At 38.7% G+C, this 169,213-nt stretch carries 141 protein-coding genes, 9 tRNA genes and 1 other RNA gene; 31 read left to right on the top strand and 120 right to left on the bottom strand.

Annotated elements, in window-relative coordinates; genetic code table 11:
• Both ACFSGI_RS22485 and ACFSGI_RS22490 read right to left on the bottom strand, forming a co-directional pair.
• A partial coding sequence (locus ACFSGI_RS22485) for an RHS repeat domain-containing protein (protein ID WP_379284490.1) occupies positions 1-3,502 on the bottom strand: 3,502 nt, incomplete at its 3' end.
• Positions 3,503-3,574: 72 nt separating this feature from the next.
• Entirely contained in the window at positions 3,575-4,348 is a 774-nt protein-coding gene (locus tag ACFSGI_RS22490; protein WP_204827007.1) for a hypothetical protein, read from the bottom strand.
• 384 nt (positions 4,349-4,732) lie between these two features.
• Between ACFSGI_RS22490 and ACFSGI_RS22495 the strand changes: the two genes are divergently transcribed.
• Positions 4,733-6,148: a family 43 glycosylhydrolase gene (locus ACFSGI_RS22495; protein ID WP_204827006.1), complete on the top strand. Its 1,416-nt coding sequence runs from the start codon at positions 4,733-4,735 to the stop codon at positions 6,146-6,148.
• 77 nt (positions 6,149-6,225) lie between these two features.
• Here ACFSGI_RS22495 and ACFSGI_RS22500 read toward each other — a convergent pair whose 3' ends face one another.
• Positions 6,226-6,579, bottom strand: a complete 354-nt coding sequence (locus ACFSGI_RS22500; protein WP_204827005.1) for a type II toxin-antitoxin system HicB family antitoxin — start codon at positions 6,577-6,579, stop codon at positions 6,226-6,228.
• Positions 6,566-6,832, bottom strand: coding sequence for a type II toxin-antitoxin system HicA family toxin (locus ACFSGI_RS22505; RefSeq protein WP_204827004.1), 267 nt, complete (start codon positions 6,830-6,832; stop codon positions 6,566-6,568). Before ACFSGI_RS22505 ends, ACFSGI_RS22500 begins: the two co-directional genes overlap by 14 nt.
• Positions 6,833-7,002: 170 nt before the next feature.
• Here ACFSGI_RS22505 and ACFSGI_RS22510 point away from each other — a divergent pair, with 170 nt between their 5' ends.
• The gene (locus tag ACFSGI_RS22510) at positions 7,003-8,739 is read left to right on the top strand and encodes a glycoside hydrolase family 13 protein (protein WP_379284493.1); all 1,737 of its coding nucleotides are present in this window, start codon (positions 7,003-7,005) and stop codon (positions 8,737-8,739) included.
• Positions 8,740-8,828: 89 nt separating this feature from the next.
• On the opposite strand, the gene ACFSGI_RS22515 is transcribed toward ACFSGI_RS22510, so the two are convergent.
• The 12 genes from ACFSGI_RS22515 to ACFSGI_RS22570 all read right to left on the bottom strand — a co-directional run bounded on the left by ACFSGI_RS22515 (position 8,829) and on the right by ACFSGI_RS22570 (position 22,167).
• On the bottom strand, positions 8,829-10,070 hold the full coding sequence (locus ACFSGI_RS22515) for a DUF445 domain-containing protein (protein WP_204827003.1): 1,242 nt from the start codon (positions 10,068-10,070) through the stop codon (positions 8,829-8,831).
• A 254-nt stretch (positions 10,071-10,324) separates the two neighbouring features.
• Positions 10,325-10,516: a PspC domain-containing protein gene (locus ACFSGI_RS22520; RefSeq protein WP_204827002.1), complete on the bottom strand. Its 192-nt coding sequence runs from the start codon at positions 10,514-10,516 to the stop codon at positions 10,325-10,327.
• A 147-nt stretch (positions 10,517-10,663) separates the two neighbouring features.
• Positions 10,664-12,022, bottom strand: a complete 1,359-nt coding sequence (locus tag ACFSGI_RS22525; RefSeq protein WP_379284496.1) for a sensor histidine kinase — start codon at positions 12,020-12,022, stop codon at positions 10,664-10,666.
• 29 nt (positions 12,023-12,051) lie between these two features.
• Positions 12,052-12,714 (bottom strand): response regulator transcription factor, encoded by a 663-nt coding sequence (locus tag ACFSGI_RS22530; RefSeq protein ID WP_204827000.1) that lies wholly within the window; start codon positions 12,712-12,714, stop codon positions 12,052-12,054.
• A 15-nt stretch (positions 12,715-12,729) separates the two neighbouring features.
• A complete protein-coding gene (locus ACFSGI_RS22535; protein ID WP_204826999.1) occupies positions 12,730-13,497 on the bottom strand; it encodes a lantibiotic immunity ABC transporter MutG family permease subunit in 768 nt (255 codons plus the stop codon).
• Between the two features lies 1 nt (position 13,498).
• Positions 13,499-14,254 (bottom strand): lantibiotic immunity ABC transporter MutE/EpiE family permease subunit, encoded by a 756-nt coding sequence (locus tag ACFSGI_RS22540; RefSeq protein ID WP_204826998.1) that lies wholly within the window; start codon positions 14,252-14,254, stop codon positions 13,499-13,501.
• Positions 14,251-14,967, bottom strand: a complete 717-nt coding sequence (locus tag ACFSGI_RS22545; RefSeq protein WP_204826997.1) for a lantibiotic protection ABC transporter ATP-binding protein — start codon at positions 14,965-14,967, stop codon at positions 14,251-14,253. The genes ACFSGI_RS22540 and ACFSGI_RS22545 overlap by 4 nt, the downstream gene beginning before the upstream one ends.
• 45 nt (positions 14,968-15,012) lie before the next feature.
• Entirely contained in the window at positions 15,013-15,501 is a 489-nt protein-coding gene (locus ACFSGI_RS22550) for a NisI/SpaI family lantibiotic immunity lipoprotein (RefSeq protein ID WP_379284500.1), read from the bottom strand.
• A gap of 173 nt (positions 15,502-15,674) precedes the next feature.
• Positions 15,675-15,845 carry a gallidermin/nisin family lantibiotic gene (locus ACFSGI_RS22555; protein ID WP_204826995.1) on the bottom strand — a complete coding sequence of 57 codons (171 nt, stop codon included), beginning with the start codon at positions 15,843-15,845 and terminating at the stop codon, positions 15,675-15,677.
• A gap of 90 nt (positions 15,846-15,935) precedes the next feature.
• On the bottom strand, positions 15,936-17,270 hold the full coding sequence (locus ACFSGI_RS22560; protein WP_204826994.1) for a lanthionine synthetase C family protein: 1,335 nt from the start codon (positions 17,268-17,270) through the stop codon (positions 15,936-15,938).
• On the bottom strand, positions 17,252-19,090 hold the full coding sequence (locus ACFSGI_RS22565; protein ID WP_204826993.1) for an ABC transporter ATP-binding protein: 1,839 nt from the start codon (positions 19,088-19,090) through the stop codon (positions 17,252-17,254). The genes ACFSGI_RS22560 and ACFSGI_RS22565 overlap by 19 nt, the downstream gene beginning before the upstream one ends.
• Positions 19,081-22,167, bottom strand: a complete 3,087-nt coding sequence (locus ACFSGI_RS22570; RefSeq protein ID WP_204826992.1) for a lantibiotic dehydratase — start codon at positions 22,165-22,167, stop codon at positions 19,081-19,083. The genes ACFSGI_RS22565 and ACFSGI_RS22570 overlap by 10 nt, the downstream gene beginning before the upstream one ends.
• A gap of 158 nt (positions 22,168-22,325) precedes the next feature.
• On the opposite strand from ACFSGI_RS22570, the gene ACFSGI_RS22575 reads away from it, so the two are divergent.
• The 3 genes from ACFSGI_RS22575 (at position 22,326) to ACFSGI_RS22585 (ending at position 24,049) form a co-directional block, all read left to right on the top strand.
• Positions 22,326-22,829, top strand: coding sequence for an antibiotic biosynthesis monooxygenase family protein (locus ACFSGI_RS22575; protein ID WP_204826991.1), 504 nt, complete (start codon positions 22,326-22,328; stop codon positions 22,827-22,829).
• 332 nt (positions 22,830-23,161) lie between these two features.
• Complete coding sequence (locus tag ACFSGI_RS22580) at positions 23,162-23,521, top strand: TM2 domain-containing protein (RefSeq protein ID WP_204826990.1); 360 nt, start codon at positions 23,162-23,164, stop codon at positions 23,519-23,521.
• 165 nt (positions 23,522-23,686) lie between these two features.
• Positions 23,687-24,049, top strand: a complete 363-nt coding sequence (locus ACFSGI_RS22585; RefSeq protein WP_204826989.1) for a DUF1304 domain-containing protein — start codon at positions 23,687-23,689, stop codon at positions 24,047-24,049.
• Positions 24,050-24,072: 23 nt separating this feature from the next.
• On the opposite strand, the gene ACFSGI_RS22590 is transcribed toward ACFSGI_RS22585, so the two are convergent.
• Genes ACFSGI_RS22590 through ACFSGI_RS22600 form a run of 3 tightly spaced genes read right to left on the bottom strand, consistent with a single transcriptional unit; the run spans position 24,073 to position 28,437 of the window.
• Positions 24,073-25,941 carry an ABC transporter ATP-binding protein gene (locus ACFSGI_RS22590; protein WP_204826988.1) on the bottom strand — a complete coding sequence of 623 codons (1,869 nt, stop codon included), beginning with the start codon at positions 25,939-25,941 and terminating at the stop codon, positions 24,073-24,075.
• Positions 25,922-27,703, bottom strand: coding sequence for an ABC transporter ATP-binding protein (locus tag ACFSGI_RS22595; RefSeq protein WP_204826987.1), 1,782 nt, complete (start codon positions 27,701-27,703; stop codon positions 25,922-25,924). The genes ACFSGI_RS22590 and ACFSGI_RS22595 overlap by 20 nt, the downstream gene beginning before the upstream one ends.
• Positions 27,704-27,750: 47 nt before the next feature.
• The gene (locus ACFSGI_RS22600; RefSeq protein ID WP_204826986.1) at positions 27,751-28,437 is read right to left on the bottom strand and encodes an FHA domain-containing protein; all 687 of its coding nucleotides are present in this window, start codon (positions 28,435-28,437) and stop codon (positions 27,751-27,753) included.
• 194 nt (positions 28,438-28,631) lie between these two features.
• Here ACFSGI_RS22600 and pbp4 point away from each other — a divergent pair, with 194 nt between their 5' ends.
• Positions 28,632-30,683 carry a penicillin-binding protein PBP4(5) gene (gene pbp4, locus ACFSGI_RS22605; RefSeq protein WP_204826985.1) on the top strand — a complete coding sequence of 684 codons (2,052 nt, stop codon included), beginning with the start codon at positions 28,632-28,634 and terminating at the stop codon, positions 30,681-30,683.
• A gap of 183 nt (positions 30,684-30,866) precedes the next feature.
• Positions 30,867-31,091, top strand: a complete 225-nt coding sequence (locus tag ACFSGI_RS22610) for a hypothetical protein (RefSeq protein ID WP_204826984.1) — start codon at positions 30,867-30,869, stop codon at positions 31,089-31,091.
• Between the two features lie 145 nt (positions 31,092-31,236).
• Here ACFSGI_RS22610 and ACFSGI_RS22615 read toward each other — a convergent pair whose 3' ends face one another.
• From ACFSGI_RS22615 to ACFSGI_RS22625, 3 genes are all read right to left on the bottom strand, one after another.
• Positions 31,237-31,581, bottom strand: coding sequence for a hypothetical protein (locus ACFSGI_RS22615; protein ID WP_204826983.1), 345 nt, complete (start codon positions 31,579-31,581; stop codon positions 31,237-31,239).
• 264 nt (positions 31,582-31,845) lie between these two features.
• A complete protein-coding gene (locus tag ACFSGI_RS22620) occupies positions 31,846-32,019 on the bottom strand; it encodes a hypothetical protein (protein ID WP_204826982.1) in 174 nt (57 codons plus the stop codon).
• Between the two features lie 230 nt (positions 32,020-32,249).
• Entirely contained in the window at positions 32,250-32,495 is a 246-nt protein-coding gene (locus ACFSGI_RS22625; RefSeq protein WP_204826981.1) for a DUF6953 family protein, read from the bottom strand.
• A 138-nt stretch (positions 32,496-32,633) separates the two neighbouring features.
• On the opposite strand from ACFSGI_RS22625, the gene ACFSGI_RS22630 reads away from it, so the two are divergent.
• On the top strand, positions 32,634-33,077 hold the full coding sequence (locus ACFSGI_RS22630; RefSeq protein WP_204826980.1) for a DUF6376 family protein: 444 nt from the start codon (positions 32,634-32,636) through the stop codon (positions 33,075-33,077).
• Between the two features lie 234 nt (positions 33,078-33,311).
• Here the strand turns inward: ACFSGI_RS22630 and ACFSGI_RS22635 are convergent, their stop codons facing one another.
• The 6 genes from ACFSGI_RS22635 to ACFSGI_RS22660 form a co-directional block, all read right to left on the bottom strand.
• Complete coding sequence (locus tag ACFSGI_RS22635) at positions 33,312-33,644, bottom strand: magnetosome magnetite crystal formation protein family (protein WP_204826979.1); 333 nt, start codon at positions 33,642-33,644, stop codon at positions 33,312-33,314.
• A gap of 299 nt (positions 33,645-33,943) precedes the next feature.
• Positions 33,944-34,270 carry a type II toxin-antitoxin system PemK/MazF family toxin gene (locus ACFSGI_RS22640; protein ID WP_204826978.1) on the bottom strand — a complete coding sequence of 109 codons (327 nt, stop codon included), beginning with the start codon at positions 34,268-34,270 and terminating at the stop codon, positions 33,944-33,946.
• 95 nt (positions 34,271-34,365) lie between these two features.
• Positions 34,366-34,608 carry an AbrB/MazE/SpoVT family DNA-binding domain-containing protein gene (locus ACFSGI_RS22645; protein WP_204826977.1) on the bottom strand — a complete coding sequence of 81 codons (243 nt, stop codon included), beginning with the start codon at positions 34,606-34,608 and terminating at the stop codon, positions 34,366-34,368.
• 222 nt (positions 34,609-34,830) lie between these two features.
• Positions 34,831-37,926 (bottom strand): efflux RND transporter permease subunit, encoded by a 3,096-nt coding sequence (locus ACFSGI_RS22650; RefSeq protein WP_204826976.1) that lies wholly within the window; start codon positions 37,924-37,926, stop codon positions 34,831-34,833.
• A 1-nt stretch (position 37,927) separates the two neighbouring features.
• Positions 37,928-39,403, bottom strand: a complete 1,476-nt coding sequence (locus tag ACFSGI_RS22655) for an efflux RND transporter periplasmic adaptor subunit (protein ID WP_379284510.1) — start codon at positions 39,401-39,403, stop codon at positions 37,928-37,930.
• Between the two features lie 30 nt (positions 39,404-39,433).
• A complete protein-coding gene (locus ACFSGI_RS22660; protein WP_204826975.1) occupies positions 39,434-40,102 on the bottom strand; it encodes a TetR/AcrR family transcriptional regulator in 669 nt (222 codons plus the stop codon).
• A gap of 209 nt (positions 40,103-40,311) precedes the next feature.
• Here ACFSGI_RS22660 and ACFSGI_RS22665 point away from each other — a divergent pair, with 209 nt between their 5' ends.
• The gene (locus ACFSGI_RS22665) at positions 40,312-41,862 is read left to right on the top strand and encodes a tetratricopeptide repeat protein (protein WP_204826974.1); all 1,551 of its coding nucleotides are present in this window, start codon (positions 40,312-40,314) and stop codon (positions 41,860-41,862) included.
• 37 nt (positions 41,863-41,899) lie between these two features.
• On the opposite strand, the gene ACFSGI_RS22670 is transcribed toward ACFSGI_RS22665, so the two are convergent.
• Both ACFSGI_RS22670 and ACFSGI_RS22675 read right to left on the bottom strand, forming a co-directional pair.
• On the bottom strand, positions 41,900-44,305 hold the full coding sequence (locus ACFSGI_RS22670; protein ID WP_204826973.1) for a LamG-like jellyroll fold domain-containing protein: 2,406 nt from the start codon (positions 44,303-44,305) through the stop codon (positions 41,900-41,902).
• A gap of 536 nt (positions 44,306-44,841) precedes the next feature.
• On the bottom strand, positions 44,842-45,405 hold the full coding sequence (locus ACFSGI_RS22675) for a hypothetical protein (RefSeq protein ID WP_204826972.1): 564 nt from the start codon (positions 45,403-45,405) through the stop codon (positions 44,842-44,844).
• A gap of 354 nt (positions 45,406-45,759) precedes the next feature.
• Here ACFSGI_RS22675 and ACFSGI_RS22680 point away from each other — a divergent pair, with 354 nt between their 5' ends.
• On the top strand, positions 45,760-46,611 hold the full coding sequence (locus tag ACFSGI_RS22680; protein ID WP_204826971.1) for a type IV toxin-antitoxin system AbiEi family antitoxin domain-containing protein: 852 nt from the start codon (positions 45,760-45,762) through the stop codon (positions 46,609-46,611).
• 13 nt (positions 46,612-46,624) lie between these two features.
• Here the strand turns inward: ACFSGI_RS22680 and ACFSGI_RS22685 are convergent, their stop codons facing one another.
• The 3 genes from ACFSGI_RS22685 to melA all read right to left on the bottom strand — a co-directional run bounded on the left by ACFSGI_RS22685 (position 46,625) and on the right by melA (position 50,187).
• Positions 46,625-47,533, bottom strand: coding sequence for a nucleotidyl transferase AbiEii/AbiGii toxin family protein (locus ACFSGI_RS22685; protein ID WP_204826970.1), 909 nt, complete (start codon positions 47,531-47,533; stop codon positions 46,625-46,627).
• A 210-nt stretch (positions 47,534-47,743) separates the two neighbouring features.
• Entirely contained in the window at positions 47,744-48,784 is a 1,041-nt protein-coding gene (locus tag ACFSGI_RS22690; RefSeq protein ID WP_204827016.1) for a C40 family peptidase, read from the bottom strand.
• Between the two features lie 104 nt (positions 48,785-48,888).
• Positions 48,889-50,187 (bottom strand): alpha-glucosidase/alpha-galactosidase, encoded by a 1,299-nt coding sequence (melA, locus tag ACFSGI_RS22695; protein WP_204826969.1) that lies wholly within the window; start codon positions 50,185-50,187, stop codon positions 48,889-48,891.
• A gap of 176 nt (positions 50,188-50,363) precedes the next feature.
• Here melA and ACFSGI_RS22700 point away from each other — a divergent pair, with 176 nt between their 5' ends.
• Entirely contained in the window at positions 50,364-51,227 is an 864-nt protein-coding gene (locus ACFSGI_RS22700; protein WP_379284515.1) for an AraC family transcriptional regulator, read from the top strand.
• 15 nt (positions 51,228-51,242) lie between these two features.
• Here the strand turns inward: ACFSGI_RS22700 and ACFSGI_RS22705 are convergent, their stop codons facing one another.
• Complete coding sequence (locus ACFSGI_RS22705; RefSeq protein WP_204826967.1) at positions 51,243-52,025, bottom strand: helix-turn-helix transcriptional regulator; 783 nt, start codon at positions 52,023-52,025, stop codon at positions 51,243-51,245.
• 293 nt (positions 52,026-52,318) lie between these two features.
• Between ACFSGI_RS22705 and pyk the strand changes: the two genes are divergently transcribed.
• Complete coding sequence (pyk, locus tag ACFSGI_RS22710) at positions 52,319-53,734, top strand: pyruvate kinase (protein ID WP_204826966.1); 1,416 nt, start codon at positions 52,319-52,321, stop codon at positions 53,732-53,734.
• Positions 53,735-54,112: 378 nt separating this feature from the next.
• Here the strand turns inward: pyk and ACFSGI_RS22715 are convergent, their stop codons facing one another.
• Both ACFSGI_RS22715 and ACFSGI_RS22720 read right to left on the bottom strand, forming a co-directional pair.
• Positions 54,113-54,337, bottom strand: a complete 225-nt coding sequence (locus tag ACFSGI_RS22715; RefSeq protein ID WP_204826965.1) for a hypothetical protein — start codon at positions 54,335-54,337, stop codon at positions 54,113-54,115.
• Complete coding sequence (locus ACFSGI_RS22720; RefSeq protein WP_204826964.1) at positions 54,334-54,756, bottom strand: hypothetical protein; 423 nt, start codon at positions 54,754-54,756, stop codon at positions 54,334-54,336. The genes ACFSGI_RS22715 and ACFSGI_RS22720 overlap by 4 nt, the downstream gene beginning before the upstream one ends.
• Positions 54,757-54,918: 162 nt before the next feature.
• On the opposite strand from ACFSGI_RS22720, the gene ACFSGI_RS22725 reads away from it, so the two are divergent.
• Positions 54,919-55,131: a hypothetical protein gene (locus ACFSGI_RS22725; RefSeq protein WP_204826963.1), complete on the top strand. Its 213-nt coding sequence runs from the start codon at positions 54,919-54,921 to the stop codon at positions 55,129-55,131.
• A gap of 413 nt (positions 55,132-55,544) precedes the next feature.
• On the opposite strand, the gene ACFSGI_RS22730 is transcribed toward ACFSGI_RS22725, so the two are convergent.
• Positions 55,545-57,056, bottom strand: coding sequence for a methyl-accepting chemotaxis protein (locus tag ACFSGI_RS22730; RefSeq protein ID WP_379284561.1), 1,512 nt, complete (start codon positions 57,054-57,056; stop codon positions 55,545-55,547).
• A 298-nt stretch (positions 57,057-57,354) separates the two neighbouring features.
• On the opposite strand from ACFSGI_RS22730, the gene ACFSGI_RS22735 reads away from it, so the two are divergent.
• Positions 57,355-57,687, top strand: coding sequence for an MGMT family protein (locus ACFSGI_RS22735; RefSeq protein ID WP_204826961.1), 333 nt, complete (start codon positions 57,355-57,357; stop codon positions 57,685-57,687).
• Positions 57,688-57,689: 2 nt separating this feature from the next.
• On the opposite strand, the gene ACFSGI_RS22740 is transcribed toward ACFSGI_RS22735, so the two are convergent.
• Complete coding sequence (locus ACFSGI_RS22740; protein WP_204826960.1) at positions 57,690-58,478, bottom strand: SDR family oxidoreductase; 789 nt, start codon at positions 58,476-58,478, stop codon at positions 57,690-57,692.
• A 486-nt stretch (positions 58,479-58,964) separates the two neighbouring features.
• Between ACFSGI_RS22740 and ACFSGI_RS22745 the strand changes: the two genes are divergently transcribed.
• Complete coding sequence (locus ACFSGI_RS22745) at positions 58,965-60,029, top strand: HD-GYP domain-containing protein (protein ID WP_204827015.1); 1,065 nt, start codon at positions 58,965-58,967, stop codon at positions 60,027-60,029.
• Between the two features lie 56 nt (positions 60,030-60,085).
• On the opposite strand, the gene ACFSGI_RS22750 is transcribed toward ACFSGI_RS22745, so the two are convergent.
• The 10 genes from ACFSGI_RS22750 to ACFSGI_RS22795 all read right to left on the bottom strand — a co-directional run bounded on the left by ACFSGI_RS22750 (position 60,086) and on the right by ACFSGI_RS22795 (position 77,536).
• Positions 60,086-63,562: a DEAD/DEAH box helicase gene (locus ACFSGI_RS22750; RefSeq protein WP_204826959.1), complete on the bottom strand. Its 3,477-nt coding sequence runs from the start codon at positions 63,560-63,562 to the stop codon at positions 60,086-60,088.
• A 61-nt stretch (positions 63,563-63,623) separates the two neighbouring features.
• The gene (locus ACFSGI_RS22755) at positions 63,624-64,172 is read right to left on the bottom strand and encodes an MOSC domain-containing protein (protein ID WP_204826958.1); all 549 of its coding nucleotides are present in this window, start codon (positions 64,170-64,172) and stop codon (positions 63,624-63,626) included.
• Positions 64,173-64,332: 160 nt separating this feature from the next.
• Positions 64,333-64,953: a VC0807 family protein gene (locus tag ACFSGI_RS22760; RefSeq protein ID WP_204826957.1), complete on the bottom strand. Its 621-nt coding sequence runs from the start codon at positions 64,951-64,953 to the stop codon at positions 64,333-64,335.
• 218 nt (positions 64,954-65,171) lie between these two features.
• Entirely contained in the window at positions 65,172-68,255 is a 3,084-nt protein-coding gene (gene lacZ, locus ACFSGI_RS22765; RefSeq protein WP_204826956.1) for a beta-galactosidase, LacZ type, read from the bottom strand.
• Positions 68,256-69,059: 804 nt separating this feature from the next.
• Positions 69,060-69,884 carry a carbohydrate ABC transporter permease gene (locus ACFSGI_RS22770; protein WP_204826955.1) on the bottom strand — a complete coding sequence of 275 codons (825 nt, stop codon included), beginning with the start codon at positions 69,882-69,884 and terminating at the stop codon, positions 69,060-69,062.
• Complete coding sequence (locus tag ACFSGI_RS22775) at positions 69,877-70,779, bottom strand: carbohydrate ABC transporter permease (protein ID WP_204826954.1); 903 nt, start codon at positions 70,777-70,779, stop codon at positions 69,877-69,879. The genes ACFSGI_RS22770 and ACFSGI_RS22775 overlap by 8 nt, the downstream gene beginning before the upstream one ends.
• Positions 70,780-70,971: 192 nt before the next feature.
• The gene (locus ACFSGI_RS22780; protein ID WP_204826953.1) at positions 70,972-72,255 is read right to left on the bottom strand and encodes an ABC transporter substrate-binding protein; all 1,284 of its coding nucleotides are present in this window, start codon (positions 72,253-72,255) and stop codon (positions 70,972-70,974) included.
• Positions 72,256-73,023: 768 nt separating this feature from the next.
• A complete protein-coding gene (locus tag ACFSGI_RS22785; RefSeq protein ID WP_204826952.1) occupies positions 73,024-74,814 on the bottom strand; it encodes a cache domain-containing sensor histidine kinase in 1,791 nt (596 codons plus the stop codon).
• A 108-nt stretch (positions 74,815-74,922) separates the two neighbouring features.
• Complete coding sequence (locus tag ACFSGI_RS22790; protein WP_204826951.1) at positions 74,923-76,500, bottom strand: response regulator transcription factor; 1,578 nt, start codon at positions 76,498-76,500, stop codon at positions 74,923-74,925.
• A 403-nt stretch (positions 76,501-76,903) separates the two neighbouring features.
• Entirely contained in the window at positions 76,904-77,536 is a 633-nt protein-coding gene (locus tag ACFSGI_RS22795) for a LysE family translocator (protein ID WP_204826950.1), read from the bottom strand.
• Between the two features lie 186 nt (positions 77,537-77,722).
• Between ACFSGI_RS22795 and ACFSGI_RS22800 the strand changes: the two genes are divergently transcribed.
• From ACFSGI_RS22800 to ACFSGI_RS22825, 6 genes are all read left to right on the top strand, one after another.
• Positions 77,723-78,262 carry a TetR/AcrR family transcriptional regulator gene (locus ACFSGI_RS22800; protein ID WP_204826949.1) on the top strand — a complete coding sequence of 180 codons (540 nt, stop codon included), beginning with the start codon at positions 77,723-77,725 and terminating at the stop codon, positions 78,260-78,262.
• A 172-nt stretch (positions 78,263-78,434) separates the two neighbouring features.
• Complete coding sequence (locus ACFSGI_RS22805; RefSeq protein WP_204826948.1) at positions 78,435-79,568, top strand: MFS transporter; 1,134 nt, start codon at positions 78,435-78,437, stop codon at positions 79,566-79,568.
• Between the two features lie 280 nt (positions 79,569-79,848).
• A complete protein-coding gene (locus ACFSGI_RS22810) occupies positions 79,849-81,105 on the top strand; it encodes a hypothetical protein (protein ID WP_204826947.1) in 1,257 nt (418 codons plus the stop codon).
• Positions 81,102-84,128 carry a DEAD/DEAH box helicase gene (locus tag ACFSGI_RS22815; RefSeq protein WP_204826946.1) on the top strand — a complete coding sequence of 1,009 codons (3,027 nt, stop codon included), beginning with the start codon at positions 81,102-81,104 and terminating at the stop codon, positions 84,126-84,128. Before ACFSGI_RS22810 ends, ACFSGI_RS22815 begins: the two co-directional genes overlap by 4 nt.
• A gap of 75 nt (positions 84,129-84,203) precedes the next feature.
• The gene (locus ACFSGI_RS22820; RefSeq protein WP_204826945.1) at positions 84,204-84,521 is read left to right on the top strand and encodes a hypothetical protein; all 318 of its coding nucleotides are present in this window, start codon (positions 84,204-84,206) and stop codon (positions 84,519-84,521) included.
• Between the two features lie 3 nt (positions 84,522-84,524).
• Positions 84,525-85,082: a type II toxin-antitoxin system RelE family toxin gene (locus ACFSGI_RS22825; protein ID WP_204826944.1), complete on the top strand. Its 558-nt coding sequence runs from the start codon at positions 84,525-84,527 to the stop codon at positions 85,080-85,082.
• 100 nt (positions 85,083-85,182) lie between these two features.
• Here the strand turns inward: ACFSGI_RS22825 and ACFSGI_RS22830 are convergent, their stop codons facing one another.
• The 6 genes from ACFSGI_RS22830 to ACFSGI_RS22855 all read right to left on the bottom strand — a co-directional run bounded on the left by ACFSGI_RS22830 (position 85,183) and on the right by ACFSGI_RS22855 (position 92,458).
• Entirely contained in the window at positions 85,183-86,013 is an 831-nt protein-coding gene (locus tag ACFSGI_RS22830; RefSeq protein WP_204826943.1) for an endonuclease/exonuclease/phosphatase family protein, read from the bottom strand.
• A gap of 281 nt (positions 86,014-86,294) precedes the next feature.
• Positions 86,295-87,485, bottom strand: a complete 1,191-nt coding sequence (locus tag ACFSGI_RS22835; RefSeq protein ID WP_379284563.1) for a glycosyl hydrolase family 8 — start codon at positions 87,483-87,485, stop codon at positions 86,295-86,297.
• Between the two features lie 174 nt (positions 87,486-87,659).
• Positions 87,660-88,997, bottom strand: a complete 1,338-nt coding sequence (locus tag ACFSGI_RS22840; protein ID WP_204826941.1) for a 6-phospho-beta-glucosidase — start codon at positions 88,995-88,997, stop codon at positions 87,660-87,662.
• 92 nt (positions 88,998-89,089) lie between these two features.
• The gene (locus tag ACFSGI_RS22845) at positions 89,090-90,064 is read right to left on the bottom strand and encodes an N-acetylglucosamine kinase (RefSeq protein WP_204826940.1); all 975 of its coding nucleotides are present in this window, start codon (positions 90,062-90,064) and stop codon (positions 89,090-89,092) included.
• Between the two features lie 12 nt (positions 90,065-90,076).
• A complete protein-coding gene (locus ACFSGI_RS22850; RefSeq protein WP_204826939.1) occupies positions 90,077-91,075 on the bottom strand; it encodes a LacI family DNA-binding transcriptional regulator in 999 nt (332 codons plus the stop codon).
• A gap of 720 nt (positions 91,076-91,795) precedes the next feature.
• A complete protein-coding gene (locus ACFSGI_RS22855; protein ID WP_204826938.1) occupies positions 91,796-92,458 on the bottom strand; it encodes a peptide-methionine (S)-S-oxide reductase MsrA in 663 nt (220 codons plus the stop codon).
• 148 nt (positions 92,459-92,606) lie between these two features.
• Here ACFSGI_RS22855 and ACFSGI_RS22860 point away from each other — a divergent pair, with 148 nt between their 5' ends.
• The gene (locus ACFSGI_RS22860; RefSeq protein WP_379284528.1) at positions 92,607-94,115 is read left to right on the top strand and encodes an FAD-dependent oxidoreductase; all 1,509 of its coding nucleotides are present in this window, start codon (positions 92,607-92,609) and stop codon (positions 94,113-94,115) included.
• Positions 94,116-94,452: 337 nt separating this feature from the next.
• On the opposite strand, the gene ACFSGI_RS22865 is transcribed toward ACFSGI_RS22860, so the two are convergent.
• The 7 genes from ACFSGI_RS22865 to ACFSGI_RS22895 all read right to left on the bottom strand — a co-directional run bounded on the left by ACFSGI_RS22865 (position 94,453) and on the right by ACFSGI_RS22895 (position 100,354).
• Positions 94,453-95,589, bottom strand: a complete 1,137-nt coding sequence (locus ACFSGI_RS22865) for a threonine aldolase family protein (RefSeq protein ID WP_204826937.1) — start codon at positions 95,587-95,589, stop codon at positions 94,453-94,455.
• Positions 95,590-95,740: 151 nt separating this feature from the next.
• Positions 95,741-95,971, bottom strand: coding sequence for a hypothetical protein (locus tag ACFSGI_RS22870; RefSeq protein ID WP_204826936.1), 231 nt, complete (start codon positions 95,969-95,971; stop codon positions 95,741-95,743).
• A gap of 284 nt (positions 95,972-96,255) precedes the next feature.
• The gene (locus ACFSGI_RS22875) at positions 96,256-96,534 is read right to left on the bottom strand and encodes a hypothetical protein (protein ID WP_204826935.1); all 279 of its coding nucleotides are present in this window, start codon (positions 96,532-96,534) and stop codon (positions 96,256-96,258) included.
• Positions 96,535-96,689: 155 nt separating this feature from the next.
• Positions 96,690-97,292, bottom strand: coding sequence for a hypothetical protein (locus tag ACFSGI_RS22880; RefSeq protein ID WP_204826934.1), 603 nt, complete (start codon positions 97,290-97,292; stop codon positions 96,690-96,692).
• 206 nt (positions 97,293-97,498) lie between these two features.
• Positions 97,499-97,930: a prefoldin domain-containing protein gene (locus ACFSGI_RS22885; RefSeq protein ID WP_204826933.1), complete on the bottom strand. Its 432-nt coding sequence runs from the start codon at positions 97,928-97,930 to the stop codon at positions 97,499-97,501.
• 448 nt (positions 97,931-98,378) lie between these two features.
• On the bottom strand, positions 98,379-98,888 hold the full coding sequence (locus tag ACFSGI_RS22890) for a hypothetical protein (RefSeq protein ID WP_204826932.1): 510 nt from the start codon (positions 98,886-98,888) through the stop codon (positions 98,379-98,381).
• A 239-nt stretch (positions 98,889-99,127) separates the two neighbouring features.
• Complete coding sequence (locus ACFSGI_RS22895) at positions 99,128-100,354, bottom strand: Zn-dependent hydrolase (protein ID WP_204826931.1); 1,227 nt, start codon at positions 100,352-100,354, stop codon at positions 99,128-99,130.
• Between the two features lie 361 nt (positions 100,355-100,715).
• Between ACFSGI_RS22895 and udk the strand changes: the two genes are divergently transcribed.
• Entirely contained in the window at positions 100,716-101,351 is a 636-nt protein-coding gene (gene udk, locus ACFSGI_RS22900) for a uridine kinase (RefSeq protein WP_204826930.1), read from the top strand.
• 236 nt (positions 101,352-101,587) lie between these two features.
• On the opposite strand, the gene ACFSGI_RS22905 is transcribed toward udk, so the two are convergent.
• Positions 101,588-102,157, bottom strand: a complete 570-nt coding sequence (locus tag ACFSGI_RS22905; RefSeq protein WP_204826929.1) for a helix-turn-helix domain-containing protein — start codon at positions 102,155-102,157, stop codon at positions 101,588-101,590.
• A 190-nt stretch (positions 102,158-102,347) separates the two neighbouring features.
• On the opposite strand from ACFSGI_RS22905, the gene ACFSGI_RS22910 reads away from it, so the two are divergent.
• Both ACFSGI_RS22910 and ACFSGI_RS22915 read left to right on the top strand, forming a co-directional pair.
• Positions 102,348-103,040 carry an AzlC family ABC transporter permease gene (locus ACFSGI_RS22910; protein WP_204826928.1) on the top strand — a complete coding sequence of 231 codons (693 nt, stop codon included), beginning with the start codon at positions 102,348-102,350 and terminating at the stop codon, positions 103,038-103,040.
• A complete protein-coding gene (locus ACFSGI_RS22915; RefSeq protein ID WP_204826927.1) occupies positions 103,033-103,353 on the top strand; it encodes an AzlD domain-containing protein in 321 nt (106 codons plus the stop codon). The genes ACFSGI_RS22910 and ACFSGI_RS22915 overlap by 8 nt, the downstream gene beginning before the upstream one ends.
• A gap of 21 nt (positions 103,354-103,374) precedes the next feature.
• On the opposite strand, the gene ACFSGI_RS22920 is transcribed toward ACFSGI_RS22915, so the two are convergent.
• The 24 genes from ACFSGI_RS22920 to ACFSGI_RS23035 form a co-directional block, all read right to left on the bottom strand.
• Positions 103,375-104,919 carry a right-handed parallel beta-helix repeat-containing protein gene (locus ACFSGI_RS22920; RefSeq protein WP_204826926.1) on the bottom strand — a complete coding sequence of 515 codons (1,545 nt, stop codon included), beginning with the start codon at positions 104,917-104,919 and terminating at the stop codon, positions 103,375-103,377.
• Between the two features lie 176 nt (positions 104,920-105,095).
• Positions 105,096-106,487, bottom strand: a complete 1,392-nt coding sequence (locus tag ACFSGI_RS22925) for an MATE family efflux transporter (RefSeq protein WP_204827013.1) — start codon at positions 106,485-106,487, stop codon at positions 105,096-105,098.
• A gap of 259 nt (positions 106,488-106,746) precedes the next feature.
• Positions 106,747-109,281 (bottom strand): LamG-like jellyroll fold domain-containing protein, encoded by a 2,535-nt coding sequence (locus tag ACFSGI_RS22930; protein ID WP_204826925.1) that lies wholly within the window; start codon positions 109,279-109,281, stop codon positions 106,747-106,749.
• Positions 109,282-109,370: 89 nt separating this feature from the next.
• Positions 109,371-113,111, bottom strand: a complete 3,741-nt coding sequence (locus tag ACFSGI_RS22935; protein ID WP_204826924.1) for an alpha-L-arabinofuranosidase C-terminal domain-containing protein — start codon at positions 113,109-113,111, stop codon at positions 109,371-109,373.
• Positions 113,112-113,375: 264 nt separating this feature from the next.
• Positions 113,376-116,162 carry a glycoside hydrolase family 3 C-terminal domain-containing protein gene (locus ACFSGI_RS22940; RefSeq protein WP_204826923.1) on the bottom strand — a complete coding sequence of 929 codons (2,787 nt, stop codon included), beginning with the start codon at positions 116,160-116,162 and terminating at the stop codon, positions 113,376-113,378.
• Positions 116,163-116,249: 87 nt separating this feature from the next.
• The gene (locus ACFSGI_RS22945) at positions 116,250-116,423 is read right to left on the bottom strand and encodes a hypothetical protein (RefSeq protein ID WP_204827019.1); all 174 of its coding nucleotides are present in this window, start codon (positions 116,421-116,423) and stop codon (positions 116,250-116,252) included.
• The gene (locus ACFSGI_RS22950; protein ID WP_204826922.1) at positions 116,407-116,604 is read right to left on the bottom strand and encodes a hypothetical protein; all 198 of its coding nucleotides are present in this window, start codon (positions 116,602-116,604) and stop codon (positions 116,407-116,409) included. The genes ACFSGI_RS22945 and ACFSGI_RS22950 overlap by 17 nt, the downstream gene beginning before the upstream one ends.
• 94 nt (positions 116,605-116,698) lie before the next feature.
• Positions 116,699-117,490 (bottom strand): carbohydrate-binding protein, encoded by a 792-nt coding sequence (locus ACFSGI_RS22955; protein WP_204826921.1) that lies wholly within the window; start codon positions 117,488-117,490, stop codon positions 116,699-116,701.
• Between the two features lie 174 nt (positions 117,491-117,664).
• On the bottom strand, positions 117,665-118,057 hold the full coding sequence (locus ACFSGI_RS22960) for a type II toxin-antitoxin system death-on-curing family toxin (protein ID WP_204826920.1): 393 nt from the start codon (positions 118,055-118,057) through the stop codon (positions 117,665-117,667).
• 1 nt (position 118,058) lies between these two features.
• Positions 118,059-118,352, bottom strand: a complete 294-nt coding sequence (locus tag ACFSGI_RS22965) for an AbrB/MazE/SpoVT family DNA-binding domain-containing protein (protein WP_379284537.1) — start codon at positions 118,350-118,352, stop codon at positions 118,059-118,061.
• A gap of 175 nt (positions 118,353-118,527) precedes the next feature.
• Complete coding sequence (locus ACFSGI_RS22970) at positions 118,528-119,688, bottom strand: cobalamin-independent methionine synthase II family protein (RefSeq protein ID WP_204826919.1); 1,161 nt, start codon at positions 119,686-119,688, stop codon at positions 118,528-118,530.
• Positions 119,689-119,923: 235 nt separating this feature from the next.
• The gene (locus ACFSGI_RS22975; protein ID WP_204826918.1) at positions 119,924-120,511 is read right to left on the bottom strand and encodes an AAA family ATPase; all 588 of its coding nucleotides are present in this window, start codon (positions 120,509-120,511) and stop codon (positions 119,924-119,926) included.
• Complete coding sequence (locus ACFSGI_RS22980; RefSeq protein WP_204826917.1) at positions 120,508-120,951, bottom strand: MarR family winged helix-turn-helix transcriptional regulator; 444 nt, start codon at positions 120,949-120,951, stop codon at positions 120,508-120,510. The genes ACFSGI_RS22975 and ACFSGI_RS22980 overlap by 4 nt, the downstream gene beginning before the upstream one ends.
• A gap of 284 nt (positions 120,952-121,235) precedes the next feature.
• A complete protein-coding gene (locus ACFSGI_RS22985) occupies positions 121,236-123,722 on the bottom strand; it encodes an HD domain-containing protein (RefSeq protein ID WP_204826916.1) in 2,487 nt (828 codons plus the stop codon).
• 182 nt (positions 123,723-123,904) lie between these two features.
• Positions 123,905-124,269: a transfer-messenger RNA gene (gene ssrA / locus ACFSGI_RS22990) on the bottom strand.
• 382 nt (positions 124,270-124,651) lie between these two features.
• Positions 124,652-125,134 (bottom strand): SsrA-binding protein SmpB, encoded by a 483-nt coding sequence (gene smpB / locus ACFSGI_RS22995; RefSeq protein ID WP_204826915.1) that lies wholly within the window; start codon positions 125,132-125,134, stop codon positions 124,652-124,654.
• Between the two features lie 225 nt (positions 125,135-125,359).
• Positions 125,360-128,119 carry a ribonuclease R gene (gene rnr / locus ACFSGI_RS23000; protein WP_204826914.1) on the bottom strand — a complete coding sequence of 920 codons (2,760 nt, stop codon included), beginning with the start codon at positions 128,117-128,119 and terminating at the stop codon, positions 125,360-125,362.
• A 424-nt stretch (positions 128,120-128,543) separates the two neighbouring features.
• Positions 128,544-128,774, bottom strand: coding sequence for a preprotein translocase subunit SecG (gene secG, locus ACFSGI_RS23005; protein ID WP_069325812.1), 231 nt, complete (start codon positions 128,772-128,774; stop codon positions 128,544-128,546).
• 353 nt (positions 128,775-129,127) lie between these two features.
• Positions 129,128-130,432 (bottom strand): phosphopyruvate hydratase, encoded by a 1,305-nt coding sequence (gene eno / locus ACFSGI_RS23010; RefSeq protein WP_204826913.1) that lies wholly within the window; start codon positions 130,430-130,432, stop codon positions 129,128-129,130.
• A gap of 81 nt (positions 130,433-130,513) precedes the next feature.
• Positions 130,514-132,058 carry a 2,3-bisphosphoglycerate-independent phosphoglycerate mutase gene (gene gpmI, locus ACFSGI_RS23015; RefSeq protein ID WP_204826912.1) on the bottom strand — a complete coding sequence of 515 codons (1,545 nt, stop codon included), beginning with the start codon at positions 132,056-132,058 and terminating at the stop codon, positions 130,514-130,516.
• Complete coding sequence (gene tpiA / locus ACFSGI_RS23020) at positions 132,059-132,811, bottom strand: triose-phosphate isomerase (RefSeq protein WP_204826911.1); 753 nt, start codon at positions 132,809-132,811, stop codon at positions 132,059-132,061. It abuts the gene before it with no gap.
• A 104-nt stretch (positions 132,812-132,915) separates the two neighbouring features.
• Positions 132,916-134,097 carry a phosphoglycerate kinase gene (locus tag ACFSGI_RS23025; protein WP_204826910.1) on the bottom strand — a complete coding sequence of 394 codons (1,182 nt, stop codon included), beginning with the start codon at positions 134,095-134,097 and terminating at the stop codon, positions 132,916-132,918.
• A 134-nt stretch (positions 134,098-134,231) separates the two neighbouring features.
• Positions 134,232-135,236: a type I glyceraldehyde-3-phosphate dehydrogenase gene (gene gap, locus ACFSGI_RS23030; RefSeq protein ID WP_204826909.1), complete on the bottom strand. Its 1,005-nt coding sequence runs from the start codon at positions 135,234-135,236 to the stop codon at positions 134,232-134,234.
• A 131-nt stretch (positions 135,237-135,367) separates the two neighbouring features.
• A complete protein-coding gene (locus ACFSGI_RS23035; protein ID WP_204826908.1) occupies positions 135,368-136,399 on the bottom strand; it encodes a sugar-binding transcriptional regulator in 1,032 nt (343 codons plus the stop codon).
• Positions 136,400-136,650: 251 nt separating this feature from the next.
• On the opposite strand from ACFSGI_RS23035, the gene ACFSGI_RS23040 reads away from it, so the two are divergent.
• A tRNA-Arg gene (locus ACFSGI_RS23040) sits at positions 136,651-136,725 on the top strand.
• Between the two features lie 354 nt (positions 136,726-137,079).
• Positions 137,080-137,676, top strand: coding sequence for an ATP-dependent Clp endopeptidase proteolytic subunit ClpP (clpP, locus tag ACFSGI_RS23045; RefSeq protein WP_379284545.1), 597 nt, complete (start codon positions 137,080-137,082; stop codon positions 137,674-137,676).
• A gap of 169 nt (positions 137,677-137,845) precedes the next feature.
• Here the strand turns inward: clpP and ACFSGI_RS23050 are convergent, their stop codons facing one another.
• Together ACFSGI_RS23050 and ACFSGI_RS23055 are read right to left on the bottom strand one after the other, a co-directional pair.
• On the bottom strand, positions 137,846-139,006 hold the full coding sequence (locus tag ACFSGI_RS23050) for a stalk domain-containing protein (RefSeq protein ID WP_204826907.1): 1,161 nt from the start codon (positions 139,004-139,006) through the stop codon (positions 137,846-137,848).
• A gap of 355 nt (positions 139,007-139,361) precedes the next feature.
• The gene (locus ACFSGI_RS23055) at positions 139,362-140,123 is read right to left on the bottom strand and encodes an SIMPL domain-containing protein (RefSeq protein WP_204826906.1); all 762 of its coding nucleotides are present in this window, start codon (positions 140,121-140,123) and stop codon (positions 139,362-139,364) included.
• Between the two features lie 293 nt (positions 140,124-140,416).
• Between ACFSGI_RS23055 and ACFSGI_RS23060 the strand changes: the two genes are divergently transcribed.
• On the top strand, positions 140,417-140,878 hold the full coding sequence (locus ACFSGI_RS23060) for a stalk domain-containing protein (protein WP_204826905.1): 462 nt from the start codon (positions 140,417-140,419) through the stop codon (positions 140,876-140,878).
• Between the two features lie 72 nt (positions 140,879-140,950).
• Here ACFSGI_RS23060 and ACFSGI_RS23065 read toward each other — a convergent pair whose 3' ends face one another.
• The 8 genes from ACFSGI_RS23065 to ACFSGI_RS23100 all read right to left on the bottom strand — a co-directional run bounded on the left by ACFSGI_RS23065 (position 140,951) and on the right by ACFSGI_RS23100 (position 149,033).
• Positions 140,951-141,220: an HPr family phosphocarrier protein gene (locus ACFSGI_RS23065; RefSeq protein ID WP_069325823.1), complete on the bottom strand. Its 270-nt coding sequence runs from the start codon at positions 141,218-141,220 to the stop codon at positions 140,951-140,953.
• A gap of 148 nt (positions 141,221-141,368) precedes the next feature.
• Positions 141,369-142,307 (bottom strand): DNA-binding protein WhiA, encoded by a 939-nt coding sequence (gene whiA, locus ACFSGI_RS23070; RefSeq protein ID WP_204826904.1) that lies wholly within the window; start codon positions 142,305-142,307, stop codon positions 141,369-141,371.
• A gap of 5 nt (positions 142,308-142,312) precedes the next feature.
• A complete protein-coding gene (locus tag ACFSGI_RS23075) occupies positions 142,313-143,305 on the bottom strand; it encodes a gluconeogenesis factor YvcK family protein (RefSeq protein ID WP_204826903.1) in 993 nt (330 codons plus the stop codon).
• 12 nt (positions 143,306-143,317) lie between these two features.
• On the bottom strand, positions 143,318-144,211 hold the full coding sequence (gene rapZ / locus ACFSGI_RS23080) for an RNase adapter RapZ (RefSeq protein ID WP_204826902.1): 894 nt from the start codon (positions 144,209-144,211) through the stop codon (positions 143,318-143,320).
• Positions 144,212-144,263: 52 nt separating this feature from the next.
• Positions 144,264-145,211, bottom strand: coding sequence for an ROK family glucokinase (locus ACFSGI_RS23085; protein ID WP_204826901.1), 948 nt, complete (start codon positions 145,209-145,211; stop codon positions 144,264-144,266).
• A gap of 303 nt (positions 145,212-145,514) precedes the next feature.
• Positions 145,515-146,468 carry a thioredoxin-disulfide reductase gene (gene trxB / locus ACFSGI_RS23090; RefSeq protein ID WP_204826900.1) on the bottom strand — a complete coding sequence of 318 codons (954 nt, stop codon included), beginning with the start codon at positions 146,466-146,468 and terminating at the stop codon, positions 145,515-145,517.
• A gap of 50 nt (positions 146,469-146,518) precedes the next feature.
• Positions 146,519-147,898, bottom strand: coding sequence for a tetratricopeptide repeat protein (locus ACFSGI_RS23095; RefSeq protein WP_204826899.1), 1,380 nt, complete (start codon positions 147,896-147,898; stop codon positions 146,519-146,521).
• Between the two features lie 187 nt (positions 147,899-148,085).
• A complete protein-coding gene (locus ACFSGI_RS23100) occupies positions 148,086-149,033 on the bottom strand; it encodes a ribose-phosphate diphosphokinase (RefSeq protein ID WP_069325830.1) in 948 nt (315 codons plus the stop codon).
• Positions 149,034-149,273: 240 nt separating this feature from the next.
• Here ACFSGI_RS23100 and ACFSGI_RS23105 point away from each other — a divergent pair, with 240 nt between their 5' ends.
• The 3 genes from ACFSGI_RS23105 (at position 149,274) to ACFSGI_RS23115 (ending at position 152,496) form a co-directional block, all read left to right on the top strand.
• The gene (locus ACFSGI_RS23105; protein ID WP_204826898.1) at positions 149,274-149,795 is read left to right on the top strand and encodes a MarR family winged helix-turn-helix transcriptional regulator; all 522 of its coding nucleotides are present in this window, start codon (positions 149,274-149,276) and stop codon (positions 149,793-149,795) included.
• A gap of 138 nt (positions 149,796-149,933) precedes the next feature.
• On the top strand, positions 149,934-151,244 hold the full coding sequence (locus tag ACFSGI_RS23110) for an HlyD family secretion protein (protein ID WP_379284551.1): 1,311 nt from the start codon (positions 149,934-149,936) through the stop codon (positions 151,242-151,244).
• Positions 151,228-152,496, top strand: coding sequence for an ABC transporter permease (locus ACFSGI_RS23115; RefSeq protein ID WP_204826897.1), 1,269 nt, complete (start codon positions 151,228-151,230; stop codon positions 152,494-152,496). Before ACFSGI_RS23110 ends, ACFSGI_RS23115 begins: the two co-directional genes overlap by 17 nt.
• Positions 152,497-152,587: 91 nt before the next feature.
• On the opposite strand, the gene hisJ is transcribed toward ACFSGI_RS23115, so the two are convergent.
• From hisJ to ACFSGI_RS23235, 24 genes are all read right to left on the bottom strand, one after another.
• On the bottom strand, positions 152,588-153,412 hold the full coding sequence (hisJ, locus tag ACFSGI_RS23120; protein ID WP_204826896.1) for a histidinol-phosphatase HisJ: 825 nt from the start codon (positions 153,410-153,412) through the stop codon (positions 152,588-152,590).
• An 18-nt stretch (positions 153,413-153,430) separates the two neighbouring features.
• A complete protein-coding gene (gene hisIE / locus ACFSGI_RS23125) occupies positions 153,431-154,168 on the bottom strand; it encodes a bifunctional phosphoribosyl-AMP cyclohydrolase/phosphoribosyl-ATP diphosphatase HisIE (protein ID WP_204826895.1) in 738 nt (245 codons plus the stop codon).
• Positions 154,165-154,923, bottom strand: coding sequence for an imidazole glycerol phosphate synthase subunit HisF (gene hisF / locus ACFSGI_RS23130; RefSeq protein ID WP_204826894.1), 759 nt, complete (start codon positions 154,921-154,923; stop codon positions 154,165-154,167). Before hisF ends, hisIE begins: the two co-directional genes overlap by 4 nt.
• A 28-nt stretch (positions 154,924-154,951) precedes the next feature.
• Positions 154,952-155,683: a 1-(5-phosphoribosyl)-5-[(5-phosphoribosylamino)methylideneamino]imidazole-4-carboxamide isomerase gene (gene hisA, locus ACFSGI_RS23135; RefSeq protein ID WP_204826893.1), complete on the bottom strand. Its 732-nt coding sequence runs from the start codon at positions 155,681-155,683 to the stop codon at positions 154,952-154,954.
• Positions 155,684-155,787: 104 nt separating this feature from the next.
• Positions 155,788-156,414, bottom strand: coding sequence for an imidazole glycerol phosphate synthase subunit HisH (gene hisH, locus ACFSGI_RS23140; protein WP_204826892.1), 627 nt, complete (start codon positions 156,412-156,414; stop codon positions 155,788-155,790).
• Between the two features lie 3 nt (positions 156,415-156,417).
• Positions 156,418-157,023 carry an imidazoleglycerol-phosphate dehydratase HisB gene (gene hisB, locus ACFSGI_RS23145; RefSeq protein WP_204826891.1) on the bottom strand — a complete coding sequence of 202 codons (606 nt, stop codon included), beginning with the start codon at positions 157,021-157,023 and terminating at the stop codon, positions 156,418-156,420.
• A 60-nt stretch (positions 157,024-157,083) separates the two neighbouring features.
• Positions 157,084-158,367 (bottom strand): histidinol dehydrogenase, encoded by a 1,284-nt coding sequence (hisD, locus tag ACFSGI_RS23150; RefSeq protein WP_204826890.1) that lies wholly within the window; start codon positions 158,365-158,367, stop codon positions 157,084-157,086.
• Positions 158,368-158,453: 86 nt separating this feature from the next.
• Positions 158,454-159,095 carry an ATP phosphoribosyltransferase gene (gene hisG, locus ACFSGI_RS23155; protein WP_204826889.1) on the bottom strand — a complete coding sequence of 214 codons (642 nt, stop codon included), beginning with the start codon at positions 159,093-159,095 and terminating at the stop codon, positions 158,454-158,456.
• A gap of 45 nt (positions 159,096-159,140) precedes the next feature.
• Positions 159,141-160,343, bottom strand: a complete 1,203-nt coding sequence (locus ACFSGI_RS23160) for an ATP phosphoribosyltransferase regulatory subunit (RefSeq protein WP_204826888.1) — start codon at positions 160,341-160,343, stop codon at positions 159,141-159,143.
• Between the two features lie 311 nt (positions 160,344-160,654).
• The gene (locus tag ACFSGI_RS23165) at positions 160,655-161,869 is read right to left on the bottom strand and encodes an acyltransferase (protein ID WP_204826887.1); all 1,215 of its coding nucleotides are present in this window, start codon (positions 161,867-161,869) and stop codon (positions 160,655-160,657) included.
• A 124-nt stretch (positions 161,870-161,993) separates the two neighbouring features.
• Entirely contained in the window at positions 161,994-162,527 is a 534-nt protein-coding gene (locus ACFSGI_RS23170; protein ID WP_204826886.1) for an acyltransferase, read from the bottom strand.
• Positions 162,524-163,177, bottom strand: coding sequence for a pyrophosphatase PpaX (gene ppaX / locus ACFSGI_RS23175; RefSeq protein ID WP_204826885.1), 654 nt, complete (start codon positions 163,175-163,177; stop codon positions 162,524-162,526). Before ppaX ends, ACFSGI_RS23170 begins: the two co-directional genes overlap by 4 nt.
• 7 nt (positions 163,178-163,184) lie before the next feature.
• Positions 163,185-164,234, bottom strand: a complete 1,050-nt coding sequence (gene lgt, locus ACFSGI_RS23180) for a prolipoprotein diacylglyceryl transferase (protein WP_204826884.1) — start codon at positions 164,232-164,234, stop codon at positions 163,185-163,187.
• A 12-nt stretch (positions 164,235-164,246) separates the two neighbouring features.
• Complete coding sequence (hprK, locus tag ACFSGI_RS23185; protein WP_204826883.1) at positions 164,247-165,185, bottom strand: HPr(Ser) kinase/phosphatase; 939 nt, start codon at positions 165,183-165,185, stop codon at positions 164,247-164,249.
• A gap of 361 nt (positions 165,186-165,546) precedes the next feature.
• Positions 165,547-166,677 (bottom strand): ABC transporter ATP-binding protein, encoded by a 1,131-nt coding sequence (locus ACFSGI_RS23190; protein WP_069325845.1) that lies wholly within the window; start codon positions 166,675-166,677, stop codon positions 165,547-165,549.
• 291 nt (positions 166,678-166,968) lie between these two features.
• Positions 166,969-168,138 (bottom strand): PucR family transcriptional regulator, encoded by a 1,170-nt coding sequence (locus ACFSGI_RS23195; RefSeq protein ID WP_379284559.1) that lies wholly within the window; start codon positions 168,136-168,138, stop codon positions 166,969-166,971.
• 155 nt (positions 168,139-168,293) lie between these two features.
• A tRNA-Lys gene (locus ACFSGI_RS23200) sits at positions 168,294-168,366 on the bottom strand.
• Positions 168,367-168,391: 25 nt separating this feature from the next.
• Positions 168,392-168,476, bottom strand: a tRNA-Tyr gene (locus ACFSGI_RS23205).
• Positions 168,477-168,492: 16 nt separating this feature from the next.
• Positions 168,493-168,568: transfer RNA gene (locus ACFSGI_RS23210), tRNA-Phe, on the bottom strand.
• Between the two features lie 37 nt (positions 168,569-168,605).
• Positions 168,606-168,681, bottom strand: a tRNA-Asp gene (locus ACFSGI_RS23215).
• 26 nt (positions 168,682-168,707) lie between these two features.
• Positions 168,708-168,783: transfer RNA gene (locus ACFSGI_RS23220), tRNA-Thr, on the bottom strand.
• Between the two features lie 6 nt (positions 168,784-168,789).
• Positions 168,790-168,865: transfer RNA gene (locus ACFSGI_RS23225), tRNA-Val, on the bottom strand.
• Positions 168,866-168,875: 10 nt separating this feature from the next.
• A tRNA-Met gene (locus tag ACFSGI_RS23230) sits at positions 168,876-168,952 on the bottom strand.
• 60 nt (positions 168,953-169,012) lie between these two features.
• A tRNA-Ser gene (locus ACFSGI_RS23235) sits at positions 169,013-169,104 on the bottom strand.
• Positions 169,105-169,213: the final 109 nt, after the last annotated feature.

Consider the following 169,213-nt stretch of genomic DNA (forward strand, 5'->3'; position numbering starts at 1 on the left):
CTAAGCCACGAGAGCTGTAGCTATTCGCTGTGTTTTTGCCTGACGTATCGGTTTTGTCGGTCAGTTGTCCGGCTTCGTTGTATGCTTTGGTGTATAGTGTCTCGCTTTTGCCAGCAGAGTCGTTCACAGTAATCTTCGTTAGACCTCCAGTACCGTCGTACGCATAGCGAGTCGTCTGGTCGATCCCATCTTGCACCGCAGTGAGTCGGTTCAGAGCATCGTAGGTATAGTTGCTGGTGACTCCGTTGCTGTTTTTGGTCTGGTTTGGATCGGTATAACTTAGGATGTTGCCTTGCAAGTCATAGGTGTAGTTTTCTTTAATTGGTTGACTTTGAGATGCGCCGTCTTTGAACGCAGTCGTTGTCGCTAGATTGCCATAAACATCATAGGATTGTTCCACTGCATTCAGACGAATACTACGGTTATCTGCATTCGCACGATAAGCAGACACATCTGCGGCGGCAATCGCAAAATGATTGTTTTTCCGCTGGGTCATATGGTTAGCTGTAATATACAGGTTGCCGTATGGATCGGTCGCTTCGATTTGTTGTCCCCATGCGTCGTAACTCGCGGTCTGCGTATTTCCTAGTGGATCGATCGCATAAATGGCTCGTCCTTGATCGTCAGGATGATACTGGGAACGCGTCCAACCGTTACTTTCGTTGTACGTCTCATCCACTCGCAAAAAGCCAAATCCATCATAGTACGATGATTGACGACTTAGTACGGTAACCGCTCCTGTAGCCGTATTGGTGTATTGACGGATCGCATCGACACGCATCGTTAAGATGCCTGCATTGGTGCTATCAGCTTCGGTGCTATACGCACGATTGGTATAGCCATATTGATCTTCCACCGCATAGATGGTTCCATCCAAGTTGGTGATGGATGGCGATACAATTTTGACTGGGCGACCCAGTGCATCATATGTTGTGGTCGTGGCTTTGCCGTTGCTATCGATTTGTTGAGTAGGCAAGCCTGTGCCCATATCGTACTTCGTTTGTTGACGAATGACTTGTGTATTTTTGCTACCGTCTTTGGCTGTATTGGTGATGCTTTGAGTCTGTTCGGTCGGATAAGCGTAGTTCGTTGCTTCTCCATACGCTGTTGTGGTAGTGGATGTTACTCCTGAACGGACAAGCTTAGATACAGTAATTTGTTTGATTTGATGTTCATTCTGTGGCGATGCTTGATAATTATAAATAGTATTTTCACCTAAACTATTGGTTACACTTAAAGGACGACCATCTGAGTTATAGGTATACTTCTCATTAACCTGTTTGTTATTATCTTGATACCACGATTTGCTAGTTAATAGTTTGAATTGGTCTTGATACGTATAATTTATCGTGTGTTGTGCTTTGATTGTTGCGTTATTAAAATCGCTATCTATCAATGCATCCGTTTGACTACTTATACCTCCCCAATCCGTATATATCGTTTCATTAGTACGTGTAGTACTTCCCTCTGCGTCTTGTTCGATAGTTTGAGTTTGAGTAGGAGAGTATTTAAAATCAGGATGAAAGCTCAGATTTATACTCTTTTGTACTTCTCCTTTACTATTTTTCATTTCTGTTGTAATCAACTTTTGATTACCGTCAAAAGTATAAGTTGTTCTCATTTCATTAGAAGCGCTGTTACTTCTTACTGTAGCTGTTTGTTGATAACGATAATTTTCTGGTTTGTATGTTAGTCTATCGTATGCTTCTGGATATCCTGTATAATCTCCTACATATGTGTAATCAATATGATTAAAACTACTAAGTGGTGTATCATTTGATGCCAGACTCCAATCTTCTCTCGACAATATACGATAGTCTATAGACTCTCCTTTTTTGCCTAGCTTGTGCAGAGAAGATTCATATTGATATTGTGTAATTGAACGAGGATATGTGACTTTTTTTAGGAGTGCATAAGACTTTGGCGCATTTGATTTACTCGTCTTATAACGAAACGATCCTTCTAAAAAATCGTAATCCAATACTTTAATTTCACCTAAAGTATTAGTTATTTTAGATAGAACTGGTGCATATCCATCAGCCACTCCTCTATTATTAGTTGCTACCCTTCCTTTGGTATACGTAACACGTTGTATTTCTTTTCCAGAAGAATCTTTTACAATAAGTCTAATATCTTCTCCTTGAAATTCTTGACCTTGCCCCATTGTAGAATCGTATTGAAATTCCACTGTTCTTCCGACTGAATCCGTAATCGAAGAAATCATTAATTTAGATTCACCTAAAAAATCAGTACGATTTTGATAGTGATATACAATTTGATTACCGAATCGGTCTACAATGCCAAGTAAGCGACCATCTCCAGAAAAATATTCTCTTTTTTGATCACTATATTCCATATAAAAATTAGAAAAATCTGTTCCGTTTGAGAATAATTTTTTATTATCTATCATAAATATTTGTGTTGTATTTTGAGAATCCTGAATATGTGTTTTGCCTACTATGCCATAAGAGTCCATAAAATCGACTGCTTTGATTCCTCCTTGGCCATCATGATAAGTAAGACTAGCAATAGCAGGTACTGCCCCCTCTAAAGAAGGAAACTGAAATTCCCACCCTAGTCCTAGATCGTAGCGCGAAGCAAAATAATTCCCTTTCATAATACTTGCTGTACCTTTAGGAGTACTATATCCCGTATAAGCAGAACTCTGTCCTGAATTATAGGCAACCCCAATATTTAAGTTCAGTCCATCACGACCAGGCAAACTAATTTGAGATTCTTTCCAAGTTAAGCTTCCTGAAGACTGACTAACCTCTTCTGTAGATTCTGTACGTTCTGCAAATTGAGATTTTGTATTTCCTTGTAGTATCTGTTGCTTTACTAAATTATCGAATGCCCCTTTGATCTTATCATCTAAATCAGAGTCTTCGTCTGATGTTGCCGCAATAGATACCATATTCGCACTCAAATTACGATTCATAGTCGTTACAGAAGATTGATATACTTCTTCTGTGACAGATGGGGAATTACTTGAAGTCCGAGCATAATGATCTTGAACTTCTTCCCACGATTTTTGGTTATCTTGCTGATATCTCCACATGGTTAATGGGTTATTACCATTTATACGAGTCAGATACTCTAACCAATATACATCTATGACTTCTGCGCCATCTTCAACTAATGTATTAACCTGTTCTGTACTTAAAGTACTCTCTTCACTTTTTACAGATTGATCAGACAAAGAAAATGTAAATAGTCTTTTAGATTGAGATTCTTCAAGATGATTTAACTTAGCCTGAATTTTATCTAATTCAGGATTATCAGGTTCGTATACATCTTGATATACGCTTTCCATAACACTGGTCCACTCTTCTGGCTCTAAGTCTGTTACAGGAGCTATTTTACTTGGAGATTTGACAGATAGAAGTGATTTATTGCTGACTAAGGTTGTCGAAGATGCACTATATGCAGGTGTTAACGTTAAGTTGCATATAAGCAATATAGATAGCATAAATAATATAGTTTGACGGATCGATTTATTCATAATGTTTAGTCTTGCTCCTCATCATTTAAAATAATTAGATAAGATGTAAATACTAATAAATCACTAACCTACTTAATTTACTGGTGTAGTGATTATTACTCCTCTTGATGTTTCTTTTATAACTCCTTTTTTGTTTGTAACAATGACTTTAAATTCATGGATAAATGCTCCTGGAACATCAACTTTTTTATCTTTATTATTTTTCTTCCGATACTGAACACCTTGAGTAGTTACTGTTAGCTGATTGATATAATAACCTGCTACATGATTGTTATACTCTGGGAATGCTTGATATACATCTTCACGGCTTCCCCCCATGTTAGCTCTACCATAGTAGACACCATCTACATATACTTCGGCTTTGGCAATTCCTTCTGGATCAAGATACCATCCATACAGATCAAGCGTTTTGCTAGTAAGAGATAATTGAGGACTATCTAAAATAAGCGTAGACGGCAATCCTGATTTTGTAGGTACTGGAACTGGTGGTGGTACAATAGATGGATCAATCCCAGGTATTGGTAACGTAGGAGTCGGCTCAGGCTGTGGGACAGGTGTCGGTGTTGGCTCTGGTGTTACAACAGGTGCTTGCGGATTGACTTGACTGCTGTAATCGCCTTTTTCCACGTGCTTGCGTAATAGATTTCCATTGGCATCATACGTAAATGTGGTTTTCTCGGTCGTGGTATACGTGGTGGAGAGTCTTCCATTGATATCGTACTCATAGATTTTACTAGCGGCTGCCCATGTTGTGGACGCGAATGATAACGTGAGACTGCTAATTAGTAGTGCGGATAGAGCTAATTTCCGAATCTTATGTATCGGAGTAGGATTGTGCTTATTCATGTGTTTCTACGTTTCCCCTTTGATCGTCTCGCTTCTGCGATAAAGCGTGAGACTGATATGATATTTTATGGTCTAGACAGCAAGTTAGCATCGCACACAATAAATGATTGGTAGTGTCATTATAGAATGGTGCAATGTAGATGAACCTCCTTCTCCTTTCTATTATAGAATATGTTACCAAAATAGATTATAACCACCATTCGTAATCGTTAGCTACTGTATTTTTATGTCAACATTTCGCTATTCTTTTATTGTAAACGCTTACAATTATATCTAAAATAAACTTGAAGTCTCTCCTCTGTCACTGGGGAGACTATCTTAGAATGACCGAAGGAGGTTTTTATTATTTTACAAATCTCTTGGCAATTCTCACGTAAAACGGTTATGTTATGGCTGAGTCTAGCGCTTGTTATCACTGGAATCGGCAGTAGTGGAACAACTGCTCATGCTGCGAGTGCTACGATTACCAATGGTGGCAACTGGACAGATACCTCAGGTAACCCGATCCAAGCGAACAGTGGTAATATTCTCAAAGTCGGGTCTACATATTACTGGTATGGTGAACATGCAACTAACGGTACATTTGATAAAGTAAACGTATATACCTCGACCGATCTCAAAAACTGGACATTTGGTAATAGTATCCTCACTAAAAATTCCGCAACCGAACTCAATACTAGCAAAATTGAACGTCCCAAAGTCATCTACAATGCAACAACCAAAAAATATATCTTATGGGCACACTATGAAAATGGTAGTGATTACTCGCTAGCTCGTGTGGCTGTGGCGACTAGCGATACACCGGATGGCAATTTTACGTATAAAGGAAGCTTTCGTCCACTTGATTACGAATCCCGCGATATGACGGTATTTGTAGATACGGACAACAAAGCTTATTTGATTACAGCATCCCGTCAAAATAATGGTGGAGCTAACAATTCGATGGCGATCTTCCGTCTGACTGATGATTATACAGGAGTCGCTTCTTTTGTCGGCTGGGTATTTGAAGGGGCTTATCGGGAAGCACCAGCAGTTGTAAAAAAAGGCAGTAAATATTATCTGTTCACTTCTCAAGCTTCTGGCTGGTATCCGAATCAAGGCGGTTATGCAACCTCTTCTTCGATAACAGGGGCATGGTCGGCATTGTCTCCTTTTGGTGATCCTTCTGCCTATGCAACACAGATTCATTCGATTGCTACCATTACAGGCAGTGCAGGCACAAGCTATATTTATATGGGAGACCGTTGGAATCCACTTAACCTGAGTGACCATAAGTTTATCTGGTTGCCTTTAACCTTAAATGATAGCAACAGCACAGCGACACTCAACTGGTATAGTAGTTGGAATATTGATGCTGCTACAGGTACAGTCAGTCTGCCTAGTTTGACCAACTATGCTTTAGGCAAGCCTGCTACAGCAATCTCTACCGCTTCTTCTTCTGCAACTACTAATGCCAATGATGGTAATGCCCAGACTTCTTGGGCAGCATCTTCGGCAACTTGGCCTGCATGGTGGCAAGTTGATCTAGGGTCTGCGAAAAAGATTAGTGAAGTGGATATTTCATGGTTTATGTACAAAGGTTCTGAAGCTTATTACAAATACAAAATAGAATACAGTACCGATGGTGTAAATTACACTACAATTGACCGCACGACCAATACCACTTATGGATTTACTACAGATGCCGTTTCATTTACCGCTCGTTATGTACGGATCAATATGGTCAATGCTGTACTCCATAACAATCCAAATAACTGGTATACGCCAACTTTGCATGAAGTACGCTTGATGGGTAATTAACAATAATAGATGTATAACAAAGAACCTCTCTTACGCCAATTGTGCGAAGAGAGGTTCTTTGTTATAGATGGAATAACTCATAATTTTGAAACTAGTGTCCCCACTTCTTTTTCTGCATCTTGTTGAATATGTTCTGCGATCCATTGATTAAGACTTTTTCCAGCTTTGTGTGCAGCAATCGTAACCAGTTGATGGTTTTCTGGTGAGATACGGAGTGTTAACTGACCTGAGTATGGTTTACTCGGTTCTTCTCCTCTTTCCTTACAAAATTCTAAATAATCATCTACCGATTCTTGAAAAGCAATTCGAAGCTCTTCTACAGAGGTTGCTTGAAAAGTAATGACATCTTTGATATTCATTACTTCGCCATGTAAAATCTCAGCTTCACTATCGTATTGTGCAACACCTACATACCCTTTATATTTCATCATGATTATATACACCTGCTTCTATTAAAAATTTGCGCATGGATTTCACTGCCCCTTTATCTGTTTCTTTTTTAGGATGTGGACGGTGAAAAACAGCTCTAACTCCATTTAAATAAAAACGAACACGTGAACCATTACCTTCTGTAATTTCGGCACCGCAAGCTTTTAACAATGATTCAATATCTGCCCATTCAATATTAGAACGTAGAGGATCCTCAAAAATATTTGTTAGTGTATTGCGTTGCTTATTATTCATATAATGATACCATCCTTTGATACCATTATAATCAAACTAATTTTAGTTTTCTAGTAATCTATAGTTATTATTGATTATTTCTTTTAGACCTCCTGCGATTGTTGTCATGTTGGAAAGGGTAATACTCAGTAAGTAACTGCCTATGTTACAACAGAACAGGAGACCGACAAATGAAGACGATTATGAAGCCAGAATTCTGGAAAGAAAGTGTTGTTTACGAAATTTATCCTCGTAGCTTTAAGGATAGCAATAACGATGGAATTGGCGATATTCCCGGAATTCGGTCGAAGCTGGATTACTTGCAACAACTTGGAGTAGATATATTATGGCTCACTCCTGTTTATGTTTCTCCTAATGCCGATTATGGATACGATATTCAAGAACACCGAGAGATACAGCCGGAATACGGCACGATGGACGATTGGAAAGCATTACTGCAAGACGTACATGATCGCGGAATGAAGTTAATTATGGATCTGGTGGTCAATCATACTTCAGACCAACATCCCTGGTTTCAAGATGCTCTTTCCTCCAAAGATAGCCCTTATCGTGATTACTATATTTGGCGTGCGCCCAAAGACGATGGGTCTGAACCGAATAACTGGCTTTCTTATGTCGGCGATTCGATGTGGAAATTAGATGAGAACTCCAATGAATATTATTTACATTCGTATAGTGAAAAACAGCCTGACCTGAATTGGGAAAATCCTAAAGTGCGTCAAGAGATGCAAGATATGATGCGCTTTTGGCTCGACCTGGGAATCGATGGTTACCGGATTGATGCTGTAAATATGATTTCCAAAGATACCCGTTTTCCTGATGCTCCACCGTCTAACAAATTACAAGGAAACGCCGAACAATTTTATAAAAATGGACCACGTATACACGAATACTTACATGAGCTGTATACCGAAGTCTTTTCAAATTATAAAATATTTACCGCAGGCGAAGCTTCCAGTGTATCGATCGAAGACGTTAAACTATACACCAACCCTGAGCGCGAAGAAATGAATATGGTGTTAATGATCGAAGCTTCCAAAGTCTGTGATGCCGATGATGATATGTGGCAAAGTAAAGACTGGTCACTGCATGATCTCAAAGAAATCATTGCGAAATGGGAAGAAGATATTTACGGGCAAGGTTGGATGGGGATTTATCTTAGTAACCATGATCATCCTCGCTTGGTTTCTTATCTAGGACATGAAGGGGAATACCGCGCAGATTCTGCTAAAATGTTAGCGATGTTCTTGCTCACTTTGCGTGGTACACCTTATATTTACCAAGGTGATGAGATTGGTATGACTAATGCCGAACATATGAAAACGATCGAAGATGTAAAAGAACAACAAGCTCAAGGCTATTACAAACAAATGGTAGATGATAAAGGCGAAGATCCTGAAGTGATTATGGAACGTATTCGTACCAAAGCCAGAGACAATGCGCGTACCCCGATGCAATGGGACGGTAGCGAACATGCAGGCTTCTCTACGGCTGAACCATGGATACCTGCTCATTCCAACAAAGCAGAGATCAATGTAGCTCAACAATTAGAAGATCCAGACTCTGTTTTTCATTTTTATCGTCAACTGATCAAAATTCGCAAAGACAGTTCTGCTCTTATCTATGGTAAATATGCGTGTGAACTTTCAGATGATTCGTATATTTTCGCCTACACTCGTGAGTGGAACGATGAGCACTGGTTGATTATTCTTAACTTCTCCAAATCATCGACAGAGCTTCAACTACCAGATCAACTGGTGGAACGTATTGGACAATCTGAACTGATTATAGCTACACATGGAGACCATTCCGAAGAAGTAGCACAGGCATTAAAATATGCACAAAAAGCAACACTACATCCTTACGAATCATTAGCTTTCCGCGGTATATCGATTTTGGATCAATAAGATGGCGGATCAGGTAAAGTCATAGATAATCAAAAAGGTATCTTCTACTGTATACAACAGCGAAGATACCTTTTTGGGTATGCATTAAATTAAATTAATTGAATCAGTGATAACACAATACCGACTAAGAAACCGCAGACAGCACCATTTACACGAATCCACTGTAAATCTTGCCCTACTTTTTCTTCTAACATATAGACTAATGCAGCATCGTCCATCCGATCTAAATTTTCTTTTACCAAAATTCCGATACGATAATGGTTTTTCTCAACTGTACGAATAATACCTTGTAGCAGACGATCTTCCCAGACAGCGACTTTTTGCGGGTCTTTGCCTAGATCACGAATAATCGAACGGTAGATTGCAAATACATGACGACCGCCACCATCGCGTTCTTGCTCTAGCATAGAGATTAAGAGACGGCGTAATTCTTCCAGACGCTCGATCATAAATGTATGAGCAAATTCGCCCTGGATCAACTCTGCTGTCCAGTCTTTGATCTTCAACCAGTTATCTTCTTCATCGACAACCTGGAACATCTGGATACGCAGTTCGCGGATAATCGCTTCGCGGTATTCGCTATCTTTTTCCTGCAATTTACCGACACCGGAAATAATCATATTTTGCAAAATACTACCCAGACTTTCTTCATTCATCATGCCTGCGAAAGCTTGAAAAGCAAATCCTTTCAGCCCGCCCATATTCACATTTGCTAATTGCTCATGAGCGATTTTACCCATCGTATCACGACTTTGTGGACGTGCCGCCCATGTCCGTACTTCTTTTAAAATATGGTCTAATGCTTTCTCATCATAGCGTTCGTTGAGTGCATTGGTTAACACGGTTGTTGCAGCAGATTGCAAATCTGCTTTTTGTGTATAGTTCGCTAACCCTTTGCCGATAAAAGCAGCCACAGGTTCAAGCGGCAATCGTTCGATCGGTGGAATCATCATATTTAACAGCTCACGCCGCATTTTCTTTTTGCCCAATTGACGGGTCAACATCGAAAGCGCAAACGGAAAAATACGGAATTGACGCAATTTATTTTCGATACTTTCTTTGTTTAACAATTCATTCTCCATCGCCGAGATCAGAGAACGGATAATTTTGTCCCGATTGCGGGTTAACAGTGATGTATGCGGAATCGGAATACCCAGTGGATGACGAAATAAAGCAGTCACCGCAAACCAGTCTGCGATCCCTCCGACAAGACCAGCTTCAAAGCCGCCTTGAATAATTAATAATAGCGTTGTTTTTGGAAAAAACAGAGTGGCTATAAATCCAAGCGCCATAATCGCTAAAGATCCACCCGCCAAATATTTTGATTTCATAACTTTCCTCCTCTTGATGGTGATAGCGCATGAATCTGCCGGGATTTCCATTCCATAGTATAGCATATGAGCAGATACTATATTAAATTATCCAGCAGATAAATACATAGATGGCATCGCTACTTTATCGATAGAGAACATGGAGAAAGTTAGAATAGGTGTATTGATATTATAATGATTACACAAACCAAAAATCGCATTCCTCTATATTATAGAAGAAAATGCGATTTTTGATCAATTATAACTCATATGCATTAATACGTTGATTCTTTGGGTACAAATAATAAAGCAAGTACATATATCAGTAAACTAGCACCACTTGTAGCAAATACACTAATCACAAACAAAATCCGTAACAGGCTTGCATCGATATTCCAACTTTCTGACAGTCCACCAATCAATCCAGTAACATATTTATCACGATTAGAACGATACAATTTTTTCATTATATATCTCCTCTTTCTTATTCTCTTTCTTCTATCATAGAAAATAAGAGCGTTCTTTCCAACCGCCTAAGGACGGTTTTGTGATTTGGACTTTAGTCGGGGATCATACCAGTCAGATTGGAATTAGGATACTGCTGGATATTCATATTAAACAGTTGCACTTACATTTAGTTCAATTTTTACTTGTCCACTACCTGTAACGTTATCATTTTGAAGAAGTAATGTACCGTTGTGTAATTTGATAACATACTCTGCAAAAGTTAAGCCCATTCCATAATGTCCATCAGAGTTACGGCTTTTATCTCCTCTATAAAATAATTGCACACCTTTTTCTAATGCTTCTGGAGAAAAACCTTCTCCTTGATCCGTAATAGTAAAAAAGATTCTCTGATTTTGGTAAACGATATGAAGCATAATTTGGCTATGCTCTGGAGTATAATCTACAGCATTTGTCAAAATATTCATCAATGCTCGATGCAATAATGGTTGATCTACATAAATATCGACATCACTTTGTTGATTAGTATGGTGCATAATTTCGACAGATTTGTATTTACTATAAGCCCTAGTATCTTCGATCAAATTATTTACGAATACGAATAAAGAAACTGTGTTTTTTTGAACTACCAGAGCTTCTTCGGTTTTGGACATCATAATCAACAAACGAATATGTTGTTCAATTTTATTACCAGCACTTAAAATATAACGTGTATATAAAGATTGCTCTTCACTTTGCTCTGATAATGATAACAGTTCTGCATTTCCTTTGATAATCGTAACTGGAATCTTAATATCGTGAGCCAAAGCAGCAATCTGCTCTTTTTTAGTATGTTCCAACTTCCATTGTACTTCTAACGATTTTTTGAGTGCATCTCTCATTTCGATTAGAGATACCATAACATCATCGAATTCTTGAATGTTGGAATGTTTCTGTTCAAAATCTAAATCTTGATTTTTGATACTTTTTGTCATTTTACTCAATACACTTAGATTTTGGCTAAATTGTTTTGCAAATATCGTTGTAATAATAAAAGCAGTAATAAGAATCATTCCTATTAAAATAACAATACTCGACCATTCAAAGTCTGGTAAATATTTTTTAAGAACAGGCGAGTTAAATTGTGGACGTAGATATGATTGAATCACACAATAATCTTGGGTTCGCTCGATAACAGTATATACTTTTTGTCCATAATACGTAGGTACAAGTCCATCGATTACTTTTTTAGCTACTTCAATATCTTTCTCTTCCATATTACCGTAGAATTGATTCATATTTTGTTTGTCTAATACGATATAGACAGAACCTGGCGGAATAATATTTTCAGTAACCGTTTTTGCAGATTTTACTTTGGGTGCGATTTGATTAATATATTGTTCATTATAATTGGCAGGCAAAATAAACCCTACTCTCATGGCTGCCCATGTGAAAATTAAATATAATATAATCATCGCTATACAACTAATACCTAATACAGAGATATATTTAAATAATTCTCTACGCATTGTTGTTCTACGATAATGTTGCTTTGATTTTATTCCCACTTATATCCTACACCCCAGACTGTTTTGATAGGGATCTCATTACAAGCTTTGCATTTTTTACGTATAGCACGAATAAATTCTGTTATCGTAGAATGTAGTGCATTTCCATCTAGACCATACACTTCATCATAAATTTCTTCACGTGTAAACACCCTGCCTTTATGCCGGGCAAGAAATTCGCATATTTTATACTCATTTTTTGTTAAGAGTAATTTTTCTTCTGCAAACCATACTTCTTTACTATCAAAATCGAAAGTAAATCCAGAAATCGTTTGTTTGGAACCTGTTCGATCACGATGTTCTCTTCTTAAATGAGCATTAACTCTAGCGCTAAGAACCTGTACTCCAAAAGGTTTGGTGATATAATCATCGCCACCGTTCATTAGACCCTGAACAATGTCTTCTTCTTCCGATTTGGCAGTTAAAAATAAAATAGGACAATCAACAAATGAGCGAATTTTTTTGCAGAACGTAAAGCCATCCATATTCGGCATCATCACATCCAGCAAAATCAAATCATATCCTTGTACATTATCAATAGTTAAACATTCAGCCTGATGTTCAATAGAAACAAGATGATGATCACGTTGCAAAATATTACGAATTAACGTGAGAATATCTTTATCATCATCAATTGCCAATATTTTCGCCATGGTTATACACCTCAACTATTCATAAAACTTTTTGCCTTCCCATTTTCGGAACCATACGATACTACCAATAAACAAGATTACTGTAAGTATGATAAATATAATTTGACCTTGTTGAAAATCGGCTCGAACCGCAGATTTAATAGTTGAATTGAAATCGCCTAGTTGCAATACTCCTATGGTATCTGCAAATCGAACTCCCCATGCCCAGGGTATGTATTTCCATATACCATCACCTAACCCTGTAATCATAAGTGCCGAGACCAATAATCCCAAACCACCTAACAAACTAGAAGCTCCTAATCCAAATGTAAAACTTACCCATAAATAGATTATATATAGTATAACACTACTACCTATCAACCATCCTGCTCCTTGAAAAAAAACAAGGTAAGGAATATTAGGCATATTTAAAATGTATTTCATACCCAATACAAAAGTAAGCACAGCTAGCAAAACAGCAAAAATATTACCTAATATCAAAAATAATAATTTGCTAATATAATTGGTTTCTCTGCGTATCGAACTTCCTAACAACACTTGAAATTTTCCTGCTTTCTCCTCTTGAGAAGCTATGATACCGCACAAAATACTAATTACCAAAGGCAGTATAACACCAATTGCTTCAAGGAAATTAGAATATGTATTCAGCGGCTTTGAAGCACGCCCACTGATATATGCAAGAAAAAGCCCTGATCCTACTAAGGGAGCAATAAGGTGTGCCCACAAAAAAGGTGTATGTTTTACTTTTTGAATATCTGCCACCAAATGTCTCCATAATATCATATTAGACTCCTCCTTGCTGTTTCATAGAAGTTGTTGCTACGCGATTAAAACTGCTCGCTGTCCACACCATTAAAATAATAAATAAGCAAATCGATAATACCAGCCCAACAGGAACCACTTGTAGATTCCATAATGGGCTTCCTACTGCTAATGGAACTCCATTAGGATGAACACCTACAATAGGACTCATCATGCGAATAGACCAACTCCAAGGACTTATCCACCATTGTGATTGTGTTGCCAAAGCTATACCTAGTAAAAATCCACCTGCTATATTTACAACTAAAGTGACTACGAATCCCCACCGTTTTGCTAGAAACAAACAAAATGGAATCTGCCATAAAGTAGATATCCATAATACAGCACTGGCTTCAACGATTTTTATATAAGGTGTAGAATATCCTGGAAGTACTATACTAATGATAGACATCATAACTATAAAAAATAAAAGCATGACTAACATATATAAAGCAATAACGATATTTTTGCTATACCAGACAGTTGATAAGGATACAGGTAACGTAAAAATACCATTATAATTTGCCGCTTTTTGTTCTTTTTGATGAGACAACGAACATAGAATAGCAATCGTCAATGGCACAAAAAGAATAGACCACCAATTAAATGTATTTGTAATTAAAAAAGAAGGGTTCATAAAAAAAGAAAAACCAATATTAAATAAAGGGACAGCAATTAATAATTTACGTGAAAAGGTTCTTTTAAATTTAAGATGTTCTGACTTTATATAAGAAATCATATAACAACACCTGCTTTCTCTCTGCTCTCTTTCACAACATGCATAAATAGTTGTTCCATATCTTCAGCAGGATTCACTACACCTTGATAGCCCAAAATACCATCGCTAATAATTCCAATATGATCTGCTATTTGTTGCACTTCTGATAAAATATGACTGGATAAAATAACAGTGATACCTGCTTGCGGAAAAGAACGAATCAATGCTCTCAGTTCCTGAATTCCGATAGGATCAAGTCCATTTGTAGGTTCATCCAGTACAAGTAATGTAGGGTGATTAATCAAAGCAATAGCAATTCCTAAACGTTGCTTCATCCCCATCGAAAACTGTCCAGAACGTTTTTTACCTGTACGTATCATATCTACTTGTTCTAACACTTCCACAATACGTTGATCTGGAAGACCTAGCAAAGTGGCATGCACTTTCAGATTTTCATAAGCTGTTAAATTTTCATATAAAGGTGGAGCTTCAATGAGCGCTCCAATCTGTTTCAAATCTTTTCTACTCCATGGATGTCCATCAAATATAATATTGCCAGCACTAGGGCGTAGCAAACCGGTTAGCATTTTTAAAGTTGTCGATTTACCTGCACCATTAGGGCCTAACAATCCGAAAATGCTATTTTTTTGAACTTGAAAGGATACATCTTTCACTGCTTTTTCTTTACCAAATGTTTTTTGAAGGTGCTCAATTTCAAGTAGATTAGTTGTCATATTGTTTCCCTCTCTCTTTTATATCTATCGTTTAACAGAAGATGCTTACGATTTGGAAATTAAAGTAGCATGATATAATTGATGATTGAATTCTACGATAATTTTTTCTCGATTTTGTTTATTTTGTGATTTAATACTGTAGACGGATCCATAAACCATCGGTTTTTTTTCTCTTATCTTTTGAGGATCTTTATACACATAAGGTTTTTTAAGTTCATCATCTGTCCATCGTTTTCCATGTTGATCGATATAATAACTCTGGCTTATTGTTCCGATCAATGACCCTTTACTGTTGTTATTCACTTTGTCTTGCAATTGATACGTTTTGTCTTCATATACAAACTGATCTACTTTTCCTTCATCAATCAGTTGTTGAATAGTGGTCGTATGAGCATTATCTGAATCTACAGTATAATGTGCTGTTTTTTGCGTTTCTGTCACTACCTTATGCTTGAATTCATCTATACTTTGACATGCCGACAAAGTAAAAATAGCAGTCAACCCCAAAAAATATAATCCTTTTTTGTTCATCATCATTTCTCTCCTTTATCAAAAATTGAGATAAAAAAGCGAGTGAAGATAAAAGACCACTCCCCTAGAAATCTGGTTCGTATTCTTCCTCTCACTCGCTATCTGATAGAGTATAGTTCGGGAATGATATATTCTATCCTTTATGTGTATACATATGTATGTATACCTGTAGCATATTATTTACTGATATGACAATTACATGTTGCAGTTTGAATGAAACATGTTTGTAAAACACCAGTTACACATCCAGGCGTACAGAAACTTTGACTTTTCCATTGTGGTTCAATTTGAGTGGATTGTTTAGGTGTTTGAACCAAATCAAGATCGAAATCGTTAAATTTAGCCATTTGGGTTAGCTCCTTTCTTTTGGGATACCTTTATTATAAAAACGATTTATCAAGATTCTATCAAGATTTCATATATTTACTAATTTGTAATTATAATGAAAACGCCTGATCCCAGGGTGTGATTTGTTTAAGTTCCACTCCCAGCAATGTTAGGCACACACCTGTAACGCCATCTAGCAAGCCAATATAATCTACAGGCACTAATCCACTATTTTCAAAATGCTCATGATTGTGAAATCCAAATAAATAATGCTTATCATAAAAAGTAATAATTGTTTTTTTTAAGACATCAATTTCCTCTTCAAATAGTGGCACAGTCGATTGTTTATCTATCGTTTGTAAAATTTGCAAAATACCCGCATAACCATGACAAAATGTAGGTGAGAAAATACTATGAATATCTTTCATAGTTTCTTTTAAGTTGGTAATAGCTAGATCGCGATATAACGGCTCATCCAAAGCTGTACCTGCATACCATAAAGCTAGTCCTATTCCTGGATTGCCATAACACCACGCATCTCTTCTAAAACTCTCTTCTGTTGAAGCATGACCAGTGATATATTCATTCCAACTAATAAATCCTTTCCAAAATAAATGACCATTTTCTTCACTAGCAAACTGTAATAAAAAATCTGCCATTTTACGGATAGCTTGTTCTTGTCCATGGAGTCGTATTCCTTGTTTCCAAGCTTTGGATAAAATCAGCAAAGGGCCCGCAATTCCATGAGACAATCCTAAGTTAAAATTACCATCTGGATACAATTCACTTTCTTGTGTCGTAAATTGATGTGCAGAAGGAATATGCCAGCCGGGAACTTGTACGCCTTTAACTTCTTTATCCTGACTTAGTTCAATCAAATACTCTACCACTTGAGTTTGTAATTGCTGAATACGTTCATCTGCTGGATGCAACAATAAATAGTTAGCAATTCCGCTTAATCCTTCTATAACATCATAATCACTGATAAATACTTCTCTTTGCTGACAATGTGCAATCATTTCAGGAATATGACGATATAAATAATCATCAATCCGTTCGATAAACTTATGATAGTACTGAAAATTTTGTGATAAACAAATAGCCGCTAATCCAATACCGGCTGCACCTGAAAACATAGAACTACTATGGATTCCTTGCTGCGTTATTTCATTGACCAAAATAGACAAATACTGATGTCCCATCTCATCCCAACCTTCTTCTGGAAAATGAGCATGTAATTCAGCATATAACATACAGACACCGGGTATTCCATGACTTAATGTCAGAGGGTTCCATGGATTAATATGTTGGCCATTTACAGATAATTGCTGACGAGGATGATTAACCACTTGTAGTAAAGAATCATATTGCTTCATACGTGTAGCTATATCCTTAATCGTAGCCACTGTATCAAATTGAATCTCGTTTACAATGCTTCTTTCCATTCCGCTTCCCCCCTTGTATCGATTTCATAATTTTCTGATTCATACATATGTTTATAGATAGGGCAATGTTGCATTAACTCATTGTGTTTGCCTTGTCCGACTACTTTTCCTTGATCCATAACAATAATTCGATCTGCTTGTTGAGCTGCGATAAGACGATGGGAAATAAAGATTCCGATTTTTTCTCGTGAAAGTTTGAAAAAAGTATCGAATGTTTCTTTTTCAGCTATAGGATCAAGTGCAGCACTAGGTTCATCCAAAATATATAGCGATGCTTCTCTAAAATAAGTTCGTGCTAAAGCAACTTTTTGCCATTGTCCACCTGATAACTGCCTACCATCATCAAACCATAATCCTAATTGTGTATCTAAATCATAGTCTGAATGATTTTTTAAAAAGTCTGCACGTACATTATTAAGCGATTTTTTAATTTGATCTGTTTGATCCATTTTTGTAATTTGGCCGAATCCTATATTTTCTTGTAACGTCATTTCATACTTCATATAATCTTGAAATAAGACAGCCATTTGTTGCATATAACTTTCTTGATTCAGCTTTTTGATAGAGGTATCGTTTAAGGTAATATCTCCTTCTTGAATTTGATACAAACCTGCTAGCAATTTGATCAATGTACTTTTTCCTGAACCATTCGGTCCTACGATCGCTACCCGTTCTCCTGCACGAAAAGATAATTGAACATGTTGCAAAGACCATTGTTCGCTGCTCGGGTATTGAAAGCTAACATCTTTTATATCTACTGCATAAATAGCTTGTTCTAATCTTTCAGTCGTCTGATCATCGTTGGTATGTTCTTCTCGATACTCTAAAAACTCAAACAATTGATTCATATACAAATTGCTATTGTAAATAGAGTAAATATTGTTGATAATACTTTGCGAATTGCTTTGCACTAAACCTACAGAACGGATATAACTTAGCACATTACCTACCATGATTTTTCCTGTATAGGCTGCTAAAATAGCAACGACGATAACAACAGCTCCTACAATCTGTACCAGTACTTCATAAATTAGATTAAACGTTGTTTTTTTACGCAAAATATACGTATCTTGCGCCATAAATTTCTTTTTAATCGTCCAATATCCTTCTAATATATAATCTTTTAAACGATATAATTTTACTTCTTTGAATGAGAAATCATGGGTTAAAATATAATTCAAATACCAGGAACGTCGTTCTTCTCCTGTACGTTTCCATTGCATAAAAAACTCTTGCTGACCTATTTTCAAAAAGTAAAATAAAGAAATAACAGGTACAAGCAACATCAACATCGACATGGTAGGATTCCAAACCATCAAAAATGTAAGGGCCGATATTAAGGTGACTGTTGCTGTGATCATCGTAATCGCTGCCTGAAAAATCTGATAAGGCTTGTATGCGACCTCTCGAGTGATACGTTCTAATTTGTCATAGACTTCAGGGTTCTCAAAATCTTCTAACGATAATTTGCTGCTCTTTTCCATAATGATGTAGTTTAATTTGTAATTCATACTGAACTGAAATTTAGTATTATAATATTCCGAGATTTGCGAAATAATGTCAGAGAAAAAAGAAACTGCAATATAGATGCAAAAAATAATCAGTACTGTTTGCAGTTCTGTCTGAATACGAACTAAAGAGTTAATTAATTCCTGAGATACATATAAAGAAACAATAGGAATAAGCCCTGTAATCAAACTCAATATAACAATTTTAATAAACAGCTTTTTCTCCATTGTAAATACTAACTTGAGTGTTTTGGGCATTTGACAGAGTGTAGAAATGATATCTTTAAAATGAAGTTGTTCTTTTACTTCCATAATAGATTCCCTTCTGTCTTTTGATATCTTTGGGCATACAGTGTATGAGCAACTAAGTTCATAATCTTGTACTCTAATTCTCGATCTGTGCCTAATAAACGATTGCAATGTAGATGAATAATGCTAGAAATGATTTCTTCTAGATCAGGTGTTACTACCGGTTGCTGTTGCATGAGCTGAATATAATGTGTAACAGCAGACTCTCGTTGTTCTAACATCTCAAGCAATGTTTGACCTGACTCCGTTTGTCTTAATGCTTCCCAATTATGATCTGTATTGCACATGTGAAGATACTTGTCCTTGTTCTCTTTAAATTCTTGACGATAGCGGGTATGATCTGTATTTCGTTGAATTAAGCTCAATTGATTTTCAAAATTCAAGCCTGCTTGCTCTAAATAGGCGATAATAGAAATCATCGCAATCAATTCAATCTCTATATCTAGTTGCTTGGTACGAACTGCCCCGATTAATTGCTCTACTACAATACTATCCATACAGAATATATATTCAGCAGCAGACATTAATTCGACACCACCATAACGCTCAATCTCACGGTCATACGATCCAATAACAAAATCAGATATCATATCACGTTGTTGTAATTGCTGTAACCATGAAAGGATGATCGGAAAAATCTCCAACAATTGCTGAGTCTGGCTGTTTATTCTTAGACGAATATGAGGTTTGGGATCCATATATCTCATAAAAAAGTGCTTCGCATCATAACTCTGATTTAACTCAGTAAAAAAACGCTCCATTTCAAAAGCGATTAACTCTTCTTCACGAGACTGCTTGCCATACAATTTAATAAATAACCATTCATCAAACGGTATTTTGAGCCGTTGATGTAGATCAATGGTCTGCATATCACGATTAGGTATTATTCGAGTCGGCTCTGGTGTTATTTTGACAAGCGGAACTACGATTTCTGCAACATAACTTTGCTCATTTTGATCTTTTAATAGATTTTCATCTTTTTCAACAGCGACTAGATGAAGAGCATGAGACTGTATTTTTTTAACTTCAGAAAATAAAATATCCATAGTCTGTTGATTATGAGTATCAATAAATAAACGATGATCTGAATTCGCAATATAAAATTGTTGTGGAATATCGTACTTTTGTTGAAATTGAGAAAATTGCTCTACAAATGTTTTCCCATCTGTTTTATCTGTCATTTCCAGATCGCGTTGTGTAATATACCATTGTTCACTGGACAAAATAATATCGTTATATTTGATTTCTGGTACATATTTAAAATCTTGATACAGATCTACCCATACAAATTTGTTCCATTGACGTTTGCCATGTTCATTGATTTCTTGTAAAAAACGAATAGCATTACTGCTCATTAATGGATTCAACATATTATTGGATTCAAATACGATAATATCTCCTGATTTATGATCACGAGCATAAAATGTATTTTGATCGATTCCAATTCTTATATCTTCTAGTCTCACTGACTCCGATTCGGATTTTGAGCTATTTGTAAATAAAGACATTTCTTTATGGCGATAACTGGCATTGCGAGTTACATTGCCTGAACGCATCTGGTTAGGCACAAAGCTCAGTTCACATAATGTGCTATTGCTATTACGAATATTTAATTCATATTGATGTACTGTTTCTAATGTATCTGTAATTTGTGATGACAAATGTGAAAATCGTCCAAATGTTTTACCTGCCAAAATTGATCCTACATTAGGACCTAAATGCAAAACAGGATTATCATCATGCTGTCTTACTATAAAGTTAAGCTCTAATGAGACAGGTACTTCCTGATGATCTACATCCTGATCCAAATAATCTTGCAACTGCTGATCGTTCAACTGAATAGCATGTTTGTTCTTTACAGCTTCCCAATATTTTAATAAAAAGAAATTTTTAAGTGATGCTTCATACTGATCATTGAGTTTTACATTTTCGTAGAAGTCATTTTGAGGTTGTTGGTAAGATACAGGTGCACCGATACCAGAACTTGTATCTAACATTTCCATTAATGGAATCTCACGATCAACTCCATATTTCTCTATAAATTTATTTTTGTATTCTTCCAAATACGTTGATTGTTTAGAAAATGGAGCTGCTAAGCGTGTAAGCATATTCGCAAGTTCAGGAATCGTTTGTGCTAGCTGCTCGTCTAACGTGATATGTTCGTCCGCTAACCCCAGATCAACTTGTAAAGGTGAAGTAGACTTCATAACCTGATTCATTTGTTGTAACAGTTGTATGTATAGATGTTCTCCTTCTCCTAATGGCAGATTGTTATACACTTCAATCTGAGATTGAATGTCTTGCAATTGCACTAACCAAAGAGGATCGACACTACTCTTGTGTAGTTGATCAATCACATATTGATATTGATCATTAATAGTTAACGGTGGACGGAGATCAGAGATCAAAAATTCTTTATGAATAAGTTCTGTTAAATACATATGGATTCGGTCAGCCGGGGTATCTGGATATTGAGCTTGTAATATATTAGACATTTGATCGAAATGGGTCAATTGTTGACATTGTTGATGTAATAATGCAAATACCGGTGTTGCACGAATATGAATTTCATTCGATTCATTGTCTGTACTGTACAATAAAAAAGCACGATCGCCTTTTACATAACAAGCTGGATTTAATTTAAAAGAAAGATGAGTAGCATACTCTTTTTCTATTTTTTGAATACAGCGAAATAGCCATTCCAAATCAACTCTGGCTTTCTTATAGAAGGTTGACTGATCAAAATGACAGTTATGTTGCGATGCAAATGAACCTACACCAACCGCAGAGAATAACCCGAAAGGAGTAGTACGTGTCGATCTGCGATTAGCATATTTAGCGATAGACAATATAAAATTACGTTTTTTCTTAGTCGATAATTTATCTGGAGAATGTAAATAAATACCCATCGTGTCATATAGTGTTTTACTAGATACCAAAATTTGTTCTCTAAATAATGTATTTTTACATAAGTTTTTTAACCATTGTTCTTGCTCATCCGGTTGCAATTCTGCAATCGAATTAGGGGAAAGTGGAATACGGATCATATATTTGTTAATGTGATGATAGAGATTATCCATGTATTCTACCTCTCTTTCTATAATGTAAGTTTATAATTTGTATATACTGATAATCTATAGGATAGAGCTTATAAACATGCTAAATTATAAATATCAAGTAATTATCAAGATAGCTAAAAAGTATTCAACTATTTTCCTCATATGAAAGGTGGATAACAATGTATATTTATATTAGTTCGCACCAATTTGAAGAACATTTTCCTGAAGCCGCTGAATTGCCACAAGCAGTGATATTGCAACATGAAGATGAGACCCGGTATGTATTAGAGATCGATGAACCATTGGATTTCCACACTGAAAATGCATCACGATATGAAGTGCTAGATCACAGCGGCGATATTGGCGGTAGTTATGCTGTACTGAACAATATTCCAGTAACAGCAGATGGTCGATCTGCTTTTGAAGAGCGCTTTAGCAATCGTGCACGTAAAGTAGAAGATGAACCTGGTTTTGTCGGGATTCGTGTTATGCGTCCGCTTGATGATGATACGTACGTCATTATGACACTGTGGTCATCAGAAGAACATTTCAAAGCATGGCAAGAGTCTCAAGCGTATAGTCATGCTCATCGTAAACGGGATACGTCCGAAGGGATTACTGCGCAACAACCTTCTATTTTCCCTCGCCCTTCATTTGTCAAAAATTATTCAGTTGTCGTGTAATGGATTCTACAAAAAAAGAACCTCTCCATTTGTAGTAGGAGAGGTTCTTTTTTGATAATTATATTTCTTTGGTGCTAACCAGTTGATACGTTTTGAGTTCATTATTGATATAACTAGAACATGATTTATATACAGATTGTCCACCCCTTCAATAATGAAAAGAATATATCGAAACTTCCACAAAGAACGTAATATGTTCAAACCAATATAAGATAATGAAGCTTTCCCTCGTCTAACAACGTAGAATACAGTAGATTAAATGGAATAATCTTGTTAAAATGGCATTATCGCTAGAGAGATACGACTATTTTAAATGTAAAGGAGTGATAACAATGGGACTGAGTTATAACAATTGGCAACGTAAAAGTCAGTTAGATACGCGTGAACTGATGTTACTGGAATCTGAAGTTAGAGCTTATGGTAAAGATATGACAGTGGCTTATATTTTATGGTTCTTTCTAGGCGTATTTGGAGCACATCGTTTTTATATGGGCAAAACAGGTTCTGCTATTGCACAACTGATTTTGACACTTACATTTTTCGGCTCATTTATAACAGCTATATGGTGGTTTGTCGATGCTTTTCTTCTGCATACGATGGTCAAAGAACGTAATGATTATGTGGAAAGTAGCATTATCGATCAAATTTTAATTCAAAAGCCGATCTCACCACCGGATTATTCTCATTATTAATGCAGTCATTGGGGATGGATTGTTCTTACTCAGCTTGATATGTAATCCAAAAAAGATGCCTTAACAAAACGGCATCTTTTTTTCATGGAATTTTGTAGAATGATGTATCATTGCAAATGATTCTGCTACACTAACAATATCTTTGGACAAGAAAGGGGATACCTCATGTATCTATTATCGATTATCTTTGTGATACTGGTAGCAGTTGAACATCTGTATATTATGATTATGGAAATGTTTCTTTGGACCAAGCCACGTACACTCAAAACGTTCAATCTTACCCCTGAACTAGCCGAATCTTCCAAGTCACTTGCCGCCAATCAAGGGCTATACAATGGCTTTCTTGCCGCCGGATTGATCTGGGGATTGGTTCATCCGACTGCTGAATTTGGTGATCAGATTCAATTATTCTTTATTATCTGTGTGTTGATCGCGGCTTTATACGGTGGTGCTACAGCCAGTCGCCGAATCTGGTTGATGCAAGGCGCTCCTGCTCTTCTAGCATTACTTTTTTTACTGCTTCGTTAACGGTTGGAAGCATACATTCAAGATCAAGCTTGCAGGGCATCGGATGAATGCAATTGACTGTAAAATAAGTCGCTATAAAATCCATCGGTGTCTAGCAATTGATCGTGAGAACCTTTTTCCAAAATCTGACCATCTCGCAATACTAGAATCTGATCGGCTGCTCGAATCGTATTCAGTCGATGTGCAATCACAAAGCTTGTTCTACCTTCCATCAAGCGCTGTAACCCTTCTTGAATCTTAATCTCGGTCACTGTATCGATACTACTGGTCGCTTCATCCAGTACAAGAATAGCAGGATCAGCTAATAACGCGCGTGCAATATTGATTAATTGTCGTTGCCCTTGACTAATTCCCCCGCCATCCCGATTCAGACGATGATTGTATCCCTCAGGTAGTCGTTCGATAAACGAGTGCGCATTTGCTAAAATAGCGGCATCTTTCACTTCTACATCTGTAGCATTCAGTCGACCATAACGAATATTATCCATCACTGTGCCTTCAAATAAAAATGAATCTTGCAACACAAATGCAGTATGCGAACGTAGACTTTCACGCTTGATACTTTGGATATCTCGTCCATCAATCGTAATCTTGCCTTGATCGGCATCGTAAAAGCGAGAAATCAACTGAATTAATGTTGTTTTGCCTGCTCCTGTAGGTCCTACAAGAGCGATCATTTCACCTGGCTCTGCGGTAAACGAAATATGTTGTAACGTATTATCACCATCGCCTGTATCGTAGGCAAAAGATACATCGTCAAACACGACAGCACCCTCGATATGATCGACATTAATCGCATTCTGTTCATCTTCTGCTTCGACCGATTCATCCAAAATTTCAAATACACGCTCTGCCCCAGCTATAGCTGACAACAATGTATTCCACTGATTAGCAAGATCATTTAACGGACGCGTAAATTGACGAGCATACTCAACGAAAATAACGATCACACCTACTGTAATCATGCCTTTGATCGCCAAGATACCGCCTACTCCTGCTATCAGACCAAAGCTTAAATTATTCAATCCATTCATCAATTTAGGAATAAAACCCGAAATGGTCTGCGCCCAAAATCCAGATAAGCGTATCCGATCATTCCGCTCTCCAAATTCACCAATCACTCGTTGTTCTTGAGCAAAAGCTTTGATAATCTTTTCACCAGATAAAGTCTCTTCGATATATCCGTTTAGATCACCCAAATTTTTCTGACGTTCTCGATATAATGGCCCTGTACGTCGTGTAATCCAGCGCATTCCGAGTGCCATTAACGGCACAACAAGAAAAGTAATTAACGTCAGCAGTGGACTAAGCCACAACATCACTACCAATGTACCGATCAACGTCAATACACTGGAGAAAATCTGGATTGCCGAACTATTAAGCGTGGAACTGACATTTTCGATATCATTGGTCACCCGGCTCATCAATTCCCCTTGCTGTCTTTTCCCGAAAAAAGGAATCGGCAATTGATGCAAATGAGAAAATAAATCGACTCGCATCCGGTATACTGTTTCTTGCGCAATCTCAATCATCCATATATTTTGGAGCCATGATGTCACCGAATTGAGGATGTATACAACAGCTAATCCAACCAGAAACCAGACCCACATCTGACCTGTATCGCGGGCTAGAAAATCATCGATCGCTACCCCGATCAGATAAGGCCCTAGCAAAGTCAGCCCTGACGTTAGCAACACCATAAAAAGCACTAATATTAACTTGAGTTTGCGTTCAGCAAGATAGTCCCAGATTCTTCCCAGAGTGCCTTTCCAGTCTTTGGCACGACGCTTTTTACCCGATACAGGTTCAGCTTTTGTAGCTTTGTTGGCTACTGCTTCTGTCATCACAGCCGGCTTAGGATAACGTAAAGGATCAGTTAGCACTTTCCACATGTTCTAGTTCCTCCTTTCCAAATTGGGATGCATAGATCTGTTGATATAGCTCGGAGGTCTCTAATAAATGATGATGATCACCTTGCGCTATTAGCTTACCATCACTTAGTAACAGGACTTGATCCGCTCGAATCGTTGAACTTATTTTCTGCGTTATCAATAATGTAGTGCATGATAATTCACGCAGTGCTTCAAGCAATAATGATTCAGTACGTACATCTAATGCACTTGTACTATCATCTAACAGTAAAATCGATGGACGACGCACCAATGCTCTGGCGATAGATATCCGTTGCTTCTGTCCACCTGATAAATTGACTCCCCGCTGACCAAGCAATGTATCATATCCATGTGGTAAATTCATAATCGTGTCATGAATCTGTGCAATACGAGCCGCTTCTTGAATTTCTTCAAGTGTGGCATGCTCATAACCCCATGATATATTTTCACGAATACTGCCAGTAAATAACACAATTTCTTGAGGAACATATCCAATCAGCCCGCGTAATTGATTATCATCTAACTCTTGGATACGTCTACCGAGTACATCGATTTCTCCTGTATCACTATCATATAATCGCAAAATCAATTGCACGAGCGACGATTTTCCTGAACCGGTAGAGCCCATAATCGCTGTCGTTACACCGGCGCGAGCTGTAAAATTAATATTTTTGAGCACTTTGGCTTCTGTGCCAGGATAATGAAAATTGACCTGACGGAAAGCGACTCCAATATGAGAAGAATCAGACTTTTGTAAGTCGCTTACAGATAGAGCTGAACCTGCGACATACTGATCTTGATTTCCTTGTGGACGTTCATCTTCAACCGTAAACATCACTTCTTGAATCCGTTCTGCGGATGCTTTGGCACGAGAGAAAGAAGCTACTATCATTGAAAAGGCAGATAACGCACCCATCGTACGCATCGCATAGTTAATAATAGCTACCACTTCACCAACCGAAGCTTGACCCACAATAATATCCAAATGACCATACCAGAGAACCGCAATAATACTGGCATTTGTAATTAATAAAATAAAAGGCATCGTTGTTTCTGTTAATCGCAATGCCGATACTGTACCTTTCATCAAATCGTTACTGCGTTCTTCAAACCGTTGACGTTCATGATTCTTGCGAACAAATACCCGGATCAAACGCATCCCTGTCAAATTCTCTTGCATTACACTATTTACAGTATCCAAGCGACGCTGTACTTGTTGGAACAATCCTGATGCCTTGCGCATAATAACGATTACAAAAAATAAAAGAATCGGAATCCCGACCACTAATAATAATCCTAATTTCACATTAACGAGCAAAGCCATGATACTGCTACCGACAACCAATAACGGCATCCGTAGCATAAATCTCAAGCCCATAAACACCATATCTTGCAACTGGGTAATATCATTGGTCAGACGTGTGATCAAAGAGGAAGAAGAAAAGCGATTAAATAGCGCATACGAGAATGATTGTACTTTGTTGTACACCGCTTCTCGTAGATCATAACCTAGCCCTTGACTGGCATGAGCAGCATAAAAGGAACCGAATATACCTGCAAAAAAAGCAATAATCGTACCACCTGTGAGAATACCGCCCCATAGTAATACTGTTGAAATATCTTTTTGCGTTACACCATCATCAATAATTTTGGAGATCAAAAAAGGCTGTAACAATTCAAGCGCCAATTCGACTAGCATCATACCCAGCGCCAAAAATGCCGCAACCCGATATTTTTTCAAAAACGAAAAAAGTACTGTCATATGTAGTCCCCTTTGTGATTGACTTCATGATGTAAATAAGTGTGGTGCTAAGAAAGTAAAGTCGGAGTAACACTTCTCTTCATATATACCCCTTTTTTGTACACTGACTTGATCATAAAATGTTTATTTAATTTTTTATTGGTGCGATAGATCAACGAATTGACTTCATCGATCCCCACTAGATCCGCATGTTCACTATAACGCTCTGACCATACTTCTTCGATAATCTGTTCGCGTGTTACAAAATGATCCAGACATCCGTACAGTAACCGGAACAACTGGTATTCTTTTTTCGATAATGTAATACTTTCCCCATCTACTTCAATTCGCTGGAAAAAGTCATGTAATTGCACACGATGATCTATCAGATCACTAAGTACGTATTCGCGCGTTTCTTCTAAATGATTACCTTGTTCTATTTGCAAGCCTACTAATCCATTGACTAACGTTAATTGATCTTGCGCAGTGAGTGTATAACGCTGATAAGGAACCAACCGTTGCCCGTTCAGCTCTGTGCCATTTTTGCTACCGAGGTCTTCAATATATAGCTGATCGCCTACACGATGGATCGTGCAGTGTTGCTTGGATACCAATTGATTATAAATAGGCAGATCGATCTGCCCTGTCCCTACATGTCTACCGATCTGTATACTTTGCCCTCTTTGGATATAGACAAACGAACCATCGCCTTCTTGACCGGCAGTATTGATTACAATTTTGATAACGTCCGGCATCGGATTTCTCTCCTTCTATACGTAAACAATGATAATTTCATCAGATTTGTTCTATTGTTTGCAAACGTACATCCTTTTATAGTGTAAACAGGCGCTAGTTATCGCCTTATCTTATTATACTAAAGTGATTTCAACAAATCCTACCGATACTCAGATTTATTCTGATGGATATGGACTAAAGTGAGGTTTTTTTATTGAAAACAAAACATATTATTATTTATGGTCTATTGTCTTTTCTGATTGCAAGCGGGCTTGGTCTGTATGTATATATGCAAAGTCGCTTCCAAGAACAACCGGACACTACAGTACAGAAGTATATTAACACACTACAAATCAAAAATTATGACGAAATGTACAACTTAATGACACCGGAATCGCTTCAACAAGCCGGTATGACCAAAGAACAATTTGTGCAGAAATATAAAGCGATCTTTGAGGGGATGAACGTATCGTCAATTGAAATTGATCCAGGGATACCTGCTCCTGTACCAGATAATAAACAGCAATATACCCTGAATTATTCGGCTCATATCAATACATTTCTCGGAGAGATTGATAAAAACTATCAATTGAAGCTGATCCAACAAGATAGCGATCATGGCAAAACATGGCGTATTCAGTGGCAACCGGCACTCATTTTACCCGAAATGACGCAAGGCGATAAAGTCAATGTACAAATACTACATCCAGAACGCGGAGAAATTGTCGATAAAGATGGATATCCTTTAGCAACCAAAGGCACGATCTTTGAATGGGGAATTGTTCCTGGCAAATTAGGTACGGATGAAAACTCCAAATCGGCTTCCTTAACTGCTATCAGTGAGTATTACAATGTGCCTGAAGACACTATTCAAAAAGCGCTCCAGCAATCATGGGTCAAAGATGATTATTTTGTGCCGATTGCTACAACTACGGATCCTACGATTCCTGATGAACTTAATGGTGTCTCTATGCAGACCAAAGAAGTACGTAGCTATCCGCTGGGTGAAGCGGCTGCTCATCTGATTGGTTATGTGCGTCAAGCAACAGCCGAAGATTTGGAAAAAGATACCGAAGGCTATTACAGTGCTCAAGATTGGATCGGCAAAGCAGGACTTGAACAATCGATGGAAAAACAATTGCGTGGAACCAAAGGTGGACGGATCGAAATTGTTGATAAAACAGGAAAAAGAAAATCGATTATTGCTGAACATCAAGCGGTTGATGGTGAAAAGATAACATTAACGATCAGCTCATCGGTACAACGAGAACTGTATACAACGATGTCTAGTGATCAAGATGCCGGATCAGCAGTCATGATGAATCCGACGAATGGCAAATTGCTTGCTCTGGTCAGTACTCCTGCTTATGATCCTAACAAAATGGTTACCGGATTATCACAAGCAGAATGGGATGCTTATTCTAATAATCCGAATCTGCCGTTTACCAATCGATTTACCAATCGGTATGCTCCCGGCTCTATATTCAAAGCCATTACTGCCGCCGCAGGCTTAACTGAAAAAGTCACTACACCGGACAAAACCCATACGATTCAAGGTCTGCAATGGCGTAAAGATAACAGTTGGGGTGGATATTATGTCACTCGTGTCAAAAATGTGCTCCATGTCAATATGAATGATGCTTTAGTATACTCCGATAATATTTATTTTGCGCAGGAAGCTCTTGAAATGGGTAAAGCCAAATTTATCGAAGGGATTCAGAAGTTTGGCTTTGGAAGTAATTTTGGATTAGATGCGATTTATCTCAAGCCCAGTCAGTATGCGAATCAAGATCATAGAACACTAGATTCCGAAGTACTTTTAGCGGACACAGCGTATGGGCAGGGAGAAATGTTAATGTCCCCGATTCATCTAGCGGCTTCTTTTACCCCTTTTATTACAGAAGGCAAATTAGTCAGCCCTATGTTATTTGAAGACCAAACGCTAAATAAAAACACACCTGCTACTACAAATATTATTACAGCAGATGTAGCGAATACAGTTAAAAGCGCATTGTTACAAGTGGTTGAAAATAAAGGCGGTACTGCACATGCCCTAGCGGATCTTCCTTACCAGGTCGCTGCCAAAACCGGTACAGCCGAATTAAAATTAGCCAAAGGTGAACGTGGACAGGAGAATGGATTCGTAGTCACTTTTGATTCAAATGCTTCATTTGTCCTTGCGGCAGTTATCGAAAAAGTGAATGGTCGCGGTGATAGTCATTATGTCGTTAACAAGCTTCACCCTTTTTTACAACACTACAAATAAGTACACTATTGATATATTTTATACGCTTATCTTCTGTCTGGAGTGGTATTCTTCAGGCAGATTTTTGATCTATACTTTTATTCGTTTTGACATAAAGAAACATATCTTCCAATCATATTGTAACTGCTAAAGCGATATAGTATAGTCAAAGAGCAAGACACTATAATTTGAGGAGATGAGCAAATGGATAAAATGTGTATGCAAATGATGATGGGTATGTGTATGGAAGACATGATGAGCAAAATGACTAACATGAACATGATGATGACACAATGTAAAAACATGGACATGAACATGAAAGATATGGGCATGGATATGGATATGATGATGAGTAAATTGCAAGAGTGCGACGAAATGATGACTTCTATGATGACAATGATGCGCGACATGAAACAAGCTAGCATGTAATTCACAAGATGATTTGTGAAAAACAGCTAGCTTGTTGTGTTTGATCAAATGAGTTACATCTTATTACTTATTTCATCTATAATTACTTGTGTCAGATCATGTGCGAAATGATCTGGCACTTTTTTGTATCTATTTGGATCATGAATCAACACTCTATATTAGAAGTTTCGGATTTAATTTGACGAGATACATCAATGCGTTGCATTTTAAGCTCCCACATTTGTTCCAAAAGGCGTTGCTTATCTGCATCGTCTTTACTAGCTCGAATAGAATAATAGATTTCGGTAAGTCTGGAATTGATCTTATCAAATTGTCTCCACAGGTTTTCAGTTGTAGCCCATTCCTGCTGCGTTTCTTCTGAAGCATTCAACTTACGCATCGATTCCAAAATCTCCTCTTGCCACTGTCCATCATTCAATTGGATCGCGTAATTCAATAGATCTAAATAGTCATCATTACGTTCGGATATCATTGTTTGAATACGATTCACAGTTACCATCACCTTCATCCTTTTGTATATACCAAGTATTATACTCGGAATATACGGGTTTGCAATAGTTAACGATCAATTTTTTAATTTTTTTCTTATTTTTTAATATTAGTTATCATCAATCGGTTCCAGCACATACAAAAAAAGCATCTACCTATGGCAGACACTTCTTAATTATGCTTTATTTTATAACTGCTCCATCATCATTGACATCATCATATGTAAGAGCAGTACAGACGATATTGCTCCGTTGTACTTGATGATCTAATCACGCTTATGATTGATCTCATGCTGATTTTGATGCCATTCTTTGACCATCGTATGATAAAAACTGCTTTCTTGACGGCTTAGTCCATCTTTGTTGTTTTTCATTGTCATCGTTTCAATATTACGTCGTAAAATTTCATTTTGGCGTTCTAATACTGCTGTTGAATTCAATATATTTCCCTCCAATGGATAGTGATGATCGATACATCATCTGTTATCTAATGATCAGTTCTATCAAACTAGAGTAAAGTATATCGAATATCCCGGCAGATGAAAACTTGCCTGAACACGCCACAATATGCATGATCTTCGCTCAGCTAGAATGAATCCTACTCATCTCGCCTGTTCATACAATTACGGCACTATCCTGCTTATCACAGCTAGATACGTTGGGAAAGGTATTACGTCCATGCCCAGAAAAAACCGTCTCGATCCCATGCAACTCGACCTGCATGATGCTTGCGGAACGCTTTTTTGATCTCTTTGGATAACGAGACATTTCCACTTTCGCTTGTAAATAAATACTCTTCTCCATACTCTGCACGTACATAAGCAATCGCATCTTCTTGTTTGAGCGTCCCTTGATTTTTGATCTGCTCTACCATCCATTCAGCGATACGCTGTTCAGTTGTTATTGAATCTGTCATTGGTTTTGTCCCCTTTATGTGGTTGAACTGATTGTCACTTTGATATTTCTGAAACCATTGTGTTCCTCTCAGAGTAGTATACGTTAATAACGATACTTTGCAAAAAGATTTCGATATCTGTCAAAGGAGTGACCTACTATGAAAAAAGGATTATTATTGCTTATTTTGAGTATCAGTCTGTTGTCTGGCTGTTCTGCTCTGGATCAAGTGAATCAATCGGTAAATTACGTGAGTGAAGCTACTTCGTATATCGATCAAGCTTCTCAATTTTCTACTCAATTACCTGATCTGACGCAACAAGCGGTTGTTGATAAAGAAGCACGCACTCAATTGGTACAAGAACTGCAACAAATGCAGACGCAAATCAATCAATTTAGCAACGTGGAAGCGCCTGGTTTTGCACAAGATTTGCATCAAACATTAATCGGTTATAACGAAACTTTGGGTACAGAGATTAACGGATTGATCGACCAAGCGCAAGCCGGACAGATCACACTGGAAAAAGTAAATAATTCGCAGATTTTTCAAACAATCGATCAGATCAACGGACTGATGAATCAATTCCAGCAGCTAGGGCAGTAATCCAAATACCTTTTCTGTCTACCTATTTACAAATAAGATGCCCACTTCGCCATGTTGATCATTTATCAAGATATACAATATATACTATTGCCAAAATTACTTTTCTATTTAATTAGAAGAAGTCGCGATTATACGACCAAGCGCTATTTCACACAAAAAAACCTTCACTGCATACTTGAGCAGTAAAGGTTTTTTGTGATTTAAATGTACTGAATGAGGCTGTATAATAATCTCTTATTTGATCAATTGAATATTGCCCATCAATGGCAAAGGTTTGCGTTCGCCTTTGGAAGCATTGATAATACCGATGATCATAAATGCGAAAATAGCCAAGCTCACTAATGGAAGTAACAATCCCAAAAATGGAATAATCGAGAATACTAAATTCGCTGCAACAGCTACTAAAAACAACGTCAATCCTTGATTGGCATGATACATCGCAAATGGTGAATTACGAGCAGCAAGCAATGGAATAAAGAAAATGATATACGCTAAAATAGCCATCACTTTGTTGTTTTGCACGTCTTTAGAATCGTTTTGCGGATACGGCGGTTGAAAGTCAGACATTGGTTAACCCCTTTTCTTATCATGTAAGTGGCAATTCCCGATTAGCGGCAGTCTGGAAGTCTGATAGTGCATATAGTATGTAATAGTTGCCTCATTTGAAAATCATCCAAATTATAACATTACTGTGTTCACTTGAGTAGGTAAAAAATGACTTATCTTTACTTTTTTATTTCGTGTATAAGTGTTCTGTATTCAAAATCTAAATTAATAGGTTCACAAATAAATATTAGTTCCTTTTCCATATATTTATTTTATATAAGTAAGAAACCTCATTTTTAAGATGAGGTTTCTTTTAAATATCAAAAGAAACTTTTGATAATTGTAGTTACCTCATCTAATAAATCTTGTGGTAATAATTCTACTTTTTTAGCTTTTCTAGCGACGTAATCTACAGATTTAAATTGCTCACACATAATTTCTCCTTGAATATACGTTCGGCTATCCAATTTCACGTGTAACGGATGATTACGAACTGTATTAGTTATTGGTACAACTCCTAATAAGTTAGTTCGCTGAAAATCAATATTAGTTACAACAACTGCCGGACGATGTCCAGATTGTTCATGTCCTTTTGTAGGCTCAAAATCGAGATAAATAATATCTCCTTGATTAAAAAGTTGACTCATATAATCATCCTGCTTTCTCTAATTTATTATTTTTGCTGTTGCTTAAAGCTCATCGTTACAAGACAACAGCAAATTGATAAATTGAGAGAAATAACTCACCAAAATTCTTGTCCTTCTTTTTTCCCGAGATCCCATTCATTACTTTTTAATTGATCCTCTGAATATCCTTCTAATCGTTCTTTTAATGTCAAATATTTTTTTATAGACTTAATTTGTATCATTCCATTTATTACTCTGATCTCAATTTCATCATTTTCTTTAAGATTTACATCCTCTAAAATGTTTTTGGGTAAACGTATTCCTTGACTGTTACCCCATTTTTTAATAGTTCCTCTCATATTTTTTACCTCCGGTCAAACTTTTTAAAAGTTTTATATTTCTTATTATTTTATTTATTTGCATTCTACAACTATCCATGTTATCACCTCCTTATTATTTCATATTTCAAGTATATACATTGTTTATACTATATACAAGATTATTATTTGAATAAGGCAAAAAAATCTATATCTACATATTGGAATTGTAGATATAGATTTTTTTAAAAATATATTTTCTATTTATACTTGAGCTTCTTTGGCTAGTTTGCGTTGTTTTCTTTTCTCTTGTGAGCGAATCAGTACCATATATAGCGAAGGTACAACTAACAAAGTCAGTACTGTTGAAAAGATTAGTCCGAAAATAATCGCAATCGCCAGCGGTCGGAATAATAGTTCACCCACAGTCGCCATTGGAATCAAAGCAACAATCGCAGCGAGGGAAGTCAACAGAATAGGGCGGAATCTGGCAGAAGCAGCTAAAATAATCGCTTCTTTCAATTCTTTGCCTTCTTTACGCGCATCTTCGATAAATTCGATCAGCACAATTCCGTTTCGTACAACGATCCCTGCTAAAGAAATCACACCCATCATCGACATAAATCCAATCGGCGTTCGGGTAATAAATAACCCCAGTACTCCGCCTGCCGCAGCTAGATACACAGTCGTCATAATAATCACCGGAATCCAGAGCGAATAGAACTGCATCGTAATCAGGATAATAATCAACATAATAACAACGATAAATAATTTACCGAGATCCACGAAAATATCGCTTTGTTTGGATGTCTCGCCACCGATTTCCCATTTGTATCCGTCCGGGAATGATACACCTGCCATTTTAGTCTGTACATCACTCATCACTTCTGTAGCGGTACGACCGGATACATCTGCTTCAATCGTATTCACGCGTTCCAGATTGTAATGATTGATTTGCTTGATCGAGAATGACGGCTTCATCTCGCCGATCTGTGAAAGTGGAACTTGTACGCCGGCTTCATTGGTAACATTGGCTTGCCGGAATAAGGTCTCTGCACTCAGCTTGGTGGAATCTTTCATATAGATTTTCATATCTACTAATTCTTTACCTGTATCAAAGTCGCCTATTTTTACTCCTGTACCCATCATTAATAACGTCTGGGTTAGGTTTTTGTATGTGACTTGATACTGATCCATTGCTGCTTGATTGACTACAAAATCCAGTGAATAACTTTCGATTCCCATCGTATCCGTTACATTGGTAGCTCCATTGGTAGAAGCAACGACACTTTTCACCTGATCAGTCAGTTTGCGAATTTCAGCCAGGTCATTACCCGATATACGAATAGAAACAGGCTTACCTACCGGAATCCCAAGCTCTGTCATACTGACTGAAGTAGTAACCGCAGGGAATTCTTTTTTCAGTTCTGCTGCCCATTGTGTAGAAGCGGTCGCCACATCTAACTTGTTTTTGTCTCCGGTCAAAACGACAGCACCTTGATTCGTTCCATAACTATCTACACTTGTAATATTTGAAAATAACGGTGCTGCTGTTCCGCCAGCAGAAGAAGATACTTTGGTAACACCCGGTTGTTTTTTCACCCATGCTGCCATTTGTTTTACCGTATCATTCGTTTCTTCGATCGATGTTCCTGAAGGCATGTTCACACTGATCGTAAGCTCTGCATTATCTGATTTGGGGAACAATTCTACAGGGGTAAACAAAATAAGGACATATGCTAATGTGCTGAATAACAGCCCTAAGATCGCAACAAATACAGGACGTTTTAAGATGTTCGGCATCACCCGATGCGCATACACATTGGTTGCTCCTTGAATTTGCTTGCCCAGTAAGCCAGAAGGCTTGTTACTACGGGTTGCTTTGCCTTTTTTCAATTGACGAGTTTCATACCATTCACGAAAAATAGGAATAATCGTTAATGACATGATCATAGATGCTAACATGGCTAAAGAAATAATAACAGGAATAGGACGAATAAATTCTCCGATATCGCCTGTAAGTAATAACAATGGAGCAAATGCCGCAATCGTTGCTAACGTAGCTGTCAGAATCGAGATAGCGACTTCTTTGGTTCCTTTGATTGCCGCATCAGTCGGGCTTTCTCCATGACTTAATCGCCGTTCAATATTATCATTGACCACTACCGCGTCATCGACCAGTATACCGAGTACAATAATCAATCCGACAACTGTCATCTGATTGAGCGTAATCCCCATCGAAGGCAGTAGAATCATAGCGATAGCGATAGATACTGGAATAGCCATCGCGACAAATAACGAAGTCAGCATATTTAAGCCCAGCATACAGATCACTACAACTACAGCGATTGCGATTAATGTCTCTTCAGTTAAAGCATGGAAAATACGATCTGTTTCATCTTTTTGTGCAAATAATGAAGTGATTTTAACATTAGCTGGTAATGTTTTTTGCAGTTCTGCCATTTTGGCATTTACACGTTCATACATCGTAGGTACATCGGAACTGACTTCACTACTAATCTTGATCGCTATCGAAGGCACACCATTATAATACGAAAGATATTCTGCTTTGGCATGACTCATTTGTACATTTGCTACATCTTCTAGATATACAGGAACTTTAGTATCTGAACGATAGACTACAATCTTTTTGAGTTGATTCACATCATAATGAAGTGGCACATTCAGTTCATAACTTCGTTTGCCATTATCGATCGTTCCTGTAGGCACTCGATCATTAGAAGATTGGATCGCTTGTAAAATACTTTCCCAAGCGATACCGTACTGCTGTAATTTATTCATATCAGCATCGATGCGTACTTGTTGCTCGGGAATCCCATCAATAACTACATCAGTCACACCTTCTACTGAACGTAACTGATCTTCCCATGTATGCATCAAGTCATTCAAAGCCCAGATATCATCTGTAGATTTACCATACAGAGCAAACGATTGAACAAAAGATTTGGTCAAATTGTCATTGACGATAGGCTTATCCGCATCATCTGGTAAATCCGCTTCTACATCTTGAATTTTTTTGCGCAAATCGTTCCACACCGTCTGAGCGTCGGCATCCGGTTGAGTCTCAATCATAATCGAAGATATGCCTGCACTCGATGTAGATGTAACGGTTTTGAGATTAGGCACTTCTTTGATTTTCTGTTCCAACACTTTGGTCACTGTCTGCTCAACCAAATCTGGATTAGCACCTGCATAGACAGTTGTAACCATCGCTTGCTTTACGACTACATCAGGCATTAATTGCTTCGGTAATTGAAGCCCACTAGCTATTCCTACAATAATAAGTACGATAAAGAACAACAGCGTGATTTTGCGTTTTTTGACGATATAATTAATCATGTTATTGCCCCTTCTGTACTTGCAACGCATCGCCATCCATCAGACGATCTGCACCACTACTGACAATCTGATCACCTACTTGTAGACCAGATTTAATCTCATACTGATTATTGTATAATTCACCGATCTGAACAGTCTTTTTGACAGCTTTTCCTTTTTGGTTCACAAAAACATAAGGATTATTCGAGGTGCTAATGACAGCCGAAGCAGGGACAGCGATACCGGTTCTTCCTGTAGCTTGCTGTGAAGCTTTAACCACTTGACCGGGCTTCCAGTCTTGTTGCGGATTAGCTATCACCACTTCGGCATTAATAGAACCTGTATTTTTGTTGGTTGCTGGATATAATTTTTTGACAATACCACTACGTACTTGATCATATAGGTTGATACTAATAGTTTGTCCGACTTTCCAATGCTTCAATTCTTGATCTGCAATCGGCAATAACACTTTAAGCTGATTAACTTTACCAATTGTAAATACCGAAGTGCCTGCTGAAATAGTCTGTCCATTCGAAATCTCTTTTTCCAAAATTACACCACTGACCGATGATTTGAGTGTGGTTCTGGATAAATTAAGCGATGCTTCTTTTTGCGCTACGATCGCTTGTTGATAGCTCGCTTGTGCTTGCTCTACTCCAGCTTGCGCCTGCGAAATACCTGCTTGTGCTTGCTCTACCTCTGCACTCGCTTGTTCTATTCCAGTTTGGGCAGACTGTACTCCTGCTTGAGCTTCTTTCACTGCTGATGCTGCACTTGCACGATCAGATTGACTTGCTCCTTCTACCAACAACGATAGTTGTTGCTTCGCATCATTCAGACTTTCTTGTGATACTTGTAAAGCAGTCTGGGCTTGCTCGTATTCTTGCTTGGTTAACAATCCATTTTGATATAATGTAGACGCTCGATCCGCTTCTGATTTGTTTTGAGTATATGTCGTCTGTGCCTTGTTAACCGCATTAATAGCTTGATTTTTCTGTTGAGAGCGTGCTCCATCTGTGACGCCGCGCTCTGCTGCACGAGCACTGTCTACTTTGGCATTCGCTGCTGCTACATTTGCTGCTGCGGATAGTTTGGACGCTTGTGCTTTGCTTAGTCCACCTTGAGCACTTTTTAGTTGTGCTTGTGCACTGGATACACTTGCTTGTGCCTGATCAACAGCTTGCTGAGCATCGCTTACTTTTAACTGAAGATCAGCGCGATCTAGAGTAGCCAGCGTATCTCCTTGCTTCACAGTATCACCTACACTGCTATTGACTGCTTCGACAGTACCATTGATCTTGAACGAAACTGGATATTCATCAGATGCCGCTAATGTTCCAGACAAATCGTACGTTGTTTCTAAAGGAACTTTTTTGACCGTTGTTAATTCAACAGTGGCTTGCGTTGCACTTTGCGCTTGACTATCCGTTGTAGAACAAGCGCTCAAAATAGTCATTATCAAGACTATGCACAAAGCAGATAAACTGCGTATCTTCATTCTCATCTGCTCCTTATCCTCTTAAAATAATTACAGTATAAATCGCTTAATCTGTGCCAAAATGTCTTCTGCCGACAAAGGTTCGCCAAATTTTTCCCATTCAAATACAAGTGCTTCATACATACGGCACAATAGGAAAGCTGTTAACAATTTATCAGGTACTTGAATCAGATTTTCTTGTTCTGCTTTTTCTAAGCGACTGGCAATAAAATGAACCGTTTCGCAATTGATCTCTGCCAATGCGTTTTTAGAAGCTTCTGTCGAATATTCAACAGCTTCTTGTTCTAATTTATTTAACAATTCATGATCTTTACGGAACTGCATACACCCCTGTATTGTATGATGAAGCTTTTCATGAATAGTTCCTTCGATAGCCATATTGTTGTCGATAGTTTGAGCCAGATCATCATTCACATTATGAATAATCGCTTTTAAAATATCTTCTTTGGTCTCAAAAAATAGATAGATAGCGCCTTTGCTAATACCTGCTGTTTTGGCAATATGCTCCACCGTTGTGCCTTTGTACCCGAACAAAGAAAAAACCTGTTTAGCTGCTTTTAAAATTTTCAAACGTCGTTCATCTACATATATTTCTTCCATCATGATATCCTCCAGTGATCCAAAAATGAATAACGTGACCATTTGTTGTAAAGAAACATCTTCTTCTAAATGGTTGTTCTGGTTTAGTATATCATTCATTGGCTTTACCTCCATGACCAAAAAACTAATTTAGTTTTCTGGTCAAATCATATTATGAAATGCTATCAATGTCAAATAGAAATATCTGTTTTTTCGACAATTTTTGTGGTTGGAGATTCTTTTTGTATATTTTTTGCGTATAAGGTATAGAAAACTTTATAATGTAATTATTCTATTTCTTACATTCGAACTACTAAGGGATGTTGCAAATGAACGTATTGATTTTAAAATTTACATATTCTAAATCTTTAATAAAAAATTTTTTTAGAGATAGATACTATAGACGTATTGCGATAAAGATTAATAAAATACAATTATTAGATGATGCTGATATACAAATTCTTGAAATAAGCAAATTAATATCATCTATTCGTGATCCTTATTTGTTAGGACGTTGTTATGTATTACGTGCACAAATGTACGAAGGTCAACATCAGAATGAATTAGCTATTGACGACTACAACCAAGCTGTAACATGTGATCCTAACTCTGATAGCTTTTACCAAATCGGTTTACTGTATGAACTAGAAAACAACCTAGACTTGGCTCTTATCAATTATCTTCAGGCTATAGAATATGATTCTAAGCATATATCCTCTTATTTTCAGTGTGCATCTATTTATTTTTTGAGAGAAGATTTTGAAAATGCTCTTATTTATACGAATCAAGCTATGCATTTAGAATTAGATGCTACTTCTTATTATAATCGGGGAGTTGCTTATGCTCGTCTCAATAGATACGATTTGGCACTTAAAGACTATGAAAAAGCACTAGAATATGATCCAGAATATTCTAGTGTATATGGCAATTTAGCTATTTATTATTTTAAAATGCAAGATTTAGAACAAGCACTTATTAACTATAATAAAGCTATTGAATATGATCCTTTGAATTCCCAACCTTACTACAATCGTGGATTATTGTATAAAAGAAGAGAAGAATATGATCTAGCTATTGAAGATTTTAAGGAAAATATCACGTTAACTTCAAACGGATCTGATGCTCATTTTCAATTAGGTTGGATATATAAGGAGATTAAAAACGAACCTGATGTAGCTTTAGAACACTATACTTGCTCTATAGAAATCGATCCTGAGCAGATTATTGCGTATAATAATCGCTCAATAATATACAGAGAAAAGGGAGAGTTTACCTTAGCTATTCAGGATTCAGATATGGCTATCAATAATGGTTCCATGGATCCTACACACTATAGAAATCGAGGACTAGTCTATGAAGAACTGGGGATTACAGCAAAAGCTTTAATTGACTATTCTTTTAGTATAGAAATAGAAAAAGATTCTATTGTAGGTTACACTTATCGCTGTAATTTATATAAAAAATTAGGATATATTATGTGGGCTATTCGTGACTATGATCGATTAATAGAGATTACACCCGATAGTACTATTTATCCTTTTGAATGCGGAACACTTTGCTTAGATAATGAAAAATATGATCTAGCTATAAAGTATTTTGATATGACTTTAAAAATTGATCCTAAATATGCTAATGCGTATAACGATAAGGGTTGGGCTTTAGAAAAAAAAGGTGATTATAACGGTGCACATACATGTTATAGCAAAGCCATAGAATGTGAACCTTTCACACCACTATTTTATATAAATAGAAGTAATATGAATTGGCGTAAAGGTAACTTGGATATGGCATTAAAAGACAAAAATACAGCTTTAGAATTAGAGAACAAAAACGAATTCTATAAATTACACATCGTAAAAAGCACTCCACCAGATATATGATATAACTAACTGGTAGAGTGCTTTTTTAGCCTATATTTTATTTAGATAACGCTTGAACTTCTACTTCGCTTAATGCTTTGTTGTAAATTCGCACTTCATCTAGTAATCCTTTAAAGTAAGCATCTGCTGCAAAACGGCTTTTGCCCAAATACGCTTCGCGGGTCATTAGATCACTCGGATTAAATGTCATCTTCTCATTCGTCGCCGATAACTTCCCGTCTATATACAACTTACCTGTATTTCCCTCCATCGTAACCGCTACATGTACCCATTTATTTAAAGGAAGCGGTGTTGAAGTGATCAGATTTTGGTCGGTATTTTGCTGATGAATCGTGAATTGCATACCTTTCCCTTGCGAAGGAGTCAAAAACATAAAGCTGTTCATGCCATCCCCGAAGTCCAAAATACGTTGCCACGCTGCACCACCTTGCCAGTTCACCCAACCAGCAAATGTAAAATCTTGTCCATCGGTCACTGTGCCCGGCAATTGTACATATCCATCCGTCCCATTCAGTGCTACTGCTCCACCTTGCCTACCTGCTGTACTCCAACTCGCTCCAGAGTGAAGTGTGCCATCGTAATGATTATAGGTATTGTCTTGTACCGTTGTACCTGACGTCTGGTTAAAATCATATTGACCTAACAAAGGGCCGCGTCCTTGTTCTAGAACTGTTACTTTGAAATTTTTGTTCTTTTTCGCATCGCCTTTAGTGATCGTTGCAATCATCGTCACTTTAGCATTGCCCTTGCCTGCTTCAGGACGTTTTACTACTCCTTTGTCCGAGATGATATCCGGCTTGGACGATTTCCATGTGATCTGTGTGTTATGCGTACCTTTATCAGGTAGATCAAGAGGATAGAACACAGCACTAATATCGCCGAGATCCAGATCTTTGTCGACAGCGGATACGAATTGCTTGTCTTTTCTGGGTTCCATCTGGCTACCCCACACACCTACACCGCTTTCCGATAATGCAGTTAGTGTCAGCGTCGTATCACCTGATTGCGGGTTAGTCTCGTGTAGAAAGACACCGTTATACTCCACACCATTACTATTAATTTGTACATTATGATCACCTTGTAGTGTCCATGTTCCTTGTACTGCACCTGTGATATTACCATTCTCTTGTAGCTCTACAGATACCGAAGAGTGTACGTTTGCACTGATTTCTTTGTCCTGTGTAATCCATTGATATTCACCTGCAATATCTTTGGCTTTGACTGTTGAAGCAGTATTGGGTTCGCCTGCATAACGATAAGGAGCGACAACAGGCCATCCTTTATCATTCATAAACATCTCATGGACACGCACTTCATGCTCTTCACCACGATCAACAAAGCGAGAATGGAAGATCAAAAAGTACTTACCTGTTTTCTCATCATAATAAGCCGAGTTATGCCCTGGAGAGACTGCATTGGCGCCAACACCTTGACCGGGATCACCAATCTCGCGTTCAAACTGATAATTACCCATAATCTTCACACCATATGGGGCAATCGAAGCATCATCAAATAATGGCTTGGTTGGATCAGCTTGCACATTAGTCATATCGTTACCTTGTGCATCATAGAAAGGCCCATCGGGATTGTGCGACCGAGCTATACGCACATTGTAACCACCGAATGAATCCAATCCGCCGAAAGATAAGAATAAGTAGTAATAATCGGTCTGTGGGCTATACAACATATATGGCCCTTCGATACGACTGTGATTGCCACCGATTAACTTTTTGCCATACCCTTGATCTGGAAGTGGCTTACCGCTTACCGGGTCTAATTGAAGAATAAAGATACCGCCAGAATATGAGCCATAGACCATCCATAACTTGCCTTCTTTATCGAAAAAGGTATCGGGATCGACAGCATTCGGATCTTTAGTTGCATCATAGATCGTACCGCCTGCTCCAACTTCGCCCCACATGCCTGATTTAAGGAAAATGCCTTGATCTTTGTAAGGCCCTTCGATATTATCTGAGACCGCTACACCAAGTGCAGAACGAGGAGAATCACCTTTACATGCGTTGTAATACATATAGAATTTACCATCTGCTAACTGGATCACATCCGCAGCCCAGAGCGTATCTGACTGCGCCCAATCAAACGTTTCTTTCAATTCTTCTTTTACATTAGGAATCAAAGGATTGCCATTAGCCACACCTGAAGAAATCATTTGCCAGTTCATCAGATCGCTAGACTTGGCAGAAGCTAAATGAGAGCCAAAAATATAAAATTCATCGCCTACGCGAATAACAGACGGATCATGCACAGAAGCTTCCTGATACGTAGGCGCTTTTTGCGTATTGGTACTATCACTTGCTGTATGTACCGATTCGGATGCTGATAAATTAGTGCCATTATCACTTGCCCATGTCGGCCCTACAGGTAAAAGCAGGGCAGCAGTTAATGCCAATAGACTCGTTTTTGTCCACATCTTTTTTGTCATTACTTGATCTCCTTTTTATGGAAAAGATATTATATCGTTAATATTTTTATTACCTTTTAAATTATATTTCAAAGGTGGTTTCTATATTTATACTATTATTAAAACGCTTACAAAGATAATATATAGTGTATTTTTGATTATTTCAAGCTAAATATTTATTTATATGTAATTAATTAATATTTATATGAATTATAAAAATCCAAAATAAACACTTCAAAACATCTAAACTGAATATTATCTTTAGATGTTTTGAAGTATTTATTTTGTTGGTTTGTTGTAAAGAGTCGTACGAGAAAATTTTCTGATTTACTGAATCCTTCAATTGATTTTTTTGTACAAGCAACTCATTTTTAACTTCTAATGGAATAAGAACATCCGCTTCTTGCAAAAATGATTCAGTTTCAATTTTGTTCCAAAAATTGATAGCTGCTTGTCGATGTTTTTAACATTCGTATCATTTCCTTTATCAGCATAATATCTGAATAAATTAGTATCTAGTACATAAGTTTTTGAAAGAATCATAGGCTGATCGCACATCATTGTTCCTCTTGATCTACATGTATTTCGTTTTGAGCTTCTTTCCATAGTTCTACAGCAACTTGAGAAGCTTTAGATACTTTTTTAAATTTCTCAGATCTTTGTTGTATAAAATCAAGAAAATCATTTTCTTCTTTAAATTGTTCTGCTAAGATTCTCCAAGATGAGTTTTCACCTGCTACTTGCTCTGCTTGATATTTTCCGTTTATACAGTTCCGACGTACTTGCTGTGGAGTAATTCCTTTATATAGTGAAACTTCACGTACGTTAAGGTATTTAGGATAATGTAGAGGTGTTTCTTCTTGATATTCTTCATCACTGTATTCTATAATCCGCTCAATATTTTCCTGAATTGCTTTCTGTTCCATTTTTTTATTAAATTCCTGCATCGTCTGACTAGAAAGTTTTCTTGCTTTCAATCGTTCTTGATTACGTTTTATCTGTTGTTGCAAAATATAATCCTCTAGCAATTCATGTGCCAATTCTGTATCCACTTGAATAGCATTTGCTATCATTTTTTCCAAAAGCGTCCGATCGTGTTGACGCTCTTTTAAAGTACTCATAGCATCAGCTCCTTTGGTTTGATATATGTAATATACTATAAAATATAAAGAACTTTTGGGACATTTTTATTTTCTATTATTTACCTACTAAAATACAGTAATTTATGCTTTTAAACACATATAGTATGACATAAATAATTATTTAAATCTTGTTCAAAGCTGATTTGACTTTTAAACTTTAAATTGATATACTGCGTTGTATACAACGCAGTTTAGCTATAGTTAATGTCTTTATTTTTCTTTCAAATGGCATTAAATTTGACTTCTTTATAATTCATTAGTATACTGAGCTGTATACAGCTCAGTATACGATAGAAGGTGAAGAAAATAGCAAGACCAAATAGGTATCAAATCATGGATTTATATAAAGAAGATATTAAAAAAGCATTAATTACACGAGGAAAGGTTTTTTCTCCTAATGATCTTAAAGATATATTTGCAAATTATCGACAGGAATGGCGTATGCCCGGAGCAGCCACCCATTTAAATTTTATTGACTTTCTGGTTGAACAAAAAAAGTGGTTGACATCTCTTACTATTCCTCGTGGGACTAGGTACGTTTTGCAGACCGAAGGTACAATTTCCGCTGAGTATGTTGCTTCTCATATTTTTACAGACACCTACTTAAGTCATTACTCTGCTGTAGATTTTCACGGATTAACTAGAGAAATTATAAAAACGGTTTTCACGAGCCGTGAGCATTCATCAGCAAAATATACAGATTCAGCTGAAATGGATCAAGAACGAATCAATTATGCTTTTTCGAAGAAAATGCGTAAATCTAACCAATACTTTGAATACAATAAACAACGTATCTACCTTCTCTCAAGCAAAGACGGAGAAATAGGTATTCAATCTTACAACGACTTAAGAGTAAGTACAATTGAACGTACTTTAATCGATATCGCCGTTAGACCAGAGTATTGTGGAGGCGTATATGAAGTCTTAAACGTATTTATCAATGCAAAAGGGAAGTTTTCAGCCAATAAACTTCGCTCTTTCTTGTTAAAATTGAAATATGCTTACCCGTATCATCAATGTATTGGATTCTATTTAGAATTAGCCGGATACCCAGAAAATATAATTAAATTATTTAAAAATATGTCTATGAAATTCGACTTTTATTTAACTTATAATATTGAAAACCCAGAATATAATGAAAACTGGAGAATCTATTATCCAAAAAACTTCGCCCACACTGAGTGAGCGAAGTTTTTTATTAGATCAAATGAAGTTGATTTTCTTCAATCTGCTGCACAACAAAGTCAAAGTAAAAATCAAAACCTTTATAACTCTGTTTATCTAAAACGGTTGCATCTAATTTGCCTTCTTCTCGTTTATGGAATTCGCGTGTATTTTTAATTTCACCAATTAAGCTTAAAGGGACCTTTTTGGCATCAAAACTTTCTTTTAAGTGACTAATATTAGTTTCACTTGAAAGATCTATAGGTGTTCCCGATTCTGAAAAATATTTCATTATAGAATATATATCATAAAAGTCTCTTGGTCGAGGCTTGTTTGAAACTACACTTTTCCCAAGTCCTAATTGATAATCCTCCATTTGCTGACAAATAGCGCGGAACTTCTCTAACAAAATGAGAGTTGGAGTATAAATCGTTACTTGGTAAAATTCCAAATCATCATATCGAAGATCACCACAATATTCATGTCGTCCTAAGTCAATACTAAATACGCGTCCATCATTTGCACTGCGCTCTGCATGTTTATCTAGCTTATGTCTGTTATCTTTGAAAGCTTCGTATTTATCTGTCTCAATCAGTTTGAATTTCAATTCATATCCAGCAAAAAAGGGTATTGCTTTATTGTCTGTTTTGGGCTTGCTTATTAATTTCACATCGTACAGCGTATAGCCCTTTTCATTAAAAGTACTATTTAAAGCTGCTTCTAATTTAAGCTTAATTTCTTCGTCTGTATTTAATCCAATTTCCGAAAACTCTTTTCGCATTGAAAAGTCAATGTCTGTAGATGCTCTAGAGTTCATTTTATAAATAAGCTCTAAGGCATTCCCTCCCTTTAGAGCAAAAAGATCCATAAGATCATCATCCGCAAACATAGCTATGACCATCAGCTTACGAACTTGTTCTAAACGTTGTAATTCATCCGTCATATAAGAGTCCCCTTTTCGTGTCAACCGTCTAATTATTTTAACATGAATACTAAATAGCAACAGATTAGAACTCAAAACAAAGTCTTAACTTATTTCATATGCAACAAAAAGAAAGGCTAGTGGTTGAACCATCCTTTTAGACATACAAAAAACTCTATACCCCCTTTCAAGGCATAGAGTTCTACGAAATCTTTTATTTCAAGCCACATTTTAATCTAAATATCTACGTGCACCTGCAAATTCTTTAGCATATGAACTGGTATTGATCGAAATGATTTCTACTGTTTTGCCTGCTTTGGGTGAGTGCATCATTTGTCCATTCCCAATGTACATAGAGACATGGTGTACACTGCCTTTGCCGTTGTTGGTAGCGAAAAACATCAGATCGCCTGGTTGTAAATTATTCCAGCTTACAGCTTTGCCTTCTTTGATCTGTGCAGAAGCATCACGAGGTAATGCGATACCATGATAACCATACACTGTCGATGTAAAGCCAGAGCAGTCGAATCCATACGCAGATATGCCTGCCCAGAGATAAGGCAATCCTAGAAATTGCTTACCTGTGGCTACCAGATCAGTACCGGTAGGCTTGGGTATATTCTGTAATGAATCGTATATCGCTACATCTGCTTTTTTTACCCATGCTTTATCATCATTAGGTGTCCAGACTTGAATCCAATTACCAGATTGGGCGATCACCGGAAAACGTGTGTTAAAGCTGACTTCTACACTTTTAGTGGTTTGGTCTGCTTTGTATATAGGAGCTGTTTTGGCGCTCACAATCGCTACCGGGCATGCGCTATAATCGGTAGTCGTTAATGTGCTTACTTGAGCTTTAGGCAACCATCCGGGATAACCATATTTGCTTTTTGGTGTTGCTTGTCCAACTACAGCAACTTGCGCCCATTCTCCGTTTACTTTCAACATACGTACTTCTTGACCGTATAATGCTTGAGTTTCTGTTTTGCCTGTTAACCATCTGCGCTGCGTGACAGAAGACATTGATGCTGTCCACTTTTTCATATCGACTGGATTGGATAGTGAAGGTGCGTCTATAGCACGCTCCAGACCGGGTTGTTTCCACAGTGTAGCTACAGAGACATTAATATAATGTTTGCGGACTTTGGTAGTCGCCGAGCATATGTCTGTAGATGATGTAGATGTTGCACTGGCTCCATACACTGTCGGGATCAAACCTATATATAGTAGTAATACGCTGAGCAACGACAACGACCATGATTTTGTACTCATCATTTGTAATATCTCCTGTGTTCTTAAAAGTGATGTTAGCATCCATCATACCATGCCTGTTCACCTCAGGAGTACCACTTTAGCTATATTTCTAGTGATCTTTTTTAGCTGTATACAGGCAACCACTCTCCATGCGCTTCAATCAATTCATCACACAGAGCTACAATATCATCTATCGACAACTCGGCAGAGGTATGCGGATCAAGCATAGCCGCATGATAAATATGTTCTTTTTTACCTGTAATTGCGGCTTCGATCGTTAGTAACTGCGTGTTAATACTTGTGCGATTGAGTGCAGCTAATTGTGGAGGCAGATTGCCTGCATACGTTGGCGTTACCCCTGAAGCATCTACCAGACAAGACACTTCAACACATGCTTCTGTTGGCAAATTCGGAATCAGACCTGTATTCATCACATTGGCTCCAATTTTATAAGGTATATTGGTCTCAATCGCTTCTAAAATATAAGAAGCATATTCCAAACTACGTGTATGCTGAATATGTTCACTTGCAAAAAGCTGTTCTTTCATTTCATTCCATCCTTTGATCTGCTCTACACAACGACGTGGATATTCGTCTAATGGAATATTAAATTTTTCGATCAGTTCAGGATACTGACGTTTGATAAAATACGGATGATATTCTGCATTATGCTCAGAAGACTCGGTCACATAATACCCAAATCTCAACATTAACTCAAAGCGCACCATATCATCGTGTTTGGTTTTTTGCTTTTCAGCGGCAAGCCGTTTGATTTCAGGATATAGATCGACTCCATCTCGCGTTACTTCTAACAGCCACGCCATATGATTAATGCCTGCTATTTTCGCTTGAATACCTGTCTGATCTATACCGAGCGCATCAAATAAGTTCGGAATACATTGCTGTACACTATGGCATAATCCCACAGTCTGAATCCCGCCGTAAGTGTTCATTACATTCGTTAATACTGCTATCGGATTCGTATAATTCAAAAACAGAGCATTCGGACAGACTTCACGCATATCTTGTGCAAATTCAAGCATGACTGGAATCGTACGCAGATTACGGAAAATACCTCCAATGCCTAATGTATCGGCTATCGTTTGTCGTAAACCGTACTTTGTAGGGATGTCAAAATCCGTTATTGTACATGGATCGTATCCGCCTACTTGAATTGCATTAATCACGTATTTTGCTCCGCGTAATGCTTCTTTGCGATCGGTATACGTTACAATGTGACATGTACTGCCTACTGTATTTTTGATACTGGTTAATAGATTTTCGGACTCTTGTAGCCGGTTCAGATCGATATCATACAAAGCCAGTTCAAACCCTTGTAAAGCAGGGGTAAGCATTACATCACCTAATACGTTTTTGACAAATACTGTACTTCCTGCACCGATAAAAGTAATTTTAGACATCGTTATAACTCCTCCATAGGTATCTTTTATTAGATCGCTTTGATAACGTTAACTATAGAGGTAAGCGCTTTACAAAAACATAGAGTAAACGATTATAAACATGGCATAATCCCATTTTATATTTTTATTTCTAAAGTGAATATGTACGATATACTAATCTTATATAGATAGAGATTGTGTTTTGGAAAGGACTCGATATTATGTTGCTTCACCATTTACCGTATACACATTACACGCATTCCGTATCTTATCCGCCGATGGATTTGAATTTATTATTTTTTGGCACAGAACAATGTACTGCTGGTCATGCGTGGGGGCCTGGAGTGAGAGATTCGTATATTCTGCATTATATTCATAGCGGATCAGGTATTTTGCGTATTCAGGACAAAGAATATTCTCTAACAGCAGGACAAGGATTTTTAATTTTTCCCGATACGATTATGAATTATGAAGCCGATGCTGATGATCCCTGGGTCTATACATGGATAGGATTCAAAGGAATAAATGCCAAATCATTAATGCAACGGGCACATCTGACAATCGATCATCCTATATATGATAGTCAGGGCAGAGCATGGTTCCAGCATTTCTATGATCAACTGTTAGCGTCTTATAATGAACCAGGTGAAGATGTCTATGCGCAAGGGATGTTATATCAGTTAATTTATGAATTGATTGCTTGTGCTCCAGCATCGACTACGCCTGTACGGGTGACTCCTTCGAGAGAACGTTATCTGCAACAAGCGATAGAATATATCGAAAATAGTTACAGTCAAAAGATCAGTGTACTGGATATTGCCGCGGCTGTTGGGCTCGATCGTACGTATTTATCAGGATTATTCAAAGCAGAATTAGGCGTATCTCTTCAACAATTTATGATCGAGTATCGTATGAAACGAGCGTTAGAGTTACTTCATCACAGTCAGTTATCGATCAGCGATATTTCGCGTTCAGTCGGATATACCGATCCTTTTCTTTTTTCTAAAATGTTCAAAAAAGTGATCGGTCAATCGCCCAAACAGACTCGTGAGCGATTATAGTAGAGCGGATTTGATTTACAAAATTGGTGGACGATCATGCATCAATTCAGAAGGAACAGTACCCATCATTCGTTTGAATACACGATAAAAGTACGACAGATCGCGATAACCCAAAAATTCTGCAATTTCAGCAATCGTTAATTGAGATTCGGTTAACATATATACAGCACGCTTCATCCGCTGATGATGTACATAGTCACTGATCGTCTGATTGGTGACACTTTTGAATAGATTAGCAGCATAGTTCGGCGTTCGCTCAATCACTTCGCCTAATTGTTCTTTGGTGATCCGATGGTTATAATTACGTTGAATATAGTGCTTCATCATATCGACCAATTGATGCTTATCGCCACTGATAAGCTTTTGGTCATATTCCCGACTAATCTCGATCAACAACTGCATTAACAACGTTTCAGTCATCAACTCATAATAGGGAGTATGTTCTGTCCATTGCAAAATAATCATTTTCAACTTCTCATGAATAAGATCATAACAGCCCAATTTGAGTCTTAACGGCTCTGGCTGATGCAAAATCGATAATGCCAAATCCGGCTGCTCTATCCGAAAATAAATGACTGATTTAGTATGCATCATCGTTGGAATACTTTTGCCATAATACGCAAGATGAGCTGGAATCAGTAACATTTCACCCTTTTCCATAATCTGCTTCTGCTCATTCACCCAATATACACATTTTCCATAAGTCACCAGACTGAGACAATAGATTTGTCCTGATAAATGATCTTTTTCATACCAATCAACCTTGTCATGCTCCTGTATATCAATAATCTTCAACATGTGCACCTTTCCTCCTTTATTGCCAGTCTGCTCCGATAATATGAGTCTTTTCGACATCCTTTTTTGTAATATTAGTGTACTATAGTCTAATTATTGTACTATAGTTCATAGCATACTGTGTGTATTACAGTTACAATAATTGATGAAAAGTGTTTTTTCGCATATAGAAATACGCCAAAATGTATTACGATTTTCGTACAATAAAGTATATTAATCACAATCGTTAATCTATTTTATTGTGCGAAAATCATTCCAATGTAAACTAAATCAAATCGCTTCTAGGAGGATAACCAATGCTTAGAACTAAAATTATCTGTACGATGGGACCTGCTTGTGATTCTGTAGCAATGTTGAAAGAAATGATTAAAGCGGGTATGACGGTGGCTCGTCTAAATATGGCGCATGGTGAATTAGAAGATCATGTGATGCGTATCCAAAATGTACGTCAAGCTGCGGCTGAATTAAATACATTTGTTCCTATTATGATGGATATCAAAGGACCAGAAGTACGCATCGGTAAATTAAGAGAAGCTTCCTGCGAGTTACGTGCAGGTGGGCAATTAATTTTGACAACTGATGAAATTTTGGGCGATGCTGAACGTATTGGCGTGAACTATGCTGAATTAAACGAAGTTGTTAAAGCAGGCGATCGTATTCTAATCGATGATGGTCTGGTAGACCTGAATGTACGTGAAATCAGAGGCAACGATATCTACTGCGATATTATTAGCGGTGGTACACTCAAACCTCGTAAAGGTGTAAACTTACCAGGGATTCATACAACGTTACCAGGAGTAACTGAACGTGATGTGATGCATATTCATTTTGGATTAGAGCAAAAAATCGAAATGATCGCTGCTTCGTTTGTTCGTAAAGGCGACGATATTCGCGAAATTCGTGGCATCCTAGCTGAAAATAATGCAGAACATGTACAAATCTATTCCAAAATCGAAAACCAAGAAGGTATGACTAACTTGAACGATATTATCGTCGCTTCTGACGGTATTATGGTTGCTCGTGGTGATCTTGGGGTCGAAGTTCCGATTCAAGACGTACCGATGATGCAAAAAGAAATGATCGATAAATGTAACCTAGCAGGCAAACCTGTTATCGTTGCTACACATATGCTTGAATCAATGCAAGTAAATCCTCGTCCGACTCGTTCAGAAGTTAGTGACGTAGCGAATGCGGTATTGCAAGGCGCAGACGTAGTCATGTTGTCCGGGGAATCTGCCGCAGGTAAATATCCGGTACAATCGGTACAAACGATGGCGGCTGTTGCACAACGTGCAGAGACAATGATCGATTATTACGAACAATTTTCTAAAAAAAGAGCTGAACACTCTACTAATATCACAGAAGTAATCAGCCAGAGTGCGGTAAGTGCTTCGCTTGAACTAGCGGCTAAAGCAATCATCATCTCCACTGAGAGTGGATTTACCGCTCGTATGATCTCCAAATACCGCCCACAAGCACCGATCTTCGCGGTTACTCAACATGAAGAAGTGATGGCTAAAGTCTGTCTGTTGTCCGGTGTTATTCCGGTTAAAGGCGATGCGGTCAGCACCACTGATGAAATGTTCGAATCAGCTACACGTAACGCTATCAACACAGGCTACATCAACAAAGGCGATGTTATCGTATTGTCTGCCGGTGTGCCGATTGGACAGTCTGGTAATACGAACTTGCTGAAAGTTCAACAAGTGTAATTTAATCGTTAAAATGACTGATTAAATAGCAAAAAGACCTGTATCCCGATACTTTGTGAAAAGTAGGCGGTTTACAGGTCTTTTTCTTTTAAGTAATTTAGATTACTTTACATAGAATTTTCAATAAATTTCTCAATGATTCAACTGTTATGGAAATCTTATCGAAGGACCAAAGAATTAAAAGCCAATTTGGGATTATTTAAGTCTCTAATCGTAATAATTATTTAGTCATCTTGAAATGAGATTATTCGAGTTTGTTTTGACTACAGCTATAAAATAGAATATTTAAATAAAAGAAAAACCGATACGGTAGATAACGTATCGGTTTTCTTTTATTTGATTTAGCATATATCTTTTAATTACTAATAATTGAGACTATTAAATATCTACACTTAATGTAGAAGTAACGAATTTTCTAGCTACCCATTCTTTTGTAGTTGTATAGCTGATATTGAAACCTGCTGATTTTAAAATATCTACATTTACACCTAGATTATTAGCTGTAGAACCTTTAACTTCTAATGTTCCACTACCTACCGCGGAAATAGAACTTGTAGGATATTTACCTGAAGTTGAAATTGCTGAGAAATTAGCAATATTCAACGTTGGGCCTGAAGTTTTAACAAAAAGTTTTTGGAAAGAATTTGATTTATTTGTCTAAAAGAACCTGAGTTATACAATTGTAATTGCAATTCAAGGCGTGTAATAATTCCACCACCTTCATTTTTTTCCGTAAATCTTGTCATGATACTGTACTCACCAGCATTTACAGAGATGCCTAGTGGAGTATATGGTCTAACAATTTCACCATATGTATTTAATAAATTACCTGTTTGCTTATCATATACATTAACAGTAACAGAGTTAGATGTCTCTTTTCTTTGAATATCTACTTGATCAGCATTTTCTACCATAACATTAGAATATTTTAAAGAAACTGTTTGCGTATTCATAGAAGAAGCATACGCCGTTGTTGATGAAAAAGATAAAGGAACTACACCTGCCAAAGCAATAGTGAACACAATAGGAACAGCTATTTTTTGAAATTAATCACAAACATCCTAATATTTGTTTTTTAATTACTTTATTAGCTTAGTTCAATATACTTTATATGTAAATATTTGTTTAAATAAGGTAAAAATAGAGTTATCATACAGTATACTTTAAATTATGGAGGTTTTGAAATGACACTAACTTTATTAGCAAGTACAGCAAACGATGTCGATATAGAAATACAAAATTTAGGTCAATCTATTGAGAGTGCATCTTCAAGTATTTCGATTTCATTGGCTGACCTAGCAGGAAGTATACATACAACAAATATTTTATTAGGAGTACTTGTTGTTATAGCGATTTTAAATTTAATCTTACACTTTTGGAAAATAAATAAGCGATAAAAGAGAATGGCTAATTCACCTCATGTCTTTTAAAAAATGTAACTAAATGAACAATATGAAGCTATACATTAAAGATTGATGCATATCTTTAATAGTATTGCTGGATACCCTCAGTGAATAATACTAGTAATCAAATAACATTAAGTTGCTTTTTTGATTTTCTGGAAATTAGTAAGAAGTGTTCAGCACTATGAGTGATACAAGATCTATATGCATTTATTGCTATGTTTTTTGTTCTAAATATGTATATCTAAAGATCCTATTATAATTATTAATTTTTAATTCCATAAAAAAACCTGATAAGCATATTAAAAGCAAAATAAAAAGATTTAATTAAATAATATAAAAAGAAGAGCACTTATAAAGTACTCTTCTTTTTATATTATATTTACGCTACATAGACTAAAATACGATTAAATTTGTTTCGCAAAATCAACAAGCGACTCTGCCATATGATTAATCTCGTCCATCGAAGCATTCACCTGTTGAGTTAACGCCGCTTGGGTCTGGGTCATCGTCGTCATATTACCGATATGCTCTAGAATCTGTTCGATCAGCTCTTTCATATCGCTCAAGCTCGTCTCGATATTTTCAGTAGCAGAAGCACTGTTTACAGCTAACTTACGAACTTCATCGGCAACTACTGCAAATCCCATCCCTAATTCGCCTGCGCGTGCGGCTTCGATCGCTGCATTCAATCCTAACAAATTCGTTTGGTTCGCAATTTCACGAATAAAAGTAGAAATGTTTTTCGTTTCATCTGCACTGTTTTTCGCTTCATTTGCCGCTTCTGTTGATTTCTCTTGAGCTGAAGCGACTTCTTGTGCTTGTTCGGAAACCGATGCCATAGCAGTTGTCATTTCGCCGATCGATTGCGACAATTGTTGCATACGGCTGTTCATGCCTTCCACAACGATATCTTTATTTTTTTCAAATGTAATATCGCGAATCGTTCCAGCTACACGTACCGGTAATCCTTTGCTGTCTCGAATCGTAGCTCCGCCTGCATGATACCAGCGATATTCTCCACTTTTCAATTGTAAACGGTAATCTACAGCGAACGGAGTCTGTCCTGTATGATCGTTCAAGTGAGCAGCAAAAGCATTCAACGAATACTCTTTATCTTCAGGATGTAGACGATCACTCCAACTGCTTAATACGTTAGGGAAGTCTTTTTCATCTTGGAAGCCCAGTGTTGAACGAAATTGTGGTGACCACCAGAACTCATTATTTGGATTAACCGGATCGCCTGCAATCACTTCCATATCCCATGGAGCTTCGATTAATGCTTTGTTAATCAGATCATAACGAGTAACAAGGGCTTGCAACTCTTGTTCTTTTAACTTTTTGTCATGAATATCAAATAAAGCTCCTGCGACACGTAAAGGCACCCCTTGACGATCACGAATCGTTGTTCCTGTAGCTTTGAACCAGCGGTATTGTCCATTTTTTAATTTGAGGCGATATTCGATATCATAAGGAGTACGACCGGAGTGATCTAGCAAATGAGTGGCAAATGCGTCTAATACAAATTGTTGTTCTTCAGGATGAAGCAAAGATGCCCAGCTATCTAATACATTCGGGAAATCATTTTCATCACGATAACCGATCATACGACGGAACTCATCAGTCCAGGTAAATTTGTTATTCGGATTAACTGGATCACCAGCAACAACGTTCATATCCCATAACCCTACTTGAATCGCTTCAGTAACCAGATCCAGACGTAGTGAAATATCTTGCTTTTGATTGTATAGTATTTCTAGCGCTTGATTCATATGTTTCACTAATTCTTGTACTTCTGGTGAAGCCTGTTTAACATCTAGTTGAGGTAATTGGTTATATTGTTGAGTTTGAGTAATGACTTTTTGAGTTTCTTCAATAATCGGTTGTAAAGACAGATTTGCTTTTTTAGGTGAAAATATAGACATTTTGTTGTCTCCTTCAATAATCTAAATTGTTAATTCAAAACTAACGTCCGCAATAAACTATGTTCACTTATTATAGATACTTTTTATTTCGTGCTTTTGACCTTCTTTTTGTATAAGACTTTATACCCAATAAGATTAAAAATCAATCTTTTTATTATAAAAAAAGTGTATTTATTACAAATTTCGACACAATAAGTAGACAAAAACGACTTTTAACTTCTATATTTAGTCCTATAAGATAGAGAATTTGTTATTCTTTATGTATAGCAAAAGAAAAGCATAGGAGGATAATATGCAACCATTTACTAAACAGGTAATTCGGATTATTCAAGCTATTCCATATGGAAAAGTAATGACTTATGGACAGATTGCCGCAGAAGCAGGAAGTCCACGAGCTGCTAGACAGGTTGTGCGTGTGTTACATTCGATGAGTAAGAAGTATAATCTTCCGTGGCATAGAGTGGTGAATAGTAAAGGAGAGATCGCTATAGCAGACGATGAATCCCGTTTTCTCCAACAATTGTTGCTGGAAGAAGAAGGTATCGAATTCGGTCTACATGCTATCGTCGATCTCTCTATTTATCGGTATGAATACGTGGAATCTGAACAATACGACGAAATATAATTTTATAATGCTCGGATCGTTCCGCCATCTACGATCAGAGATTGTCCGGTTACATACGTATTTGCAAATGAACCATAAAATACAACCATGCGTGCAAATTCTTCCGGTGTTCCCATTCGTCCGAGTGGAATCTGCGCTGTAGCTTGTGCTTGCAATTCTTCTATAGCTATTTGCTGATCTGCCGCCCGTTTACTATCTAATTCTAAGATTCGATCGGTAGCTATACGTCCGGGTGCTACCGTATTGATCAAAATACCATGTTGACCGTATTCTGACGATAACGTCTTCGTCAGCGCCTGAATACCGGCACGAAAAACATTAGATAAAATTAAGCCGTCGATAGGCTGTTTGACCGAAGAAGAAGCAATATTGACGATTCTTCCGCCTGCATTGGCTTGAAGAGCTGGTAACGCTGCACGAATCAGACGAATTGTACTTAGTAAATTTTGTTCAAAGGCTTGTTGCCATTGCTCGTCTTCCATATCTGCAAATGTTCCTCCAGGTGGCCCTCCTGCGTTGGTTACCAATACATCTAATCGTCCTGTACGTTCTACTGTCTGCGCTATAGCAGCTTTGATTTGCGCAGCATCATTCACATCCATTTGTACTATATCTACCGTTACACCGGTGACCAAAGCAATCTCTGTTTGAGCTTCCTGTAGCTGTTCGATATGACGACTGGCGATCGTTACATTAGCACCTTCTTTTACAAATTCGAGTGCGCTGGCTCTTCCTAATCCTTTACTAGCAGCAGCTACAAATACAGATTTATCCTGCAATCCTAATTCCATGTTAAACCCTCCTAAAATTGTGTGATTGATTTCCAAAATCTCTCTGGTTCATTTTGAAAAATCCCTATATAATTCATCTAGCTTGATGAAAGGTCTTTATTTCAAATCTAAGACGTTTTTTTTAAGTTTTGCCACAAATTTGCTCTCAGAATTTATTAAATAAGTGTGAAGTGTCGATATACTGAATATAACCATTTTTGTACGGAAGCCGATGTGATTTTCTTTTATCATAAATTGAAGATTACGTATCACCTATTGAAATTATACCTATACAGTATAGACACGAACCAAAATAACAGAAGCGAACTTTATCTATCCGGCTGGTTCGAGGTTTTTTTACCATGTTTATAATGATTGTCGAACTATTCAATAAGGTGTTCTTATACGCCAATACTTAACAGTCTAAGTGGAATTGTTACCTTAAACTATAATAGATGGAAGTGACTACTATTGAGGTTGATACCTGTTACCTCCCTACAGCCGGGAATGCGATTAGCCAAAAAAATACACAATGATGAAGGAGTTGTACTCCTCGCTATAGACTCCGAATTAACAAGCGGTATTATTCGTAAATTACATAATCATGGTCTCGATTATGTGTACATCCAAGATGCGGATACTGAAGATATCGTAGTCAAAGATATTATTACTTCTGAGACTCGCCATAAAGCGTTACAAGAAATACAGACTGGATTCCGCAGTCTAATCGATCCTCAAGCACAAAAAAAGAATTACCCTTTGATCGGACGTTCTTTTTCAGGAGTGGTTGATTCGATTCTAAATGATATCAGCTCAGACCCTGAAGTGATGATTATGTTATTGAATATCAATGCGAAAGATCAATATTTATACCATCATTCTTTAAATGTATGCATTTATACGCTTTTACTGGGCAAAGTACATGGATACTCGACAGAAGAACTACATGTACTCGGAATTGGTTCACTGCTACACGATATTGGCAAAATTAAGATACCTAACTCGATTTTGTCCAAGCCAGAGCGGTTAACCGATATGGAATATGAAGAAATTAAGCTACACACTGAATACGGGTACAAAATGTTAAAAGACGAGCCCGGGATTCCGCTACTCGCTGCTCATTGCGCTTATCAGCATCATGAACGATTGAACGGAAGTGGCTACCCTCGCGGAATCAAAGAGCCTGAGATTCATGAATATGCGAAATGGATCGCTATTGCCGATTCATATGATGCATTGACAACCAGTCGTGTGTATCGCTCTGCCCTTTTGCCCCATCAAGCTTTAGAAGTTTTATATGCAGGATATGGCACAATGTATGATAAATATATGATGGAAATTTTTAAAAGTCGTGTCGCTATTTATCCGATTGGTCTAACAGTCATTTTGAGCAATGGTCTTAAAGGTGTGGTTGTTCATATTCACAAATCGATTACTCAACGTCCTATTATTCGTATTCTATATAATGAAGCGGGTGAACGATTAGATTCACCTTATGATCTAGATCTACTAGCTCACCATTCTATCGTTATTGCAGGTGTAGAAGGTCTAAATACACATATGCACACGTAATCGTAATCTATGCTTATAACTAACGTTATACAGGCTTAATTATACAAAGAGATTCGTCAGATCATTAAGATCTGGCGAATCTCTTCTTCGGTTAACGCTGTTAACGCAGGTTGTTCTGTGCCGGCTTGAATCACTTCATCGATCAAATGCTTTTTTGTCTGTTGCAATTCGAACATTTTATCTTCAACAGTACCTTGCGCAATCAAGCGAATCACTTGCACTGTATTTCGCTGTCCTATTCGGTGAGCACGATCAGCCGCTTGTTCTTCTACCGCTGGATTCCACCATAGATCATATAAAATAACCGTATCGGCTCCGGTCAGATTAAGCCCTGTGCCCCCTGCTTTGAGCGAAATTAAGAAAATATCTCGCTCTCCTTCGTTGTATCGATTACATAACTCTACCCGTTCCGCTACAGGAGTACTTCCGTCTAGATTAAAGTAGGGAACTTGTGCTTGTTGAAGCTCTTGTCCGATAATTCCCAACATCTCGGTAAATTGAGAAAAGATCAATAATCGCTTGCCTGCATCCAGACTTTCTTCCACAATTTCTAACAATTGTTCTAGCTTGGCTGATCCACCTTCATAATTTTGTACAAATAAAGCGGGATGACAGCACAATTGGCGTAGACGGGTAAGCCCGGCTAGAATTTTGATTTTATTTTGCGGAACAGCTTTATCATTCAAATGCTTCAAAGCATCTTGTTGCAGTCTAGCGAGATAAGCAGCATACAGTTTTTTCTGCTCTGGTAATAATTCAGAGACAAGAATATGTTCCTGTTTATCAGGCAGTTCTTTAAGTACATCTTTTTTCAATCGTCTCAGTACAAATGGACGAATCCGCTTGGCAACTGTTTCTTTCGGCAGATCAGCAAATGACTTTTTATCGCCCAATAGTTGAGGAAATACTACATGCATAATCGCCCATAATTCATAGATCGAATTTTCTATCGGTGTACCTGTTAACGCAAAACGATAATGCGCTTGAATTTGTTTGACCGCTTTTGCGACTTGAGTGAGATCGTTTTTGAATGTCTGTGCTTCATCCAAGATCAACGTATGAAAAGAAGACCGATGCACTTGTTCTAGATCACGACGCAATAATGGATATGAGGTAATGATCACATCAACAGCAGGTTGAGTATTATCTTCTGTATCTGACGGTTGCTGTTGCAATGACTGATACCATCGCCGATTACGTTCGGTTTTGCTTCCATCGATCAGACAAATAGTCATCTCGGGAGCAAAGCGCCGAATCTCATGTTGCCAGTTATACATAAGTGAAGCAGGCGTTACGATCAATGCAGGCTGACCACTGCGCCGGATATCAGATAACATAGAAGCTAGAAAAGTGATACTTTGTAACGTTTTGCCAAGCCCCATATCGTCCGCCAGAATACCACCAAATCTATAATGAGCAAGTGTTCTCATCCATTGATATCCATACTGCTGATAATCTCGCAAAATAGGAGCGATATGCGCAGGCACAGGTTCTTCACGCAGATCAGGATTACGCATATTGTCTAATAACAAACGTAGCGACTTACCAAACTGTACACTTTCGTTGGTTGATTCTTGATCCAGCCCTGCTAATCCTTGGATTAGTGGCATCCGCATCACTAACTGTCCGATCTGTTCTTCATCAGTGGTATCTTCTATCAGATCATGATCTATTGGCACCAACTTCGCCATACCTGTTTGCTGAATAAAAGCGATAATGTTGCGAAATTCTTGCTGTTCTAACGGTAATAATGCTCCACTGGGTAGACGATGGTAGCGCCGTTGTTCCCGTAGCGAATTGAGCACTTCTACAATCTGAGATTCTGCTATACCGTCCAACTCTAAAGTCAGTTCCAGCCAATCATGACGCGGGTCTGTATTCACTTTTAATTTGGGCGCAGATAAAGGGTTATACAATCTGGCTTTGACTGCTGAAGTTGCATACACTTCAACCCACTGTTCCAGACGAGGCAAGATATGATACAAAAATTCATATTCAGCATCTTCATCTGTCAAAAAATAACCGCCTTCGGTCTGTACAAAAGAACCTTCATCCAGCAACATCATAATCTCTTCTTCTTGCTTACCATCTCGTAATAAAATTTGTCCTTCTGGCAAAGAAGGCACTTGTAGTTCTAACGGATTGATAGTGACCTGTCCGTATTGAAATTCTAATCCTGCTAACAGCCGATCTCGCACACGATCCAGATACAATCGTGCTTGAAGTGGGGTACGCACAATATATTCAGAAACAGCGCGAGTCATATGAACCTGCCCCAATGTCATCAATCCTGGAATCACTTGCTCGATAAACGGTTCTAGTTGCTCTTCTGAGATAGTCATCGTCTGATGCGTCCGATATTGCTCTGACGCTTGCAACATATATTGAAGCTCGCTCAGACGCTGACACTCGTTCTCAGGCATATGAATCAATTGCCCGTGAGAAATCACCGTTTCATACCATTCCATTACAATAAGGTGCTCCAGCCCTTCTACATGCAGTTCGTACCGAGGTGGAGCGCTAATAGATATAATTCCTTTACTACTTTCGGCAGATTCTTGTTCATATCGATCCAGTTGAAATTGAATCGGCAACGACTCCTGACTAGGCATTACTGCGCCCCACTGCTGACCGTTATATTCTAACGTGGTCGATGAGGCATGAGACAATTGCTCTAGTATTTCTTGCCAGTGTGACGCCGGAATTAATACAAACCGCTGTTGTTGTTGATGATATCCAGCAATAGTTCCTTGCGCTTCCCAGCTTCCGTACTGTTGTTCTTCTTGAATAATATCGAGCATATGCTGAATAAGACGATCATCTGTACGAGCAAAGCTATGTAGTTCAGGATCGTAGGTGAATGATTTGGAAAAATAATAACTTTCCCGTCGTTTGACATGCTCTAGAAATTCGATCAACTGCTGTACAATATAAACACGCTTGGGCCCAACTTTCATTTCAATACCTATTCGATATTGCCGATTACCGTAAGCGATTGGCTTACAGATCCATTCGACTTGAAGTGTGCTTCGAGTCTCGAAATATGTTCGACTGCCACTAGGACGTTGCTTTTTATCAGCAAATAAAGAAAGCATATGTCGGGTTAATTGTAGTGCATCGTTATGCTGTTGCTGTATCTGACGCTCATCTTCGTGTGAATGATCTACCGTTTGCCCTTCTTCAAGCACAGACCTGTCAGGCTTCACAGAAGACTCTACCAGAACGGGCACAATTCCTTGCTGATTCGCATAATAGATATGGATCAACACCGCCGCAATATGCTGACAATAATGATCATAGGAGGACAGCGACGGGCAACTACACTGAGCATACACTTCCCCTTCCTCGTCTACATTTACAGAGACTTGTTCGGTCAATTTGGCTCTAATATGCACAATCGCTTGATATATCGAAGCTTGCTGATCGTATTGAATAAAGGAGACTTTACCATTACGGTAATACGATTTCCCTTTCGCAAAAGCAGTCTTTCCACACCATAATTCGATGGTTGGCAAATGAAGTTCGGTACTCACGTTAGAATCCTCCTTGTTGAACGTAATCAGGTATATCGTTGTTACTTCTATAGTATACTGCCTATAAATGAGCCGTTATAATCTGTACCGTATCCCCTTGATAAATTGTACCTTCCCGTTCTACTGAACAGACGATACCTCTTGCTTTGCGTGCAGCCGGTACGAATTTGGAACGTAATTTGGGAATATCGTATACCTCTTCAATCACTTTGCCAGGGAAGATACAAGGAAGATTTTCTCCTTCACAGATCAGACCGGTTCCATCAGGAAAGATCAATCTCGCTCCTGCTGGCAAGTGGGTAAGCTGGTCGAATCCACGTATCATCAGATTAGCCCCTAGCCATTCAGGTCTTACTTCAGGCAATTTCATACGTAATGCAATCTGTTCGCAATCTTCATAAGACACTATACTGATCTGTCTGCGATTCGCAATCATTGTGCCTTTTTTATATATTTTCTGTCTGGAATCCGCAGGGCGTAACAATCCATAATGACGATCTCCAGGAATACCTGCCAGCTCTACCGCAATCGAAGGCAATTCTCGAGTAATAAAGCTTTTGGGTGTATCTGCTATTAATACTTGTTGTACGGTTATCATCTGCTCGGTCATAGAATTTCTCCTTTAAAGTGGATATGTTTATATCATCCTTGTTGTATATACAATGTGAATATCATAGAGGAAATACACCTAAAAAAGAAGCCCTATGCTAAAGGCTTCTTTTCATTACTTATAGAAAGACAAATCAATATTTGATCTAGCACCTGTACATTTAGAAAGAAGAAAGTTGTTGTTGATTCATTTTGCCAACCGCTCTACGACGATAGACTACGGTTAATCCTATAGCAACACCGACAAAGCTATACAGCACCACACTGGATAACGCAAGTACTTCGCCAACACTCAATTCATAGATCATCACTACTTTAGTACAAGCTTCTAGAACCAGTAATACTCCCCAGATCAGGGTCATATTGCGCATCATTTTACGAAAGTAAGCATTTTGCCATTTCTGTTCTATATTAGTGACACGAGTAAAGCGACTCGCTAGATGGTAAATCATTGGTTTATTCAGTAACAAAGAACTTAAAAATACAATGCCAACTACACCTGTAATCATGGATTCTCTTAACAGTAACATCTTTTCACTACCGCCTAATAATACCATGACCAGTGAAAGGATAAACGTCATTAGCATCAATCCACCAAACACATCTAGATTTCGATGTTTAGCAAAATGGAATACATTTTCAACCAAAGGAATCAAAGTCACTATCGACAATGCCATCAAATGCCCTACATACGGTGACAACAACATATACATTCCCCACGGAATCAGACCATTAACAACAAGTGTGAATACAATATAATTACGCGATAACATATGAGACATACTAAACACTCCTTTGATATATGTGATATGGAATAATGTGTATCTTATTTGTTCGTTCTATACTTTATCTCTTACCAAAATCTTAACACGATAGCTCTGAAGTGAAATCTATCGCATGGTTAGTTTTGAAGTATATCGCTAGATAGATAAAAAAAGACTTTCCTAATCCAGAACATAATCGTTCGGATAGAAAAGTCTTTGAATTATACTCTATTCATTTATACCAGTGGATGAATCGTAAATTCGAAAGCTAACGGTTGATCCGCAGGAATCTGATACTCGTCTAATACAGGAGCACCCCAGCTATCATCGCCGCCTACACCCATTTGCTTGCCAGCTACAGTGACTACCGTATAGTACACATTTGGCAATTCATATTGATGATAAGCACTTTCTAATTCAAAAGCAGTATACGGTGAAATATTACATTCTACCGGTGCTGTCGATGGCGCTGTAATCCGAATCCCTTGTTTACGTTGATCAGTAATATCAACGCGACGTACACCTGTACGATTACCGGATTCTTGAGGAACAACATAACCGGATACATTATCAGAAGTTTGATTCTGGAAATGGGTTAAACGAGCACCAAACGCACGATCACTATAGTTCTCATCAGGTCCCATAGCATACCAGTCCAGTTGATCGTAATCTGCCGGTACTTTAAACGATAATGCGAAAATCGGTAGATTCGCAAGTCCTGTCGCACCGTTGTAAGTAGACTGTACTTTTACACTTCCGTCTCCATACACTGTATAGGTTGTTGTTACTTTCAGATCAGCGTGAATACTGAATCCATAATGGAATGTAACTGTTATATGGTCTGCTTGCTCATTCACATCAATGCCTACACATTGACGAGCTAGACTTGCTGCAAACCAGTTACCTGCATGGAATCCTCTAGCTGTTCCTTTATCGTTATCTGTTGTTGCACGCCAGAATAATGGTGCTGGTGGAGTAGAGATCATTTCACGTTGACCATAACGTAAAGACGTCAAACTGCCTGCCCCTTTAGAAAACATCACGCTAAATCCTGTACCATGTACACCGATATTGACATCGCCATGTGCTACGCGCAATGTACCTGTTGGAAGTGCAGATGCTTCTTTTTGTTCCACGTGGAAAATATGTTGTCCAAATGCGACTTCATAACCAGCGTCTGCCCATAGTTCTGCTTCTTTCAGTACAAGCGCGGCATGAATTACATATTCACCTGATTGAGTGTGCATATCTGGCAATACCCATTCAATACGTGCTTGGGATTGTGCATGGACTTGAACTGGCATCGTGTTTGTATATACTTCTACACCTTCATGAAGAAGGCTATAGACTAGATTGTAAGCATCTGTGCCGACAAATACATTTTCATTTACAATCGTAATCGCACTTACATCAGGAAGAAGCTTGATATTTTGATATAAGAATTTAACTTCTTGCATTTTAGGAGAAACTTTACGATCAGCATAGACGATACCATCAGTACAGAAATTATAATCGGTCGCACGATCATCATAATCGCCACCAAATGCTAAATATTCTTTACCATAGCGATCTTCTTTCATGACCGCTTGATCGATATAATCCCAGATAAATCCACCTTGATACATCTCATACTTCTGTTCCAAATCCGTATATTTAGACATACCGCCAACCGAATTACCCATGGCATGCATGTATTCACAACTGATATATGGTTTTTGCGGATCGTTATTTAGATACTCTTCTACATCAGCTACTTTGGCATACATCCGGCTTTCCATATCACTTGTTGCATCATAATCACGATTATGGAATACACCTTCATAATGAACAAGACGAGTAGGATCGGTTGTATGGAAGTAATTAGACACATTCAGAATCACTTCACCTGCGTATGCTTCATTACCACAAGACCAGATCAGAATCGATGGATGGTTTTTGTCACGTTCTACCATAGAGATCGCACGATCCATCACGATATCTTGCCACTCTGGCAAATTACCAGGAACATTCCAGGATGGCTCAACAGCGCCCATCTTCTGCCATGAACCATGACTTTCTAAGTTCATCTCATCGATCACATACAGACCATACTCATCACATAGCTCATACCAGAGCGTCTGATTCGGATAATGCGATGTACGTACAGCGTTCATGTTGTTTTGCTTAATCGTGCGAACATCCCACAGCATATCTTCGGCTGTAATCGCGCGTCCTGTACGAGCATTAAATTCATGACGGTTGACACCTTTGAACACAATGCGTTTGCCATTGAGGCACATCACTTTGTTGATCATTTCAAAACGGCGGAATCCTGATTTCTGTGGAATCACTTCTACCAGATGACCTGCTTCGTCATAGATAGAAATCAACAATGTATACAGATAAGGATGCTCTGCGCTCCATGTATGTACATTATCGATCGTCGTAGTCAGCTCTGCTTTTCCATTAACAAATGTAGCTTCAAGCGAACTCACATTAGCCCCTGTTGCATCTTGGACTTCGATCATCGCTTTTGCCGAAATCGATTGCTCTAATGTTAATTGTACCGACAACTGACCTTGCGTATAAGCATCATCCAATCCAGCATTTACATGAAGATCGCGAACATGCACAGATGGTACTGTATACAAATATACATCCCGGAAAATACCGGAGAAACGCCAGAAATCCTGATCTTCTAACCATGAACCTGTACTGCGTTGGTACACTTCAACTGCTAATTTATTTTCACCTGCTTGCAGATAAGGAGTTAGATCAAAATCCGCTGGTGTAAAGCTATCCTCACTATAACCGACAAATTGTCCATTTAACCAGACGTAAAAAGCAGACTCTACCCCTTGAAATGAAATATAGATAGGTGATTGCTCTCCAGATGGACGATCTAATAAATGCGAAGGAACGGTAAAGTATTTCACATAACTGCCTACCGGATTAGATTGAGTAGATAGGCTATTTTCGACTGTAGCTGTCTCGGATGTGAACAATGGACGCAAATCTTCATGTCCGTCCCATGGATACATCGTATTCACGTACTGCATTTGTCCATAACCTTGCAATTGAATATGACCGGGAACAGTAATGTCTCCCCAACCATCACAAACAAAGTCTGTTTCTTGAAATCCTTGCGGACGACTGCTTGGATTAGTAGCATAGTTAAATTTCCAATTACCATTCAGTGACGAACGAAGCTTCATATCGCCACGCGTCTGTGCTTCTTCTAACGTTTCATAGTATTTATGATCTGAGTACGCTTTCAAGCGATTGACAGCAAATACACTGACATCGGTTAACCAGTCCAAACTAGGCTTTTGTTGATTCATGTCCATACCCCCGACTTTTCTTTGTTTTAGAGTGACTAGCGCTCCGGGGAATCGTTATTCTTGCCGTCGCTGGTAAAACTCGGATATCTTGATTTGACCACTGAGTGGTCGATATCCGAATTTTAAAGGCTCCTTTCAGAATAACGATTCCCCTCCGCTAGATGTAACTGCTACTCCATTTGAATGCGTCTCCGCAGGAAAGATTAGACCTTACATCGTCCTTTAGAGTGCATTATGACTTTGAATTACATTGTTGCTTTGGAATTTTGATCTCGTATGCGCTTTGGCTATATGGTTTTTTCATTAATGATCTTAGTATCGCTCTAGCATTGCTATTCGCTTTAGCAACGATATCATAATGCCTTTGATCTCAAACTAATTCATTTCAAGTTACTCTCAAAATCAGATAATCTTAAAGCCTCAAACAAGTCAAAACCATAAAATCCTTATCAAACCCTTACATCCTTAAATCTTTTACTTTTTTATTTTTTTATTCCTTTGTTCTTGAATACTAAATTCCAATTTAAAATCCTTAAACCCTTAAATCCCTAGATTCTTAATTCCCTAAATCTACCCTGCCCACTACTCGAAGTAAAACTAAATCTCTTTTTGTGGACGTGGCAAAGTGGCTGTGATGCGGCGGAGCGGAGTTTAAGGAAATTGTCCTGAACGTCGCCTTTAAAGATAAATGCGACTGCCTGGCAGTCATTCAAAGCATTTATCTTTACCAGCGGCGGCAAGGACAATTCCTTAGACGAAGCGGTCCCCATCAACAACCACAGCCACTCTCCACAACCCGGAGATTTATTTTACCGATCCAACCATTCCTGCTACGAAGTGCTTTTGCATTACGAAGAAGACAATAGCGGTAGGCAGTGTAGAGAATACGATAGCGATCATAATCATACCGAAATCAGGTGCATAACTAGATCCCATATTAGAAATCAGCAACGGAATCGTTTGATTTTCTGGCGATTGTAAAACAACCAAAGGCCATAGGTAGTTATTCCAGCTCGACATAAACGTAATAATCGCTGCTGCGGCATAACTTGTTTTCATTGTTGGCATGTATACACGGAAGAACAATCCCAATTCAGTGAGTCCATCCATACGACCTGCTTCAAGCAAGTCTTTCGGAAACATTTTGGTACTTTGACGGAAGAAGAAAATAAGAAATGCTGTAGTGACTGTTGGAATCACAACAGATGCTAAAGTATCAATACCAATCACCGGTACAACATTACTAATTTTACCGAACATGCGATATAACGGAACCATCATCGCTGCAAAAGGAATCATCATCGATAATAGTAAAATGTTAAATACGATATCTTTTGCTTTACTGCGGTAGACTTCAAATCCATAACCTGCAAGTGAAGCGATTAACAATGCCAAAATCGTTGTACTGATCGAAATTTTAGCAGAGTTGCCGAGTGCACCTAGAATATTTACAGAACTCGTTAATTTTTGGAAGTTTTCGATCAAATGAGAACCTGGTAGCAATCTACCCTGCGTAACGTCTACAGAAAGGTTCGTTGCACTAACGAGCATCCAGAAAAACGGGAAAATGGAAATAAATGCAGCGATACTCAAGAAAATATAAGTGAAAAACGTTTTGGATTTATTCATTGCGATCACCTGCCACTCTGAATTGAATAAATGCTAAGATGATGATCATAATTACGATAGAATACGATACGGTTGCTGCATAACCAAAGTCTGCTGAATATTTGAACGACAGATTGTAGATATACTGCGAAATCGATGTGGTCGCATTACCTGGTCCACCTTTGGTAATATTGACGACTTCATCAAATAGTTGCAGTGTACCAATTGTCGATGTGATCGATGTGAACAAAATAATAGGTTTTAGCATAGGAATCGTAATGCTGAAAAATTGACGAATGGCAGAAGCGCCATCAATACGTGCTGCTTCATAAATAGAGCTGTCGATATTTTGTAATCCAGATAGATAGAAAATCATGTTATAACCTGTCCAGCGCCATGTGATCGCGATAATGATCGTCACTTTTGCCCAGAACGGATCAGCAATCCATTCAATCGGAGCACCGATCAAATGCAATTTAAGTAGTAACGCATTGACCAAACCATCGGAAGAAAAAAGGTATTTAAATACAACAGAATAAGCAACAAGCGATGTGATACAAGGTAAGAAGATAGCTGTACGGAAAAATCCTTTAAATTTCAAACGAGGATTATTCAATAGTACAGAGATGAACAAAGCAAGCACAACCATCAAAGGTACTTGGAAAATTAAATAGATGAATGTGTTTTTTACGGCTGTAAGGAACATATCATCTGTAAATAAACGAGCATAGTTATCAATACCGTTAAATTTCAGATTGGAACCTGTTCCCGTTTGGAACGAAAGAATAAGTGCTTGAATCATAGGATAAAAGTAAAACGCACATATCATCAAAACGGCTAATGCAATAAATAACCATCCTGTTAAGCCAGCTTTGAAACGAGGGCCGAACTTGGATTGAGGTTGAGCTGCTTTCATTTCTTTCATCTCCTTTATATCGCTTGTGGTTGTTTTATTTTTTTATTTACGGCTTAGATACGGCAATAAAACCTTGAACGGCAAAGCTCAAGGTTTCATTGCTGTTTCTATTGCCTTACGCCCAGCAAGCTTTCTCTATCCACTTTTTGAGCAGATCGGGTACAGTATAATTTTTTAATAAATCAAAATAGTTTATTTCAGTTGAGCTTCTGCTTGAGCTTGAACATCGTTCAATACAGAGTCAATGTCTTTACCAGCAAGGTAATTTTGTACTTCTACTGTCATGATATCTTCGATAGCATACGTGTGTAGACCGTAGTTTACGTTAGGAACTTCTGTTGTCCATTTTGCAAAGTCAGCATAGATTTTTTGTCCGCCAAAGAATTCATCTGCTTTGTCATAAGCTGAACCTGTAGAAGCCGCTTTGAATGTACCGATAATACCGATTTTGTTCAACATATCTTGGTACAATTCTTTATCAGAACCGAATGTTTCTTTCATGAAATCAGCAGCAGTGTCTTGTCCGTCTACGTTCATGACATACCATGAGCTACCACCGATATTAGATGCGTGTACAGAGTTTGGTGTGTTTTTCAATTTAGGGAATGGAACAACAGCCCATTTACCAGATTGAGAAGCTTCTGCTTTAACAGAAGGTGTGATCCAGTTACCTGTAGGAACAGACGCTACAGCACCACTGTTGAATGCAGCCAAGAATTGACTCCAGTCAGAGTTGGTTTTTACGATGTTTGCATCAAACATTGCTTTGTAATCTTCCATAGCTTCTTTCAAAGCTGCGTTTCCTGCAATGTTAGGTGTTTTACCGTCTTCTTTAAGGTACCAAGAACCAGCAGATTGGATCATTGCACGAATCAATCCCAAATCATTCGGATCTTGAGTTAACATATCTTTACCAGTTTTAGCTTTAACTGCTTTACCGATTTCGATAAATTTATTCCAATCGATATCTTGCATATCTTCAGGTGTGTAACCCGCTTCTTTAAGGTAATCTGTTCTTACATACATACCTGTTACACCGGAATCAAATGGAACTCCATATTGTTTACCGTTGTAGCTTGTAGGGCCTGCTTTGTAATCTGCAAAGTCAGATGCTTTGATAGAATCAGACATATCACGGAAAGAATCTGGATACGCTTGCAAGAAGTTTTGTGAACGATAATCTTCGATCAACACAATGTTTGGAAGACCTTTAGTTGTACCGGAGTTCAAACCTGTGTTTAATTTTTGTACAATATCCGCTTGAGCGTTTTCAATGATGTTGATTGTAACATCAGGATGCTTAGCCATATATCTCTCTTTAGCTAAATTCAATGCTGCTATGTTAAATTTAGCGTCCCATGCCCATACTGTGATTTCTTTTTTAGCTGGATCAGAACTTGCACCGCTACCAGCGTTGCTGGAACATGCAGATAACATGAAAACGGTTGCTAGTAAAAGAAACATCATTTTTTTCATTTTTGTTCAACCCCTGTTCTTTTTTTGAAAGCGTTTACCATTTGGTCTATTTATCTTACCACCTCTTAATTTAAATACGGTATGACTATCTTTGTGAGGATTTGTGATTTTCTTATATTTCAAATTTTTGATAGCGTTATCATTAGTAATATATTTGGATAATGGTAGAAATTAAACATCTAAATTGAGGTAGTTAGCAAGTATGGTCGCAGTTGAGGGAGACCGCTTTGGGGATCTATACTTTCTTGTCGTCGCTGGTAAAACTCGGATATCTTGATTTGACCGCAGGCGGTCGATATCCGAGTCTTAAAGGCTCCTTTTAGAAAGAATAGATTCCCCTGCGCTCTGTGCTGGAAGGATTTTTGGTGTGGAATAGCTGATTTAGAGCACCCATTTGAATGTTGGGGGGGCGGTGAGCAAGAAAGAATGTGGATCGAAAAATATGGAGCGGCTAGGTGAATATTTCTATATTGAATTTATGACTACTATATATAGTGAACAGATTAGGTAAGTGTATAGATTGAATGGTTTGGTATTTTTGATAGAAATATCTTTAGATTTGTTCATGACAAATAGAAGAACGGTCGACGCTTATTGCTAAGTATCGACCGTTCTTTTATTTAAATATATTGAAGTTCGTATTTTTATTATGGAATAAATGTTGTTTATCGTAGAGTATGAAAACATGAAAGATTACTATGCACAAAAGAACTCTGCTATTCCTTTTAGGAAATGGGATGTGTTTGAATGTTGAGTATCTTTTACAAGTTATTGCTGTTCCAAAATTAATGGCATCGTGATTTTGACTTTGGTGCCTTCGCCTTTGGTGCTGGAAATGGTTACTCCGTATTGTTCGCCGTAGAGCAGTGTGATGCGGTTGTGGACATTTTGGATACCGATACCTGTAAATAGTTGGCGCTTGCTTTTCGGGTTCGGTAACGGGTTATGTTCGCCCACTTCAGATAGACCGTCCATGCCGTCTCCATTGTCGACTACTTCGCAAGTCAGTACGCCATCGGATTGAGAGACCATAATATAGATGATTCCGTTTTGTTTTTCATTAAATGCATGGAAAAACGCATTTTCGATAAACGGTTGAATAATCAATTTGGGCACATGGTATTCCAGACAATCCGGCGAGACAAAATAATTGACCTGTACGCGTTGTCCATACCGCACATGGTTGATAAATACATAGTTTTTCATATTGCCAAGTTCTTGTTCGATCGTGATCGTTTCACTCACATTACTGATCGTATTTTGCAATAACGAGATCAGAGCGTTAATCGTCTCAGCGGCGGTTTCTTTGTTCCCTTTTTGCACCAGAATTTTGATCGAAGCCAGCGTGTTATACAGGAAATGTGGATTAATCTGTCGTTGTAATGCGGCTAGCTCTGCATTGCGCTGATCTTTCTGTGTCTGAAGTAAACGTTCGATATAATCGTTTAATTCATCCAACATATAGTTATAAGCCCGACCCAACTCTTGAACTTCATAACTTCCACTCACTTGAATATAATTGTCAAAATTTTTCTCGGTAATGGTAGACATCTGCTTCACTAGACGGGTCAATGATTGTGTCAATCGGCGCGAGATTAAGAATACGATCAACAGTGCTCCACTGACAATCGCAATACAGATCAACGCTACAGAGCGCACATTAATAATCTGTCCGACTGCAAATTCACGATCGACCAGATTCACTAGATAAAAGTCATACTCAGGCACATAGTTGGATAAAATAATATGATCTTTGCCCATCACATCTGCATCCATATAATCCAGATGTTTTTTGTCAATTTGGGTCGCATAACTCAGTAATTCCGGTGCAAATGTACCGATTAAGTCATCTCGGTTACTGGATACGATCCGACCACTCGCATTTACGATAAGAACATCATTACCTGTACTGGTAAAATTACTATAAAACCGCTTGAACTCTCGCTCTTGAATCGCTATATAGATAGTGCCATACAAAAAGTTACTTGTGCGCTCCATCAATGCTTTTGATGCAATAATATAATGTTCTGCGGGTTGATTGATATCTGTCGATTCTTCATCATATTGATACATCAATCGCTTCGGTTCAGCAATTGTATTTTTGGTAATCGGACTTTTGGTTAATTCACTCATTGGAATCGGCCAGTATCCATAATCCGAAGAATACCCTCTTCCATTCACTCCGGTGACTGTTACTCCTACTTCATAAGCATCTACATTCGATTTGATCTGCTTCATCTGTTGACCCATACTGAAATAAGAGCTAGCTGTAGCGACGGAATCACCTTCACCGCTTGTGAGAAAGCTTTTGACTGTCGCTGTCTGGGAAGCATGGCTGACTGCATTAACAATCGAATCGTTAAACGACTCAAAGCTTGTTTTGATCTGGTTCAGCACTTTGGAGTTGGTAATACTGAATGTCTCGGCAAATAAACGCTCTGACATTCGAATCGTTACCAGTGAAGTCAACAAACAAACAGCAATAATACTCACAACCATCACGATAAATAATTTAAAAAACAGACCTTGCTGTTTGAAATTGTCGATACTTTTTTTCATACTCATTCCCTTTTCTGTAACCCATTCATCACATATACAATAGTCAGATATTTTGCTTTGCAAAAATCACTTTTTATTGAACTTTGTAGCGCTTATGATGCCAAGCGCTTAACGTAAGTGTTTACGTCGGTATTGGCTTGGGGATAGTCCGGTTAGTTTTTTGAATACTTTGGTAAAATAACTAGGGTCAGAATAGCCTACTTTACTGCTGATATCTGCAATTGTGAACTGATCTTCTTTTAGCATACCAGCGGCTTTTTCGACGCGAATTTTGTTCAGATATTCGCTAAATCCTTCTTTATTATGGGTGGTAAAATAGCTAGACAAATAAGACGGGTTAAAATGAAAATATTGCCCTAACCCTGTCAGACTGAGCGACTCTGCAAAATGATCATCGATATACTCCAACAATTTCTTCATATTAGAGTTACTATTCGGTTGTGTGCGTGCTGCAATCTGCTCATCTACAACCAGCAAAAAGCGATTGAGCAAATCAACAGCTTCATTAATGTGTACCGCTTCATTGATCTGTTTGAAATAGTTATATTTCTCAGCATCCAGTTGTTCGATATCATAATCCAGATTGCCGAGTAATGTAATAATATTAAATACGATATTTCCTAGAAACGACTTCAACTCAAACGGAGTCGAGACGTAATTACCGGACATCGCTGTCACATATTGACGCAACTCTTGAAAAGCAAATTCAAAATGCTCTCGCTTCATCTCTTCAGCAAACTGCTTTAGATTAAAAGCACCTTGCACTGCAACAGGTGGCGGAAGTTCCGATTCTAACATCAGCTTACGCTCCGGGAAATAAAAGCGATAATCTAATAATTTCAAAATCTGTTGATGATATACTGGATCAATCTGTTCAAATACATCAAACGGATTACTCATCACCCAGCCGATTTGTGGAGATTGCATATAGATATCATCTGCTAATTGTTGAATAACAGTCACTAATCTAGCATATTGCGATTCTTCCAAATTCACCAGAAATACAATAAGACCGGAATCACTAACCGGTGCAGGTCGAAATACAATCGATGTGCCTAACGATTCAAGCACTTCTGCGAGTCTCATGCCTAAGGTAGATAAGTGACTTTGCACGACAGCAGACGTATGATTATTAGCGATATAACCGGAAGGCTGAACCCCGATCAGACAATAATGATCATATGGAAAAGCTTGCTTGATCAGTTCTTGCCCGTTATTCACTTCATAGCCAGAGATCACTTTTTCTATAATATGGTCAATCGATAATAGCTCTTGATCATTGTGTTCATTATATTGAAGAGATGGAATACGGCGCGCAGTCTTTTGTAATACCTGCAACAATTCTTGCGTTTCCAGCTTCGGTTTTAAAATATAATCAGCGACCCCACTCTGGAAAGTAGATCGTACGTAGCTAAATTCTCCATAACTGCTCAGTACAATCACTTCAATATGAGGGTACCTTTGCTTCACAATTCGCGTAAATTCTTCCCCATCCATAATCGGCATCACAATATCAGTAATGACAATATGAGGTTGCAATTGATCCACCAATTCAAGCGCTTCTTTTCCATTAGATGCTTCACCTACGATCTGAAATCCATGCTGTTCCCAGACCATATAGTGTTTAATTCCTTGTCTTACCAGAATTTCATCATCTACGATCAAAATTCTACATAGTTCTTTCATTATGACACTCCCTATATAACTCTACTGAAGCCTACAAGAATCTTACAGAATACCATTTATGGTAGCGTTTACAAACGTATAGTTTATTATTTATCTATTTAGTATTTTTATGCTAACACAGAATAGAGAATCATGGGACAAAATATTTGAATATTAATAGAGAGCTATAAGTTACATCAAAAAGAAGATACACTTTAATTAACTATTTTCAAAATAAATACAGAAAGAGGATAGTAATGAATCAAAAAATCTGGTTTGGTATGTTGGGTGTGATCTCAAATCATAGACTTCCTCTTCTATACAATAAAAAAACAGCCTAACGTGTTAGATGCACATTAGACTGTTTTTATTATTTTAGTGCTGTATAATCTTCATTCTTTTCTTCTATATAACTATATAGCATTCATTTGCGATCTAATGCCATTCGTGCTGCCAAAGCTGTCAATACACTTGCCATGAGCCAGCGTTGAATACTCATCCAAAATGGACGTTTACCTAGCCATGATACTACCTGACTTGCGACCAGTATAATCAATAGATTAATCATAAAGCTAATACTGATCTGGATTAGACCAAGAGTCGCACTTTGCATCAGCACTGATCCGCGTGCGGGATCGATAAATTGGGGTAATAAGGAGACATACAATACGGCTGCTTTGGGATTAAGTAAATTGGTCATAAAGCCCATCATAAATAACTTTTTAGGTGACTCTATCGTTAAAGCTTGAGGTTCTAATATATTGCGATCACTACCCGGGCGAATCGCTTTCCATGCTAACCACAGCAAATATACAGCTCCTGCCCATTTGATCATCGTATAGAGCACAGGCACAGTTAGAAATAATGCAGATAAGCCCATCATTGTTGCTACAATATACACGATAAAAGCGAGCATTACACCAAATAAAGAAATTATTCCTGCTACTCTTCCTTGTGTGACCGAACGTGAAATGAGATAGATCATATTCGGCCCTGGTGAACATACCATCCCCAAAGCTACTGCCGCAAAAGCTATCATCGCTCCAAAACTTATCATACTCATTACTCCTTTACCGTTTAATAAATCGATCTCAACTTATGACTAGACGTACAGTATGTAAGATTGTTATCAAGTATATCCTTTTGCCACTCATCTGTTAACCTGTATGTTAGTTATTTGACAATGACTGGTTATTCCTTCACAATAAATATAATGATCGTTCTATATAAGGAGGTATACTACGTGAGCAAAAAAAGAGAAACGTTATTGATTGTAGCGGAAAAGCTTTTTTATGAACATGGATTTCATGCGATTGGTCTGAAGCAGATTATTACAGAAGCAGATATTGCGATTATGACGCTCTACAACCATTTTGCTTCTAAAGATGAATTGATTGTAGAAGTGTTAAAGCGACGTGAGCAACAATATATGGAGTATTTACATCGTTTTCTAACCGATGATCGTGAAGATATTTTACTGAATTTGGCTAAAGGGCATGCCCAACGATTAATGGATATTCAGTCGCGTGGTTGTATGTTTTTACGGGCAAAAGAAGAATTTGCAGGTGATCCAACACATCCGGTCGTGCAGACTGTGAATCGTCATAAAGAAAATGTGATGAAATTTATCGAACAATTGGACTCGTCATTGACTCCACAACAGATTTTACAATTTTCGCTGTTGTTAGAAGGCTCTACTGCTTTGGCTGAGACAGAAGATACAGCTACGGTATGCGCTCAATTGATCGATATGACCGAGAAACTATTTGTACGTGCGGCTTAAACACAAATAATTACTCCGTTATAGCTATGCTATTTGCACGCACAATCAATCATTTCTAGAGGTTCGTAAATCTATCCCTTATTGCAGTGAGTATGTAGATACTCACTTTTTATTTAACCATAAGTATAATGATCGTTCTATATATTTATAATACATAAAGGAGTGTTATCCTATGAATGCTAAAAAAATTATATTCCCCGGTATAGCGATGATCGCGGTTTGTTACACCTTAGGTAGATACAGCTTCGGACTTTTTCTACCCGAGATTTCTAATTCTCTTTCGTTATCTACAACCGATGCAGGCTGGATCAGTTCGGTGATGTATATTGCTTATTGTCTGGCATTATTAACCGCTCCCTGGCTTATTCACAAATGGGGACATTATCAGGTAATCCGCTTGTCTGGAATCAGTGTGGTGGTTGGGATTGCTGGTGTTGCTTTGGCACCAAATGCCTTGATAGTAACGCTTAGTCTGTTCTTTGCTGGATTAAGTACAGGTTGGATATCGCCTGCTCTGGGCAATGCAGCTTCTACTGAACTTGCTGTAGCAGATCGGGATCGTGGCAATGTTTGGATCAATAGCGGAACAAGCTTTGGGATGGTGTTGTCTGGCCCTATCGCTTTATTATTTACCGAGTACTGGCGCTTGAGTTACGGGCTGTTCGCTGTTATTGCTCTTGTCACCCTGTATTGGAATAGCAAAAATATCCCGCATCGGCATCCTGTTGCTTCCTCTACTATGGAGGCTCCGCACAAGCTCAAGTTATTTGAGCCACATAGTCTAGCCTTGTTTGTAGGTTCGCTCCTCATTGGAAGCAGTTCTGCGATATACTGGACGTTTTCACGTAGCTTTTTGACAGTAGAACAAGGGTTATCTTATACAACAGCGATCTGGTTTTGGATTGTGATGGGAATATCAGGCATGGTTGCTGGTGGTTCTGGAAAATGGATCAATCGACTTGGACTGTCTACTTCGTATCGTCTGGGTATGTTTATGATGAATATGGGAATAATAGTGCTTATTGTGCCATCTGTGGGATTTAACTTTGCTTCCGCTATCTTATTTGGTATTTCTTTTATCTTTTTAAGCTGTATCTGTATTGTCTGGTCTACTCGTGTCTATCCCAAGCAACCTTCTATGGGGATCAGCTTTTCGTTTTTGATGATTGGTGCAGGGCAATTTGTAGGTGCTTTAGTTGCAGGAAGTGTGATTGATCGATTTTCGTATTCCGTAGGATTTGTGATCTTTGCTGGACTCGGACTGGTAGGGCTGTTGCTTAAAATCAAAACAAATACGACTGAATAGTATATCTTTTGATATTTGTCCAAATGATATTGCTATAGAAACCACTCATTTTCTATCTCAACAACGGATAACGTAAAGACACTGTATAGTGTCTTTTTTTGTAGTGCAAGTTCTAGTTAGACTGTCTAGCTTTCTCTAGATCATGGTATAATAAAGAGATTCGTTAATAGAGTACTACGCTTATGATTTTATAGCGTTATCGTGAAATATATATAGATAGATCATATGACTTGTTGATTAGATAGACTTATATTGCCAAGCGCTTAGGAGAATAGAGGATATGACGTTGATATTGGATATAAAGCAAGATATAGATCGTTCTGTACAACAGTGGCATACGCAGTTTGCTGAAGATATCGCTCCACTCGGGCAAGAGATTCGGAATGTGCAATATACGACAGAAGCGCTCGCTCTTATTTTCCAAAAAGGGTTGCCGGATAATGCGGTAGAACAGGCATTATTTAAGCTTAATGCCTATCTATATATCTTACAGATCGTTGTCCAACCTGTGCAAAATAAGCTGAGTCGCACGATGTCGTCACTTGGATATCATACTCATCTGGCAGTAGCTGAATTGCAAAAAGCTATCGAGTCTCTTTTTGCAACATCTCTACCTCTCACATCTGCTATTGATACAGAACAACGTGAATGGTTAAGCGGTACACTCTCTTATATTCGTGTCGAAATGCTTAGCGAATCACGCGATTCTTTTACATTTTTCAATAGTTATATGCGTTTATGGAGCAACTGGATCTTGCCAGTGCTCAATCATTCTGTGGCAGATGATACTGAGCAACGATTACAAGCTGAAGTAGAGCTGCTTGAACGATTAGAACCACGATCCGGTCATTCGGCACTCAAGCAAGCATGGTGGTTAGCGCAAAGTTATATTCAGTTTGAACGTGGCGCACAGCATGATGAAGTGGCACTTACTCTGATTCATACCGCAGCTACCAAGCAGGATTTTTATCCTGATCGATTACCGGATTATCTGGAACGTTTGACCGAGCAAGCACAGTGGAAACGGTTAGCCCACTGGCTAACTGAACTTGCAGATGTGCTACGTCAACAACAATCCAATTTACAACATTATGCTTCGTACTGGGAGCAAGTGATTGCCGAACTTCCAGACCAAGAACCTCATATGTGGACAGCACTGGAAACATTATTGCCTGTCGGAGGACGCATTTACGAGGAAAAGTTATTAGCTTATGGGAAATGGCAATTATGGATGGATTACCAGTTAGCGGCTGGCAATGATCCTGCCAATTATAAAGTAACTGAACTGCAACCACTAGAAAATAACGCGCCAGAAATGCTGTTGCCTTTTTACCATCAAGCGGTAGAACGTCATATGGCACACAAAAATAGACAAGGCTACAAAGCGGCGGTCAAATTACTCAAACGGCTAGCCAAATTGTACAAAAAAATAAAGCAAGAACCACGTTGGAATGACTTTATCGAGCAATTTGCTCAGCGAAATAGTCGTCTACGTGCACTTCAAGAAGAATTGCGGAAAGGAAAGCTGATACCATGAGTCATTATCTTCAACATATCACTGTCCAGATGGGACTCAGCGAGTATGGCGATGCTTTAATCTACGGCTCCAAAGAAGCTTATGGATTTGTACCTGCCACTTATCTCAAACATCTGCTATTTGCATGGCATGAAGATTCTTTTTACGGGACAGAGTTAGAAGTAGAAGAAACACCGGAAGTAGAACTAATTGTATTGCCTGCGGAACAGGTGATTCCGTATTTTGCATCGGCTCCTCTGCTTCATCATGTGCAGTGGAATTGGGAAGGCGAGACCGCTCAGATTCGCAAGTTAGCTCCTTATCTGGCGCGCTGTCTGGACGAACGTAAATATCTACCCAGTCTAGCTTCGTATCGGAAAGGGAAATTGCAGTGGAGCTGGGATCAAGAGGTGCTGTTAGAGTGGGCGCAGGAAGACGGAGTCGAACGGGACATACGATCTTTGCTCAAAAATGCGTCTCAACTGCAATTTGTACAAGGATTACAAGCGGCATTTTCTGCTACTGTATTCCGCCAATATTATAACAGTGAAGCAGAAGCCGCTGATCTAAGACGTGAATATCCGCAATTATTTGATCGTAATCAGAGTACAGCCGGATTAGACGAAGAAACATGGTTAGTCTCTATCGGTTGGAAAAGCGATACGGCTCCTTTTCGCCCGGCGCTTCAATTGCTGGAACCGGAAGATTCGAACAGTGGCTGGCGATTACAATTTGTACTCCAAGACAAAGCCGATGAAACGGTTCTTGTGCCTGTACAACTGGGAATTGACGGACATGTAACTGGAAAATGGCCTGAACCCTGGAATATCCATGTACAAGATCGAGCTTCTGGCTGGCTGGAACATTTACGAGCCACTTTACCACGAGCACAATTTGCCGAAACGTCTGATATTTTACAGCGTCCGATGAACAACGAAACCGCATGGCGCTTTCTAACAACAGAAAGTAATCGACTGCTTCAAGCAGGTTGGTTAGTTCTACTACCTGCATGGTGGGAAGCGGCACGTCGCAAAAAGCCTAAATTACGTGCTAAAGTGAGCGAAGATAAAGAAAAACGGGATGGCAAATCCTTTTTCGGCTTAGATGCACTGATCGACTTCGATTGGCGGGTATCGATAGGAGATACCGATCTTTCGGAAGAAGAATTTCTTGAATTAGCGGCTCGTAATGAACGTCTGGTGCTTTTTCGCGGGCAATGGATTGCGCTTGATCCTGAATTGTTAGAACAGATTCGGCGTGCGATGAACGGAATTGATAAGCGACGTGGATTATCTTTTCAAGATGTATTGCAACTTCATCTGATGCGCCAGCATCGTGCGGCTCAAGTTGCCGAAGAAGAAGCAGTTGAGGAAGAAAGTACACGCGTAGAACTGGAAGTCGAACTGAATGAACATCTGACTTCTTTGATTGAAAAGATTAATCAGCAAGTGGATCTTCCACTCACTCCGATTCCAGCAGGATTACAAGCGCAATTACGTCCTTATCAGCATGAAGGATATTCATGGTTATCTTTTCTAAGAAAATTCGGACTCGGCGCTTGTCTGGCAGACGATATGGGACTTGGTAAAACGGTACAATTAATCACGTATTTACTGCATATTAAAGAACATGCAGAGATCGCTATTCATCAGTTAGCCGAACAATTTCATCAGACCGAAGAAATGCAACAGATGCATCAGGAGACGATTTTCAGCCCGACCTCTCTTGTTATCTGTCCCACTTCTGTACTCGGGAACTGGCAAAAAGAAATCAGTCGCTTTGCGCCTTCGCTTACCGTAGCGCTTCATTATGGCAGTAAGCGTCGTTCGGGAGCAGAATTTCAGCAATTGATCGATCATGCAGATGTTATTCTTACTTCCTACGCAACAGCTTCACTCGATCAAGAACTGCTTCAAAGTTACACATGGGCAACGATCTGTCTGGATGAAGCGCAAAATATCAAAAATGCGCAGACAAGGCAATCACAAACGGTTCGTAGCCTTTCTGCTATGCATCGCGTGGCGCTAACAGGAACACCGATCGAAAATAGATTAGCAGAGTTATGGTCGATATATGACTTTATTACGCCAGGATATCTAGGAACAGCGAAAGGGTTTCAAGAACGATTTAGCAATGCGATCGAAAAAGATCATGATGAAGAACGAACCTTACATTTGCAACGATTAGTTAAGCCATTTATGTTACGCCGTACCAAAAAAGATCCTAATATTCAATTGAATTTGCCTGAAAAAAATGAAATGAAAACGTATATTCACCTCACTGCTGAGCAAGGCGTATTGTACGATCAAGCAGTTAATAGCTTAATGCAACAGATGAACAATCTGGATGGCATCAAGCGCAAAGGGGCAATCCTGTCTGCACTCACTCAGCTCAAGCAACTGTGTGACCATCCGATTCTTGTGACTAAAGAAGCGTTGCCTGAACCAGAAAAAGGTAAACGATTCAATACCGAAGCTTGGATTAGTCGATCTGCCAAATTGGAACGATTGCTGGCGATGGTTAAAGAATTACGTGAAGAAGGCGAACAATGTCTAATTTTCACCCAGTATATTGGGATGGGTCAGTTGATGCAAAAGATTTTGGAAGAAGAGTTACAAGAAAATGTATTATATCTAAATGGTAGTACATCCAAAACAGCGCGTGATCGGATGATCGAGCAGTTTCAAGCACCTGCGGTAGAAGGCGATTCGACCAAGCCATCTGTATTTATTTTATCGCTCAAAGCCGGTGGTGTTGGTCTGAACTTAACGGCTGCTAACCATGTATTCCATGTAGATCGCTGGTGGAATCCTGCGGTCGAAAATCAAGCGACTGACAGGGCATACCGTATGGGTCAGACTCGTGATGTACAAGTCCACAAATTTATCTCGCTCGGTACACTGGAAGAACGCATTGATGAAATGCTCGAAAGTAAACAACAGCTAAGTGATAATGTGATTTCCAATTCAGAAGGCTGGATCACTGAACTGTCTAACGATGCATTGAAAGACTTATTTGCGTTACGTCGTGAATGGGCAGAATAATAAAGCATGACATTACACATGATTGTACGTATAATTAAACGTATAATCATGTGTTTTTGTTAGGAGGAAAAAATGATGGCTAAATTATTAGAACCTCAAAAAGATTTATCTCTAGAACAGCCGATTCTTTTTGGACGAGATCAATTAGTGAATACCGCTACGATTTCACGTCAATTCAGCAAAGTTAAATTGTTAGCTAAAATAAAACCTTTGTTTATCACAGACAATGGAAATGTAGATTCTGTACTTTTGAGCTACGAAGCGTACGAAGAAATGTATAATCGTATTCAATCTCTAGAACAGGAAGTTCTAGATTATCGTGCAAAAGAGGTAACAGATGAACCCCAATCTTCTGTAGACTGGCAGACGGTTCGACGCAGTTCTAAAGAATAAGCAATGGAAAAACGATTCTTAGTTCAATTCACCAAGAAAGCTCTTAAAGAATATGAAGCCTTAGACGGATCAATTATAGAAGAAGTCAATACAGCTCTAGAATCGTTAGAACAAAGAGCAGATCAAGTGGGTAAACTACTAGGTAATAAAAGACAAATTCATCTAAAAGGTACTAAAGAAAAAAAATTAAGAAGTTCTGGTGTACGTATTATTTACCAGATTACCGATCAATATGTAGATATTCTTGCTATTGTAAACATTCTGCTGATTGATTTTAAAAAGAATGAGACAGAAGTATATACTGAAGCTGAAATTCGATTTCGAGAAGCAAAAAATAATATCGAACTACCTCAGAAAAACTCACCTTTTATTTGGAAAATAGATAAAATTGCTAATCAAGATTTAGATCAAGGCAGTATGATAGACCAAATATTTGATGACCATTTTGATGATTTAGAAGAATCTATAAAAGAACAAATTTTGCATTATTTTTCTTATGGTGAAGTAGAAAAAGCATATCAAATTCGGTGCAATGCTATTCAGGATTGGGAGAAAGATTAAGTTTCATAATGATCAAAAAAGAGACCTGCTAGTTGAGGTCTCTTTTCTTACTATCTAAATGAACTATGATTTTTGAAATTTTCTAGCCTACTTAATAGAACTACTCCAAGTCTAACTCTACAGCTACTCCCAAATGATCCGATACGATAGCTCCGTTCACACCATTCAATGCTACAGCAGAAGAATGAACAGATAACGGACGATTGGCTAAAATATAATCAATGCGCAGACTGGTGGCATTATTTTCCCAACCTGCAATCGCTTTGACGACGGTATGCCCATCATCTTTTACTTTGGCTAATGTATACGTATCGAACCAGCCTTTGCTCATCACATAATCGTAGCCTTCATCTCGAATCTCTGCTACATTGTTCAGATCACCTAGCATCAGGATCAATTGGTCTTGATACGGGGATAATAACTGTTCTGTACGATCCCATTGTCCACGAAAATGTTCTTCGTCATGCCACCATCCATAATGTCCATCTGCTATCCATACCGATTGTCCGTTCACTTCAGTCTGCACTATCAACAGGCGACGGGTTCGATAATTGTTATAGTCTTGCAGTTGAGAAACAAAATCATAACTTGCTTGCACGATCGGTGTACGGCTTAATATCGCTAACCCTTCATCATACGTATGTCTTGTCTGATGAGTCGGAACCCATGTCCAGTGATAGTCTGACGATAATTGTTGTAACAACACATAAGCAAAGTTATTTTGCCGAATCGTTATATTGCTGTCAGTAGCGTAATAACGTGATATATCCAATGCTGATATATCTACCTGTGGCTCACTCATCGATTGGTTCACTTCTTGCAGAGCGATGATATCGAATTGTTGTTGATTGATATAGTCTGCTAATTGACTGATTTTTTCTAATTGATTGATCTCATGCCATGAATGCGTATTTAAAGTTAAACATTTCAATGATGGTCACCTGCTCCATTATTTTCAGTATATTGATCGGGGTGATGCTTTATTTCACTATACCATAATCCCAAACAGACAACTTCGTGAGATACAGAAGTCATGATTTAGAGCTAACCAGAAAAGAATAAAGTACAAAAACTCCACCCTGTGCTCAATAAGCAAGGAATAGAGTTTTTATAATACATATCTATTAACCGATCATTATTTCACATTTACGATTGAATCCATAATTAATGATTTACAATCCAAGATTACTATTTACTATTTACCATATAAGATTACGCTCCTGCCGGCTTCCACCAGTTACCCGAAATAAATAACATACTGAGCAGATTATACGAATCGCTAAAATAGCTTTCTTTGCTATTTTTCATCCAATCCCAGCCGGTATTGACCCATGCTTGATGGGCACTATCTGTCACCCCTGCGGCTACAAATGGAGCGACAAACACAGCCGTTGCATACGTACCGCGCGCAGTCCCGTTTAGCTGATATCCATCTTTGATATTAACAGGTTTGCCACTGGTTTTACCTTTGATCCAGACAGCTATTTTGTTAGCGATCGTCTTACCGCGGGTATCTCCATACATCGCATAATCCATCACGATTCGCAGAGGTACACGAGAAGCATTGTAATTGTATTCGTTCGTTTCTTTAAATTCATCCAAAAACCATTCCGGTGCAGGCTGTGCTGGATTGCCTACCACAAAGTCTGAGATTAAGCCCGTATTTGGCGAATAGCTACTACTAAATTGATTATATTTGCTATACAGATTGTTGATCACATTTAACCATGTCTGATCTCCTGTCACATCGTAAAAAGCATGAAAATGACTGAGCATCCAATCCGATGGACGGGTATCATAACTATTTTTACTATCCCAATCGCCCAGATTAATACCGTTATTAGAAGTTACATAGCTAGACTTGATCGCACTGATCATTTTTTTGGCTTCTGCCAAATAATTTACTGTTCCCGTAGAGCCCCACTGAGTATGTGCCAGTAGTAAAGAGTACGCAATATCCAGATCACCATCGGTTGCTGATCCAAAATGACCTTGCGCCGCTACATCATCTGCTACTACCCAGCCCATTAATGCCGGATTACCTGAACTTTTGTACGCTCTGGCTGTTTTAAACAATCCATTATAGATTGTCTGTGCATTATTATCCTGTCCTGCCATAAGAGCAGTAATCACCATGCCATATCCCTGACCTTCTGATGTACCTAGCGGGTCAAATCCTTCGGCATCTCCTGTAATATCACCACGTACATAATAACCGCCAGGCAAAGAAGACAAATCATGTTTAAGATAGGTTGATTTCCAGTAACTATAATAAGAAGCTACCGATTGATTCATTGCTGCTTGGGTCACATGATTAGGCTTGATCACTCCTGAATAATTCACTTGTTGTGGAAAAGGTTTCTTTTCATTAGCTGCATAAGCAGATGTTGATAATCCCACCATGCCTGACAACGAAATACTGAATAGTACGATAACAAGAGAGAAGCTAATCCAACGTGTCTGTGTAGATGAAGTACGCATACTGATTATTCCTCCTTCACATAATGTGATATATCCTATTCCGAACCTGAATGTGTTAGCAACGAATTATTTTTATCGGCTCAAGCTTCAAGATGTTTATACACTTTCGCCTACAGCTACATGCTCTTTCGGGAAAAATAAAGGCAAATGTTCTCGATTGGCTTCTAACATTTCAGCTAGCATGTCTTTAGCAATCGCTATTGAAGGCACTAATGGATGATGAACCATCGCTTGCAAAGCCACTTGACGATCTCCGGTAATCGCCGCCTGAATCGTTAATTGTTCATACGTTTTCACCGCATGCATCAGCCCTTTAATATGATCCGGTACGGTGGATAACTGAATCGGTAATGGGCCTTGCTGAGTGACTATGCAGTTCACTTCAATACAAGCATCATCAGGCAGGAAATCAATAATGCCACGATTCGGGACGTTAAGTGTCTGTATATCTCCTGTGCCGTTATGAAGCGAACGCATCAAATTCACTGCCGCTTCTGAATAATATGCCCCTCCACGTTGTTCCAGTTGCTTGGGCTTTTCTTTCAATTCAGGATCACGATACAGTTCAAACAATTCTTGCTCGACTTGCTGTACCACTTGAGCACGCGAGCCTTCATTTTCAAAAGATAACAATTGATCTTGAAGCATCTGAGGAGTCATGTAGAAATACTTGAGGTAATAGGAAGGCAATGCTTGTAACGATAACAAAAAGTCCGCATCCCAACCTTGCTGAGGAACATTAGCGGCTGCATACTGTTCACGCTGGGCTAACAGTTCTGTTAATTTGGATTGTCCGTCTACATCGATTCGGGTAACCCAGTGTAGATGATTTAGCCCTACAAATTCAGCATAGACTTGATGAGGTTCCACTTGATAATGAGCAGTTAACCATTTGATCAGACCGATCGGAGCATTGCATAAGCCAATACTACGTACTTTACTATGCTTATGAATCGCTTCTGTAACCATCCCTGCCGGATTCGTAAAATTCAGCAACCATGCATTCGGCGCTAACTCTTCGATATCCCGGCAAATATCTAATAGTACAGGAATCGTACGTAGTGCCTTCATCATTCCACCAGGTCCGGTCGTCTCCTGCCCTATTACTCCATACTGCAAAGGAATACGTTCATCTACACTTCTTGCTTCTAACATGCCTACTCGCATTTGCGTGCTAACATAATCGGCATCTTTAATTGCTTCTCTTCTATTCGTTGTTAAATGTATCTCAATCGGCAATCCTGAAGCAGTTACCATACGCTTGGCCAATTCACCTACAATCGTAAGCTTGTGTAATCCTTGCTCAATATCGACCAACCATAATTCACGAATCGGCAGATCATGATAATAACGGATAAATCCTTCTACTAACTCCGGTGTATACGAAGAACCTCCACCGATCACAGCTACCTTTAATCCTTGAGTTCTATTCATATGGTCACATCCTGTATTTATAAAATAATAGAATTATGATGTACATTTGTTCTGTGTAGTAGTGATTCCGATTAGATGTATTGCTCTTTCTGTTACGCTGTAGTGAAGCTTCCGATATCGTATAACTGCTTGTACATTTGAGGAGTAATAGAACGTCCTGTCTGTTCTATCGCTCGTAATATCGCTCCAATCACAGGTTCAACTTCTAATTTGACCAATGAGGCTTGTGGGGCAGATTGTTGTAACGCCTGCTCAATCTGAGGACGAATCCAATGACGATCTCCACGTGTTAACAGACTTCCAGCCATCACTACATCAAATGATAACGTGTGCATTTGCAATCGATTGACTATTGCTGCAATCGATTTCCCTATTTCCTGACCTTGTTTAGCCAAAATATCTAAGGCTACGCCATCTCCCCACGCGGCGGCGGTAAATAGCAATTCGGCGACTTGGACAGGCACTTGATAATGATGATCTAGATAGTCATGAAATAATGTATGCACATCTGCATAGTTCAACATATCCAATAACAGCTCGGTGAGTACAGTCGAATGACCTCTTCCATCCCATGCCCGAATCACCGAGCGAAAGACTTCGATACATAATGATCCGCCTCCACCAAAGTCTCCATACATATAATCAAATCCACCACACTGATAACTTTCACCTGCTGGATTAATCCCTGCACTGTTCGTTCCTGTTCCGCAAATTACGGCAATACCATAAGCCCGCGTAGTTCCAGCACGAAGCCCAATCATCGTATCTCCAACCAGATCATAATGTTGAAATCCAAGACTCTGAATCATCGGATGCAAAATAGCATAATCGGCGGGTCGATCTGCTCCTGCTAATCCAAAACAACTGGATGTTAATTGTTCGCGCTGAATACCGGCTTGCTGTAATGCTTGTTCAATAGCAAGTCCAATCTGTTCTCCTGCAAGTAATCCTGTTGTCTGATGATTACCAGCACCCGCACGTCCTTGCCCTATTAATTGACCTTGTTCATTGGTAATATAAGCAATTGTTTTGCTACCACCTGCATCAATACCCAGGTAATACTCCAATATGAGTCACCTCTAATCGTTGCTAACTTGCGCTGTAGATTGCCTGATAATCAATTCTGATTTTAATTTGAGTCCTGCTGTACGCTTACTTTGATTGCTAATCTTACGCAAAATCATATCTGCCGCCGCCAGTCCAATCTGATCTGCCGGTTGTTTCATCGTCGTCAAAAATGGACGCAACTGTGACGCGATATCTTGATCATCATAGCCGATGACCGAGATTTGCTCCGGAACACGTATGCCTGCTTCTGTCAGCGCATTGATAAGACCGATTGCGATATAATCATCCCCTGCAAACACAGCAGTCGGTAATTGATTATCCGCCAACCATTGTTTGCCTGTCTGATAACCAAAATCCATACTATAATCTCCTTGTATAATCGCAAAAGGCTCCAGTTCTGCTTCTTGCAACGCATCGACAAATCCTTGTCTACGATCTCTTGTACTCGTAAATACATCTAACCCACACAAATGAGCGATCTTCGTGTGTCCCAATTCCAATAGATGACGAGTCGCTTCATAACCCCCGTTGTAATTATCGATCGTGATCGCAGAAGCATTATTTTCAGACAATTGGTTATCGATCAGCACATACGGAATATTACGCTTTTTCAGTTCGGATACAAAGCGTTCTTCTTCTACAGGAGACAACAGAATCAATCCATCTACCCGATCTTCTTGAATCAAATAATGGCTTTCTTGATTACCAAAGCTACGAGATACAGATACCGCCAAAAAATAACCTTGCAGAGCTAACGCATCATTGATTTCTTTGGCGACAGCATCAAAAAATGAATCATGTAGTGTCGTCACAATTAATCCAATAATCCCGGTACGTCCACGAGCAAGTGAACGAGCAGCCGCGCTTGGGCGATAATCTAATTCTTTGATTGCATCCATCACTTTTTGGCGATTTTTTTCACGTACTGTTCCTGCGCCATTAAGCACGCGTGAAACAGTAACAACCGATAATCCTGATCTTTTAGCAACATCAAATATACTGGCTTTCATTTTGTATTCTCCTAATTGATGCTGTTTTTAGACAGTAAGACATGAATACGCCAACTATCCAAACACAAACATCCTGTTTTTGCTCATTATACAGGATGATATAGGATAGGGACTACACTGTAATGCGCTAAATCGTTATTTCTTGTATGCCTAAGCGGTTTTATTATATGCCACTGGTGTACTAGATATAGATTTCTGTTTAGCAATAGCGACTTCATTTTTTAGAATTAGAGTACTGTTATAGATGATATCTTTTGTTCTGCTATAGATTGTATTTTTTCTTCTTAGACAATAGTTATAGCGCTTTAACTTTTGAAATAAAAGAATAATACATGCTAGCTTAATGGTTAGGATAAATCGTATGATTTCACCTCCTATTGTTAATATCACTTGTATATGATTTTGGATCACAAAGAATATAAATTCATAATTATGCATAATACTTTTGAGATTATTTCAGAGCTAAACGTTATTTATCTACTTCTATGTTTCCACGAAACAAAACGAATTTATATAAGTTATAGCGCTTTAACTTTTGATATTGGAACTATCATAGATGATTTTAGATATGATTACAAGCTTATTTTGACCACTTTATCGGTAAAATACGTTAAAAATAGGCTTATTTATACCTTTTTCTTATATATTTACCTTTTTATGAGCGATAAAGTGATCCAAAAAATGATAACGATCGTTGTAATCTATACCGTTTAGCACTCGTCATTGCTCTTGCGGAATTTGCTGAATCCATTCTAATATTTCATACTGTTGCCTTTTGGTAACGTTGTTATATTCATTCTTTTGCACTTCTTGTACAATATCTGCCCGAGATACGTATCCTTTAGCCCATGCGTTTAATCGTGCACCGATCATCGAATGAAAAAGATTTTCTTGTGTGCCCAAATGTTCTATCCCCTGCTTCAATAACTCTGGCTTTCGTTGCAAATAATACTTCTGGTGACGCTCTTCTGCTCGTGTAAAATCTGTATACGGTAAGATTTCAGTATGAATTGACTGGGGTGCATATTGTTGTTGAACCCGTACCATGATTTCATACTGCTCTACATTGCGAGATAAAAGAAGCGACATATACTGTCTTCCTTTATATCCATTGATCGCCTCAGGTCGATGATGTTCCCAGAAGCAACATAACAATTGTTCTAAAGATATTTCTTGCGGATGAAATGTAATCTCTATACTTTCCGAATGATCTCCTAAATTGCGGTATGTTGGGTGAGTCGTTGTTCCTCCTGCATATCCTGTTGCCGTCTGGATCACACCTGCAAATTGTCCGAACAAAGCTTCAGGATTCCAAAAGCATCCCATAGCTAATGTCAATTGTTCGTACGATTGGGGTATACTATCTGTTGGTTGTGTATTCATCGTCTTATACTCCTTTGCTGTATCGATAGACATTTAAATTTTGTAACCCTGCTGGCTCTCTTTTACAGTACACTAGAATAGATACGGCATTTTGCTTCGAGCCTTAATCCGTACTATGAAACTTATACATAAGGTGGTTATATCAACAGTGAACAGACAGAAATCTTTACTTTTGTGGAGTCTTTTAGTTGTCGTCATTCTTATTGCTCTTATTCCTGTAGGAATGAAGATGTTCTCCGCATCCAATACTGCTCAACAAGCGCCTACATCTAACGAGACGACAACAGATTCTACATATGTACCAACAGAAACGCCAGCACCTACCCCTGTCGCACCTACAATTTCCAAAACATACGACCTTGTCGTAATCGGTAGTGAAGTCGAAGGGATCTTAATGGCAAAAGCGGCACACGATCAAGGGAAAAGTGTTCTCATTATCGATCCACGCGAAAAGCCAGGTGGACAATTGATTCAAGGACAGATGCTTGTACTGGATGAACCGAATACCAACAAAAAGAAAAGTCTGGTACAAGGCGAAATGAAAAAGCTGTACAACGCTTATAATGCAGGCGATATTCGCACCGAAAAACAATTTATAGACTATTATAACAGCTTAATTCAAGGGATTCCGCTGGAAAGTGGGATTCAGATTGAAGGGATTCAGCAAAGTGATGCAGATGCTAACTATGCGATTACTTCACTAACCTATAAGACAACAGACCAACAATCACATACTATTGCGGCGAAGTATTGGGTAGAAAATAGTGATTACAATGCGCTCACGTCCAAGCTTCATGTGACTCGTATTCCGGGAGTAGAATCTATTTTCGGTGGCGACAAGCCTGAATATATGGCGGCGACTTATATGCTACGGTTCAAAGGCGTAGATTGGCTGAAGCTTCATAGCGCTACATTGTTAGATTATCCTTTAACCAATCTGGAAGCAAAATATGGAACTAACACTTATGTCGATTATGATTTTGGCACAGGCTTTAACAAAATCACAGAAAACTTCAAATCACTAGACCCACAGCTCAAATTACGTGGGATCAACTCGACTTATCAGAAAAATGGCGAAGTGATTATTAATGCGCTGCTGATCTACGATGTCGATCCTGCGAATCCAGAATCTGTACAATCTGCTATAGCGAAAGGTAAAGCAGAAGCTCCGCGTGTACTCAATTTTCTCAAAGAAAATATACCGGGTTATGAACATGCCGAGTTAAACGGGTTCCCGGATTACTTGTATATTCGAGATTATAACCGCTTTGAAACAGATTATGTATTGTCTTACGAAGATGTGGTAGCAAGTAAAATGTTCTGGGATAATGTCAGTATTGGTGGGTACCCGATGGATATTCAAGGCACACGTTCTGTTCCTACCGGTAAAGGATACGGAAAACCGGATTTCTACGGAATTCCACTGCGTTCTTTTGAATTAAAGTCTTATGATAATGTTCTGGTAGCCGGCAAAAATGTGGGTGCTTCGATCAAAGCTTACGGTAGTGCACGTATTACACCAACCACTGCCCTTGCAGCCGAGACGATCGGTATTATTTTAGGGCATGAAACGAAAAAATTACGTGATCTAAACGAAGAAGATTTCAAACGGATTCATCAGTATTTGAGTAAGGATTACAATATTAAATTAGACTGAGTTCGGTTGGTTTGCAAAATGAGCGATATGGAGAGAACATCTCAACATTGAAAATCGTTCTTGTAGAGAGGGTCACATTGGCAGATTGGCTAATGTGACCCTCTTTTTTTATTATAATAATGGAGTTACACTTTTGGTGTAGTGATTTATAGGTTTGGACTGGATTAGAGATAGTTTTGAATCACTAAAATAGCTAAATCGTTGAAAGATGTGTAGGATCAACGACTTAGCTATTTTTCTTTTTTATTAAATGATTCAGACCACTTGATATATCTTTTCTATTCCACTGACTGGAATTCATTAGGCAATCTATTAGACTTTTATCACGTCTTTCAAACTATTGGACTGTTGTGACTTCTTTCAAACGTTGATCTAGCCATGCTAGCGCTTTTTGAATACGGTCTTGAGGAACATGTTCATAGCGAGCACCGATTACTAATTCAGTCGCACAGTGAGCCCCTTCTTTTTGGTCTGTTAAGTATTGCACGATACCTACACCTGTCGCCTGACACATTTCGATTAAGATCGGTTCGATTTGTTCTTTGGGCAGTTCGAAATGAATATGGAACATGTTGGAGACAGGCACTTCTGGTAGTGTGTGAATAGCTGTGCATTTGTTGATCCACCCGGCTAATTGCACCGCTTCTTGGTAGTATTGTTCCATGTTGCCGACACGCTGTTCGTAGTAATACTTGGAGCTGAGAATATACGGATACAAGCTAATGAGATCGCCGCCATGTCTTCTTTTCCAGACTTTAGATTCTGCGGTAAAGTCACTTGGGCCTGCTAAGATCGCACCTGCAATACCACCGATGCCTTTGTAAAAAGAGATGTAGACACTATCGAATAACTCGCATACTTCAGCGGCTGTTTTTTGGTAATATGGTAAAATTTCGAACAATCTAGCTCCGTCTAAATGAATCGAAATACCTTGTTTACGACAGTATTCAGAAATAGCTTGCAGTTCGCTATAATCTGGCAACTGTCCACCGATTTCGCGTTGAGGCAGTTCAAGCAATAAGCAGGCAATATCTTGATCCATTTGCTGTACATCTGCAAGTGTAATCAGGCGATCTTTATCCGCTAGCAAAATTGACTGGATATGATGCAATTCTTTCAATCCATCTTCTTCATGAATCTCTAAATGGCATAAAGGATGGTAAGCCACTTTAGGGCTATTGTGGCGATCACACCAGATACGTAAAGCAATCTGTTGCGCCATCGTACCTGTCGGAAAGAACACTGCACTTTCTTTGCCTAACACGTCTGCCATCTGTTTCTGAAAATCTTCGATCACTTGCCCTCCACCATACTGATCACTCGCAAGATCACCATCAATGTCTGCAAATGCTTGTTGCAACACATGTATATTCCGACCTGCATGACCGGGTAATATGTATTCGGTTTGTGCAAATGCTTCTCGTAAGGTTAAAGATGGTTGCTTGGATGAAGCAGATTCTGTTGTATTGTACATGGATGTAAGCTCCTTTGGATGTAAATTGGGGTGAATATGTAACTATAGCAACGTTATCATATTTGTCTGCAAATGCGTAATGTATTATACGAACTCATTCAATCATTTATCTATTAATAATTTATTTGTTCATAAGCAACAGTAGCATATTCTAATCTTCTAATTCATAATCACCTGAAGCGTACCAAGGTTCTATTTTTTTGATAGCAGTCATAGGAATAAGCATTCTTGTATCATCATGAGCCTCTTCAGGACAAATCACAATAACATTATTGGAGTAGTAATAATGAACATATAGTCCGATTACGAACAAATTATCAAGAAATGTTATTTTAATATCTCTATCCAGATATGCTGGCATAAATATTTCTTGCTGATCCATGATAATTCCTCCTAAGTTTTTATAATATGATACGTATCTTTACTAATATAACATTGATATATAAATAGGCACTTTTATATTTTTTTCAATATCAGATGTGTTCGTTCTCACCCTTTTTTCCAATCATTTAGTAAAATATGATCTGCTAGATTAGGGCATAAGATTTGGCTATATTTTAAAATATATTGAAATTTGATAGTTAAATCCAATCTTATTAAACATTGAGCTAGATTTTCAAAGCAATATATTACAATCCTTAATCTCAGTTTTTTCAAACTATTCGTTTAATCATTTTGTATGCTTGCAACTATCTCTTTACGTAATGCTAAAAGTAAATCGTTAAAATCAAGAGTTATAGCATGCAAATCACCGTCTTCATATAGATTATTTTTTGCTTCCTCATAACTATTTGCATATTCAATTACATAGCTTTTGAATGTTTCAATAAAAGTAAATTTACAATACACTTTTTCTGATTTAAATACGGTATCTTCTTTGATAAAAATACGTTCAAATCCCAAATCCTCGAATAACCGTTCAACTTCTCTTTTAATCCCTTCCATTTCGCATCACCTACAGCATTAATTTACCATTCATATCTCTGGGTACGTTGCTACCATTCTTCTGTCCATCCGTATTTGCTTCACGATCAGTATGTCAGCACATTATCCGTATATTTTCTTTGAGAAACTTACACCCCTCAAATTCTAAAATAGGCTTAATCAATATCACTATAGAACTTCATCAACTTCGAGATAATTTCTTCTGGCACAGTATAATTTCTAAAGTTAAGTGATATTAGATCGATAATTGCTTGCTTCATGGTAAACCAAGATTCATTTTCGCAGTCACTCATATCCTCATTAAAACTTAGAATACAAATACCATAACTCCGTTCTCCCCATATTGCCCACTTCATAGAAGAAGATAACCATATTACGACTTCAGAGTTAAACAGAATAGCATCAGCAGGACTTTCAGCAGGGCCTTGTTCGAGTATATTCCAATATTCATCAGACGTAGTTCCTTTTTGTAAAATGCACCAATTATAATAAGCGAATTCACTATAATAATATTCAACAGGATCTGGATCTAAAACACCCATCATCACAAATGAGTCATTGGATAAATCAATCAACTTTTCTAGTTGAATCCAAAAATCAGGACTCATTACATCATCAAAATCAATGACAACTTTTCTTTTAAAGGGAACTTTATAAACTTGATTGGGTAGTCGTTGTTCACAGTTGAACATCTTTGTCACCCAATATAGAGTCTCTTCAAATTTCTTTTTATCTTGTATAAATTTACTATGACTCATTCATCAGCCCCCTAGTCTTATTTTGGCTATTGTCCTTACTTAGAATTATCATGAATAACATATTTAGCGCTAATTCTTTCAGAGATGTAGTTGATTTACTATCTTTAGCCTTTCTTAACGATTTTTTCTGTAGTATCTATCTGTAGAAAGAAATTTTAAAGCGTACATTTTAATTTTTGTCTAAGGTTATATATTCAAAATATCTATTATTTTATTTGTTTTCTCAACTCTTCAATATCATCAGTTATCCATTGTTTAGCATCTACTTCTTTAATTACTTTTTTTGAAGCCTTTGTAATTGATTTTTTCAAAGAAATAATCTCTGTATCTAACGATGCAATCACTTTCAAGCCAACCTGATTTCTTTTAATAAAATGTAATGTAATATGTGAGCTATCTTTTTTTACTCCCTGCACATAGAATGGGCCATCCATAAAATCAAAAGTTTGTGACGTTCCAACAGATAAGGTTTCAAGTGATTTTATAGATTTATTCCACCATGTCAGAATAACTACAATAAAATCATTCCAATGGCAATCAGGAAAAAACGTATCTCCTATTTGAAAATAAATTCCACCTGTAATTGATTTCTGCTTGCTAAGTTCGAGTGTATATTCTTCAATGACTACACTTACCAATTTGCCACCTCCTACTTAATCTACAGAATCGTACAACTATCCTTGCTCGAATACACCATCTTGATTCATATACGAGCAACCCAGTAAGAATAATAAGAAAACGAGAGCTACAGCACAACCTGAAACACCTATATTCTGCTTTTTGGTTTTCCACAAATAAAAGATAGACAGAGAGATCAGAATCATTGAAAAGATACCAACAGAGAACAATGTGTATCTTGCTACAATATCCATAGAACGTTGAAAATTAGCTGTTGAGCCTACGATTAACCATATAAGTGATACTATATTTATGGCTATAGCGATTAGCCAAACTCCTTTACATATAACTGTAAGTATTCTCAATGTGTACTCCTATCGTGATTTGTTATTTGTTATTCAATATAGAAAATTTATGTACTTTTTATATACGTTATATGCTAAATAGGTTACTTCTTTTATTATTAGATCAGCTAGAAATAACTAAAATCTTTCCAGATACCATTAATTTCAGTTTATTATTCTCTTTCTTAAATTCTAATTCTTTAGATATTCGCTTCACTTTTTCGTTTAATATCGTTACATCAGGCATCTCATATAGAATAAGCTCAAATGTTTGAATATATTCTGTATCTGGATCAAGTGTCATATGAATTTCTTTAATTTTAGGAACTTCTATCTTATTTTTATAACTAGCCTTTACAAATGTATACTCTTTATAGAATTTTTTTGCTAAGTTCATTTGCAATACGACACTTAATAATCTGTAGTCTGGCTCTACACTCCAGAAAAGCTCTACAAACTCTAAAATAGTATCTTCGATTGATCCTTCATTAATTCGATTTTCAGCTAAGATATAAGGGTTATCTCCCATCCATACATCAATATCTTCTACAGTTTCAATAATATTTCCAGGCTGAAAAGGTTCTTTATCTAAAAACTTCCATTTTTTTTGGTAGTTCATTTTATCTCTTTCCATATTACTTCCCCCTAGTTAGAAGCTATTCTGGTAAATAATATATCTTATATGTACATCATCATACTATACATTCAAATAACAAAGTCTCTTTCACGATTCTAATATTCTCATGTGTCTTGGGATAAGGTTAATATTTTCACTGATTTTGTTATTAAATGACCTAGTTACTATTATAAAAAAAACCACCTAGCAATACTTAATCGCAAGGTGGTTACGTATTTATCCATTATGAACCCTTCTCAACCTTCCAACATCCCCAACACTGTATCCAACAACACATTAATCCCTTTCTCACAATCCTCATACGAAGTCAGCTCTTCTTCACAGTGACTTTTTCCATTCACGCTCGGTACAAATACCATTGCAGATGGCAAAAAAGAAGCGACAAATTGGGCATCGTGTCCGGCTCCGCTTGCCATAGTTTTATACGAATATCCTAATGTCTGAACAGATCTTTCCAATCTTTCGCAAATGGCAGTATCGAACCAGACGGTATCGCGTCCCCATAATTTGGTGCTAGTCACTTCGCAATCTCCTTGCACCGCAGGCAAAGCATGAATAATACGCTCTACTTCGCGGACGACTTCTTCGTTTTTATGCCTTGCTTCTAATGTAAAAATGACTTTATTCGGGATCACTGTATGAATATTTGGAAATACATTCGCTCGTCCCATCGTATACACTAATTCTGAATCCAGCGTACTTAATTGCGTGCGAAGTACATTTACCAGATCATTCATAGCAAAAAAAGCATCTTTACGCATATCCATAGGCGTAGTACCTGCATGATCCGATTCACCGGTGACTTCAATCTCGTAACAGACCATACCAACCACGCAATCGACTAATCCAATTTGTAATGTTTCTCGTTCTAATACAGGCCCTTGTTCAATATGTAATTCTAGGTAAGCTGTTGCTGCTTGAATTCGGTGACTCTTTTCGCCTGCATACCCACTTTGAGCTAACGCATCGCCGAATGTAATACCGTCGCTATCTTTTTTATTTAACATATCTGCTTTGGCAAATTTACCCGCCAATACACCGGAAGCCATCATCGAAGGTTCAAAGCGTGCACCTTCTTCATTGGTAAAATTCATTACTGTAATCGGAATACGTGGTTTGATCCCGTAGTCTACCAGAGTACGGACAATTTCTAATCCAGCAATTACACCTAAGATTCCATCAAAACGACCGCCTTTTTTGACTGTATCCATATGAGAACCTAGCACAATAGGAGGCGCATCTTCTGTACCTGCTAGTGTTGCGTACATACATCCCATATCATCGACAACGACTGTCATTCCTAAAGATTCACAACAAGAGCGAAAATATCCACGTACAGCGATATCTTGTTCACTTAATGCTAATCGTGTAACGCCATTGTTAGCTGTTCGTCCAAAATCAGCAAATTGTTCGATCGTATCTGCTAATCGTTGACCATTAATAAATAGTTTTTGTTGTTGCATCGCGATCACCCTATCCTATTTAAGATATATTTTACAGCTTCTATGATACGTTTATGACATGGTGAGAAAAATAATTGGTATGACTTATTGCATTAGCAGACATATACCGTTTATGTATCTTACATCTTACCGTACTATAGAGAAAAGTCATTTGACATAATGTAATATTTTATAAGATTTGAAAGTTACTTTATGCTACATATCTTACAAAAACCAGATCAGAATTATATAGTCAAAAGAGGATTGGCTTTTTCTTTTGATCTGTCACTAGATTGGAATGAAATATAATGAAAAAACGTTGCTGCTATGCTACAATATTAGAATTGTATTGGGAACATTTAGGGAGGGTAAAGTAATCACTATGCTGATTATTGGTATTGCCGGGGGAACCGGATCAGGAAAAACAACTGTTGCTCGTTCAGTGATTGAACGTCTTGGCACAGACAAAGTCACTTTTATATCTCAGGATAATTATTATAAAGAGCACTCCCGACTGACTGCGGAAGAACGCCGATTGATTAATTATGATCATCCGTTTGCCTTTGATAATGAACTACTGATCGAACATTTAAATTTGCTCAAACAAGGACAGGCTGCGTTTGCTCCTGTATACGATTTTACAACTGATTCACGTTTTGTAGATCAGACGCTCGAATTGCATCCCAATCATATTGCGATTGTAGAAGGATTGCATGTATTATCTGATGAGAAATTGCGGGCAGAACTCGATATCAAAGTATTTGTCGATACCGATCCAGATGTGCGGATTTTGCGTCGTGTGTTGCGAGATATCGAAGAACGTGGACGTAGTATTCAGTCGATTCACCAGCAGTATTTAACAACTGTCAAACCGATGCATGAAGCTTTTATTGAACCTTCCAAAAAATATGCCGATCTGATTATTCCTGAAGGCGGACAAAATGAAGTCGGTATTCAATTGCTTTCGATTTTGACCGAAAAGTATTTAACTGGTGATCGTACATGGGGCGAAGCGTAAATGTAACCCTGCTATATATGTAGATTAAAAAAACAGGATATCCATCCTTTTATGGTGTTATCCTGAGACTCTGTTACTATAAAAGCTGTTGGATCATACATCCAGCAGCTTTATTTTTTGCATATCCCTTATAGCTTCAGAGCAACATTTCCTCCTCCACTTACTCTACAAGCACAATACATAAATTTTTCCAGCTACTTCTTCAGTTGTTCGGCATTAAAAAGCCGCTATACCTTTTAATGATACGTAATGACAAAATGTAAAATAGCTATAGATTCAGATGGATTACGGTACGTGTGCTTACGATCTCCTTTGAAACGAATACATTCTTCCTCTACCAGATTATACTGTTCTTGATTCACTTCTACTGTAAGTTGACCCGACATCACAGTTACAAACTCAGTCACTCCGGCTTGATGTGCCTCGGAAGTGTAAGCACGATGCGGTTGTAAATACGCTCGATATAACTCAAATCCATTAGAGCGAAATAGTGGCTCTACTACAAAAATCTCATCAGAACTTCTCAACTGCATACTATCTTGTTTGCGAATAACAGACACGTCCGATTCTCCAGATAATAATGCTGAAATAGGAATATGTAGACCATCTGCAATTTTCCAGATCACAGATAATGTAGGGTTCGCTTCCCCTTGCTCTATCTTAATCAATGTTAATTTGCTGACACCAATTTGCTTGGCAAACGCTTCGATTGTTATCCCTTTTGCGTTGCGAAATTGGCGTAAATTGATACCAATCTGCTTACCCACTGCTTCTTCTTTACTTTGAAATTCCATATTATTCTCCATGATTAACTCCTTTTATATACCGTTATCCTTTATTTATTTCTTTTCAAAAGTATATTTAAAAATACCAATAGTTAATTTTATTTTACTTTTATGATCTTTTTATACTATAATCAGACAAAAGTTAATTATAATATACTATTTAATTATTATTTTATACTTTGAAAAAATGGATTACAAGGAGAATCGGTATATGCTCACCAAACAACAAACGGTTAGAACAGCTTTGCTTGAGGCTTTTCCTTTAGCATTGGCGATAGCAACGTATGGATTATCTTACGGAGTGCTTGCTACTCAGGCGCATTGGAGTCTTTGGAGTACAATCATGATGTCTGTGCTCGTTTTTTCAGGTTCAGTGCAATTGATGATCATTGCTATGTTTATATCAGGTGCCACATTGCCCGGTATGTTAATTACTGCAATATTACTCAATTTGCGTAATTTGTTATATGGAGCTGCACTAGCAGATAATCTAGCCCCTGCTTCCCGAAAGTATCGCTGGTTACTGGCATTTGGTGTATCTGATGAATCATTTGTACTGGGAAATATGCGTTATCAGAAGTATGGAGCAGATCCGTTGTATTTTGGCGTTGTAGCAGGATTATTTTATAGCGCATGGGTGATTGCTTCTTATGTCGGTGTATATATTGGGGATTTGATTGATCCGGTGCGTTGGGGATTGGATTTGGCGTTTCCGATTACATTTGTAGCTTTACTTATTCCATCTCTTACTGACAAACCAATTATCGCTACAGCGATCACTGCACTAGGTATCGCAAGTATATTACATTATATGATGCCTAATAATGAATTTAATCTAATCATAACCGGTATCGTTTCTCCATTTGTTGGAATGTATATGGCAAGGAGGAACCAACATGCCTGAACAGTGGATTTTGATTATTGTTCTATGTATAGTAACCTTTCTATCGCGTCTGATCGGCGTAGAAATGATAGCAGGGCGAATATTGCATCCGACCCTGCGTCTGTATTTTAACTATGTTCCGATTGCGATGATGGTGGCGCTTATTGTAGATCAGATCGTTACGACTGATCAGGGAGCGACTTCGATCTCATTGCCGATTGTAGGCGGTTCTATCGCAGCTACACTGATGATTAAAGTTACACGTTCATTTCTACCTACTGTGATTATCGGCGTACTCGTAGGACTTGGAATACGTTATTTGTTGTCCGGTTAACGTAACGCCAAGTTATTGTCTTTATTGATCTGCACCAATATTGAGCTTAGCGCCTTTTGGGCGAATTTCCCCATCGATATCCAACGTACCTAGTATCGATGCATCGGCAATCCCTTGATGAATCGCCGGTGAACTTTGTTGTAGATGGAAATTCTGCTTCGCTGGATTAACAAATACAGGATTGGCAAATAACGAATGAGTATCATTACCGCTGCGTTTACGATAATCGGTAAAGCCTGTATACTCTTTATTTTTCCAGATCCAAGTTGCTTCTGCGCTTCCATCCGGTGCATCGTATAGATTGTAGTCGATAATATTGCCGCTATTTTTGGTGTATTCGTTGTAGATCAGAACGTTCGATGCTCCAGCGACCATAATATTATTTTTGATCACATTGTTACGGGTATCATATTGAACATATAATTGCCCGTTACCACGATTTAACGTGTCATTTTTATAAAGAGTATTGTTCATAATATGACTATTGGTTGTAGAACCTCGCTCCGTATCATATCCACCCATCGCAATACCTGTTAAGCGGTTAGCGTAGATCATATTGGTGCGTACTGTAATATTGTCTGTCGCTTTGCCTTTATGCTCTGATGCAATTTCGATACCGATATCGTTGTTATAGACTTTATTTTGTTCGATAATTGTATCTTTACCGCCATCAATATAGATAGCTCCTGCCGAATTGCTGTTATTCGGTATCTTTTTTCCGTAAAATGGATTGCGATTAGACGAGATATTGTAGATCGTATTGCCTTTAATTAATCCTTTACGAGCGACATCATATTTGACATCAGGCGCTGTACCTTCATACCCGATTACATCGATCCCGATATTATCGTTATCATGTAACAAATTATGACTAACCGTAAACTTCTCTACATTGCCGTTAACGACTAAAGATTCGCTAGAACCTAGCACCAGATTATACAGTGTATTGTTGCTAATTGTAATATCATGCAACGACTCTGGCGCTTTGTTGCCATAGATAGCGATTCCATGTGCATCTCGACCTGTCGCATTATTCCCTGATAAAGAGACGGTACTTTTAATATCATGGATACGGTTGTTTAGCAGTTGAATATGACCGCCAGCTCCTTGCACACTGATACCCGCAGGAACTTCATCTGCATGATTGGTTGTATAATTACGAATCTCTAATCCTTTGATCGTAATATAACTAGCATCGTGAATATCGACCATCCCTTGCAGTCCATCAACTGCTTGTCCTGTGCCATCCAAAATTGCTTTTTCAGAGCGATAATTAGTAAATGTAATATTTCCTTTGCTTGCGGAACCGGAACGAGTGATCGCTAGTTGTTGCTTGTACACGCCTGCACGTACATAAACAGTGCTACCTGCTGGCACGGTATCTGCGGCATGTTGGAGCGTTTTCCAGGGAGACGTGATCGTTCCTGCCTGACTATCTTTGCCTGTAGGAGATACATAATATTGAGCAGTCGCCGCTTCGGCTGAAGGCGGAACACTATATACAAATAAACTTATACATAAGATACAGCCCAGACCGATCAAGCTATATAATAGAGATTTTCGCAATGAATGATCATCCTTTCTTTCTTAAAGATCTGAACATGTCCCATTATAAACGTAATCTGACCACTGTCTAGCATCGGATGATGTAGTCGATTATTTTTATACCCTGATCATCATTCCAAAAAAAGCCTTGATTACGGTCTCATACGTCCGCAATCAAGGCTTTGACTACTATTTTGCTAAATAACTCGATGTTGAAGCCATTTGTTACCCCTAAATCGCTTCATAAAGATCAATCCACGGACTGCCCATTCACAATCCATTGCAATCCAGATCCCCAGAATTCCCCAACCTAGCGTAATCCCGAGAACATAGCCAAGAACTACCCGGAATAACCACATCGACAACATCGATACCAGTGAAGTGAACTTGGAATCCCCTGCTGCCCGTAAAGAAGAAGGCGTGATAAAGGCTATTGCCCACAATGGCACTTGAGCAATCGTATTGATTAATAAAACCAAGAAAATATCATCTACAATATCTGTAGGCGGGTTAAAAATAGAGATCAGTGGATAGAAAAATGGGAAGATTAACAGTCCCATCACTACAAAAGAAAGCGACGATAAAATCAGAAACGATCTTGTGAATTTGCGAGCATCTTGTATATGTCCGCTACCGATACACTGCCCGACTACTGTAATAATCGTGAGCGCTAACGCATTCGCTGGAATCTGCATTACCCCTGCCAATGAAGAACAGATAGCATTAGTCGCGATTGCATACGTTCCCATGCCAACAATAAAGATTTGCGTTAAAATTTTACCACCGTTAAAGAACATTTGTTCAGCGGCAAAAGGAATCCCGATAAATAGTACTCTTTTGAGCATAGAGAACTTTATGATCAGAATCTCACGCAATTGAACTTTGAGGTTTACATCCATTTTGAACAAATAATAGATTGCACAAGCCGCACCTAAATATCTGGCGATATTGACCGAAAGTGTCATACCGAATACGCCCATATGCAGCCCGTTAATAAATACGAAATTTAATAATACATAGATCACATTCATAATCAGCGATAACATCAATGATGCTCGTGTACTTCCTACTCCGCGCAAAGCTCCGCAGACCGCTTCAACTATCGCTATACCTAGAAAAGAAGTACAACTTCCAATTAAATACGTGCGCGCAAGATTCATTACATCCGCTTCGGCAGATCCAAAAAGAACATTTAATAATGGCGCATGAAAAATAATCCCGAATAACGCGACTACGATTGCCAGTAAAGAAACTGAAGATACCGCTCCTGCACTCGCTTCCGAGACACCACGTTCATCTTCACGCCCTTTGTATTGGGCTACCACTACTGTTCCGCCTGTAGCAACAGCAATGAATACGCTTAGCAGAAAAATATTGATCGAATCAATCATATTGACGGCACTGACAGCAGCGACTCCTGCTGAACTGATCATTGCTGTATTGATTAAGTTCAATCCCATAATAAAAATCTGATCGATCAAAATCGGTACAAACAGCGCAATCATCTGGCGGTAATGAATTGTTGATCCTGAAAAATACTTATCCAGTAGTCGATGACTTCGCTTAAACTTGAGTTCAAATGGCTGCATCATTGTTCACTTCTTTTACATTAGAATGGGCATACGCAAAAATAGACCGACGTTCGTGTATCCAAAAGGGGTTCGTACATAACAACTCTAAAAAAAAGTATAAAAAAAGCTCTTCAGAAGAGAAAGCAACTGAAGAGCATGATTGATATCTTATATATAATAAGCTTGTTGACCAAGCCCATGTTCGTCGATTGCGTACATGAATATATCACTCTTTACATGAAAGAACAATACTTTTACGCAATCTTGTTCTATTTTATTATCCTTTAGCCAATTCTGATAATTGAGCAGGGGTGAGACTGCCTTTATAAATACGAAGTTCATCCATCTGTCCTTTGAACGGAGTATCCCAGTAGTTCACACCTAAGCCGAAGCTAGCGTTACCACCTGTAAAAATATCAGGGAAGTTATCGCCGCTCAACTTCTGCACTCCATTCACATAGATATTTAAGTGACCTTTATCTACAGAGAAAGCCAGATGTGTCCATTGATTCGCTGGAATCGTAGTTCCAGTCACTCCGTCATACCATGCTGTTCCAGACCAGACCATCGCTTGATCGGCTGTTGCACCACGCGGAATTAAGCTTACCCAGTGATCTGTATCTTTCGCTCCGAAAAAGGCTGGCGTGTAGGTCGTTAATTGATCAGGCTTCACCCACACCGATACCGAATAGGAATTGGTCGAAATTAATCCTTGTGGCAAATGAATACCTGATTTTCCATCGAAAATAGCCGATTTTCCATTGATTCCAGTGCCGTACGTAATTGTACCCACTGTCGAATCCAAGCGTTCTCCTGTAACTGTTCCTTGTCCGAATGTAGTCGTTGTATCTTTTAAATTATTTTCAAAACTATATTGAGCAGTTAACGTAGCTGCTACAAATGGTTGTACCGTCACTTGGAATACTTTGGTCTGCTTGATGCTGCCTTTAGTGATAGTAGCTGTCAGTGTTACGTTCGCTGGTGCTTGCCCTGCTTGAGGACGAGTGACCACGCCTGTATTTGCAATTACAGACGGATTAGAACTTGACCATACAATCGACGTTCCGCGGCTACCAACTGTCGGCAATAGTACATCACTACTAATAGTAGACGTATCTCCTAGACTAAGATCACCGTATACATCGGTAACCACTTGCTTGTCCGATTCTTCAATCAAACGACTGCCCCATCCCATAGTTCCGTTAGTAGACAATGCTGTAAATGTCATCGTATATTGCTTGGATACAGGGTTCCAATTTTTCACGAATACACCTGTATAGGTAACACCTTCGATAGTTAATACCGCATCGGCTGTTCCTTTTTGTCGCCATGTCCCTTGCAGTTCACCTGAGATGGTACGATCTTTGTTCAGACGAATATATTTAGTATTTTTGATTGTTGGTGAAGAATCATTACCATGATCGATAAACTGATAATCGCCTACAATAGTGTCTTCGCTGACTTTAGCTAACGTTTCCCCTGCATAACGGTAAGGGGATACGACAGGCCAACCGTCTTTGTTGATATACATCTGATGAATACGCAGTTCGTGTTCTTCTCCTCTCGCCGGGAAACGAGTATGGAAAACAAGGAACGTCTGCCCTGTTTTATCATCGGTGTAGACGGAGTTGTGACCTGGAGAAACATAACCAAAGTTCTCTCCATATCCAGGATCGCCTACTTTGCTATCCCATACATAATTACCAATTAATTTATTACCATATGTGATATTAGATGTTTGTGCAGGCCATGTGGCTTGTTGCCCTTTCGCATCTTGATAAGGCCCATCTGGCTTGGTCGCGCGGAACACACGCATATTGTATCCACCGTTTGCTGCTAATCCGCCATAGGTCATGTACAGATAATAGTATCCACTTTCTTTGTTGTATTGAATATAAGGGCCTTCACCGGATTGACCGTAACCACCCGCAACTTTGGTACCGAAATAACGATCTATTAAGCGTCCATCTTTGGTTTTACCGTCTTTGCCTGGATAGATCGGTTTACCTGTTTTGGCATCGATTTCTAAAACGAAAATACCTCCAGACCATGAACCATACGTCATCCATAGCTTGCCTTTGGTATCAGAAAATATAGTCGGATCTATCGCATTAGGATAGTTTTGATTAGCATACGTTCCATCTGCATTGAACCATGCTGAACTTTCACCACTTAATTTGTTCTGATTGATCAACGTCTGGATATTGGTGTTCGTCCACTTTTTATCAACTGTACTGTTGTTGTCAAATGCTTTGTCTTTGGTAAATCCAGAATAGATCATTGTATCGACATACGTGTATGGGCCTTCTATATTTTGCGATACCGCCATTCCGATTGCAGAGCGAATATAGGTGGAAGATGTGCAGTAATAGATAGTATACGCGCCTTTGGTTCCATCGGTATTTACATATTTGGGATTCCAGATCACATCAGGAGCCCAGACCGAGAATCCACCTTTGCTATCTGCATCATTTTCGCCTGCCCATTTGAACGAACCTGCTAAATTTTTGGAAAGATCGCCGTATAAAGTATTACCCGGAGTAGTGTAAGCGTTTGCAAATGAAGTCCAGTTCATTAAGTCTGAAGACTTGGCAGCCGAGATATGTGAACCAAATACATAGAATGTTCCGCCTGCTTTGATAATCGATGGATCATGTACCGATACATTGGAAAAAGTAGGCGTCGTTATGGCTGACTTGAGATCGTACTCTTCGGCTCGCACTGTTGAAGCCCCTCCAAAACCTAATGTTGGGATAGTTAATGAGATCATTAATGTGAAGGCTGTCGCCTTTTGAATCCAACCTTTATTCATTCCTTATGCCCCTTCCGCATAATAAAGATAAGAGCGGATACTCTTGACCCGCTCTATAACACCATCCATAAGCAATCGATCCATATGAATTACGATTGTAAATCAAGCACAAGCACGTTAACCGAATTAGCCGGTAATACTACAACCAGCGACTGATTATCGATCTGTACTGGTTGCTCTTGAGGAACTACTTTTTCATCGTTCTTTTTGTTTACATTCGGAACATGTACCAGTTCAGCATCTGCGGTTAGTGTAATGAATTTTGCTGTCTGGGATACAGTAAATGCTTGCAGATCGATACGTGTTGCTTTGTCTGCATCATCTGCATTGACTAATTTGAGATAGACATGCTGCTCGTCTTTGGTTACAGAATGGAACACTTCACGATTGTAGGCTTCTAATTTGTAATCCAGTACTTTGCTTGTCGTCTGACCATCGGTGTATGAGCAGATAAGACGATTGCCAGTATCTCCACCGTAGTTAACAGTAATCGTATATGGTGTATGATCTGTAATCACTTCGTAGCTTGCTGCTCTTAGATTACCTGCTGCTGTACTGGTAGAATAATCGCCTAGTGTATAACTTTCTACACCTTGCTTATGCACTTTGACACCTGTTGCCTGTCCGTCATAACCAATCGCATATTCGATTACATCTTTGTTCTCCGCAGAGATATCGGTCAGACCTGCACCTACGTAGAAACCATCTGCACCGGATACTCTAGAAGCTCTCACCTCCACTGTATAATCTGTCCATTCTTCGTTGAGTATATAAAGACCATTCAATCCACTGGCTTGAGCTTGCAATACTAATCCTTGTGCTGGATCAATCGTATAGCCCGCAGAACCCGGAATTTCTTGCCAGGTCGGTTGTAATGGCTGTGTGAAATCTTGCTCTAACAGTACAGAATGATCCCGATTAGATGTGACTTTGACATGGCTTATAATCACTTCTGCATTTCCAGTCGCAATCTCAATCCCACCACGCGGAATCAACTCTATCGATTTACCATTTTTATAGGTAGAAAAGGAAGTTGCCAGTACTTTCGTTCCCAGATATTTAGCATATAAATGCTGTACATAATAGTTCGGTGTAAACCAGACACTTTCATCATCGAACCAGATACAATCCGGTGTCCAGCGATAGGTTCCATCGGTTAATACTTTGTTAAATAGTGGAGCATACGCGGCTAGACGCACCACATCAGCATTATTTTCAAATCCTGTAATCACTGCGGCTTCGGCTACAGCGCCTGCGAGTGTATTTTTATCTGTCGACGCATATTCACCAACAAACACTTTGGACGATTGTTGCCAGTCGATACTGCCATCTGGCTGATATGCTCGATAGTAATAATTGTAACGATCTGCATTACTGAGCAAATATTCATTAGAACGGTAATAATGCTCGTCCGCAATCGTATCCATATAGTTAGATTGGTCTTTGTACCATGTCACAGTTTCTTCGGTGACTTTCTGTCCATCTGCAAAAGCTACTTCTGCCGATCCTTCCATGTTTCCGCTCAAAAATTTCCAACCTTGTTGATATGCATCATCATCTGCTTGTGCACCCACTGTTGAGATAATGTGCAGTTCATGGTCAGGATAATGTTTCTCCATATACTGATCGATCGATACTTTGAACACTTCAAAATTAGCAAAAAACTCGACACCCCAGTTTTCATTTCCAACGCCCAGGTAACGCAGATCGAATGGCGCTTCATGTCCCATATGGCGACGCATCGCTGCCCATTCATTATTTTCAAAATCCATACTAATCGCAAAGTCGATCAGATCGGTAAAGTTTTTAATAAAGTAATCACGTAATTCTCCGCCTGCTGGATGTGCATAATCGGAGCGTGCCTGACACAAGACACCACATGCCATCACTGGAAGAGGAACAGCATTCAAGTCTTCTGCTAATTGGAAATATTCCATATAACCGAGACCCATGGTCATCATATAGCCCCAGACGTTAAAGTTCTCTTTGCGTAGCTCAATATCGCCGATAGAGTCTTTCCAGTCGTATACATTTTCCCAAATAAATGAACCTTCCGAGATACAACCGCCTGGAAAACGTAAAAATTTTGGATGCATTTCAACTAAAGCGTTGACCAGATCTTTACGCAAGCGGTAATTGGGATTGCCTGCGTAATTCGCATGAGCCGAAGAGGAAGACACTTCTTCTGTCGCTCCCCAGACATCACTTGGCATTAAGGACACCATATCTATGGAGATATTTCCGTCAAATGTCAGTGCTAATTGTCCAAACGCATTCGCTATCCCTGTTAAGGTTATTGGAGTCTCTACACCGTACTTTTTCCATGTGTTGTTACCTTCTATAAGAATCGTGATCGGTTCGCTAAGACTGTCATGTTCAGCAGACTGTAATTGGATTGTGATACTTCCAGCAGATTCTGCTTTTGCCCAAATGGTGAAATCATACTGCGCTCCTGTACGGATCGCCATTGCACAGTTATGATTGGTGTCGCCAAATCCGCGGTTATAAATAGTTGCTTCATCTGCTACCGTCACATAATACGAATTCACTTCTGGATCTTGTACACCAAAGTGCTCATTTAAGCCACCACTGGATTGCGGAGTCATCTGCTCTGTATCGCCGAACCAAGCAAATAACGGCTCACGATTACGTCCTGTAGAACAACCACATTCACCGGAAGCATGAGAATACGTATCAAATGCAAACGATTCAAAAGAACGGTTCTGTACCAATTCAGCATAGATACCACCATCGGCTGCATTATTAATATCTTCGTAAAATAGTCCATACATCACTTCACTCACATCCAATACTTCCCGGTCGCCATGAATAGTAAGCGTGTACGGTGGTACATGTGGAGGAAGTACAGACACATGGTAACTTTTCTCCAGAGTAGTCGAGCCTCTGGTCAGTACTGCGTTCAATGTGACCGCTTGTGGCTCGGTCACTTCTCCTAACTGTCCTTGATCAGATAACCATTTCGGTTGATTCGATGTCCAGCTCACATTGACACGTCCACCCATTAATTGCTGTGGTAATACGATATCTTTAGTTATAATCGTTGTTGGAAATGCAAGATATTTATCGCGAGCCAATCTAATAATCTCTTCATCAGTTAACGAATCGCACATCACTTCTATAATTTCGTCCGCAGATAATCCTGCTTCATAGATACGGAAATCAGCTAACGAACCGACAAAATCATCATCTGCTACAAATTGAGAGCGCCCGATATAATTTGCATGTTTGCTTGTCTGTTCTGCAAACGCTTGGAACCAGTGACGCAAACGTGCATAATTCCCGCTAGACGTCTGGCTAATCGATCCATCTGCAAGCACTTCACCATTGACATAGACGACAGGCCCTGCGCTACTCAGTGTGCCACCTTCGGTTCCTTTCACAGATAGAGCCACATGCATCCATTCATCCCTTACAAATCCTTTGCCTGGATCTATCGCTAGATCACCATCTGCTGTTAACGTTCCGCGCATCTGGCGTGTCATAAATAAAGAAGGACTTCCTTCCCCATTCCCAAAATCAAAAATACGCTCCCAGATACTCACACCCATCCCAAAATTCACCCATGTAGTTACTGTTATTCCATTGTTATCGCTTACATTTTGCAGTGTATCAACAGGAAGTTGGATAAATGAACTACCATTACTCCCACCTGCAAATGTTACCGCATGTCTACCATACACTTCTGAAATGACAGGCTTGGTCGTTCCTGCAATGATTCCATCATTAGCTTTACCTGAAGAATCTTGCCCGATATGTTCTGCGTTATCAAACTTATATTGTACAACTAACTTATCGTGTAATTGAGTCATTGCTATTCTCCTATCTACATCTATAGTTAATATAAATATTAATAAATTAATATAATTGCATATTATATAGCCATATTACTCTACTATGACCATACTTTTCAATGCTTAATTTTGGATTCTTTGGAAAATAGGCAAAATGCTTGAAATCAACAACTAATTTTAGATAATTGTTAATGAACGAAAAGGAAAGATATGAAACATAAAAAAGCCACCAGTCATGTATCAACTAATGGCTTTTTGTTATCTATCATGTTATTGAAATAATTACACTTTTCTTAACTCCAAATGCTTCACTTCAATTCCTGGCTTCACAAATTCAAACTTCAATTCGTATACTCCTGCTTCTAACTCTACTTTCACTAACTTCTGCGTGATCCATTTGCCTTCTGTACCATTCGTCTGGATCGTAGTCACAAGCTGATCATTGAACGTTAAGTTACAAGCACTTTGTGCCAGATCATTTTCAGGGGACATCACATAAGCGAACAATCGGTACATTCCGCCTTCTTTCACTTCGATAAATGTAGATTCATCGGTATCCAGTGGAATCGGTTGGTTAGGTTTTACTTTTTGCGCTTGTTCTGCGGATAAATGAGCATCGCCTTTAAACACATCCACACTTTCAACAAATGCTTCTTTGCGTGCAAATACAGGCGCTTGTATAATAAATTCGCAAATATTAATCGCACAACGTTGTAACTCACCTACCGTTAACGCTCCATTAGCTAAAGATTCGATAATATTATCGCCCCAAGCGTTCGTCTCTGCTCCATAGTTCGGCACAACCATATAGAGATCATTTTGCGCGCGAACCATAGCATGCATATGTTTGCGATCAGCCGGCCCTGCTTCTGCTGGATCATTCATAATCGCCCACCAGTCGGTCATCACAATACCGTTAAAGCCCCATTCGCCACGCAAAATAGTTGTATTTAGATCATAATTGGAAGCCGCCCAATGGCTGTTGATTGGATTGTATGAAGTCATCACCGAGTTCGCGCCACCTTGCTTGACAGCAATCTCGAATCCTTTTAAATAAATCTGACGAAGTGCACGTTCAGACACGACAGCATCGACTTTACTACGGTGCTTCTCCTGATTATTACAAGCGAAATGCTTCAGTGTCGCATTGGAACCGCCTTTCATAATTCCGCGTGTACAAGCCGCTGCAAACACACCAGAAATCAATGGATCTTCTGAAAAATATTCAAAATTACGTCCATTTAACGGGCTACGACGGATATTCAGTCCCGGTCCAAGTAAAGCATCGATATGGTTAATCAGCATTTCCTGACCTTCCATCACATACAATTCTTCCACCAGTTCGCTATTCCATGTTGCCGCAAGCAATGTTCCAATCGATACTTGTGTAGACTGCTCTCCGCTGTCCATACGAATACCGGACGGGCCGTCTGCTGTACATGCGACTGGAATCCCGTAGCCAAACAGACTATCACTCACTCCGCCAAAAGCAGATGCTGTACCCGACGTTACCAGTGGACTACTCATCCCTTCCCCACGCACTATAGCAGCCAAATCTTCATCATTCAATTGAGCTACAAAGTCTTGAATACTGACTTTGCCATCTGCGACATCTTTGAGCTTATGCCCTTTATTTCCTGTCTGTGGCAAAGATGCCGGTAGATTCTGCTGGATACGCTCTTTTAACGAAATCTGCCGGGTTGGTACTTCGACCGAACTCAGTTCATACGAACCATCTTCTTTGCGAGCACCTGGTTTGAAACGGTAAAAGCTTTCCAACGGAGCCATCGCTTCAGCTAATTGCTCTACCACTTGTAGCTGTTCTACGACGTAACCGTTTTGTCCTTCTACCTGTACAGGCTGTACCTTTTTCACACTGGTTCCTACATAGAAAATATACGTACCACTTTCCAATACATAAGCAAATGGATGCCCGGTTACACCACTATCATCATAAGAAGCTAGTGAATGCATAGGGAACGTAATCGTTAACGTTTCTGCTTCTCCCGGTTGTAATACTTTAGTTTTGCCGAATGCTGCTAACACTTTGACAGGTTGCCCAAGTTCTCCTTGAGGTGCTTCTACATAGACTTGTACTACTTCTTTACCTGCAAATGTAGTACCGCTATTTTTCACATTTACATTGATCTCAATATGGTCTGTTCCATCTTTGGAGATCACTTTCGCTTCTTGAGCATCAATCGTGAAGTCTGTATAAGATATTCCGTATCCAAATTCAAACTGTACTTTGTCCGGGCAAAACGTTTCAAAATAGCGATAACCTACATAAATATCTTCTTCATAAATACTTTTAAATTCATTCCCGTAATTGCGTGTAGACGGATAATCTGCAATCGAATAAGCAATCGTATCAGTTAGCTTACCACTAGGTGTCACTTCACCTACAAGCACATCTGCAATCGCGTTACCGCCTTCCATGCCGCCATGCCATGCATAGATGACACTGCTAATCGGGTGTATGTATCCTGTATCATCGATCCAACTCATATCTACAATATTGGATACATTTAAGATCACAACGGTCTTCTCAAAATGAGTAGTTACATGTTGCAACATGGATTTTTCCTCTAACGTTAACTTATAACTTCCCGGTTCGTCTGCATTATCCTGATCTTCACCGGCAGTACGCCCGATAATCATAACCGCTTTGTCCGAATGTTGGCGTGCTTCTGCGACCAATTCATCTGTCAACGGCATTTCTTTTTGGAACCATGGCTCTGCTGCCCAACCGCCACCACCGTTATCAAAAGGATTTTCTTCGATCCATTTCTCATACACCGAAGCCAGTTGTTCATTGACAGTAATATCTGCTTTGCTACGTAATCCGTCTAACAGGTTGGTCGTATACGCCACATGCACACTACCACCAGAACCTGTTCCACTACGATAATAATTCACTTGTGTACGTCCAAATATTGAAACGCTTTCTTTTTTCTGAATCGGAAGAACCTGATCATCATTTTTCAATAATACTGCACCTTCGGTAGCCACTTTACGACTAAATTCTGCAAACCCCTTCAATGGAACACCTATAGTAGATGTACTCAAATGTATCGCCTCCTGTTTTCCTACGTCTATCTATATTATGTACTTCATCTTGTGCAAAAGCAAAAAAATAGCGATGTCCAAAAGTGACTACTCTTGAAACAAAGCTAATGTGTCGTAAGACCATTTTGGAATTTCTGCTATACAATAAATCATTTTATTTTGTTCTATTTCAGCAATAATAGCCAATTCATATGTATTATCTATAATAATAACCTGATCTGCTATAGCTAGAGCAGGTTTCGATTCACTCGTGATATTCATACTCTTTGCGCTCTCCCGATTCAGTATAAATAATCTCATACTTTTGTCCGTTAGCATCTTCACGGAGACGTTTATTATTTTTCATATAATAAATAGAAGCTCCTGCTTCTTTCGCTTTTAAGCGCACGTCTAGATTGGCTTGTTGAAAGGCTTGTTGAAGTTGCTCTCTACTAAGTAGCATAGGATTTTCCTCCTCTAAAAGTAAACTATTTATTTTATTTATTATATCATAATCCAAAATAATTTTACGTTCCGAGGAGATCATTATCGGTTCATTACACTTCCCGACCATACACTTCAAACTGTGTCAAAGCTGGAAAAGGAGAAGGATCATCAGATTGGATTAACTCGGAGAGTGCCACCCATTCTACTGCTTTTTTTTCGATCAAAATGATTTGCGGTTGATGCGTTTTGACTAGATTCACTTGCTCTGAACTTCCATCCGAATACGTCAAAGTCACACGTTCCCAATAATTATCGTGCGGAAAATCTGCTCGTAACGTCAGTGCTACCTGATCGATCAATACGTTACGTCCAAAATGAATCGTAATCGCCGCATCTGGACGCTGATTAATCCCCCACGATTCATAAGGCCATTCTCCATGCGAATGATTGGCACGATTACCATTGATCGCATTGCGCGCTGCAAACACCGCTTCTCCACGCGTCTCTACATTTGCCGAAGCATGTGGATAGCAGACTTCATTGGTATGTTGATCGTACGGGTTATAAGCTAAGTTGCGATGAGCCTGAATCTCTTCCGTCGTTGCTAGACGCGCCGTCAATAGATGCATCTCGCCTGTAAAAGACTTCGGTGAGTAGGAAGATCTTTTTTCTGCAAAAGGTATTGAGTATTGGTATTGTTCATCTGTCATATAGATAAAAGCTTCACCCATCGAGTCTTCCAGTTGGATCATGAGATATGTATTGGGTTTGGAGCATTTGAGGACAATGATATCTTCGGGTTGGTATGCTTGGGTGTAGACGAGATGTACTTGGTTGGTGTCGGTATGAGAAGCTAAGACTTTGCCAGTGGCGCTTTGGATTTCGAGCGATAGGTTGGTCATGGGCTTGGGCTCCGTTCTATATGTTTATTTAGAGTACTTTAAAAGTTTATCAAGATCATTTTCAACGACACAGATATATGTACTACTCACTAAAGAGAACGCTATCATATTAAGACTTAAATATCTATACTAGATCAAAATCAGTTTGTTTCTATATTTATTTTCAATAGAACGCTATTTGGATACAGAATACTGACGAAGTATATCTACAATTTGCTCTAAAGAAGTGTTTCCTGTAGCAATATTCACAATAAATTCAACAGCAAATACACGCTCCATTCTCAGATGATAACCATTAATCATCAAAAAAGACTTCACTACTAAATAAGCTGTACGTTTATTACCATTATGAAAGCAATGGTTTTTAACAAGATATTCTAACAACGCCGCCGCTTTATCAAACAAGCTAGGATACGCATCTTCACCAAATAAGCTCTGCATCGGTCTATTTATAGCAGAATCAAGCAAGGTATGATCTTTGATTCCTGCCTGATCTACATCATTCATTTGTCGCATCATATAATAATGAGCAGCAACCACTTCTTCTTTGGTCAAAAATAACGTCATATTATCTGTCCTTCAAATCATCAAATATCCCACGATCTTCTTCAAATACATCATAAAATGCTTCCAACACTTCAGGACGAACATGTTCAGGAAGCTCTATTTGACGAACCTTTCTTAGTATAATTTCTCCATCAGAATTTTCAATAAATTCAATCTCATCGCCTTGAGAAATATCCAACTTCTCAGCAAGCAACTTTGGAAAGCTAACTCCAAGACTGTTACCCATCCGACCAATTTTACGAGAATATACGTTATGATCTGACTTTTTTTGATTTAGCTTTATCGTTTTGTTCACTCTAATCACCTTTTTTATTTGTTTAACTATGCGAGTTATAACTGTTATAACTTTGAATAGAAAATATCATAGTTAATAGTAAAAAGCCACCTATCAGTATCTAATAGATGGCTTCTTTTATGCTTTTAATTCAAATATCTAATCAAGATTATATATTCTTTTATCAATTAGAAGATTACTTCGCCCAATACTGCTCCGCAATTTTCTGCCCTTGATTGATTTTTTTCCACTGTTCCGCTTCGGTCAACTCGTTACCGCCATCGCAAGAAGCAAATCCGCATTGATGAGAAAGTAACAAACGATCTTTATCAATAATCGTAGATGCTTCATCCAACAAGCGAAGAACACGTTCTTCATCGTCTAACGTACTTGTTTTGGAGGATAGCAAGCCCAAAACAACCTCAGTGTTTGGCTTGTCTTTGAACACAGCAAGCGCTTCAAGTGAACCTGCACGCTCGTCATCCCACTCCAAGAAGAAGCGATCATATTTCAATTGCTTCAAGAACAAGTTCGCAATCTTCACATACGATCCGCCGCCCATATTACGAGAATCGTAGTTGCCACGGCAGTTATGTGTCCACATTTTTAGTCCAAGACTGTGACCGTAATCGATAACCGTATTGCTAATATCAATAAATTCAGTCGCAAGCGCCTGTACTTCTTCTTGGTTAATATGCTCGCCCGTATACGGAGAGTTCGGGTTATCATCGGCAAATAGTTCCCATAAGCAATCGTCAAATTGCAGGATTTTACCGCCAGCTTCTGCAAATTCTTTCACAAATTCAGTATAGGCTTTAACCAGACCTGCTTTGAGTTCTTTGGCATTCTGGTAAACCGCATCTGTGCCACCAATATTATCCGACCATGATAATTCACCGAAAATATGAGATGGAGACGGTACGCAAAGCTTCGTCTCACGATCGCCTGCATGATCTTTTAACTTTTTGAATACTTCGATAAAATGATGATTTTTTCCGCCGAGTTCGCCTGTGATCCGTAGTCCGATATCTTTGCGTGTCTCGTATTTGGAACTTCCATCGGTATCGCGGAAAAAGTATCCATGATCTGCAATATAACGTTCGATCCCTTGGAAGCCCCAGACAAAGTCTAGATGCCACATGGATTTGGAATATTCACCATCTGTAATGATCGACAGATCATTTTCGATTTCTTTTTCCACGACAGACTGGATCGCTTTTGCTTCTGTCTGCTCATATCCATCGAACTCCTGATAAAATGGATAGTTAATATCATCACGATGCTCGATTTGTGTTTTATATTCTAACAACTCAGCTGGTCGCAACAAGCTACCTACGATTTGAAATTTATCACTCATGTTAAAATCCCCCTTGGTGTGATTCACGATTAATAATTATTTGTTTATTTTAACATGAGGAGACTTTCTTGACGTAAGCTGAAAAGGTATATCTGGTTATAGTTATTAGCTATGGCAAAAAAACAATGTAGATGGGGAATTTCTGACTCCAATACATATTTTTATACACTCAAACATCCCTTATATTTCCTCTAGCGGATACAACAGAACTTGTATCACAGGCGACAAAAATAATTTAAAACCGTATCTGTTTTAGCGTGGTTTTATAATGATCCATCTTTTTCTGAAATGCACTTCGAGGATCTTTTATTAAGTGAAGCTGACTTCGATCTGCAATCTCCTCGATGATCTGATCGATACTTTTATCGTCTGTTATGATTTTCTCTTCTGTAATGGTATGGTCAAAAGCATACATACATTTTTCAATTTGGTCTTTTGCCCATGTGCCCCGTTCAAAGCGTTTTTTGAGTCGTTTCTCAATCGTTTCCTTTTCCGCATAAAGGATAAAGTGATGTACTTCTATGCCATCCCGCATCAAGCGACCAATGATTTTCTCATAATAGAGAGGATCAATCAATGTCATAGGCGCGATAATAGTACCTTCATATGTAAATGATAAATATTTCAGCATATCGTAATTAAACGAACGCCACTGCGTATGGTCTTGAAAATTAGGCTCATGTAAAGCTATAGGTATATTTTTACGAATAAAATAGCCAACATTCTCAGGATCATAGACAAATGAATCAGGCAGTCTTCGATGCAACTCATACGCACAAGTCGATTTGCCAGAACCGTAAGCTCCATTGAGCCAAATAATCATTGGAACACCTCTTCTTCTAAATGCTGTGCCACTTTTCTCAAAATCTCTTCAAACTTTCTAGCTTCTTCTGACTCAAGTGGATCATAGAAAAATTGAATCATTTTCTCTGAAAATGCCGCTTCGATCTTCATCATATCGAATCCTTTATCACTCAGCTCTAACGTGAATCTTCTTTTATCTTTAAGATTCTCTTTTTTAATCACATAGTCATGCTTTAACAACGTTTTGACCATTTCAACAACAGACGACTTTTTCACACTCAATCGGTTAGCAATCTCCGTAACTGTAGCTCGATCTCCATCCTTATGTAATTTATAAATAGCGATTAAATATTGATAACTATTGAAGGTCATCTCACCGCACCCTGCTTTCAAAAACTCAGCGTTTAATTGGCGGTTAAAGAACTTGTAGCAGGTATCCAAACTTTTGAAAATAGTCATAAGTTCTCCTTTTTAAAAATTAGTGAGTTAGGCTACCTAACATAATATATAGAATTGAAGAATTTAGCAAGAATTTTTACTCATATCATAAAAAAGACAATTTTATATATACTTAGTTCCTTTTTATAAGTTTACTATAATCTTGATCATATTAGCTTAGATCAAGATTATAGTAAACAAAATATCAGCAATACTTATAATCAAGACTATTAAGATATTTATTTTATATACTAGTAAGTTAAGTATTAACAAAAAGATACAGGGTTTAAAATTTACATGAAAACTTAAAATTCATTGATTTTATTTTTATATTCTTCCGTCAATAAAGTTTTGCTATAATTATGATATTTTTTCAAATACTTTTTTAATATAGTTTCTTCTAAAATATTATTATTATTTTCTAATAAATATAGATATAAAGCTTGGTAAATTGAATTACTTATTAAATTTTTATCAATATTTAATAGCTGTTTTCTAGATACATCAGGGATAATATTTTCATCGATAATATTAATAATAATGTTTGCTTTACTAAATAATTTCATATTTATAGCATTTTTCACATTCATATCTCTATTCTCTATAAATACTTTTCTTAAATATATATTAGCATTTATACTTTTCCCTCCTTTAGATAATTGTATATATTTGTCTACTTCTTCTAGCCCAAAAAAGTTTAATTCATAAGTAGATACATAAGTTCCAGAATTATTATCATGATGATAATTATCTAATCCATCTAGATCATCAATTTTCAGACCAGAAACAAGTTCATCGCCACTAATTAAAAAATCATTTCTATAATCTGGAATCTTGACATTGGAAGAAATTGCTATATCGATATCATCATTTGTGTAATTTTCTCTATAATGATCCTCAATATCACCTATATGCTCTTCGATATTTATTACTTCGTCTAAATCATTAGAATCATCAACATACATAAACGAAATATATTTTAGGATATTATTATTCACGTAATTTCTTAATGAAATATTTTCTTTAGGATTTGAATATATTTTTTTACCATCATATGAAAAATCTATTCTTTGAGATTTTATATCTTTGATATTTTGAATAAATAACGACTCTGACGTTATCGCTTTAGGAAAATAAATTGTAGCTTCTACATTATTCAAATATTTTGAAAGATTTATAAATTCTTTGTTATCTGATTTTTTTGAATTAATATTCGATAATTCACCGTTCATATCAATATGAATTTCAAATTCATCAATTAGAAAAGTTTCGCTGATATACTTATATATCTCTTCATAATTTTTAAACACTTTAAAAAAATCAGAATATTCAAAAATTATTTCAGTACCTAAAAAATCTAAATTCTTAAATTCTTTAATCGAAACATACTCATTATCTTTTTGTATCTCCACTTCAAGTAATTTATCTTCTCGATATCCTTTTGTTCTAATAAGAATATTATTACTTAACATAAATCCAGTAAGAAATCCTATCCCATATCTACCAATAGGTTTATAACTATAATCACCTAACAAATATTCTTCTGATTGAAAATAAGAAGACCCTACTGCTAAAAAAAAGTTTTTCAATTCAAATATATTCATACCCTTTCCATTATCTTTTATTTTTACTTGGCCGTTTTTTTTATCAATAATAATAAATATTTTAGGTTGATATGGTTGGTTGTATCTTATATTTTGATCTTTTGATTTGATTTCTTGTAACATTAAACATGCATCTATGGAATTTTGTACTATTTCTCTTAACCCAACTCGTTTATCTCCATACAGATTTTCTCCCATTAATAGTTTCAATGTTTTTTGATAATTCATTTGAAATTTTAAATCTACGAATGTATAACTTTTTAGAGTGATTTTATTTTGAACTTTATAATATATGTCTAGTTTATGTGGATTTTTGAATTCTTTAGTCATTTCAATAGCATGTAGTATCTCCTCATTTATCCACTCTATATAACGAAGCAATTTTCTATATATATTAGGTTCTCCACATTTACCATAAATGTAAATAGATCTTTCTCCCGTATTGGGATTAATTGTTATTTTGTCAATATTATCAATAGCAAAGTGTTGTTTCCATTCTTCCTTACTATATGCTTTAGGATTAATAGCTGTGTATAATCTACGAGGTGTCCTTGAGCCATCAAAATCTAAAATATCTCCTAATCTTAGCAACAAAGAACAAAACTGAATATTTATACTTAGTTCACCTATTATATATTTACTACTCATATTATTCTTCACCCAAAGTATATCTCGAGTATGTGAATCACATACTTCTGCTACTATATTAGCAAAAGATTTATTTCTCATACCCGGAATTAAAAGGTGATCTGTTAATTCTTTTAAAATATATATAGAAGACCTCTTTGCATGGACTTTTCTAATATATTCTTGCAAGGCCTCTATTTCATCACCATTAAATTTTATAAGTAAAGAAGTATATTTGATTTCGTTATATATAAGTTCATCATTTTTTATTTTATGAATTTCTTCTTCTGTAGCGGCCATTCCTATATCATGTAACAACGCAGCAAGAATCAGTACAGAAATCTCTAGTTCATTCAGATTATCTATATCGGGAATAAGCTTAAACATGTTATTCATAATCCTAAACGAGTGCTCGGTATCGTGCTGAGTATAATTTGGAAAAACTTTAGCAATACGTTGATTCAATAATGGTTTTACATCTTCATATACGTTTAGAATAATATAATAGTAATTAGGATTTTTTTCTTTTAAAGCTTTTACTAATAAATTCTCTGTAATCATTTTACACTCCTATAATTTTATATATTTGTAATAAAGAACTATATGAAATATATTATATTGCTTTTGTCTTAATAATTGTAATTATTTATATGTTTTATTCTATTATTAATATAATCATTAAGTTCCGTTTATATCTTAAAACACAAAAAGACCACCTTTAAAGGTGGTCTTTTCTATGTTCATAATGGAGGCGAGGGGAGTCGAACCCCTGTCCGAAGGCAACGTTACATAAGCTTCTACGGGTGTAGTGACAGATTTGATGTCACCCTAGGAACTCCCTGTCACCGGATTCCCTTTGGGTCAGCCTGGTTATCTTATTCAGCACACCTCAGGCGGAGATGTGACAGCGTAGCCCACTATTAGTTGGGCCCTCGTCCTGGCACATGGGCGATGCGAGGGGAGAGCACGCTCACAGGTTATTAAGCTGCGAAAGCGTAGTTAGTTTGTTGTTTGCCGTTTAATAGGCTTTAGCGTTGATAAAGCGGACGCGTCCCCACTACCCGCTACCCATGCTCGAACTACCCCCGTCGAATCCATAAACGCCCCCTTAATATAAGGGTGCTGGATTAGAACGGATCACATGAGTCTCGTTATCCGAATATACAGCAACAGTCTTTCCCTCCATAAGAAAGAACTGTAAAGTGTGTCATGTATCAGCCATAGGCTGTTTCTATTGAAAGAATATACATTGACCACAGACTATGAGTATACCACATTTTAGGCTCTGTGAACAGTTGCCCAAATGCGACAACGTTGTTCTGAAATCCATATAATGTTGTGCCTCTAGTCATTATCTGCTCTGTAAGCCAGATGATACTAACCTAGGCGCTGATTCGCACCAGCTTCTTTATCCATTTACCCATCTAACCTTCAATTGTAACTAACTCGCTACAAAATGATAAAGACTGCACTTTTCAACGTTTATCAACTTAACGAGAAATCTTCTGATTATCCCGTAATGCGCGTTGAATATCGCGATCTGCATCTTTTTTGGCTGCTGTCGCACGTTTATCATGTTGTTTTTTACCTTTACCGAGTCCAATTAATAGCTTTGCATACCCGTTACGGATATAGATTTTAAGCGGAACGATTGTATATCCATCTCGCTTAGAAGCACCGATCAATTTACTGATCTGACCTTTATGCAATAACAATTTACGAGTACGTGTCGGATCGGTAGGATTGGCACGATTCCCTTCTTCAAAAGGGCTGATATGCATGTTATGCAAAAATACTTCACCATTACGAATCGTCGAAAACGCATCGCCAATATTGGCTCTTGCCCGGCGTAAGGATTTGATCTCTGTTCCGGTTAAGACCATCCCTGCTTCATACGTATCTTCGATAAAATAATCGTGTGACGCTTTTTTGTTTTGTGCGAGAACTTTACTTTCACCCTTTTTGGTCGCCATAAGGGTTCACTCCTTTATTACTGAATTAGTAATTACATTCATGCTTACCATCTTTTTTTACTTTAACCCGATCAACATTATTAAAAAAATAATTAATCAGTATCCCTTTGAACTTACTTCTTTATCTATACTTTTGCCAGCATAATCTTCAAATAAAGATCGGCATTTCTCCTATATCCTTGAGCACGGTATAGGGATACAGGAGAAAGCCGATCGATATCTTATTTATTCCGGTTTTTGCTCGGTAGATTTCGGTTTACGTTTGCGTGGACGACTTTTTTTCACTTCGCCACCTGTTTTACCTGTATCTACTTTAGCCGAAGACGTCTGGATATTGCCTGCTTCTGGATCGAATACAGGGCCTTCTATCTTTTTGCGTCTTGGTGCTGAACTACCTTTACGCTTTTTGCTACTTTCGACAGGGCTGTTATAACCGCCTTTTCCTGAACCGAAGTTGAAGTTGCGAGAATTGTCTTTACCCGAACTTTTCGGAGCATTGGTCGAAATGCCTTTCGCTTTTTTAGGTTTGCCTTCACCTGTATTTACAGCCGTCGTACTGTCTGCATGACGTGACTGTGTATTCGGTACATTGACCGCAGTCGTCTGACCGGCAACCGCAGATGATTTCCGTTTGCGTCTACCTGGCTTTTTACTTCCGGCATCTGCGGTTGGCGCTACAGAAGTGCTAGGAGCTTTGCTCGCTTTGGCAGCTTTCGCTGCTTTACCGAATTTTGCCGCTTTACTAGCTGCTTTGTTTTTACCACGATCTCCGCCACGTCCACCTCTGCGCTCACCATCTGGACGTGGTGAACGAGGGCCACGATCTGTACGCTCAGGACGATTGCTTTTCGGCATATCTTTCAGCTCAAAGTCGATCGTATGATCTTCCATATTCACGCGGGCTACACGTACAGTAATCGCATCACCGATACGATAGATTTTGGAAGTACGTTCACCAAGCAAGATCATTTGTTTATCGTCAAAATGATAATAATCGTCAGTCAGCATCCCTAAGCGAATCAGACCTTCTACTGTATTATCCAGTTCGATAAACATACCAAAACTTGTCACACTGCTGATAATACCTTCGAATTCTTCGCCCACTTTATCCAGCATATACTCTGCTTTTTTCAGTTGATCGGTATCGCGCTCTGCATCTACAGCAACACGTTCACGTTCTGAAGATTGTTGAGCAATATCTGCCATACGTGAATTGAGGTAATCCTGGCGCTTCGGCTTGAGCTTACCACCATTTTCGATCACTTCACGAATCACGCGGTGAATAACCAGATCGGGATAACGACGGATCGGCGATGTAAAGTGACTATAGTAATCTGCCGCTAGTCCAAAGTGACCTGAACTATCCGCAGAATATTTCGCTTGTTTCATCGAACGAAGCATCATTGTGCTGATAACCGTTTCTTCTTTTTCACCTTTGATATCTTGCAACAATTGTTGCAAGGCACGCGGATGAATATGATCGCCTGTTCCTTTGATCACATGACCGAAGTTCGAAGCGAATGCTAAGAAGTTCTGTAATTTTTCTTGATCGGGATTCTCATGAATACGATACAAGAAAGGCACTTGAAGCGTACTGAAATGTTCGGCTACCGTCTCGTTCGCAGCTAGCATAAACTCTTCGATGATCTGTTCTGCCACAGAACGCTCACGCTTCACGATATCAACCGGTCTGCCTTTTTCATCTAAAATAATCTTCGCTTCGTCAAAATCAAAATCAACTGCACCACGACGAGCACGCATTTCACGTAACTGCATCGCAAGTTCACGCATTAATTTGAAATCTTCGACCAACGGAGCATAACGTTCTAACAATTCTGGATCTTCATCTTCCAAAATTTTGCGTACATTCGTATATGTCATACGCTCTTTGGTTTTGATCACACTGGTAAATACTTCGTGCTTCACGACTTTCATATGCTCATCGAATTCCATTTCGCATGAAAGGGTTAGACGATCTACCTGTGGATGTAGACTACAAATACCGTTAGACAAGCGATGCGGTAACATAGGAATCACGCGATCCACTAGATACACACTACATCCGCGGTTGTACGCTTCGATATCGAGCTTAGAACCTTCTTTGACATAGTAGCCTACATCTGCAATATGCACGCCTAGACGGTAATGTCCGTTGTCTAGACGCTCTACATTAACAGCATCATCCAAGTCTTTGGCATCTTCGCCATCGATGGTTACGATATTCTTGTCGCGTAGATCGCGTCTACCTTGTTCGACGATCTCTGCATCTGTAATGGAATCAGGAGCGGCTTGCGCTTCATCCATAATTTCATCAGGGAAAGACTCTGGTAATTGATGCTTGCGGATAACAGACAATATGTCTACGCCTGGATCGTCTTTGTGACCCAATACTTCAACGATTCGTCCTTCTGCTGCTGCTCTACCTTCTGGATAGCTGACGATTTCAGCAACCACTTTTTCGCCTTCGACTGCACCACCGAACGATTCTTTGGGCACAAAAATATCGCGGTTAATCCGCTTATCATCCGGGATAATAAATCCGTACGTATCCAGTCCCTGAAATACACCTACTACACGTGTATTTTTACGAGTAATCACACGAACGACTTCGCCTTCCATACGACCGCCTGTCGTACTGCGAGAAGTGACTTTGACAAACACGATATCGCCGTTCATCGCTGTTCCCATATCATTCGCATTGATATAGACATCGCCATGCTCTTTTTCCTCAGGAATTAGAAAAGCAAATCCTTTGGCATGCGCTTGTATCCGTCCACGAACTAGATCCATATGTTCAGGTAGACCGTAACGATGAGACTTGTTCTGCACGATCACGCCTGTGTGCTCAAGTTCATTTAATATTTTGACCAATTCTTTAAAATCCGAAGCCGCTTGAATCTCTAACTGCTGCTCCAATTCTTGATAAGTCATTGGTTTATAATCGATACTCTTTATTACATCTAATACTTGTTGTTCAGTAATCATATCATTTCACCTCGGACGACCTTCAGGGTAAGCTTATGTTCCCTTCTTGATCCGTATGTACAACTGTATGCATTGTAGCGTTTAGTATACTCATACCCTAGTATACACTAAATTAATCTCACTCATTCAATTCGCATCAAATATTCAGTTGCCTGTATCTATCTGTATAAAAAAAGAGGGCAGTTCTATTATCCCCTCCTTGGTTGGGAATAACAAAACTGCCTGAAAAGTATTGCACATCATGAACTTTGGTCTTACATTTCTTACATGGGAATAATGGACAAGCTCGGGAACAATTCCAAGTATAGTTCCTCTATATGAAATCTCTATGAACAAACAATAACCAAAGAACAATTATTTTCTTAACATATAAAAATCGCCTGAATCGGTAAGTGATGCTCTACCAAATCAGGCGATTCATGATTTAACTAAAGACCGCTACAAGAATAGCTAAAACAAAAAATCCAATAGCTAGACCTACTGTTGTACGTTCCAACACCAGTTCCATTCCGCGCGCTTTGGTTTTACCAAAAAGATGTTCCGCACCGCCGGAGATGGCACCAGAAAGTCCAGCACTTTTACCTTTTTGAAGTAGAACAATAACGATCAACCCAACGGAAAAAATCATGAGCAGTACTTTCAAAGTCAATAACATGAATTCCACCTCCTCAAACGAATACGCCGAACATCTATCGTTATCATATAAGAACAATAGCGATTGACCACCACTATCGTATGTAATAATCGTATAGAAAACAGCATTCTTATTTTAGCATATTTTTCAAGCAAAAAGCAATCTTTTTACTCCGATATGTCTGTTGTGGCTGATTTTAAAGAATACTTTTATTCTTTAACTAGCAAAACATACTCAAGTTTTTCAAACATTCTCTATATAGAAAAACAACATAAAAAAGCAACCACCCGGCAAAATGCCGAATGGTTGATGTAGATCCCTTTGATCCTATTCTTTTTCCGGGGAAGGAATCGGAATAGAAAGTCAAAAGTGAATTATTTAGTCAAGCCTCTGTGTGCAGTCAAGTTGTAGAACGATTTAAGACCATCGTATTTAGCAAGGTCACCCAATTGATCTTCGATGCGAAGCAATTGGTTGTATTTAGCAATACGGTCTGTACGTGAAGGAGCACCTGTTTTGATTTGTCCAGCATTTGTCGCTACAGCGATATCAGCGATTGTGCTATCTTCGGATTCACCAGAGCGGTGAGAGATAACTGCTGTGTAACCAGCGCGTTTAGCCATTTCGATTGCATCAAATGTTTCAGAAAGTGTACCGATTTGGTTAACTTTAACAAGGATAGAGTTACCAATACCTTCTTCAATACCACGGCCAAGACGCTCAGTGTTTGTTACGAACAAGTCGTCACCAACCAATTGAACTTTGTCTCCCAATTTCTCAGTTAACAATTTCCAACCTTCCCAGTCATCTTCAGAACAACCATCTTCGATAGTAATGATTGGGTATTTATCAACCCATGAAGCCATCAAGTCTACGAACTCAGCAGAAGTGTATGATTTACCTTCGCCAGCAAGTTCATATTTACCGTTTTTGTAGAACTCAGTAGAAGCAACGTCCATACCCAAGAATACGTCAACACCTGGTTTGTAACCAGCTTTTTCGATCGCTTCGATAATAGAAGTCAATGCTTCTTCGTTAGATGTAAAGTTAGGAGCGAATCCACCTTCGTCACCTACAGAAGTGCTAAGTCCTTTAGCTTTCAATACAGATTTAAGGCTGTGGAAAATCTCAGCACCTGTACGGAGAGCTTCTTTGAAGCTAGGAGCTCCAACTGGCAATACCATAAATTCTTGAACGTCAACGTTGTTATCAGCGTGCTCACCACCGTTGATGATGTTCATCATTGGTACTGGCAATTGTTTAGCGTTGAATCCGCCCAAGTATACATACAATGGAAGATCAAGAGCATCAGCAGCTGCACGAGCAGTAGCCATAGATACTGCAAGAATAGCGTTAGCACCCAATTTAGCTTTGTTAGGAGTACCATCCAATTTGATCATTGCTTTATCGATACCCAATTGATCCAAAGCATCCATACCGATGATTTCTGGAGCGATGATTTCGTTAACGTTCTCTACTGCTTTAAGAACGCCTTTACCCAAGTAACGAGATTTGTCTTCGTCACGAAGTTCTACAGCTTCATGAGCACCAGTAGATGCGCCAGAAGGAACGATAGCGCGACCCAAAGCGCCAGATTCCAAGTATACTTCAACTTCAACTGTAGGATTACCGCGGGAGTCAAGAACTTCGCGTGCATAAACATCAGAAATAATAGTCATGGTTAAATGTTCTCCTTTTAAATCGTTATTTTAGATCATACATGATCATTACATTTTAATTCATATCTTTATAGCGAGCAATTACTTACGGCTGTCGACAATAGACGTACCTGTCATTTCTTCCGGTTTAGGTAATTGTGCAAAATCAAGAATGGTTGGTGCGATATCACCTAAGATACCACCTTCACGCAAAGTAACATTTTTATCTGTAACGATAAATGGTACAGGGTTCGTTGTATGTGCCGTCTGCGGACGACCCAATTCGTCGATCTCTGTCTCAGCGTTACCATGGTCAGCAGTAATAAGGGCTACGCCACCTTTAGCTAGAATCGCATCTACGACTCTACCTACGCACTCATCTGTTGTTTCTACCGCTCTGATTGTAGGCTCTAGCTTACCAGAGTGACCTACCATATCAGGATTAGCAAAGTTCAAAATGATAACATCTTGACGCTCTGCTTCGATCTCAGCGATACAAGCATCTGCTACTTCACGCGCACTCATTTCTGGTTGTAGATCATACGTAGCCACTTTAGGAGAGTTGATCAAGATACGAGTCTCGCCTTCAAGTTCTACATCACGACCGCCACTGAAAAAGAATGTAACGTGCGGGTATTTCTCAGTCTCAGCAATACGCAATTGTTTTTTGCCATGCTGTACTAAGACTTCACCAAGCGTGTTGCTTAGATCTTTCGGGCCATACGCTACCGTTCCACTTACTGTATTGCTGTATGTGGTTAAGCATACATAGTACAGGTTTTTCGGTTGTGCATGTCCACGATCGAATCCTTCAAAACCTTCTTGAGTAAAAGCTTGAGACAACTGAATAGCGCGGTCAGGGCGGAAGTTCAAGAAGATGATTGAATCTCCATCACTTACTGTGCCAACTGGTTTTTCTTCACTATCTACAATCACAGATGGTTCAACGAATTCGTCAAACACTGAATTTTGATAAGAAGAAGAAATCACGTTTTCTGCGTCTTTGAATGCCGGGCCTTCGCCAAAAGCGATAGCACGGTAAGCTTTTTCTACACGTTCCCAGCGTTTGTCACGATCCATTGCATAATAGCGACCTTGAACAGTAGCAATTTTACCTACGCCCACTTCTGCTATTTGAGCACCCAATCGTTCCATATAACGTTTACCGCTATCTGGCGATACGTCGCGTCCATCCAAGAATACATGAATCAATACATCATGGAAGTCTTCGCGTTTAGCCATATCCAGTGTAGCGAATAAATGATCGATATGACTATGTACACCGCCATCGGATAACAGGGTGAACACATGCAATTTTTTGCCGTTTGTTTTTGCATTTGTAAATGCGCCAACCAACGCTTCATTTTGGAAAAAGTCTCCATCACGAATCGACTTGGAAATACGAGTCAAATCTTGATATACAATGCGGCCTGCACCGATATTCAAGTGACCGACTTCCGAGTTACCCATTTGCCCTTCAGGCAGACCTACAGCTTCACCGCAAGCAGTTAGTGTAGTGTGTGGGTATTCGCTTAGATATCTATCATAATTCGGTTTTTTCGCTTGAGCAACGCCGTTGCCTTCTACTTCTGCGCGTAGACCGAATCCGTCCATAATGATTAGTGCTACTGGTTTGGGTGCTGACATTTACTTCGCCCCCTCAACGAGCTGAATGTAAGAATCAGGTTGCAAGCTTGCGCCGCCGACAAGTGCGCCATCGATATCGCTTTGTCCCATGTACTCCTTCACATTCTCAGGTTTCACGCTACCGCCGTATTGAATACGAACTGCGTTAGCCACTTCTTCGTTGTATAGACCTTTAACCAATTCACGAATATAAGCGATAACTTCATTCGCATCTTGGGATGTAGAAGATTTGCCTGTTCCGATTGCCCAGATTGGCTCATAAGCGATCACAGTTTCTTTCGCTTGGTCTGCGCTTAATCCGACAAAAGCACCTTCTGTTTGTACTTTACATACTTCTTTAGTTTGATTAGCTTCACGCTCTTCAAGCTTTTCACCTACACATACGATAGGAGTCAAACCATGACGGAAAGCAGCATGTACTTTTTTATTAACGATTTCGTCTGTTTCAGCAAAATATTGACGACGCTCAGAGTGACCGATAATAACGTAGTCCACACCAAGATCTTTCAACATTACGCCACTGATTTCGCCAGTGTAAGCACCGTTGTCTTCAAAATGAAGATTTTGTGCACCGATTTTGATAGAAGTTCCTTTTACTGCTTCAACCAAAGCAGGAAGATTAGTGAAAGGAGCGCAAATTACGCTTTCTACGCCGTCTACTTCTGCTTTACCTTTGATATCTTCAATAAACGCTTTTGCTTCAGGAACGGTTTTGAACATCTTCCAGTTCCCTGCAATAATTGGTGTTCTCACTGCGATATCACTCCTTCTGTTTGCATAACTGCAGTGTTCTAGTGTAAGCCACACTGAAGTGCTTTGTATAACACAAAGCACCCAAATCTATCTATATTTTAAACTTATTTATCGTTCAATGCCACAACGCCTGGAAGAGCTTTACCTTCCATAAACTCTAGGGAAGCACCGCCACCTGTAGAGATATGGTCCATTTTGTCAGCTAAGCCGAATTTCTCTGCTGCTGCTGCGGAATCACCGCCACCAATGATCGTGTAAGCTTCAGTTGTTGCACATGCTTCTGCTACTGCTCTTGTACCATTAGAGAATGGTGCGATTTCAAATACACCCATAGGTCCGTTCCATACAACCAATTTGGAGTTTTTGATCACATCAGCATAAATTTCACGAGTTTTAGGACCGATGTCTACGCCTTCCCAAGCTGCTGGGATTTTGTCGATCGTTACGATATCTGTATTTGCATCTGCACTGAAATCGTCAGAAACAACGATATCTACTGGAAGATACAATTTTTTGCCTAATTTTTTTGCTTTTTCTACGAATCCAAGTACAACATCCAATTTGCTTTCGTCTAGAAGAGATTGTCCTACTTCATGACCTTGAGCTTTGAAGAATGTGTAAGTCAATCCACCACCAATAATGATGTTGTCTGCAAGATTGATTAGGTTATCGATTACATCGATTTTGTCTTTTACTTTAGATCCACCTACGATTGCTGTGAAAGGACGCTCTGGGCTAGTCAATGCTTTACCCAATACATCTAATTCTTTCTCCATCAAAAGACCAGATACTGCTGGCAAGTGGTGTGCAATACCTTCTGTTGAAGCATGCGCACGGTGAGCTGCACCAAATGCGTCATTTACGAATAGATCAGCCAATTCTGCAAAAGATTTAGCTAAGTCTGCATCGTTTTTCTCTTCACCAGGGTAGAAACGTACGTTTTCAAGAACCAAAACGTCGCCATCTTTTAATTCAGCGATTTTTGCTTTAACAGCATCGCCAATCGCTTCGTCAGCTTTAGCAACTGGTTGACCTAGCAATTCAGATAGACGCTCTGCTTGTGGAGTTAAGCGTAAAGATTCAACCACTTCACCTTTAGGACGACCCATATGACTTGCAAGTACAACTTTTGCACCTTTTTCAACTAGATATTGAATTGTTGGTAATGTTTCACGAATCCGTTTGTCATCTGTGATTTTACCATCTTCCATAGGTACGTTGAAATCTACACGTACAAATACCACTTTACCTTTTACTTCTACATCACGAACACTTTTCTTATTCATTATATTGTTCCTCCATGCCCTGAATTTTGATTAACGAGCAATTTAAAACAGATATTCATTTAGAAAAAGCGGAAACACAAGAAACCTGTTTCCGCTTTATGGAATTAATATTTATTTCAGTTCACGAATGATTCTTACGCTTTGTTAGCGAAGTACTCAAGAGTACGAACCAATTGTGCAGTGTAAGACATTTCGTTATCGTACCAAGCTACAGTTTTAACCAATTGGTGGTCACCAACAGTTAGAACACGAGTTTGAGTAGCATCGAATAGAGAACCGAAAGTCATACCTTTGATATCAGAAGATACGATTTCGTCTTCAGTGTAACCATAAGTTTCTGGGTCAGAAGCAGCTTTCATAGCAGCGTTAACTTCATCAACAGTAACTTTCTTCTCAAGAACAGTTACAAGCTCAGTAAGTGAACCTGTTGCTACAGGAACACGTTGTGCTGCTCCGTCCAATTTACCTTGCAATTCAGGAATAACCAAACCGATTGCTTTAGCAGCACCAGTTGTGTTAGGAATGATGTTTTCAGCAGCTGCACGAGCACGACGGAAGTCACCTTTAGCATGTGGAGCATCCAAAGTGTTTTGGTCGCCAGTGTAAGCGTGAATTGTAGTCATCAAGCCTTCTACTACTCCGAATTGATCTTGCAATGTTTTAGCCATAGGAGCAAGACAGTTCGTTGTGCAAGAAGCACCAGAGATTACAGTTTCAGTACCATCAAGGATTTCATGGTTTACGTTATAAACGATAGTTTTCATATCGCCTGTAGCTGGAGCAGAGATAACAACTTTTTTAGCACCAGCTGTTAAATGTTTCTCAGCTGATTCTTTAGTTGTAAAGAATCCAGTACATTCAAGAACGATATCTACACCAAGATCTCCCCAAGGAAGTTCTTCTGGGTTGCGGTTAGCTAGAACTTTTACTTCTTTTCCGTTTACTTTGAAGAATCCGTCATGAACTTCAACTTCGCCGTCAAATTTACCTTGAGTTGTATCATATTTCAACAAGTGAGCCAACATTTTAGCGTCAGTCAAATCGTTAATTGCTACTACTTCAATACCTGCAACATTTTGAATACGACGGAAAGCCAAGCGTCCAATACGTCCGAAACCATTAATACCAACTTTAACCATGAGTTAATTCCTCCTAGAGATAGTGTATTTAATTTATTTCAAGACAAACCTTATAAAAGGCATGTCAAGACAACATTATAAAGTAAATCTTGTGTGCCGACCGCTAGACATTCGAAAATGAAGCAAAAGGACTATTCTAGTTCTTTTACAATTTCTCTAGCGGCGGCTTCGTCAATGACCAGAATATCTTCCTGACCGAATTTGAGTACAGCATGAATCGATTTGGCTTTGCTACGACCTCCAGCAATACCGATAACCACTTCCGCTTTGGAAATATCATCGAGCTGAAGTCCCATCGTTAACATCTGGTGCACCGTCTCACCCTGTTCATTAAAATAATGACCGAATGATTCAGCAACAGCTCCAGCGGCATGAATTTCTTCCGCTGCCTCGGGTTCAAGTCTACGGCGACGCACCATCTCCATCGCATCTCCGATTCCATGCATGATGATACGTGCTTTACGAATCAGACCGACAATTTCGCGGATATTCTGATCTTGATAAAGCAATTCATAAGCATCTTCACGCAACAAGTCTGGAATATGCAATAAACGATACTGTGCGCCTACACGCTTTGCCATAGTGGAAGCAATCGAGTTCGCCTGAAATTCCATACTCTCTCCAAGTCCGCCTCTTGCCGGTACGAACCAGGCATTCTTGAGAGGTGCCGGTATGGATGGACTGAGTTGCTCGGCGACTTCAGCTAATGTAAAGCCTCCTGTAACAGCAACGACATCGTCCTCACGGATGACACTGAGCAGCGCTTTGGCTCCTGCTCGTCCAAGCTCTTGCTTAGCCATAATAGATATGTCACTATCACCAGGAACGACAATCACTTGTCTCAACTTATAGAAAGTGCGGATACGTTCTTCCAGATTGGATAATCCAAGCAGTTCCTGAATAATAGGCTCTAGCTCATCAAGCAATTGCTTGCCTGCTTCACTAACCTTCATTCCTGTACTTTCAATCTCAAGTAATCCTTGCGATTTGAGAAGATCAGTCTCTGCACGTAAAACGCGTTCAGTCATATTAAGCGATGTGGCGAGTGATCTTCTTCCAACCAGCCCTACCATCATAACCTGATGCAGAATCGTATATCTTTTTTTGAGTACTTCGGTGAGATCGGGCAGAAGCTGCTTTTGTATTTCTAATATTTTTCGCATGCATTCCACTCCTGCAACTTATCTCGCTCAGTGTTCATTAGATCCGCAATTTTTCAATGGACTCAAAATGTCCCGGCATAACTTTTTAAGTCCCACGTCTATCTTAACCAATTTTCCATGCAGAAGCAAGTTTTTAAGACAACTATTCTGTGAGAGGTTGATGTTATCGTTTTTATAGGCTATTTCCTTCAAAGCTAACTTGCTTTTTATAGGTAGATATCCTATAATCAATCGTATTGCTATTTTGATGTGCGCCCGTGGTCCAATGGATATGACGTAGGCCTCCGAAGCCTGAGATCCAAGTTCGATTCTTGGCGGGCGCGCCATTTATATTTTTTATTTCATCCTTTTTAGATAGTCCATCTGTACGATCCAATGCCTTTTGATATGTTCTATCATATCTAAGAATTATTTGCGCAACATTAAGTGATTGACTTATAAATGCAGAACACCCTTTAACCAGCCGATGCTGGTTATTTTTATACCCAAATTTGGGTTGCCCTCTTCTTCATTAACCTATTTTACAGATGTTCCTACACTTTTGATCAGGATAGTTTGACTTTCTTTGACTTTTGATTCGACTTATCCTATAATGTGGTAAGAACAATGAGTATCTTCTAATACAATATTTGATCTATAATTATTCTATTATGATGTACAACTTTGAAGGAGGGTTTCTAGTGAGTTATATTCCAATGGTCGTTGAACAAAGCAGTCGTGGAGAACGTGCCTATGACATTTACTCTCGTCTGTTAAAAGACCGCATTATTTTTCTAGGTTCTGAAGTTAATGATGTTGTAGCTAACGCGATTATTGCACAAATGCTGTTTCTGGAAGCCGAAGACCCGGAGAAAGACATCCACCTATATGTTAACAGTCCAGGCGGTTCGATCACTGCGGGAATGGCTATTTACGATACAATGCAATTTATCAAAGCTGATGTATCTACCATCTGTGTAGGTATGGCAGCAAGTATGGGTGCATTCTTGCTAAACGCTGGTGCGAAAGGTAAACGTTTTGCTTTGCCTAACAGCGAAATCATGATTCACCAGCCACTTGGTGGCGCACAAGGACAAGCAACAGATATCGAAATTCGTGCTCGTCGTATTCTTAAAATGCGCGACAAATTGAACAAAATTCTAGCTGATCGCACAGGTCAACCGTTGGAACGTATCGAAAAAGATACAGACCGCGATTACTTTATGACTGCTGCTGAAGCACAAGAATATGGTTTAGTGGATAAAGTGATTGAAAATACACCTCCACAAGGGGTATAATTTTACTCCAGCATGCTGGAACAACACGCGAAAAAGCCTCCGGGGTATCAACCGGAGGCTTTTTTGTCTATTCTTTATCATAATGAGTCTATTACCTGCTACTCTTACTTTATAACTATCGAAAATAATGTTGAGATTTTTTTATAAACTCATTACTGATCTTATCCAATTAAGCTTTATACGCATCAAGCGGATTTACGCCTGTAGGTAGGAGTTGTTTGAACGTAAATGAGAATTCTGGCGTACCTGCTGCATAAGGTGCAATCTCATATTGTTGGAAATAAATAGTTAGTCCACTATCTGTTAAATAGTATCCTTGATTAGCAGCAATTCCTTTAAAACTATCTGCAAAGTAAAGATCTCCTTCTTTTTTCATTTGAGTATTAATGGTTTTGTTAATATCTTTACGGTAATTACTATTGGATTTGAGTAGATCACTCAATTGAATTTGTTTACCGTCTTTCAAGGAGAACGTCATTCCAGTTAGTGTAGCCCCGCCGTGTGCCCCGCCAAGAAATTCATAGTCGTTTACTAATACACTTAATACACCGTTACGGTTATACGTTACTTTATAACCACTATCTATTTCATATGTCATAGCTGAATCTTTAGGAGGAGCCCCTAATTCTTTCGCTTGTTTTTGTGTTTGTTCCAAATAGGTCTGCACATGAGCTTTAAGAGCTTTATTAATAGCGACTTCAGCTTCTGCATTATCTAGACCGGATATTACTGGATATTGAATATTCGTTTCTGTATAACTATTTGTTTTTGCCGGTTTTAGAGTAGCACTTGTGATGTCAATATTATTTACGCCTTCTTTTGTGATATTTACAGTACGTGTAGCACCATTCCATACCGCGCGATATCCCAATGGATCTGTCACTGCTTTGATGGCTACATAAGAAGTACCATTGACTATTTTAGCATCGTAACTATCTCCAACTGTACTTCCATCCAATGTGACAAATACACCGTCATTTACATCTGATCCTAGAGCAAAAGATGCTTTATGCTTATCTTTTGTCACGGTAACTGTTTTCTCTTTAGCATTATAAGTCACTGTAGCGCCGATAGCTTTAGCTGTGTCTTTTAAAGGAAGTAGCGAACTACCATTTACACTCACAATACCTGTCGTAGCGATAGCTTTACCTTCTACTTGCACATGAATAGCTTTGGCTTTGGCAGTAGAAGATGTAGTAGCTGCTTGCGCTGTATAAGAAGTTCCTGGTAGAACAGCTACCGTTCCTACAGTAGCAATCGTTGTTGCTAACAGAAATGCTGAGATTTTTTTCAAATGTGCTTGGGATGTATGATGTTGAGTCGTTTTCATTAATGATCTCTCCTTTAATATTATGTACCATGTTATATTTGGTTTAACCTTCTTTATTATATTCTTAACATCTACAAAGAGATTTACAAATCACTAAATATCAATTTACAACATAGTCACGATTGACATAGTAAAAATGATGAAAATGTAAAACATTTTCAGGTTTTTATGCATGATATCAAAAAAACGTTTATCTTGTTCCTATAGATCATGAACAAGATAAACGTTTGTAATTCGAGGACTGTTCTGCTTTAACAAACTTCTACTATCCTGAAACGATACGTAGATTTGCACGTATAATTAGTTACAATTCTGATTATTTTGCTCTAAACAGATTCATTCACGCTTCAATCTGTTAATTCATAGCATACTGCACGTTAAGAGTAGCATTCAATTCAATGGTACCTGGTTCGATCGCTGTACCAGAAGCTTCAGAAGTATCCAGCGCTTTAGCACTTTGTTTTTCCATATACACTACAGGTGGTGCACTTACGCCTGGATCACTTACAGACAACAGACTTCCTAAAGAAAGATTCGCTGCTTTGGCAATCGATTGAGCTCTTACTTTTGCATTAGCCATCGCTTTGGCAATAACTTGCTCTTGATAAGTATCTTCATTTTCGATACCAAAGCTTACTGACCCGATATTGTTAGCTCCTGACTTAGCAGCATCATCCAACAAAGAACCTAGTTTGTCCAAATCACGATAAGTCACTTGCAAACTATGATATGCCGTATACCCTGTAACTTTTTGCTGGTCTTTACCGTTATAATCATAGTTGGGTTGTACATAGAATTGAACACTCTCAATATCTGCGTTTGGAATTTTCCATTGCCCTTTGAGCAAAGTATTCAATTTTGCCATTTTCTCAGCATTGGCTGATTGGGCTTTGGCAGCAGTCGTTGAAGTTGTCTGTACTCCGATCGTTAAATAGGAGATGTCTGGTTTGACTGTTAATTTACCTGTACCACTCACATTAATTACACCTGGTGCTGTTGTAACTGCCGTTTCCGCTGCATACGTTGTATGACTAGGCAGTGCTACAAATGCACTAATACCTGTTAATAATGTACCTGCGAGCATCAATGAAGCTAATGATTTACTTGTTCTTTTCATTTTATTCACTCCTTTATGGGTTGTACCTACTAAACGATAAGGGGCAAATAAAAGTTGCATGATTGATGATTTGATCGATTTTGAAGAGAGGAGTTGTTTTTCTAACTCGGCCGAAAATAGAGAGAAATTAGCGAAGATCATATGTATTTCACACAACAAGTTGAGCATTGTTCAAGTTCATCGTGACAAGTAAGATTATTTTTTTTATAATCTCATATAATCCCACCATTATGGACTTTAGCGCTATAATGAGTACACGAGATCGGGAATAATAGAATGAGGGGAGAGTCACCATGTCAAAAAACAAATATCTATGGAGTTCCATTTTGCTTATGATGAGTATTTTAATTTTTAATACAACCGCTATTCAAGCTGCCACTCCAGCCAAGCCGCGTGAAGTGAAGTTAGAATGGAATGGAACACGCCTTCCGCAAAATGGTCTTTTGATCGGTGGTAATACGATGATTCCAGTCGTTATGCTACGTGACTCGATAGGAATGACGTTACGTTATGAATCTGGCGTCAAAACATATACATTATTGCAAAATGATGATCAGCTCGATATGATCATGAGTAATTCTGGCGTAACGATGCGTCTTAATAATCATCAATGGAATGGGCCTGATGCTACAGTCGTCAATGGACGTATGTATATTCCATTTGCTGTATTACGTGATGGCTTCGGATATCAAAGTTCATGGAATGCATTTCAATTGAAATTGAACTTTGCCAAAAAAGGAATTTTTCTAAGTTAAGATTAGAATAACTATACAAAAAACCGCCACAGCAATCTGTGACGGCGTGCCCTCCATATCGCTATGGGGGGCTTATTGGTTTTCTAATTCTTCTTTGCTTACTAGACTGACTAAAGCGTTTACAGCAGATTCTGAATCTGCGCCTTCTGCACTAATGTATACTTCAGTGCCAGAACTGATCGCAAGGCTCATAATGCCCATGATACTTTTAGCATTCACTTTTTTATCATCTTTTTCAACAAAAATCTCTGAAGAATATTTATTCGCTTCCTGTACAAACAATGCTGCAGGTCTTGCGTGTAATCCCGTTTTTAATCGAACAACAACCGGGTGTTTTGTCATGAGATCGTTACCCCCTATAATACATATTCATTACATCTATTGAGCGTGCGTAAGCAGCTCACAGTGTTTAATACCATGTTCATAACACTATACCATTATAGCACGCACCGTACTAGAAAAAAATAAAGCTTACGTTAGATTATTTTATTCAAGCATAGTGTTCATTACGCATCTTTTCAGCCATCTCGTCTAATTTACGTAGACGATGATTAACTCCAGACTTACTGACTCCGCCTTTAAGCATTTCGCCTACTTCTTTGAGGTTCATATCAGGATGTGCTAGACGAATCTCTGCTACTTCACGCAATTTATCCGGCAATTGTTCAAGCCCAATACGACGCTGGATAAATTTGATGTTATCAATCTGACGAACTGCTGCTCCAATTGTTTTGTTCAAGTTAGCCGTTTCACAATTGACGATACGATTCACTGAATTACGCATATCTCGCATAATACGAACATCTTCAAATTTGAATAGCGCTTGATGAGCTCCAATAATACTCAAGAACTCAATAATCTTTTCGCCTTCTTTGATATACAAAATAAATCCTTTTTTGCGCTCAATACAGCGAGCATTCAATTCAAATTCATTCGCAAGATCAACAAGCGCCTGACATTGTTCTTCATACATCGATGCAATTTCCAGATGATACGATGACCCTTCTGGATTATTGACCGATCCACCTGCCATAAAAGCACCTCGCAAGTAAGCGCGTTTACAGCAGTTTTTGCGTACCATCTCGGTATTGATTCCCGGTGTAAACATAAATCCTTCAGACACAATTTTGAGTGTAGTCAGAATACTTTGTACACCCATCGGAATACGAACAATGTAGACATTATTTTTTTTAAGACGCATTTTTTTGCGTACAAGCAACTCGGTATGCACAGCAAAATGCTTTTTGATCAGGGAATAGATCCGTCTTGCGATAGCGGCATTTTCAGTAGAAATATCCAAGATAACTTTCTTATTGGATATTTGCACTGAACCATTCATCCGTATAAGCGCAGACAGTTCTGCATGTTCACAACAGTCATCAGCCTCTACCATCGTTAATTCTTTTTTCGTCTGCGCCGCAAATGACAATGGACTCACCCTTTCGATAACATAGATTTTTTAACTTGTTCATAAATATGATGACTTAACTTATCTGCATCATGACGAAGATAGGTTCCATAGAGCACCAGTTTGTCCGCTATGACTTTATAGCCGAGCGATTCTACTGTTTCCAGATCAAGAATGACTGGCTTCGCTCCTTGTTCGGCATACCGTTTTTGCATTTTCAAAGGAATAGGATCGTTATTTACAATCACATAATCGAATAAGCGATGACCGACATGCTCATAGATCGCATTCAAATGATCACTTACTGTATAGTGATCTGTTTCTCCCGGCTGTGTCATCACGTTGCAGATAAATAATTTGAGCGCATTAGAATTCAATATCGCATCTGCAAGCTTATGCACAAGCAAATTGGGCAACAGACTTGTATACAGACTGCCAGGTCCAATCAAGATCGCATCTGCCTGCTGAATCGCAAGTACCGCATCAGGCAATGGTTCGACATGATCAGGTTCCAAAAAAATGCGTTTGATTTTTTGACCGGCTTCAGGAATCTTCGACTCCCCAGTGACGATAGAGCCATCCTCCATCTCGGCATGTAGAATAACAGCCTGTTCTGCTGCTGGAAGCACTTGTCCACGTACAGCAAATACACGACTCAATTCTCGAACAGCAGTCACGAAATCGCCCGATATATCTGTCATTGCTGCCAGAATCAGGTTACCTAAGCTATGACCTGCAAGTCCTTCGCCTTTTTGAAAACGATATTTGAGCATCTCTGATAAAAGAGGTTCTACATCCGCCAAAGCGGTGAGTACATTACGAATATCACCTGGAGGCGGCATTTTTAGTTCGTCTCGAAGAATACCTGAACTTCCACCATCGTCTGCTACTGTAACGATCGCTGTAATATCCAATGGCTTTTCTTTGAGACCCCTAAGCATGACCGACAACCCGGTGCCACCACCCATAACCACGATTCGAGGACGAACCACAGGTAAAGTGGGTTGTGAAATAGACATATCTTTCACTCCTTAATGCCGATCGCGATCAGCATCCCTATGACTAACACGTACAGTTTCTGTTTCGCTTGCACCAAGCATACGACCCAGATATTCAGAGATCGCAACAGAACGATGCTTACCGCCTGTACAACCAATGCCTATAATGACCTGACTTTTGCCTTCATTCCGATAATGAGGAATTAAGAAATGTAACATATCTAATAATTTAGTCAGAAAAGCTTGTGTTTCTGGCCATTTCATTACATATTCGTACACATCACTATCCTGCCCGGTATGCGGCCTCAAATGATCAATATAGTGAGGATTCGGTAAAAAACGAACATCGAAAATGAGATCGGCATCGATCGGAATCCCGTATTTGAAGCCAAATGAAGTTACATTAATCGATAATCGATTGGATTCTAAATGAGAAAAACGAGCAATAATTTTCTCTTTCAATTGAGCAGGCTTGATAATGCTTGTGTCGATAATCTGAGTCGCCGATGTTTTGAGATCATCTAACATCTGACGCTCTAAACGAATACCATCCAGCGGCATACCTTCAGGCGCTAGCGGATGCCGGCGTCTGCTTTCTTTATACCGCTGAACCAGTACCGAATCGCTAGAATCCAAAAATAATATTTCAGAATGAATCGTATAGTGGTTTTTGATATAGCTCAGGGATTCAGACAGAGCAGCAAAAAATTCACGTCCGCGTAAATCAATAACAAGTGCAACTTTACCGATTTTACCATTGGATTGCTCTATTAATTCAGCGAACTTTGGAATAAGTACAGGTGGCAAATTATCTACACAAAAGAATCCAAGATCTTCAAGACTCTGTACAGCAATCGTTTTGCCTGCTCCAGACATTCCGGTAATAATGATCATTGTTGCTGTCGATGAATTTTCGCTTTTGCTCATGCTCAAGTACCCTCCCTTTAACGACTCTAGACTTTGATTTGATAGCTAAATACTAGCGTAATAATAAACCTGCTGCTCCAACAATTCCTGCATCGTTACCAAGCTTCGCCGGAATAATTTCCACTCCACGTTGCAACGGTTCAGGTGTTAATTCAGCAAAGACTCTACGGATTTCATTGAACAAAATATCACCAGCTTTGGATACACCACCACCGATAATAAAGCGCTCTGGATTTAATGTTGCTGCTACAGCAGCCATTGATTTACCCAAGTAAAAAGCAGCACGATTGATAATACGGATACTGACTTCGTCCCCTGCTTTGGCTGCATCAAAAATATCTTTTGCCGATACTTTTTCTATTGAAGATAAAGAAGTATGATCGCCGCGTTCTACCGCTTCTACTGCCATACGTACAATTCCTGTTGCTGAAGATACCGTTTCAAGACAGCCCATTTTGCCACAACCACATTTAATCGCTTCCAAATCAGGCACAACTGAAATATGACCGATCTCACCAGCTAAGCCTGAAAATCCTTGATAAATATGACCATTTACAATAATACCGCCGCCTACACCTGTACCTAATGTATAACAAACGCAATCTGTAATGCCTTTACCTGCTCCACTCCAAGCTTCGCCTAGTGCAGCTACGTTAGCATCATTATCGACACGAATCGTTTTGCCTAAACGTTCTTCCAAAATAGCACGGATCGGCACATTCTGAAAATTGATGTTAGGAGCCATCAAAATAACGCCAGCACGCACATCGGTAAAGCCAGCGACCCCAGCTCCAACGCCTACAACTTGATCCCACTCATAAGGCGATTGCTCTACGATATAACGTACATATTTTTCAATATTATCGATAACCGCATCCGAGCTTTTTTCTTTCTCAGTTGGACCTTCATACGTATGGAGCAATTCTCCTTCTTGATTGCAGATACCTACTTTAATAGCTGTGCCTCCAAGATCAACACCAATATAAATATTTTCAGACATATGACCGATCCACCTTTTCCATTCGAAATTTAATAGTTCGTGATTTATAAAATCTCTAACCATTACTATGATTATACGTAATTGTATCATCCTTTGAGCGATTCAAAAGTATACAAAATAGTGACTTTTTATCATAGGAATATGATTAGGTTTGGATATATAAGATAGAACATGCTTCAGATGAATGTACGTATCCCACTATAAGCGAACCTTAGATTCTGGTCAAGCGAACCCGTGGCTCTGTTGTCTTGTGCAATACCGTCAAAAAGGGAGCCATGATGGCTCCCTTCTCTATCTACGTTCTTACTCGTTAAGCGTTTCGCTCCAGTCGTGTACCATACTGCCTTCAAGATATTTCTCACAATCCATCGCTGCCATACAGCCGCTACCTGCTGCTGTAATCGCTTGACGATAACGTGTATCTTGCACATCACCACAAGCGAATACGCCCGGGATATTGGTTTCTGTAGTGCCTGGAGTAACCATGATATAACCATGTCCATCTGTATGAATTTGTTCGCCCAAGAAACCAGTATTCGGTGTATGACCGATCGCTACGAATACGCCATCTGCTTCAATGACTTCTTCTTGTCCTGTTTCATTGTTTAGCACTTTTAGACCTTTAACACCCATACCATCCGCTACCACTTCAACTGGTTTGCGGTTTAATTGCCATTTAATTTTAGGATTGTCTTGTGCACGGTCTTGCATGATTTTGGAAGCACGCAACTCATCACGACGATTAACTACTGTTACTTCTGTCGCAAAACGAGTCAAAAAGCTTGCTTCTTCCATCGCTGAATCGCCGCCACCGACAACAATTAGTTTTTTACCGCGGAAAAAGAATCCATCACAAGTAGCACATGTACTTACACCACGTCCTACATTATCTTGTTCTCCCGGAATACCCAAGTATCTTGCAGAAGCACCTGTTGAAATGATTACAGATTCAGCTTCTAACTCGCCCATTCCTTCTACTTTTACTTTAAACGGACGTTGAGAAAAGTCTACATTTTCTACCCAACCTGATTTGAATTCTGCACCAAAGCGCTCTGCTTGCTTACGCATATTGTCCATTAATTCAGGTCCCATAATACCTTCTGTAAAGCCCGGGAAATTTTCTACTTCTGTTGTTGTAGTTAATTGTCCACCAGGTTGTAACCCTTCAATAATCAAAGGTTGTAGATTTGCACGAGCCAAATAGATAGCTGCTGTTAATCCAGCAGGTCCTGTACCAATAACGATTGTTTTATACATAAATAGAAAACCTCCTTGATGTAGTTAAAAGTATAGTTATCACAAACCTATTAATCCAAAACAGACAGGTTAGATACCGTAGGTTCTGTATCCACTTTATAATAATCGGCCGATAACGCCTGTGTATTTACTCTTTGTCGTAGTACACGTTTCACTTCTTTACGTAGTGTATCTGAAATCTGTGGCTGGAGTAATAATTGGCGTAAGGCTTGATAGACTTCTTCATTATCATCCAATACATATGATTCAATCGCGCGTAGCTGTTGTTGTTCATTTCCATGCGCTAAAATATGAAGCAATTGAATATGTGTAGGTTCTGCATACATATAATTTTCTATATGTACTTTAGATGGAGCTGCACTTTTGGATAGAAATGACAACTGATAATGATAGGATGGCATCAACTTACCAAGCTTAATCTGTTCCACATGTTCCATATAGAATGCAGGTACTTCTGCTTCCGGTTCAAAACGCAAAATCATACTCCATAACTTGCGAGCTTCATCTACTTTATGCAAATGACATGCCGCTGTTGCCGCATAGTGATAAAGCGCCCACTCATGAACAGATTCTTGCTGCTTGATAAGCTTGCGAAAATAAGTATATGCTAATTGATGCTCACCTAACATGCCAAGAGTTGTAGCCAACTTTAGCAAATGCTCCTTTTGAAAAGGAATCATACGTGTTAACACGCTGATTTGTTGCTTCACTTGCTCTGTCTGCCCTAAATGTTGCATCAAGATTGCCTGATTGCATAATCCATGAAGATTATGCGGGTCTCGCAACAGAACTTCTTCAATCTGTAGAGCCGCTTCAGTGATGTGACCCTGATAATACAAAGCGATAGCTAAATTGTTGCGTGCTGTATGAAGATCAGGTTGCGCTGCGATCACCTGCTCTAACTGTTCAGCCGCTTCTACAAACTGCCCTTGCTCTAATAAGCTTCGTGCCGAATCATAATCATTAACAGGTAATTTCGTATCGTGATTCGTACTTGATGACCGCTTCAATTCTTTGTGTAACAACTCCATCATTTCTCCAGCTTCATCCTGAAATTGACCGTCTTTATCCAATTCTAGATAAGTTAGCAATGAGGTCTCTGCTTGTTCAAAATGACTCATATTGGCATAATTATTCGCCATATAGAAATGACATTCAACCATAGCCGGATCGACTACATCCAGAATATTAGCAAGTACTTGATTCGAAGCTTCATAATTACCTATCTCTGATAATATACCCGCCATATTGCAATGATTCACAGGATTATTAGGTTCATATTCAACAGCTTTTTGAAAATACTTCAATGCCTTGTCATAATGATGACGGTCTAATGAACGGACAGCTCTTTCAAAAAAGAAATTAGCATCCCAATGAAGCGAGATGACTTTGCTCTCATCTTCTCCTACTTTTCGCTTATAATCATTCACCGGATCAAGGCACCTCCTTTGTTTCTATACCACTTTTATCGATAGTTAATCATATATTTAGAATTAGACGACTATTCCTTTAAAGTAAAAATTGTTATCGGATAAGTATATCATATCCCAGAAGCACACTAAAGCTACGATCCTAAACTATGCATAGTTACTTCTGTTTCGTCATATTCAAGTAAGATCAAATTCCTGCATCACTGAATAATGTGGCGATAGATCCACCTTCCATAATGATACGTACAGCATGTGCAAGCATTGGAGAAACCGATAATACTGTTAAGCGATCCAGATGCCCTGGTGGCAAGCTGATCGAATCGGTTACAACCAGTTCACGAATATAAGGATGATCAAGACGTTGCAAAGCCGCTCCTGAAAAAAGACCATGTGTCGCGCAAACAATGACTTCTTTGGCTCCACGTTCTTTTAGACTTTCGACCACATTAATAATCGTTGTCCCTGTATCGATCAAGTCTTCGATAATAATAGGCGTTTTGCCTTCTACATTACCGATCACATGAGTAATTACAGATTCGTTATGTGCTGGACGCTTTTTGATCATCATTGCAAAAGGCGAATCCAGACGATTCGCTAACTTTTCCGCCATCGAAGCTCGTCCAGCGTCAGGAGAAACAACTACAGCATCTTCTATTTTTTTCGTTTTGAGATATCCACTGATCAGATCCAGAGCTGTTAAATGATCGACAGGAATATTGAAAAAGCCTTGAATCGCAGACGCATGTAGGTCAATCGTAATGACACGATGAGCACCTACTGTTGTCAGTACATCAGCGACCATTTTGGCAGAGATCGGTTCACGTGGAGCTGACTTGCGCTCTTGTCTTGCATATCCATAATAAGGAACGATGATATTGATTGTACGTGCAGAAGCACGCTTCGCCGCATCGATCATCACTAATAATTGGACAAACATTTCATTGATCGGATGCGATAACGATTGCACGAGAAACACATCCATATTACGAATACTTTCTTCATAATGAACATAGGTTTCGCCACTTTTGAATTGAGATAATTTGATTTTGCCTAGTTGTACACCCAATCGTTCGGCGATCTGAGCTGCTAACTCCGGGCAAGATGATCCTGAGAAAATACGTAATTTATCTTTCATAAGCGCCTCCTATTTCATATCCAGACTCCGTCCACTCAACATAATATTATCGGTAGTAACAGATAGATTATTTATTTCTATCATACCGGAAACATCTATAAAGCGGTGAAGAAAACTATATTCTGAAACTTTCATAAAATTTTCTTGACGAAATATAGTACGGAACCGTACAATATGTTAATCAAGTCATAAGTAGTGATTATTAAAATGTATGTCCTGAACTAAAGAAAGGTGAAGAAAATGTCGATAATAGATTCATCTGATGATCATGTTCCATCAGAAGAGATGGACAAATTAAGCGAATTAAGTAAATTATACCCTGATTTCAATATCGATTGTATGCGAACTTCGGTTTTATTGATTCGTACTTCCCATGAAATATTTAACGAAACCTCAACTTTACTGGCTAGGCATGGATTATCACCCAGTAAAATGCGTATTTTAGTACCATTGTTATTACGTAAAAAGCCGCTGTTGCCTTCTGATCTTGCTGAATATTCAGGTGTAACACGTTCAACAATGACCGGACTCATTAACGGTTTGGAAAAAGATGGACTTATTCGACGGGGTGCACATGAAGATCGCCGGATGACATCTATTCATTTAACCGATGAAGGTAAACAATTGATTCATAGCACGCTTCCTGTATATATGAAACAGATTGATCAATTGATGTCTCATATAACTGAGGATGAGCAAAAAGTATTACATCGTTTATTGTACAAGATTCAAGCAGGACTAGAAACATCTAAACAAAGTTAACTTTTTTTTTGGCAAAGTAATACGGAACCGTACTATCAGCCCCCGTACCACATCTTTTTAAGATAATTACAAACCAATAGTTTGAATTTAATCTTAAACAAATAATATTTAATTTATGAAGAACAGGAGCACAAACAAGTGAAAATCGTAAAATTAATTCCTATTGTTGTATTAATTGCTGCCCTAGGTATAGGTGGATACTTACTGACTATGCATGGTAAAGACGCTGTTTCGATGGCTGCTCTCAAAAAAGAAGGTGTCCTTACTATCGATACTGTTAACAGTTCATTTGAAGGACAATCTGGTAAATTAAGCTCAGTTAAAGTGATTGAAGAACAACATGTTAAAAAAGGACAAGTGTTGATGACACTTGATACGAATGATATTAATTTGCAAATCAAAGGCATCAAAGAACAAATGTCTCAAATTGATGTGCAGATCAGTCAAGCGAAAAGCTCTTTAACCAGTCAAGCTAACAAATTAGCAGAACAAGAAGCAAATGCTAAATTAAATATTCAAGCGGCTCAATTGGCTGAAACGCAAGTCAATCAAGGCGCACGCGCAGAAGATATTACCAGTCAAGAAATCGCTGTCGATTCAGCTAAAAAATCTGTAGAAATTGCTAACAATTCCGTTACTTCTGCACAAACGGCTGTATCAGCGGCTCAACAAGCTGCTGATTTTGCTCAAACAAGCTTTGATCGTAACAAATCGCTTTTCGATAATGGATTAGCTACGCAAGCAAGTGTAGATAGTGCTCAAAATGCTGTCGATACTGCTAATAAACAATTACAAAGCGCACAAGATCAATTAGCAACTGCGCAAAAACAAGTAGAACTAACAGGCAATCAAGTAAAAGCTCAAGAAACTGCGCTTGAGAAAATGAAAAATGGTGCTACTGCTGAAGATCGCGAACAAGCGCATCTAAAAGTATCACAAGCTCAGCAAGCCCTAAAACAAATTCAACAAGGTCAAGAAGATATCAGTAACGGTAAATACAATATCGAATTGCTACAAAAACAAAAAGATTCTTTACAAATCAATATGGATACTTTGAATGTACAAAAAAATCGTCGTGTACTTAAAGCGGCTGTAGATGGTAAAGTGACTCGTGTTGTACCAAAAGTAGGCGAAAACGTGTCTGCGGGTACACCGGTAGTCGTGATCGAAACAGGTAAATTGTATTATGATCTATACGTTGGCGAAGAAAACATCAAAACATTTAAAGCTGGTGCTAAAGTGAAAACAGATGTGATTTCACTCAACAAAGATGTACAAGGAACTGTTCGTTATATTACTTCTGCACCACAGTATGCGGCTCTACGTATGAGTCGTGAAAAAGGTCAAGCCGACACAACTTCTTTCATTGTGCGTGTCGATGTGAAACGCACATCTGAATTGCTGCCGGGAATGACGGTGGAGGTTCAAACGAATGAAAGCAATAATTGATGAATTCAAGCTTATACTGAATGGTAAATTTATTTTTATTATCATTATTGCTCCATTGATTATTTCAGCCGCTTTTGGCTATGTTTTTAAAAACAATCAATTGAATGAAGCACCTGTTGCTGTGGTCGATATGGATCACAGCACATACAGTCAACATCTGATCGAAGAACTGGATGCTGATCAGTATATTGATATTAATTACATTACGTACAACTACACCGATCCTAATGACTTTTTATACAATGAAAAATATTTAGGTGTTATTTATTTACCAGCAGGTCTGGAGAAAGCTCGTGCGCAAGGAAACCAGAGCAATATTGGATTCTATGTGGATACAGCTTTGTCTACAGCAACCGCTAGCTTGCGTACAGGGGTTACTGAAGTGATCACAGCAGAGAACTCTACTGCATCCTCTGGTAAGCTTGTAGCGATGGGACTGAACGCGACACAGGCAACGAATCTATCCACTGGACTGAATTTGCAGACTCGATTACTGTATAACCCAACGAACAATATGTTAATGAGTTCTGTTATCGGATTTGTAAATACAGTCTTTCTATCGATTCTTGGCGGTGCTACTCTGGTGATTGTACCTCGCCTACGTGAACAAGGCTTACTTGCAGGCATGGTACAGAAACCGCTCAGTATCGTTTTTCGCGTCATTCCTTACTCTCTGATAGCAACAGCCTCGATGTATCTAGTTATGGGCTGTCTGAAGCAAGTAGGAGGGTTACGTTTTGAAGCGAATGTATATCAATTATTTATTCCATTCTTTATGTATACAATTGCGTTATCATTGTTATGTATGATGGTTGGTTGGAGTGCTTCTTCTCCTGCCAAAGCAGCAGGTCGGATTACGATGATTCTATTACCATCCTTTATTCTAAGTGGTGCACAGATTCCGGTTGCTTTGTTACCACCTATTTTGCAACAAGTCAGTCATGCGTTACCTTTATCCTGGCATTTTAAATTTTTACGCGGACTTGGTTTCCGTGGTGGCGATTTGAAATACTTTTCACAGGAGTTAGGTGGATTTTTGATTCTGATTACTTGTATTCTGTTCGTGATCTTCTTACTGATCTTGAACGAGCGTCGTAAAGCACGCAAAGCAGAACGTGATGGTGTAAACACTTTACCTGACGAACCTACAGATAGTGGAAAAACAGTGATCACATCTGATGCTAACGAGAATACAACATCTACCGATTCATCGGCTACTTTACCTTCTGGTGGCAAACCGCAAAAGATATAATCACACTCATATTATAGTGTAAACAAAATCCATATAGCGTAATATGCTAGCCAAATAACCCTTTAACTGCATGCAGCTAAAGGGTTATTTTTTATCCATTTAAAGGCACAGACGAACGTTGCCGTTGTTCAAATACAGCTAATTGCTCTACACCTAATTCTTGCAACAAAGCTCTGGCTTCATCCAAATGATCGCTTAATTTCAAAGGATCATGCGCATCAGAGCCAAGTGTCAGTGGAATATCCAGCGCAATCGCTTGCTCGACAATACGACGACTTGGAAAGATTTCTTTGCAGACTTTCGATAGACCAGACGAATTAAGCTCCATCACCATATCTGCTTGTTTTACCGCTTGTAGTGCACTATTCTCAAGAGCGATACGTTCCTCTGTCTCTTCTGGCAAAGGAATATAGCCAAAACGCTTAATCACATCCAGATGTCCGACAATATCATAAAATCCTGTTGCACAGGCTTTGCCGATCGCATCATAATACTGGCGATATACATCCAGTACATGCTTGCCTTCCCAGCCCTGAGTCTGGCGAAAATCAGAGATATCCCACTCGCCTAGAAAATGAACCGAACCAATTACATAATCAAAAGGATATTGATTTAGAATATGCTGAATTACTTCTTCATATCCTTCAATATAATCAGCTTCTAAGCCTACTTTGATATCTATCTGACCACGATACTTTTCTTTGAGCATCAGACATTCTTCAACATAACGTGGCAATTCATCCATCGGCATAGCCATTTCAGGATAATACGTTGCAGGATCAACATGAATTAATGGTAAATGATCTGATAACCCTAGTTGAGACAAACCGATTGCTATACCGCGCTGTACATACTCTTCAAGTTCACCTACAGCATGCCCACAACGAGCATGGTGCGTGTGATAATCAATTAGCATAGACTTTCGCCTCCGCTCTTAGTCTTTACGTGGACGCTCATGACGGCGATCCAGTTCAGCCAGTACATCATCCAAAGGCAATTTACGCTCTTGCAACAATACCAATAGATGATAAATCAGATCGCTGACTTCATAGCGAAGTTCATCATTATCTTGATTTTTGGCAGCGATAATCGTTTCGGCCGTTTCTTCGCCTACTTTTTTCAAAATTTTGTCGATCCCTTTTTCAAAAAGATAAGTAGTGTATGCTCCTTCTGGACGATCGCGGTCACGATCGGCGATCATTTGCTCTAATTCTGCCAAAATCGCAAATCGATCTTTTCCAGAATCCAATGGAGTTGTACTTGGTTGTTCATTATTATTAAATGTTGATTGATTATCCACTTCATTCACCTCATTATAGAAACAGCTTATTCTGCCTGTATGGCAAGCAGGACCATTTGCATGAACCATAACTAACAATGTATCTCCATCACAATCATACGACAATGATGTAATCTGTTGCGTATTCCCTGATGTTCCACCTTTATGCCAGTATTCTTGACGGGAACGGCTCCAGAACCATGTCTCTTGAGAGTCTAACGAGCGCTTTAATGACTCTTGATTCATATAAGCCATCATCAATACTTGCTTACTATCCTGATCCTGTACAATCGCAGGTACAAGCCCATCGGTATCCCATTTAATATTTGCCACCAGTTGTTCCCAGGATAAAGACTGATGAATAATCTCATGTTGAAAATCAGATCCACTCATCGAATCTCCACTCCTTTGTCTTTCAACTGATTTTTAAGTTCAGGAATACCGATTTCTTTGTAATGAAAAATAGTAGCGGCTAGCCCTGCATCAGCTTTACCTTTTGTAAATACATCATAGAAATGCTCTGATGTACCTGCTCCACCTGACGCAATAATCGGAATATTTACTGCTTCAGAAACCGCCGAAGTTAGATCGATATCAAATCCATCTTTGGTTCCATCGGCATCCATACTCGTCAATAGAATTTCGCCTGCTCCACGTTGTTCCGCTTCTTTGATCCATGCGATTGCACGAATACCTGTCGGCTTGCGTCCTCCATGAGTATAGACTTCCCACTCGCCCCATTCCGGGTTGAATTTCGCATCTACAGCAACTACAATACATTGCGCTCCGAATCGCTGTGAACCATCATTAATCAATTGTGGATTCAAGACTGCTGCTGTATTGATTCCAATCTTATCTGCACCGGCACGTAAAATATTTTTCATATCTTCGACTTTGGATATACCGCCACCCACTGTAAAAGGAATCGATATTTCACCTGCTGTTCTACGCACCACATCAATCATTGTTTCCCGACCTTCTACCGAAGCCGAAATATCAAGAAATATAATCTCATCTGCACCTTCCCGATCATACAGAGCCGCTAATTCTACCGGATCACCTGCATCGCGCAGATTAATGAAATTCACACCTTTGACAACTCGCCCTTCTTTTACATCAAGGCATGGAATAATACGCTTTGCAAGCATGGTTTGTCCTCCTCAAGCTTGATAACATTTACTGAATCGTACGTAATGCTAATTCCAGATCGATATTGCCTGTATAGATAGCTTTGCCTACGATCGCTCCACTGATTCCTTCTTCGCGACGTGCGGCTAATTGCACCAGATCATCCAATACCGTTACACCACCAGAAGCAATCACTTGTTTACCTGAAGCTTGAGCAATCGCAGCAATCGCATCGATATTAGGGCCTTGCATCATACCATCACGCGAAATATCGGTAAAAATAAACGTTTCCGCTCCTTTAGCCGCTAATTCTTTCGCTAACACTTCTGCTTTCACTTCTGAAGTCTCTAACCAGCCACGAGTCGCTACCAATCCATTACGAGCATCGATACCGATTGCTACACGATTGCCGTATGTACCTAACACAGACTCTGTAAATTCACGATCTTCGATAGCTGCTGTACCGATAATAACGCGACTAACCCCAAGCTTCAATAATGTCTCTACGTCAGCTAGCGTACGTAATCCACCACCCACTTGTACAGGTACAGACACCGCATTAGCAATACGACCAATTAACTCATGATTCACCGGATGCCCTGCTTTGGCACCATCCAAATCGACAAGATGGACATATTGTGCTCCTTTTACTGTGAAATCAGTAGCTACAGCTACAGGATCATCATTATAGACAGTTTCCTGATTATAGTCGCCTTGAATTAAACGTACACAGCGACCTCCTCGAATATCAATAGCAGGATAAATAGTAAAAGAAGACAATATGATTTCCCCCTTGATTATAATAAGTCCTTTAACAAAAGGATTGTTCTACCGATTATGATACTTTTCTGTAATATCACTTTTTTGAATGATGGTTATGATGATTACTCTACCCGTTCCCCTGTACACAATGCCAAGAAATTACGCAACAACAATGTACCTAATTCACCACTTTTTTCAGGGTGAAATTGCATGCCATATACATTATCTCGTCCTACAATCGCGGTAACAGGTTGTCCATAATCACACACAGCAATCAGATCATCTGCATGATCTGGCTTAACATGATACGAATGAACAAAATATACATGACCGTTATAAAGATCACGCACTAACGGATGATCCGGTTGTGTATACTCTAATCGATTCCAGCCCATATGTGGAATTTTGTAATCTTCGTCTGCGAACTTGACGACCTTGCCTGGTAAAATGTTTAACCCTTGATGAACACCATGCTCTTCACCTTCTGTAAACAATAACTGCATCCCCAGACAAATTCCTAATAACGGCTTACCGCTATTAGCGACTTCATTAACAATATGATCCATACCGCCTTCGCGAATATGATTCATTGCGTCGCCGAAAGCCCCTACACCCGGTAAAATAACACCCTCTGCATTCAGAATCTCATCACGATCACCTGTGACTATACCTTCATAGCCTAATCGTTCAATCGCTTTGCTGACACTATGCAGATTGCCTATTCCATAATCAACAATCGCGATCGCCATATGTTATAGCACTCCCTTCGTAGAAGGTACTCCTGTCACACGTGGATCAATCGTTGTTGCTTCATCCACAGCACGTCCTAATGCTTTGAAAATCGCTTCAATCATATGATGCGTATTTTGCCCATAATGCACAATTACATGAAGGGTAATACGTGCTTCCAAAGCAAATTTCCATAGAAATTCATGTACCAATTCTGTTTGAAAACTTCCTACTTGAGAAGAAGGATACTCCGCACGATACTCAAAATGAGGACGATTGCTAACATCAATCACTACCTGCGCCAACGCTTCATCCATTGGAATAAATACACTACTATAACGCTTAATTCCACGCTTATCGCCTAATGCCTCACGTAGCGTTTGTCCAAGACAGATTCCGATATCTTCTACCGTATGATGATCATCAATCTCAATATCACCTTGTGCTTTGATATTCAGATCAAAATGTCCATGCTTGGTAAACAAATCCAACATATGATTTAAAAAAGGAACATCTGTCTCTATTTCAGAAATACCTGTTCCATCTACGTTAAAAGCAAGCTGAATATTGGTTTCATTTGTTTTACGACTAACATCTGCTTGACGTGTGCTTTGGTTTTCGATTGACATACATATTCCTCCTGCATTCACATTAAGTATCGATCATTTCATTATCTATTTCATCAATATCTAACCTTCTTGTTCCAAACGAATAGCGATTGCGCGTGCATGACCTTCTAATCCTTCATGACGTGCTAATTCCATAATCGTGTTTCCATTCGCAAGCAATGCTTCTTTACTATAATAGATCATACTCGATTTTTTAATAAAATCATCGACATCGACTGGTGAAGAAAAGCGAGCTGTTCCATTGGTTGGAATAATATGATTGGGTCCAGCAAAATAGTCGCCTACAGGCTCTGAACTGTAATTCCCGAGAAAAATCGCGCCTGCATTTTCGATCATGCCTACATAGTTCATCGGTTGTTCAACCATAATTTCCAGATGCTCAGGAGCCAATCGATTAACGACATCAATACCTTCTGCGATCGTTTCTGTCACAATAATCGCTCCATGATTCTGGATCGAAGCACTAGCAATCGTTTGACGGGGCAATGTTTCCAATTGCTGTTGTACTTCAGAAGCAACAGCCGCCGCCATCTGCGCAGAGCAAGTGACAAGAATAGCAGAAGCCATTTCATCGTGTTCTGCTTGAGACAATAGATCTGCCGCAATATAAGCAGGATTCGCATGTTCATCTGCTAGCACTACAATTTCACTGGGGCCAGCAATACTATCAATATCGACTACACCGTACACTTCACGCTTCGCTAGCGCAACATAGATATTGCCAGGTCCACAGATTTTATCAACCGGCTCTATACTTTGAGTACCATAAGCAAGTGCCGCTATCGCTTGTGCGCCACCTACGCGATATATTTCGGTCACTCCTGCTTCGGCGGCAGTCACTAGAATATACGGATTGATTCCTTCTTTACCACCTGTAGAAGGAGGGGTCACCATCACGATTTCGGGTACACCTGCTACTTGAGCTGGAATCACATTCATCAATACAGATGAAGGATACGCCGCTTTACCACCGGGAACATATACACCGACACGTTTGAGTGGACGAATAATTTGCCCCAATAGACTGCCATCCGGTTGTAGATCCATCCATGAGTTACGTTTTTGCTTTTCATGAAATTGACGAATATTATGAGCCGCCGCTGTAATCGCTTGGACAAAAGAAGGCTCTACTTCTTGGTACGCCGCTTGCAATTCTTCATCGGTCACACGAAGTAAATTAGCTGTTAGGTCTGCTCCATCGAATTGCTTCGTATATTGCAACAAAGCTTGGTCGCCAGTGTGCTTAATATCTTGAACAATTTGCTTTACTGTCGCATTTTGCTCTGGCGATCCATAATCAACTTCTCTTCGCAAATCAAAATCTTGTGCAGATACGATCTTCACTATCCGTTCCCCCTTATCCGTCCTACCCTTACTGTTCATTTAGTGATGTCTTTTATCGTTATATTTGATATTCAGTTAGTATCTATTTATGGGTGAAGAGCTGGCTCTGGAATCACCAATTGCAGTCGATCACATAGTTGTTGAATTTCTTCATTTTTCATACGGTAACTGACACGATTAGCAATCAATCGACTGGTGATACCGAATAATGTTTCCATTTCAACCAATCCATTTTCGCGTAATGTTTCTCCTGTTTCGACCATATCGACAATACGATCAGCCAGACCGATCATCGGTGCAAGCTCAATCGAACCATTTAATTTAATCACTTCTACTTGCTGTCCATGCTCGCGGAAATATTGAGAAGCGACATTAGGATATTTGGTAGCTACACGTTGCTGAATACCTGGCTTCCAATCAGGAAGACCAATAACAGACATTCGGCACCGAGCAATCCCTAGATCTAATAACTCGTATACATCTCGATTTTCTTCAATCAATACATCTTTGCCAACGATGCCGATATCAGCAACACCATGTTCTACATAGATCGGCACATCAACAGGTTTGGCTAAAATAAATTCCATACCTACTTCAGGCAGTTGCACAATCAATTTACGAGAATCATCAACATCTAATGGAACTTCAATTCCTGCTTTACGAAAAAGCTCTGCTGCCTTTTTATAGATACGCCCTTTTGGCATCGCAACTTTAAGAATTTGTGTCATAGAAGGGTACATCTCCCTGTTATTTACTGTGTATCTTATTTATATTTATACCGTAACGGCTTGCCCATCTGTAAAGCGAATGACCTGACTATACGTCACTGCTGATAAATCAGACGGAGTAGGCGATTCTAGCTTGTCTGTTGCTTCGATATGCTCCGTAATCACAATTTTACCTTTCTGACGAAGTTCTGTTGCATATGCAAATGCTTCGCGCCGACTATTTACATCATAAGCGATCAATACAGGCGGTTCTTCTACGGGTAAAAGAAGATTAACTCCGTCGAGTATCCGATTTGTTTTCAAAGCAAATCCTGTAGCAGTCACAGCTCGTCCAAATTGAGTAAGCAGATTATCATAGCGACCGCCACTACATACAGGGAATCCAAGCTCTGCTGCATATCCCTCAAATACCATTCCTGTATAATAAGAAAAGTCGCCAATCATCGTTAAATCGATCATGACATGCTCAGAGACGCCATAAGCTTCTAGCACTTCCCATACTTTGCACAAATGCTGAATCGAAGCAATCGCTCGTGGATTACTACTTAATGCTGTCGCTTGCAGGCAGATATCTTGAGCCCCACGTAGACGAAGTAATCCTTCTAGTTCTTGACGCTGCTCTATGGATAATTGGAAATGAGATAACCGCTCACGAAATCCTACGAAATCTCGATTAAGTAATGTTTCTTTTAACGCTTCTTGTTCGATGATTTTGTCAGGTAATACTTCTTCCAACAATCCTGTCAAAAATCCAACATGTCCGAGCGAAATTTTGAATGTTTCTACACCTGCGGCTTGTAATGAAGCAATCGCCAGTGCAATCACCTCAGCATCGCCTTCAGCCGAATCATTTCCGACTAATTCAGCACCTGTTTGAAAAAATTCTGTTTCTCGTCCTGCTTCTTCTTCAATCGAACGAAATACATTAGCATGATAAGACAAACGCACAGGCAATGATTCTTCTTTTAAAAGAGAACCCATTACCCGAGCGATTGGTGTCGTCATATCAGAACGCAACACCATTGTTGTTCCACGGTTATTTAACATTTTATATAGTTTGCGGTCTGATGTAGAACTAGCTACACCCACCGTATCATAATATTCCATTGTAGGCGTTATAATCTGACGGTAGCCCCACTCTGACATGCAGTCCAATACATTGCGTTCAATATGGCGCAATTTGGATACAACATGCGGTAGATAATCACGTACACCTGCGGGCTTTTCAAATCCTTTGGGCTTGGACAAAACAGTCACCTCTAATTGATCAATATTTTAACGCTTTAAAGTGTTACTTTGCTAATAAAGTAAAGGATATTTGATATAATAACATAAATCGATATCGACCGTCAACGCAACTATACCTGTTAGCATTAATCACAAAGTTGATGTGTTTAGTTCATTTTTATATTTCTAATTGTATCATTAACCATACCTGTCACCTAACTAACCGATGCTAACTATATCTCTAATTATTTCCCGGAAAATAAAAAAACCACCTCTATATATAAAGGTGGTTTTTCATATTCTATTTTTATATGAATCATGTCGTAACAACTTTAAGGGCTTGGTCTTTTTAAAGCATCTGTTTTGGTTGTCCGACTATTCACTTTGGCTTGTTTTTTGTTTTTGTGTCGTCCAGATAATGAAGCTGGAATACTGCCTAACAATATCCATGAGAACGATACTCTTCTAAATACCATCTGCACAATTACAGCCGAAATAATCAAAGCACATAACATACCGCCATAGATCCAGACAAAGTAACCTAATGTGCCCAGAGTAAGATATTCTCTTGTATCACGATAGTAAGCCAGTATAAATGGATGTACTAAATAAATAGCAAATGATAATTCTCCCAAGCGACGCAATATCGCCAGTATCCATTTTGGAGCTATTCGATTTAGTATAAAAGCTGAATGAAGCAATACTAATGAAGATAACATCGTATATACATTCCACATCAGTTCATACACTAACGAATCTAACCATTCATTGGTCATCCGAGCATCATACCAGATTTGAACATAGATCAATCCGGTGACCAGCCAGCTTCCCCACAACAATATCGTGCTGACTCGTTGCTTTTCTGACATATCTGTCCATTTGCTCATCAGCCATCCGCGGAAAGGTTTGAAATAAATCGCTACAAACGCTCCCATCATATAATAAGAAAAATATGAAATCGCCAGACTGCCTTTTGTGGCATAATGCAGATCGTATTTATTCCAGATCACGAATCCCCACTGTAATGCAAGTCCGATCGGAATCGCAAAGCGTGCTACCCAACGCTGACTTTTTAGCAAAGCAAGCATAATCGGAAATAACAGATAAAACTGCACACTGATAAATACAAAATACAGATGTGTATACGCCGAACCATGAGTGATCGCATACCAGTAATCGCCTAACAATTGCATAGACGGATCATCCAATTGACCACGCTGAGCAAGCTTATACCAGAAATATAAAGCCGATATCAAAACATACGGCAACAAAATATAGAGCATTCTTTTTTTGTAAAAGCTCCCGATTAATTTGCCTGTAAGAGGTCTGTCATAGTAATTATAAAACAATACAAAACTACTTAAAAAGATAAATGAAGGTGTTCCGTATTTAAAGAAAATATTCAAAAAGTTAAATAAATAATAAATCGACGTATTCATCGCTTCTGTCGTTGCCACCGATGTAGAATGAACATGCAGTACCCCAATAATGGCAATCGCACGGAAGAAATCAAGCTGTGTCAGCCGTTCCTTCTTTATTTGATTCAATGTAAAAGCATCCCCTTATTCTTTAAAATGGTACATCTATATGATGCAAAATTTCGGCTTATCCTGTTCCCGAACAAGTCCAAAAAGATTGCCTCCTTGTACCACAACGCTCATTTACAACTATTTAGTGCAATAAATCTTCATCATTTGTAAGCTCTACAGTATGTTCAGGACTGCGACGTGTTAATACGCGTAAAGGATTCCCACCAACAAATGTACCTGCGGCTACATCTGTATGTACGACTGATCCTGCTGCAACCACTGCTCCATCGCCAATTGTTACACCTGGCAAAATAGTACTATTTGCACCAATCATCACTTCATCACCAATGATAACATTGCCTAATCGGTATTCACGAATCAGATATTCATGAGCAAGAATCGTTGTGTTGTATCCAATTACCGTATTCGTTCCTATCTTTATTTTTTCTGGGAAAAAGACATCTACCATCACCATCAATCCAAAAGCCGTATCTTTACCCACTTCCATATGTAGCAAGTGGCGGTAAATCCAGTTTTTCCATTCCAAGACTGGACAATACCGCGCTGCTTGAATACATATAAAGTTCCGAACGCCTTTCCACGGGCTGACTGTGCGATAAATTTGACGCAAGGCATTAGGTCCCTCTTTGACAGGAAAACGCTCGGTCTTTCTCATCGATCGACCGTATCGCCTAGCACCAGTTCATACAAATCACTCATCGTATGCAAAATATACTGTGGATGATACTTGGATAGTTCTTCTTCGCCTTTAAGAGACCAGGCTACAGCCGCTGACATCACACCTGCTGCGGAGGCAGACTGCAAATCGGCAGGACTATCTCCCACCATTAATGTACGCTCAGGAGAAGAACCAAGAGCTTCCATAGCACGTTCAATCGGTTGCGGATGCGGTTTGGTGTGTTCAACATCATCCTGCGTAATGATCACATCCATAAATCGATCCAATTCAAACATTTCTAACACTTTAAGCGTATTCGGGCGAATTTTTGTAGTCACTACCCCTAGCTTAATGCCTGCTGCTTGAAGACGTGTTAATACTTCGGTGACTTCTGGAAAAGGAGCCACCATCGTATCATGATGAATCGCACTATATTCACGATAAGCAGTAACATAAGAAGTAACATCATCTACACCTGAAAAAGCGCGCAGTTGTTGTTCCAATGTTAATCCCATATGCGGGATAATCTGCTCTCTCGTCAATGGAGCCAATCCATTACTTTCTAATGTGTTAATAAATGAAGAAATAATCAACTCATTCGTATCTACAATCGTTCCATCCAAATCCAATAAAACAGTATCAATCATACATTCACTACTCCTTGCGTTCATTGTGAATCGCATCTTCTTTTTTCAGCTCATGTCTATCTCTAGAAGAAGATGCATCTACCGTAGGCACTGAAGATCCTGTAGTTGTATCATGATCCGTAACCAATTCATGTTGTGCTACTTTAGACGACACGATCGGATCGCTATAATGTTCTTTCGCTAGACCAGCACGACGACGAATAATTATCAATAGAATCGCCGCTATAATCAATACAAGCGACAACAACTGTGATACTCGAATATTTCCGTATCCTGGTTCGATCGCTCCTTGTTGAAAGCCAAACCACGTCATTGGAGTCCAAAGACCATTCACGATAGCAACTAACCATTGTGGGCCTTCAAAAGTAAGACTATCTGTACGAAGTGCTTCAATAAAGAAACGCCCGATGCCGTACCAGATCAAGTAAGAGAAAAAGATTTCACCGCTACGTACAAATGCGCGACGACGTAATACACAAAGTACAATCACACCAACAAGATTCCATAACGATTCATACAAAAATGTAGGATGATGGAATACACCATTGACATTCATTTGATTCACGATAAAATCAGGTAAATGCAAATTGCCTCTTAAAAAAGATTCCTCAACCGGCCCGCCATAAGCTTCCTGATTGACGAAATTCCCCCAACGCCCAATCGCTTGTCCAACAAGTAAATAAGGTGCACATAAATCGATAATTCGCCAGAAGCTATATCCTTTTTTACGCGTATAAATAATCGCACAAATAATAGAACCGATTAATGCACCATATATAGCGATACCGCCATTCCAGATTTTAAAGACATCCCATAAGTTATCTCGATAATCCGGCCAACGGAAAGCAACATAATAAATACGTGCAGCAATAATAGCGGAAGGCACACCGAACAGCACCAGATCCATAAAAAATTCTTGCGGAATCCCGAATCGACGTCCTTCACGAATTAATAACAATAACCCGACTAATGCGCCGGTACCCAAAATCAACCCATACCAATGCACCTGAAGCGCTCCGATTGAGAAAGCAATCGGGTTAATTAATGATGTCCCCATACAGCACTCTCCTTAATCCAGTTCGTCGAGATCTTCAGCAATTGTCTCTGTTAATTTATGAGTAAATTGCAATGCTGCATTATAACCCATACGTTTTAAGCGGAAGTTCATCGCCGCCACTTCAATAATAACAGCTAAATTTCGCCCTGGACGAACTGGAATCGTAACTAGAGGTACATCTGTATCGATAATACGGGTTGTTTCTTCATCCAAGCCAATACGATCATACTGCTTGTCTTGTTGCCATGCTTCTAGACGGACTACCAAAGTAATTCGTTTGTTGTTACGAATCGCACCCGCACCGAACAATGTCATCACATTGATAATACCTACTCCACGAATCTCAAGTAAATGGCGAATCAATTCAGGCGCCGTACCATGAAGTTGATTATCAGAAGTTTGACGAATTTCTACCGCATCATCGGCAATCAAGCGATGCCCGCGTTTCACCAATTCTAGAGCTGTCTCACTTTTACCGATACCACTACTACCTGTAATTAGCATCCCTACACCATACAGGTCTACCAATACGCCATGAATTGTCGCAGTTGGTGCTAATTTTTTCTCCAAAAAGCCTGTAATCCGGCTTGATAAAATAGTAGTCGCTAGATTGCTACGAAGTACCGGAACATTATGCTCTTCACTACTTTCGATCAGTTCCTCGGGTACTTCAAGTCCACGTGTAATCACAAGACAAGGAGTCTCATCATTACAAAGACGCTTCATACGATCTGCTTTTTCTTCATGCGTAAGCATTTTAAAAAACGCAAGCTCGGTTCTACCTAGAATCTGTACACGTTCTGTAGGATAGTATTCAAAATATCCTGCCATCTCTAATCCAGGTCGATTCAGATCATCTACAGTAATTTTTCGTTTTAAACCAAGTCCTCCAGATACAACTTCAAGCTGGAACATTTGTACCAATTCTGAAACTTTCACATGTTTGGCCATTCTGTTCTTCCTTTCTCTAAGTAGGTTGCTTATCCTGTATTGTGTATTCTATGTGATTCATTATCTAAAGCCAAACGATTATCGCCAAAAAGATAGATTTTTCACAAACCATCTTTTTCCGCACTGTACATAATATGTCCAATGTACCCATCGTAATAGAAAATGCTAGTTAAATCAATTATATTGGCATATTCGCTTACTATTGTACCGATTATTTCAGACGTTTGCTATGCGATTCGTCTATTGACGAATATGACCATTTTATCATAAAAAAAGACTTACCTTTCTGATCGAAACCAGAATAAGTAAGTCTTTTATCAAATGTTCAGTTAGAACCTCTTCCGTTACATAGTGTAACGAATTAAGAAGGATCTGTGTAGAACAAGTTATCTTGAGATTCTGTATCAAAAATATGAACTTTGTTCATATCAATTGCCATCGTTGCTGTAGCGTTATCACGAGTAGTGGAACGTCCATCAACACGAGCAACAACAGTATCTGTACCTACACCGCTCAAGTATAGCAACATTTCATGACCCAAGTTCTCAGATACATCTACTTTAGCAGTAAAAGCAGTAGCCGGAGAAGCTTCTAAGAATACAGGCTCTTCATGAATATCTTCTGGACGAACACCCAGAATCACTTCTTTACCTGTGAATCCTTGGTCTTTCAAGATTTGTGCTTTACCACCAGGGATAGCTAGTTCAACACCAGCAGCGCTGAATGTTAGACCACCAGATTTTTCGGACAATGTACCACGGATAAAGTTCATTGTAGGAGAACCAATAAAGCCCGCTACGAACATATTACGTGGATGATTGTACAATTCTTCTGGAGAAGCCGCTTGTTGAATAATACCATCTTTCATAACAACGATACGATCACCCATTGTCATTGCTTCGATCTGATCATGCGTTACATAGATAACAGTCGTTTGCAGACGTTTAGCTAGTTTAGTAATCTCAGCACGCATCTGACCACGAAGTTTAGCATCCAAGTTAGAAAGAGGCTCATCCATCAAGAAGACTTGAGGATCACGGACAATCGCACGTCCCAAAGCAACACGCTGACGTTGACCACCAGAAAGTGCTTTTGGTTTACGATCTAGCAAATGCTCGATATCGAGAATTTTAGCTGCTTCACGTACACGTTTTTCGATTTCATCTTTTTTCACTTTACGCAATTTCAAACCAAACGCCATATTAGAATATACATCCATATGAGGGTACAACGCGTAAGATTGGAATACCATCGCGATATCGCGGTCTTTTGGAGCTACGTCGTTAACAACGCGATCGCCAATGTACAATTTACCTTCTGAAATTTCTTCCAGACCAGCGATCATACGAAGAGTTGTCGATTTACCACAACCAGAAGGTCCAACCAATACTAGGAACTCTTTATCCTTGATATCCAAATTAACGTCGATAACTGTTGCTTTGTCAGAACCCGGATATTTTTTGAAAATGTGTTCTAAGCGTACGCCTGCCATAATAATAGCCTCCCTAAAATATGAATGTAATTGTTATAAGTAAAATAATAACTAAGCTTCTCAGCATACGGTCAACAAACCATATGTTTTGATCAATCCCTAGTCTGATCTACTATATGGAGTTAAACTTACAACATCATTGTAGAAGTTATAGTTTATCTCAATCGTAAATCAACTATGAATTACGGCTGCGAAGGGGATACGATCGCCTATGTAACCGATTTCTTTTTCTATTATTATCTTACCCTAATCGCGCTTAGACATCTATCGACAAACTACACAAAAAATTCGTCAGCTTTTTGTCACTTTATACAATAGTAGTGTTAACTTCATCAAAACAGCATCTTCAAACTTTCTGACATCCAACTCAGTCTCTTGTTTGATTTTGTCCAGACGATACAATAACGTATTCCGATGAATATACAATTGCTTTGCTGTCTCACTAACATTGCAATCCATTTTGAAAAACGTTTCTAAGGTTGCTACTGTTTCCTCATCCTCTAACATATCGGAATAACGATCAGCTCTAGCTACAAAATCAGCACGATCCTCATCAGGAATCCGATACAGTAAACGTTCCAAAGACAATTCCCAAGGAAGATGAATATGATCTTTCACATGAAATAATCTACCCAAAGCGACCGTTTCCTTCAATAAAGAAACTTCGGATAATAATTTTTCACTAGGAATAATAGGCTTGGACACTCCAATATGGAATATACCTACCCATTCACTCGCAATCAACTCATACAATCCCAACGAAAAATCCATCAGTACATCTTCTTCTGTATCTTCAATCTCTACATTAGAATCCCGACTATTACTTTGCTTGAGATCAGAGCTGTCTTCTATCAATTCACGATTCGTCAGAATAAACCATTCATTTGCAGACAATGGTAATAACAACACTTCTCCCCCAAAGTAGCTATACAATAATTTCTCTAACTCTTTCGTTGCAAGTACACCAGCCTGAAGACTATCCGCAACTAATAAAAAAGGAATCATCGAACTGGTTAACCTTTCTTTTAGAAGATACCCATCAGGTATATTCGCTTTGAACTGTCCCTTTGCTAGCTGCTCAATCATCCAATCACTTAACTGTTGTATTCCTTGTTCACGAATAGATAACGAAGAAGGCTGACTTGCCGTACCCATAGATGCTGTAAATGTAGGCAATAATAACTCTAACAATGATCTAAGCTTACGTATAACATGTTGATGATTACTATCTAGTGGATCTTCTAAATTTTTGGAAGTACTAGAGACGTTTAAAGAAATAGCCTTCGATTGAATCTGCCATAACGTAACAACATCAAGCTCCTGCTTAACAACAATCCATCCATTTTCTTCTAAACTTACTCGATGCGTATCCATTTCCCAATCTTTCAAAGCCACAGACTGTTGTTCAATACGGTAATCTATGATTGATTCAATATGTTCTTTTAATGTATCCCAATTCATATCAGAAATTCCTTCCATAGCTAGAATCGTACATTGATAGCTACCCGATAATGATGATCAGTAATAAATAGAATAAGTGTACTCCATCAAATTATACAAAAAAGCAGGCAAAACAAAAAGCACCTTGCTTAGTAGCAAGATGCTTTTTCATATGATGAGTCATGAAGGGCTCGAACCTTCGACACCCTGATTAAAAGTCAGGTGCTCTACCGACTGAGCTAATGACTCATATTAAGTTTAACGTAAATAAAACTGGTGGAGGCTGATGGATTCGAACCACCGAACTCGGAGAGAACAGATTTACAGTCTGCTGCGTTTGGCCACTTCGCTAAGCCTCCATAATGAACAAAAAAATGGTGGCTCGGGACGGAATCGAACCGCCGACACGAGGATTTTCAGTCCTCTGCTCTACCGACTGAGCTACCGAGCCATACTTGTATTCATTACATTTTATTTAATTAAAAAAATGGCGGAACCGACGGGATTTGAACCCGCGATCTCCTGCGTGACAGGCAGGCATGTTAACCCCTACACCACGGTTCCAGGGTTATAATACGTTGAAATAAAAATGGTGCCGGCGAGAGGATTTGAACCCCCGACCTACTGATTACAAGTCAGTTGCTCTACCAACTGAGCTACACCGGCATATGGTGGTGGAGATTGACGGGATCGAACCGCCGACCCTCTGCTTGTAAGGCAGATGCTCTCCCAGCTGAGCTAAATCTCCAGGATATGTATGGTAGCGGCGAAGGGAATCGAACCCCCGACCTCACGGGTATGAACCGTACGCTCTAGCCAGCTGAGCTACACCGCCACATTTAAAAACCAATCGTTATGAATTGCTATCCACTAAGAAATTATAAATAAGTTCTAGTGGCGGAGAGAGAGGGATTCGAACCCTCGCACCGCTAACGCAGTCTAACCCCTTAGCAGAGGGTCCCCTTATAGCCACTTGGGTATCTCTCCAATATTAAATCATATACAGACAGGTTAGTTGCTCCCTGAAAACTGAATCCGAAAACGAAAACCATCGCGTGTTAGCTTGATTGGATAAGCCCTCGACCGATTAGTATTG

Source organism: Paenibacillus nicotianae, assembly GCF_042681745.1.
Lineage (GTDB): Bacteria > Bacillota > Bacilli > Paenibacillales > Paenibacillaceae > Saccharibacillus > Saccharibacillus nicotianae.

What these genes read in the sequence shown, in the direction of transcription:
- ACFSGI_RS22785 (WP_204826952.1), bottom strand. Translation starts at nt 74,814, where the DNA reads ATGAAAAAAAGTATCGACAATTTCAAACAGCAAGGTCTGTTTTTTAAA.
- hisG (WP_204826889.1), bottom strand. Translation starts at nt 159,095, where the DNA reads ATGACACAAATTCTTAAAGTTGCGATGCCAAAAGGGCGTATCTATAAA.
- ACFSGI_RS22580 (WP_204826990.1), top strand. Translation starts at nt 23,162, where the DNA reads ATGGGACTGAGTTATAACAATTGGCAACGTAAAAGTCAGTTAGATACG.
- ACFSGI_RS22690 (WP_204827016.1), bottom strand. Translation starts at nt 48,784, where the DNA reads ATGAGTACAAAATCATGGTCGTTGTCGTTGCTCAGCGTATTACTACTA.
- ACFSGI_RS22825 (WP_204826944.1), top strand. Translation starts at nt 84,525, where the DNA reads ATGGAAAAACGATTCTTAGTTCAATTCACCAAGAAAGCTCTTAAAGAA.
- ACFSGI_RS22890 (WP_204826932.1), bottom strand. Translation starts at nt 98,888, where the DNA reads ATGGAAAGAGATAAAATGAACTACCAAAAAAAATGGAAGTTTTTAGAT.
- ACFSGI_RS23055 (WP_204826906.1), bottom strand. Translation starts at nt 140,123, where the DNA reads ATGAAAAGAACAAGTAAATCATTAGCTTCATTGATGCTCGCAGGTACA.
- ACFSGI_RS23190 (WP_069325845.1), bottom strand. Translation starts at nt 166,677, where the DNA reads ATGGCAGGCGTACGCTTAGAACACATTTTCAAAAAATATCCGGGTTCT.
- ACFSGI_RS22925 (WP_204827013.1), bottom strand. Translation starts at nt 106,487, where the DNA reads ATGCAGCCATTTGAACTCAAGTTTAAGCGAAGTCATCGACTACTGGAT.
- ACFSGI_RS23050 (WP_204826907.1), bottom strand. Translation starts at nt 139,006, where the DNA reads ATGAAAACGACTCAACATCATACATCCCAAGCACATTTGAAAAAAATC.
- ACFSGI_RS22550 (WP_379284500.1), bottom strand. Translation starts at nt 15,501, where the DNA reads ATGATGAACAAAAAAGGATTATATTTTTTGGGGTTGACTGCTATTTTT.
- lgt (WP_204826884.1), bottom strand. Translation starts at nt 164,234, where the DNA reads ATGGGGACATCATTAATTAACCCGATTGCTTTCTCAATCGGAGCGCTT.
- ACFSGI_RS23170 (WP_204826886.1), bottom strand. Translation starts at nt 162,527, where the DNA reads ATGAGAAAGACCGAGCGTTTTCCTGTCAAAGAGGGACCTAATGCCTTG.
- ACFSGI_RS22520 (WP_204827002.1), bottom strand. Translation starts at nt 10,516, where the DNA reads ATGAAAAAATTGTATCGTTCTAATCGTGATAAATATGTTACTGGATTG.
- ACFSGI_RS23085 (WP_204826901.1), bottom strand. Translation starts at nt 145,211, where the DNA reads ATGTCTGAAAATATTTATATTGGTGTTGATCTTGGAGGCACAGCTATT.
- ACFSGI_RS22535 (WP_204826999.1), bottom strand. Translation starts at nt 13,497, where the DNA reads ATGATATTATGGAGACATTTGGTGGCAGATATTCAAAAAGTAAAACAT.
- ACFSGI_RS22945 (WP_204827019.1), bottom strand. Translation starts at nt 116,423, where the DNA reads ATGAATATCACGAGTGAATCGAAACCTGCTCTAGCTATAGCAGATCAG.
- ACFSGI_RS22755 (WP_204826958.1), bottom strand. Translation starts at nt 64,172, where the DNA reads ATGACCGAGCAGATGATAACCGTACAACAAGTATTAATAGCAGATACA.
- ACFSGI_RS22870 (WP_204826936.1), bottom strand. Translation starts at nt 95,971, where the DNA reads ATGGATCAGCAAGAAATATTTATGCCAGCATATCTGGATAGAGATATT.
- hprK (WP_204826883.1), bottom strand. Translation starts at nt 165,185, where the DNA reads ATGGCCAAACATGTGAAAGTTTCAGAATTGGTACAAATGTTCCAGCTT.
- ACFSGI_RS22530 (WP_204827000.1), bottom strand. Translation starts at nt 12,714, where the DNA reads ATGGCGAAAATATTGGCAATTGATGATGATAAAGATATTCTCACGTTA.
- ACFSGI_RS22595 (WP_204826987.1), bottom strand. Translation starts at nt 27,703, where the DNA reads ATGACAGTACTTTTTTCGTTTTTGAAAAAATATCGGGTTGCGGCATTT.
- ACFSGI_RS22795 (WP_204826950.1), bottom strand. Translation starts at nt 77,536, where the DNA reads ATGATAAGTTTTGGAGCGATGATAGCTTTTGCGGCAGTAGCTTTGGGG.
- ACFSGI_RS22820 (WP_204826945.1), top strand. Translation starts at nt 84,204, where the DNA reads ATGGCTAAATTATTAGAACCTCAAAAAGATTTATCTCTAGAACAGCCG.
- ACFSGI_RS22585 (WP_204826989.1), top strand. Translation starts at nt 23,687, where the DNA reads ATGTATCTATTATCGATTATCTTTGTGATACTGGTAGCAGTTGAACAT.
- ACFSGI_RS22895 (WP_204826931.1), bottom strand. Translation starts at nt 100,354, where the DNA reads ATGCAACAACAAAAACTATTTATTAATGGTCAACGATTAGCAGATACG.
- ACFSGI_RS22980 (WP_204826917.1), bottom strand. Translation starts at nt 120,951, where the DNA reads ATGACTATTTTCAAAAGTTTGGATACCTGCTACAAGTTCTTTAACCGC.
- ACFSGI_RS22930 (WP_204826925.1), bottom strand. Translation starts at nt 109,281, where the DNA reads ATGAATAAAGGTTGGATTCAAAAGGCGACAGCCTTCACATTAATGATC.
- ACFSGI_RS22760 (WP_204826957.1), bottom strand. Translation starts at nt 64,953, where the DNA reads ATGTCTCATATGTTATCGCGTAATTATATTGTATTCACACTTGTTGTT.
- ACFSGI_RS23035 (WP_204826908.1), bottom strand. Translation starts at nt 136,399, where the DNA reads ATGCGAAAAATATTAGAAATACAAAAGCAGCTTCTGCCCGATCTCACC.
- ACFSGI_RS22600 (WP_204826986.1), bottom strand. Translation starts at nt 28,437, where the DNA reads ATGCCGGACGTTATCAAAATTGTAATCAATACTGCCGGTCAAGAAGGC.
- ACFSGI_RS22850 (WP_204826939.1), bottom strand. Translation starts at nt 91,075, where the DNA reads ATGAAAGCCAGTATATTTGATGTTGCTAAAAGATCAGGATTATCGGTT.
- ACFSGI_RS22805 (WP_204826948.1), top strand. Translation starts at nt 78,435, where the DNA reads ATGAATGCTAAAAAAATTATATTCCCCGGTATAGCGATGATCGCGGTT.
- ACFSGI_RS22910 (WP_204826928.1), top strand. Translation starts at nt 102,348, where the DNA reads ATGCTCACCAAACAACAAACGGTTAGAACAGCTTTGCTTGAGGCTTTT.
- ACFSGI_RS23075 (WP_204826903.1), bottom strand. Translation starts at nt 143,305, where the DNA reads ATGTCTATTTCACAACCCACTTTACCTGTGGTTCGTCCTCGAATCGTG.
- ACFSGI_RS22660 (WP_204826975.1), bottom strand. Translation starts at nt 40,102, where the DNA reads ATGAATGATATACTAAACCAGAACAACCATTTAGAAGAAGATGTTTCT.
- ACFSGI_RS22970 (WP_204826919.1), bottom strand. Translation starts at nt 119,688, where the DNA reads ATGAGTGATAAATTTCAAATCGTAGGTAGCTTGTTGCGACCAGCTGAG.
- ACFSGI_RS22500 (WP_204827005.1), bottom strand. Translation starts at nt 6,579, where the DNA reads ATGATGAAATATAAAGGGTATGTAGGTGTTGCACAATACGATAGTGAA.
- ppaX (WP_204826885.1), bottom strand. Translation starts at nt 163,177, where the DNA reads ATGATTGATACTGTTTTATTGGATTTGGATGGAACGATTGTAGATACG.
- rapZ (WP_204826902.1), bottom strand. Translation starts at nt 144,211, where the DNA reads ATGAGCAAAAGCGAAAATTCATCGACAGCAACAATGATCATTATTACC.
- smpB (WP_204826915.1), bottom strand. Translation starts at nt 125,134, where the DNA reads ATGGCGACCAAAAAGGGTGAAAGTAAAGTTCTCGCACAAAACAAAAAA.
- ACFSGI_RS22685 (WP_204826970.1), bottom strand. Translation starts at nt 47,533, where the DNA reads ATGACGGATGAATTACAACGTTTAGAACAAGTTCGTAAGCTGATGGTC.
- ACFSGI_RS22865 (WP_204826937.1), bottom strand. Translation starts at nt 95,589, where the DNA reads ATGTACAATACAACAGAATCTGCTTCATCCAAGCAACCATCTTTAACC.
- ACFSGI_RS22780 (WP_204826953.1), bottom strand. Translation starts at nt 72,255, where the DNA reads ATGAAAAAAATGATGTTTCTTTTACTAGCAACCGTTTTCATGTTATCT.
- ACFSGI_RS22590 (WP_204826988.1), bottom strand. Translation starts at nt 25,941, where the DNA reads ATGTGGAAAGTGCTAACTGATCCTTTACGTTATCCTAAGCCGGCTGTG.
- ACFSGI_RS22490 (WP_204827007.1), bottom strand. Translation starts at nt 4,348, where the DNA reads ATGAATAAGCACAATCCTACTCCGATACATAAGATTCGGAAATTAGCT.
- gpmI (WP_204826912.1), bottom strand. Translation starts at nt 132,058, where the DNA reads ATGTCAGCACCCAAACCAGTAGCACTAATCATTATGGACGGATTCGGT.
- ACFSGI_RS22675 (WP_204826972.1), bottom strand. Translation starts at nt 45,405, where the DNA reads ATGAGTACTTTAAAAGAGCGTCAACACGATCGGACGCTTTTGGAAAAA.
- ACFSGI_RS23115 (WP_204826897.1), top strand. Translation starts at nt 151,228, where the DNA reads ATGAAAGCAATAATTGATGAATTCAAGCTTATACTGAATGGTAAATTT.
- ACFSGI_RS22650 (WP_204826976.1), bottom strand. Translation starts at nt 37,926, where the DNA reads ATGATTAATTATATCGTCAAAAAACGCAAAATCACGCTGTTGTTCTTT.
- secG (WP_069325812.1), bottom strand. Translation starts at nt 128,774, where the DNA reads ATGTTATTGACTTTGAAAGTACTGCTCATGATTTTTTCCGTTGGGTTG.
- ACFSGI_RS22775 (WP_204826954.1), bottom strand. Translation starts at nt 70,779, where the DNA reads ATGAAAGCAGCTCAACCTCAATCCAAGTTCGGCCCTCGTTTCAAAGCT.
- ACFSGI_RS22625 (WP_204826981.1), bottom strand. Translation starts at nt 32,495, where the DNA reads ATGACAGATTCAATAACAACTGAACAGCGTATCGCTGAATGGATGGTA.
- ACFSGI_RS22875 (WP_204826935.1), bottom strand. Translation starts at nt 96,534, where the DNA reads ATGGAAGGGATTAAAAGAGAAGTTGAACGGTTATTCGAGGATTTGGGA.
- ACFSGI_RS23195 (WP_379284559.1), bottom strand. Translation starts at nt 168,138, where the DNA reads ATGAATTGGGATACATTAAAAGAACATATTGAATCAATCATAGATTAC.
- rnr (WP_204826914.1), bottom strand. Translation starts at nt 128,119, where the DNA reads ATGATTACTGAACAACAAGTATTAGATGTAATAAAGAGTATCGATTAT.
- ACFSGI_RS22570 (WP_204826992.1), bottom strand. Translation starts at nt 22,167, where the DNA reads ATGGATAATCTCTATCATCACATTAACAAATATATGATCCGTATTCCA.
- ACFSGI_RS22985 (WP_204826916.1), bottom strand. Translation starts at nt 123,722, where the DNA reads ATGATTACAGAGAATTTATTAGTAAAAGCTTTAAAAGAAAAAAATCCT.
- ACFSGI_RS23100 (WP_069325830.1), bottom strand. Translation starts at nt 149,033, where the DNA reads ATGAAAGATAAATTACGTATTTTCTCAGGATCATCTTGCCCGGAGTTA.
- ACFSGI_RS22835 (WP_379284563.1), bottom strand. Translation starts at nt 87,485, where the DNA reads ATGGTGGGATTATCAACATCTGCTTATGCAGCTAATGAAAAGAAACCT.
- ACFSGI_RS22770 (WP_204826955.1), bottom strand. Translation starts at nt 69,884, where the DNA reads ATGAATAAATCCAAAACGTTTTTCACTTATATTTTCTTGAGTATCGCT.
- ACFSGI_RS22855 (WP_204826938.1), bottom strand. Translation starts at nt 92,458, where the DNA reads ATGAATACACAACCAACAGATAGTATACCCCAATCGTACGAACAATTG.
- ACFSGI_RS22960 (WP_204826920.1), bottom strand. Translation starts at nt 118,057, where the DNA reads ATGACGTTATTTTTGACCAAAGAAGAAGTGGTTGCTGCTCATTATTAT.
- ACFSGI_RS22955 (WP_204826921.1), bottom strand. Translation starts at nt 117,490, where the DNA reads ATGACCAACCTATCGCTCGAAATCCAAAGCGCCACTGGCAAAGTCTTA.
- ACFSGI_RS22645 (WP_204826977.1), bottom strand. Translation starts at nt 34,608, where the DNA reads ATGAGAGGAACTATTAAAAAATGGGGTAACAGTCAAGGAATACGTTTA.
- ACFSGI_RS22630 (WP_204826980.1), top strand. Translation starts at nt 32,634, where the DNA reads ATGAAAAAAGGATTATTATTGCTTATTTTGAGTATCAGTCTGTTGTCT.
- ACFSGI_RS22915 (WP_204826927.1), top strand. Translation starts at nt 103,033, where the DNA reads ATGCCTGAACAGTGGATTTTGATTATTGTTCTATGTATAGTAACCTTT.
- ACFSGI_RS22665 (WP_204826974.1), top strand. Translation starts at nt 40,312, where the DNA reads ATGAACGTATTGATTTTAAAATTTACATATTCTAAATCTTTAATAAAA.
- hisIE (WP_204826895.1), bottom strand. Translation starts at nt 154,168, where the DNA reads ATGAGTGGATCTGATTTTCAACATGAGATTATTCATCAGTCTTTATCC.
- ACFSGI_RS22525 (WP_379284496.1), bottom strand. Translation starts at nt 12,022, where the DNA reads ATGCGTAGAGAATTATTTAAATATATCTCTGTATTAGGTATTAGTTGT.
- ACFSGI_RS22555 (WP_204826995.1), bottom strand. Translation starts at nt 15,845, where the DNA reads ATGGCTAAATTTAACGATTTCGATCTTGATTTGGTTCAAACACCTAAA.
- ACFSGI_RS22635 (WP_204826979.1), bottom strand. Translation starts at nt 33,644, where the DNA reads ATGTCTGACTTTCAACCGCCGTATCCGCAAAACGATTCTAAAGACGTG.
- ACFSGI_RS22790 (WP_204826951.1), bottom strand. Translation starts at nt 76,500, where the DNA reads ATGAAAGAACTATGTAGAATTTTGATCGTAGATGATGAAATTCTGGTA.
- ACFSGI_RS22740 (WP_204826960.1), bottom strand. Translation starts at nt 58,478, where the DNA reads ATGGAATTAGGATTGCAGGATAAATCTGTATTTGTAGCTGCTGCTAGT.
- ACFSGI_RS22815 (WP_204826946.1), top strand. Translation starts at nt 81,102, where the DNA reads ATGAGTCATTATCTTCAACATATCACTGTCCAGATGGGACTCAGCGAG.
- gap (WP_204826909.1), bottom strand. Translation starts at nt 135,236, where the DNA reads ATGGTTAAAGTTGGTATTAATGGTTTCGGACGTATTGGACGCTTGGCT.
- ACFSGI_RS22935 (WP_204826924.1), bottom strand. Translation starts at nt 113,111, where the DNA reads ATGACTCAATTACACGATAAGTTAGTTGTACAATATAAGTTTGATAAC.
- ACFSGI_RS22610 (WP_204826984.1), top strand. Translation starts at nt 30,867, where the DNA reads ATGGATAAAATGTGTATGCAAATGATGATGGGTATGTGTATGGAAGAC.
- hisJ (WP_204826896.1), bottom strand. Translation starts at nt 153,412, where the DNA reads ATGCTAATTGATTATCACACGCACCATGCTCGTTGTGGGCATGCTGTA.
- ACFSGI_RS22575 (WP_204826991.1), top strand. Translation starts at nt 22,326, where the DNA reads ATGTATATTTATATTAGTTCGCACCAATTTGAAGAACATTTTCCTGAA.
- ACFSGI_RS23065 (WP_069325823.1), bottom strand. Translation starts at nt 141,220, where the DNA reads ATGACAAAACACCCGGTTGTTGTTCGATTAAAAACGGGATTACACGCA.
- ACFSGI_RS22735 (WP_204826961.1), top strand. Translation starts at nt 57,355, where the DNA reads ATGCAACCATTTACTAAACAGGTAATTCGGATTATTCAAGCTATTCCA.
- pyk (WP_204826966.1), top strand. Translation starts at nt 52,319, where the DNA reads ATGCTTAGAACTAAAATTATCTGTACGATGGGACCTGCTTGTGATTCT.
- ACFSGI_RS22565 (WP_204826993.1), bottom strand. Translation starts at nt 19,090, where the DNA reads ATGGAAGTAAAAGAACAACTTCATTTTAAAGATATCATTTCTACACTC.
- ACFSGI_RS22540 (WP_204826998.1), bottom strand. Translation starts at nt 14,254, where the DNA reads ATGATTTCTTATATAAAGTCAGAACATCTTAAATTTAAAAGAACCTTT.
- hisB (WP_204826891.1), bottom strand. Translation starts at nt 157,023, where the DNA reads ATGTCAATCGAAAACCAAAGCACACGTCAAGCAGATGTTAGTCGTAAA.
- ACFSGI_RS23105 (WP_204826898.1), top strand. Translation starts at nt 149,274, where the DNA reads ATGTCGATAATAGATTCATCTGATGATCATGTTCCATCAGAAGAGATG.
- ACFSGI_RS22950 (WP_204826922.1), bottom strand. Translation starts at nt 116,604, where the DNA reads ATGCTACTTAGTAGAGAGCAACTTCAACAAGCCTTTCAACAAGCCAAT.
- ACFSGI_RS22510 (WP_379284493.1), top strand. Translation starts at nt 7,003, where the DNA reads ATGAAGACGATTATGAAGCCAGAATTCTGGAAAGAAAGTGTTGTTTAC.
- melA (WP_204826969.1), bottom strand. Translation starts at nt 50,187, where the DNA reads ATGTCTAAAATTACTTTTATCGGTGCAGGAAGTACAGTATTTGTCAAA.
- trxB (WP_204826900.1), bottom strand. Translation starts at nt 146,468, where the DNA reads ATGTATAAAACAATCGTTATTGGTACAGGACCTGCTGGATTAACAGCA.
- udk (WP_204826930.1), top strand. Translation starts at nt 100,716, where the DNA reads ATGCTGATTATTGGTATTGCCGGGGGAACCGGATCAGGAAAAACAACT.
- ACFSGI_RS22640 (WP_204826978.1), bottom strand. Translation starts at nt 34,270, where the DNA reads ATGAGTCAACTTTTTAATCAAGGAGATATTATTTATCTCGATTTTGAG.
- ACFSGI_RS22545 (WP_204826997.1), bottom strand. Translation starts at nt 14,967, where the DNA reads ATGACAACTAATCTACTTGAAATTGAGCACCTTCAAAAAACATTTGGT.
- ACFSGI_RS22905 (WP_204826929.1), bottom strand. Translation starts at nt 102,157, where the DNA reads ATGGAGAATAATATGGAATTTCAAAGTAAAGAAGAAGCAGTGGGTAAG.
- ACFSGI_RS22975 (WP_204826918.1), bottom strand. Translation starts at nt 120,511, where the DNA reads ATGATTATTTGGCTCAATGGAGCTTACGGTTCTGGCAAATCGACTTGT.
- ACFSGI_RS22725 (WP_204826963.1), top strand. Translation starts at nt 54,919, where the DNA reads ATGACACTAACTTTATTAGCAAGTACAGCAAACGATGTCGATATAGAA.
- ACFSGI_RS22560 (WP_204826994.1), bottom strand. Translation starts at nt 17,270, where the DNA reads ATGGAAAGAAGCATTGTAAACGAGATTCAATTTGATACAGTGGCTACG.
- ACFSGI_RS22670 (WP_204826973.1), bottom strand. Translation starts at nt 44,305, where the DNA reads ATGACAAAAAAGATGTGGACAAAAACGAGTCTATTGGCATTAACTGCT.
- ACFSGI_RS23025 (WP_204826910.1), bottom strand. Translation starts at nt 134,097, where the DNA reads ATGAATAAGAAAAGTGTTCGTGATGTAGAAGTAAAAGGTAAAGTGGTA.
- ACFSGI_RS22680 (WP_204826971.1), top strand. Translation starts at nt 45,760, where the DNA reads ATGGATTTATATAAAGAAGATATTAAAAAAGCATTAATTACACGAGGA.
- ACFSGI_RS22515 (WP_204827003.1), bottom strand. Translation starts at nt 10,070, where the DNA reads ATGAAATCAAAATATTTGGCGGGTGGATCTTTAGCGATTATGGCGCTT.
- ACFSGI_RS22840 (WP_204826941.1), bottom strand. Translation starts at nt 88,997, where the DNA reads ATGAATAGAACTCAAGGATTAAAGGTAGCTGTGATCGGTGGAGGTTCT.
- ACFSGI_RS23060 (WP_204826905.1), top strand. Translation starts at nt 140,417, where the DNA reads ATGTCAAAAAACAAATATCTATGGAGTTCCATTTTGCTTATGATGAGT.
- hisH (WP_204826892.1), bottom strand. Translation starts at nt 156,414, where the DNA reads ATGGCGATCGCGATTGTTGATTATGGAATAGGCAATCTGCATAGTGTC.
- ACFSGI_RS22745 (WP_204827015.1), top strand. Translation starts at nt 58,965, where the DNA reads ATGCGATTAGCCAAAAAAATACACAATGATGAAGGAGTTGTACTCCTC.
- ACFSGI_RS22495 (WP_204827006.1), top strand. Translation starts at nt 4,733, where the DNA reads ATGTTATGGCTGAGTCTAGCGCTTGTTATCACTGGAATCGGCAGTAGT.
- eno (WP_204826913.1), bottom strand. Translation starts at nt 130,432, where the DNA reads ATGACTATTATTTCTGATGTTTATGCACGCGAAGTTCTTGACTCCCGC.
- ACFSGI_RS22810 (WP_204826947.1), top strand. Translation starts at nt 79,849, where the DNA reads ATGACGTTGATATTGGATATAAAGCAAGATATAGATCGTTCTGTACAA.
- ACFSGI_RS22705 (WP_204826967.1), bottom strand. Translation starts at nt 52,025, where the DNA reads ATGTTGAAGATTATTGATATACAGGAGCATGACAAGGTTGATTGGTAT.
- ACFSGI_RS22880 (WP_204826934.1), bottom strand. Translation starts at nt 97,292, where the DNA reads ATGAGTCATAGTAAATTTATACAAGATAAAAAGAAATTTGAAGAGACT.
- ACFSGI_RS22655 (WP_379284510.1), bottom strand. Translation starts at nt 39,403, where the DNA reads ATGAAGATACGCAGTTTATCTGCTTTGTGCATAGTCTTGATAATGACT.
- lacZ (WP_204826956.1), bottom strand. Translation starts at nt 68,255, where the DNA reads ATGAATCAACAAAAGCCTAGTTTGGACTGGTTAACCGATGTCAGTGTA.
- hisF (WP_204826894.1), bottom strand. Translation starts at nt 154,923, where the DNA reads ATGCTTGCAAAGCGTATTATTCCATGCCTTGATGTAAAAGAAGGGCGA.
- ACFSGI_RS22505 (WP_204827004.1), bottom strand. Translation starts at nt 6,832, where the DNA reads ATGAATAATAAGCAACGCAATACACTAACAAATATTTTTGAGGATCCT.